The organism is Vallitalea maricola, from assembly GCF_036985595.1.
In the GTDB taxonomy this organism is placed as follows: Bacteria; Bacillota; Clostridia; order Lachnospirales; family Vallitaleaceae; genus Vallitalea; species Vallitalea maricola.
On record NZ_BTPU01000027.1, the window covers coordinates 1 to 201,961 of the forward strand.

The following is a 201,961-nucleotide window of genomic DNA, read 5'->3' on the forward strand; positions in this document are numbered from 1 at the left end:
TTGACATATTACCAAATTGCTCTTATATTGTTTCCTTAGATAATAGTACAAATCAAATATAGTGTCAATAAAATGTCATAATTAAAAATTCCTTACCTTCTATAATATAAACCCCTTTCAATACACCCATAAGTAGCATAATAAGCTAATTACCATAGGTTTGATAATTTAGTGTTGTGCAGTATAAACAAAAAAGATATTATATCCCAAATGAAATTAACAAAAATGTGAAAAAAAGATATTGACTTAATGGCAAAATAGTGCTAGTATACTAGTATGAAAAAAAGATACAAGATTTTTTAAAAAAACATGAAATAATTTTTCAGAGACTTATATCTTTTTGAAATGAAATTTAAAATGTAATATTAGGAGGATGTTATTATGAAAAAATTTCTATCACTCATATTGGTGGTAACAATGGTAATGGCTTTATTTACTGCTTGTGGAAAAAAAGATACAGCAGAAGATAAAAAAGTAGTTGATTCATCTAAGCAGCAGACAGAAGATCAAGATAATAAAGAAAAAGAAAAACCAGTAAAAATTAGAATCTATTATTCAGATAATGCAACACTTCCTTTCCAAAATGATTGGTTAACTGTGAAAGCAGCAGAGGAAATGTTCAACGTAGAATTTGATTGGGAAGTAATTCCTATCGCTGACTATGCGACAAAAGTTTCATTAGCATTAAACACAGGAACTAATACACCGGACGTTATTTTATATCAATCAACAAAAGGTGAAAATGCTTCACTTGCACTTAATGGTGCTATAGTTCCAATCAGTGATTACAAAGAATTCACACCTAACTTCAATAAACGTGTTGAATCATTTGGATTACAAGATACAGTTGATAAATTAAAATTAGCTGATGGAAAACGTTATTACTTACCAAGTCTATACGATGTACCATTCTATGATGGTGGTCTTATCTTAAGAGAAGACTTCTTAGAAGCAGAAGGACTTGAAGCACCAAAGACATTTGATGACTTATATAAGATTTTAAAAGCTTACAAAGCTAAGAACCCTGATTCATATCCACTTACTATCTTAGCTGGACCTCGTGTTCTTTATCGTATGACAATGCCTTCATATGGTGTAAGTCTTGGTAAAAACGGTTCATCAGGAACTAATACATTAAGCTTCGATTATGACAAAGAAGAATACTTCCCAGGAGCAATCAGTGAAGGTTACAAAGAGTACATAAGCTATCTTGCAAAACTATACGCTGAAGGTTTACTTGACCCAGAGATGGCAGATCCAATCAATGGAGATATTTGGTCACAAAAAATGGCTACAGGAAAAGCAATGGCAACATATGCATACTATGATCAAATCGGTGGACTTGAAGGTTCAACTGAAATAGATGGTTATAAATTACAGATGTACCCTTCATTAGAAGGAACAGCAGGTGCTCATCACCAGCCTAAGAGTAGTACAGGCTCAGGAATCATATTTCCAGCTAAGACTGCAAAACGTGATGATTTTGAAAGAGTTGTAAGAACAATTGATGAAGTTTTCTTCTCAGAAGAAGGAGCAAAACTTTGGTGCTTAGGTGTTGAAGGTAAAACTTATACAGAAGAAAATGGAAAAATCAAATATGCAGACGAACTTGTTAACTCACCAGAGGGAATCTACAAGAGCCTTCAAGTTAAATATGGTTGTGGATCAGATGTAACTCAAATGGTTTGGGTTAACGAACGTGAAATGACAAAATATGATGAGAACTATGCTCGTATCAACAAAGAAGTAGCAGCTATGGGAGACGTAATACAAGCAATTCCTCCAACACCATTATTTGATGATATGAAAGCAGAAGACGCTGGTGTATTACAAACTCCATTATTCGATACATTTGAAGTTTGGGCTGATGCATTTATCACAGGTAAAAAAGATGTAGAAAAAGATTGGGATACTTACGTAAAAGAAATGAAAGCATTGAAAATAGAAGAATTCTGCAAAATATATAACGATAACTTAGCAAAATAATCATTAAACATATAAGGGCTTCCCTCATTTTGATTAGAGGGCGGCCTTTATAAAGCAAGGAGGTCAGCAGATGGCTAGACGCAAAAAACAAAATTCTTACGATAGTGCATCCTTACAGAAAAGTGATTTCAAGAGACACTTAAGACGTTATTGGCAGTTATATGCAATGATGGTATTGCCATTGATCTACTTTATTGTATTCAAATATATTCCCATGTTTGGTAATATATTAGCTTTCAGACGCTATAGACCAGGTATGGGATCATATGGTGTCAAGTGGGTAGGCTTCAAGTATTTTAAGATGTTTATGCAGGACCCAGCTTTTTGGAGAGCATTCCGTAATACATTAACCATTTCTCTTGGGAATTTAATTGTTAACTTCCCTATACCTATTATATTTGCAATCCTATTGAATGAAGTAAAAAATGTACGTTTCAAGAAAACAGTACAGACAGTTTCATATATGCCAAGATTTATTTCTACTGTAGTAGTTATAGCAATATTAGGAGAGTTACTTTCACCTAGTTCAGGGCTTATAAATAACTTTTTACAGAGCACATTTGGTATAGAACCAATATATTTTATGAATGATGCGAAGTATTTCAGATGGTTGTACATATTGACAGACACATGGCAGTTTACAGGATGGACAGCAATTATCTATCTAGCAGCAATAACAGGTATCAGCGCAGATTTATTTGAGGCAGCTAAGATTGACGGTGCCAATAGATTACAACAGATAATCTATGTGACAATACCTTCGATTCTGCCAACAATCATGGTTTTATTAATACTAAACGTTGGACGTATGTTGAGTCTAGGATTCGAGAAAGTATTATTGATGTATACACCTTCCAATTCTCAGGTAAGTGACATCATTGACACATTGGTTTATCGAACAGGTCTTGCTAATCAGAATTATTCCTATGCGACTGCTATTGGATTATTCAGCGGGATCATCGGCGTAATATTGGTATCATCATCAAATTCAATCAGTAAGAAAATTACCGGTGATGGAATTTACTAGGGGGGTCTATATGAAAACGTATCGTACAAAAGGTAATATCATATTTGATGTAATAATCTACGTAGTAATGATTTTTGTGCTTCTAATATGTTTAGTACCTTTCCTATACATGCTTGCGGTATCTCTTTCAGCACCAAAAGCGATTATTAATAATGAAGTATCATTTATTCCAGTTGGAATGAATTTTGAAGCATATAAGCAGATTTTTTCTTATCCTAACTTTTTTAAAGCATATGGAAATACGATTTTCTATACAGTAGTAGGAACATTCATTTCATTATGTATGACAACACTATTTGCATATCCTTTATCAAAGCATCATTTGAAGGGACAGAAAATTGCAATGAAACTAGTTGTGTTCTCAATGTTTTTCTCAGGTGGTTTAATTCCTAACTATCTACTTATATCAAGCCTTAGATTGACAGGAACACGTTTTGCAATGTTACTTCCATTTGCAATCAATCAATTCAATTTGATTATACTTATAAACTTTTTCAAATCAATACCTAATGAAATTGAAGAAGCTGCATTAATTGATGGTCTAGGATATTTTGGTATTTTAAGAAGGATTATTGTACCTCTTTCCAAGCCTGCATTGGCAACCATTGGATTATATACAGCAGTATTCTTCTGGAATGATTGGTTTAATGGATTAATTTATTTGAATACAGATCAGTTTCCAGTAATGCTATTTTTGAGAAATATAGTTAATGGAACTTCAATGCTTGGTGATGCAGCAGGTTCAGCTGATAAGGCAACCATTGCTATTTCAATTAAATCAGCAGTTATTATTACATCAACACTACCAATAATAATTCTATATCCATTCTTACAAAAATATTTTGTTAAAGGGCTTACAGTGGGCTCTGTAAAAGGTTAAAAGAGGTGAAAGACAATGGTAAAACTAAGCGATATAGAAACAGAACAGAAAAATGAACGCACAAAAAACATAGATATATTAACAACTATAGAAGTATTACAGTTGATGAATGATGAAGATAAAAAAGTTGCTGGTGCAGTGGAAAAAGTGTTACCTGATATTGCAGAAGCAGTTGATATCATATATGAGAAGATTGCTAATGGAGGAAGATTGATTTATTGTGGTTGTGGAACTTCAGGTCGTCTAGGAATCTTGGATGCTGTAGAATGCCCTCCTACATTTGGAGTAGAACCTGAACTGATACAAGGGATAATAGCAGGAGGTATGGGAGCTATTATAAAAGCAGTAGAAGGAGCGGAAGATAACTTTCAGCTTGGAGTGGATGATTTATGTTCTTTAGGTTTTACTGATAAAGATGTATTAGTCGGTATTGCTGCAAGTGGAAGAACACCATATGTATTAGGTGCTGTAGACTATGCCAACAGTATTGGTGCTAAGACAATAAGTCTGACTTGTTCCAAAGGGTCAAGATTGAACGAGATTAGTGATGTTGCTATTGTTCCATTACCAGGAGCTGAGGTAATAACAGGGTCAACTAGATTAAAAAGTGGTACAGCTCAAAAAATGGTTCTAAACATGTTGAGTACATCTGTCATGATAAAACTAGGAAAAGTATATGGCAACTTAATGGTAGATGTAAAGGCAAGTAATGAAAAGTTATTTGAACGTACTGTATCCATAGTAAGAAGTGCAACAGGAGTAGATGATTGTGAGGCTAAAGAAGTCTTGGAAAGATGTGGATACTCTGCCAAAACTGCAATTGTCATGATTAAGTGCAACATGGTTGTAGATAAGGCAGAAAAAGCTTTAGTGGAGGCTGATGGACATATATCACGTGTCATAGAGGCATATGCACTATAATGATTATATATCTGTATTTGAAAAGGAGACTAAAATTATGAATTTAACACTACGTGAAAAGATTGGGCAACGTCTAGTTGTTGGCTTTTCAGGTACAAAAATAAATGATGAGATTATTGAATTGATTGAAGATTACAAAGTTTCTAACATTATACTGTTCAAAAATAACATAGAAAGTGGTCCTCAGTTAAAAAAAATGTGTGAAGATTTGCAAAGTCTAATCAGAAAAAATACTGGAAGAGGCGGATTCATTGCAATAGACCAAGAAGGCGGAATGGTAACAAGGTTACAAGATGATAATGTCAATATCCCCGGTGCAATGGCAATAGCAGCTACAAACAATGTGGAGTATGCATATCAAGCAGGAAAGATTACAGGAAAACAATTAAAGAAGCTAGGAATCAATTTTAACCTAGCTCCTGTAGGTGATATTAATTCAAACATGGATAATCCTGTAATAGGAGTTAGAAGCTATGGTGATAATCCTGAGAAAGTGGCAGAGTATGCATCATCTATGACGAAAGGTCTGTTGGATGGTGGAGTAATGGCATCAGCTAAACACTTCCCAGGACATGGTGATACCAACGTTGATTCTCATCTTGGATTACCAAAGATTAATAAGACCTTGGAAGAGATTGAAAAGTGTGAGTTGATACCTTTCAAACGAATGATAAAAGAAGGTATTCCAGCTATTATGACAGCTCATATTTTATTCCCTAAGATTGAGACTGATAATCTACCAGCTACCATGTCTAGGAAAATTGTTAGAGGATTGTTGAAGGATAAAATAGGATTCAAGGGATTAGTTATCAGTGATTGCATGGAAATGAAAGCCATCCAGAAGAATTATGGTACTGTAGAAGGTATCAAGCAGGCTATGAATGCAGGTGTTGACTTGATTTGTATTTCACATACAGCTAGATTTGCACGAGAAGCATCAGATGCTCTTGTTGATGCTTTCCAACATGGAGAGCTTTCTATTGAAGAAATGGACGAATCACTTGAAAAGATATTCTCATGGAAAGAAAAGTTTGCTGATAAGGTGGAAGAGATTGCATTTGATGAGGACTATGAAAAAGAATATGCTTATAAAATGTTAAAAGAGACTATAACTCCAGTACAAATGCCAACTAAGAACCTACCAGAACTTGGAGACAAACCTCTATTTATTGGAAGTTTACCCTTCAGAGCAACTAATGTATCCAACAAAAACGACTACACTCTAAGTTTTTCTGATTTCATGATAGAACGATTTGGCGGACAGGGGATTATCATGTCGCCTGATCCTGATGAAGAAGAAATTGAGGATATATTAAAAGAAGCAAAATCATATAGTTCTGTTATAGTAGGTACTTACAATGGTCATCTATATAAAGGACAGCTGGAATTAATTCAAAAAGCAGCTGTCAATAATACCAATGTAATAGTTACAGCGTTAAGAAATCCTTATGATTTAAGGAATCTACCAGATAGTGTTTATGGCATTGCTGCTTATGAATATACACTTAACAGCTTAAAAGCATTGGCTGAATTGTTTGAAGGAACTTATGAATTACATGGTATTTTACCAGTTAAGATGTAATCAAAATGTAAGTTGAGTAAAAGCAATAATACAGAAATGAGGTTTTTATTATGGCAGATATGTTAGTTAATTTATTACATATTGAAGGTTATTATGATGAATTGGAGCGTCTCGAAAAAGAGGATATCAAAATCTTTCGAGCCTTGGCTCCTGATAAATATCGTATTGTAGAATGGGTAAAAGAGCATTCCAGTATCAATGCAGCAGGGGAATGCGATGTATGTTTTTCTAATAATCCAATATCATGTTTTATTGCGGCAAAAGGTAGTGAAATAATTGGATATGCTTGTTATAATGCTACAGCACCTGATTTTTTTGGACCTACTAGAGTATCAGAAGAATATCGTGGTAAAGGGATAGGGAAAGCATTATTATTACGTTCGCTCAATGCTATGAAAGATGAAGGCTATATATATGCTATAATCGGAGGAATAGGACCAGCAAAATTCTACGAGAAATGTGTTAATGCAGTTCTTATAGACAGTTCAAAAGAGTATAGTGTCTATGAACATTTCTTAGCAGGAATCGAGAAAAAAGAGAATAATTCAAAAGGGGGATGTAATCCCCTTTTAAAGGCTAAAGCCATATTTTTTAACTGACTTAAGAGTGGTAAATATAGAGAAAATCATATATAGTGATAAGAACGATTTTTACAGCTTGTTGTCATTCCTTTAAAACAGATAAGGACAACAAATGTAACGAGAGTGATTATCACTATATATGATTTCAATATACAACCGTTGTCTGTTTTTTTGCTTAATACTTTATCTTATATATCCATTTTTTAACATAACACTCATAACTATTTTTTGTCTTTTCTTTGCTGTTTCTAGATGTTCTACAGGGTTATATCTACTAGGGGCTTGGGGTAAACCAGCCAACATGGCACATTCCTCTAGAGTGAGGTTACTCACATTTTTGGAGAAAAATACATTGGATGCATCATTTACTCCATTAGCGCCTGCACCGTAGTAAATGATATTCAAGTACATTTCTAATATGTCTTCTTTTGTAAACATCCGTTCAAGTTTGGTTGCAATAATGATTTCATGAAATTTTCTAGTTAGTGATTTCTGCCTGCTGAGAAAAAGGTTTTTGGCTAGCTGTTGTGTTATTGTACTGCCGCCTTGTACGAATCTACCTTCTTTTATATCCATTATTGCGGCTCTCATTATTGCTAGAATATCAAAACCACTATGTCGATAGAATCTTTTATCTTCCATTGCAATTGTTGCATGAATTAGATTTTTAGGTAATTTATCAAGTTCCACATAATTAGATGTTTTACTAGAAATCTGAGTTTTCAAACTATGATCCAAAGTATAATTCTCGTTGCTTGGATTATAGAATTGACTATATGTTAATACCATTAGGAACAATATCCCAAATATCCCTAATAACTTTTTTAAGAAATTTTTCATATTAGTTACCTCCCGTTAGTAATTAGCTCTTTATCAGCTTATACTACCATTGTATTCTACTTGGACTAATTATTCCATTCACATAGATTACAAAATAAAGAGGTAACTTACATTTTTGTAAGGATGAGTATTAAGCTAGGCTAGTTAATTATTTTTGTGCGTATAATTCTACGATCTTTACTATAGTTTCTACGGCTTTATGCATTGATTGTATACAAATGTATTCGTATTTACCATGGAAATTATGTCCGCCTGTAAATAGATTTGGGCAAGGTATTCCCATGTATGATAATCTTGAACCGTCAGTACCACCACGTATAGGTACTATAATTGGTTCAACACCAACAGCTTTCATTGCTTCTGTAGCTGTTTCAACAATGTGCATCACTGGTTCTAGTTTTTCTTTCATGTTGAAATACATATCTCGCAAATCGCATTCAACAGTTTTGTCTCCGTATTTTAGGTTAAGATAGTTGACAACATTAGTGAAATAATCTTTTTTGTTATAATATAATTCTTTGTCATGATCTCTTAGAAGGTACATCATTTTTACTTGTTCAACATTACCAGCCATTCTTACTAAATGGTAGAATCCTTCATAACCCTCAGTAAATTGTGGCCTTTCGTTAGGAGGTAACATACCATCGAATTCAAAGGCTATTTCCATAGCACTAAGCATTTTGTTTTTAGCTGAACCTGGATGAATATTGTTACCGTTGATTGTCAACCAAGCATTAGCAGCGTTGAAGTTTTCGTATTCAAGCTCTCCTATCTCTCCGCCATCAACAGTATAAGCAAAATCAGTACCGAATTTTTCAGCGTCGAATTTATCAGTACCCCTTCCTATTTCTTCATCAGGTGTGAATGCTACTTTTATAGTACCATGTTTAATTTCTGGATGATTAATTAGGTATTCTATTGCTGACATTATTTCAGCAATACCCGCTTTATCATCTGCACCTAGAAGAGTTGTACCATCTGTAACGATTAGATCTTTTCCTTTATAATTAAGAAGTGATGGATACTCCTTAGTGGATAAAACTACATTAAGAGTTTCATTAAGCACTATGTCTTCACCCTTATAGTTCTCGATAATACGTGGTTTAACATCTTTACCGCTAATATCTGGTGATGTATCCATATGGGAAATAAATCCGATGGATGGAATATCTTTATCAGTGTTTGCTTTTAGTGTAGCCATGATGTAACCATTGTCATCAAGTGATATATCTTCAAGTCCTAGAATGTTTAATTCTTCAACTAGTATTTTAGCAAGATCAAGTTGAACAGCAGTACTTGGGCAAGTCTCGGATTCTTCATTTGAAGTAGTTTCTACCTTTACATACTTTAGAAATTTTTCACATACATTCATGTTGGTTCTCCTTCCATTTACATAATAAAACTTATTATATATATTCTGCTTATATAGTTAATAAGTTCCTTACTACTAATAATTATAAGTTTACGTCACTTTCCAGTATTTATCAAGTACAAAATTTACGATTTGTACTAGTATATTGGTTCTAATGTAAACATAATATTAAGAGCGTTTATCAAATGTTAAGTAAAGTTAAATTTGATTTTTAACATTTAGTGGTTGAAAAAATGTTAATAAATTTATTTTATACAATATTTATTAACATTTTTATACGTAAATATCGAAAACATAAGCCTTTGAGAATGTATTTGATGTTGATATTTCATAAGATATATAATAATTTAATATATAAAACTTTTGACATAATAACTTATATTTTGTTATAATATATTAAAATACATTGTTAAAATTTGATTAATATGTTAAAGGGTTTTTTTATCAAATTTAAGTTTTCTATAACATGAAAATTTAAAAATATATTAAACAAAGGAGAATGAGTATGAAGAAACAAAAGATTTTGTCAGTTTTGCTGATGGTATCAATGTTGACAGTGACTATGTTAACAGATGTATTTGCAGGTGGTGATACAATGCCGCCTAGAGAGGGGGAACAAGGGTACAAAGGTGATAATCAACCTTCTATACATGGATATTGTAAACAGGATATCTTGGATTGGACACCTGAACAAGATGAATATTATGATTTTATGCGTGCAAAAGTACCACTTAGACAACGTAATGAATCTTTCCAAGCCACTCAAGCTAATCCAATGCTAGATCAAAACGTTAAGAGTTTAACTCTAGCAGGTGATTATGGTAATGACTTCTTTAACTCTTACCAGTATAATGATAAGTTTGCTCAGAATGTATTGAATTTCTGGCAGTACTTAGATTATCATGCGGCGTGGCATGGAATGGTAACAGAGCCAGCACCTGACAGCTTATTTGTTCCAGATGCACCATGGTGGGAGCGTAAATATGAATTTGGTGTATTGAATCTTCCTAATCCTGCATACACTAATGCAGCTCATAAAAACGGTGTTATGACATTAGGATGTATATTCTTCCCAAGAGCAGAACATACCGAAGATTTTGTTTATAAGGATGAAAATGGAAGATTTCCTTTAGCTGATAAGTTAGTTGAGATTTGTAAGTATTATGGGTTTGATGGGTATTTTGTTAATGCTGAAGAGAAATTACCTTCTTCTTATATGCCTCTATATGAGGAATTTATAGCAGCTATGACTTCTCAAGGTATATATGTTCAAGTATATGCTTCTAATTTATATGGACAATTTAATGAGAGATCATGGGGTAGTATTAATTATTATAATAAAGATGCAACTGAATTCAGTAACTGGGTTAAACATCCTGACAGAGACCAAGCAGCTAATTCATTATATATGAATCCTGATCCAAGTAAATCAATGGTTGATGGTTCAGTATCAATAATGGAATCTCTAGGTCTTGACCAAAGAGAAACTGTTTTTAATACATTGGAAGCAGGACAAACAGGTTTTTCAGGCAGAAGAGGTTCAATATATAATACTCTAGATGAAAATCTTGTTCCACGAACAGCTATAGCTCACTTAGGTACAGAAATGGTATGGAGTGGACTTGATGAACAAGCTTTTGGACATACAGGAAATAATTCATACAATGAAAACAGGCGAAGTGATTCAGAGTATCAAAAATACATATTCGCTAGAGAGAGAACTTGGTGGTCAGGCTCAATGGACCAGCCTTATTATAGTAATAATAGTGGTTATGCAAGTCATCCAACAACAGATTATACAGAGGAAGAACGAGAAGAATTATTAAGAAATATATTAGATGCAACAACTAATCCGTATCTAACAGCTAATAATCCTGATAGAGCAACACCTAATGCTGGAAGTGATTTAGAAGGTAAAAGCTATCAATCATGGCCAGGGTTAGCGGCATTTATATCGGAACGTTCCGTAATTAATGGTGGTAATTTCTACACTAACTTTAATACTGGACATGGATTACAATATTTTGTTAATGGTGAAGTTTCTAATGATAATGAATGGGCTAACATTAATATCCAAGATATTTTGCCAACATGGCAATGGTGGATTAGTTCAAGTGATGAAGATGGAAAAACATTAAGAGTTGATTTTGACTATGGTAACAAATACAATTCAGCCTTTGAATTAGACCAAATAGGTGGATATAACGGGGGAAGTTCTCTTGTTGTAAAAGGCGATCTAGAATCAAATAATTTCTTGCGTTTATACAAAACAGACCTTGATGTATCAAAAGATTCAAAAGCATATGTTACATTTTATAAGCCTTCTGCAAGTGATGAATCAAAGATGAGCTTAGGACTAATCTTTAAAGATGCTCCAGAAACAGTAGAATATATTGAAATTCCTTCATCAGGAACTCAAACTAATCAATGGAAAACTAAAACATTAAATCTACAAGAATACAGAGGAAGGCAAATAGCAGCTTTTGGCTTATCATTTGAACCTATTAATGGACAAGTTCAAGGATATCAAATGAATATTGGAGAGATCAAAATTACAGATTCAACATGTGAAAAACTTGATGCTCCAACAGGATTAAAGATAGATAGAGCTTTTGATTCATCTGAAATGTATATTTCTTGGGATTTAGATGATTATAGTAAGGTACAAAAATATAATGTATATGCAAAATACAGCGATGGGAAAGAAGTATACTTAGGAGGAACCTATGATGATAAATATTACATGAAATCATTATATAATCCTACTGGTATAGTAACAATTAAACTGACCGCTGTAGGTACAGATGGTGTTGAGAGTCATGGGGCAGTAATAGAAAGAGATTTTTCGAAAGCTATAAGTAATATAGAAGTAGTTGAAGCTGACGGTTATCTTGATGTTTCTTGGAATAATCCTAACGCAAGTAAAATGGTTAAAGCAGAGGTTGCTTTGAATTACAGTAATAATGACAGTAGTTATATTGAAACATTTAATGACAATACAAGTCAAGGAACAATAACTGTACCTGTAACAGATGGCAGCAGATACACTTTAAGGTTATCAGTACTAGATAATAATGGAAATATTATAAGCTATACAGATTATTCAGGACAGTTTATAGATACATACTCTGATTTATATGAAGGAAATGCTATATATAATTATGGCAGAGTGGAACTCACAGGACCTACATCAAAAGATTGGTGGCACTTATATGCTAAACAAAATGGTAGAACTATTACATTTAAAAATGGAGCACAATATGCTATAAGAGGTGTAGATGATTTAACAAATCTAAGAGTCGAAGGTACTTCTGGTGAGATTGAGATAATTCTAGAAGATTATGCTGGAAACTTTTCAGAGTCTGTTATAGTTCCATTTGGTAACTAATCTAAAAATTTAATTATACTAAATTTTATATAAAGCATTTACTTGTGGTAGATTAACGAGTAAATGCTTTATTATTACCAATTATTTGTTGCAATAATACTAAATAAAAGATATATTAATAGATAGTACTTAAGAAAATAATGTAAGGAGATAGGAAAAACAATGAATTCAACCAACCTGAAGATAATTGCTTGTTTGACAATGTTAATAGACCACTTAGGAGCAGTATTTTTTCCACAATATATTTATTTGAGAATAATAGGAAGAATAGCATTTCCTATCTTTGCCTTTTTGATAGCTGAAGGATATCTTCATACCCATAACGTTAAGAAATACTTAATCAGATTGTTTGCATTTGCGTTGATATCTGAAATACCTTTTAACTTAGCATTTGATGGAAACATAATTGATTTTGGCAGTGGATTGAATGTGTTTTTTACACTTTTCTTTGGATTACTTGCTGTATTTGTATATGACCACTATAAAAACTTTGGCTTCTTACCAGTATTATTGATAGGAATAATAGCTCATTTGCTTGATACGGATTATGGAATGTTAGGGGTAATGGTTATATTTGCATTCTATGCTTTTAAGGGTGATTTCTATAAGCAGGCATTAAGCTATATTCTATTAACATTAGTATTCTTAGGTATTCTATATTTTGAATATGAAAGTATCAATTTGCAGGTATTTTCACCCATAGCTTTGATATTTATATATTTCTATAATGGTAAAAAAGGTCCTAACATCAAATATTTATTCTATGTATTTTATCCAGGTCATCTATTGATTCTTGGTTTATTGAGATATGTATTATAAAGCTTAAAAAATAAAACAAGATTTATTGCATTAAAATTGAATATAAGACATATATAGTAATAAATAATAAATGAAGGACGAGGATATATGGAAAAGAGGAATAGAATACTTAATGCTATTGGATATGTAATCATGGTAGTGGTCAATATTCTTGCTGTGGCTTTACCTCTTAACGGTAAAACAACAGGAGAAATATCCAGTAACATCAATTCCTTATTCACGCCAGCACCCTATACATTTATGATATGGGGGCTCATCTACATATTATTACTAGGATTTGTCATCTATGGATTATTGCCAAAACAAAAACAAAATGCCTGTATTGATTCAATAGGCATCACTTTCTTTATATCAAGCATATTAAATGCGTTGTGGTTATTTGCATGGCATTATGAGAAATTATGGTTATCCCTAATTATAATGATATTACTTCTATTTACACTAATCAAAATCTACAATAGAGTAAATAAGAACTGTGTTAAGAATGGTGATAACAAGTTCGTCAGAATACCTTTTAGCATCTACCTAGCTTGGATATCCATAGCTGCAATAGCCAACGTTTCAGTTGTTCTAAAAGCTACTGGCTGGAATGGTTTAGGGTTATCGGAAACTGTATGGACAGTAATTGTACTAGTTTTTGCATTGATTCTTTCATTATATGTTTCAATCAAAAATGATGACTTGGTCTATTTATTGACTGCAGCTTGGGCATTGATTGGAATACTAGTCAGACATTGGGGAAGTAACACTCCTATCAGCATTACTATTATTGCTGCTGTAATAGTGATAATCATTCAAATAATATGCAATGTAAGGAAAAAATAATAATAGACTTGAAGTTAATAAAACATCACCAATCATTATCATACTATGAAATATTTTTTTTAAGATAGTCATATGCTTGAATCATATAATTAAGCTAATTCAAGCATATGAATTTTACTATTCTACTTTATTTATATAGCTTTTTGAATTCCAAATATCCATTTTTTCGTAATTTACAAGCAGGACAATCCCCACATCCATTACCTTTTATTCCGTTATAACACGTTAGTGTTTCTTCTTTTACTACATCAAGTACACCTAAATCATTTGCCATTTTCCAAGTTTGCGCTTTATTTATCCACATTAGAGGTGTATAGATTTCAAATTGGTAATCCATAGCTAGATTCAGAGTTACATTTATTGATTTTATGAATACATCTCTACAATCTGGATAGCCGCTGAAATCACTTTCTGATACTCCTGTAACAATGTTGCTTATTCCTCGTTGCTTGGCGAATACAGCTACAAATGTTAAGAACAACATGTTTCTGCCGTCTACAAATGAATTTGGAACACCTTCATCTGGTGATTCTTTATCTACTTCTATATCTGTTCTAGTCAATGAATTTGGAGCCAGCTGATTCAATAGGCCAAGGTCTAGAGTATGATGTTCTATCTCATATTTCTTACATATGTCTTTTGCACACTCTAATTCTAATATATGTTTTTGATTATAATCAAAAGATACAGCTATAACTTCTTTGAATTTCTTTTTTGCCCAGAATAAACAAGTTGTACTGTCTTGTCCGCCGCTAAATACTACTACTGCTTTTTCTTTGTTCATGATTTTACACTCCATTCAATATTTTATTTATACATCATCATTAATCTATTGTTCAAAAGGATATCAGTCTTGAATTTTCCTCTTAACGTTGTTGTTACTGTTTTGACATCAGTCTTTTTAATTCCTCTTGTAGTCATACATCCGTGTTCACCTTCAATAATAACTGCTACATCTTCAGATTCTGTTATTTTTTGCATTATCTCTGCAATATCCGTACCTATTCTTTCTTGAAGTTGTAATCTTCTGCCTACCATATCAGCTATTCTTGCAATTTTACTAAGTCCTATGATTTTCTTATTAGGTATATATGCTACAGCTACTTTCATGTTATACATCAATGCCAAGTGATGCTCACAATGACTGAATATATCAATATCCTTCATAAGCACTATGTCCTTATTTTCTTGTTCTACATATAAATCATCTTCAAAGGTCTTATTGAACATATCTGCAATATCATCATTGGTATAACGTATCCCTTGAAACACTTCTTCATACATATTGGCTACACGGGTAGGTGTATCCTTAAGACCTTCACGGTCAGGATTTTCTCCTAATGCTATTAAAATATCTCTTATATGTTTTTCTATTTCTGCTTTATGGATATTCATACTAATTAGACACCTCTTTTCTCTGGTTCCCATATAACCTTGTGTAATTGAACCTGAAGAGTAACACCGTTCATATGATTATCCATCATAAATTGCACTATATCCTTCATATCTATTTGACCAAACACTGGACTTATGTATACGTTTGTTTTCTTAATCAAATCGTATTTATAGATTATGAATTTGGCTTTTTCCAAGTCTTCCATACTTCCTGATACAAACTTAACTGTATCATTCTTAGTTAGATAACTGAAGTTATCAAGGTTCATCTCAGATTCCATATTACTTGTAGGTAACTTATAATCCATTGTAAAACTGATTGTATTTCTACTTATGGCAGAAAACTTTTTCAAATTAATACTTCCATTTGTTTCTATTTCAACGAAGAGTTCATGGTCTTCTGATAGAAGCTTTAACAAATCTGAGATACCATCCCTAAGTAATGGTTCTCCTCCTGTCAGTGTCACATTCCTGACTCCTGTTGATTTTATGTATTCATATATACTTTCTACATTCATTGATTCATATGTCACAAGGCCCTTATTTGCCCATTGGGTATCACAATAACTACAATTTAGATTACACCCTGCAAATCTTATAAAAACTGCTAATTGCCCAGCCAAACGTCCTTCTCCATTTATGCTGACAAATCTTTCAACAACTTTGTATTCCAAAATCTATCTCGCCTCACTTTTTTCATATACAGCACTATTAGCTGGAGTTTCATATACAACAGCTCTTCTTACGTTATACCCCTTATTTTCCATCTCATGAAAGAAATGTTCTGAAAAATTCTCTGCTGTAGGTCTAAAATCAACTTGTATAATCCTAAATTCATCTTCTAATAAACACTCTAGAGTTTGTCCTCTCATAGTTGTTTTTTGTATTATCAAAGCATGGTCGAAAGAATCTACCATTTCTTTTACATCCTTCTTGAAATCACCAAAATCTATGACCATACCATCAAGTTGACCACCTATGTTCAATGTTTCTGATTGTATCTCAATTTCTACCTTCCATCTATGTCCATGAATATTACTGCACTTTCCCTCATAATTTGCAAGAAAGTGAGCACTGTCAAAGCTATGCTCAGTCTTTAAAATATACATATCAATTCCTCCATATCTTTCTATTCTACAAAAAACTGTCTCCATAATAACAGCAGCCTATAGCACCATTGAATTGAGGTTCATCCACTGAAATAATGTTCTCATAATCTTTTTCAAGATAATGTTTTACAGCCTTATTAGTCGCAACGCCACCAGTTACAATCAAATTTTTTCCTTTAAAATTACTCATAAGTGGTTTTAACCTTTTATATAAAGAATAATTGACTCCTGCACAAAGTCTTTTTATATCTATTCCTTCAGCTATCTTCCCAATCAATTCAGATTCAGAAAATACGGCACATGTGGAGTTTAATTCAACAGGATTATTATAATAATCACTCATTGAGTTAAGTGATATTTCTAGAACATTTGCCATATTTTCCAGATACCTGCCACAGGAAGCAGCACATTTCTCATTAAGGTCCAAATCCGTAATTAACCCTTTTTCAACTCTAACTACTTTTACATCCTGACCGCCTATATCTAATAGTATAAAATCCTTCAATCCTGTTTGATAAATCCCACCATAAACATGGGCTTTTATCTCATTTATAGCTTTGAACATTCTTAGGTCAGTATTGTTTCTGCCATATCCCGTTGATACAGCTTTATCTATCTTATTTATTTCAAGCTTACTCAAATCAACTAAAATTTTACCATCAAAACTACAGTACTCTCTATAAAATGTCATTGTACTTACCTTTGATTTTTTAACTATCCTACCATCTTCCATAACTGCAATCTTAACTTCCCTGCTGCCTAGATCAATTCCCAAGGTTCTCATACACATGATACCTCCTTAAGATCACCTAACATATCAAGAAAAGCTTCTAACCTAAGCTTAGTTCTTGCATCCAAGCTATTTATTTTATCTCCTTCAATATTTATGATGGGAACATTAAGCTTTTCTTTTAGAACAATATTCTCTACTGCCCTATAGCAAAATGCTTGAGTATAATGAACTATCCCATCAATCCGCCTATCTTTAATCTGTTTCTTTATCTCTTCGATTCTAAAATTCACATCATATGGATATGTATAATCATAATATTGCTCATATATATTGGAAGCATTCTCACATCTAGGAAAAGCAAACTCTCTTTGAACCTCATTATAAACAAAAGAAGCATCAAATCTCTCTACAAAATCATATATGTCAATAGTCATAGGTGGGACTCCTATATATCCCAGCCTGACTTTTTTACAATTGTCATCTCTTTTTTTCACTTTCAAAATAAATGCCTTTAATTCAACTTCATATTTATCAGCATCACCATTAAAATCACTCAAACTAACTTGATACAAATGATTTTCAAAACCACTAACCTTGTCATGGGCATAAGTCAATCTATCCAATTCCCCAGCGAGTCTTCTGATTCTATTCAATCTTTTCCTTACTACTTCAACCTCTTCATAACTCACATGAAAGATATCCATGAATTTCTTGATTTCAACCTCAACATCTTCTTTCCTATGACTCCGAGGAAATGAAAAAGGATATACCCTAATCCCTTTTAACTCCAATACTTCATTTAATGCTTTTGTATTAGAACAATCACCTTCAATGACTCCAACAATCTCTTTTATGCCATTCTCTACACAAGCCCCGTATATACCCTTTATCCAAGCACACAGACTTTTGGGAAATCCATCTCTCTCAGCTATTTCTATATACTTGGAATAATCATCAGACGTTATAAAAAGATTATTCAAGTCTACAGGTCTATATCCAGCTGCAACAAGAACTTCCACGGGAACCGTAGTAGTCAAACCAATTTTCTTCAATATATTATCCTCCTTCATTAAAAAAGGACACTAAAAAAGGGTGCAAACCACCCTAAAACAAAAAACTATCTCTATTTATATTGAACCTTTATAAGACGATAGTTTTAATAAGTCCTAGTTTTTTTTATAGACAGGATGGTTACGAACTGTCTTATGAAATTGCTTCAAGTATATCACACCTATTTACGATATACAATAGTAAAACTCTGTTATAAGCACAAAAATATCAAAGATTCCGATAAATTCACAAAAAGTTACTTTATATTCTTATCTTTACTGAATATTTTCTTAGTACTCTTACCAAATACAAAAATTATTGCAACAGGCCATAGAACAGTAGTGATTATATGACTTATAATAGCTTGAATAATAACTAACCTCTTAGTTATCTCCGAATACTCCGACGGTCTTATATCACCAAACCCAATAGTAAAAAAAGTAGTCGTACTAAAATAAAGAGCATCAAGATGACTAAATATCTCATCCTTACCAATTATACCCTCATTAAATATATTACTCAAATGGGTATATAAAAGCGCAAAGGAATCAATAACCGAAAAAAGCAAAGACAAATACAAAAAGAAAATACACAATATCTTCAAAAAAGGTCTATTAAAAAACGAAGTAATATAAAAATTACAATTCTTATCACTATTATTAATATGATAAGCAAGTATCAAAAAATCAAAAATAGACGTCAAAAAAATCGCACACAATATAAAAATAAGAGTAAAAGTTTCATTTTTATTAAGCAAAATATGATTATTCTGTATAAGCATAAAAGGCAGATATATAAGCAGTACAATATTAACAAAACACCCTATATAAAAACACTTAGTACTTATAAAAAGCATAAAAAGCGATAAAAAAATTATAATAACCGCCTTACTATCAAGACTCTCCAAAACCACAAACATAAATAACAAGAAAAAAGCAACAATCATAAAAACAACACTGCTTCTTGTAAAATTCAACTTCATAAAAACTACCTTTCCTACCATCAAATAAAATTATGTATCATCAGATATGAGGCTGTCATTAATTAAACACCCCCATTAAAAATATTTTTATCACAAAACCTCATGAGACATATATGAACATAATTGTAAACATATATGAAAACATATAACATATGATGTCTACACCGAGTGTAAATAGTATAGGGGAATATGGAGCAGTGAGCCACGGACGGCGAATTCAGCTGTTAATCTGACAGCCCTACTGGACTGTCAGTAAATAATATTGGACTCGATGTCCATTATTATTTATAAGAACACGGACGTTTAATCAGCTGACGGAATATTCCCCTATACTATTGGAACGACTGTCAACCACTCACTTATATATGTTACTCAGTATGATTTATTTGATCATATAAATCTAATTTACAATGACTATTTTCCCAATTAGTACAATTAAGACAAGATGTGCTTTCTACAGTTGAATTTGATAATGATTGTACATTCTGTCTTGGATTATAAGAGCTGCATTGTTTAGCAGTTTCACAAAAATTCATCATACTATCCATAATAATTTCTCCTTTCAATATAAATGCTGAATTAACCATTAATAGGTACTCTTTTCCAACATTTTACCTGCCTACTTTTCTTTTTTTTGAATATGATTTAGTTGAATCCAGACTTTCAATAAAATCATTTGTGTAACCAAAAGGACTATAAACGTTAAAGATATATTCACTAACTGGCAGATGTATTATAGACGATTTTGGATATCTACATACTTGTCTAGTGTTAGAAAAACTTATCATAATATCCCTCCAGATACTAAAAAATTATATAAATTTATTAGCAGAACTAATATAATCTATTATGTGTAATTTTTGATAAATTATACTTGGTGATACCTTGAATAAAAATTTATTATATGCTAAACTAACACGTAATACGATAAATTAAATGTTTTTAAAAACATAAAAAAAATTATAGATAAAGGAAGGGTGACATGTATGAGTGCACAGGCTGAAAAGAAAAAAGTTATTTTTAGTGGTATTCAACCTACTGGTGTTATAACATTAGGTAATTATTTAGGAGCCATTAAGAATTGGACGAGATTACAAGATGATTATAACTGCCTATTTTGTGTTGTTGATATGCATTCAATTACAGTTAGACAAGATCCCGCTCTACTAAGAAAGCGAGCAAGAGATTTATTAACAATATATATAGCAGCAGGACTTGATCCTGAAAAGAATATTATGTATTATCAATCACATGTTTCTGGACATGCTGAACTTTCATGGATTCTTAGCTGTTTTACATATATGGGTGAGTTGAACAGAATGACACAGTTCAAAGAAAAATCAGCAAAACATGGTAATAACATCAATGCAGGTCTTTTTACTTATCCAGTATTAATGGCAGCAGACATTTTATTATTCCAATCGGATCTAGTTCCTGTTGGACATGACCAAAAACAACATCTTGAAATTACTAGAGAAATTGCAAGTAGATTCAATAACATCTATGGAGATGTATTCACTGTTCCAGAACCTTATATTGGTAAAGTCGGTGCTAAGATAATGAGTTTACAAGAACCAACTAAGAAAATGTCCAAATCAGACGAAAATCCAAATGGTTATATTTCTCTATTAGACGATTTGAATGTTGTCAAAAACAAAATCAAAAGAGCAGTAACAGACTCCGATAGAGAAGTTACTTATTCAGAAGATAAGCCTGGAGTAAAGAATCTTATTGATATATATTCAAGTATTACAGGCGATTCCATTGAATCTTGTATGAATGAATTCCAAGGTAAAGGCTATGGTGATTTGAAACGAATAGTTGGAGAAGCTGTTGTAGAAGAACTTAGACCTATTCAAGAAAGATTCAAGGATCTACAAAAGAACAAAGATTACCTAGACAGTATAATCAAAAAAAATGGAGAAACAGCTAATTACTTGGCAACAAAAACTCTTAGAAAAGTTCAAAAGAAAGTTGGTTTTCCAGTAAGAATCAGATAAATTATTTATGGGTCTGTCCCTTAGACAGGCTCTTTTATTTTGTAAGAAAATTTTATTATTCCTCTTTTCTATTTATCTTAAATTAGAACACATTTTTTTTAATAACATATAATGTATTAATAGTTCATAAAAAATATTTAGGATAATTAGTTGCTAACATGCATGTTTAATTGTTCTAATAAGGAGGAATAATACTTTTGAAATGTAAGGAATCCTATATAGGTACTAAAAAAGAGTGTATCCAATTTCTTAATGCCAATCTACCAAAACTTTTTAGAGGAGAACTTCAGTTAGAAGGACAGGATGTTTTTATTCCAAGTAGAGAAGAATTAGAATTCAAAATGAAATTTGAATATGACGAAGATTATGAGTACGGATGTGTTGGAATCAAGATCTCTTGGGGTGAAGAGCCAGATATTCCAGACGAAGAAGATGAAGAGGAAGATGACGACGACGACGATGACGACGAGGAATTCATACCAAACAAGAACACTAAACACTATTATCTCTAAGATGAAAAATAGCTAAAACCCTCAAAAACTGAGGGTTTTGTTTTTAAAAATGATTAAAAAGGAGAGAAAACATGCCATCTGAAGATTTATCCAAAGTCTTAGATAACTATAATATAGAGGTACTAAACATAAAAAATGAAAATTACAAAGTAAAAAAAGGTGTTTGGTGGATTCAAACCCCAACAGGATACAAGATACTTAAAAAGAATTCCATACCAAAAGAAAGATTGAATTTTATTATTGCTGCCATAGAATATCTATGCAGTAGAGGAATCAATATGCCAAAAATCATTGAATCAAAAAAAGGCGAAAAATTTATTGAAGCAGATGGTGCCAATTATCTATTGAATGAAGCAATTCCAGGCAAAGCACCTAGTTCTAAGACAACTGAAGGACTAGAAAAAGTAATAAAAGAATTAGCTAAATTCCATGCTGCATCTATGGGATTTCAACCACCTTGTGATTGTAAACCCAATGTTCTTCTAGGAACTTGGTATGATAAATCCAGTAAGAAAATGAATAAACTGAATGAGTATTATGAACAAGAAAAAAACAAAAGTACACATAGCGAATTCGGGAATATGATACTAAAAGAATTTCCTAACTTCCATAAGAAAATGGAAACTGCCTTAAATAAAGATAATATGTCATTATATAACAGATGGGTAGCTGAAATACAAAAAACAACATGCTTGGTTCATCAAGATTTCATTGATGGAAATTTAATAATGACAGATAAAGGAAAGATTTATGTTCTAGATCCAGATTCATTAGCTATTGAAGTACCAACAAAAGATATTAGAAAATTCCTCAATAAAATCATGAAAAAACGTGGCAGCTGGGACTTGAAACTTACTATAGATATTTTGAAATGGTACCAAGAAGTTAATCACTTAGAGCATTGGCAATGGCAGGTTCTAAAATCCACAGTAATGTATCCACATCTATTTGCAGGTATAATGAGTAAATATTATCAAAAAAGAGAAGCATCATGGTCAGAAAGTAAATATGTAAGTAAGCTAAAGAATATCATCGACATAGAAAATTCAAAAGAATATATTATAGATAATTTTGAACAAATAATCGCTTCACTATAATATGCGAAAGGGTTGGTGTTGAAAATTGAAAACAAATAACACTACTATTGAACTTAAGGATATATTTTCTAATGTACTAAATCAATATAATATTAGACCAGATGACATATCAATCATTCAGAATGAAGGATTAAAAACCCTATGGAAATTTACTAATAAAAACCAAAAAATGTGTCTAAAAAGATTCCGTCATACCAAGGAGAAAATTACGTTCTCCGTTAATGCTCAAAGGCATATATATGAGAAAGGTGGAAAAGTACCAAACGTTTATCCAAATAGTCAAGGTGAATATATTACTGAGTACATGGGACAACTATTTGTACTATATGAATGGATAGAAGGAAGAGACCTTAATTTCACAAGAACTAACGATTTTAATGATGGAATAGAAGGATTAGGAGCTTTTCACTCAATATCAAAAGGATATATAGCTCCTGAAGGTGCAAAAATATCCTCTAAACTAGGTAGATGGACAGAACAGTACAATTCCATGAAAAAAAGAATGTTGAAATGGAAAGATATAGCTTTGACCAATAGAATTAATGGAGCGTATAAAGTCTATCTTGAATGTATAGATGACATAATTAACTTATGCGATAAAGCCATTATGGCATTAGAACAATCCTCTTATGAAAAAATAACTACCATTGATTTGCATGAGTCCTCATTATGTCATCAAGACTATGGCTCAGGAAATGCTATCTTATCAGAAAAAGGCATATTTGTCATTGACCTGGATGGTGTAACATACGATTTGCCTGCTAGAGATTTGAGAAAAATAATTGGCAAACGAGCTGAAAAAAGAGGCAGATGGGATATAGACGATATTAATCTAATACTTAACCATTATGAAAAAACCAATAAATTGACTATAGAAGAAAAAGAAGCTCTAAAAATAGACTTAATGTTTCCCCACTGGTTTTTTGGAACAATAAAAAATATATTCTCAAAAAATAAACAGGTCAATCCAGGAAAAATAGCTAAAATAGCAAAATTGGAAAAAGAAAAGTTAGCAGTTTTAAATCAATGGAAGATTTAAGCAGAATTAGTCCATAAGGAGGATTATTTAATGAATATTGCATTTATATGTACAGAGAAACTTCCTGTTCCTCCAGTATTAGGAGGAGCTATACAGATATATATAGATAATATACTACCCATAATATCAATAGAACACCATATAACTGTTTTTACAGTATTAAAAGGCGGCTTACCAGAACATGAAAAAGTGGGAAATGTAACTTTTATCCGTGTAAAGGGAAGAACAAAGTCCGAGTATATAAAAGAAGTTGAAAATAAGATAAGTTCTATTCATGATAAATTAGATTTGATACATGTATTCAATAGACCACGCTGGGTAAGGCAATTAAGCGGAGTAGCACCTAATACTTATTTTAGTTTAAGTCTCCATAATGAAATGATGTTACCTAAAAAAATTAACCCACCCCAAGCAAAAGAGTGCATAGATAAAGTAGAATTCATAACAACAGTAAGTAAATTCATAGGAAACGAAGTTATTAATATGTACCCATCTGCAAAAGGAAAAGTATTCCCAGTCTATTCAGCAGCCGACATTAATATCTATCACCCTGTAGGCTCTAAAAAAGCAACAGAAAACAAAAAAGAACTCTTAAAAAAATACAATATAGAAGACCACAAAGTAGTAATATGCGTTAGCAGACTAAGCCCAAAAAAAGGTCAACAAATCGTAATGGAAGCCATGAAAATTGTAATGGAGTCTCATACAAAAACTGCATTAGTCCTAGTTGGAAGTAAATGGTATGGAAGCGACGAAATAGATGAATTCACTTCAATGCTACACGGAAAAGCAAACGAATTAAAAGGACCAGTCATATTCACCGGATTCCTAACACCTGACGAAGTACCAAAATTATACAACATAGCAGACATTTTCGTATGCGCATCCCAATGGAGAGAACCTCTAGCCAGAATTCACTACGAAGGTATGGCAGCAGGCTTACCAATAATAACAACCAATCGTGGCGGTAACTCCGAACTATTCGAACAAAATGTCAACGGCATAGTACTAGACGATTACGACAATCCAATCGCCATGGCCGAAAAAATAAACTACCTACTAGACCACGAAGACCAAGCAAAAGCAATGGGCAAAAAAGCACGCAAAGACGCCGAAGAAAACTATACCTTCCAAAGAGTAGCAGGACAATTACTATCCCTCTTCAACAAAGTAAAAAAACACCACAATATCAAACGGTAAAATAAATATTTAAATAATTATAAGTAAATCAGAAATGTTGAATTAATCTCTTATATAACTAAGATTTAATTCAACATTACTATATATACTAAATTTAAATATCTACACCCATCCCAATAAGTTCAATATACTGTACTAAATAATTTATGACCCTCTAGCAATTCTCTATTAATAATAAGATAAAACCCTTTCCCCAATAAACCCTAAAATACATATACTTAACACGGTGTATATCTAACATAAGAGTGGTAGTACATACCAGAACCATATACAGTGATAAGAACGCCTTTTACGGCTTGTTGCCACCCATTCAATCAGATAAAAAGCAACAAACGTAACCAAAGTGATTATCACTGTATATGGTTCAAACATACAACCGTTGTCTACTTAAAAACACAACAGTAAATTATTTTTTATTACCAAAACTTCCATTCCCAATAGAATAATAATAACTAAACCCACTTTTCCTAGCTTCTCCAATATCAATCATATTCCTACCATCAATAAGCATCGGCTTCTTCATTTTTTTAGCAATACTCTCCAAATCCATCTTAAAGAATTCATCAAGTTCAGTACATATAATAGTACAATACGAATCTCTCACAGTATCCTCAATACTATCACAATACGTTATATTTGGAAACAGACTCTTAATCTCTTCAGAAACCATAGGATCATAACATCTTATACTAGCACCCATTTGCAATAATTCGTCAATAATAAATAAAGATGGTGCATCCCTAATATCATCTGTTCCAGGCTTGAAAGTAAGACCCAAAAGAGAAATGGTCTTACCCTCAATCTTATTATAATGATCCAATAATATTTCTACTGGCTTGAGTCTCTGATTCTCATTAACCTTGATTGTACTTCTTACTATATTAAACTCACAACCATATTTTTCACCTATATTAACTAGAGCTTTTGTATCCTTAGGAAAACATGAACCTCCATATCCAATACCAGCTCTTAAAAACTCTGGAGAAATTCTACTATCAAGACCTAATCCATAAGACAAAGTATCGATGTTAGCATTAACCTTACTGCATAGATTAGCCATCTCATTAATAAAAGAAATTTTTGTAGCCAATAACGCATTAGAAGCATACTTTATTAATTCTGCTGTAGGTGGATTAGTATTAATTATTTTTGTTTTGAATGGACGATATAACTCATCCATGACTTTCTGAGCTTTCTTAGATTTGCACCCTATTACCATTCTATCTCCATGAAGAAAATCATTTAGTGCTCTGCCCTCTCTTAAGAATTCAGGATTAGATACTACATCAAAATCTTTTATATCTACACCATTCTTAAGAACTATATTCTCCACAATCTCATGAGTACCTACAGGTACAGTACTCTTGATTATGATAACCTTGTATTTATTAATTCCCTTAGATATCTCAATAGATGCATCAACAACTTGTGAAATGTCAACACTCCAATCAGGTTTTGTTGGTGTCCCAACTGCAATCATAATCACATCTGACAGATTTATAGCTTTATTAATATTATTAGTAAAAAGGATATATTTTTTCTTCAAACATTTGTTTAATAGAGGTTCAAGGCCTTCTTCGTATATTGTTGGAATACCTTTATTCAACTGTTTAACTTTTTTGATATCCTTATCAACACATATAACATCATTTTTATATTTAGCAAAAGATAATGCGGCTACGAGTCCTACATATCCTGCTCCAACAACACATATCTTCAAAAGAAATCACCCTTCTATCTATATTGTAACATTCTGTGTTTATTGCTATTCTACAATATTATATGCTTGTATTAAGATGCCTGTGAGGAAAGTTTTTATATAGTTAAAAATTTAACTATTAGATTGTAATTATTAAGCTATAAATTATTTATAGGTATCAAAACACATGGTATTAATTAGGCTTAGTTAGTTGATGTTATGAATATAGATAAAAGGGTTATTTAATTTTAGATTTTATTGATACTGATATTCACGTTGTCAAGAAAAAGTGAACCATTTCCTTTATAATCTGAATCTACTCCAATAATTACCCACATCTCTCCATTGCTATTAGTTGTAGCATTAAATGATTCCTGAAAGGTTTCAATATCATTATTATTTAAAGCATCTGCATTACCAAGAGTGATTAGATTAATCTTTTTGCTAGCATCTTCTGTATTAGGATTCACAAACAAATAATTGTTATATCCTCTTTCTATTACCTGCATTGAAGGTTCAATATTCACTACTGCTGCTTTTATAAACAATCTATCCATAGGTATGGAGTTATTATTATTTTTGACAGGCAGAATGTCAAATTTTAAGTTAACTTCGTAATTGGAAAGAGGTGATAACCCATCCCTAGAACTTAATTTTTTAGTGGTATACATAAACATATTATTATTTTTAGTGCTGCATGTTAGGTAGATGCCTCTATTAGAATTATCATTCAAAGAATAATCTGCTTGTGCAAAATTAATATCAAACCCATAAGTGAGAGTGTCACCGTCAATACCTGCCAATCCTCCCATCCATCCATCTGTTCCATTTTGAAAATCATAATTGAATTCTAATGAGTGTGACTCTGATGTATTATTATCACTATATTTGTTTTGACACCCAAATAAAAGTAATGAAACTATTAATATTGGTAGTATAATTTTTCTGTTCATTAAAAAACCTCCTATATAACTATTAGTAAAAAAATGTAAGAAATGTTATATTACTATTTTGAGTATATATATTTATTTTATTCAAGGAGGATAAACAAAAAAGGCAATTTCAAACCTATGTTTGAAATTACCCTATAAGCTACGTTAATTAATTTCTAAGATATATTTACTTTTTAACATCAACACTATTAATTTTCTCCATAACCAATGTAAGTATAACAGAAGCAATAGGAACAGATAAAATCATTCCTGCTGCACCAAAGAAACTTCCACCAATGGTTACAGATGCAACAACCCAGAATGGTTTTAATCCAACTGAATTACCAAGGATTCTTGGACTTACTATTATATTATCAATTTGCTGCATTATTAGTATAATAGACAATAAGCCTACAGCTTCCCAGAATCCCGAGAACAATGCAAATATCAGACAAGGTATTGTACCGATAAATGGTCCGATATAAGGAATTATGTTAGTTATACCGATTATAAATCCCATAAGTGGAGCATAAGGTATCTTTAGTGGAGTAACGAAGTTGACCACGTATATGCCTATGCTGACAAGCAAGCCTAATATGATACATGTATATAATTTACCTATCAGAAATTGTTTTAGTGCTTTATCTGTCAATCTAGTTACTCTTATAGTCCAATCAGCATATTTTTTAGGTAGCATAGCTCTAACAAATTTATTTAATTTCGGTCTAATTTCATCCCAATCCCTAAGGGCATAAAATGCCATGAATAATGATAAAAATAATATTGCAATATTGCTTATGAAGCTTCCAATTGATGAAATAACTTGTGTAGATAAGCTGACCAAATCACTTGAAAAGCTTACAATTGAATCTTCCAGCATTTTTATAAGTTCAGCAATTTTTTCTGGGCTTATGAGATTGGTAACAAAAAGTCCATTAATGAATTCGCTTAACTCTTCAGTAGTTGGAAAATTATTAACTAGTGAATTAACACTATCAGTAATAGTAGGAACAATCAAAATTATAAAAAATACAATAAATGCAAAAACAAGTACATAAGTTAGTAAAACACTTAATGTATGTCTGAATTTCAATTTGGTCTTTATTGCTCTTACAACTGGGCTTAATAAATAAATAATTATAGAAGCAATAATCAATGATTTGAATGACGAGAAAAACCAAGTTAGATTACCAGGTTTAAATATGAACTTAGCTATTAAAAAAACAAGTATTATAAAGGGTATATATTTGTATGGATCGAAATTATTATTTTTGTTTGTACTCATGATTCACCTCTAAGCTTGTAGTAGTAAATTTCCTATATCACTATAGTAATGTATATTCCAGAATAATGCAATATAATGTATAAATTTATAACATTTTGAAGGACAAGTTTTCATCAATAATAAATCTGAAGTATAAAATTAATGATTATTGTCATCATAATCTATATGGCAAAAAAAGTCTAGTAAAAATTAGATTTTTTCTTGACATTAATATCCTAATATTGTAATATATAAATATACAGATAGTACGATATAGTTTGTTAAAATAAATACAAGTTGAAAGAGAGGATATTATTATGATTAATAAAGTTCTTATAGTTGGAGGGGTTGCAGGTGGTGCTAGTACCGCTGCAAGGCTTAGAAGAGTTAATGAAGATGCTGAGATAATAATGTTTGAAAGAGGTAAATATATTTCTTTTGCAAATTGTGGTCTACCCTATTATATAGGAGGAACAATTGAACAAAGAGATGCCCTTCTTCTTCAGACTCCTGAAGCAATGAAGGCTAGATTTAACATTGATGTAAGAGTACAAAATGAAGTTGTATCTATTAATAAAGAACAAAAATATGTTGAAGTCAAGGACTTAAAAACCGGAAAAATCTATAAAGAGACATATGATAATCTAGTTCTTTCTCCAGGGTCTACACCAATAAAACCTCCTATACCTGGTATTGACAAAGATAACATTTTTTCACTATGGAATATTCCAGATACTGATGCAATCAAGTCATTTCTCGATAGAAGATCTGTAAAAAAAGTCACTGTAATCGGTGGTGGATTCATAGGGATTGAAATGGCTGAAAATATGTATGATAGAGGTTTAGAGGTTAATCTAGTTGAGATGGCTGACCAAGTTATGGCACCAGTTGATTATGATATGGCACAGCTGATTCATGGACATATGGCACAAAAAGGTATCAAATTATTCCTTAACAATGGAGTAAGTTCTTTTGAAGATGAAGATGGTAAGACCTATGTGAAACTCCAAGATGGAACCATGCTTGAATCAGACATGGTTATATTATCTATTGGTATTAGACCAAATGGTGAATTAGCCAAAAATGCAGGACTTGAGACTAATAAAAGAGGCGGAATAATAGTTGATGAATATCTAAAAACTAGTGATGACAGCATATATGCAGTAGGTGATGCTATAGAAGTTGTAGATTACGTCAATGGTAGTAAAACCATGATTCCACTTGCTGGACCAGCTAATAAACAAGGTAGGATTGTTGCTAATAACATTGTAGGTAAACAAGAGAAATACAAAGGAACTATGGGAACTTCTGTAGTAAAAGTATTTGATCTTACTGTAGCTGCAACAGGTAACAATGAAAAAACTCTAAATAGACTTGGTAAGAAATATCAAGAGGATTACAAAATATCATTGGTTCAACCTAAGTCACATGCTGGATATTATCCAGGGGCTATACCTATGACAATAAAACTAATGTTTGATTTAAATGGTAAAATACTTGGAGCTGAGATTATAGGATATGAAGGTGTCGACAAAAGAATTGATGTCATAGCTACATTAATCAAAATGGGTGGTACAATTTATGACCTGAAAGAATTGGAACTTGCTTATGCACCACCATATTCATCAGCTAAAGACCCTGTGAATATGGCGGGCTTCTCAGCAGAAAATATTTTGAATGGGGATATGGAAGTAGTTTTATGGAACGAAATAGATAAAGAAGATAAACAAAATTCAATAATCCTAGATGTAAGAGATGATATAGAATTAGAGCTTGGCTATATAAAAGGAGCTAAGAATATCCCAGTAAATTCATTAAGGGATAGAATTGATGAACTAGACAAAAATAAGGAGATTCTAGTATACTGTGCTATTGGTATCAGGGGATACATCGCTTCAAGAATTCTTACACAAAAAGGTTATAAAGCTAAGAACTTAATTGGTGGATATAATTTCTATAAATGTGTTGTAAAAGATTATACTAAGATGTCAGGTTCAGATATAGATTGTGATTGTTGTGAGGAGAATGCAGATGAATACAGTAAGAAAAAAGTAAAATCAATTGATTCAGCTAAGAATCAAGGAATCACCATTAAACTTAATGCGTGTGGATTACAGTGTCCAGGACCAATAATGCAAGTGAATAATAAGATGAAAGAGATTAATACAGGAGATATTCTAGAAATCTCAGCTACTGACCCAGGTTTTCCTATTGATGTAAAAGCTTGGTGTAAAAAAACTGGTAACAGCTTTATTAAGACTGAGAAAAGAGAAAAAGAATTTGTAGTTTGGATTGGTAAAGGTAATGAGAATGTAGAAATAAAAGAAAAGTCAACAGTAGCTGCTGACAAAAGTACTATGGTAGTTTTCAGTGGAGAACTTGATAAAGCATTGGCATCATTTATAATAGCTAATGGAGCTGCTTCGATGGGAAAAGAGGTTTCTATGTTCTTTACTTTCTGGGGATTAAATATCTTGAGAAAGGATCAAAAAGTCAAGGTTAAGAAATCGGTAATAGAAAAGATGTTTGGGTTCATGATGCCAAAAGGAACTAAGAAATTGAAACTTTCTAAGATGAACATGGCTGGTATGGGTTCAGCGATGATGAAAAAGGTTATGAGAGATAAGAATGTTAATTCTTTAGAAGATTTAATTAAGTCTGCATTGGATAATGGTGTTAAGATTGTGGCTTGTACAATGTCAATGGATGTGATGGGAATTAAGAAAGAGGAATTGATTGATGGTATTGAATTAGGTGGTGTTGCTTCTTATTTGGGAGATACTGATGATGCAAATCATAACTTGTTTATCTAAATAAAATACGTATAAGCAAAAGCTCGGTTAAGGATGTGGAGATTGACTTAACTGAGCTTTTATTATGATTGTATTAGGATATATGGAGAAATAAATATAATAAGATGAGTCAAATATTTAAAAGTATTGGACATTTTATTGTTTTGTATTAAAATAATATATAGTTAGATTAATTAGTTTAAGAGGGGGTATAAAGTATGAAAGTTTTACAGGATGAAATTAGGAATTTGGAAGTTGATAAGGTGCTGGATATTGGTACAGGTGCAGGGGATTTTATAAAGATTCTTAAGGGAGGTTTTAAGAAATTCAATCATATTATTGGAGTTGATAGTAGTAAGAAAGCTTTGGAGATGGGGAGAGAGAATATACAGGATGATAGAATTGAATTTAGGTATATGAGTGGAGATAGATTGGAGTTTGATGATTCGGAATTTGATGTTGTCAGCGTATCCAATTCAATGCATCATTTTAAGGATCATTCTAAGGTGTTTGAGGAAGTTAAGAGAGTGTTGAAACCTGATGGTATGGTTATTGTTAATGAGATGTTTTGTGATAATCAATCTAAATCTCAGTTATCACATGTTTATTTGCATCATTATATGGCTGAGATAGATACTATTATGGGGATTGTCCATAGACCAACGTATAAAAAACAAGAAATTATTGACTTGTTAGAAGATGAAGGACTAAAGATTATTAGAATTTTTGAAGTAAAAGATGAAGTTTTTAAGAATGTTGAAGAAGAGAAAAAGGAAATAGAAGCATTGAAAAAGTTATTTGATAAGAGATTAAAAGATATAGAGGAACATGAGAGATATGATGAGTTTGTTGGTAGAGCAAAAGATATTAGAGAACATCTTGATAAATATGGAATAGCTGGTGCAACTCAATTAGTAATAATAGCTTCTAAATAATTTATATCTATACAAAAACAATTATATTTAGTATAATTGGGAATGGATTTAGGAAACTTATTAATCAACAATATTTTGAATGGTCGACAAGATTTTATACAAATGTCATCAAAATTGGATCGGCTTTTAAGTAACATTAAGTAATGTAGGGGAGAATGTGTATGAATGTGATAAAAAAATGCATAGGTGTCCTATTAGGAAGTTTCATATTTGCAGCAGCGATAAATGCTATTTATGTACCCTTTCAATTTTTAGATACAGGAATCAGTGGAGTGGCACTACTGTTAAACTTTTTATTTGGTTGGTCGATTCCATTGTTAGTCTTCGCATTAAATATTATTTTTGTTATTTTAGGGTTTAGATTGGTGAATAAATCATTTGGTTTATATAGCATTTTGGGCATTGCGTCAAGTTCTTTATTCTTATATTTAACAAAGGATTTAACGATTGAAATTGATAATATAATTGTTGCGGTTGTGTTTGGAGGACTGATTTTAGGTATTGGTGTAGGAATTGCCATAAGAAGTGGTGGATCAATTGGAGGTATGAATATTTTAGCGAAAATCGTGAACAAATATTTTTCGATTAGTATTGGTACTTTTGATATGTGTTTTAATATAATTCTAGTTGCTGTAGCATGTTTTGTCTTTAATATTAATATAGCCATGTATACAATTATGGCGAGATTTGTTGCTGTAAAAACGATTGACGGTATCATAGAAGGATTCAACCACAAGAAATCGATTTTAATTATTTCTAAAGAATATCAAAAGATTGCAGATAAGCTTATGATAGACCCTAAGAGAGGTGTAACTTACTTAAGAGGTGTGGGAGCATATACAGGAGAAAGTAAGAACATGATTTATTGTGTTGTTAAGCTGACCCAACTTAGTAAAGTAAAGCAAATTGTTCATACTGAAGACCCACAAGCATTCATGAGTATTATTGATACAAATGAAGTGGATGGTAAAGGGTTTAGATAATGTATATGTTGGTGTTACTCTCATTTTAATCTATACAAAAGCTATAAAATCTAGTATAATTATACAAGAATTATGGGAATGAATGAATTCTGGTGGATTCAGGAGACTTCAAATCTTTTTTCGGGTGGTAAGACCGGCCGAGGTAGGTTCGATTCCTACTCACTCCCGCCAATAATGACTAAGACTAATTGACGTTGACAAAAATACTAAACGTCAATATTTTTTGGAGGTGGACAAGTTATGGCAGACAAAGATAAAATACGTTTAACACAAATGTCATCAAAAGCTGGCTGAGCAAGTAAATTAAGTCCACAGGACTTGGCGCAAGTTTTGTGCCAATTGAAAACTAAAGAGAACAAACTAGATCCCAATTTAATAGTAGGATTAGGTACATCAGACGATGCTGGTGTTTACAAAATAAAAGATGATTATGCGTTAATACAAACACTTGATTTCTTCACACCTATAGTTGATGACCCATATACATTTGGACAGATAGCTGCAACTAACTCCTTAAGTGATGTATATGCAATGGGAGGCAGACCTCTTACAGCTATGAACATTGCATGTTTCGCTACATGCTTAGAACCAGCTGTACTGGCAGAGATACTAAGAGGTGGGGCAGATAAGATAGTAGAAGCGGAGGCAATCTTGGTAGGTGGACATACAGTAACTGATAAAGAAGTGAAATTTGGACTATCAGTAACAGGCTATGTTCATCCTGATAAAGTACTTACTAATTCAGGAGCTAAAGCAGGAGATGTATTGGTGCTTACTAAACCAATCGGAACAGGTATTCTTACTACTGCTCTCAAAAAAGATCTGATTACTGAAAAAGAACTAGATGAAGTTGTTAAAAGCATGAGTACATTAAACAAAGGAGCAGCTATTGCTATGGAAAGAGTTGGTGTACATGCTTGTACAGACATTACTGGTTTTGGTATATTAGGTCATACTTATGAATTAGCAAGTGGCAGCGATGTTAATGTAGAAATTGATGCTTCAAAGATACCGCTTTTTAACAAGACATTGCAATTGATAGAAGAAAATGCTGTACCAGGTGGTGCTAGATCCAATCAATCACATTTTGGTAAATGGGTAGATATTAATGATGATATATCAGATTGTTTAGAAACAGCTTTATATGACCCACAGACATCTGGAGGATTACTAATAGCAGTTGCAGAAGATAAAGCTAAACAGCTTGTTAAAGAGCTTACTAAAGAAAATTGTCTATGTGCAAATGTTATAGGTAAAGTACAAGATAAAGATGAAAGTGAAATATTTATAAACGTTTATTAAAAGAGGGATAATACCCTCTTATTTTTATTTGAAGAATGCTATTAAACAATAGAAAGGGGGATTTGAAGTTGATAAATGATATCCTAAAAAAAATCCCATCTATAAATGAAATTTTTGAAGACAATAAAATAAAAGAATTAGTTAACCAAAAAGGCAAAATCATTATAAAAGATATAATAATAAAGGTAACTGATAATTACAGAAATAAGATAATTTCCACTAGTTATCATAGAAAAGATGATTTTAAAAAAGAAGAGATATATAATCTTATCATTGATGAAGTTATAAAATATGCTAACTTATCAGAAAAAAAAAGATTAGGTAGAGTAATAAATGGGACAGGAATAATACTTCATACTAACATGGGAAGAGCTCCCTTGCCAAAAAGAGCTGTAGATAAAATCAATGATGTAGCAAGTAGTTATTGCAATCTAGAATATGATTTAACTACTGGAGAACGAGGTTCTAGGTACGATAGTGTAGAAGAATTATTAATCAAGCTAACTGGTGCAGAAAGTGCCCTAATAGTTAATAATAATGCCGCAGCAGTTTTCCTATGCATTAATACTCTGGCGCTTGATAAAGAAGTAATAGTAGCTAGATCAGAACAAGTTGAAATTGGTGGCAGTTTTCGTATTCCCGAGATTGTAGAGCGAAGCGGTGCTAAGATGGTAGAAGTAGGTACCACTAATAAAACTTATACAAGAGACTATGAAAATGCTATAACAGAAGATACTAGAATATTATTAAAAGTTCATAAAAGCAATTATAAAATAGAAGGATTTACCCATGAGGTTTCAGGTGAAGAATTAGTGACACTATCTAATCAAAAAGAAATTATATCTGTAGAAGACTTAGGAAGTGGTGTATTACTGGATTTAGAAAATTTCAATCTGCCTTATGAACCTACAGTAATGGACCAAGTTAAAAAAGGGTTAGATATAATAACTTTTAGTGGAGACAAATTACTAGGAGGTCCTCAAGCAGGAATTATTGTAGGAAAAAAAGAATTCATTGAAAAAATTAAAATTAATCCACTTACAAGAATGGTTAGAATTGATAAGATGTCCCTAATAGCATTACAAGAAGTGTTGAGTATATATATTGAAAATAAAAATGTTAATCAAAATATACCAATCATAGATATGCTGACTAAGACTTCTAAAACATTACTAGAAGAAGCGAATATATTGAAAAAGATGATGGAAGAAAAACTTGGCAATAAAATAGATATTGATATTATAGAGGAAGATGATGCACCAGGTGGAGGTTCTTTGCCAGGCGTAGCTCTACAAGGATTTTCATTAGCAATAAGTAGTAATATAATAAGTCCTAATGAACTGCAGAATAAATTAAGAGAGAATATGATTCCAATCATATGCAAGATCAAAAATGATAAAATTATCTTAAGTATGAGAACTATAGATAAAAAAGATTATGAAATAATCGTAGATGCATTTTTGCGGTTATTATAGAAGGTGAATGCTATACCATTTGTTATTAAGTGGTATAGCATTCGTCTTGACACGAGAACTTTTCCAGAATATAATCAGCTTGAAAGCATTATATTTAGAAAGGAGTGTTAGCAGTAAAATATGAAAATAGCAGTATGTGTTAAACAAGTGCCTAATAGTCAAGATAAGGGCATGGATTTTCAAACAGGAAATCTAGATAGGAAAATCTTAGGTGTCACAACGAATCCTTATGATCTTGTAGCAGTTGAAACGGCGCTTAGAGTAAAGGAGCATTTGACAGATTCAAGGCTAGACGTTTTTACTATGGGTCCAACACGGGCAGAAAAAACCATTAGAGAGTGCTATGCTCTAGGGGCTGATGGTGGCTATCTCATTAGTGATAAAGCTTTTTCTGGTTCTGATGTACTTGCAACAGCCTATACTATAGCTAAATCCATTGAAGGTGTAGATGATTATGATTTGATTATCTGCGGTAAACAAACAACTGATGGTGATACGGGTCAAGTTGGAGCATCCATATCCGTAAGATTAGATATTCCCTATATTGGAAATGTGGTTGAGATTGTAAAGGTTAACCAAGACTATGTTATCGTTAAGCAAGATCTAGGAACGAAAGTACAGACTGTGAAATGTCCTCTACCCTGTTTGATGGCTGTGGAAAAGGATATATATGTTCCTAGGCTAGCATCACTCAAATTAAAGATACAAGCCAAGAAGAAGGAAGTATTTCCCTTGAGATTTAATGATAATTATGATCAAAATTCAATTGGTGCTAAAGGTTCACCAACAAAGGTTCGAAAAGTATATACTAAGAAGGTAACTGAAAAAAGCAATGTTCTAAATGTTTCAGTTAAAGATGCTAAAAAAATAATATATGACGGATTGGGTATTAAAAATGATGAAAAATAGTGTATTAATATTAATTGAAAATGATAATGAACATGTAAATCAAGTGGTGTATCAAATCGTACAAAAATCACTAGAACTTAAGATGGATAACATTTATGGTGTCTGTATCACAAAGAGTATTAATAAACTGGAAAAGGAACTTTCGTTACTTCCTTTTGACAAAATTGTCTATTATGAAGGTTATGGGAATTTTGATTCCAAAATCTATGCAGACTGTTTTGTTGATGCTGTCGGATTATTTAGACCAACTGTTTCCCTTATTGGTGGTACACCTATAGGTAAATCAACTGCTGCATTGACCAGTGGTATATTAAAGACTGGGTTAACAGCAGATTGTACAGAGCTTCAAATGGATGATGAAGGAAAATTAATTCAAATAAGACCTGCCTTTGGAGGTAATGTGATTGCAGAAATCATTACAGAATCTGCCCGCCCTCAAATGGCAACCATAAGACCTAATACTTTTCCAGCATATGAGGGACAAGTTAAGCATAATCCTGCATTCATTAGTGGTACGATTTCATCAAAAAGTCCTTTTGAAATTATTAATACAACACTTAAGAAAAGTACCAAAAAAATCTCAGACTATGATATTGTGGTAGTTGTTGGTAATGGAATTAAGAACAAAAAGGATATTCAGATGTTTGAGTCATTTGCTGAACGTATTGGAGGTATTTTAGGTAGTACAAGAGCCCTTGTGGAGAGAGGTATAATGCCTGCAGATAGACAAATTGGACTTTCGGGTAGTTATATTAGTCCAAAAGTGTTAATTACCTTTGGGGTTTCGGGCTCTATACAATTTCTTTCAGGAATAAGAAATGCTGATACGATTATTGCTGTAAATACAGATAAAGACTGTAGAATGTTTAGTGTTGCTCATTATCCAATTTTAGCTGATATATATGAAATTGGTAAAATTATATAAAAAGAATATTGGAATATCCCTTGACAACAGCAATATGCTATGATAAACTTTTGATAAGATTACTAGAGAGCAGAGAAAAGTAATCAAATTTAACAAAATGACACGTTTTGTCGTGTTCTATTTGTGGAATTTGGTTTTTTTTATGCTCTCTTTTCTTTTGTTCAAAATTTCTAAATAATAAAAATATAAAATATGGAGGTAGTATTTATGAGTACAAGTATAAGCGATTTTTCACTTGATTTCTTTTCACTAAAGGGTAAGAATGCAATTGTTACTGGAGGAAATACTGGTTTAGGTCAAACTTTTGCTTTGGCACTTGCAAAAGCAGGAGCTAATGTTTTTATACCAAGTCTCATGGAAGATGATGGTACTACTCAAAAATTAATTGAAGAAGCAGGACAAAAAATGTCTTTTATGCAAGTTGATATTACAGAAGATGGAGCTCCAAAGCGTATCATTGATGCTTGTGTTGAAACCTTTGGTTCTATAGATATTCTTGTGAATTCAGCAGGATTATGTATCAATATTGAAGATGTAACAAAGTTTACAAGAAAAGAATGGGATAAGATGTTAGCTGTCAATTTAACCGCAGCCTTTGAATTAGCTCACGAAGCAGCTAAGTATATGATTCCTCAACGATCAGGAAAAATCATTAACATTGGCTCTATGTTCTCCTATCTTGGAGGTCAGTGGTCACCAGCTTATGCAACAACAAAAACAGGTTTATTGGGCTTCACAAAAGCATATTGTGATGAATTAGCTCAGTTTAATATTCAAGTTAATGGTATCGCACCAGGTTATTATGCAACAGAATTAACAACTGCAACAAGGTCAAATCCAGAGACAAATAAGCGTGTACTTGATCATATTCCAGCCAATAGATGGGGAGAGAAACAAGACTTAATGGGAACTTGTGTTTTCTTGGCAAGTAGGGCTTCTGATTATGTTAATGGAGCAATGCTCAATGTTGATGGCGGCTATTTAGTTAGATAACATGACATAGAATAATGATGATTGGATTTTAAGGAGGAAATTATATTATGAACGTATCAAAAGAGCAAATCATAGATTTTCTTACTGGCGTAGTAGGGGAAGGAAATGTTATAACAGAACAGGAAGTTTTAGTAGAAAGTAGCTTGGATCGATTTAGAAGATATGAAAAATATCATGGTAGACAAAGTGATTATATGCCAAGTTGTGTTTGTAAAGTCCATTCAGCTGAGGAAGTATCAGAAATTCTTAAATATGCTAATGAAAATGGTGTTCCTGTAATACCAAGAACCGGTGAATCTGCAACTGAAGGTGGTCTTGAAGTCGTTGTAGAAAACACAATTGTTCTTGATGGTAGTGAGATGAATGAAATCATTGAAATCAGTGAAGAAAACATGCTGGCAACAGTAGCTTGTGGTGTACCATTGGAAGTTCTTGAAAATAAATTAAGAGAAAAAGGTTATACAACAGGACATTCACCACAGTCCAAGCCTTTAGCACAATTTGGAGGACTTGTAGCAACAAGAAGTATTGGTCAGTTTTCAACATTGTATGGTGGTATTGAAGATATGGTTGTTGGTCTTGAGGCAGTATTTCCAAATGGTAAAATCTGCAAAATTAAAAATGTTCCAAGACGTGCAGCGGGTCCAGATATTCGCCACATCATTATTGGAAACGAAGGGTCAATATGTTTTATTACTGAAGTGACCGTTAAGATATTCAAATATCATCCAGAAAACAATCAATTCATGGGATTCTTGCTGGACGATATGAGATTAGGCTTCAGTATTCTTAGAGAAGTCATGGTTGAAGGATATAAACCTTCTGTTGCAAGACTTTATGATGAAGAAGATGGTGATTATCATTTCTCACACTTTGCAGATGGACGCTGTGTTCTAATTTTTGTTGCAGAGGGTAATAAGCATCTTGCAAAAGCTACTGCTGAAGGCATTAGAGAGATATTATCCAAATATAGTGAATTGGAAGAAGTTGATCCAAAGCTTATTGAAAACTGGTTCAATCACCTTAACTGGGATCCACAGTCATTGATTGACGAGAGAAAAGAAACACTTGAAACCAATAATATTTGTCATACAACTGAAATTTCAGGTAACTGGGACGTTATTTGCGACATATTTGAAGCAGGTAAGAAGAGAATTAAAGAGAATTTTCCAGATGTAACACTTATGGGAGGACATTCTTCACATAGTTATTTAAACGGAACCAACATGTATTTCGTATACTTCTATAATGTAGAATGCCCTGTTGAAGAAGAATTAAAGACATACCACTTAGCTATTAAGGAAATACTTGTGGAGGAGACACTTAAGCGTGGAGGTAGTATGTGTCATCACCATGGCGTAGGTAAGCATAGAAGTTATTGGATTAAAGATGAGTATCAATCATCCTACTATATGCTTGAGAATTTAATAGAATCTTTTGATCCAAATAACATTATGAATCCAGGAACGATTCTTGGAAAAAAATAAATCAATGTCATAAGGAGATGAAATTATGAAAAAAAGCACAAGAAAATGGATAACTGTCGCAATCCTTGCAACTGCTGCCGGTATCATTTTTGAGTTGCCTTATATGCGGTACACATTTTACGATCCGCTAAGAGAGGGACTTGGATTAACCCATGAGCAATTTGGGGAACTAATGAGTTTTTATGGTACATTGGCATTCATTTTCTATTTGCCTGGGGGTTGGTTGGCAGATAGACTCTCTCACAAATATTTATTAGGATTTTCTTTGGTAGGAACGGGTCTTGGGGGATTTTATCTATCAACATGGCCAGATTTTGGTTCTGCAAAAATACTCTTTGCATTTTGGGGGATTACATCAATTTTCACTTTTTGGGCAACCTTATTAAAAGCAACAAGTATGCTGGGTGATAAGAGTGAACAAGGTAAGCTTTTTTCTTTAACTGAAGGTGGTAGGGGGATCATTACTTCAGTTATGGCACTTATCGCAACGGCTATGATTGCAAGATTTGGAGGCAGTCCAGGAGAGTTTGTTTTCGTATTATACTTATACTCCGCTGTATGTATTTTAGTTGGTATATTAGCAATTATATTTGTACCACATAATAAGATTCCTGCTGAGGAAAGAGAAAATGGTATGAATGTTATTAAGGACATGATAGAAGTTGCAAAAATGCCTATTACTTGGTTACTTGCAATATGTATATTTTCTATTTATACCGTTTATACCACATCAAGTTACTTTACACCCTACATGACAGAAGTATTTGGAGTTTCAGCAGCAACTGCCGCTTTAGTTGCCACTTTTAAGAATCATCTTTTTAGACCAATATCAGGTATTGTAGGAACAGCTCTTACCAATAAAACTGGGTCATCTATACCATCAATGAAAATAAGTGTTGTTTTCTTGACAGCTCTTATAGTTATAACATTGGTATTACCGGTATCAACAGCATTATTATTTGTTATTAGTATTGTTATTGGGCTTATTGGATTAATGACATTTGTATTAAGAGGTCTTTATTTCGCACCAGTTGGTGAAGTTGGAACGCCTAAACGATTACTTGGAGCGGCAATGGGTCTTATTTCAACAATAGCATTTACTTCGGATATGTTCAATTTTAAAATAGTTGGTAGAATTCTTGATAATAATCCAGGAATAAGTGGTTATAAGATGGTATTTGTCTACATTATCGTATTATTAGTTATTGCTTTCGTTTCATTAATTTTCTTAAAAAGGGCATCAGACAATGCCATAAGCAGTAATGAAGAAAGCGAAAAAGAAGAAGCAGTCGAAAAAGTTGTATAAGGAGTGAGGAAATGAATAATCAATATATTGTAGCAATAGATGGGGGTACACAAAGTACAAAAGTAGCCATTTTTGATCTACAGGGTACAGAAATTTGCTCCCATTCTGTCAGACTTCGTGAGATTGAACTCTATGAAAATGGAGTAGCATTACATCCAGATGATGACCTTTGGGATAGTTTAATACTAGCTTGTGAAGAAATGTTTAAGAAGTTTCAAGGAGATAAAAACGATATTATTGGTGTTGGATTAGGTTCTATTAGATGTTGTAGAGCATTAGTCAAAGAAGATGGCAATTTAGCATCTCCAGTTCAAAGCTGGATGGATATACGATTATCACGACCATATGAACATGAAGACGATAACGTAAAATATGTTACAACAACTACTGGTTATCTAACCTATAGATTAACAGGTGAAACAAAGGACACAAGAAGTAATTATGTAGGACCTTGGCCCATTGATCCAGTTACCTTGGAATGGTATGAAGATAAAGAGAAATTTGATGCGTATACGACACCAAGAGAAATGCTTTTTGATCTAGTAGACCCTTCAAGTGTAATGGGTTATATGACAGAGTTCGCAAGTGAAGCTACTGGTATACCAGCTGGGCTACCTGTTGTTTCAACTTCAAATGATAAGGCTGTTGAAGGATTAGGAGCAGGATTAGTAAATGATGGTACTGTACTTGTGTCATTAGGTACATACATTACATCCATGATGGTTGGTGAAAAAAATAATCAAAATACAGTCAATTATTGGACAAACCCTGGTGCTACCAAGGATGAATATCTATATGAAAGCAGCGGTATTCGCCGTGGTATGACAACAGTGACATGGATTAAAGATTTAATGGGAAGCGATGTAGTAATGGAGGCAGAAAAAAGAGGAATTTCTCCTGAAGCTTATCTGAATATATTAGCACAAGATGTACCTGTTGGATGCGACGGACTCTATACTATTCTGGATTGGTTGTCTCCTCCAGATAAACAGTTTAAGCGCGGCATGATTATTGGTTTTAATGGAACTCACAAAGGTCCTCATATTTTCAGGTCTGTTCTTGAGGGTATTGCTTTAACCATGAAGAATAATGCTCAAGCCATGTGTGATGAATTAGGTATTGATTTAACTAATATTATTGTCAGTGGTGGAGGTTCTAATGGGGAGTTGTTCATGCAGATTTTTGCAGACGTTTTTGGTGTTCCGGCTCACCGAAATGTGATAAATGGCTCTGCAAGTATGGGAGCTGCAATCTGTACAGCCCTAGCTCTTGGTATTTATCAAGATAGAAATGAAGCTATAGAAAATATGGTAAAGCGAAGAGATACCTTTGTCCCAATTGAAAAAAATGTGCGTATTTATAAGGAAATGAATGACAAAGTATATAAACATATAACTTCATATACAGATGATCTATTAAAAAAATCTCATGAAATATTTGGGTGATGAGGATGAATATTCTAAATTGCTTTAAGGTAATAGAAGATTTGGAAAAAATGACAAAAGATGACTGGCACATTGCTGGTCGTCTATTTGTTGATACATCATTTATTAAGACCATGGTAAATGAAAGTGATGCAAGTGCTATTGAACTATCTTTACGTCTAAGAGATAGTAGTGAGGCTAATATTTTTGGAATAACAGTTACAGATAAAAAGGTGAGATCTTTTGTTAAGCAAATGTATGGATTGAAGTTTAACCAAGTTGCCGTTTGTGATAGTAAAGGTACAGATATTCGTTTTAGACCTGACCTTGTAAGCAGTATCATAGCAGATTATGCCAAAAGTATTGGAGCAGATATCATTACCTTTGGATCAAATGCTCCGAATGGCAACAATTATTTGACACCATTTTATGTAGCTGAGATGTTAAATATGATATGCATAAGCAATGTGATTAATATTGAATCAATCAGTAATCAGCAATTAGTAATTACCTATCAAGGTGATATTGGTACGATTACAATAAAAGCTGCTGCACCAATTATTCTGATTATTGATAATGCACCTGGTACTTCTTTAAGAATTCCTACCCTAAAAGATAAGATAGAGGGAAGTAAAAAGGAAGTCTATGAGATGGATATGGAAGATTATCAAGAATCCTCTATAAAGATAATGAAGCCGTTAAAGTTAAGTACCATTGATAATTCTAGAAATTATGAAGTCATTGAGAAAGAAGAGCTGATAAAGCTTATTGAGGATAGTCGAAAATGAAAATAACAGTAATTGTTTCGGATTTCGGAAATGAACATGAAAACTATTTTAAGCAGTTAATGACGTTTATTAAGGGTTATACACTTTCTCTTGAGGTAATCATTATTACGGACAAGGTCAGTCAATATACTTCTGTAGATGATAGTATTGATGTTATTGAATTTGGCATATGTAATTCAGAAGTTATTGTGGATTATCTAGCAAGAAGATTGAAATCATCAAGAAGGATTATTTTTGATTCTAGTATATTATCCAGAGAATTAGCAGGAAGATTGTCTGTTAGGCTGAATATTCCTGGTTTAATTGATGTTCGTTCTATGAGGATTGATGACGAAAATATTATTTTTAGTAAATATGTCTATGCAGCTAATTTAGTAGCAGAATTTGCAAGTAAGGAGTTTTGTATTGCTCTATCAAGGACGGTACCTATATCAGAAGAGATATTAATTGCAGCGACCACTATGAACATACATAAAGTCAGTGAAAATAGTTCTGTCGAAATTCTATCGGTGGAACCTATGCAAAAAGATGAGTATAAGGATATGCTCATTGTTGTTGGTAGAGGTGTAGATGCAGAAAATGACCTAGATAGAATAAAAGAACTTGCAGTCAAAATGGATGCTGACTTAGGTGCATCAAGACCAGTATGTATGAGTGGCTATGTATCTCTAGAACATTTAGTTGGTGTTTCTGGCAAGATATATAATCCAAAACTATGTGTTACTTTGGGTGTATCAGGTTCTTTAGCCTTTTATCCAGGAATTGAAAAGAGCAAAATTATTATTTCAGTAAATGATGATAAAGATGCACCAATAATGCAGAATTCGGATTACTGTATCCAGAGTGATTATAAAGAGGTTGTAAAATATTTGGAGAATTTTTGGAGTGATTCATATGAATGAATATAAAGATAAGTATGTAGACTATTTAAGTGATGAATCTAAATTACAAGGATACTGCGATTATATTGAGTTTCCTACTTGTGAAGAAGAAGTTGTAGATTTAATTAGTAATTGTAGTAAAGAAGATATAACGATAACTGTACAGGGTGGTAGAACAGGAATTGTTGGAGGAAGTGTACCTCAGGGTGGATTGCTAATGAATATGAGTAAAATGGATAAAATAATAGGTATTGAAGGGGAGATTCTATCCGTAATGCCTGGTGTACCTCTATTTGCTATTAATGAATTTGTTAATCGTGAGAAAAAAGGCTATATCTTTCCTGTTGATTCCACAGAGAAAACCGCAAGTATAGGAGGTATCTTTTCTACAGGGGCAAGAGGTCCAAGAAATTATCATTTTGGTGATAGCATAAATTATTTTAAAGGTATTGAAGTAATTGATTTTAGCGGGGTTAAACATATTCTTTCTATGAAAGATGAAGTTAACGATTATTATAAAAAAGAAGGAAGAGAAGGTATTGTTACAAAGCTTCACATACAATTAATAAAAAAGTTTAACCATATATGGGGTATTGTATTTCTATTTGACAGCATTAAGGATATTGTTGGTTTTAGCGAAGATGTGAAAAAAAGTGATATCAAGAATATACTGTCCTTTGAATATATAAGTGATAGTACAATTGATCTCATACAAGAATTCAGTACTGGTATGGACAAGTTGAAAGGCGTGCCAACATTTGATAAAGGTATGCATATGATTTATACTGAGATTTTTTCTGATAATCAAGATGACATTGAAATGTCAGCAGAAATGTTGATGGAATTAGCAGCAGAACATCACTGTGATATTGAGAAAGCTTTAGCTGTATCAACAGAAGATGATCTTGAGAAAATGGCAAATTATAGACATGCAGCAGCAGAATGTTGTAATATGTTTATTGAACATGTCAAAAAAATTGATGAGGGAATAACAAAATTATCAACAGATATTAGTGGGATTACAGACATTTGTTATTTTGCTAACTTAAAAACTGATATTAAATATGTTATATTTGGGCATTTGTTGGATGCACATTTACATATGAATTTACTCCCCCAAAATTATGAGGAATATATGGAAGCGAAAGAAATAATTAAGAATATATCTGTTGAAAACTACTTAAAAGGTGCCACAATTTTCACAGAACACGGTATAGGGAAAATAAAACAGTATATTGTTGATGCTATAAATGATAGTATACTAACTCAAAACAAGGAGAAATGATTTTGAAAAATCTACATCTTCCAAACACCTGTATTTGTAGTGGAGATTGCAGTAGCACCAGCTTTTAGTGCATTCATGACATCATCTTTTGCACATACTAAACCACCAGCAATTATAGGAACATCTATTAATTCAACAACCCATCCTAATACTTTTGGCATACATCCTGGCATAATTTCGATACAGTCAGGTCTTGATTGGGATATTTGTTTTTCTAAACTATAAAAGGACATTGAGTCTACCAGAAAGAAACGATGTACAGTGAAAAGGTCACGTTCTCTAGCGGCATGAATCATATGGGCTTTCGTGCTAATAATTCCGTCTGCTCTTGTTTTTTCCTTAATATAGTCAATAACAATATTTTTATGTGACGTACCTTCAAGTAGATCAACATGAACAAATGCAGATTTACCTGAATTCTTAACTTTATTTACAATATCACTAATGGTTAATAAATTACCATATAAAATAAATACCACATTACATTCAGAATTTAGAACTTCTTCTAATCCTTTGTCATCTTTGATGCCACCTATTATTGGATTATCTTCTAATAAATTTAACAAGTTTTGCATATTGGCCACCTTTCTAGAACATAATTAGATTGTTGGTTATATATTCATTATACAGAATTATGAACCAATAGCAAGTTGAATATATAATCTAGATTTATCATCTGATGTTTAGTTTATACTAAATAAATTATTTTATTTGAAATTATTTATTATTAAAAAAACTAATTACCTATACATAAGATATTGATTATACGATTGCTTCTAGCATATAGTGCTAGATAATGAATTGAAGGTTATTATAAAACGAGCTTAATCTAATAACCATTTATTGATAAGGTTAATTACAATTTGAGGAGGTTTTATCTTGAATGATTTAAATAATAAGTCAAAGAGATGGTTATCACAAAGGTTTAGACCATTTGTTTTTTTTCCAGCATTTATTTTGCTGATATTGACAATTGTATTAAATTTTGTGAATCCAAATACTTTTTTAGATATAACTACAATGGCTAAGAACTTTATGGTTGGTGACATGGGGTGGATGTTTAGTATTGTTGGTATACTATGTGTAATCGTCATTGTATTAACGTATTTTTCACCATTAGGTGAAGTGAGAATCGGTGGAAAAAACGCAAAACCAATGCTAAAAAAATCTTCGTGGTTTGCTATAACATTATGTACAACGATTGCAGCTGGGATTCTTTTTTGGGGAACTGCAGAACCTATGTGGCATTTGGCTTATCCACCTGAATCATTAGGAATTGCTCCTATGTCACCAGAGGCAGCAAAATATGCAATGGAGACTATGTTTCTTCATTGGACATTTATACCTTATGGAATTTATGCGGTACCAACCATTGTATTTGCTTTTGCATATTATAATATGAGGCGTTCATTTAGTGTTGGGTCTCAAATATCACCATTAATATCAAGCAATAAGCAAAAAAAAATCAATGGAGTTATTGATGCAGTTGTGCTTTTTACCGTAGCTGCTGGTATTTCTTCTTCTTTTGGCACTGCTGTTATGAACATGGGTGGTGGGATAAATGCTCTTTTTGGTATTAATAATGATAAAACAATTTGGATTATTATTACGATTATAGGTACAGCTGCCTTTATTATTTCCTCTGGTACAGGATTAATGAAAGGAATCAGAGTTTTATCTGATGTCAATGTATATTTATATTATATTATCATTGTAGCATTATTAATCCTTGGTCCATTTAATTATTTCTTTAGCTTAGGAACAGAAGCTTTTGGTGGATTTATTGACAACCTTTTTTCAAAAGCTCTATTTACTGGTGCATCTTCTGGAGATTCATGGGCTTCAGGGTGGACAATGTTCTACTGGTCTAATTGGATGGCATGGGCACCTGTGTCAGCAGTATTTCTAGCAAGGATAGCTTATGGTTATAAAATCAAGGAAGTCATTATGATGAATTTCATTATACCAAGTATTTTTAGTACGGTCTGGATGACAATACTCTCAGGTACTACAATTAATTATCAAATGACTGGGAAGGTTGATATAATTGCTAAGATGAATGAGCAAGGCTCAGCAGCGGCTGCCTATACTGTACTAGGTGAATTACCTTTTTCTGGTTTAATTATCGGTATTTATTTGATTGCAGTTATGATTTCCTTTATAACAGCTACAGATTCTACAACTAATGCTATGGCAAGTATATGTACATCTGGAATTAAAGATGGAAGACAAGAAGCACCACTAGTAATTAAAGTTGTATGGGGGATTATTATAGGTGCAATATCTTTGGTTTTCATTGCTGCTCTTGGTCTCGATGGAATTAAAATGCTCTCATATTTAGGTGGTTTTCCAGCACTGTTCTTAGGAATATTGAGTATTGTATCTTTGCTGTTAATAATGAAAAAATCAGATAAGTACGATGTTGTATCAAAAGATACTAAGGAAGTTACGAAAGAATAGAGGCTATAGATAGCTGTCTTATAATATTTTGAGAAAATATCATAATCTTAAGGTCTTATTAGACAGCTATTAATATCTAATCTAGTCATTATATTTATCTTCACTATGCATGATAAATTTTAGTTTGCTGGTTTATTATTATTAATATTTGTATCACAATCATTAACAAAAAAAGGTGGCCATGGTTCTCTGGGAGTACCATTTTTAATAAATCTGAAATTACAGCAATCACAGCCACAGCCTAATGTTTTAGTACGATGAAGCTCAATTCCAAGAGCTTTGAAAATAACATAATCCAGATTACATAGATAAGGTACTAATTCGTCAGCCTCTTGATCATGAAAAAATTTAACTATACCACATTCAGTATAATCTATTGCAAGGTCATAATTAATACCATCACCATCATTAACTTCCCATACCCAATCATAAGGATATTTTTTCTCTCTGGATATAAAGGCTCTTCTCTTCATTTTTCTTACTTTTGATTTGGAAAACATTCTTTTACCCATGATTCTTCTTATAAACCTAGGCATTTTATTAAAATATCTAGTCAATGATAAATAGATTAATTTACCAATATCATATAATTCGATGTCGTATTCGGCCAATACTCTATACAAGGCTAAACCCCAACTTGCTTGAACAAGATTAGATGTCAATTTGTTGTCATCACCTCCAATATAAGGGAACTGAGGTATTAGTTTATTATACTCGTTTTTGACTTTTAGTTTAACTGCACTAGCTTCTTTATTACCGAATATGTCAATTAATTCAGGTGTAATTGGTTTCAAGAATTTTTCTATTGACTTAGAAAGTTTATCCTTCTGCTTTATATAATAATCATTCTCTGACATAACACTATCACTCCTTTGTATTATAATTATATAATAATAACTTAACAAATAACAGCCTAATTGTCAATGGATTGCAATTGATTTTTATAATCATTATCAATAAAGCTTAGACTTCTATATTTCATACTATATTACACCGATTTATATATCATTTATTTTATGGTTGATAGATGAATTATAAAGTATTCTATGGTATCATAAAATAAATAATAGTATATAAGGTGAAAATTATGGAACATTTAATTATAGGAACAGCAGGGCACGTAGATCACGGTAAAACAGAATTAGTAAAAGCACTGACAGGCTGCGATACTGATAGACTGAAAGAAGAAAAACAAAGAGGGATGACCATTGAACTTGGTTTTGCACCCTTTTATTTAGATGGAAAGATTTTCTCTATCGTAGATGTACCAGGCCATGAAAAATTAATAAAAACAATGGTCTCAGGTGCAACTGGAATGGATATGGCACTACTAATCATTGCAGCAGACGAAGGCATCATGCCACAGACCATTGAACACATTAACATACTCTCTATGCTAGACATAACCAATATAATCATTGTTATAACAAAAATAGACTTAATAAGTAATGAAAACCTTGATAATACAATAACAAAAATAAAATCTTTTATAAAAGAAACCCCATTAAAAGATTCACCTATCTGTCAAGTATCTTCCAAACTAAATATAGGCATAGACGATCTTAAAAACATAATACTTAACCAATCCAAAACAATAAATAAAACAAGAAATGCCGAACTATTCAGAATGCCCATAGACAGAGTATTCACCATAAAAGGTCATGGAACAGTGGTAACAGGAACCATAACAGGAGGCAAAATAACCAAAGATGATCTTATCGAAATACTTCCAAATAAAATAAACTCAAAAGTAAGAGGAATCCAAGTACATGGTTCAGAAATGAATAAAGCCTACGCTGGTCAAAGATGCGCAATAAATCTAACCAAAGTAGAAAAATCATCAATAAACCGTGGTGATGTAATAGGAAAGCCACAAGAATTATCCCCTACACTCTCCATAGATACCGTAATCTATAACTTAATGGACAACTACACAATAAAACATAACCAAAAAGTAAGAATACACATAGGAACAACAGAAGTAATAGGAAAATTAAAATTAATTCAACAAGAAAACATAGAAAAAAATCAAAAAGCCTACGCCAGAATAAGACTAGAAAAACCTGTAACAGCTGTATTCGGAGATAAATTCATAATACGCTCACTAACCCCAGTAATCACTATCGGAGGAGGCAGAATACTATCTCACAAATCACCTAAACTATCACACCTGCAAACTAAAACAGTAGATTACTTCACTTTACTGGAACAAGCCAATCCAACCCATATAATCCTCAACCTACTACAAACCAACCATCAACTATTTACCATAGACAAAATATTCAAAAATCTATATATCAACCGACAAACCATCTATCAATCACTATCCACCCTACTAAACCAACAAAAGATACTAAAACTAACAAACAAATACTATATCAGCAACGAAACAAACACCTACCTAAAACAACTAATAATAAAATCAATAGAAGAATACTACCAAAATAACAAATACACTATATCAATAAACAAAGAAACCCTAAGAACAAAAACATTCCCGAAATGGAACAAAGACCAATTTGACACCCTATTAACCCTATACAAAAAAAACAACATACTAAACATCTCAAACGACCAAATCATTATAAACAAACAACAAAGAATAACCCAAATATACCAAGACAATCAAATAAACAAACTAGAACAACTAATACTAAAAACCAACTTACAAGGCTTTAACATAACTAACACTATACAAACCAATATCAACACTAACCAACTAAATCACCAACTAAAGTTCCTCCAACAAATAAATAAAATAATAAAACTAAACCAAACCACCTACATCCATAAAACAAATTACGACAACCTACTACACCATATCAACACCCTGTTCACCCAACACCACAAAATAACAGTACAGCAAGTAAGAGACACCCTACAAATAGGAAGAAAACAAACAATAATCATCCTAGAATACCTAGACCAAATAGGTCTAACCAAACGACTAAACAACTACCGAATCCAACTAAAAACCAAATAATCATTAAACCCAACAAAAAGTGGTATAGTATTCGTTTTACGCAGACCGGTCCTTCAGGAGAAAGGCAAGTAAAACGAATACTATACCACTTGCACTACACTAATCATTCCAATATTAATTACCCAATTATTTTAATAATAAATTAACAATCTATCCTAACATATACCATCCAATAAATAAAAAAACAATATACTCCCCCATCCTATAAATTAAGACAATTCCCCCTCACCATTACAAATAAATAGTCTCCTGCTAAGTTCAATTCAATTAATAAAGCTATAACAAAAAAACCTTAACTATCCATAAAATAATACCTAACTAGATGCTTTTTTTCCCTATAGGATTTATCATATAGTTAAGAATATAAAGATAATACAGAACTGTAATAACTTTGTTAAAAAAATCCCACAAGGAGGTAAATAATGAAAGGAAAAACAATATCCAGCCTAAACATTGGCGATACAGCTTCATTCCAAAAGACAATCACCGAATCTGACGTATACCTATATGCAGGTATAACAGGAGATCAGAACCCCGCGCATATAAATCAGGTTGAAGCAGAAAAATCCATGTTCAAAGGTCGCATAGCCCACGGTATGCTTACCGCAGGACTTATCTCAGCAGTACTTGGAATGCAACTACCAGGTCCAGGAACAATATATCTAGGTCAAGAACTCAAATTTACCGCTCCTGTCAGATTTGGAGATACTATAAAAGCACAAGTAGAAGTAATAGAGAAAAAAGAAGAAAAGAACATCATCAAATTAAAAACTATATGCACTAATCAAAATGATAAAATTGTACTAGAAGGAATAGCAACTGTTATGCCCCCAAAATAAAAATTAATAATAGAATCAAAGATTACAAATATCAACAAAAAGGAGGAACCATTACATGGATTTTTCTATTTCTAACGAATACGAAATGCTGCAAAAAATGTACAGAGAATTTACAGAAAACGAAGTAAAGCCTCTGGCAAGTGAAGTAGATGAAGAAGAAAGATTTCCAGTAGAAACAGTAGAAAAACTTGCAAGATACGGGATGCTTGGTATCCCATTCCCAAAAGAAGTAGGTGGAAGCGGAGGAGACAATCTAGCCTATGCTATGGCAGTAGAAGAATTATCAAAAGCTTGTGCAACTACAGGAGTAATTGTATCTGCTCATACTTCCTTATGCGCTTGGCCTATATATGAATTTGGCACAAAAGAACAAAAAGAAAAATACCTTAAACCATTAGCAGAAGGTAAATTGTTAGGTGCCTTTGGATTAACTGAACCTAATGCAGGAACAGATGCCTCAGCGCAACAGACCACGGCAAGATTAGAAGATGATTATTACATACTAAACGGTTCAAAAATATTTATTACCAACTCAGGATATGCGGATATTTATATAATCATGGCAATGACTGACAAAAGTCTAGGAACAAGAGGCATCTCAGCCTTTATTGTAGAAAAAGATTATGAAGGATTAAGTGTAGGTAAAAAAGAATCGAAAATGGGAATAAAAGGTTCAGCGACTTGTGAACTAATATTCAGGGACTGTAAAGTTCCAAAACAAAACTTACTAGGAAGGTTAAACAAAGGTTTTGGCATAGCAATGAAAACCCTTGATGGAGGACGTATAGGTATAGCAGCACAAGCCCTTGGAATAGCCCAAGGTGCCCTTGATGAAACTATAAAATACGTAAAAGAGAGAAAACAATTCAATAGAGCTCTATCGAAATTCCAGAATACACAATTCACTATTGCAGATATGCAGACCAAAGTGGATGCTGCAAGATTGCTTGTCTATAGAGCGGCAAGAGCGAAAGATAACGATGAACCTTATAGTTCCCATGCAGCTATGGCTAAGTTATTTGCTGCAGAAACAGCAATGGAAGTCACCACAAAAGCAGTACAGCTTCATGGTGGTTATGGTTATACCAGGGAATACCCCGTTGAAAGAATGATGAGAGATGCTAAGATAACAGAAATATACGAAGGAACTTCCGAAGTTCAGAAAATGGTAATAGCAACTGGTTTGCTAAAATAAGGAGGTCAGATAATGAATATAGTCGTGTGTATAAAACAAGTTCCTGACACAACAGAAGTGAAGATCAATCCAGAAACAGGAACACTCATAAGAGATGGTATACCAAGTATTATCAACCCTGACGATAAAAGAGGACTAGAAGCAGCTCTAACATTAAAAGACAAATACGGTGGTGTTGTAACAGTAATAACAATGGGACCTCCACAAGCAAAAGATGCTCTTAGAGAAGCTTTGGCAATGGGAGCAGATGAAGGAATATTATTAAGTGATAGAGCCTTTGCAGGTGCTGATACATGGGCAACATCAACTACTATTTCAAAGGCATTAGAAAAACTTGATTATGATTTAATAATTGCAGGACGTCAAGCTATTGATGGGGATACAGCTCAAGTTGGACCTCAGATTGCTGAACATCTCAAGATACCTCATGTAAGTTATGTTGAGAATCTAATGAAGAAGGATGACAAACTAATACTTAAACGAGCTTTTGAAGATGGATATCATATTATAGAAGTCAAAATGCCATGTTTGATTACTACTCTAAGTGAAATGAATAAACCAAGATATATGTCAGTTAGTGGAATAATAGATGCATATAGAGAAAAAGAAATAAAAGTATGGAAATTAGATGATTTAGATATAGATGACCGATCTACTATTGGACTTAAGGGTTCACCTACCAAAGTAAAAAAATCATTTACAAAAGGTGCTAAAACTGCAGGAAAAGTATTTGAAGTAGATAATGAAGAAGCGGCTAGAATAATTGTTAAGAAACTACAAGAAAAATACATTATATAACCAGCGGGGAAAGGAGGTATAAGGATGAATATTAATGAATATAAAGGTGTAGTAGTATTTGTGGAACAAAGAGAAGGTATCATAAGCAAAGTTTCTCTAGAGCTTCTTGGCAAAGGAAGAGAATTAGCAGATAATCTAGGCGAAAAGTTAATAGCGGTATTAATTGGATATAATATGATGGATAAAACAAAAGAATTAATCTATTATGGAGCAGATAAAGTTATCTATGCAGATGATAAGGCTTTTGAAGTATATATGACAGAACCTTATACAAAAGCTATGAGTACAATCATAAATGATAGAAAACCTGAAATTGTATTATTTGGTGCAACGGCAATAGGAAGGGATCTTGCACCAAGGATATCAGCTAGAATACATACAGGACTTACTGCAGATTGCACATCTCTAGAGATTGATGAAGAAAATAATAATCTTCTTATGACAAGACCTGCTTTTGGAGGTAATATATTAGCAACGATTATATGTCCTAATTATAGACCCCAGATGTCAACAGTCAGACCAGGGGTTATGCAAAAGTTAGAAAAAGATACTTCGAGAGAAGGAGATGTGGAACAATACAATATGGACATTAACGAATCTGACATGACCTATAAAATCCTCGAAGTAGTAAAAGAAGAAAAAGAGAAAATCAATATTGAAGATGCTAATGTACTTATATCTGGAGGAAGAGGAATAGGTAAAGCTGACAATTTCACCATATTAAAAGAATTAGCCAAAGAATTGAAAGGACAGGTATCTGCATCTAGAGCGGTTGTTGATGCTGGATGGATTAATAAAGACCATCAAGTAGGTCAAACTGGTAAAACTGTTAGACCAGGTTTATATTTTGCATGTGGTATATCAGGAGCTATTCAGCATCTAGCAGGTATGGAAGAATCAGACTACATTATAGCAATAAACAAAGATTCAGAGGCACCAATATTTGAAGTAGCTGATTTAGGCATAGTTGGTGATGTTCATAAAGTTATACCTGAATTGATTAACCAATTAAAAGTCATTAAGGAAAACAGGTAAAAAAGCTATATAATATATGAATTCTGGATAGAATTAATTAAAGTTTTACTGATTAATATTTACAATAATATACTAAAAATATAAAATTATTATATTAAACAAAGTATTTTGGAATTTATTCAAAAAATATTATGGTCAATTGTACACAATGTGTTATAATTAATTTACATATTAAATATCCTATAAAAAGTCTTATTTCTTAATTTGAGATAAGGCTTCTTCCATTCAGGAATACATTATATAAGAGTATTAAATATTATAATTAATCATAAGAAAAGAATGATTTATATAACTTTTTTCAAAATTACTACTATAAATTATAAAAAGATATTCATAGATTTAACATCTTTATGTTATAATATGATGATAAAAAATTATAGGAGTGATAAAAATGGAAAAAGTTATAGTTATTAATAATGATGTATTTGGTCAAGGAGATAGAATTTTAGGAGAAAAGTTAATGGGGGCTTTTCTAAAGAAAATTTGGGCTAGAAATGAAAAACCTGAAGCAATATTGTTCTATAATGCTGGTGTGAAACTTACAGCAAAAGGTTCTACAGTTCTTGATGTGCTTACTGGATTAAGTGAATCAGGAGTTGAGTTGTTGGCATGTGGAACATGTATCAATTTTTATGAGTTAAAAGATAAGATGATGGTTGGTAGGATAAGTAATATGGAGGAGATTTCATCAACGATGATGGAAGCAAAAAGTGTAATAACAATTTAAAACTTGATTGGAGGAAAGGTGTTATGGGTAAGTTAGCTGTAATAGCTATTGGGGGTAATTCTTTAATCAAAGATAAAAGGCAATCTGTAGACGATCAATACATAGCAGTTTGTGAAACAGTTAAGCATATTGTTGATGTAATTGAAGAAGGATATGAAGTAATTGTAACGCATGGTAATGGTCCACAAGTAGGATTTATCATGAGGCGTTCAGAAATCGCTCATGAAACCGATGATATGCATCTTGTACCTTTGGTTAATTGTGATGCAGATACACAAGGTGCTATAGGATATCAAATACAACAAGCATTACAGAATGAATTTCATAAAAGAGGAATGAAGAAAAAGGCTACTACTGTTGTAAGTCAAGTTGAGGTTGATAAAAACGATAAAGCTTTTTCAAATCCTTCAAAACCAATTGGTTCATTCTATAGTGAAGACAAGATAGACAAAATAAAAGAAGAGCATCCAGATTGGATATTAGTAAATGATTCAGGAAGAGGATACAGAAGAGTTGTGCCATCACCTATGCCAATAAATATTATTGAGCAAGATTCAATTGAATTATTGATAGAAAAAGGTGTTACAGTTATAGCTGTAGGTGGTGGCGGAATACCTGTTATAAGAGATGAAGAAGATAATTTGATAGGTGTTAATGCTGTAATAGATAAAGATAATGCATCAAGTTTATTAGCTCGTGAACTTAATGCTGACTTATTTATTATATCTACTGCAGTACCTAATGTATGCATTAATTTTGGTAAAGAGAATGAAGAAAAACTTCACAATGTGGATATGGACAGAATAAAGAATCTACGAGATGAAGGACATTTTGCTCCAGGAAGTATGCTTCCTAAGATTAATGCTTGTATAAATTTCCTTGAGAATGGTGGAAATAAAGCTATAATTACATGTCCAGAGGAATTGAAAGAAGCAGTTATAGGAGATAAAGGTACTATAATATCTAAATAGAGGTAAATAGAAAATTATTGAAGAATTCTTCATTATAGATTACAATATAATGGAAACAATAAAAATGATATCAAAATATTTATTGAAAGGTGATAATAATGGAGAATAAAAACCCTATAGTTACAATGGAAATTGAGAATGGTAATAAGATTGAAATAGAATTATATCCTAATATAGCTCCAAACACAGTTAATAACTTTATTTCATTAGTTGAAAAAGGATTTTATGATGGGCTTACTTTTCATAGAGTAATTCCTGGTTTCATGATTCAAGGTGGATGTCCAGATGGTACTGGAATGGGTGGTCCAGGATATTCAATAAAAGGTGAATTCAACATGAATAGATTCACTAATGATCTAAAACATACAAAAGGTGTAATATCTATGGCTAGATCAGCTAATCCTAATTCAGCTGGTTCACAATTTTTTATAATGGTTGCAGATGCACCACATCTAGACGGTCAATATGCAGCATTTGGCAAGGTGGTTTCTGGTATAGAAGAGGCTGATAAAATTGTAAGTGTTGATAGAGATTATCAAGATAAACCTTATGAACCACAAATAATAAAAAAAGTTACTGTAGATACATTTGGTGTAGAATATGATGAAGTAGTTACAGTGTAACAATGAGATTATATAGACCATATATTGTTTGCCTAGCATTATTAAGTGCTAAGCAATCATATATGGTTTTTGTTTTTTTAGATTATGTATAAATGTACTATTGATCGTACAATATATTTTGATATTGACAATAATCGTATGATATAATATGATTATTGTACGGGGTGATGATAATGGAATATAATAATCTAAAGAAAACAATTACAGCAACAGAACTAAAGAATAATCTAGGAAAATACTTAGATTATGCAATTGATGACAATGAAATAGTTATAACCAAAAATGGAAAAAAAGCAGCAAGACTAACTCCATATATTACTGATATCGAACGATATTATACTATAAGAGAAGAAACAGTGGACTATCAATATGGAGGTAAAAAGGTATCATATGAAGAATTTATGGAGATATATGAAAAAACTGAATTGAGAATGGAGTTTATTAATGGAGAGATTATCATTTTAGGTTCTCCTAGTACATTTCATCAAGAAATATCAGGTAACCTTCATGTTATATTAAGAGGTTTCCTGAAAGGTAAGAAGTGCAAAGTATTCTATGCACCATTTGATGTACATTTCAATAAAATTGATTTTAAGGAACCAGATGTCTTGCAGCCTGATTTGTTAATTGCTTGTGATACAGAAGATACAGTTAATGAAAAAGGACGTTATATGGGAACACCTACACTTGTAGTAGAGATTTTATCTCTAAGTACAAGATCTAGAGATATGGTAGATAAATTAAATACTTATATGTTATCAGGTGTAAAAGAATTTTGGGTTATTGACCCTAAGAAAAAAAATATATTAGTATATGGGTTTGATAAATTTCAAATAGAGGAATTCTATTCTTATAAACCAGGTGATATACTTAAGTCTTACCACTTTGAAGAATTAGAGGTTAGTATTAATGATATATTTGAGTTAATTTAATTATTATTAATTATATAGTAATAATTTCTAAACATTTTCATGATATACTCATTGGGACAATTATAATAGGCAAAAGTGAGGAGAAATATTAATGAGAAAGATAATTATGTTTTTAGTAATATTAGCAGTATTAATTTCAGGATGCAATCCATCTAATAAAAAAGATAAATTAGATGTAAATGTATACAGATCAAATGAATCAAGTAAAAGTATTGTTGTTAATGAGGATAATGATGAAAAAGTTGTAGAAGATGATATAGTAGATGATAAGATTACTTTAGATAAAATTTTTCCAGATGAAATAGGTTTTGGCTGGATATATAACGGAACATTAGATTATGGAAGAAGTGAAGAAATAACCAAGTGTTACACAGAAGATGGTGTTAAGCATATTATTATTGAAGGCGAAGAAGATGATCTTAGTGATGGAGAGACTGGTCATGATTCCACATTCACAAAAGATTTTCAAATAACTGATGATGGAATTAAGTTAAGCCATAAAGGTTCACCTGTATATCTTGACAACCGAGAATTCTATTTGTTGAAAATGCCTATTGAAGTGGGTAATTCATGGGAACATGATTGGTATTATGGTGCAAAAGCCAAAACTGAAATAATTGATGTCACAGATACTACTGTTATAACAGAGACAGTAATAACTGAGGATAATGACGATTATTATTTTAAGAAAGCCAGAACAACATTTGAACAAGGTAAAGGGATATCAACACTAGAAAAAGTTGCAGATGAAGATTTTACGATTACCGAAAAAATATATACTTTTGGAAAGGATTATCTAAAAGAAGAACCGAATACAGAAAGTAATCATTAATAATAGTAAATACTTATATTGAGTGAATAAGAGTGTATCAGATAGGTCTGGTATACTCTTTTTTTGCTAAATATTTCTTGACACAATAGTTTATTTGTATTAACATATACTTAGTAATACTAAATACTTAGTTTCTAAAGGGATGAAAAATTTGGAGAGAATAAAAAAACAACTTAAGAAAGGAACATTAGAGATTATTATCTTAAGCTTGATAAGCAAAAAGGAAATGTATGGATATGAAATCATTCAGCAATTAGAACAAAACAGCAATGGATTCTATTCATTGAAGGAAGGTTCTCTATATCCTGTATTATATAGGCTAGAAGATAGTGATTTCATTGAGAGTTATATGTTCCATGAGGAAGGGAAAAGAAAAATTACAAGAAAATATTATAAGATAACTGATAAGGGTATCAATCAGATTAATGATTATCTAAAAGAATGGAATAACTTTGTTTTTATAACTAATAAAATTCTTGGTATAGAAGGTGATATAAATGAATAAGGCGCATAAAAGATATGTTAACAAAGTTTTGAGAAGAATAGATTGCAGTAAAAGTTATAAGAAAAGGATAAGAAATGATTTGCATATAATGATGGAGGAAAAGGCATTAGAACTAAACGAATCAGACCCATATAAGCTGCTGGGAGAGCCTGAACAAGTAGCTGAAGAATTTGCAGAAAATATGGGAGTAAACCTCTTTACTAAATATCAGTATGTATCTGAGAAAACGATTCTAGGAACCCCGTTAATACAGATAAATAATCATAATTATAGAAGTTATGAATACAAATCTAAAAAAACTATTATGGGAATACCCCTTGTTCATATCAATAATAAGCCTCTGGGAGCTGCCAAGGGAATTATTGCATGTGGTTCCATATCAATTGGTATTATCAGTTTGGGAGGTATTTCAATAGGTGTCATTTCTTTTGGAGGTGTAAGCTTTGCATTATTACTTGGTATTGGAGGAGCTGCATTGTCAGGAGTGGTTAGTATTGGAGGACTTGCTATAGCTGGATTATTTGCTATAGGAGGAGCAGCTTTTTCCAACTACATATCAATAGGTGGAGCTGCTATAGCTAAAGAATTTGCTTATGGAGGATATGCAAAAGCAAAGGTAGCCATAGGTAAAGAAATCAATGCAAAAGTTGGTTTCTATTCCCAAAGTGGAAAAGGAGAATTTGTAAGAATGATAGTAGAAGATACTCAGCTCATGAAGGATTATATATATAGCAAAGTACCTGATTTAAGTGGTTTCGTCAAAGGGGTTATGGATAAATGTATGTACTTCGTACATAATGTTAGATAGGGGGAATAATAATGGAGAAAAATAATAAAGAGTATATAGTTTTAGTAGTTTTAGCTATCATTATGATAGCAGTTCTTTTTATAAAAATGCCAAAAGACAATGCAGAAGGCAGTATCCCTAAGATAGATATTAATAGCTTAAGCGATAATGGTAATTATGAAGATATTATTGAATTATGGAGACAAGATATCTCATATCTAGCTAAGAACTTAAAATCAAGACATAAGAACCTTTATCATACTATAAGTAAAAATGAATTAGGGAAAGAAACTAACCTATTATTGGAAAAAATACCTGATTTGAATAATATAGGAAGAGTTATAGGAATCAAAAGATTAGTTGCAAAAATAGGTGATGGACACACTACTGTTATAGAAAATATGAATGTGAGATATTTCCCCTTGAAATTTATGATATTTGAAGATGGGATAGTTGTTACTAATACGACACAAGAGTATAAAGAGATATTAGGAACCAAATTGATACAGATAGGTAATGAACCAGTAGAAAACATTATTGATAAGATGGGAGACATGATCTCTAGGGATAATGATGTACAATTATTGAAAGGCACTCTGAATTATCTAATAAATGCTGACTTCTTATATGAATATGGATATATCAAAGATATAAAAGAAAGTAAATATGTTTTCCAGAATTCAGAAGGTGAAAAAATCACATTAGACCTTAAGAGCTTATCGACTCAAAGTAATAACAAATGGGTTTCTATCGTGAGTAAATACCCTAAGATAGCTGACATGATCTATATTAAAAACACAAACAATCCATATTGGTATGAATACTTGTCAGAAGAGAAATTAATATATTTTCAATATAATGTATGTATGAATAATAAGGAAAAACCAATAAATGAATTCATAGATGAATTATCAGCATTCATAGAAGATAAAGAAGTAGAGAAATTTGTATTTGACATGAGATTCAATGGTGGAGGAGATTCTCGTATTATTGAGCCACTAATTGATAAACTTGCTAAAAATAAAGCTATCAATACAAAAGATAATTTGTATGTAGTTATTGGCAGTGATACTTTTTCATCTGCAATACTTAATACTCTATCTATGAAAAAAGAAACCAATGCGACACTTATCGGTAGTCCAACTGGAGGTAAACCAAACCATTATGGTGAAATAAAGACTTTCAAATTACCCAACACTGGTATTACAATCCAATATTCTACCAAATATTTTAAACATAGTAATAATGATGAGGATTCTATATATCCAGATATCAATATAAAGTATTATTTAGATGATTTTATTAATGGTGTAGACCCAGTGATGAATAAAATTATGAAAAAGTAAATTCGGGATAATATATGTATTGAAATATCCACTGCTGTAATATTGTACTTGCGATTTATAGGTATGAAAGATAGGACATAGGGTTAATCTATAAATATATACAATAACAGCAGAGGAGGATATTTATGAAAAAGAGAAAAATTATAGGACTATTATTATATTTTTGTTTAGCTATAGGTTTATTGTATGGATGCAAAAGTTATAGCGAAACAACATCTAGAGATAAAAGTACCCATACAGCCATAGAGATTAATAACGAGGATAATGATTCAGAGGATATAGAAAAGTCACAGGATGATGATAGAGTAACATTGACTCTAGTAGAGAAAGATTTTATGCCGTCTGATCCTGACGATTTAGAGTATATTGATGAAATAAATTCTGCATTATCAAAAAATGGAATAAAAGCGAAGTTAGAATTAGTACAGCTTCCTCAAGGAAGTTATTCTGAAAAATTAGATGAATTGATTGCTGACGGTAATATTCCTGATATCATGTGGTTTAGGGATGAAATTGATAAAAAATATGTTGAACAGGGTATGTTAGTTGATTTGACGGATTATATTAATGATTCAAAAGTATTGGGTAAAGCTATGGAAGAATACAATAAATCACGTATAGATTCGTATCCATATTTGTTAAGGATAAGATATAACACACCTAAGATAGCAGTGGTCAGAAAAGATTGGTTAGATGAGTTAGAATTACCAATTCCTGAGACGGTCCAGGATTATTATACTGTATTAAGCGCATTTGCTAACAGTGATTTTGATCATAATGGTGAAAAAGATACTTATGGCGTAACAGTTACAGGAGATACAGATAGACTTGATGATATTTTCAATGCTGCTTTTTCAATGCCTACCACTTGGATAAAAGACGAAACTGGTAAATATATCTATTCAAAGGTAAGTTGGTGTGAAAAAGAGAAATTAGCTTTTTATCGTAAATTGGTAGAAGAAAAAATACTTGATCCAGATTATGCTGTAACTAAATGGGATTCTATGGAGGAAAAATTATATACAGGAAAAGTCGGTATGGTTATAGGTTCAGCAGGAAAAGTCATTGAAATCTATAATACCAAACTTAGAAATGCAGGAGTTGAAACTGATTTGATACCCCTTGATCCTCCTATAGGAAATAGCGGCAATGGATTAGCTCCAGTAGATGTTACAAGAGAGGATAAAGGTTTTGCAATATCTACTCAGTCTGAGCATAAAGATCTGGCTTTTAGAGTACTAGAATTTATGGCTTCTGATGAGGGACAATTATTAGATAGACTTGGAATTCAAGGAAGAGATTATACAACAGATAATAATGGTAATATTACACGTACTAAAAAAGGTGAAGAGTGGTATGCCAGATTTTTTGATGTACCCTCATGGGAATCACCAATTCCATTACTGTCTGACATAGCTCAAGAATCCCTGAATATAGCATCTAAATATTACACTGAAGATATTAATTTTGAAATTCCTAAGGAGTATAGTACTAATTGGGATGAAATGACCAGTCTCTACAAAGAATATTCCTATAAAATCATCAATGGTGAAATAGATATTGAAAAATTTGATGAATTCGTTGAAAAATGGTATAAGGCTGGTGGAGAAGAAATTACAGAGTTAGCACAGGAAAAGCTAAAATAAATAAATTATAAATGGGGCTGTCGGATAATACATTTTTGGAGAAGGCTACAAGTCTTGGAAGATGTATTATCCGACAGCCCATTAAATTTAGTTCATAAACAGACTGCCATAATCGGATAATAGATCATCAGTAATTTACAATATTTCCGTTTTCGTCTATAATATTACCATCTTTATCAAAATATGTTGTTACTAAAACATTTGTAGGTATCTTAACTTCTCCTACAACAACCTCTCTCTTCCATTCTTTTACATTTTTTCTGAATTGCATAGTTTCTGTGTTTATTATTCCCATTCTTATCATATTATCTAGGAAATAATCTTCGACTCTTTCTTCTGTTCCATCTGCTAATGTATAAATATTTCCAACAAAACCATCATGAAAATGCCCTGGAATTGGTCTTCCTAAATCACCACCACCGTTACAGATACTGCATTCATTGACATGTCTTACTCTTATGATATCAATGTATTTCTGAACGTTAACTAATTTTTTTACATCAATAAGTGAACGATAGGTTGAAAATTGGAATCCAACTCCTCTTTCTGCTTTAGTACAATTAGCAGGAGCATTCCCTATTGGAAAACCATAATTAAAACCTTTGCTATAGCTTTTTGTAACAGTATTTCCTACTGTTTTGGTAATGGTCTGTGAATGACTCGTACTCACATTTGATGAAAAAATTTTGGATATTTTTATACCCAAGGATACAGATACAGATGTTGTATTTGACTCAGAAGTAGAAACAGAATGGGATATAGAAACTGTTTCATTTAATGTTCCTGAGAAATTATCTGTTCTATAGATAGTTCCAAATCTCTTGTAATCAACAACTGGGTCATCATCTGAAGGGCCTTTAACTAATTTTGTTTCTCTAACTCTAGCATAATAGTCTCCATTATCATCAGTATATTTAACATAACCTGTATTTGAATTTTCATCATAAGGTCCTACTATGTAAATTGGGGATGACTTCACTAATGGTTCAACAACACTGGACTTTGTAATTGAACTAGCTCCGTGCACTGATGATACAGGCAACATAACTAATAAAAGCACCACGAAAATATTAAACAATTTTTTCATAAAAACACTCCTCTAATAATTTTTAAATAAAATAATATAAACCACTATCTATTCAAGAATTCACATCATATATATTCAAACTTATGAAACAAGTCCTCATGCAGCTTGTACCATTTTTAAAAGGGGATTATCACACTCCTTAATAATATAATCTAGCAGCCTGTAATTATATTATACATATAATTAGATTAATAATTTGCCGAAATAACTGAAAAAAGCTATAAATTTTTTAAAATAGCTAAATGTTTAGAAAAAGTGCTAAAAAAAGAGATTAGAGGGAGCTAGACACTATTTTTATATAGCGATTAGACCTATTTTATACGACTAAATAAACCAAAAAATTCAATAAAATTAACGTAAATCAAAGAAAATTATCTTTTGCTAAGGGTATTTGTTACTTATTCCAAGCAAAAAGTATATTACTAAATTTATATAGTAAAATATATACAAAAAGAATTGTAAATAAAATGGATATTTGTGTAGCATTATTTTAGAAATCATGTATAATAATAAGAGTAAGAAAACCCCATAAAAACCTATAAACCCCCAAAAATTTATTTTTTTAAATACCTTCTCCTTAAAGAAGACAGCGATCGGTAGCTGTCTTCTTTTTACTGTCTATCTTTACTAACATACTAAATATTATTTCAATCCATACTAAACTAAATATCTATTTATTCCATATAAGTAATGATATAAATTATGACATAAATAACGATACAAATAACGGTATAAATAACCATATATATAACGATATAAATAACGAGTGTAGGTAGTATAGGGGAATATGAAGCAGTGAGCCATGGACGGCGAACTCAGCCCTTTAAACACGGACGTTTAACGGGCTGACGAAATATTCCCCTATACTACCTACACGACCGTTAGCCACTAAATCACTTCAATTAACTTAATATTTATAATTTCTTTTGTTCTTTTCTATATAAAACCCCAATAAAAAATGCTATAACCAAAGATATAAACGGAATGACCGACATCAAAAATCTAAACGCACCTGCTGGATTAGGACCTGGATTATCCCCATTAACATATCCATACAACACCCCAATCAATGCAAATGCTACACTTTGAAAAACTCCACTAATCCTAATAATAAATCCATAAACACTAAGATAGATAGCCTCTCTTCTTGACCCTGTTTTTTCAGCATCTTTATCAATAATCTCAGAAGTAATTACCTCACCACTAATTAAAACACTGCAATAGCCTATGCCTAACAGCATTCCAGAAATAATCCCTGTAGTAAAATTATACGAAAAACCTAACGGAATTACGGTTATCCCAATAACCGCTACACCTATCAACCATGTCTTTGAAGCACCTACTTTTTTAACAAGTTTAGTCCATATAAGCACAGCTGGAATAGCTATAACGAATATAGAAGCCATCATTATAGATGTTTTATTAGAATCCAACCCTAGAGAATATTTTGCATAAAATGGTAAAGCTGCTATAAGCAGACCAAATACAAACTGTATGAAAGTATAAGCAATAGAGTAGATCCAAAATAATTTATTGCTAAGAGTTTCTTTGAATGCCTTAATAAAAGGTATTTTCGGAGTATCAATCAGAGACTTATCCTCATGACTACCAAGTATAGAGTACAACAATATCACAGCACCAATAATGCCATATACTACAGCCATCATAGTAAACCCAAGATTTTTATATAATATTGGAGTTACAGCCATACCAATGATTGTACCAATAATTCCAAAGATTTGCTTCAATCCACTGGCTTTTGCTCTTAATGAGTTTTTTCTGAATAGTTCGGGGAAAAGTGCACCATAATTTCCCCATAAAATAGTTGCAAAAGTTTCATACAAAAAAATAATTATAGTAAAATACCAAAAAAGTCTATTTCCCTCCATAAAACTTGAAGGTGTAGAGAAAACCATGATAAAAAATATTATGTAGAAAGGTAATGCTCCAATGAGCCAGGGTTTTCTTCTGCCCCATGTAGTACGAGTATTATCTGATAAATAACCGAATAAAATATTATCTACAGCATCCCAAACTGAAAATATACCTCGTCCAATTGCTGCTAAACCTACTGCTAAATTAAGGGTATCCACATAATAATACATGAGAAAAACAGTGAAAGCTTGACTAGGGATTTGCAGACCGAGCATGCCTAATGAATACCTTAATGTTGATACTTTTGTTTTATTGTAATGTGATTCATTCAAATTAAAATCATCTCCTTTAATAAGTAATTGATTGTGAATATTATAACTAAATCCTTTACAGACTCAATTATACATCAATAAATATAACAATATCAATGATATAATTAAAACGCATAAACTTTCTGTTGATTCATTTTTTTGAGTATGATAAGATAATATTTAAGTGGTTTTATAGTTAAAGGAGGAGTTATATTTGGTAGCGAGTACAATATTTAAGATACCTAGCATAGAAGATGCTGGTAAAATTTTGTTTGTACAGCCTCATCCAGATGATAATGATATTGGTGCAGGGGGTACTATTGCAAAATTATCAAATAATGGTTGTGAAATATATTATTTAACTGTAACAAATGGAAGTATGGGAACTGTAGATCCATTAATGAAAAGGGATAAATTAGCTTATATAAGAAAAGAAGAACAAGAAAAGGCAGCAGATATTCTTGGGGTAAAACAAGTGATTTCTCTAGGTATTGATGAATTGACGAATATCCCAGTTACAGATATGGCGGGTAAAATAGTTAATGTTATAAGAGAAATCAAACCAGAGATTGTTATAACAGTTGATCCTTGGTTGATGTATGAAGGTCATCCAGATCATATAAAAGTAGGAAAAGCTACAGTTGAAGCCTGTTTATTTGCATTATTTCCTCATTACCCAAGTAATGAAGAAGGTATTACTTATGAGAGTTTCAGTGTACAAGGTATAGGTTTTTACCATACTACATATCCTAATACGATTATTGACATTGGTGGTTATTTTGAAACCAAAATCAAAAGTATAGCTACTCACATAAGTCAGTTCAATAAAGATGACCTGAATATGATGAAAGATTATCTAAGGTTAAAAAGTAAACAAATTGGTGAATCCAATGGTTATAAGTTAGCTGAGGGGTTCAAAATTTTTACTCCAAAACATATGCATTGTTTTGTAGATGCAGTTAAAATATGATTGAAATTCAATATTAGTTAAAATGCATAGCATAGTAATTGTAATTATCATTTATATACTATGCTATCATTTTAAGTAAATTCAAATAGCTATCAGCTTGGAAACGCCACTATTTTACAAGATATGAGGGAGGTTCTTATGGAAAAATCAAGACAGGTATTACAAGATATAGTCAATAATATTGAAAAAGTCATTGTTGGAAAAAACGAAGTAATTAAATTAATGGTAATTTCCTTAGCATGTGATTCTCATGTATTGATAGAAGATATTCCAGGAGTAGGAAAAACTACGTTAGTATCGGCATTGGCTAAATCTATCAATGGTTCTTTCAATAGAATTCAATTTACTCCTGATGTTATGCCATCAGATATAACAGGTTTTTCTATGTATAATCAAAAGAGTAATGAATTTGAATTCCATAAAGGAATTGTAATGGGGAACATCCTTTTAGCGGATGAAATTAATAGAACACCACCAAAAACTCAATCAAGTCTATTGGAAGCTATGGAAGAAAAACAGGTAACTGTTGATGGTACAACCCATGAGCTGCCAAAACCTTTTATGGTGTTAGCAACACAGAATCCTATTGAATATTTAGGTACTTATCCTTTACCAGAGGCTCAAATAGATAGATTCATCATGAAAATATCCATTGGGTATCCAGAAGAAAGTGAAGAAAAGAAGATACTCAAATTATATGAACACAAAAATCCTTTTGAAGCATTGCAACCAGTAGCAACTTGTCAAGATATTATTGATGTTCAAAGTAAAGTTCGTGAGATATACTGCAGTGACGAAATCATGAAATATATTGTCAAGCTTGTTGCTATGACAAGAGAATCAGATGATTTGATATTAGGTGCAAGTCCAAGAGGTTCTTTATATGTTCTTCTTGCAGCAAAAGCTTTTGCCTTGTACGATGGTAGGGATTTTATTATTCCAGATGATGTAAAAGAAATCTTTTTACCTGTTATATCTCATAGACTCATACTCAGAAATGAAGCCAAGTTCAATAAAGTAACACCAGAACAAATATTGAAGGATATCATGAAACAAGTAAAAGTGCCTACGGGTGATTACTATGAAAAAAAATAGATTCTATATAATATTATTACTTATAATTGGAATATTAACTTATTATATTGAAGGATACATATTAACAACTGTTTTCTATATTTTATTATTGATACCTATTTTATCTTTTGGGTCAATATTACTTACTTATAATCAATTTCAAGTAAATCATAAGGTGAGTAAAAAGAAAATTGTCAAAGGAGATAAGATTAATTATACTCTTACATTATATAATACTAACAGCTTAGTTTACTGTCCTATTAGACTAAAACTCAAATCAGATAAAATACTCTTTAAAGACCAATTTGTAACTCCGACCATAGTTCTATACCCGAAAACTCAAGAAGAGATAGTAATACCTCTTAGATGTAACTATAGAGGTTATTATAGATTGGGTGTTAAATCCATTATAATAGATGATTATTTCGGACTTTTTTCCAAAGAATTTAAGTGTCTTGATACTGTGAAAATGATAGTTTATCCATCCATAAAGAATTTGACCTATTTACCTAATACCCATATGGATGTTGATGAAGTAACCGATTCAAGTAATAAGACAATGGAAGAACAGAATAATATCTCTTATATTAGAGAATATGAAAAAGGAGATACATTAAATAAAATCCATTGGAAATTATCCTCTAAGTATAATGAACTCATGGTTAAACAGTATAGCGGTGAAATTAGTAATGAAGTTAATATCATATTAGATTCTAATAAGCATTATTTTGATTATGAGTTGAATATAGCTTTAGAAGATAAAATGATTGAGACATGTGTAATGTTTATAAATTATCTTTTGATTCATAATAATACTGTTAATTTCATATTCAATGATGTAAGAAATGTTTCTATAACAGGTAAAGAATATAATGATTTCCAAAGGATATATGAGGAGTGCGCATTATTAGAATTCACACGTAAGTTTGATTTTGGAAAATCAATCATAGAATATTATTATAGAGAAAACAAAGACATGTTCATTAATAGTAATCAATACATTATTACATCTAATATAAATAATGACTTAATTAAAAATCTGAAACAACTAAATATACAAAAAATAAGAATAACGATTGTATACATATACTTGAGCAATAATAAAAATAATGAGTGTTTAGAAAAACTTAATGCAGAGGGTTATAGAATAATAAACATTTCTTATGATAGTGACTTGGATACGCTGGTAGAAGGAACTTCATTATAAGTGAGGGGAAATTATGGGGAAATACTTGAAAAAAATAATTGATGCTATTTTATTTGAGCTTACTAAGATACTCATGGTCTATAGCATAACAATGACTATAATAGGTTTGATGTGGTATGAGATTTCTTATGTTAAGTTATTTGCAATAATAATTATTACATATACAGCATTATCGTTGATTACACATAACATGAAGTTTCTATTGGTGAGTATTGTAAGTATGACGTCTCTAATGGTAATAGGCTATGTTGTATTGGTTTTGTCTAACAATCTATTGGATTTTATGTCAAAAATAAATAGATATTTAAAATTATATGATGATGCAATAGTAAATGGTTCATTGTTAGAAGTGAAGGACCAGATTATTCCTATAATGATAATTGTTTTTATTACCTGCTTAATTGTAATATTGATATCAAAATGCAGATATTCTTTTATAGGTTTATTTGTTACAGGATTAGCAGCATTTTTAACAGCTTCATTTGTTAGAGGATATTATAATGTTGCTGGTTTCTATATTTTTATAGTAGCTTTAATCACTAATTATTTTTATTATTTTTACATTAAGAATATAAAGAATAAAGATAATCAAGGGTTTTACCTTCTGGCGTTGAATTCAATATTATTCTCTATAATTCTTGTTTTCCTGGCTGGAAACTTATATAGAATAAAACCTCAACCATTAATGTTTATATATGATATTGGTATGGCTGTAGAAGAATATGTTGACAATATAAAAGAAAAGAATGCTAGAAAAAAAGTATCAGATAAATCAGGTGGAAAAAATGGATATAATGAATTTTTAGACGAAGAGAAGGATCAAGAGGCAGTTGAATATGAAAGTACTGACATATTGAAACCTAAAGTTGAAACTACTAGCAAGTCGTTATTATATGTTTATACAGACCATCCAATATATCTAAGAGGTAGTGTTTGCAACATATTTGATGGAAAACAGTGGGATTATTATGTAAACTATAGCTTTGAGATTAATGATATGGAGGAACATATTTTTGGATTGAAATGGTTAACCAAAAAATATATCAGGGATGATTCTGTTTATAAGGAGTACAGAGATGTAACCAATAGTTTTTTTGATGAAGAAAAGGTTGGTATAATATATAAAAATATTGTCACAAATATACTTTTTACACCAACTAATTTCATTTCTATATATGATAGTAATGGCAATAATTCAAATGATGTTTTCAGATACGATGCAAGTGAAGTGGCTAGATATAATAAGGTTCTTAAAAAAGATTTTACATGTTCCATAAATTATCTAAAACCTAAATATAACATGGAAATGTTTCAGAACATGTTAAGGAGAAGCAAAGAAGGATTATATGATAGTTTTGGGAATTCCAGCTATAAAGAAGATTTAACCAATAAAGCTAAAAAGATAAGACAAGAATATATGCAGATTCCAGATGGTACAACAGATAGAATAATAGAATTAGCTAAGAATATAGCAAATGGTCATAATAATGATTATGATAAAGCTAGAGCAATTGAGATTTACCTAAAATCAAACATTGATTATTCATATTCAACGGACCTGCCTGATGATGGAGAAGATATTATTGATAATTTTTTATTTAAAACAAAAAAAGGTTTCTGTACATACAGTGCAACTGCAATGGTTATTATGCTTAGAAGTGTGGGTATTCCTGCTAGATATGTAAAGGGATTCGTAATTAGAGAAAAAGAAAAGGAAGATGCAGATAATATATTATTCCAAAATAATAATAAAAAAGAAGAGGAATCCAAGAATAATAAACGAACTGTTACGGGATATAATGCTCATGCTTGGGTTGAAGCTTATTTGGAAGGGTATGGCTGGTTGCCTTTTGAGCCTACAAGTGGTTTCAATTTTGTTCAGGAGACAAAAAAGATTGACTACCTTAACAAGCCACAGACAGAGGTTGAAGATACAAAGATAGATGATTTGACTAATAAAAATGTAAAAGAGAAAAAAATTCCAACCAGTTATATAATAATTTTCTTGATAACATTCAAGTTAGTGATAAGTGTTTTATTGATTACATCAAGACTTAGAAAACGAAAGCAATATTATGAAATCAGTACTACACCTAACAAGATAATAAAACTGTTTACAAAAATACTCATGTTGATGGATTTTGTGGGATATAAGAGATATCCTAATCAAACTATTAGAGAATATGCTAAAAGTATCAACGGACAACTTGATGTAGAAGGATATAATCTAATGGAGTTAACCAAGATATATGAAATTGCTTGTTATAGTAAGGAAGTAATTGAGGATGATAAATTAGAGTTGTTCGAAGAATACTATGAAGTAATAAAAAATATTGCCAAGAAAAAATCTAATATTATTATAGTCGGATTAAAATTATTTTTCTATAATATGAAATAGATATTATAAAGGAATATAATTAGAATAAGCAATCTTCAAGCATTTGGAGGTTGTTTATTTTAATAGTATTCTTATGATAATCAATGATGCCTTTGCTTTTCATAAGGGCAAGTTCTCTAGAGAGAGAAGGTCTTGTAACTCCTAATGTTTCCGACATTTCTTTTCTTGATATATTAAGTTCTATATATAGGTTCTGTTGTTTCTTATACTCTGAGAGTAGGAAATCAGCTATCTTCTGACGCATGTTTTCATAGGAAAGATTTCTAAGTTTTTTATTGAGTGTAAGTATTTTACTAGATAGTACATTAAGCAGATTGTTCATTATTATATGTTGATGTTCCATAAGATCAATAATCTGTTTTTTTGAAATGTATAGTACTTCTAATGAATTACAAGCAACTAAAGTTGAAGGATAATGTTTCATATTAGAAAAAAGGATTACTTCTCCAAAGATATCACTAGGATTCAATCTTGTTACAGTAATAGATTTTCCTAGAGGGTATATTTTTCTTACTTCAATATTGCCCTCAAGGACAATCCCTATTTTATTGCATTCTTCCCCTTCGGTACTGATTATCTGTTCTTTTGAATAATTAATTACATCATAATCTATTGAAGATAAGATAGATTCAATATCTTCTGTTTTCATATTTTTGAATAAGGAGCAGTGCTGTAATATATTAATTAGCATAATCAATACCTCTTTTTTAAATAATATATTTTGTAACAGTAATAAAATTTCTTTTCTATAGTTTAATTTATACAGTTGATAATTTCAAGTACATATACATAAAGTATTCATTATACTAATATGGATTATTAAATATCTATATGATTAACATTAATCTTCCAAATTATTTAACCCAATAATAACTACAATCATTAGCTCTATCTAGATAACCATACTCAATAAGGTATCTTCTAATAATAGCATAATCATCATATATTCTTTTTAAAATTCTATTTATCTCTGTTTCCCTATATCTATAGTTGGGTTTGAAATTCTTTGCAATTTGTCTTAGTATAATTATTTTCCTTTTCTCTTTGGAAGGCAGATCCTTTAGTTTACCTTCTGGTGTAAAATACCTTTTTACTATTTTTTCGCTTTCTTCTTCTGTAATTACGTATCTGTCATCAATCATTGTAGCAGTTTTATGAGGCTCTATTATTTTATTATCATCAGTATTATTACTTGCCAATTCCATCAAAACTGTAAATATTTTTGCTTGCTTTTCCTTCTCACGTAATTTGAATCTGTAGTTTCTAATGGTAGATTCAGATATATTCAGCTCTTTTGATGTTTCTTTATCATTCATATTTTTATGAAAACATTCTAAAACTTCCTTTTGATTATCAGTTAATCCGGTATACTTTTTATTTAGGTTAATCAAAAAATTGAATGTTCCACCATGTACTTCATCAATATGATACTGCATTCTCTTTTCAGATGTCATTAGTTGATTATTATAATTATGGATTATGCCATTTTCTAATTTTTCTCCACATATAAGACAAATATAATTACCGTTAATCTCATCATATAAATAACCTTTTTTTAAATCATCAATCCTTGCATTCCAAAATAAATCATTATTCATCATTTTTAACACCTCATATATCATTTGAGTTTATAATAACACATTAACACAATTAAAGCAAACAAAAATTATTTTAGTTTATAAAAATGCAAACAATAATAAATACAGTTTGGATATTTTGATTTGAAATTAATAAGAATTAAAATGATTTAACATACTAATTTTAAGATATTAATAAACTATAGGTAAAAATTACCATTTGTTTGAACCTATATAATCTTATACTATAAGTAGGGAGGTGAAAAAGTTGGAAAAGGACAAGTCGCTAGATGAGATGGTATTAGTAGCGAAGGATGATATACATATAAGAAATACTCTTATAGAGCAGTATAAGCCTTTTATAGCATCAATAATTCAAAGTAAAACAGGTAGATATATTGAATATGGTATTGATGAAGAGCTATCAATAGGGTTAATTGCATTCAACGAAGCTATTGATAAATATGAAAAAGATAAAGGTAGTTTTCTGACTTTCTCAAAAATAGTTATAAGTAGAAGGCTTATTGATTATCAAAGAAAAATTTCTAATGCGGGTAATAATATTATACTTTATAATGGTAATGATACTAAAGATGTTGATTTGATTGATAAGAAAAGTCTTGATATATATAGAATCAAAAACGAAAATGAGTTAAGACAATTGGAAATAATAGAATTCAAAAAAGAATTATTGACTTGGGGGCTTGACTTTACCAAACTTGTTGAGCATTCTCCCAAACATACAAGAACTAGAAAATTGTATAAAAAAATAGCCGATCTAATTTTGTCAGATCATGAATTAATAAATTATATACATAGTAATAAAAGATTACCTGTTCAAAAAATAGCAGAAAAAATGAAGATACACCGAAAAAAAATAGAACGGGGACGAATATATATTATAGCACTAATAATTATTAAAATGGGAGATTATGAATATTTAAAAGAATATCTGTAGGAGGTGAATATATGCGTGCAGTAGTTATGGAGATATATAGTAATCATATAATAGTCTTAACAAAAGATGGTCAGTTCAAAAAGATGAAAAAACCCAATAAATATATAGAAATTGGAATGGAAATAAATATTAATAGCGTGACAAATACGAATTACAGAAGAATAGCAGCTATTATTGCAATAGTATTTCTTATTAGCGGATTTGGAGTTAGTGCCTATGCATATTATACACCTTATGGATATGTTAATGTTGATATTAACCCAAGTATTGAAATTGTATACAATAGATTTAATAGGATATTAAAGGTTATTGGTGTCAATGAGGATGGAAAAAGTGTTGTTGATAACATATCTGATTATAAAAATAAGAAGGTTGAAACATTTTTAAGTGATATAATAGCTGAAAATACATTGAATAATAGTGACCAAGTTAATATCCTTCTTACTTATGATAAGTTGGAAGAAGAAGCGATAGATAATCTAAAACAATCTATTGAAGAAAATGATAAAGTGAATGTATATGCATTTGAAATTCCTAAAAACGAATATGAAAAAATTAAATATGATAATTTATCACCTGGTAAAGCAGCTTTAATTGATAAAATTAAAGCAAAGAATCCTTCTTATAAAAATGAGAAACTTGAGGAAAAAACTATAGAAGAGCTTGTTGAAATAGTTGATAAAAGAAACAATAATAAATATAAGGAAAATAATACTAATAAAGATAATAATAATAACAGTAATAAGAAAAATAATAATGAAAATAAAAATAATAATAGTGGCAATAGCAATAGTAATAAAACCAATAATGATGGCGGTAGCAATGGTAATAAAATCAATAATAATAATGGCAGTAGCAATGGTAATAAAACCAATAATAATGGCAGTAGCAATAGTGACAAAACCAAGAATAATAACATTAGTAATAATAGTGATAGCAATAATAATAGAAACAAAAATAATAATGTTGAAAAATTAAATAATAATAACGTAAAAGAAACTAGTACAAAAAATATAATAAATCAAAAAGAAGAATCCAAAGTAGAAAATAAACAACAAAAAAATGTAAAAGAAGAAAAAAGTAATAATAAAAAAACGCAAGATGATATTAAGGGTAATAAAGACCAAGGAAATCATATAGGTCAATCCCAAAATAATAAAAAGAATAATGACTCAATTAATGGTAATGGAAATATACATAATAAAAACAAGAATAAAAAATAAAAAAAATAAAAAAAAATAATAATACCCCTAAAATGGTAAAAATGTGTACGAATAGATATAATACCCAGATGAATAAAACAAATAAAACAAAAATAGGAGGTTATTATTTTGAAGAACAAGAAATTAGCAAGAATAATTACAATGGTGTTAGTATTTTCTTTGATATTATCAAATGCTGCCATGGCAAAAAATGATAATAATAAAGGAAATAAAGGTAAGAGTAAAGTCAATTGGAGTGAACTTTATAAAAAACATGCTGATGAATATAAAACATGGAAGTATGAATATACAAAAAAATTCCAAGATGTTGAAAAAGAACATTGGGCTAATAAAGATATTGAACGTATGAGTGCAAAAAATTATATCTTAGGAAACGGGAATGGTAAATTCTTACCTAACAAACCAACAAAAAATATTGAGGTCATAGCTATGATCCTTAGGATTATGGGATGGGAAGATGATGCCAAAGAGTTAGATGAAATACCAGAATTAATAGAAAACCTTGATATTCCTGAGTGGTCAGTTAATTACTTAGCTTATGCTTATATAAAAGGAATAATCACTGAAGATGAGTTGAAGAGTTTTGAAGCTAATGGAGCTGCTAAGAGGTATGTTGTTGCTAAATATATCGTTAGAGCTTTAGGGTTAAATGATAAAGCATTAGATAATGATGATGAGGATTTGGATTTTGATGATGAAGAATCAATACCTGAAGGAAATAATGGATATATATATTTAATTAATAAACTAGGACTCATGTCAGGATTTAAAAATATGTTTAATCCAAATGGTAATTTGACTAGAGCTGAAATGGCAATTTTATTTTCTAGATTAGATGATAAAGTAGATTGTGATAAAGACGAGGTAGAGATGGGAGAATTTGTTGAAATATCAAACGGCATTATTACCATCAAAGATGATTATGAATCAGAAAGATATCTGCTTAATGAAAATGTAGTCGTATATGATATAGATGGTAAAGAAATCAAATTAACTGACCTGGAAGTAGGAGATCAACTACAACTTGAATTTTTTGACCATAAGGTAGTTTACATTGAAGTATTTGAAGAGAAAGTTGATAAAATTCTTCAAACTTATAAAGGGGAAGTAACTAAGGTAGTTGAAACTGAAGGAGATAAAATGATAAGTATTCTAGTTGATAATGAAGAAAAGGCTTTTGTACTTAATCAAGATACAACTATCAAAAAAGAAGGTCAAGATGATTCATTGAATTTTAATGATATTCAAATTGGGGATGTAGTTAAAATAACAAAAATTACTGAAGGTGAAGATTCTTATATTTCAGAAATAGAAATTCAGGTTGAGGAGCTAGTAACAAAAGTTTATGAAGGAATAGTAATGGCTCTTACAGAGACAACAACCAATAAATTAGTGACTATTCGTAAAGATGATGATAAAGAAAAAACATTTATAGTTGATGAAAATACTGTGATTAAAAAAGAAGGACAAGATGATGAATTAGAAGTTGAAGATATTAAAATAGGAGACGTAGTCAAGATAACTGAAATCACTGAAGGTGATAGTGTAAATGTTAAAGAAATAGAAATACAGATAGAAGAGACGGTAGTAAAAGTTTATGAAGGTAATGTAGTATCTATCGCTGAGACAGTAAACGAAAAATTAATAACAGTGAATGTGGGAGATGAATCTAAGACTTTTAGTATTGGCGAAGAAACTATAATAAAAGATCATGGAGAAGATGCAGAGGTTGAAGATATAACGCTTGAAACTAAAGTAAGGGTAACTGAAATTACTGAAGGTGATGAAGTTAAAATAGCACTATTAGAGATGATAGACTAAAAATTTGATATAATTTAATATGGTAGCTTTTGACTGTATCATGATATAACTTATGGAAAATATAAGTTGTAGGGTGATACAGTCATTTTTTTATTTATTTAATAATATATTGAATTTTAAAAAAATATATGCTACAATATGATTGACCAAAGTAGTCAACGATACTATTAATAAGGAGGTTATCGTATGCATATCATTGAAACAGAAAAACTTACTAAGTACTACGGTAAATCAAGAGGAATAATTGATGTTTCACTAAAAGTTGAAGAAGGAGAGATTTTTGGTTTTATTGGACCAAATGGAGCTGGTAAGTCAACAACTATAAGAACTTTACTATCATTGATTTATCCAACAAGTGGTAGTGCTAAGATATTTGGAAAAGATTGTATAAAAGATGGTGCAGAGATTAGAAAAAATATAGGTTATCTACCATCAGAAGTTTTTTATTATGATAATATGAGAGTTATTGATTTACTAAAATATTCTGCTAGTTTTTATGGTAAAGATTGTACAAAACGAATTCATGAGTTAGCAGAAGTAATGAATCTGGACCTTAAGAAGAAAATAGATGATTTATCTTTTGGAAATAAGAAAAAAGTAGGGATTGTTCAAGGATTACTTCACGAACCAAAATTAATAATACTTGACGAACCAACAGGTGGTCTTGATCCATTGATGCAACAGAAATTTTTTGACCTAATAAGAGAAGAAAATGAAAAAGGAGCAACAATATTCTTTTCATCCCACATATTAGACGAAGTACAAAGAATGTGTGATAGAGTTGCTATAATTAAGGAAGGTAAAATAATTAAAACCGAAAGTATAGAATCTTTACGTCAAAGTAGATATAAAAGATTCAGGATTGAATCTCATAAGAATCTTGAAAAAACTGCATTTGATGTTAATGGTGTTTCAGAACTTGAGGTAAATGAAAATAAAGCAACATTTTTATATAAAGGTAATCTCAATATTATGATTAATAAATTAGGTGGAATAGAATTAGCTAACCTACTAGTTGAAGAACCAACTCTTGAGGAGATTTTCATGTATTACTATCAAGGGGGTTTAAGTTATGAATATTTATAAGTTCGAGTTTAGGAAATATCTTAAAAGTAATATAATATGGACTGTTTCTATAATAGCTGTTCTGTTCTTATTTGTATCATTATTTCCTACTTATTCACAAGAGGCAGAGCAGTTTGAGAAGCTTATAAGTCAGTTTCCAGAAGCTTTCATAAAAGCAATGGGTCTAAGTAATATGAGTATGGCACATATTATTGGTTACTATAGCTTTGCATTTTCATATATCCTTCTTATAGGAGGTATATTTGCTATGAAGCTGGGACTTGATATAACTTCAAAAGAATCAAGAGACAAGACATCAGATTTTTTACTTGTTAAACCTCTAAGAAGAGCTAATATACTAACCCCTAAGATTATGGCTGCATTGACTCATATTGTAATAATGAATGTAATATTTTTCGTTTTTGCATTAATTGCTGTAGAAGCATTTAAAAAAGCAGATTATAACTTTACTGATTTCTTACTATTGACACTTAGCTTATTGTTTGTGCAATTATTCTTATTTTCATTAGGTATTCTGATAGGAACTATTGTTAATAAGTTAAAAAGTGTTTTACCTGTTACCTTAGGTGTCGTATTTGGATTTTATGTAATCTATCTTTTCAATCAAACAGTAGAAGATAAAAAATACAGCTACCTATCACCATTTGGTTTTTTTGACAGCGGATATATAACTGAGAATTCAGCGTATTCGTTATCACATTTATTAACGTCGATAGCATTAACAGTTATATTTATAGCAGTGTCATATGTCATATATCAAAAAAAGGATATTCCTTCTGTATAAGTATATGAAGGAACATTAGATAGGAGGAAATTCTATGAATATTGTTCTGCGAGAATTACGTGCGTATAGGAAAGCTCTTATTATATGGAGTGTTTGTATAATTATATTTACTTCTATGGCTTTCGCAAAATATGCTGGATTTGCAGCTATGGGTAGTGAAGCCAATGAATTACTGGAAAGTCTACCGGATTTTATGAAGAATGCATTTGGTTTGTCTTCCTTAAATCTTACAGAAATAAAAGGTTATTATAGTGTTCTATTCATGTACTATGTATTAATAACTGGTATTCATGCAATAATGTTGGGTGCGACAATAATATCAAAAGAAGCTAGAGATAAAACAGCAGATTTTCTCATGGTAAAACCAATTACAAGAAGCAGCATGATAACAAGTAAGATAATAGTTGGTTTCATAGATGTTCTAATTATTAATATTATAACAGGGTTAACAACGATTATTTTTGTAAATATAAATAATAATGGTGAATCCATAACTGGTGGCCTGATTAATGGTATGGTTGTACTATTAATAATACAATGTATATTCTTCAGTCTAGGATTAGCCATATCATCATTTGCTGGAAAAGCTAAGAAAGCAACTACAATATCAACAGGTATAATACTCATCATGTATTTCTTGGATGTTTTTAGAAATATATCCGATAAACTGGATTTTGTCAAATATATAACTCCATTCTCATATTTTGATATTATCAAAGTGTTGAATGGCAATGGTTTTGAAGCATTATATATTATGTTGTCAATAATTATCATAGTAGTAAGTATTGTTCTTACGTATACTAATTATCAAAGAAAAGATTTTTTATAAAGGAGCGATCATATATGAGTGTAGAAACAATAATGTTGGAATCAAAAAAATGGGCTGTAGTAGGAGCAACTGATGACCAGGATAAATTTGGTTATAAAATATATAAGAAATTAAAAGATAACAACTACACAGTCTATCCAATTAGTGTCAAATGCAAAGAAATAGACGGTGATAAGGCATACAAAGAATTAACTGATTTACCTGAAAAAGTTGATGTAGTAGATTTCGTAGTCAATCCAAGAATAGGAATATCAATCATAAAACAATGTAAAGATCTAGGAATAAAAAATGTTTGGCTTCAGCCAGGCACTGTCAGCGAAGAAATATTACAATACGCAAAAGATAACGATATCGAAGCCGTACAAGCATGTGTCCTCGTTGCCCTATCGTAAAGTAAGTTCTCAATCACTATAAATTATATAAAAAAAGAATATAGCCAATCGTTAACCAATCAGAAGAAAAAGTGTTTTGTGATTAATATTGAAGGGTATTAAGAGCAAAAGGGTATATGTATATGTGAAGTAGTGAGGCAGGACGCCGAACCCAGCTTTTTGCTCAGGACGAGCAAGTAGCTGGCGAAACATATACATATACTCTTTTGCATAAGCCATGTCAGAACAAAATATTTTTTCTGACTTACTTGCAATAAATCTAATCCTAAAAAAAGAGGAAACTCAAACTACCTATATTGATAAAAACCTATAATAATGATAAAATATAATTGATTATAAATAATCTAATAATATGAAATTTAGAATTTATGTCATTTAAAGAAACGCCCTAATATTTATTACAAGTATTATGGCGTTTCTAAAATAATTTAATAAGGGTGATTATTCAATGAGATTCCAAGTAAGGGAAAAAATATTTAGTTTTGGAGATGACTTTACTATAAAAGATGAAATGGGGAATGATTTTTTTATAGTAAAAGGTAAAGTATTCAGCTTAGGTGACAAACTACAATTATTTGATATGAATGGAGAAGAAATATTCTATATAGAGCAAAAGCTTCTAAGGATGATGCCTGAATACACTATATTCAGAAAAGGCAATCCAGTTGCTCTAGTCAAGAAAAAGCTTGCTTTTTTTGGTTCTAAGTTCAATATAGAAAGTGAAAATGGTTATTATGATATAGACGGCAGACCTTTTAATTATAATTTTTCCATAATGAAAAATGGTAATATAGTAGCTACTGTATCCAAAGAATTTTTTAGCTTCTCTGATACATATGGTGTTGATGTAAATGATAACGAAGATTATGGATTCATTATAGCCCTGGTAATAGTCATAGACCAGATAATCCATGATAACAATAATCATTAACACTATTAATTTATAATGTTTCAGTTAAAATTGAATTGTAATAGAAGGCACCTTATAGGTGTCTTTTAAATAGAAATTTTATTCAAGGAGTATGATATTATGAAAATTATTGACATTGATAACTGGAAAAGAAAAGAACACTATAATTTCTTTAAACAACTAGATTATCCACATTATAATGTTTGCGCTAATATAGACATAACTAAATTTCATAAATTTATAAAAGAAAATGGTCTTCCTTTTTTTATAACTACGATTTATGTAGTTTCCAAAACCGCTAATGACATAAAAGAATTTCGATATAGAATACGAGGAGAAAATGTTATAGAACATGAAAAAGTTAGACCAGCTTTTACTATAATGGGGGATGAAGAATTATTTGGCTTCTGTACAGTAGATTATTTTGATGATTTTAAAAATTTTAAAGAAAATACTATGATTGAGATGAATAAATCTAAGGAAAATATATCTTTAAAAGATGACTCTAGCAAAGATGATGTTCTATATCTTACAAGTCTTCCTTGGATTTCATTTACAACAGCCTCACATCCAATAAACATAAATCCAGTAGATAGCATACCAAGAATAGGCTGGGGAAAATTTTTTGAAGAAAATGGTGTAATCAAATTACCTCTATCTGTACAAGTACATCATGCTTTGGCAGATGGACTTCATGTAGGAAAATACTTTCAACTGATACAAGAGATTATGGATAATCCAGAAAAATACTTATAGACAATAGTATATAATGTAAAAGTATCCAAGTAAAAAATAAAATAGACTCTGTTTAGTGGTAAGGTACTATAACAGAGTCTATTTTATAAATTAATTAATATTATTTGCTCTCATCTTTCTCAAAAGCAATCAAATAATATTTTTCATTGAATTCTTTTTCTAATTGAGTAATTCTATCTAGTTCGTTATTGGATAAATTAGCAAGAGGTACTTGATTTAGATTATTTAAATCATTCACATATATCATCCCTTTTATTTAATTTATTCTTTTTTATTATTTGCATTATTGTATTTGATTATACATGAATAATGTAGCTATCCTTCTATAATATATCATATAAAAAAGTTAATATTAATCTGAAATAATAAAAAAATTTTAAATTTAATTAAAATATATTTAAAAATACTGGCTTTATTAAAGGGATTGCAGTATAATAATATATAATACAATAATGAAGGGGTGTTCACTAATGCCACAAGTCTTAAAAGACGATATTAAAAATAGAATACTTCATGTTGCTGTAGATATGTTCAAGAATTATGGGTATGCAAAAACTTCAATGAAGAATATTGCAACAGAAGCGAAAGTAGCTGTGGGAAATTTATATAGATATTTTAACAGTAAAGAAGATTTGTATAATGAGATTATAAAAGAATTCGTAGATAAAGTAAACAACATCATCAAGGAAAATACTCACAACATGGTTAATCTGGAAGATATGGAGGAAGATGTCTATGATTTAGTTGGCAAGCTTGAAGACTATCCTAATTATCTAGGTGTATACCCAATGGTAAGCAAGATCTGTTATGATCTTAGTGAGTACATAAATAAAAACAGAGATAAAGCAATTATATTTTTTCAAAGCAGTAAAGAAGTTCCAAGTTCAAGACTTAATCTCATAGAGATAATTCAAAAAGTTCTCTATGGAAAGATAAAGAAAGATATGAATAAGACATATTTAGAAGATGAAGATAAATTATATGCTTGCAGTTTGGCAAAAGGTTTCTATGAGACGTTGAGCTATATGGTTATTAATATGGAAGAATCCTTTGATATGGCTGATTTAATGAATAAAGTCGTAAAATTATACTTCTTATAACAGCCATCTTTATTGGTCAATAAACTTGTTGCAATTAATAATTAAATTATTTTTTTTGTTGTAAAATGAACCATGATTCTCTTTTGGAATGGCAATACTTTTAATATAGTAGATTGGAGGGAAGGAAATGAAATTAAAAATAATTATAAGCTGCTTAATAATCATTATAGGCATAAGTGGTTGTAGTCTAATTCCAAATAAGATTGTAAAAAGTGAAGAGGTTGTAAGGACAGTAGAGGTAAAAGAACTAAAGAAAGAAATGAATGATATTATTTTAGATTATTTGGGAACTGTCATAGTCAATGATGAACGTATATTATTTACTGATGTTTCAGGAACAATAACTAGAGTGAATGTAGCAGCAGGACAAAAAGTTAATAAAGACGAAGAATTATTTATGATAAAAGAGAATGAAGATAATACCATAAGTATTAATTCAGATATAGATGGATATGTGAAAGAGGTATTTGGTAAGTCTAGAACCACAGTGCAAGAGGGAGAACCATTAATAAGTCTCAATGTCTATAATCATAGAGTATCTTTTGGTATAATCTCAAAAGATATTAAAAAAGTTGATGTTGGAACAAAAGTCAATATAACCATCAATGGTGTTGAAACATCAGGCAGAGTCTGTCAAATCAGTCCTTATCCAGATCAATCAAGTAAGACCTTCCCTGCTCAGATAGAGTTGGCAGGTACATACGATAAAGAGGATTATATTGTTGGAGCAGTAGCAGAGATTGATTTGATAATTGGGCAAGAAGAAGGTTTTTATATAGATATCAATAATGCACTTAATGAAGGAGATCCGTTTGTATATCTTATGAATGATGACAATCGTGCAGTTAAAAAGAATATTACTATAAAAGGGTATAGTAAGAATAAAATATTGATTGAAGGATTGAGTGAGGGAGATAAGCTCATTGTATCAGGAACCTCGAATTTGAAAGAAGGTCAAAAAGTAAAAATCGCTGAAAAAGAGGTGGAATAAGACACATGGGTAAAATTATTAAGTATGCCATAAAAGAAAGAAAAACAACAATACTTTTAGCTATAATTTTAATAATTTATGGATTATATAATTATTATCTGCTTCCTAAACAGGAAAACCCAGATACCACTTCTCCTGCAGCAGTAGTTACAGTAACCTTCCCAGGTGCATCAGCAAAAGAGGTGGAAGAACAAGTAACTAAACTTATCGAAGAAGAAGCTATGACTTTAGATGGAATAGATAGTATTGAATCTATTTCCAATAATAATGTATCAATAGTAATTGTCAAACTTACTACTGGAATTGATAGTAGTGAACAATGGGATAATCTTAGAGAAACTATGTATGGGATGGAAAGCAAATTGCCTTTAGGAGCAGATAAACCTATTGTTGAAACAGATTTAATAGATTCTGCTGGTTTCATAATAAGTTTATCATCAAAAGAACTTGCTTATGACGAGTTATCTAATCATGGAGAGGCTATCCGAAAGGAACTTATTAAAGTTAACGGAGTCAAAAAAGTAGTTATTGATGGACTAAAAGAAAAACAAGTAGTCATTGAGGTTAATTATAAGTTATTGAATACTTATAGTCTGTCAATTGAAGATATATATAATTTACTTATTTCACAAAATCTGAACATTCCTTCAGGATACGTGGAAACTGATAAAGGAAAAATAACAGTCAGTACTCCTGGAAAATATCAATCACTAAAAGATATTGAAGACCTAATAATAACTATATCTCCAGAGACAGGAGGTATTGTCAGGTTAAAAAACATAGCTGAGGTTAATATAGAAAGAAAGGAAAATGTTAGGCAGTATACTCACGAAGGTGAGGAAGCAGTACTTCTTACAGGTTATTTTGAAGATAATAAGAATATAGTTAATATTGGAAAAGATGTTAAAGATATCATTAATAATTATAAAGTTTCATCAAATAGATTATTGGAGATTGATGAAGTCTTATTTCAACCTGAAGAAGTGGAAAAATCCGTTAATAACTTCATAATAAGTCTATTAGAAGGTATGTTATTTGTTTTATTGGTTGTACTAATCGGTGTAGGTATAAGAAATGCTCTTATTGTGGCCACATCAATACCATTGTCCATTTGTATTACTTTTATTGTTATGAAACTGTTGGGGATAGATATACAGCAAATGTCAATTTCAGGTTTAATTGTGGCATTGGGTATCTTGGTAGATAATTCTATTGTTATTAGTGATGCTATACAAGTTAAATTGAATGAAGGAAATAGTAAAAAAGAGTCAGCTTATCTAGGTGCCAGAGAACAACTTGTTCCTGTTCTTACATCTACATTGACAACGCTGGTAGCATTTGCAGCTATCACTGTACTTCCTGGAGCAGCAGGTGAATTCGTAAAGAGTCTTCCACAAGTGGTATTTATATCTCTTACAGCCTCTTTTATTGTTGCAATGCTTGTTACACCCGCACTAGCAAGTTTGTTTTTCAAGGAACACAGCCAAGATAAGAAGAATAGGAAAAATATAATAAGAAAATTTTTCAAAGGATTCCTCAAAGTTGGTTTAAAACACAAAATCACTACTATTGCAATCAGCCTAGGAGTTCTAGTATTATCAATACTAGCTGTTTTTACCCTAGATATTGATTTGTTCCCATATGCAGACAAAGATATAATGTACATTAATGTAAAAGGAGAGGTCAAAGGGGATATCAGTAAAACAAAAGAATTAGTAAAAGAAGTTGAAAAAGTACTAGAACAAGAAAAGGATATTACTACCTATACTTCAGCAATAGGTGGTTCTATGCCCAAATTCTATATAACAATTAATTCTCTTGCATCCACTGAAGATATAGGTCAAGTCTTGTTTAGAGTCAACTTGAAGAAAACTAATGCACATAAGAATCTAAACGATTTTTCTCTGTATCTACAGAATAAGCTTAATTCTGTACTACAAAATGGTATAGCTACCGTTGGTAGATTGGAGTTAACGGAAAGTGGACCAGATTTCAAGGTAATCATTGCAGGAGAAGATACGGAAAGAATGACGTCGATAGCCCAAGAAATAGAAAAAGAATTATTAAGTAAAGAAGGTACTGTCAATGTAAGTACCAACATGCTTAGTAAAGAATATGAATATAAAGTTGATATTGACTCTAATGCAGCAGCTTCCTATGGTTTAACTAAATATGATATTCAAAAACAACTGAATCTATCATTATATGGTTCAATACCAACTACAGCTAATCTTGGAAACAAAAATTATAAGGTGTATCTTAAGACTAACGCAAAAGAAATCAGGGATATCAATAATCTAGCCATAAAATCAAATATAACAGGTGAGAAAGTTTTACTAAAACAAGTTGCAAATATTCAATTACAGGAGAATCTTCCAGCTATTAATAGATTGGATGGTGAAGAAGCCATCATTGTCCAGTGTGATGTCATATCTGGTTATAGTATTGTAGATATCGGTAATACAGTTGAATCTATGGTAAAAAATAATATGAATACAGCCGGCTTGAATATCAAATATTATGGGCAGAAACAGACTATGGATACTTATCTTGATGGACTGGATTTAGCAGCTATCTTTTCAATTGCTATAATTTATATTATACTATTATTACAATTCAACTCCTTCAAGCAACCATTAGTAATATTATTGACTGTACCACTTTCCCTTATTGGTTCAATTCTAATACTTGTTTTATTAGATATAAAAGTAACTTTTACAGTATTATTAGGTGTAATTAGCTTAATTGGTATTGTAGTAAACAATGCCATATTATTAATTGAATATATTAACAGGGCTAGAGATAAAGGGGCTTCTTTAATAGAAGCATGTATAGAATCAGTGGATAAGAGGTTTAGACCTATTATGCTAAGTACTGTTACAACAGTTATTGGATTAGTACCACTAGCACTATCAGGTAGTTCTTTCTTTAGTCCTATGGCAATAGCTTTGATGGGCGGATTGATGATATCTACTATATTGACATTGGTAATTATACCAGTTGTATATACTTTAGTAGAAAAAACTAAGAAATAATGAGGCAAATGCTAATGAAAAACAGTAATATCAAATTAGGAATATTTAATTGGTTTGGATATATCATGCCACCTGTAGAACGTGTCAAGAAGATAATAGAAGCTGGATTTAACAGCATCATGTTATGGTGGGATGAAGAATTATTTTCAGAAGAAGGTAAAAAGGATTTATTGAAAATCTTGGAGATGGATATAAGTATAGAAAATATACATGCACCATATTATGAATGTAATAAATTATGGAGCAGTAATGAAACTGAGCGTAATTATATAATTAATGAATTCATTAAATGTATCCATGATTGCCATACTTATAATATACCAGTAATAGTCATGCATCTGACCCAAGGTGATTATCCAAACAAACCTAACATATACGGGCTTGATTCCATGAAAACCATATTAGAAGAAGCAAAAAAATGTGGAATCAGAATCGCCATAGAAAATACAAGACAAGAAGAGTTTTTTGATTATGTTCTTAATAATATCCAAACAGATTGGTTAGGGGTGTGTTACGATTCTTCTCATGCTAACTTGTACAGCGCCTCTATTTTTGATGTTTTAAATAAATATGGTGATAGACTTATTTCATTACATCTATCTGATAATGATGGATGTACAGATAGACATTGGCTGCCTTATGAAGGAGTCATTAATTGGATTAAGCTGCTTTATAAGTTGAAGGAAATAAATTATATGGGAAATCTATCATTTGAGGTCTTTTATGATAAAACAAAAGATGATTATGATTCAGCTGAATTCTTAAGAGAGGCACATGATAAGGCTGTTATATTAAGAACTGAATTGGAATATATATTATAGTTGATTAAAATTAAAGAGGTGATTGGATTATTTTGTGATAATAGGATGAGTATTATTATAAAAAACATTAAAAAATCTTATTAAAAAATTAAGTTTTTTCTAATTTATTTTTAATTGTTATTGGTACAAAAATATGGTAAGATGACATAAGATTAAAAAATAATCATTATTAATTAGACTAAATATGAATGAGGGTTGACCATGAAGAAAGACACGATAGACACTTATATTATGCTTTCTGATACTGGTTCTGTGTTGAATAGATTGATCAAATTCTATACCAAAATACCATATAACCATGTATCGGTTGCACTGGACGAAGAGCTGAACGAGATGTACAGTTTTGGTAGAAAATTCCCTAGAAACCCTTTAATCGGAGGATTTGTCAGAGAATATATTGACAAAGGAACTTATGCTCGTTTTAAAAATACTACTTGTTTAATATGCAAAATGGAAGTAACAAAAGAGCAATATGATAAATTAATTAAAAACATAGAACATTTCAAGAAGCGAAAAAGAAGATACTATTATAATATATTTGGAATTTTTACAGTGATGTTGCATATACCAATAAAAATTCCATACGGATATGTATGTACCCATTTTGTATCCCATGTATACGAGAGAAGCGGTGTAAAGCTGTTTAATAAAAGAAGTACATTAGTTTCTACAGTTGATTTCTATTACCTTAATAGGATGAAGTTACATAAAGTATATGAAGGAAAATTATCAGATTTCTGTAATGAAAAAGAATACCAGCAATTTATGGTAGGATAAGACATATTATTAAATTAGGGAAAGATACCTGAAAAAAATGATTTTGTATATATATAAAGCTGATTCATAATACATTAAATATCTCTGTAAGATAGACTGAACATAGTATATCTTAAGGTAATTTTAATTATAATAAATGTATTATGAGTCAGCTCGTTTTACTATTAGAGATAAAAAAGTCAAGTTATTAATGAGGTCATCATTGTTTTTATAATAATATCTATGAATTAATAAAATGTTCTTGACCTATTATTAATTTTATGTTTAAATTCATATAAAGAATTAAGAAGTGAACTATAATTTAGAATATATTGGAGTTAAGTATAATATCTTTTTTTTATTGAATACATGTAATCGTTTTCACAGTCTTATCAATAGATAAAGGAGATATTGTAAATGAAAAAAAATTTATTATTAAAAGACATTTTAAATAATATGGTAGGATTATTTTTATTTGCCATAGGAATATATGTTTTTACTTCTAAAAACCAAATAGCTCCTGGAGGTGTATCTGGAATGGCAACTCTAATCAACTATCTTACAGGTATACCAATAGGTTTAACCTCTTTTTTGATTAATGTTCCTTTATTAGTATTAGCATTTATTTTTTTAGGCAGAAGTTTTGTTTTAAGAACACTTATATCAGTAGTTATTCTGTCTTTTATGTTAGATATTGGAGTTGTGTGGTTACCAATTTACAAAGAAAATGCATTATTAGCTGCTATATTTGGTGGGGTATGTCTTGGAATAGGATTATCTATTGTTTTTATGACTGAATCTTCCACAGGTGGAGGAGATATTTTAGGTAAACTGATTCAGAAAAGACGTCCATATTTATCTATTGGCAAAATACTGTTATCAATAGATTTTGTAGTTATATCATTGTCAGCAATTGTTTATAAAAATATTGAATCAGCTATGTATGGATTAATTACTATGTTTATCACAACAAAGATAGTAGATGCTTTTTTGGAAGCTTGTGATAAAGGTAAATTGCTATTTATTATGTGTAATGAAAGTAATGAAGTTGCCAAGGGTATTACGCAGGAATTAAAGAGAGGAGCCACATTTTTAGATGGAAGAGGAGCATATTCAGGAGAAAATAAAGATGTGTTAATTGTAGCAGTCAAAAAAAGAGAAGTTTACAAAGCCAAGACTCTCATCAAGTATATTGATCCTACAGCATTCATTGTAGCTACAGAAGCAGGAGAAATAGTGGGAGAAGGTTTCAAAAGTACAATCATATAGATAGTATTTCAAAATTATGGGAAAAAAGCTATTGACTTTTAAAGTATTGTATATTATTATATGGTTAGTCAATGAAAACCATTACATTAAATATACAATAATAGATATTATATTTATGAACTTCTTAATTTTAATGCTTTTTTAATGCTTATAGTAATAATTTAACTATATTTTTTTGAATATGATGTAATGGATTACATTACCTTAAATGAGGTGAAATAATGAATATTCAAGATGTAGCTCGAGAAGCAGGTGTTTCAGTAGCAACAGTATCTAGAGTTATTAACCATAATGAAAAAGTTTCTACCAATACCAAGAATAAGGTATTGAAAGCTATAGATAAGCTTCAATATACTCCTAATCTATTGGGACGTAATCTTAGGAAAAAAAGGACTTATAAAGTATTGGTATTAGTACCTACTTTATCAAATGAATTTTATTCTGAGATAGTAAGAGGTGTGGAAGATGTAGCTAATGAAGAAAATTATTATGTTATGGTATGTAGTACTCATTCTAACAAAGAAAAGGAGAAAGCATATTTAAATATGTTCTATAATCACTTGATTGATGGAATTATTTTTACTGCTCCTGAGATGAGTGGAGATGCCATGATTGACATAGCTAATAATTACCCTGTTATTCAATGTAGTGAATACATTAAGAATACAGATGTTTCATGGGTGAGTATAGATAACCATCAAGCATCTATTGATGCAATACAATATCTTATTGACATTGGTCATAGAGAAATTGCGATAATTGGTAGTGAAAATGGCTTCGTATCATCTATAAAAAGAAAACAAGGATATCTAGATACTCTTAAACAAAATAATATTCAGATAAATAATGATTATATAATCCAATCTGATTATGAATTTCAAGATGGTATAGATGGCTGTAAAAAATTATTGAATCTATCTAAACCACCTACAGCAATTTTTTGTGGTTCAGATGCAATAGCGGTTGGTGTAATAAGACAACTTACAAAACAGGGCATTGTAGTTGGAAAAGATATAAGTGTTATAGGGTTCGATGATACTCATCTAGCAGCTTATTACAATCCGCCCATTACTACAGTTTCTCAGCCAAGGTATGATATGGGTAAAGTTGCAATGGAATTATTACTTAGAAAGATTAATAATATTAATTGCAAAAATGAGTATATAACTCTAGATCATAAATTAACCATCAGAGAATCTACATTAGCTAAATAATCAATAACCTTACATTCATCATATTAGTACAAGAAAGAAGTGATTAAGATGAAATTGGGAATCATTGCAGAACCTTGTGAACAAAGTTTTATAGATGCAAAGAAAAGAAAACTTGATGTATTAGAGTTTTGTTTACATCCCACATTTGGAATGGATAAATCCCTTAAGAAATTAGAAGTTATAAGAGGATTAAAACCGTATATTAAGAGATACGGAATAGACGTAGCTGCTATAAGTGTCTGGGCTACTGATAAGATTGATGAAAAAGGTAATTTAATTAAAAATGAGCTTGAACTTGGTTATAAACTAATTGATGCAGCAAACAATATTGGTTGCACTAATGTAGTAACTTCATGTAATTATGTAGAAGGATTGTCATATTATGAAAACTGTTCCAAAGCAATAGAATACTTTGAGAAATTAATTGAATATGGAAAACCTAAGAAGGTTAAGATATCAACTTATAATTGCAGATGGAATAACTTTGTACATAGCGATATGGCTTGGACTATTATACATGGACATCTCAAGAATCTAGGAATTAAATATGATCCATCACATGCTGTATATAATGAAGGAAAATACTTAGCAGAAATGAAAAAATGGGCACACAGATTTTATCATGTTCATCTAAAGGGCGCGATGAAAATTAATGATAAAAGATTTGATGATCCACCAATCGGTATGGATGAAATAGACTGGGGTAAATTCATGGCAATATTATATGCCATGAAATATGAAGATGCTTTATGTCTAGAGCCACATTCAGAGAATTGGGAAGGTGAATTAGGAGAAAAGGGCATTGATTTTTCTATTAATTATATAAAACCATATATTTTAGATTGATTACTATATCAATAAATAAAATTGATAGTAAAGTCTAATCTTAGACTATTAAATAACTATAAATTTATGACTATGGAGGAAGTAATAATGAAAAAATTTCACGGTTTTAAAATGTTCACAGTAATCGCATTAGTAATGGCTATGTTAGTATCGTTAGCAGGTTGTTCTAGTTCTAAGAATGATACTGAAAAAGACGATGCAAAAGAAAATAGTAAGGAACAGCAAAAAGATACTGAAAAAAAATCAAGTGTAACTATTGAACTTTTTCAATTTAAATTAGAAATAGCAAAAGCTCTTGATGCAGCAGCATCAGAGTATATGAAAGAAAATCCCAATGTTAAAATTAATGTTCAATCAATTGGTGAAGGATATAGCACACAATTAAAGGCAAAGATGCAATCTGGTAAAGAGCCTACTATATTTAATGTAGGGGGCCCATCAGATGTTAATGATTGGTTATATAAATTGGAAGATCTTTCAGATCAACCTTGGGTTGAGTATGCAGCAACTGGTACAATGGGCGATGTTACCATAGATAATAAAGTTTATGGATTACCATACTCAGTAGAAGGATATGGGTTTGTATATAACAAAGCTATGTTTGAAGCAGCTGGTGTAGATATTGCAGAGATAAAAGATTTTGCAACACTAGAAACAGCAGTTAAAAAATTAGATGAAAAGATTAAATCTGGTGATTTAAAAGAGCAATTCCCTGATCTTGAAGCAGTATTTGAATTACCAGCTAAGGAAACTTGGCTAACAGGATTACATACAACTAATGTAGCGTTAAGTCCAGAATTTGATAGTGCATTGAATGCATTTAATGCTGATAAAGTTGAATACAAATATAGTGACCAACTCAAAAAAATCGTAGATATACAAGCTGATTATTCATCGGACGCAGATAATAAACAAAAACTTTGTGCAGTAGATAATACTACATCAGTAGAAAATGGTATAGCCATCGGAAGAGTAGCTATGGTTCAACAAGGTAACTGGATATATCCTTCAGTAAATAGTATAGACCAGGAAATAGCTGAACAATTAGATATTTTACCTATTCCTCTTGAAGGAGTTATAGAAGATAGTATTCCAATAGGTGTACCAATGTATTGGACAGTTAATGTTGATGCTGCTGATGAACAAAAAGCAGCTGCAAAAGACTTCTTAAACTGGTTATATCAATCAGAAAGAGGAAAAGAAATTATTGTAAATGAATTCTTCTTTATCCCACCATTCACTAATTATGATGGATTAGAAGCAAAAGACAGCTTAAGTCGTGCAGTACAAAGATATACTAATGCTGGGAAAACAATGCCTTGGGTATTCATGGGTTATCCAAGTGGATGGTGCATGGATATCATGGGAACATCCATTCAAAAATATCTAGCAGGTGTTCAAGATTGGGATGAAGTAATTGATTATTGTAAACAACAATGGGAAGAATTGGCTAAAAAAAGAGATGAGAATTAATATAACTAGAATGGTGGATGAAGAAAAATGAGAAATTCCAAAAAAATATTTTGGCTTTTCCTAGCTCCTAGCGGTATATCATTTTTATTAGTTGTTATTATCCCTATGTTTTTAGGAATATATTATTCTTTCACAGACTGGAATGGTATTAGTGAAAAGATCAATTTTATAGGTTTTCATAATTATATTGAGATATTTACAAAAGATCCAGGATTTAGAGATGCATTTTTATTTACAGTTAAATACGTTATAGTTGAAGTAATGATTGTAAATGTAGCTGGATTTTTATTAGCTTTATTGGTTACTAAAAAGTTACGTGTAAGCAATTTTTTGAAAAGTACATTTTTCTTACCTAACTTGGTAGGAGGATTATTACTAGGATTCATTTGGCAATTTATATTTACTAAAGGATTCGAAAGCATAGCTGATAACTTAGGATGGGCGTTTTTTGATGGATGGTTATCCACTCCTCAAACAGGTTTTTGGGGACTGGTTATTGTATGCTCATGGCAAAGTATTGGATATATGATGTTGATTTATGTTGCTGGTTTACAGTCCATACCTCAAGATGTATGGGAAGCTGGAAGTATAGATGGTGCTACTGGACTTAAGAAATTCAGACATATTACATTACCTTTGATAGTTCCAGCTATTACTATAGGTATATTCATGAATATATCAGGTGCATTTAAGGTTTTTGACCAGAACTTGGCACTTACTAATGGAGGGCCTCATAATTCAACTCAGATGTTAACGCTTAACCTTTATAATACTGCTTATACATATAATGAATTAGGTATGGCTCAAGCGAAAGCAATAATATTCCTCATTATTGTAGGAATCATTACCTTTACACAACTCTACTTTACTAAAAAGAAAGAGGTGGAAATGTAATGACTAATAAAAAAATGAACAAAAAGCAAAAGAAGAAAATATTAATAAGTGTATTTGGAGTTATATTAGCACTTATATATATATCACCATTTTATATGTTGTTAAGTAATTCCTTTAAAACATCAAAAGGTATATTCAAAGAAATATTTGCATTACCATTTGGAGAATATTTTACATTAAAAAACTATGTAAATGCATTTATTGAGATGGATTTTCTTAGGAGTTTTACAAATTCCTTATTTATAACTATAGCAGGAACAACATTGATTGTTATAACTTCTGCAATGGCTGCATGGGTATTGGTTAGAAGAAAATCAAAAATCAGCACTTTCATATTTTTTATTTATGCTGGTGCAGTACTTGTTCCATTTCAATGTGTCATGTTACCTTTAGTAAAATTAATGGGTAAACTTAATATGCTTAATATACCAGGTTTAATTGTGATGTATATTGGATTTGGTTCCAGTATGGCGATTATGTTTTTTCATGGATTTATAAAAAATGTTCCAGTAGCACTTGAAGAAGCAGCTATTATAGACGGATGTGGACCTTTCAGAGTGTTCTGGAGAATAGTTTTACCGTTAATGAAACCAATAGTATTCACGATAGTCATATTAGATGTGATGTGGTTATGGAATGATTTCTTATTACCTTCATTAATAATTAATCAACCTGGAATGCATACTATTCCATTAAAAACGTACTACTTTTTTGGAAAATATACTAAGAAATGGGATTTGGCAACAGCTGCATTAGTAATCAGTATCATACCTATAATGATATTCTATGCATTCGCACAAAAACGTGTAATTAATGGTATAACAGAAGGTGCTGTTAAATAAGCTAGTTTACAATTTAATATTATATTATAATAAGTAATTCCCCTCATAGCTCAAGGTTGGTTGTTCAGCCTTGGAGTAAAAGTAAAATAGTGAAAGATTGTAAAATATAGTATGAAAAAAAGACTAAAACTTATTAAACCCTCACATTATAAGTGTAAGGGTTTAGTAAGTTTTTTTATGCTATATTTCTTATTGGTAACATATGATACAGCTAAAATAATAAATAATAGTATAATAAAGGATAAGTCGATGATAAAATAAAATTATTTATTAACCATATAGAGCTGAAAGGAAGGATATTATGACAAAATATTTTAATGTAAATGATTCATTATATGCTATTACAGAACGTTATCCTGAGACCATAGATTTATTTGAATCAATAGGATTTGAAGGAATGAACAATGAGAATCAAAGAAAATTAATAGGGAAATCAATAACACTTGAAACAGCATTGAAAATGAAAAAAATCAACTTAGAGGTATTTACTGAGAATCTTGAAGATGCTATAAATCATAACAAAGCTATAAATGATGAAACTGATAAAGTTACCAATAATAATGCTGACATTAAAATTGAAGGTATTTTACCTTGTCCAGTGAGAATACCACTTATGGAGTCATTCAGTAAATGGATGGAAGGCACTGGTAATAACCTAGCTGCTAAAATGGAGTATGAATTAAAAGCAGCATCCATGGGTGTAGATTGGTTAAAAGAATCATTAGAGAAAACAGAAGATCCAGATATTTTATCAGATATATTCATATCAGCAGGGTTTGATTTGTTTTTTGATAAAAAATTAATTGGCAAATGGGCGTCAAAAGGTGTATTTGAAGATATAACAAAAATGAAACATTATAATAAGGAATTTGATAATGAAGAAATATGTCTAAAAGACCCTAATAATAATTACTCAATTATAGGGGTAGTGCCAGCAGTATTTTTAGTAAATATAGAAGAATTAGATGGCAGAGATATGCCAAAATCATGGGAAGATATATTGAAACCAGATTTTGAGAATAGTGTTAGCCTACCTATCGGAGATTTTGATTTATTTAACGCCATACTATTGAATATTCATCAAAAATATGGTGAAGAAGGATTGAGGAAACTAGGAAAATGCCTATCAACAGGAATGCATCCATCTGAGATGGTAAAATCTCATAGAAAACAGGATAAACCAGTTGTCACAATAATGCCTTATTTCTTTACTAAGATGATTAAAAATGAAGGACCCATGAAACCTGTATGGCCATTAGATGGAGCTATAATTAGCCCAATATTCTTACTATCAAAGAAGAGCAAAAAAGATATGTTAGAACCAGTTGTTGATTTCTTTGCTTCAAAGGAAGTTGGAGAAATTTTATCTCATAACGGTAAGTTCCCAAGTGTTAATCCAGAAGTGGATAACATGATATCAATGGAACATAAATACATGTGGTTAGGATGGGATTATATATACAATAATGATATGGGTGAACTAATAAATAGATGTGAAAATATTTTCAATGAAAATATAGATGCTAAATAGAGAGAAAGGTGATAAATATGAATCTAGTTACTATTTCCGGACCTCCATCTTCAGGTAAGACATCAGTAATTCTTAAAACAATAGGCGCTCTTCAAAAAAGAGGATTATCAGTAGGTGTAGTAAAATTTGACTGTCTCTATACAGATGATGATATATTATATAAAAAAGCAGGAATACCTGTTAAGAAAGGTTTGTCTGGCTCTCTTTGCCCTGACCATTACTTTGTCAGTAACATTGAAGAAGTTGTTAAGTGGGGTATAAAAGAAAACTTGGATTTACTCATTACTGAGAGTGCAGGACTTTGTAATCGTTGTTCACCATATATCAAGGATATCAAAGCAATTTGTGTAATAGATAATCTTAGTGGGATAAATACTCCTAAGAAAATAGGGCCAATGTTAAAATCTGCTGATATAGTTGTAATCACCAAAGGTGACATTGTATCACAAGCAGAGAGGGAAGTGTTTTCTTCAAGAGTTAATTCTGTTAATCCAAAAGCAGTTACAATGCATATCAATGGGTTGACTGGACAAGGCGCATTTGAATTAAGTACTCTATTATATGACGAAGAAACTGATACAAGTACAGTAAAAGGTAAAAAATTAAGATTCTCAATGCCATCAGCACTTTGTTCATACTGTTTAGGTGAAACTAGAATCGGTGAGGATTATCAAATGGGTAATGTAAGAAAAATGAAATTAGGTGATGACGATGATAAATAGAGAAAAACTTAATGAATTGACAATTAATGAAATAGAAAATAAATATCCCTTTATTATATCCTTCTTTGCAGATAATAAACTGGATGTTGATGATTATAGAAATGAGACTTTTATAAGTTTCCTAGAACATTTTTCTGAGGAAGAAAGAGAAGAATGGGCTATAGACACAACAAAATTGATTGATGATATAATCGTATATATCAATACCATGCTGGATTTTCTAGGCATAAAAGAAGAAAAAGCAGTTAATTCATTAACAATTATAGCTGGACATGATAAATCTGGACAAAAAGAAAATTTTGATAATATCACTATAAATAAAAGTGAGATAATATCTATTGTTGGTCCAACGGGTTCAGGTAAAAGTAGATTATTAGCTGATATAGAATGGACAGCTAATGAAGATACTCCAACAGGCCGAGCCATTCTAATTAATGGTGAAAAACCAGATAAAAAATGGAGGTTTTCTTCAGGTAATAAATTGGTGGCACAGCTATCACAGAACATGAATTTTGTAATGGATTTAACTGTTAGCGAATTTCTTGAACTTCATGCAAAAAGTCGTATGGTTGAAAATGAAAAAGAAGTAATAAAAAAGATTATTGAAGCTGCTAATAATCTAGCAGGAGAAGCTTTTGACCTTAATACTCCTATCACCAGTTTAAGTGGTGGACAATCTAGAGCTTTGATGATAGCGGACACAGCTATTCTAAGTACATCTCCTATTGTGTTAATAGATGAAATTGAGAATGCTGGAATTGATAGAAAAAAAGCACTGGGTCTCCTTGTAAGCAAAGAAAAGATAGTATTAATGGCAACTCATGACCCAAGTCTGGCACTTATGGCTAATAAGAGAATAGTTATAAAAAACGGTGGTATATATAAGGTTATAGAAACAGGAAAAGAAGAAAAAGCTATGCTGCAAGAATTAGAAAAGATGGATAAAGTCATTAAAGGATTAAGAACTTCCCTCAGAAAGGGAGAAATAATTAATTATAATGATAATATTAGTAATATGAATGTTTATGAAAGTATCCATTGATAAGAACTATTTATCTTATAGAAAAGTTGCTGCGGAACGAGGCGTGGCTTCTTTTTTTTATAGAATATTAATAAACTTAAGGGTTTTTTAATGTTTATCTTATTGCGCATGTGCCTTGATTTAATGTATAATTGAAGAAATGTATTATTTTTACAACATAGAATAAGCTATTTACGCAGGAGGAAGTTTTTTATATGGATATTATTGAGATATTTAAAGCGTTGATTATTGGTATCGTTGAGGGAGTTACAGAATGGTTGCCAATAAGTAGTACAGGTCATATGATTCTAGTTGATGAATTTCTTAAGTTGAATATGTCGGAAGCTTTTAAGGAAATGTTTTTCGTAGTAATTCAGCTAGGGGCAATAATGGCAGTTGTGGTTATTTATTGGAAGAAGATTTTTCCCTTCTCATTTAAACAAAGACAATTTATTAAAAAAGATACTATTCTTTTGTGGGTAAAGATTGTCATTGCATGTATTCCAGCAGGAATAGTAGGTGTATTATTTGACGATAAGATGGATGAATTATTCTATAACTATCAGACAGTTACTATTACATTGATATTATATGGTATTTTATTTATTATCATAGAGAAATGGAACAAAGGCAGAACTTGTAAAGTTAATGATATCTCTGAGCTTACGTATCAGACAGCACTTATAATAGGTTTATTTCAAGTATTATCACTAATTCCAGGAACTTCACGTTCTGGAGTAACCATATTAGGAGCAATACTTATAGGAACATCAAGAACTGTAGCTGCTGAATTTACCTTTTTCTTGGCTATGCCAGTTATGTTTGGTGCAAGTTTAATCAAGATCATGAAATTCGGTTTTGCATTTACAAGTCTAGAATTATTGGTTCTTCTAACAGGAATGATAGTTGCTTTTGTAGTTTCAATATTAGCAATCAAATTCCTAGTAGGATATATCAAAAAACATGACTTCAAAGTATTCGGTTGGTACAGAATAGTGTTAGGAATCATTGTAATCCTATATTTTACAATATTTAAATAAAAATAGCATGATAAGGGGAGTATTCCCTTGTCATGCTTTGTTTTTTATACACGATCTAATCCTTCAGTTTGTTTTTTGACTAAAACACCTTCAGCTATTTCCCATTCTTTTGTCGCTATACCTTCATCATTAATGATGTAGCCGTTACTTGATAAAGGATATAAAAGGTCTTTTGTAAAATTACGTCCAGATGCTTCACATAACCAGTGAGTAGCTGTTTTCATTATTCTATTATAATCGTCTTCTGTTTCAGCAAATTGAAACAGTCTATTACTAACATTATAATAAACCTCATTATCTATTACAGTTGTATCTTCCATTTTCATCACCTCTTAGTTATGTTTTGCTAAGATTGATGAAATTATTTACTTAATACTATAATTGATTTTGGGAAAAATGCTTTTTTTGTAGGGAAATTCTTTTCTCAGCATTCTAAAAGCCAGAGCGAGGATATGAGTTTAAATTACAAAAATAAGTAATCGGGAATCTTTTGTATTTAAAATAAATTGAAAGTAAAGAATAATTATGTTATAATAAGTACAGTATTAAATATTGTTTTATTTAGAAAATAGCAAACCTATTGAAAAATAGGGACGCAAAGCTATGGGTCTAAGGGATTATATCCTAGGACTGCCAGGTTGCCGTATAATAATTTGATGGCAGTCACTATTAATAGTAGCTGTTTTTTTTGTCACATTTTTTTCATTGACTAAAAACGTTATATGAAATGTTATGTGGAGTGTAACAAGTTACCTTTTTTATATTAAAGGAATCTTCCTGCCATAAAATATAGTATATTTTATCATTTTTCTTGATGAAATTATTTTATTTGTTAATTAATAGTTGAAAGAGGGGATATAATGAAAAAAAATGATGTTTTTTATGATAAAGTATTTTTAGTAAAATTTTTGGAACAATTAAATATAGAATTAGAGTATAAGCGATTGGATGGTAAAAATGAAGAGCTGATCGCTGAAGCAGCAAAATGTCTTGCTGAAACTTTTGCAGGGATAACAGTAAAAGAAGAAACAATATCTGAACCGATGGTACAGGCTGTTCACTTATCTATTGATGATTTTAATGAATTTGTTTATAGTTACATGAAAAATGTTGTAGAACAAGGATTGTGTTATATAGCTATAAACAGAAAAAATAATAAAATCATAGGTGTATTAGCATGTGAAGACTTTGATCCAGATGAAGAGGTGCCTCCATTTACAGATAATTTAGAGCCCATGAATAAAATCTGTGAATTACTTGAAGTTCTTGATAAGAGGTTTTTGGATACTATTTATTACAAAACAGATAAAAAAATTAAAAAGAATGATTTTGTACATATGTTTATGATTGGTGTAAAATCAGATAAGCTAAAGAAAGAAATAGCAAAAGACTTAGTGAGAATCTGTCAGGATGATGCAATAAAAAGAGGTTATAAAGGTATGTTTCTTGAAGCTACCAATATCAAATCTGCTACATTAATCTCAAAATATTTTAAGTTTAAACTTGTTCATGATGAAAAAGGAATACTTATCCATACAAAATATGCTGAGACAGAACATTTTAAAGATATACCACCTGAAAAATCCTTGGATTGTAAATTATTCTATAAAGCCCTTGACCCAGAATATGATATTTAATATTAAATAACAAAACATTTAATAGGAGGTATACACATGTATAAAATTGAGGTAAATTCAAGTAAGAAATTAGTATCTTTAGTAGCTGAGGGAATGTTCACAATTGATGAAGCTAAAGATTGTATGAAAGATTATGAAAGTAAATTAAAAATGATTAATGTTAAGGATTATGTATTTTTAGTAGATGCAAGAAAACAATCAACTTCTACACCAGAAGTAGGAGAAGTATTAACAGAAGCATTAAAAAAATACTTGGATACACCATTCAAAAAGAGATATTATGTAAAACTTGATTCAGTTATTGCTATGTCACAAATAAGAAGACTTGGTGGAAAAGAATTTGTTGATAAATTTGAAGTAGTTAATACACCCGAAGACGTAATTAATAGTCTATAATATTTGTTAAATAACAAGTATAGATGGTAAATCCAGGGAATTAAGTATTTTACTCTGGATTTATTTTTTGCTTTGAATGAAATTGGTTATAGTGTTCATAATAAGATTAGTGGATATTATTATAGGCACAAAAGACATATAGTTATTATTAGGTATAATTTCTTGGTTGTAGTAAGTAAGAATCACGACAGAATATATAAAAAATTATGACAAATTACAAACTGATATCAAATAAATAATTGATTTACAATATACTTAAAATAGTTTATAATTAGTAGTGACAAAATAAGACAATATATTAGGAGGTATATAGTATGAAAAAAATATCAGCAATGATAGTATGTGTATTATCTGTGATGTTAATATTTGTTGGATGTGATTATAATGAAAATAAATTATATAATGCATTTAAGAAATCTCTAGAAGTCACTTCAAGTGAAAGTGATACAGATATTTCTGTAACATTAGAGACAGAAGGATTTTCAGAAGAAGATCAATTTAGCATTGCTACTGTAAAGATGTTATTACAGGATTCAAACATTAACATTCACACTAAATTACAGCAAAACAAACAAAAAACATCAAGAAAAATGTATGTAGATACCCAATTCGTTTTTGGTGGAATAGGAATGGGAGTAGAATATTGGGGAGATTTTAATATGTCACAAAAGAATTCTAAATCCCTCCAAGTAATAAAAGTACCATCTATAATGATGTTTTCACCTAGTGAGGAGTTAGCTGGAAAGGAATATCTTGTAATAAATCAAGATAACAATGAAGATATTACTTATGATAGTAAATTAGTATTAGAATTACAAGATAAATTAAATAAATTCTTAAAAGATTACGCTTTACAATATAACCCTAACTTGAAATTAGTGAAAAATAAAGGAAGAAAAACAATTGATGATAAGACAGCATATGTATATGAAGTATCATTAGACAATGAGTCACTAAGTAAGTTAATAAATTATTCAGCTAATAATTTATTAGATAATAAAGAAGCACTTAAATTCTTTAGTGAATATATGGACATTATATCAAAGATGGTTAACAAGTCTGAAGAAGAAGTGAAAAAAACTAAGGAAGAAATAGATAGTATCATAGAAAATATAGATGAAAATAAACCAGTATTAAAAGAAATGATTAATGGCTTTACTGATAAATTATGTAAGTGTAATTTATTAGGTGAAAAAGGTATCGTTATAGAATATGCTATCAATAAAGAAGGTTATATTGTTAATGAATCTGGTTTAATAGATTTGAATATAGATATTGCTAAAATAGAAGAAGTCATGGCTATAAAAGATAAATTGACTGATGAAGAATATGATGAAGATATCTTAGACGAAGAAGTATCTGGTGTTATCAAATTAGGTTTCGAATTCAACAAAAATATATATAATATAAATGAAAAGGTTGAAATTGATATGCCTGAATTGACTAAAGAGAATTCCGTTGACATGAATGAATTAATGAAAGCTAGAAGTGAATCTTTTAATCAAATATATCCTAAAGATATTTAAAAGAATTTGAGATAAATTTAATACAATTTAATAATTAAAAAAAATAAATACATTAAAAGATGATTCTCTGTATATAACAGGAATCATCTTTTTTGATGTGCTCAGCATTAGCCATTTTATTAAAAATTATAGAAATCAGTCATAATAATGTAGTTTTGCATCATATAGATAGAAGGCTATAAGTGTTAAAATGAAGATGTATCATAATTTAGAAAATTATTGTATAGGAGGAAAAAAATGAATAATAAGGTTAGAATCTTTTTCACCAGCTTAGTGGTAGTAACTATAGCGTTGTCAACATTTAGACCGACAATTACTGTAGCAGCTACAGGGAGCGAAAGTGATCTACAGATTACATCAGCTAACAAAAGCTTAGAACAGTACTTTAATGCATCTAAGCAAAATGTCCTTGAAGTACAAGTTGTTTCGCCTGAGAATGAACCAAGGGGTGAATGGGAACCTCGAATAACTCAACATTATGGGGTAGATACAGTAATCCCTTCTTATTGGGGAAGTTATCACGGAGTACCTGCTAATGAAGGTGGTAATCACTATAGGGAATGTTTTTGCCTTCGTGATATCTGTCACCAAACTGATGCAGGACACTTGCTAGGTCTTGATAATGAAAACTTTACAATGCTCCAACTTTTTGCAATAGGTGCTAACGATAACACTATAAAACCATACTGGCCAAAATGGTCTTATGATTTCTATGGTTACCCTTATTATATGGATGCGGGTTTTCAAGAGTTGCCTGCTCCTTTTGAGTTATTAGAAAAAATCTATCGTCAATACCTATGGACAGGGGATGACAGATGGATTAATGATCCAGAGATATTGGAATATGCTGAGAATTTACATTCAATTGATGCTTTTATGGGTGCACATGATGTAAATAATAATGGTATTGCTGACGGTGGTGGAAACATGGATATTTTACCTACCTTATGGGAATTTGAAGAGAGAGGTATGATTGTTGAAGCTGGTGATACATATGGTGTTCAATATCAATCATTATTAGCATATGCAGGTATTCTAGAGGCACGTGGGGAAATGACAAAAGCTCAAGAAATTCGTAATAGAGCCATTGCACTTAGAGAATATTTTGAAGAGAATTGGTATTCAGAAGAAGAACAAATATACATACGTGCTTTTGATAAGTTCGGAGACACAAGAACAAATTGGGGACATGAAAATAGCTTTTTCATGCCAATGAAATTACTTACAGATAATGGTCCTAGAACAGATAGATACTTGGATTTTATTCATTACAATGCATTTGTCGACCCACTGAATGAAGAGGCCCAAACATATCTAGCTGATACATTCTATAAACATGGAGAGAATGCTATGGGATGGCATTGGACAAAGAAGGTGCTTGAACATAATACAACATATCCTGAAATATTTTTCTTGAACATATCTAATGTTATTACAGGTATGATGGGTGTTGAACCAGATGCTCCAAATAATAAAGTTTCCACTATTTCACGTTTAACAAAAGAAGTTCCATGGGTTCAAGTAGATAATATTCCTATTGGATCCAATAAAGTATCAGTTAGACATGATGGAACTGATCAAACTACATTTGAGAATACATCAGGCTCTACAATGACATGGGAAGCTTGTTTTTATGGTCAAGTCAATTCATTGGAAGTAGATGGTCAAACTATGCAAGCTACGGTTGGAGAGCTAAATGGCAAGACAATATCATATGTATCTTTAAGTGTACAATCAGGAGAAAAGAAGACAGTAAAAGCCAATAAAACACATCCTGGATTCTTATATCTCAGTGATCAACAATGGGCGTATGTTACAGATGAAGAGAAAATAAAATTAGATACAAGTTATGGCGAAAATGCTATTATGATTGATGAGAAAAACTATCAAAAAGGATTGGGTACATTAGCAAATACAACCATTCGTTACTATTTAGATGGTGAAGTTAGTAGATTTACAGCGACAGTAGGTCTTGATGATGTTAGAGAAGATCAAACTAGTGGTTCAGTTGTCTTTAGAGTATATGCAGATAACGAAAAAGTCTTTGATAGTCAAGTTATGGGTGCAGCAGATTCAGCAAAAGAAGTAGATATTGATTTGACAGGTGTAAGAGTACTTGATTTAGTAACTTATGATGCTGGCGATGGTAGTAATCGTGATTATGGAACATGGGGAGATGCAAAAGTTTATACGAACCTTGAAGAATTACCATCAGAAGCTCCAGCTGATTTTGTATACTTAAGTGATATATCTTCAGCTAGTATTGGAGGAAGTTATACAACAGTTAATAAAGATTTGGATTATGATGGTAGAACTATTGATATTAATGAACGATCCTATTTTAAGGGGTTAGGTGTTCATGCAGACAATGAAATAGTCTATGATTTAGATGGGTTGTACTCAAGTTTCATTGTGGATGTTGGATTAGATGAAAGCGTAACAAGTAATGGTGATGTCATATTCAAAGTATATGGGGACAACAACCAATTATTAAGAGAAACAAGTACATTGACTCACACAAGTCCTATTGAAACAATGAATATTGATGTTACAGGTATGAATCAATTGAAATTAGTTGTTGACGATGCAGGTAGTAGTTATAATGATAGAGCTAACTGGGCTGATGCACGACTTATTTATAATCCTGATGTCGATTTACAATCTGCACTTGTATTAGCGCGTAAAATCAGATTTATAGACATGCCAGGAGTAGCAGAAACACAATTAACATTACCTGTAGTTCCAGATGGGTATACAATTGGTGTTAAAACATCAAGTGATACTTCTATTGTTGGGTTAGATGGAAGTATTACACCACCAGCTGCTGAAACAACAGTCACTTTAGTTCTAGAAGTGACCAGATTAAGCACAGGAGAAGTGGCTGAAACAAAACCATTAGATGTTTTGATTCCGTCAAATACACAGATTTCCCTCACATATTTCCAATGGGACTTGGCAACAGCTGGTTATGGCGATGTTGAACTTAATAAGTCTAATGGTGGGAATTCTATCACTATAGGAGGCAACACCTATGATAAGGGAATTGGAACACATGCAGATAGTGAGATTGTTTATCAAATTGATGGTCAGTACGACTGGTTCCAATGTGACATCGGCCTAGATGATGAAACTGGTAATAATGGGTCTGTTGTATTCAAAGTATATGGTGACGATGATGCAACAGTATTATATGAAAGTAATGTGCTCTATGGCACTAATCCGGTTGAGAGCATAAAGGTAAATATTAAAGATCATAATAGACTAAAGTTAGTTGTAACAGATGGAGGAGACAACAAAAATCATGACCATGCTGATTGGGGAAATCCTATGTTACTAATTGATAAGGAAGTAACTACTTTTGTATATCTAAGTGATCTAGACTGGACAAGTGCACAGTCAGATTGGGGTTCTGTTAAAAAAGATACAAGTGTAGACGGTAATCCATTGACAATTGATGGAAATACCTATTCAAAAGGAATTGGTACTCATGCAAGTAGTGAGATTATCTATAACTTAGATGGAGCATATACGACTTTCTATTCTCATATAGGCGTAGATGACGAAGTAGGAGCAAACTCAACAATCGTTTTTGAGGTATATGCAGATGGAGAAAAGATTTACGAAAGTGGTGTAATGAGTCATAGTGATTCTTATAAGGAGGTTAATGAGAATATAACTGGTGTTGATGTATTGAAATTAGTCATTACGGATGCTGGAGATGGAATTAATTCTGACCATGGTGATTGGGCAGATGCCAAGTTATATTAGATTAGATAACTAGGCAACTAAATAAAGTGAAACAGCACAAGACTAACCCCATTAGTCAGTCTTAGACTGTTGATATCAAAAGCTATATCTCATCATTGGGATATAGCTCTTTTTATAATTTTTCATGTAATAGTTTGATAGACCTTATTCTTTTTTCATTAACTTGTAATTTGTAACAAATTCTAATATACATTCTTGTTCTTCTTTTTCTAGTTGAATTAATTTGGCTAATAAAATAGGAAATACTTCATTATCTGTATTTGTAGAAGGTTGTATCTGTTTAAAGAAATCTTCAAAACTGATTCCTAGAGCAGTAATAATTTTATTTAACATTTCTATAGTGCAATTAATCGACCCTCGTTCCACTCTCCCTATATGTGTGGGGTGAACTTTTGCTCTAAGGGCTAATTCCTCTTGGCTTAAATTTTTAGCTGTTCTAAATTGCCTTACTGTATTACCAACAATATTTAATATATCATTCATTTTATCACCCCAGTTTCCTTGTATATAACTTACATATTTGCATTAAATTTATCAAGAGCATATATGATTTGGTAATTGGAGATTTTATAGCATAAATTGCTTGACAAAAAATCATATATTTTTTATACTTGTTGTAGGTGAAATTGTTACATTATAAGAAACATTGATAAGTAGGGCAGATACCAATAGAGGGAATAATGGTATTCGTAGATTGATGTAACAATTTTCATCCCTCACACCTTAACCCACTCGAAGAAAGGGACAATAGTACAATCCCTTTCTTTTTAGTGCATGTCTATTATTAGTATTGACAAAATTCTAGATTTATTCTTATCCTATTAAATAAATCTACGTAATAAAACAGATAAAGAAAAAGTTACAAATAATTATTTATGTTAAGAATTTCTCATTCGTAACATAAGTTACAGAATTCTAAGCCACCTCATGCTATACTTTGGTCACTGGTTAACAAAAAACAAAATTAAAACATAATTAAAATAAGGAATATGAAAGGTTGTGTGAACTATGTTTTGTTATCAATGTCAAGAGGCTGCAAAGGGAACAGGTTGTACATTAGCAGGAGTTTGTGGTAAAAAACCAGAACTAGCTAATCTACAAGATTTACTTATCTATACTATGAAGGGAATTTCAATATTAGCTAATGAAGCTAGAAAAGTAGAGATTGATCTTAACCAAGTGGATGAATTTATAGTAAATGGTTTATTCATGACAATAACAAATGCTAATTTTGATGAAAATGCATTTTATCAGACAATAAGAGAAGGACTAATACTAAGAGATGAATTAAAGAGTAAATTAGAAGAAAAAGGTATTGTTCTTGAAAACTTACATGATAGCGCTACATGGACAGCAGATTCAAATAGTAAAATGGAAGCAAAAGCAGACAGTGTAGTTGTAGGGGTACTGGCAACTGAAAATGAAGATGTTCGTTCATTAAGAGAATTAATAACATATGGAGTAAAAGGTATGGCTGCTTACGCACATCATGCTTATAACTTAGGTAAAGAAAATAATGAAATATATGCATTCATTACTAAAGCATTAGCTGCTACATTAGATGATACTTTAAGTGCAGACGACTTAGTAGCACTTACTCTTGAAACTGGAAAATATGGTGTAGATACTATGGCATTGCTTGATGAAGCTAATACTTCTACTTATGGTAATCCAGAGATCACAGAAGTAAACATAGGTGTAAGACATAATCCTGCCATATTAATATCAGGTCATGACCTTAGCGATTTGGAACAATTATTAGAGCAAACTAAGGGAACTGGTGTTGATGTATATACACATAGTGAGATGTTACCAGCTCATTACTACCCAGCATTCAAGAAATACGATAATTTCGTAGGAAACTATGGAAATGCTTGGTGGAAACAAAAAGAAGAATTTGAATCATTCAATGGACCAGTGTTATTTACTACTAATTGTATAGTACCTCCAAAGGCAAATCATATGGATAGAATATATACAACTGGAGCTTCAGGATTCCCTGGATGTAAGCATATTGAAGCTGACGAGAATGGTAAAAAAGATTTCAGTGAGATTATAGAACATGCTAAGAAATTAGATTCTCCTACTGAAATTGAAACAGGGTCAATAGTTGGTGGTTTCGCACATGCTCAAGTTTTTGCACTTGCTGATAAAGTTGTTGAAGCTGTCAAGTCTGGAGCAATCAAGAAATTCTTTGTAATGGCTGGTTGTGATGGAAGAATGAAGTCAAGAGATTATTATACAGATTTTGCTAAACAATTACCTGATGATACAGTTATCCTTACAGCTGGTTGTGCAAAATATAAGTATAATAAATTACCTTTAGGTGATATAGGTGGAATTCCTAGAGTGTTAGATGCTGGACAATGTAACGATTCATATTCACTTGCTGTCATTGCTCTCAAATTAAAAGAGGTATTTGAACTCAATGATATCAATGAATTACCTATTGCATATAATATTGCATGGTATGAGCAAAAAGCAGTAATAGTGTTATTAGCTCTATTGCATCTAGGTGTGAAGAATATTCACTTAGGACCTACACTTCCTGCTTTCTTGTCACCAAACGTAGCTAAAGTACTAGTAGAAACATTTGGTATCGGTGGTATTACTAACGTAGAAGATGATATAAAAATGTTCTTACAATAAAATATAATAAACTGAAAATATAAAATCGATAAAAGGAGATGCAGATTGATGCATCTCCTTTTATCGATTTTATATTTATGGATGGTAGAAGATATTTTATTAAACATAGTGGTGAGCAAGTAAATCCCATATGAATAAATTAAAGTATCTTCTATAATTATTATTCAATTCTTCACTATAGAAAATAAATTCAAGATTTTTTTTCTTGAATCTTGACAAATTATAAAATTAAAGTTAGTATAGACGTATAGACGTCCAGTTGGGAAGCGTTTCGCAGGTTAATATTAATTAAATCTAAGTGTCAAATGAATGGAGAGAGGTCATGAAAGATAAGATTATAAAAGCCATAAAAAGTGTAAAAGAATTGTCTTGTTATGATATAGGCATAGAAATCTCATCTGACAAAATTGTTACTCTTACAGGGGAAGTTGATGAATGGCAGCATGTAGTAGATATTGGTCATATTGCTGCAAAAGTAAAAGGTGTTAATAATGTGGTGAACGATATAACTGCACGGGGGATAACTATTCCACAAAAAGATAATACTGAAAAAATCAAAAAAACTCTACAAGAGAATGTACATAAGAAATGCGATATTTTAATAATAGGCGCAGGGATATGTGGCTGTGCAATTGCTAGAGAATTATCCAAATACAATCTAAAAACAATAGTAGTTGAAAAGAATAGTGATATAGCAGAAGAAGCAACAAAAGCCAATAATGGTAATATTCATCCGGGGGTTCTAGCTAAACCGGGGACTTTAAAAGCAAAACTCAATCTAAGGGGCAATGAGTTATATACAAAGCTGTCTGAAGACCTTAATTTTAAACTAATTAGATCTGGTTCCTTAAACGTTGTTTATGATAAAAGTGAATGGAGAAAGATGTTAGGACTTAAGTTCCTAAAAAAATCTAAACTAGGATATCTAGTTAAGCCAGCTAGACAATTTATGAAAGTTCCTGGACTAGAATGGCTGGATAAAGAAGAGGTCAATAAATTAGAACCAAATCTAAAAGGTGAGCCTATTGGAGGTTTTTTGATGTCTACAATGGGATTGGTTGAACCCTATGAAGTATGTATAGCCTTTGCAGAAAATGCAGTCCAGAATGGGGTAACATTCATGTTGGATACAGAAGTCCTAGATGTACTGACGGAAGACGGAAAGACTAAAGGGGTAATAACCAATAAATGCATTATTGAAAGTAAATATGTCATTAATTGTGCTGGAGTATATACAGATAACATAGCTGAGATGGCTGGAGATAGATTTTTCACGATTCATCCTAGAAGAGGTGCCATAGCTATATTTGATAAGAATAGAAAAGGTTTCTTCAACAGACCAGCTGGAACAAGAAGTGGACGAAGTAAAAGTACTAACTCAAAAGGCGGTGGAGCCTGTGTAACGCCAGAAGGAAATCTATTATGGGGACCAACAGCTACAGAGATTCCATCTAAAGAAGATAAGTCAGTAGAAGCTAGTGATATGGATTATATAATAAAATTAGGTGAGCGTGTTACAGATGAAGTTAAGAAATCAGAAATAATCACTTTTTTTGCAGGTATCAGAGCGGCAGATTATAAAGAAGATTTTATAATAGGTATGTCAAAAAAAGTAAAAGGATTTATAAATGTAGCAGGTATACAATCACCTGGGTTAGCATCGGCACCTGCAATTGCAGAGATGGTTGGAGGAATAATAAAAGATGATATGGGGGATATGTCTCTAAATAAAAACTTTAATCCTATAAGAAAACCCAAGGTACAATTTAGGGACTTATCTCATGAAGAACAAGATGAACTAATAAAGATGAATCCCAAATATGGGAATATAATATGTAGATGTGAGCTAATAACTGAAGGAGAAATATTAGACGCTATACATTCCCAAATACCAGCAACAACTATAGATGCAATAAAACGTAGAACAAGAGCTGGAATGGGTAGATGTCAAGGTGGTTTTTGTGGTCCTAGAGTATTAGAAATACTTGCTAGAGAGTTAAAGAAAGAACCTACAGAAATAACTCTAAAAGGTTCAGATTCATATGTCTTAAATAAAAATAGTAGAGCGTAATGGAAAGGAGGGATTAGATGAAATATATTGAAACAGATGTAGCTGTTATTGGTGGCGGACCAGCTGGGTTAGCAGCAGCTACAGAAGCTAAGAGACAAGGAGTAGAGAATGTACTTATAATAGAAAGAGATGTAGAGTTAGGTGGAATCTTACAACAATGCATACATGATGGGTTTGGACTGCATAGATTCGGAAAAAGATTATCCGGCTGTGAATATGCTGAGAATTTTATAGAAGAAGTTGATAATCAAGATATAGATGTAAAAATAAAAACCATAGTCTTAGAAATAACTAAAGAAAAGATAATATATGCAATGAATGAGTCAGAAGGCATGATGAGAATAAAATGTGGAGCAATCATCCTTGCTATGGGATGTAGAGAAAGAACCCGTTCACAAGTATTTATATGGGGTACAAGACCAAGTGGTGTACTTACAGCAGGTACTGTACAGAGATATATAAATATGGAAGGATATCTACCAGGTAAAAAAGCAGTAATTCTAGGTTCAGGAGATATTGGACTTATTATGGCAAGAAGAATGACACTTGAAGGTATTAAGGTAGAAGGTGTCTATGAACTAATGAGTTCCCCAGGAGGATTAACAAGAAATATCTGTCAATGTTTGGATGATTATAATATACCAATGCACCTGTCAACTACGGTTGTGAAAATACATGGTAACAAGAAATTGGAAGGTGTGACAGTAGCCCAGGTAGATAATAATAGAAATCCTATAAAGGGTACAAAAAAATACATTGAATGCGATTTATTGGTTCTTGCAGTTGGATTGATACCTGAAAATGAACTGTCAAGAAAATTGGAAGTCAAGATTGATCCCAGAACAAAAGGGCCAGTCGTAGATGAAAGTTTCATGACATCAGTTGAAGGTGTTTTTGCTGCTGGAAATGTGGTAACAGTATTTGATTTAGTAGATTATGTATCCATAACGGGAGAGATAGCAGGACGTGGAGCAGCTAGGTATCTGGAAGGGAATCTTAATCTAAAAGATGAATATCAATCAGTTATTCCTGGGGAAAACGTTAATTTTGTAGTACCACAGATAATCAGGAAAAAGAACCTGGAAGAACAGCTTCCTATATATTTTAGAGTTAAACAGAAAGAGAAAAAAGTTAAAGTGATTGGTGAAATTGACGGAGAAATTTGTTTGGATAAAAAACATGTCGTAGTATTACCACCTGAAATGATTGTTGAAAATATAAAAACGGAAAAATTAATGTCAAGTAATAATGAGTTGACCATTAGTGTAAAGGTGGGGTAGATTATGAAAAAAGAATTTACATGTATCGTTTGTCCTATGAGTTGCCATCTAACTGTTTATCAAGAAGGAGATAATATAATTGTAGAAGGAAATACTTGCAATAGAGGAAAGGTATTTGGGGAAAATGAATATGTTAATCCTAAAAGAATGTTGACAACTACAGTAAAAATAGATGGAAGTCATTTGAAAAGATTGCCAGTAATCAGTAACGATGAGATACCAAAAAGTAAAATATTTGAATGTGTCAATGAGTTGTACAAAATGACAGTTAAAGCACCAATAGATAGAGGGGATATTATAATAAAGGATATATGTAATACAAAAGTAGATATTGTAGCATCTAGAAGTATAGCAAAAATATCTTAACTTGGATACAATTATTTAGAAAATCAATAACTATAAAAATCATGATTCTTATTTTAGGATATGAATCATGATTTTTTATGTTTGATGCCTAAAAAATGTTATAATATAAAGGATATAAAATAAATAGAATAGGATTTTAATATACTTAGTGCTTAATCATAAATTAAATATATGTCAAAAAAGTAAAGATTATCATGTTTATAATCATAATTTAAAGTAGAATATAAATAAGATTTTAAAAATATAAGTTTACCAGTAATTTTTGCACAAAGTATAACTTCTTATGAATTAAAGGAAGAGGAGATGATGTAATGGAAGCTAATAGACCTAATTTCGTTTTTATTTTTCCAGATCAATGGAGAGGTGATTGTTTAGGAAAAGATGACAACCCTATTATAGAGACTCCTTACTTAGATGCTTTGGCATCTGAAGGAGTAATGTTCAATCATGCTTATGCAGCTGCACCTAGTTGTATTCCAGCTAGAGCATGTCTAGCAACAGGGCAGACTCCATCAACTTGTGGCAGACCAGGATATCGTGATGGTATCCCTTGGATATATGAACATACATTAATGAAGGAACTTCGTGATGGAGGTTATCATACAATGTGTGTAGGAAAAACACATTTTTATCCACAAAGGGTAAGATTAGGATTTGAGGAACTCAGATTGTATGACCCACAGGAAAAGTTAGGAAATGTTAAGAGTGATTATCATCGCTGGCTTGAAAGAGAAACCAATGGGAAAGTAAAAGACCCAGCAATAGAGTGGAATAATAATACATGGATGAGGTATAGTTGGGAAGCAGACGAATATCTTCATCCTACAAATTGGACTACTGACAATGCAATAGAAATGCTTGAAAACAGAGATCCTTATAGACCATTTTTTATACAAATAGGATACCACAGACCTCATTCACCATATGATCCACCAAAATATTATTATGATTTGTATAAAGACAAGGAATTACCACCGATTCCAGTGGGGGATTGGGCAAAAGAAGAAAATAGTAGAGAAATAGATGAAGTTGATTCTTTTAGAGGGGAATTACCTGCTCATCTATTAGATAGGATGCGAAGAGCGTATTACGGGTCAATTACACATATTGATGCCCAAATAGGACGTTTGATTTTCTGGTTAAAGAAAAATAGGTTATATGATAATACATACATAATCTTTTGTTCCGATCATGGAGATTTGATGGGTGACCATCTATCATTCAGAAAAGTAACTCCAATGGAAGGCTCTGCAAGGATTCCTTTTATAATAAGAACACCTGAAAGTAAGGTAACAGGAAAAAGGACACTCCCTGTTACCCATATGGACATTATGCCTACAATACTTGAAGCTGCTAAATTAAAAATACCTAAAGAGGTAGAAGGTATAAGTCTTTTATCAGCACTGGAAGGAAAAGATGAAAAAACTAGAACATTCATACATGGAGAACATAGTTTTGTTAGTAAGAATATGATTGAAGGATGGCAATTTGTTACTGATGGAAAAGAAAAATATATATGGGAAAGTTATTCAGGAAGAGAATATTTTTTCGATTTAGAAAACGACCCTAATGAAATGAAAAATATTATTCATGAAGAAAAGCAATATGATAAGATACAGTTATGGAAGAATCGTATGATTGATACATTGAAAGAACGTAAAGAAGATGGATTAGTAGAAGATGGGAAATTAGTGTCAGGTAGATATGCTCCAGAAGTAAGATGATATCTATGTAAATAAAAAAATATCCATAAATGAACATGAAAAAAGAAGGTAATATACCTTCTTTTTATTTCGTTCATTTATTATAGCTTAACTACATTCTCTGCTTGAGGTCCTCTAGCGCCTTCGACAACTTCGAATTCAACTTTTTGGCCTTCTTCTAGAGTTTTAAATCCATCACCTTGAATTGCAGAAAAATGTACAAATACATCATCTTCACCTTCAACACAAATGAATCCAAATCCTTTTTCGCTGTTAAACCATTTTACGATACCTGTTTTCATTAAAACATCCTCCGAAATAAAATTATTTGTAATTCTTTACTAATATAGACTATCATATACAGCGAGAAATGTCAAATTTTATTTTAAAAAGAATTAATATTTTTATTCAATAAACATAAAATTTTATGATTTTATTCTAATTTTCAGTGTAATTTTACCATGAAAACGTCATTTTATAGAAATATTTGGTTTTGTATGGTAATATTTACCTTAAATATACATAAATATTACCATACTGATTATAAGAACAAGAATAAATAACTTTTTTAAAATATATTTGGTATATTCTCATGTATTATAATGAACTTCTTAGGTAAGTAGTACCCATAAGATATTCATCAACTGATTTAGCGAGTTTTCGTCCTTCGGCTATTGCGTGAACAACTAGTGATTGACCACGTCTCATGTCACCAGCGGTAAAAACTCCTTCAATATTGGTCATGCAATTAGCAGCAGCTAATACATTACCACGTCCATCATATTCAATTCCAAGGTCATCCAACATACCTTTATGTTCAGGATGTAAGAATCCCATAGCAAAAAGTACCAAATCAGCATCAAGCTGAAATTCACTGCCTTCAACTTCTTTCATAGTCTTTCTACCGTTTTCATCAGTAGACCACTTAAGTTTTACACAATTGATTTTTGTTACTTTTCCGTCTTTGCCTTCAAAGGATTTAGTAGCAATGCTGTAATTCCTTATATCCTTACCGAACTTAGCCATTGCTTCTTTATGAGAAGTAGAAGTTCTAAGAATCATTGGATAAACTGGCCAAGGCTGTCCAGCGCTTCTTTCAGTAGGAGGAGCATCAAGTAATTCAAGCTGTATTACATCAGCTGCACCTTGTCTAATGGAAGTACCTACACAGTCAGAGCCTGTATCTCCACCACCTATAACAATTACTTTTTTATCCTTTGCAGTTATGGATTCATTAGCAGGAATATCTTTTCCTACATTCCTTTTATTAGCTTGTGGAAGGAATTCCATTGCAAAATGGATACCATCCAAATCTCTACCTGATATATCAAGGTTTCTAGGTGTTGTTGAACCACCTGTCAAGCATATTATATCATACTTGTTTTTAAGGTCTTCTACGCTGACATCTTTACCTACATTTGTATTAGTCTTAAAATCAACACCTTCTTCTTCCATTTGATTAACTCTACGATCTATATAGAGTTGTGGAAGCTTGTAATCAGGTATACCATATCTTAGGCAACCCCCAATTGCATCTGCACGTTCATAAACAGTAACTGTATGACCTACTCTTGCTAATTGTTGAGCGGCAGCCAGTCCAGATGGACCAGAACCTACAACAGCTATTTTTTTGCCAGTATATACGGCAGGTGGTTGAGGCTTTACTATACCTTTTTCCCAACCTTTTTCTATAATTGCAAGTTCTATCTGTTTACATGTGATAGGGTTTCTATTAATACCAAGTACACATCCTGATTCACATAGAGCAGGACATATTTTACCAGTAAACTCTGGGAAGTTATTAGTAGTATGAAGAACTTCTAAAGCTTTATCCCACTGATTATTATAAACTAAGTCATTGTAGTCAGGGATGATATTACCAAGAGGGCAGTTATAGCTGCAAAACGGTACTCCACAATCCATACATCTAGAAGCTTGCACTTTAATCTCTTCATCTTCTAGTGGAACGTAAATATCATCAAAATTGTTAATTCTGTCTAACTCTGGTTTGTAATTTCCTAATTTTCTTTCGAACTCTTTGAAACCTGTTGCTTTACCCATTATCTGCACCCCCTGAATTCAAGGTTTTTTTCTAATAATATTTCTTTGTACGCTGGAGATATAACTCTAATAAACTTATCTTTGTATTGTTCAAAATTATTAATAATTGTTTTTGCTTTTTTACTATCAGTATATTTGATATGATTCTCTAATAATTTTTTGATTCTAGTTATGTCTTCGTCTTGGATAGTTTCTGTAATAACTAATTGGTAGTTACATCTATTCTTTTCAAAATCTCCAACTTCATCAAGAACATATGCAATACCTCCACTCATACCAGCACCAAAATTTCTACCAGTTGAACCAAGAATCAGAGCAATACCACCTGTCATGTATTCACAACCGTGATCTCCAACACCTTCAACTACTGCTGTAGCACCAGAGTTTCTAACTGCAAAACGTTCTCCTGCAATACCATTAATATATACTTCACCATCTGTTGCTCCGTATAATAACGTATTACCTACTATGATATTTTCTCCTGCATCAAAGGTAGCGTTCTTATCAGGATATACTATGATCTTTCCGCCGGATAAGCCTTTACCTAAGTAATCATTAGCATCACCTTCAAGTTCTAATGTCATACCAGAAGTAGCGAATCCACCAAAAGTCTGACCAGCAGAACCATTGAATTTGTAATGTATTGTATCATCAGTTAAACCGTTATCACCATATTTTTTGGCTACTTTACCTGCTAACATAGTTCCTACAGTTCTATGGATGTTTTTAACAGGATATTCTTTATATACTTTGTTCTTTGAATCAATTGCTTCAGCTGCATCAGATATTAGAGTTCTATCAAAGATATCTTCCAAACCATGTTCTTGCTCTTTAACACACTTTGGCTGTATTCTTGATGGAAGTTCTGGTCTATATAAAATAGAATCAAAATCAATAGCTTTTGCTTTCCAATGCATCTTGGATTTGTTTGGTTTTAACATATCTACACGGCCAACCATTTCATCAATTGTTCTAAAGCCCATTTCTGCCATATATTCTCTAAGTTCAGTGGCTAAGAAGGTAAAGAAATTGATTAGATGTTCTGGTTTACCTTTAAAATGTTTACGTAACTCAGGGTCTTGTGTCGCAACTCCTACAGGACATGTATTCTTTTGGCATTTTCTCATCATTATACATCCACTAACGACTAATGCCGCTGTTGCAAAACCAAATTCCTCTGCTCCAAGTAATGCGGCGATTGCAACATCTCTACCAGTCTTTAACTGACCGTCTGTCTGAACAACAATACGACTACGAAGGTCGTTCATAAGTAATGTTTGTTGAGTCTCAGCTAATCCAAGTTCCCAAGGAAGACCAGCGTATTTGATAGAACTTGCTGGTGAAGCACCTGTACCTCCGTCATGACCTGATACAAGAACTACATCTGCATGTGCCTTAGCTACACCTGCTGCTACTGTTCCTACACCAACCTCTGAAACAAGCTTAACATTGATTCTTGCATCTTCATTAATGTTTTTGAGGTCGTAAATAAGTTGAGCAAGGTCCTCTATAGAATAGATGTCATGATGAGGTGGTGGAGAAATAAGGTCAATTCCAGGTGTTGAGTGACGTACCTTAGCTATAGCTTCAGTTACTTTATGTCCTGGTAGATGACCACCTTCACCTGGTTTTGCTCCTTGAGCCATTTTTATCTGTATTTCTTCTGCATTAACAAGATACTCAGCAGTTACACCAAAACGTCCAGAAGCTACCTGCTTGATAGCACTATTTCTTGAACTGCCATCTTTATCTTTTACGAATCTAGCTGGGTCTTCTCCACCTTCTCCAGAGTTTGATTTACCACCTAATTTATTCATAGCTAATGCAAGTGTTTCATGGACTTCTTTGCTTAGTGAACCAAATGACATAGCCCCTGTTGCAAAACGTTTGACTATATTTTCTATAGGCTCAACTTCACTTAGAGGGATAGCACCCATAGTAGAAAAATCTAACATACTACGTATTGTACATAGTTTTTCACTTTGGTCATTAATAAGCCCTGCATATTCTTTGTATAAATCGTAGTTACCAGTTCTACAAGACTGTTGTAATTTACTAATAGTATCTGGATTGAATAAATGTGCTTCAGATTCTTTTCTCCAATGTAAATTACCACCTTCTAATAGGTTCTGATAAGGATTTCTAAGTGAATTAAAAGCTACACTATGGCGCATAATTACTTCTTTTGCAATAATATCAATACCGATACCTTGGATTCTTGAAGGTGTTCCAGGGAAGTATTTGTTTATAATGTCACTGTTAATACCTACAGCTTCAAAAATCTGTGCTCCATGATAACTTTGAAGTGTTCCAATTCCCATTTTTGATAATATCTTCAATAAACCATTTCCTATAGCTTTTTTATATCTTGAGTAAGCTTCTTCGTAGGATATATCTTCTGTAACATATAGTTTGTTTTCAACAAGATGCATAATAGTATCAAGAGCAACATAAGGATTGACAGCAGTTGCACCATAACCTATTAACAATGCCATATGCATAACATCTCTAGCGTCACCAGTCTCTACGATGATATCTACTTTAGTTCTTAATTTTTGTTTTATCAAGTGGTGATGAACACTTGAAGTAGCTAACAAACTAGGTATAGGCGCATTATATTTATCAATGTTGCGGTCACTTAAAATGATTACATTGTATCCTTCATTAATGTTGCTTATAACTCGTTCATTAAGAGAATCAAGAGCTTCTTCTAGACCTTCACCTTCTTTTGAAACGGGGAAGATAATTGGAATTTTGACTGCTCTAAAATCTTTATGGTGAATATGACGTATTTTTTCAAAACTAGCGTTATCAAGTATAGGTGAATCTAATTCAATGAAGTTAATATTTTTCTTTTCATTTAATTCACCTAGAATATTACCCTTGTAACCAATGAATTGTTTTAGGGACATAACTAATTTTTCACGTATAGGGTCAATAGGTGGATTGGTTACTTGCGCAAATAATTGTTTAAAGTAATTGCTTAGCAACTGAGGTTTTTCTGATAACACAGCAAGTGGTGCATCATTACCCATTGAGCTGATAGCTTCCTTACCTAATTCAACCATAGGGGCAATAATTCTTTTTAGTTCTTCTTCAGTATAACCGAAAACTTTTTGTATTCTTATAATTCTATCTTGACTAAGTACTGCTGGGTCATGAGGATAAGGTAAATCTTCTAAAGTTAATTTATTCTTATCCACCCATTTTTTATATGGTTTTTCAGATGATAATTCTTTTTTGATTTCTTCATCTGAGATAATTCTTCCTTCATTAGTATCTATTAAAAACATCTTACCAGGTTCTAGTCTTCCTTTTTTGATTATGTTTTCTGATTCAAATGGTAAAACTCCTGTTTCAGATGCCATTACAACCAAATCATCATCAGTTACTAAATATCTTGCTGGACGAAGTCCGTTACGGTCAAGTGTAGCACCGATCTCGATACCATCTGTAAACGCAATACCAGCAGGACCATCCCAAGGTTCCATAAGTTTTGCATGATATTCATAGTAAGCTTTCTTATCTTCATCCATAGTAGTATGTTCTTGCCATGCTTCTGGTATCAGCATAGATATGGCATGTGATAAAGATTTGCCGCTGGCTACTAGGAGTTCCAGTGCATTATCTAAATTCATGGAATCTGATCCATCAGGTGTTATTATTGGGAAAAGTTTTTTGATATCTTCTCCTAGAATATCTGATTTGAGGATACCTTCTCTAGCATTCATCCAATTTACATTACCTCTAAGAGTATTAATCTCACCGTTATGAGCTAAGAAACGGAATGGTTGGGCTCTATCCCATGATGGAAAGGTATTAGTACTATATCTTTGGTGAACTAAAGCAATAGCACTAACCATTGAAGGATCTTGTAGATCAGGGTAGAATTCAGGTATTTGTCTAGCAAGCAACTGTCCTTTATATATCATTGTCTTACTTGAAAGGCTGCAAATGTAAAAAGCTTCAGTATAAGTATGAGATGCTTTTCTTATAGCTTTTTCAACTAGCTTTCTAACAATATATAATTTGGTTTCAAATTCTGTTGTAGAAAGATCACCTCTTTTAATAAAAATCTGGTGTACTACAGGAATTGTTCCTCTTGCAGTCAAACCACAGGCTCTTTCATTAACAGGGACATGTCTCCATCCAATTAACTCAAGGTTTTCATTGGCAAGGTATTTTTCAAATACACCTTCACAGAAATATCTAGCGTTAGGTTCTTGAGGTAGGAAAATCATTCCAACACCGTAATCACCTTCATCAGGTAAAGTGAAATCTAATGCAGCCATTTCTTTTTTTAAGAATTCATGAGGGATTTGGATTAAGATACCTGCACCATCACCAGAATCAGGGTCAGAACCTACTGCTCCACGATGAGTTAGATTAACTAATACATCCAGTCCTTGCTCTATAATTGTATGGGATTTATTACCTTTCATATGAGCTACAAATCCAACACCACAGTTATCTTTTTCGAATTGTGGATCGTATAGACCTTGTTTCTCAGGTAATCCATAAGATTTATTCATATCGTTGCCTCCTTGATTATGTATTTACAGAGTGTTGAAGATAGTATAACATAAATTATTAGACAATTCAATACAATGAAGGGAAAAATATAAACACATTCATAAATGGGTTCCGTTTATTTTAACTAAAATGTGATGCTTGATATAATTTACCCTTGTTTTTATTTATAATAACACAGTTTTTTTGGGTTTTACATATAAAAAGATTACCAGATGAGATATGAAATGTGAATTATATTGCTAAAATGGCATCATCATAAAATATAAAATTGTAATAACAATAAAAAATTGGTATAAACAAGCCTAAAATAATATATATATTATACAAGATTAAGTTAGTAATTATAAACTATTAACAAATAACTTCGCAGGTAACTTAATTAAATAGTATAAAATTAGAATCTGTGATAAAATATACTGTGGAGTATATATTTTACTAATGAAACAATATATGGGGGTTATTAAATGAAATATAGTAAGATTTTAGGTGCGACTTTATTACTAATTATTATGTTATGTGCATGTACGTCGACTAAGGATACAATAGAAGATAATACAATACGTAATAATAATCAGGTTGAAAACAACACAGATAATGATTCTGCTACTCCTAAAGAAAATAATGAAGAGAAAAATAATGAACCACCAGTTACTATTAAAAGCGATATGATTGTTACAAGAGCTGTTGCAGCAAAAATGATATCACTTGCAAATTTTGACAAAAGAACTATTGAAATCAGTGATCGAGAAATAGAATTTGAAGATACCACACCAGAAAATTGGTTTGACAAATATATTAATATGGTAGTAATTAATAAATGGATGTTAGGTGGTAGTAAGACTTTTAATCCACTGAGACCTCTAACTATTAGTGAATTACTAACTATTAGTGAAAGATTAGGTATTAATTTAGATAACTTACAGATAGAGCTTGCAAATAAGGACGAAGCAGTAAATTATAAAGATTTTATGACCTTTTTTGAAGTGCTATGTGATAAGAATAAAGATGAAGATGGAATAACAACCAAGAAATTGACTGTATTCGCAACACCAGCCAATAGCGCTAGTTTGAATTCTTGGCAAATGGCTACTAATTATGGCATGTATACTTTTGAAGGTCTGACTCTTGACCGATATTTGGATAAAGAAATTGAAGTAATAATTAGGGACAGAGAAATTGTCGCTGTTAAGAGAGTTATAAATGAAGCACCAAAACTTACAAATGCGTATATTGAAAAGATTGATGGAAATATTGCGACTGTATTTATGGGAGGAATTAGTAGAGAACTAACTATAAACCATGATAGATACAAGCAGAAGAAGGATGTAATAGGAGATATAATTATTGATAATGGACATATTACTGGTATTCTTTTAAAAGAGCAAAAAGTCCCAGGTAAAGTTTTGTTAATGAGCAGTGAAAAAGTAAACTTAGATGAATTGGGCACATATTTTCTAACAGATGATGCTAAAATCTATTCAACAGTAAATGGCATTCGTTGGAAAAGCATTAATAATATCATTGTTGGATATGATTCTACTGATTTCGTTGTTGATGATAATGGATTGGTATGTGCAGCAATTATTAGGGATAAGGTGGATATTAATGATATAAGAGTGCTAATAAGTACCGATAAATTCAGGAGTAAATATCATAAGAATGTATCAATAACAGCAACAACCGATTATATAATAGAATATGGAGATAATAAAAAACAAAGTAAAGCAGGAGAGATTATAAGTATTAATGATAATTATTTTAAATCTAGTGATAGGATATATGTTAAGGCATTAGATGATGGTAAGATAACAATTAATAGTATTAAGAGAGGAAATGATTTCAATCCTTCTTATAGGGGAATAATAGAGATTGCAAAAGAAAAAGAAGGTTATTTGATTGTGAATGAGGTTCCTGTTGAAGAGTATCTATATGCAGTTGTTCCTAGTGAAATGCCAACTTCATATGGTATAGAGGCGTCTAAAACTCAAGCTGTCTGCGCTAGGAGTTATGCGTATACTCAGTTTTATTCCAACAGCTATTGTAAATATGGTGCTCATGTTATTGATAGTGTCAGCTCGCAAGTCTATAACAATGCACCTGAAAATGAAACTTCCATAAAAGCTGTAAATGAAACCAGTAAAATGGGATTAACATTTAATGGTAATGTGGTTTCTGCTAATTTCTTCTCAACTTCATGTGGTTTTACAGCAAGTTCAGGAGAAGTATGGCCACATTATAGTAATAGGCAATTTCCAACAACCTCTCCTAAGTATCTTAGAGCTAAGCCGCAATTTGATGGTGAAACCAAATATGATAATCTAGAAGACGAAGAGCTTTTTAGAGAGTTTATATTAGATGATAAGGTTGATAGTTATGATAAGAAGTTTGCCTATTATAGATGGTCAGTTGAATTAACAAAAGAGCATATTGAAGCCTGTATTAACAGTACTATCGGTAACCAATATAAGAAGCAGCCAAAACTTATTAAGACTCTTGATGAGAATAAAATATTCAGAAGCAGACCTGTTGATAGCATTGGAACTCTAAAAGATATAGGTATATATAAAAGAGGTAAAGGCGGTAACATTACAGAAATGATTATTGAAGGTTCTGAGGGTATTGTTAAGGTATCAACAGAATATAATATCAGATTATTGGTTTCGCCAATTAGTTATATAGAAGGTAAAGAAACAGTTCCGGTAATATTGCAGAACAAAAGTGAAAAAATAGTTGATAAGTTGATGCCTAGTGCTTTTTATATAATGGATAAAGAGTATGATAAGGATGGTAATCTAGTTAAGATTCTATTCAGAGGGGGCGGCTACGGTCACGGTGTTGGAATGAGTCAAAATGGTGTAAAAGGTATGGTTGATAAAGGATATGATTTTAATAAAATACTGAATCACTATTATGAGGGAACCCAGGTTAAAGAGATTTATTAATTAATTCAAGTATGTGTTTTAAATAAAATATTTCCTTTTATAGAATTTAAATAATATGATATAATAACGTAATATATAAAATATCTAACTTACAAGTAGGTGACATAAATGAACAAAAAGACGTTAGCTATAATTGTGATAGTAATGGGGCTTTTAATTACGACCTTTCTTGCTAGATATAATGATAAAAATATGGAACAAAATACACAAGTAAAGAATGATAATAATAATTTGATCGGAACTAATTTTGAGAATCTAGATTTACCTGAGAATTATGATATTAGACAGTTTGAGGGTATTACTCTTAATTTTATTGTTGAAAATAATCTATATGCTAATGTTATTTTGCATGAAAGTGAAGAATTCCAAGATATAACTGGAATCAATATAAAAGTAAAAGCTGTAGATTTTGATACTCTAATTCAAAAGGTAAATCTGGATTTTATTGCAAAAGATGGTAAATACCAGCTCATATATGTTGATCCATATCAAACTCTTAACAGATTTTATGATTATTTAGAGGTTCTTAATTCATATAATACCAATCCTGATTATCCCCATATAATTGGTTATACAGATGATTTTTTTGAATATCAGACCAGGGTTATTTCTTATTTTGAGGAAGATACCCATTTATATACTGTGCCGTTTGACAGTACTACTATGATTTTATATTATAGAAAAGATATATTTGATGCTTATAGAGATAGGTTTATAGAAGAAAAAGGGTATGATCCTACTCCTGGAACTAAAGGTTTTACTTGGGAAAAATATATTGAAGTATCTAGGTGGATTGATGAGAATGTACCAGATGAAGAAATAAAGTATGGCAGTGGTCATATGGCTCAAAAACATAATTCAATTTTTTGTGACTTTTCCAACGTATTGGCTTCTTATGGGGGAGATTATTTCTTTGATGAAAACATTAATACTCTTGGTTTGAAATCATTCAAAAATATTAATGTAAAAGATAAAGAATTCTTAAAAGCTCTTGATGTCTACAAACAGATTCTAAAGGCAGCTGCACCAGAGAGTGTTGAATGGAATTGGACAGATTCAGCTAATGCATTTAGAAATGGCGAAATAGCAATGATGCCTAATTGGGATGAGAATTATACTTATATGGAAGATGAATTGCACTCAAAAGTTGCAGGAAAAGTGGGTTATTCCATATTGCCTAATGGAGATGAAAGAAGTGCAAACATTTTTGGCGGTTCAGGAATAGGAATTAACAAATACGCTTCGGATATAGAAAAACAAGCTTCGTGGTTATTCATTACTTGGGCTACTTCCAAGGACATGCAGTTAAAAGTACTTGAACATCCTGAAGGCGGCAGTCTTCCAACAAGAAAATCAGCATATGATATTAACACAGAAACTGTGGATATACAATTTGAAGATAATTTTATAAAGCACAAAAGTGCTGTATTGGATGCATGGAAACCAGAGAATCTATATCTAAGACCTAAGATATCTAATTTCTATGATGTGGAACAGATAATAATTAGTAACCTTCATGATATGATAAAATATGATCTGGATTCAAAAGAAGTAAGTGATAGAATATATGAAGAACTAAGACAGATTAGATTACAAGAATGAATGACACAGGAGAGATATAAATGAAAAGAATAAAAATCTATCATGCTTTGCGTGTCAAACTTGGTATAATAGCTATAGTTTTAATTGCACTTCCTGTGATAGCTATATCTATCACCTATTCAAGAACTGTCAAAGAAATCATAAAAAATAAATATACTGATACAGCTATACAATCTGTTTTTGAAACAGGAGATAAGATAGACTTTATCTTGCAGGATATTGAGGAATTCTCTACGGTCATAATATCCAATACCAATTTACTTGACATGCTCAAGAATGAATCGGAATATGGATATGATGATTTTAAGAATACATTAAGAGGTTTTATTACTTCAAGAGATGATATTGAAGTTATTGACTTGGTTATGCAAGGAAGAAAATATTCTATTGGAGCTACAAAAATAACAAGCGCATATTCTATTCAAAAAACACTCATGGATTCTTCTGGACAACCAGTATGGCTTCCCACCAAGAAAGAGAATATAGAAATACTATCAGGTATTTTTGATAAATATTATTTTACATTAGCCCGTAGAATCATTGATTTTAATACACTGGACGATTATGGTTATCTGATGATTAATATGGAGGAAGTCATTTTAGAACAAGCTTACAAGAGTTTAATAGATGATGAAAACGTAGAACTATTCATATGTGATAAGAATGGAGTAATAATCAGTCATCCAGATAAAAGTAAAATAGGTACTACAATCAGATATAAACGCTATGCTAATGAGGTTCTGACCAGTAAAGATAATAACAGTTATGTTCAGTACAAGGATAAAATAGATAAAGTAGCAATCTATTCCACCATTGATAGTAATGGTTGGAAGATAATTAAAACGATTTCTACTGGTTATTTATATGAAGAGATTAACAACATACAAAAATATTTTCTGTTAGGAGGATTTTTGTATGGTATCGTTATAATTCTATTCATGATTTTCTTTTCAATAAGATATACGGAACCTATGATGAAAATGAAAAAAGTCATTAATAAAGTTGAACAAGGTGATTTGACAGTTAGGACAGAAGTTCATTCCAATGATGAAATAGGACAGCTTGGGGATAGTCTTAATAATATGATTTCTGAGATGGAAGTACTTATAGACAAATTGGTAAAAGAAGAGCAAGCGAAAAAAGAAGTGGAGTTGGAAGCTCTTCATGCCCAGATTAATCCTCATTTTTTATACAATACATTGAATACTATTAAATGGATGGCTAAGATTCAAGGTAATAAAAGTGTCAGTAGGGCTATAACTGCCTTGATAAAATTATTAAGGATAAGTACTAATCTGGGCAGGGATAAAATAACACTTGAAGAAGAAATAGATTATGTAAAGAACTATATTGTCATTCAGAAGTTAAGGTTCAACGAAGCAATTAATCTAACTTATAATATTGACAGTAATTGTTTGGGACTAACCGTACCAAAGTTATTCTTGCAGCCAATTGTTGAAAACTCAATTATATATGGTATTGGTGATGAAAACAACGAATTGAATATTGAAATAAAAGCTTTTACCAGAGGAGAAGACTTGATTATTGAAATAACAGATGATGGACCAGGTATTGAGGATGCAATATTAGAAAAAATATTTAAATCCCAAACAGATAAAAATAAATTCAGTAAAGTTGGGTTAAATAATGTTAATCAAAGGATTAAATTATATTGTGGCAGTGATTATGGTTTGCAGATTGAAACAAAAGTAGGAACAGGAACATTGGTTAGGGTTAGACTTAATGTAAAGGGTATAAAATCTTCTTAAGGAAATATTGTAGATTAAGCGGGGTGTTTTATAATGTATAAAGTACTTATTATTGATGATGAAGTACTAGTAAGAGTTGGTTTAAAAACAACAATCAATTGGGAAAACATCGGTTTTACAGTTGTAGCTGAAGCTTCTAATGGAGAGCAGGGTTATGAACAGTATAAAAAACATATGCCAGATGTTATTATTACTGATATAAGAATGCCGAAAAAAGATGGACTTTGGTTAGTGGAAGAAGTAAGAAAAGAAAATGCAGATGTGAAGATATTAGTTCTAACATGTTACGATGAATTTTCATATGCGAGAAAAGCTCTAAAAGTAGGCGCTGATGACTATATACTCAAGTCAGAAGTTGAAGATGAAGAACTTATAAGCATCATGAGTAAAATCAAGAATAAAATAGAAGTACAGAATAAAAAGATAAACATGACCAAGTTAAAAAAAATACAAGTGATATGAAAAGAGCCCTTTTCAATGATATGATTAAACTTGATTTTGCAATAGATAATAAACTTATCCAACGCTGTAAAAATCTAGAGTTTTCATATAATGATACTAGATTTTCATTTGTGAATATAGTGATAGAGAAATATCAAAGTAAAAATCATGAAGACAAAGAAAGGTTCAGACAAATCAAGCAAGCAGTAATTAATATTTTTCATGAACAGTTAAATGAAAAAAATATTGAGTTCCTTTTTATCAGCTATAAGAAGAAATATAATTATCTTTTGTCTTCACCAAAATTAAGTATATCAGAATTGAAACGTATATTTTTATCTGTCAGTAATGCAGCTAAACAGTACTTTGATGTTTCAGTTAATATTATATATACCAATCCAATAAAAGAAAGTATTGGACTTGGAAGTTCCTATAAGGAATTCATTAAAAAAACCCAGATTTCCTTTTATGGGGATGAACATATACTTTCTATTGTAAATACCAATAATATAGAATTCAATGATGTCAACGTTTTTGATCTTAGGAAATCATATAATAAACAGGTTATTGAACTGATAGGTCAAGAGAGTATAGAAAAAACCAGTAGTTTAATTAGTGATATTAGTAATTATTTTAGAGATAATGATATCAATCCTAAGATAGCGAAAATATTTTACTCTAATTTAATAGGAGATATTTTTAATTCTTATGGTCAATTATACGAAGATAATACAAATATTAGTAATCTTGAATATTATCATTATCAAATTATCAATTCAGATATTCAAAAGGAAGTTATACAATTACTAGAAGATTTTATAACTGAAGTAGTGGGTGTACTAAAAAATTTAACTCATGACCATTCCAAGTTACTGGTTAATAGAGCTATTAATTATATAGAAAACAATTATCAGCAAAAGATTTCTCTAGAAGATGTAGCTAACAACCTGAACTTATCTAAACACTATTTATGTAATATATTCAAGAAAGAAGTAGGCAAAACTATGTCTCTATATATTAATAACCTAAGAATAGAGCAAGCTAAGAAAATGCTATTGAAACCCGATAACAAAATAAAAGAGATATTCGAAAAAGTCGGTTTCTCTAATCAGCAATATTTTAGTAAAGTATTCAAAAAAATAACAGGTATGACTGTAATGGAATATAGGGATAGTAAAAATATATAAATAATTCATTTAAGTCTTCTCATTAGAGGGGGCTATTTTTTTGCATTTTTTTAATTAGTAGTTAATATAGTGCAAAAAAATATTAACTAAGTATAAAAGATTGGTTTTACAAAAGCGTCTATTTTATTTGAGTAAAATTGTATAAAACAATAATAAAATAGACCATTTATTTGGTGGTAATTTTAATATATCATTATATTCACAAAGCGAAGATGTTAAATTGCACAAAACCATTGGAAGGAGATGAAAAGGCTATGAATCAAGATATCAAATTGAGAGTTTCCAATATTGAGAAATCATTTCCAGGTGTCAAAGCATTGGATAAAATTAATTTTACCGTAAAAAAAGGTACAGTCCATGTTATTTGTGGTGAAAATGGTGCGGGTAAGTCTACTCTTATGAAAGTCATAAATGGAATTTATAAACCAGATTCGGGGCAAGTATTAATTGATGAAAAAGCTGTTGATATAAAAAATCCAATTCAAGCTAGAAGTCTTGGTATTTCTATGATATTTCAAGAACTGAATTATATACCTGAAATGACAATAGAAGAAAGCTTATTTGTTGGTAATTGGCCTAAGGATAAATTAGGGAAGGTTGACTGGGGTGAAATAAGAAAAAGAACTAATAATTTATTGAGAAAAGAGAATCTTGCTTACTCTCCTCAAACTAGATTAAAAGACCTGACAGTATCAGATGTTCAGATGTTAGAGATACTAAAAGCTATTTCCTACAATTCAGATATCATTATCATGGACGAACCGACTTCCGCAATAACACAAAAAGAAGTTGAAGTATTGTTTAGCAAGATAAATGAATTAAGAGATCGTGGTGCTTGTATAATATATATTTCTCATAAGATGGATGAAATATTTAGAATAGCAGATGAAATAACAGTATTCAGGGATGGAGCAGTAGTAGATTCAAGATCAAAAGATGATTATGATATGGAAACTGTAATAGCTCAGATGGTTGGTAGAAAGTTAACCAATGACTATCCAAAAGAAAAAATAGCATTAGGAGAAAATGTCCTTGAGGTTAAGAATCTGACTTCTACTAGAAACTTTAGAGATATAAGCTTTAATGTACGTGAAGGAGAAATTGTAGGTTTTGCAGGACTTATGGGTGCTGGCAGGTCAGAAGTCATGAGAGCACTTTTTGGCTTGGATAGTTATGAATCAGGTGAAATCCTCATAAAAAACCAAAGGGTTAAAATTAAAAACGTTAAAAACAGTATCGACAAAAGAATGGTTATGCTTTCAGAGGATAGAAGAAGATTCGGTATTATACCAGTTAGAAGTGTAAAAGAAAATACTTCCCTTGCAAGCCTTAAGAAATTCATCAACAAAGGTAGATTGCATAAAAAGGCAGAGAATAAAACGGTGCAAGAGTATTGTAAAAACATGAATGTTAAAACTCCTACTTTTGAAACAACTATAGAATCATTAAGTGGTGGTAATCAGCAAAAAGTTGTATTGGCTAAATGGATGGTAACAGATCCAGATATCCTAATCTTAGATGAACCAACAAGGGGAATTGATGTTGGTGCAAAATATGAGATTTATAAATTAATGACACAATTGGCACAAGAGAAAAAGGCTCTAATCATGGTTTCGTCAGAGCTTCCTGAACTCATTGGTATGTGTGACAGAATCTATGTCATGGCAAAAGGAGAGATAACTGGAGAGCTAACTAGAGAACAGTTCACCCAAGAAAACATAATGAAGTTAGCTACAAAAACCAAATAGTAAATGGAGGAGAACAAAATGAAAACAAATAACACATGGTCGTCTATTAAAAGTAAATATAGTATATTTTTGGTACTCATAGTCTTATTTCTAATATGCTGTATTGCTAATAAGAATTTTGCAACAATAGATAACCTGACTAATATATCAAGACAAATTTCCGTTGCAACCATATTAGGTTTTGGACAAACCATACTAATCATATCTGGTATGTTGGATTTATCATCCGCTTCGGTACTTGCTCTTGCTGGAGTATTTTCGGTTTCGGCTTATACGTCAACAGGCAGTTTATTGATAGCTTTCATAGTTGCTATAGTAGCAGGGGTTTTTTGTAACATGATTAACGGAGTAATGATTACTAAATTCAAAGCACCACCTTTTATTGCAACTCTTGCAATGATGACAATGGCTCGTGGTGCGGCACTTCTATATACTAATGGGCAAAACATATATCAAATAGGAGATTATATAAAATTCGGTCAAGGTTCAATCATGGGGATACCTACACCATTAATTTTCTTAGTAATTATCCTTATACTTACTTGGTATCTGTTGAATCATACGGTGTTTGGACGTTCTACCTATGCAATTGGTGGTAATGAAGAAGCTGCTAATGCTTCAGGTATCAATGTAAATAAAATCAAGATGAAAGCCTTTATTATAAATGGTATTTTTGTAGGTATTGCTGGTGTGTTATTCATGTCTCGTGTAAACGGTGGTATGCCTAATGGTGCTGTAGGTTATGAATTTAAAGCTCTTACAGCGGCAGTAATTGGTGGAACAAGTTTTACAGGTGGTATAGGAACAGCAGCAGGTACCTTAGCCGGTGCATTCATAGTCGGTTTCTTAGATAACATTATGGTATTGACAGGGGTCAACTCTTATCTACAACAAATAGTACGTGGTGCAATTATAGCTCTTGCGGTTATCTATGATATATGGGCTAAAACAAAAAGAACTAAAAGTAAGCTTGGCAGTATTGAAGAAAAAAAATAAAATTGAATCTTATATGAGTATTGTTCTGATGAACAATAAAAATGGACTCATATTTAGATAAAAGAATAGTCTATTAACCTATTCATAAAATTTAAGGAGGAAATTGAAATGAAAAAGATTTTGGTAGTCACATTAATTTTGACAATGGTTACTTTAATGTTTGCAGGTTGCCAGTCTTCTGACAAAGAAACAAAATCAGGGGACAATACTGGGGTGTCAAATGAAAAAACAAATGATGAAGAAAAGCCTTTTAGAGTTGCATATATAGCAAGAGCTCAAGCGGATTCTTTTGCCGCATGGCTTGCCAATGCAGTTATGGAAGAAGCTGATAAATATGACAATATCAAAGTGGATGTATTTGATGGACAAGCTTCTGATGATACTGAAAACTCATTGATTGAAAATGCTATAACCAATAAATATGATGCAGTTATCATTCAGCCAAACAATGGTGAAGCTCAAAGACCTTACGCTGAAAAAGCTGTAAAAGCAGGTATCATAACAATTACTACCAATGCACGTATTGATGGAATTGAAGGAGCATCCTCAGTAGATGCTGACCCATACTTACAAGCTGCAGTAAATGCACAAGCTGCAATAGATCAAATTCCAGAAAATGCTAATGTAGTAGTATTAAAAGGACCTCCAGGAAACTTCCATGCAGATAAGAGATATGAAAGCTGGCAGAAAGAGTTTTTTGAAAAACGTCCAGATGTAAAAGTAGTTGGTGAAGAAATAGCTAACTGGAATAAAGATGAAGCAATGAATTATATGGAAACTTGGGTTCAAGCTAATGATAAAATTGACGCAATAATTGCCATGAACGATAACATGGCTGCTGGAGCAATAGAAGTAATAAAAGACAATCCAAAATACAAAGACATCTTAGCATATGGTGTTGATGGAACTGCTGAGGCAGCATTATTGATAAAAGATGGACTAATGACTTCAACATGTCTACAAAGTGCTTATGATTTAGCAGAATCTCTATTAGATACTGCAAATAAACTATTGACTGGTGAAGAAAAACAAATTGATATTGATATCGATTGTCCATTGATTAATAGTGAAAATGTTGATGACACAATTGAAATGCACAAAAAAGCAGGAGCATTATAAAAAGTATTCATAAGTAGATTGATTGGTACGTGACTTGGTGCACGTACCAATTTCAAAATAAGGAGGTTAATTATAATGAAAAACAAAGCAGTATATATGCAAGGAACAAACAATATGGTATTTAAAGATGTAGCTGTACCTGAATTATCACCAAAAGATGTTTTGATTAAGATAGACACAGTAGGTATTTGCGGTTCAGATGTACATTATTATCAACATGGTAAAATAGGTGACTTTGTTGTTAATGGAGATTTCATATTAGGACATGAATGTGCTGGAGAAGTAGTACAAATTGGAACTGAAGTTGAAAATCTAGTAGTAGGTGATAGAGTTTGTCTAGAACCTGGTAAGACTTGTGGCAAATGTGAATTCTGTAAAGAAGGAAAATATAATTTATGCCCAGACGTAGAGTTTTTTGCTACACCTCCATATCATGGAGTTCTTCAAAATTATGTTAAACATCCAGAGGATATGTGTTTTAAATTACCTGATAATGTAAGCAATATGGAAGGTGCTTTAGTTGAACCACTAGCCGTTGGATTACATGCAGCAAGTATTGGCGATGTAAAACTTGGAGATACTGTTGTTATTTTTGGAACAGGATGTATTGGTCTTGTAACCCTTTTATCATGTAAAGCAAGAGGAGCTTCCAATATCATAGTTGTAGATGTATTAGAAAATAGATTGAAAATGGCTGAAAAACTTGGTGCAACTTCAGTTATTAATGCAAAAGAGACTGATGTAATTAAGGAAATAGAATCATTAACTGATGGAAAAGGGGCTAATGTTGTAATAGATACAGCAGGAGCTGAAATCACTGTGAAACAAACTGTAGATGTAGTAAAACGTGGCGGCATCATTGTTTTAGTAGGTATGACTCCTAAAGATGAGGTAAGTTTTAACTTTATGAAACTCATGGGTAAAGAAGGAGAAGTCAGAACTATTTTCCGCTATAGAAACCTCTATCCTGTGGCAATTAACGCAATTGCAAGCGGGTCAATTAATGTTAAGCAAATAGTAAGTCATGAATATGATTTTGAACATACAAAAGAAGCTTTTGACTTTGTTGTGAATAATGCCAGTGAGGTTGTTAAAGCCGTAATTAAAATTGATTAATCAACAGGAGAAAGAAGGGTAGAAATGTATTTTATAGGTATTGATATAGGAACTACATCTGTAAAAATAATTGCAACAGATGAAAATGGAAGTGTAATAAAAACTATAAGCAGAGAATATCCTATCTATTTTCCTAAGCCACTATGGTCAGAGCAGAATCCAAAGGAATGGTGGGAACAATCAAAATTTGGGTTAATAGAATTATTGGATGGATTAGATAAAAACCAGGTAAAAGCCATTAGTTTCAGTGGACAGATGCACGGATTAGTTACACTTGATGAGAATGATGACGTAATAAGACCTGCAATACTATGGAATGATCAAAGAACCGATGAAGAATGCCAGTATCTTAACGAAGAAATAGGTCAAACCATAATATCCAAGTGGACAGGTAATCTAGCACTTACTGGATTTACAGCACCTAAACTCCTATGGCTAAGAAAAAATGAACCAGAGAATTTCAATAAAATAAAAAAAATAATGCTGCCAAAAGATTACTTAGCATATAAGATGTCAGGTGTATTCGCAACAGATATGTCAGATGGCTCAGGAACTCTTTACATGGACGTCAAAAACAGGAAATGGTCAAAAGATATGCTGGAACTCCTAGAAATATCTGAAACTCAATTACCAAAACTATATGAATCCTACGAGTCAATAGGTAATATAAATGTTGAACTAGCTAGTGAACTAGGGCTAAACAAAGATGTTAAAATTGTAATTGGTGGTGGAGACCAAGCAGTTGCCGCTGTGGGAGGAGGCGTTGTAGAATCAGGCTCATGTTCTCTATCCCTTGGAACATCCGGTGTAGTATTTACATCAAATGAAAAGTTCTTTATAGATGAAAATAATAGTCTTCACTCCTTCTGTCATGCAAATGGTAAATACCATCTCATGGGTGTAACCTTAGCGGCAGCATCATCCTTAAAATGGTGGGTCAAAGAAATAAACAAGACCAATGATTTTGATAAACTATTAGATGAAGCACAAGAAGCAAAGATTGATGACAGCTTATTCTACTTGCCATATCTCATGGGAGAAAGAACACCTCATAATGACCCGAATTGTAGAGGTTTATTTATAGGGATGAATATGACCCATGAAAGAAAACACATGACAAAAGCCGTATTAGAAGGAGTAGCCTTTTCATTACGAGATACATTTGAGATAATGAAGGAAATGGGTATTGAAATAAACGCTATTAGCATTAATGGCGGCGGAGCCAAAAGCAGACTCTGGTGTCAGATAATAGCTGATGTATTAGATGTCAAGGTAAATAAACTTAATACTAATGAAGGTCCAGCATATGGAGCCTCCATATTAGCTTCAGTGGGTTATGGACTATTTGAATCCGTCGAACAAGCTTGTAAAAAATTCATTAAAATAACTAATACCATAGAACCCAACAAAGAGGATGTAAAACTATACAACAAGAAATACAATAAATTCAAAAAAATATATCCTGCAACAAAAGAACTCTTCAGAGAATTAATCTAATAGGCTCATAGCTTATTCCAGTAAACTAATGTTTCTAAGAGCAACTTAAGAATATACCTACAGATTAAACATATAAAATGTCTAATCTGTAGGTATTTCTCTATACTCTATAAAATCAGTAGGAGCCCAGTGAATATTACCCTATACCATACTGTTTTATTCTTTGTTTTTCTCAAAGTAGATGGCGTTAAGTTCACCACCCACTAATATAATTATACTACATAGGTATAACCATATTAATAGAATAATTATACTTGCCAGACTACCATACATATAAGAGAAGTTACCTATTTTATCAATATAAAATGAAAAGATAAAAGACATAGTTAACCAGCCGATTGTAGAGAGTATAGCTCCAGGTACTACTTCTTTGAAAGTTATCTTTTTATTTGGTGATGCGTTATACAACAGTATAAAAAAGAAGAATAGAAGTACCATAGCAAAAAGTATCCTAATGAAGTCAATTATTCCTTCTAACCCTGTGGGAAGATATATATATGAAAACGCTAGATTAAGTAGCTTATTCCAAAATATAATTAATAAGAAAGTTAGAATCAATACTATGGCAAACGCTATAGTATATATAAATGACATCAATCTTAAAAAGATATATGAACGGGTTTCTTTTTCTCTATATGCTTTATTAAGACTAGTTATTATTGCCATTATACCTTTTGATGCAGCCCAGATAGTAGCAATAAGTGCAATGGACAATAATGTATCGCTTTGGTTTTTTTCAATATCTGTAGTAATGAATCCTATAACACCAAAAATCTCATCAGGAAAGATGTCTTTGAATTGATAAAGGACATCCACATCTGATAAGGATGTATAACTAAGTATCTGCATAAGAAATAGTATAAAAGGAAAAATGGACAACAGTATATAAAAAGTGAGTTTTGAAGCCCAAGCTGTAATATCATCTGATTGTATTCTCTTGAATAAATTAACGAATACAATGGCTTTTTTAAAATTCATATAAGCTTCCTCCTATTTAATACTATCTGTGTGGATAATTATAGTAATTTTATTATAAGCAAAAACCTCACGTATAGCAAGTAACAATAAAATAAATTGGTTTAATAATTGGAATGTTGGTTAATATTGTAGTAGTTAGTTACAATATCATAAAGTAAAATGTAATCATAATTATTCTTAACATTTCAACGATAAATTAGCCTGTTTTAATTTTCTAGGAGACATACCTTTTATCTGATAAAATGTCCTGGTAAAAGAACAATATAACTGAATTCAAATTCAACAATAAATAATATATACATAAAAGTAAATTGAAAAAGTTGGTTTGTAATGGTAACATTAGTTTTGTTACAATGAATCCTTACGAGATTAAAATATTATCATGTAAGCTTATTCCATGTAACCACTAACATACGAAAGGAAGATATTAATATTATGAACGAGTTTCCTTATATGGATACAACATTATCTTTTGATGAAAGAGTCAACGATTTAGTTTCACGTATGTCATTAATTGAAAAAGTCTCTCAGTTGGTACATAATGCTTCACCTGTAGAAAGACTAGGTATACCTGCCTATAATTGGTGGAATGAGGCACTTCATGGAGTAGCGAGAGCAGGAGTGGCAACAGTTTTTCCACAAGCTATAGCTCTAGGTGCAACTTTTGATGAAAAATTAATCAATCAAGTGGCTGCTGTTATATCAGATGAAGGAAGAGCGAAATATCATGAATTCCAACGTCAAGGCGACTGTGGTTTATACAAAGGGTTAACTTTTTGGAGCCCTAATATTAATATATTTAGAGACCCTAGATGGGGTAGAGGTCATGAGACTTTTGGAGAAGATCCATATCTAACAAGCAGGTTAGGAGTTAACTTCGTTGAAGGGCTGCAGGGTACAGACGATAAATATCTAAAAAGTGTTGCAACGCCAAAGCATTATGCTGTTCATAGTGGACCAGAGAAAGACCGTCATAGTTTTGATGCTGAGGTTTCAATAAAGGACATTAGAGAAACATATCTGCCAGCATTTAAAGCTTGTGTAACAGAAGGAAAAGCAGAGGCAGTTATGGGAGCCTATAATAGAGTGAATGGTGAACCATGTTGTGGAAGTCATTTTTTGCTACAGGATATTTTGCGTGAAGAATGGGGATTTGAAGGACATGTAGTTTCTGATTGTGGTGCATTGATGGATTTTCATGCTTATCATCATATTACTAAGAGTCCTACCCAATCAGCAGCTTTAGCTCTAAATAATGGATGCGAATTAAATTGCGGAGATACATTTGAATATTTGTTACTTGCACATGATAAAGGTCTAATCTCTGAAGATACTATAGATGCTGCTGTAAAAAGGTTACTAAAAGTTAGATTCAAACTAGGGATGTTTGACGGTAATGAAGATGTTCCATATTCATCAATCCCTTATGAGGTAGTAGCTTGTGATAAGCATAGAGAATTAGCCTTAGAAGTAACTAAAAAATCAGCAGTTCTATTAAAGAATAAGAACAACATTTTACCACTAAATAAAAACGGAATAAAATCCATAGGTGTAATAGGCCCTAATGCCAATGATAGAAGAGTGCTGGTCGGTAACTATAATGGGACACCAATAAGATATGTAACCATACTTGAAGGAATACAGAATGCAGTTAACGATAATACACGTGTATACTATGCAGAAGGCTGTAAATTGATTGAACCAGAAGTAAGTATGTGTCAAGAGAAAGACAGTGGATTTTCAGAGGCTATATCCGTAGCGAAGATGTCAGATGTAGTTATCATGTGTCTTGGATTATCGCCTATAATTGAAGGTGAACAAGGAGATGCAGCTAATTCAGATGCGTCAGGAGATAAAATCCATTTGGATCTACCTGGACAACAACAAAGACTCATGGAAGAAGTATATAAGACAGGGAAACCAATTATTCTGATTTTATTAAATGGAAGTGCGGTTGCAATTAACTGGGCTGATGATAATATAGATGCAATACTAGAGGGATGGTATCCAGGTGGAGAAGGAGGTAATGCTATAGCTGATATTATTTTTGGAGCTGATAGTCCTTCAGGTAAGTTGCCAATAACTTTTTACAGATCACTTGATGATATACCATCATTTGATGATTATAGTATGAAGAATAGGACATATAGATATTTTGATAAAGAGCCATTGTATCCTTTTGGATATGGTCTTAGTTATACATCTTTTGAATTTTCTAACTTAATGCTTTCAAAAGATATATTAGAAATGGGAGAAGAATTATTAATCAATGTTGATATTACTAATACAGGGAAATTATCAGGATATGAAACTGTACAGTTATATGTAAAAGATTTGCATGCATCAGTAGATATACCTAGGTATGAATTGAAAGGATTCAAAAAGGTATCGTTGAAGCAGCAAGAAACAAAGACAATAGAATTTGTGCTAAAACCTAGACAATTAGCTTTAATAGATAATGATGGAGAATGTAAGATAGAACCCGGCAGTTTTCAGATATTTGTAGGTGGAAGCCAACCAGATAGAAGAAGCATACAATTAACAAAACAAAAAGTATTAGATGCAACATTTGAGATTGCAGGTAATGTAACGACCTTAAAATATTAATGCTTAGATTAAAAATATAGAGGTAAATAGAAGATAACTAATATTTTTCATTACTTTATCTAATAGTTTAATTCTCAAAAATTTTACTTTTTATTCTAAAATATACTAATAAAAATATATTATTGGTATTGACATATATATGTTGTTTAGGTAAAATAATAATATACACACAATAACCGATAGGATTATTCGGTATTTGAAAGGAGAGTTTAATTATGAGTAATGTATACGATAATATACTAAAGTTAGTAGGTAAAACACCACTAGTGAAAATCAATAAATTAAATGATACACATGCAAACATATATGGAAAAGTGGAATATTTTAATCCAGGTGGAAGCATAAAAGACAGAATTGGTCTAGCTATGATCGAAGATGGTGAGAAGAAAGGCTTGATAAATAAGGACACAGTTATATTAGAGCCTACAAGTGGAAATACTGGAATAGGTATAGCTATGACAGGTGCCGTAAAAGGCTATCGTGTTATACTAACTATGCCAGATACAATGAGCAAAGAAAGACAAAATCTCTTAAAAGCTTATGGAGCTGAATTGGTTTTAACACCAGGAACTAAAGGAATGAAAGGAACAATTGATAAAATTGAAGAATTAAAACAAGAATATCCTAATCACTTTGTTCCACAACAATTTAATAACGTATCTAATCCAGGAGTCCATAGAAAAACTACAGCTCTTGAGATAATTAATGATATGGATGGTAAAGTAGATATTTTTGTTGCAGGTGTTGGAACAGGAGGAACAATAACTGGTATTGGTGAAATTCTCAAGGATAAGATTGAAGGTGTCAAAATTGTTGCAGTGGAACCAGATAATTCAGCAGTTTTATCAGGTGAAAATCCAGGTCCACATAAATTACAAGGGATAGGAGCAGGATTTGTCCCTAATGTATTGAATAAAGATGTGATAGATGAGATAATAAAAGTAAAAGATGAAGATGCTTTTACTACAATGAGAACATTAGCCAGAAAAGAAGGAATGCTTGTAGGTATATCATCATCAGCGGCAGTTTTTGCAGCATTACAGATAGCTAAGAAAGAAGAAAACAAAGGTAAGAATATAGTTGTCATATTACCAGACAATGGTGAAAGATATTTATCTATGAACATATTCTAAATGAAGAATTATCATACGCTAAATTTGTTATTATGAGGTGCAAAAATGAATATATCCAATAAAACCAGATATGGATTAAGATCAGTAGTATATCTAGGTATAAATTACGAAAAAGAAAATATCTCCATCAAGGAAATATCTGATAAAGAAGGTATATCAAAAAGATACTTGGAACAAATATTTGCTGAACTGAAAAAAGGTGGAATTATTAATAGTACTAAAGGAACTAAAGGAGGTTATTTTTTAACAACTAAGCCTTCCGATATTACAGTAAGCAGTATTATTAAATTACTTGAAGGAAATTTAGATGTGATTCAAGAAATAGACAATTATAACATAGAAGACTTAGAATATACTATAGTCAATAAAGTATGGAACAAAATGTCACAGGCACTAATTGATGTAGTGAAGAGTATTACTATAGAAGATATTATCAACGACTATAATTCACTTAGCAGAAACATGTTTTATATATAATGGTTCTATGTTACAAAAGATAAATTAGGAGAATAAAAAATGAAATTAGGTACATTGTGTTATATAGAAAAAGATGGCAGAACTCTTATGCTCCATAGGGTAAAAAAAGAAAATGATATCCATGAAGGTAACTGGATTGGTTTAGGAGGAAAAATAGAAAATGGTGAATCACCAGTAGAATGTGTTATAAGAGAAGTTAAAGAAGAAAGCGGTCTAACCATAAAAAATCCTGACCTAAGAGGAATATTGACTTTCCCTGAATTCGGTAAAGACAATTGGTACGTTTTTCTCTATACAGCTACTGAATTCAACGGAGATTTAATTGAATGTAACGAAGGAGATTTAAAATGGATTGATAATGAGGATTTACTAAACCTAAAAATGTCAGAAGGAGATAATCTCTTTTTAAAATGGTTAAAAAAATACAAAATGTTTTCAGCTAAATTTATTTATGATGGCAAAAAATTAATAGATTATGATTTAGTAGTTAATTATTAAAAGATAGATAATAAAAAAAGACAATATAACTTAAAAAAATAAAGGATTAATATTGACAAACCAAAACTATATTGATATAATGGTTAAAATAATTTAACGTAAAAAAGTGATAAAGCATAAAAGCAATGAAGAGGAAGAGTACTTTATTTTAGAAATATAGAGAGGAGATGCTGGTGGAAATTCTCCATGAAGAAATAATGGAAGGTAGCCTTGGAGCTGTGAACCGAAATCATATGAGAGTAGACTTCAACGGAATCCCACCGTTATTAGGGAGCTGATATCAGATAAATTATTTATCTCGTATTAGACTAAGTGGCATAATATGCAAAATAGGTGGTACCGCGGAGATAATACCTTCGTCCTTTTAATACAAGGACGAAGGTTTTTTAATTCTTGCAGAAAATTTGATTGCTTGAATGTTAGTTGAACTTTCTTGTGATGATTAATCTATTTACAATCAAAAACTAAAATAATAAAAAGGAGATGTTACATATGTTATTAACTGGTGCAGATATAGTTGTTGAATGTTTAAAGGAACAAAAAGTAGATACCGTATTTGGGTATCCAGGAGGAAATGTAATTCATATTTACGATTCATTGTATAAGAATAAAAAGTATATTAAGCATATATTAACCGCTCACGAACAAGGAGCATCACATGCAGCAGATGGCTATGCAAGGTCTACAGGTAAAGTAGGGGTTTGTATTGCTACTTCAGGACCGGGAGCAACCAATCTTGTTACAGGTATCGCTACAGCTTACATGGATTCAGTACCAATGGTTATAATAACAGGTAACGTTCCATTATCTTTACTTGGTAAAGACAGTTTTCAAGAAGTGGATATAGCTGGAGTAACTGCTCCTATAACAAAGCATAATTATATAGTTAAAGATATAAATAAGTTGGCTGATACCATAAGAGAAGCTTTTTATATAGCTAGTGAAGGTAGACAAGGACCAGTACTTATTGATATCCCAAAAGATATTGCCATGACAACTACTGATTATGAATATGCAGAACCTAAATTAGTAGAAAGATGTACTAAAAATATTACTGAGGAAGCTATAGATAACGCATTAGAACTTATAAATAATTCAAGACAACCGTTCATATATATTGGTGGTGGTGTAGTTAGATCAGAGGCATCAAAAGAATTGTTGGAGTTCGCAGAAAAAATTGATGCACCAGTAACCTCTAGTCTAATGGGGTTAGGAGGTTTCCCAAGCAGCCATGAATTATTCACTGGAATGATTGGAATGCACGGAACAAAAGCATCCAATAAAGGAATAAATAAGAGTGACTTGATAATTGCCATAGGTGCTAGATTCAGTGATAGGGTTGTAAGTAAAGTTGAGAAATTTGCGCCTAATGCTAAGATACTTCATATTGATATTGATCCTGCTGAGATTAATAAAAACGTTGTTTCATATCATTATATAGTTGGAGATATTAGAGAAGTATTGAAGCAACTTAATAATAATATTACAAAGCAAGATAGGTCACAGTGGGTAAACAAGATTAAAGGTTACAAAGATAAATATCCATTAAGATATCCTGATAATGGTCTAAAAGCACAATATATCATAGAAAAACTTAATGATCTCACAGATGAAAACACTATAGTAGCAACAGAAGTAGGACAGCATCAAATGTGGACTGCTCAATATTATAATTTCAATAGTCCAAAGGAATTCTTGACTTCTGGAGGACTTGGAACAATGGGATTTGGTCTAGGAGCAGCAATAGGAGCACAAGTTGGTAATCCAACTAAAACAGTAATTAATATTGCTGGTGATGGTTGTTTCAAAATGAATCTTATTGAACTTGCTACAGCAGTTAACTATGATTTACCAATAATTATAATACTTATTAATAATAATTCTCTAGGAATGGTTAGGCAATGGCAGTCATTATTCTTTGATGGAAGATATTCAGAGACCACCCTTAATCATGCTACAAATTTTGTTGGATTGGCTGAGAATTTTGGAATGAGAGGATTGGAAATCTCCAAAAAAGAACAAGTTGAGGAAGTATTACAAGAAGCTATTAATTGCAAAGGACCAGTATTAGTTCATTGCAGAATTCATGAAGATGACAAAGTATTTCCAATGGTTGCTCCTGGAGAGGCCATAGATTCATTGATTATGGAAGGTTAAAATATATGATTAATTAAGTAAAAGGGGCTAAGATAGCTCCTTTTTTAATGTAATTCGTTTTTTTCATGATACTGTGCAGTTACATCTAATTATTTATGGGTTATCATTTTAATGATATTTTTGAATTTGAAAGAACTTCCTTTAGGGACTTTTGGGGTAACAAGATCACAATCTTTACAGAGATAATTCAAAGATCTATCTTTTAACATATTTTTTCTTGTTGTACAGTATTTATCATTATTCCAAATATTAATTAATGTATCTTTGGTTAAGTCACCCATTGTTACTTTGCCGGTGGCATCATTACAACATAAACTTAATTTTCCGTCTGGGCGTATAACTACTTGTTCAAAAGGATATAAACAAACGGATTTTAATTTATGTTTTTTCTTAGTCCTATTTTTAGCTTGACCACTTCTATTGGTTAGAATCTCATTTTCTTTTCTAAGGTAAATATGTATCTTATTTTGATAAGGTTTTGATAAAGCATATTCGTATATTTCTTTAACACGGTCATTAAGTATAAGATTATCGTTATAATTATCTATTGTAATCCAATCTAGGTATTTCATTATTTCCTCAAATTTATCTACAGTCAATAAAGAACCATTTGTAAATAAATAAAGTTTAGCTTTTGGCAGAGACTCTCTTGTCAATTTGAGAAATTCAAATATTCTTTTATCAAGTAAAGGTTCATTGTTGGAGTATAATCCTATACTGCCACTATAATCTATATCTTTTAGCTGATTAATTATTGAGACAAACAATTCTCTGTCCATTAATTTGAATGGACGAGGGTCAATATTATGGTTAATAGGGCAAAAAGAACATGTTCCATTACATCTATTAATGGTCTCTATCTCTATTGTTTGAAATAGAGGATATTGTGATTGGGATAAATATTCATTTGCCCGTTTTTTACTTGTTCTGTTAAATAGTCTATCAAATAATATAAAGCTATAAGGTAATATATATTTTTCAAATGCAACGGGATGTTTAGTTTCAAGGGAAGATTTAATCTTCCCGATTGTATTGGTGTATGGATTTACAATCATTTTATTCTTCTCCTATTATATGATATATTTTTGGATTATTACACTGTTAAGTGCTAAATATAGTATTATAATTGAATTATCTTTAATCAACTTTCTTCAGTACATAATAATTAGGCTTTTGATGTCTATATATATAATCTCCTGATTTCCATTCCATAAACAGATATTGTTCATTATCTATTGTTCTTATGATATACTTAGATGCTGTTTGATGTGAATGATCTAGTATATAACCTTTGGTCCAATTAATTGAAGGTTCATTGTCAATTTTACCCTCTGGTTCTAATTTTAGTCCTTCAAAAGGCAGATTGATTTGTTCATATGTTGGTTCATAGGACAGAATGTCTTTCGTATAATCAACACTTTTCCATTCGCCGATAGCAATATTGTCATTAACAAAAGGTATATCAAGATTGTCAATATTTCGATTGGCATAAGCATAATATTGAAAGGTACAATTAATAAGGAAAAAGCTAAATATTAATACTATAAGTATATTTCTGCTTTTATTTCTATTATAAGATTTGTATCCTAGTATTTTGCATAATGCCATAATTAATAATAGAGATAAAATACTTAACATAGTAAAGAAATATACTCCTACTAAATAAATTGGTATATTCATAATACCTATACAAAAGAACAGCCTACCATATAATCTTACAAATATAATGATGCCTATCATACTTCCGATACTTATTAATCCAGTAATAAAGGGGCTTTTTATGTGTTTGCCGCAAAAAATGTATATTAATGTTATTAGTATGTATAGAGTGAAGATTATATTAGCAATAAGTAGAAACATAAAATTGGGATTTAAACCACTTGAACTGAAATCAAGTATAAGTGATAGAATGATTCCAAATAAAATACAATCTACATACACTATTATGCAATTAGCCAGTATTATCTGTAATAGACTATTAGGTATCAAAAGCATATGTTCTTTTGTCTCAAAAATTGTATCTTTTGCTAAATTTGATGCTCTTTTCATTAGTATTATAAATGCTATTACAAGTGAACTAAAACTCAATAATAGACTATTTTCATTATCATTAGGAGTTAGTTTGAAAATGGAAAGGATAACAATTAAACTTATAATGATTAATAATAAAGTTCGTATAAAAACTCTATCTCTTTTAAGTTCATACTTTAATAAATTTTTCATTTCATCACCTCAATAAAAGTTTTCTCTATAGATTGTCTTTTATCTATTCGTAATTCTTCACAATCATAGAATCCTATTAACTGACCTTGTTTTATAAATATAACTTTATCCAAGAGTTTTTCAACTTCTGGAATTATGTGAGTAGCGATTAACATTGTGGAATTATCATTTATATTATTAATAAGCATATCAATCACTTTGTTTCTTATGATAGTATCCATACCTCCAAGGGGTTCATCTAGTAGATAAAGTTTTGCCTCTCTAGCTATTGAAAGAGATAAACGTAACAGTTGAGTCATACCTTTAGATAAATTCTTTATTTTTTTTGAATAGGGTATATCAATATTAATTTCTTGTAATATGCTATCAAATTTATTTTCGTTGAAGTCATTATACATATCTATATAAAAGCTTCTAATATCTTCTACACTCATCCACTTTGGTATAGCATTGTTTTCTGTAAGCAGTGATACATAACCTTTAGTTTTTTCATTGGGGCTTTGTCCATTTATCAATACTTCTCCATGGTTATAGGGTATAAGACCAGCTACAGTATTCATGAAAGTTGTTTTACCACTTCCGCTAAGACCCAGTAATCCAACAACTTCACCTTTATCAATATGAAAAGTTATATTATCCAAAGCCTTATGCTTGCCATAGCTTATTGATAGTTTCTTAATATCTAACATACTTAATCTCCTTCCACATAAGAATCAATAATCTCTAAGATTTGTTTTTTACAGAATCCCATATTTTTCATACGATTAGAAAAAGCGATAACAGTTTCTTTTGCTATGTCATTCCTTAGATTATTAATCATATCTTCATTATCAGTTACGTAAGAACCCATACCCCTCTTAGATATAATTAATTCTTCGCTTTCCAACTCTCTATAAGCTCTTTGAACAGTGTTAGGGTTTACTTTTAGATTTTTTGCTAATTCACGTACAGAAGGCATTTTTTCACCTTCTTTCAATTCTTTTTTTATTATTAATTCTTTTAGATAAGATAATATCTGGACATACACAGGGATATTATTATCAAATTCCATAAATGCTTGCCTCCTATTGCATACTGTATTAATACTATAATACAGTTCCGACCCATTGTCAAGTAAGATTATCTCTAATCTTACAAAAATGTAAGTTTATTATACTATTTGTAAGATGAATTTATTGTTAATACAGTTTATTTTGCTTATAATAGGTTTGTAATTATCAATAAACAATCTATTAAATAAAATTTCTTTTGTAATAAAGAAATATGGAGGATATATATTATGAAACAAATAATTAAAGTCAGTAATGTGACAAAAGTCTATGGTTCCAAATTAAATAAGACAACTGCACTTGTGGATATTAATTTTGATATTAATCAAGGTGAATTTGTTGGAATCATGGGTCCATCAGGTTCAGGTAAAAGTACACTTCTTAATGTTATATCAACAATTGATAGAACGACTAGTGGTACAATCAGCTATGAAGGCAAGGATATAGGTTCTTTGAAAGAAAATGAACTATCTGATTTTAGAAGAAATGAACTTGGTTTTATTTTCCAGGACTTTAACCTGCTGGATACACTAAGTGTTGAAGAAAACATAGTACTTCCACTAGCTATTTCTAGAATGAATGTAAAAGAAATCAAAAAAAGACTACAAGATGTTACTAAGATACTTGGCATCAATGACATACTAAAAAAATATCCATATGAGATATCAGGAGGACAAAAGCAAAGAACTGCTGCTGCAAGAGCTATAATCAATAATCCTAGGCTGGTTTTAGCGGATGAGCCAACAGGAGCATTGGATTCCAAGTCGTCAGCTGAACTACTTACATGTATGAAAAGGTTGAATAAGGAGTATAACAGTACAATTCTTATGGTAACTCATGATGCGTTTGCTGCAAGTTATTGTGACAGAATCTTATTTATAAAAGATGGTAATATCTTTTCTGAACTTATCAGTAATGGCGACAGAAAAGAATTTTATAATAAGGTTATTGATGTACTTGCAATGATGGGGGGAGACCTTAATGACGTACTATAGTATTATGTTCAACAACATGAAAAAAAGTTTTAAGAACTATTATATATATATTATGTCCACCGTATTTAGTGTTTTGATATTTTACCTGTTTTGTTCAATTAAATATAATACACAGATAATATCGGCTATCAATGCATCAGATAAGGTTACGACAGTGTTTTCTGCTACTAGTTATGTAGTATTAATATTTTCATTGATATTCATATGGTATTCAAATTCATTTTTTGTCAAAAAGCGAAAAAAAGAAATTGCCCTATATTCTTTGTTAGGTTTGAAGAAGAAAAAAATAGGCAGGATGCTGTTTGGAGAAAACATGATTATAGCAGTTATATCCTTAGTGATTGGTATTGCAGTGGGTACTTTGTTTTCGAAACTATTTGTTATGCTGCTTCTGAGAATGATGAACGAATTTATTTATGTTAGTTTCTCTTTTTCAATAGAGGCAGCCAGGGATACTGTTATATTTTTCTTTATAATATTTTTATTTGCATCTTTTCATAGCTATAGAATAATATACAAAGTCAAACTTATTGAATTGTTTACATCAGCTAGGAAAAGAGAAAAAGCATTTAAGACTAGACCAATTTTTGCACTAATTTCACTAGGTTTAGTAATTTATGGTTATTCGTTATCACAACATATGGTTAGTAGTATGTTTGTAATTAATGTTTTTCTTGTACTTGGTAGTGTTATTGCAGGTACATATGGTTTATTCTCTTATTTTCTTGTTTTTATGGTTAGAGTTCTTAAGAAGAGAAAGAAAACATTTTATAAGGGAAATAATATATTAGCAATATCTAATATAGCCTACAGGATTAAGAGTCATACAGTTACTTTTGCTACCATTGCAGTTCTAAGTGCATCAACAATTGCATCACTAGGTATGGTAGATAGTGTTTATTATGATTTTAAATCTAATGAAGCAGAGAATTATCCATATTCTTTTACTTATAATTATGTTGATGAAGAGCTGAATAATAAAGTACTGGATATAGTTAATAGTAATAAAACTAATGATTTGATAGGGAGTATTAAAATAGATAGAGCTAAAGTTAGTGTGAAGATCAATTATGATTTTGAGACACAGCTTAGTGAATGGAATTTAGGTGCAGTAAATACTTATTATATCATCTCTAATTCTGCTTTCAATAAGATGATGGAAATAAGAGGTATGGATAAAGGTGTAGAATTAAAAGATGATGAGTGTGTAATTAATTATTCAAGTCTTATGCTCTATGACATGAATAAGTTGAAAGATTATACAATGGATGTATTCACTGATAAGATACCTAAAAAAGTATTAACCATAAAAGAAGTTTATAAACAAGCTATGGTTAGAAACGGTTATGACCCAGAATATTTAGTTGTAAGTGATAAAGTCTATAATGAATATATTGGTGGTGGAGCAGAAACCAACAGCTTCTATGGTATAAATGTAACTAAACCTCTTCAAAGCAAGGAATTAGCAGATGAAATTGAAAAGGTAATTCCAGAAGAAACAAAATTTGAAACATATTATTATCATTTTAGAGATGCTAATGAAACATATGTAGTTCTACTATTTGCAGCATTCTTTATTGGTATTGTATTCTTGATATCTACAGGAAGTATAATATATTTTAAATTAATTACAGAAGCTAATGATGAAAAAGATAGATATACTATTCTTAAGAAGATAGGTGTTAGTAAAAAAGATATAACAAGGTCAATAAAGAAACAAATATTAATGATGTTCTTGTTACCTCTAATAGTTGGACTTTTCCATTCAGGATTTGCATTAAGTGCTTTTAATAAAGTATTGAACGCGCATATTTTAACACCTGTAATAATTACTATGGTAGGTTACACAGTGATTTACTTCATATATTATTATCTTACAGTTAATTATTATAAAAAGATTATATTAAAAAAATAATTATATAAGTAAAATTAAATAATCTATAGATATAACTTTAGTTAAGAAACCATGGTTAGCAATAATGTTAATTATGGTTTCAATACTGTACAAATTTATTTGAGTTAGTTTTTAATTGATTTTGTATCTATATCATGATATTCTATAAAATATTGCAAGAGTACATATAAAGTGTATTCAGCATATTAGGATAATTGAGATGACATATGAAATTGAATGAGGTGTTTTTATAGATGTTAAGTGTAGAAAAAGTCAACCATGATTTTGGTGGAAGAATTATACTAAGTGATGTTTCTTTTAGATTGAAAAAAGGTGAACATGTGGCTCTAGTTGGACCAAATGGAGAAGGTAAAAGTACATTTCTCAAGATAATAACCAACAAACTTATGCCAGATGAAGGTGTCATTAAATGGTCACCCAAAGCAAAAGTAGGTTACTTAGACCAACATGCAGAATTACAAGAAGGAAGTAGTATTAGAGAAGTTTTAAAAGATGCTTTTAAGGAAGATTTCCAGTTAGAAGAAAAAATGATACAGATTTATGATGAAATGGCTAATTTCACTGAAGAAGAAATGACTGCTAAATTAGAAGAGGCTGCGGATATACAAACAATACTTGATCATAGTGGATTTTATGTAATTGACTCAAAGATTGAAGAAGTAGCTAATGGTCTGGGATTGGGGGATATTGGTCTGGATAAAGATGTTAGCGAGCTAAGTGGTGGTCAACGTACGAAAGTATTATTAGTAAAGTTACTATTACAAAGACCGACTATCTTATTGCTGGACGAACCAACTAACTTTCTTGATGAAAATCATATTGAATGGTTAAAAAGATATCTTGAGGAGTATGAAAACAGTTTTATTCTTATCTCACATGATATTCCTTTTGTAAACAGTGTAGCATCGGTAATTTATCATATAGAGAATGGTGAATTCACAAGGTATACAGGGAATTATGATGATTTCATAAGGATGTATGAGATTAAGAAACGACAAGTGGAGCAAGCATTTGAAAAGCAACAAAAAGAAATTGATAAATTAGAAGATTTTATTGCAAGAAATAAAGCTAGAGTAGCTACAAGAGGTATGGCTAATAGCAGACAGAAAAAGTTAGATAAAATGGAAAAAGTTGAAAAGATTAGAGAAAAACCTATGCCAAAATTCAATTTTATGTATGGGAGAGCATCTGGTAAGACTATTTTTGAAACTAAGGATATGGTATTAGGTTATAATGAGCCATTGACAAGTCCTCTGAATATGATATTGGAAAGAGGTCAACGAGTTGCAATAAAAGGTGTCAATGGACTTGGAAAATCAACCTTACTAAAAACCTTATTGGGGATAATTAAACCTTATTCAGGCAAAGTCATATTGGGTGACTATCTTGAAATTGGTTATTTTGAACAAGAGTCTAATCCGGATAATGTAAATACTGCTATTGATGAAATATGGGAAGAATATCCAGTACTTACTAATTATGAAGTTAGACAGGCACTTGCAAGATGCGGACTTACCAATGAGCATATAACCAGTCAAATGAAAGTATTAAGTGGAGGAGAGGCGGCCAAAGTAAGACTTTGTAAATTGATGTTACGTGATATTAATGTACTTGTTTTAGATGAGCCTACTAATCACTTGGATGTTATAGCCAAAAATGAATTGAAGAAAGCTATTATAGAGTTCAAGGGTACTTTGATAATGGTATCCCATGAACCAGAGTTTTATAGGGATGTTATAAATGAGGTTTGGAACTTGGAAGACTGGACAACTAAGATTATATAATAAAAATGGTGAAAAACAACTTAAACTGCTACATCAAGTTGCAAATGTTCTGAGTGTAGTACAATACAGATAATAATAAATATCATGGTAAATAAATAGAATTCCTAATTTGAACTTAGATGTATAAAGTATTATCACAATATAATATTATAAATTACGACAATACTTAACTAAGGAAATGATACTGAATATTACAAGTATGTTGTGTTTTTATAAAGTAAAACTCATTATCTGAAAGGAGAATTTAATAATGATGAGGATGAACTTTAAGAAAAAATTACCTATAGAGACACCTCCCATAAGAGGATATCAATTTTTTGCATACCCATTATCAGTTATAAGTACTAATAAAAATTATTTACCTTGGCTATGTAATCATTATATTCAACTGTTCTGTAATCCTCAAGAAGTAAAAGTACATTTCTATGAACCATATAATAGGTATACGAATAATCCATGGTTTGATTATGAAGTCATATCAAAATCTTCTATTAAATCATTTAATATGAATCCAACTGATTTAATAATTAAATATATAAATAGAGGATATTATATAGTATCACTAGTAGACGAATATTATATACCAAAAAGAAGAGCTTATAAAAAAGTGCATATGAAACATGATATCTTTATATTTGGTTATGATATTAGTAATAAAAATTTTGATATCTTAGGCTATGATGAGAATGTAATTTACAATCATACATATGTTCCCTTTAAATGTTTTGAGAAATCATTCTTGAAATTAGATAGTACATCGTTAATTGCATTTAAATTAAATCCTAATTACAATTGTGAACTTGATATAGTCAGTATTGTTTCTCAATTAAATGATTACCTGAATTCGAATAATTCATCAAATAAATTAAAACCTTATGATGATACACAAAATTTTTCAGATCATGTTTTCGGATTAGATACATATAATCAAGTAATTCATTATTTTGAGCTTTTGTTAAATAAAGAAGTAGAATTGGATTTAATATCTTTGCATTTTATGTATGAACATAAAAAATGTATGCTTTTACGTCTTCAACTTCTTGCAGAAAAGGGTTATATAAATGACATTAATTATTATCTTAAAGCCTATGATGAAATCAAAAGAAAAATTATAATAGCAAGAAATTTACAATTAAAATATAAAATAACTAAAAACAACAATAGTCTAAAAAAAATAATCAGTATCTTGAAAGACATCTATCCAAAAGAAAAAAACATTGTTGAAGATATTTTAAATCAACTGCAAACAAAGAGTAAGTAATATAAGTTATGCTTTTGAAAAATATTTTTAACAATATAAAACTGACAACAAATAAAAGGTGACTATAAAGAAAATTGACTTTAGTGAATAAGGAAAAAGAATGATATTTACAAAAATATGCTGAAACTAATTGTAAAAAGTTTAGAAATTCGATATAATAGGTGGGGAAATTCTAAAAAATGGCTTCATTCGTCATTTTTAACAAAATATAGTTATTGACTCCTATTGTTAGTTGTCTTCGTTAGTAAAATCTCTATTTCTATTTGAAGAGTATGACAGTATGAGTTGGACATTCTATATAACATAATAATACGATTTGATAAGTATTATCATTATCGTTCATTCATTAAGGGAGGAAAAAGAGAATATGATGTACACTCATGAAGTGAAAAACATGTGTTGTGTTGCAAAAGGTCCTAATCATGGTCCAGCACCTATCCCTCAAGAAGGAAAATGGGTACAAGCAAAAGAAGTAAAAGACATTTCTGGTCTTACTCACGGTGTTGGTTGGTGTGCACCTCAACAAGGAGCATGTAAGCTTACATTAAACGTAAAAGATGGTATTATTCAAGAGGCTTTAGTAGAAACACTTGGATGTTCAGGAATGACTCATTCAGCTGCAATGGCTTCAGAAATTTTACCAGGAAAAACTATTTTAGAAGCATTAAATACAGATTTAGTATGTGATGCTATCAATACTGCAATGAGAGAACTATTTTTACAAATAGTTTATGGAAGAACTCAAACTGCTTTTTCAGAAGATGGACTTCCAGTTGGTGCAGGTCTTGAAGATTTAGGAAAAGGTCTTCGTTCACAAGTAGGTACTATGTATGGTACTCTTGATAAAGGTCCTCGTTACCTTGAAATGGCTGAAGGCTATGTTACTAAAATAGGTTTGGATGAAGATGATGAAATAATTGGTTATGAATTCATTCACTTCGGTAAAATGATGGATATGATTAAAACTGGTATGGACGCAGTAGAAGCAATGAAAAATGCAACAGGTACATATGGTAGATTTGCAGACGCTGTTAAAACAGTCGATCCAAGACACGAATAGGAGGTTAGTAATATGGCATTATTTGAAGGATACGATAGAAGAATTAAAGGCATAGAAAAGACTTTAAAAGAAAATGGCATTAGTTCTATTGAAGAAGCTAAACAAATATGTGATGAAAAAGGTATTGACGTATATGAAATTACTAAATCTATTCAACCTATTTGTTTTGAAAACGCATGTTGGGCTTACATTCTAGGTGCAGCAATTGCTATAAAAAGAGGAATAAAAGTTGCAGCAGATGCAGCAGAAGTTCTTGGTGAAGGCTTACAAGCTTTCTGTATTCCAGGTTCTGTTGCTGACCAAAGAAAAGTTGGTATCGGTCATGGTGGTTTAGGAGCTATGCTTCTTAGAGAAGAAACAAAATGTTTTGCTTTCTTAGCAGGCCACGAATCTTTCGCAGCTGCTGAAGGTGCTATCGGTATTGCACGTTCTGCAAACAAAGTTAGAAAACAACCTTTACAAGTAATCCTTAACGGACTTGGTAAAGATGCAGCTCATATTATTTCCAGAATCAATGGATTTACATATGTTAAGACTGAGTTTGACTATACTACTAGTGATTTAAAAGTAGTTAGTGAAAAAGCATATTCTAAAGGAGAAAGAGGAAAAGTTAGATGTTACGGTGCTGACGATGTACGTGAAGGTGTTGCAATCATGCACAAAGAAGGCGTAGACGTTTCTATCACTGGTAACTCAACTAACCCAACTCGTTTCCAACATCCAGTTGCTGGTACTTACAAAAAAGAATGTGTACAAACAGGTAAAAAATACTTCTCAGTAGCATCTGGTGGTGGAACAGGTAGAACTCTTCACCCAGATAATATGGCTGCTGGTCCAGCTTCTTATGGTATGACAGATACTATGGGTAGAATGCACTCTGACGCTCAATTTGCTGGTTCTTCATCTGTACCAGCCCATGTAGAAATGATGGGTCTTATTGGTATGGGTAATAACCCTATGGTTGGTGCTACAGTTGCAGTTGCCGTTGCAATACAAGAAGCTATGAATAAATAGTATTGTAAATAAATATTTATTAATCCCTGACTAAGATGTCAGGGATTTTTTATATTAGAGAAGTTTAAGTAATGCAATAAAAATTAGTATCTTTAATAACAAGGTTATAGATTTTATTTTTATATAGATTATTTTGTCGCAAAAAAAATTTTGATTTTCATTTGTTTTATGTTATACTATATATATGAGTAGGTCACATATCTACCCATATAGATAGTATAATGAAAATGATTTCTTAGTTTAAATCACTTTTTTCTATTATACATAGTTAATATATCTAATTCATATCTATCTGAATAGAATAAGTTTATTTCTTATTTTCGTATTGAATTATTTTTATAATAATTAACGTTAATTAATTGATATTAATATCATTAATTAAATTCAAAAAACTTGACCCGATTTTTAACATAATTGGTAAACTTTGGTTTATAGATTTATTTTTTGAACCCATAAATAAGTTTTTATAAAATCAATGACTATATATCTGAATATTCTAAAAGATTATTAGTTTTAATTCTATATCTTTAATTTAACAATAATTTAACTTTATGTTTATTTGCCTTTATTAATAGGCTTATACCATATATCTAATATTATTTTTTTTAAGGAGGAAAGTGAATGGATTGGAAAAAAAGTTTAATTACAACTGGAGAGGAATTAAAAGAATATATTCCTATGACTAGAGAAGAACAGATGCTATTTGAAGATATCACAAGAAAACACCCTTTTTGTACTACAAAGTATTATTTATCTTTGATTGATAGAGATGATTCTAATGATCCAATAAAGAAAATGCAGATACCTTCATTTGGCGAAAAAAGCGAAGAAGGAGTATTTGACACTAGTGGAGAATCTGAAAATACCAAAATGCAAGGATTGCAACATAAGTATAGGACAACAGCATTATTGTTAGCTACAAATTCATGTGCTATGTATTGTAGACATTGTTTCAGAAAAAGGCTGGTTGGACTTAGTAATCAAGAGGTTTTAAGTAATTTTGAACATGCAGTATCATACATTAAACAGCACAAAGAAATAAACAATATTTTAATTACTGGCGGAGATGCCTTTTTCTTGCCAACCAATATATTAAAAGTTTTTATGGAAACACTTTCAAAAGTTGAGCACATTGACTTTATCAGATTTGGTACACGTATTCCAGTAGTATTACCTCATAGAATTATTCAAGATGAGGAACTTATAAATGCACTAGAGCATTATTCAAAAATAAAACAAATATATGTAGTTACTCAATTTAATCATCCAAGAGAATTGACAGATACAGCAGTTGGAGGAATTAATAGATTGAAGAAAGCTGGTATCATAATTAATAATCAAACAGTCTTATTAAAAGGGGTTAATGATAACCCTACGGTATTAGCTAAATTAATGAATGATTTAGTAAAATACGGTGTTAACCCATATTATCTATTCCAGTGTAGACCTGTCAAAGGTGTAAAACATAGCTTCCAAGTTCCTCTTGCAAAAGGAATCAAGATTGTTGAAGATGCTAAAAAGAAATTAAGTGGCCATTCAAAGAGGTTTAAATTCATTATGTCACATAAAACTGGTAAGATAGAAATATTAGGAGAATTCAATAAACAGATACTCTTTAAATATCATCAATCTCCAATAGATTCAAGAATGGGAACAGTGTTCGGTGTTAAAGTAGGAGAGAAGCAGGGCTGGTTGAATGATGATATATGTCTAGATGAAGAAAATCTAAAGAAAATAGGGTAAATAGAATCTATTAGATTAGAATAATATTAATTTGTCCCTTATGTATTGAAATAAACCTATAGTAATGATATATTTAAAAAAGATAATCTGTTATATTGGATTATCTTTTCTTGTGAATAGAAAAGATACTAATACGTTTAGCCGTTTTCCATATTGAAAGAAGGGACATGTAATTATGTTTAAAGTTTTTATAGTTGAAGATGATACAACAATTGCAAATATCATATCTGATAATCTTAAGAAATGGGGATACGAGACAGCGGTTGCAAAAGAATTCTCGGATGTTTTCTCAGAATATGTTAGTTTTAAGCCTGACCTGGTTCTATTAGATATTGTATTACCGTTATATGACGGTTATTATTGGTGTTCAAAGATAAGACAAGAATCAAAAGTACCTATTATTTTTATATCATCAAAGGATTCTAATATGGATGTATTGATGGCTATCAATATGGGTGCAGATGATTATGTGACGAAACCTTTTTCTATGGAGATTCTTCTTGCTAAGATAAGTGCCCTTATTAGAAGAACATATTCTTATACCAATAAGGCAACTAATCTTATTGAACATAAAGGAGCAATACTTAATATTGATGATGGAACATTAGTGTATAATGATGAGAAAATTGATTTGACGAAAAATGAATACAGGATATTATATGTGTTAATGAGTAATAAGGACAGTATTGTTTCAAGAGACAAGATTATGAGAAATCTATGGGAGCATGAAAGTTTTGTAGATGATAATACTTTAACTGTCAACATTAATAGATTGAGAAAAAAATTGGATAACAAAGGTTTGGATAATTTTATTGCTACGAAAAAAGGACAGGGGTATATTATAGAATGAATATATTAAAATATTTGAGAGACAGAATTAGTCTTATATTATTTTATGTGGTAAATCTATTTGTTATTAATCTAATATTGATCTTGGATGAAAGCAACGCTGTAAATATTAATAATATTATATATATGGACATTTTATCATTATTCATAATTGGAGTTTACTTGGCTAGAGAATATAGAAAATATAATATTCTATATAAAGATATAGAGTATAAAATCAATCATCATCATTTTGAAGAGTTTGAGATAAGTGGTAATATGCATTATATTAAGATAATTTATTTTAAGTTGTTCAATGAGTTTTTTAGGAATGTTAATACTTCTAAGGAAATGTTGGATAAGGATAATGATGAGTATTATGATTTTATAACTTCTTGGGTTCATGCGGTTAAAATACCTATTGCTGCTAGTAGATTACTTATTGAGAGTAATGAAGAGAATACAAAAGATACCTTGGTCAGTATTGAGAATGAGATAGATAAGATTGAGAGATATGTTGAACAGACTTTGTATTATTCTAGAAGTATGAGTTTTTCTAAGGATTATCTGATTAGGGAATATAATCTGAATAAGCTGGTAAAACAGTCCATCAAGAAATTTGCTAAGACATTTATTGGTAAGAAGATTGCTTTGACAGTGGATATTGATGAGGATATCAGTATTTTTACAGATAAAAAATGGTTTGGATTCATATTAGAGCAATTACTTTCTAATGCGTTGAAGTATACGGATAAAAGCGATGGTAGGATTGATATTAGTACTTATGAAGATGATAGGGAATATAGATTGCTTATTAGGGATAATGGAGTAGGTATTAAGATTGAAGATCTTAGGAGAGTTTTTGAGAGAGGTTTTACTGGATTTAATGGTAGGTATTTTGAGAAGTCTACAGGAATGGGGTTGTATTTGGCTAGAAAATTAGCTGGGAAGTTGGGACATAAGATTACTATTGAGTCTAAGTCTAATGTTTATACTTTGGTTAGGATTCATGTTAGTAAGGTGGGGGAATATTTTTTGAGGTAAGGGATTACTTTTAGAAAATTAGTTAGTAAAATTTTGGTGAAATGATTTGGCTGGGGCAAGGTGTATATAGGTGGTTTANNTAAACCACCTATATACACCTTTGGTTAGTCAGAGTGAAAGATGAAAAATATATTAAGAGCTGATTTTCTTTTCGAATAGGTCTACTTTGACGGAGACATCCATGTATTTTTTTATAGTGGTGTATCCTGTTTTTTTGTAGAAAGCCCTTGACACATATTAGGAATATGATAAAATAGGAAGTAAATTATTAATATGAATATTAAATAAAGGCAATGATAGTGTATAAGTAGGTAGGTATTTTACTTTTAGAGAGAAAGTGTCGTTGGCTGAAAGCACTTTTAAGTTCTGATATCTGGTGAATTTCCCACTTGAGCTGTATTTCTGAACATGGATGATCTTTGATAGGATATAAGTAGGAGATAACGTTGAGCGCGTTACGTTAGTTGAGTGTCTAATTAGGCTTAGTGTAGTTTGCCTATTGAAATTAGGGTGGTACCACCGAAGTTTGCTCGGTCCCTTGTAGGGATGGAGTTTTTTTATTGCGTATTATAGTTTTACCTATTTTAATAAAAAGTTTGAAAGGAGTATATAGCATGAAAGAAAAGTTACAGGCTATAAAAGAAGAAGCTTTAAAAAGTATTAATGAAGCAGCAGACTTGAAAGTCCTTAATGACATTAGAGTTAACTTTTTAGGTAAAAAAGGAGAGTTAACAAGTGTTTTAAGAGGTATGAAAGATTTGACTAAGGAAGAAAGACCAGTTATTGGACAGTTGGCTAATGAGGTTAGGAATCTAATAGAGGAAAAATTAGAGGATGCTAAGGGTAGTTTAGCTAAGAAGCAAAGAGAGAAACAGTTAAAAGAAGAAGTTATTGATGTTACCATGCCAGCTAAGAAGGTTGTTATGGGTCGCAGACATCCAATGAATATTGTTCTTGATGATATCAAAGATATTTTTATAGGAATGGGCTATCAAATTGCTGAAGGTCCTGAAATTGAAAATGATTACTATAATTTTGAAGCGTTAAATATCCCAGATAATCATCCGGCAAAAGATGAACAAGATACTTTTTATATAACCAAAGATATCGTACTTAGAAGTCAAACATCTCCTGTTCAAGTGCGAACAATGGAGAAACAAAAGCCACCTATTAAAATTATTGCTCCTGGTAGAGTTTATCGTTCTGACGAAGTGGATGCTACTCACTCACCTGTATTTAATCAAATAGAAGGTTTAGTAATTGATAAAAACATTACTATGGCTGATTTGAAAGGTGCTTTAGCTGTATTTGCATCAGAACTTTATGGGGATGGTGTAAAGGTAAGATTTAGACCTCATCATTTTCAATTTACTGAGCCTAGTGCAGAAATGGATGTTTCCTGCTTTGCATGTGGTGGAAAAGGATGCAGAATATGTAAAGGTGAAGGCTGGATTGAAATTTTAGGCTGTGGTATGGTACATCCAAGAGTATTAGAAATGTCTGGAATTGATCCAAAAGAATACAGTGGTTTTGCTTTTGGAATGGGTATAGAGAGAATTGCTATGATGAGATATGGCATTAATGATATCCGTCTATTTTATGAAAATGATGTAAGATTCTTATCTCAATTCTAATTGGTTTTACAGTAGGACAAGGAATGTAAGAATATGAAGAACTAAAATGTATAGAAATTAAGTAAGAATTAATGTAATAGGAAAGTAATTCCATTGAATATTTATAAGGAAGGTGTAAAAACATGAATGTACCTATGCAGTGGTTGAAAGACTACGTTAATATAGACTGTGATATTAAAACTTTTATAGATAGTATGACAATGTCAGGCTCTAAGGTAGAAGGTTATGAAGAATTAGGAAAAGAAATTAGTAAGGTAGTAGTTGGGAAAATATTAAAGATTGAAAAGCATCCAGATGCTGATAAATTAGTTGTAACACAGGTTAATGTAGGTGAAGAAGAGCCTATACAGATTGTTACTGGAGCAAATAATATCAGTGAAGGAGATTATGTGCCAATAGCTCTTGTTGGTTCTACATTACCAGATGATATTAAGATTAAGAAAGGGAAATTAAGAGGAATCCCATCTAATGGTATGATGTGTTCTGTTGAGGAACTTGGTTTAATGAGAGAAGATTTCCCTGAAGCACCAGAGCATGGTATCTATATATTTGATAAAGAATATGAATTAGGCATGGATGTTAAGAGTATATTTGGATTGGATGATATTGTAGTAGAGTATGAAATTACATCTAACCGTCCTGACTGTTTCAGCATTGTAGGTATTGCTCGTGAAGCAGCAGCAACTTTCGGTAAAGATTTCAAATATCCTGAAATTAAAGTTGATGAAGTTGAAGGTAATGCCAATGATTATATTAAAATAGAAATAGAAGATGAAGATCTATGTGCTAGATTTGCAGGTAGAGTAGTTAAGAATCTTAAGATAGAGCCATCACCATGGTGGTTAAAAAAGAGATTATTATCATGTGGTGTTAGACCAATAAACAATATCGTTGATATAACTAATTTTGTTATGCTGGAATTTGGTCAGCCTATGCATGCATACGATTTAGATAAACTAGAAGGAAAGAAAGTTATTGCAAGAAGAGCTAAAGACAATGAAAAGATAATGACATTAGATGGTGAAGAAAGAGAATTAGATTCTTCCATGCTTGTAATAGCTGATGAAAACAAACCAGTGTCAATAGCTGGTATCATGGGCGGAGAAGATACTAAAGTAACAGAAGAAACTAATACATTACTTTTTGAAGCTGCTAACTTTGAAGGAACTAATGTACGTTTTACTTCTAAAAAGATAGGACTTCGTTCTGATTCATCTGCTAAGTATGAAAAATACTTAGACCCTAATAACATTGATGAAGCTATTAACAGAGCTTGTCAGTTAATTAATATGTTAGGTGCTGGGGAAGTAGTTTCTGGAATGGTTGATGTGTATCCAACTAAAAGAGTAGAAAAAGAAGTAGCTTTTACAGCAGAAGGTATTAATAAGTTATTGGGAACTGATTTATCTGAAGATGAAATGATTAAGATCTTTGAAAAAGTTGAGTTAAAGGTAGATAAAAATAAAGGTGTTGTTATAGTACCTACATTCAGACCAGATGTTGAAAGAGAGGCTGATTTGGCTGAAGAAGTTGCACGTTTCTATGGATATGATAATATTCCTGTAACACTAGCAACAGGAACTCCAACAGTTGGTAAGAAAAGTTATAAGCAAAAAATAGAAGATATAACTAGAGTTGTAATGGAGAACTGTGGTTTAAGTGAAGCTATGACTTATTCATTTGAAAGTCCAAAAGTGTTCGATAAGATTAGACTTGACAAGGATGATTCATTAAGAAAAACTGTAACTATATCCAATCCTCTTGGAGAAGATTTCAGTATTATGCGTACAACAACTGTAAATGGAATGCTTACTGCATTATCTACTAACTATAATAGAAGAAATGAAAGTGCAAGCTTATATGAGTTATCTTATATTTATCTTCCAAAAGATGAAGAAATAAAAGAACTTCCGGACGAAAGAATGCAGTTAACTATTGGAATGTACGGAGATATTGATTTCTACAATGTTAAAGGTGTGGTAGAAACATTACTTAATAGATTAGGAATCTACGAAGGTTATGAATACGATCCTAATGTATCCATTAATTACCTTCATCCAGGAAGACAGGCCAAAATAACAATCAATAATAAAGAATTAGGAATCATTGGAGAAGTACATCCAGAGGTTGCTGACAATTATAATATTGATACAAGAGCATATTTAGCTGTCATTGATATGCCAGTATTAGTTAAAAAATCTAATCTAGAACGTGCATATGAACCATTAGCTAAATATCCAGCTGTAAATAGAGACTTAGGTCTATTAGCTAAGAATGAAGTTTTAGTAGGGCAGATAGAAGCTATAATAAGACAACGTGGCGGCAAAATATTAAAAGACATCAAGTTATTTGACGTATATACAGGTTCCCAAATAGAAGAAGGATATAAATCCCTAGCATTCGCTCTTACTTTCAGAGCTAATGACCATACGTTAAAAGAAAAAGAAATAAGCAAGACAATGAGTAAGATACTTAACGGTCTTGAAAATACACTAGATGTCAAGCTAAGACAGTAAATTTATTAAATATAAAGTTGTCTCATTACATTTTAGATGTGAGAGGCAGCTTTTTCTATGTTATTTTAACTTTTACTTAGATAGCATCAACTAAAGTGTAAATACGGACCGAGTAGAGAGAGTATAGGGGAATATGAAGCAGTGAGCCAGGACGGCGAACTCAGCCCTTTTATCTGACAGCCCTACTGGACTGTCAGAAATAATAATTGACTCGATGTCCATTATTATTTGTAGAAACATGGACGTTTAACGGGCTGACGAAATATTCCCCTATACTCTCTCTACGACTGTTCGTTTACTCAATCTACCTATTTGTACAATATGCCTAGAATACTTATAAATTTATTTGTATATATATTTAATTTTACTCTTGTAATATTACGTAGAATCATGTATAATTATGCTAAGTTTTTAATAAATATACATTATTGCGTGTATATATTGAATATTAAATAAATTAAAGTGAAAGGGTGGACATAAAATGAAAAAGAAAATTATAAGCATTAGTTTATTATTAATATTAGCATTATCAATGACATTATTTGCAGGATGTGGTAAGAAAGATACAAAAACTACATCAGATGATACATATAATAATGTTGATGCTGACAAAGGTGATAAAGAAGAGGGAAATACAGAGGATAAAGACGCAAGTAAAGAAGATGACAAAAAAGTTATAGTTATGGGTACGAATGCAGAGTTCCCTGCATTTGAATATATTGAAGCAAACGAAGTAGTTGGTTTTGATGTAGACATATCCAAGAAGATTGCTGAAAAATTAGGATTAGAACTTAAAGTTGAGAATATGCAATTTGCTTCATTAACAGCAGCATTGCAAACAGGAAAAGTTGATTTTGTTGCTGCAGGTATGACAAATACACCAGAAAGAGCTGAAGAGGTTAATTTCTCAGAAGATTATTTTACAGCTTCACAAGTAATTATCGTTAAGAAGGACAGTGACACAGTTAAATCAAAAGAAGATCTAGTTGGTAAAAAGATAGGTGTTCAATTAGGTACAACTGGTGAAATAGAATCTAAAGAAATCGAGGGTGCGACTGTTGAATCTTATGATGCAGGATATTCAGCTGTTATGAGTCTGGTTAATGGTAAATTAGATGCAGTAGTAATTGACCAAAAACCTGCTGAAAAATTTGTTGAGCAAAATGATAAGATCATGATTCTTGATGAAGAATTAACTAAAGAGAATTATGCAATTGCTGTAAATAAAGAAAACGAAGAATTATTGAAAACAATAAATGAAGTAATTAAAGAAATACAGAAAAATGGCGAATATGACGCCTTATATGAAAAATATTTCGGTGAAGAAGAGTAAAAAATTATTATGCAAGTTAGATAAAGAGAGCTAGCCTTTCTTTATTATAACAATTATATCCTTTCAACCTTACTTTCAAATATATTTGAGAGTATGAGTTTAGTAGTTATTACTACTTACCCAAATAGGAAAGTGGACTTCCCATCTACTTTCCTAACTCCTTGTATATGGGTTGAAAATGATAGGATGTTTTTCTTGATTAGATAAGAATAAGTTAAGGGATTGCAAAATTATAACTAAATATGCAAAGAATTTTATGAATATACATTGGTATGGATAGTTTGATTTTGCAATTTCTTAAGAAAAAATAAGAATGTAGGTGATCAGGTGAATTTTTCATTAATTTATATGTCAGAGATAACTAACTACTTTGAACACTTTTTTAAAATAGTTTTCGGACCTGAAAAGGGAGCAGGAAGTTATCCAAGATATTTGTATTGGTTAAATGGTATTAAATTTTCATTGGAGGTTACTCTTTTAGCTGCACTTATAGGTATAGCAATTGGTATATGTATTGCTATGTGTAAGCTATCAAAACATAAGATTGTTAGAGCTCTTGCTTCTATATATACAGATCTAATTAGAGGAACTCCTGTACTTATACAAATTTTATTTATTTACCTAGTTGTTTTTTCAGCTAGTGATTTACCGAAGCTGGTTATTGGGGCAATAGCCTTTGGTATTAATAGTGGAGCTTATGTTGCAGAGATTATTAGAGCTGGTATACAAGGGCTGGATAGAGGACAGATGGAAGCGGCTCGTTCATTAGGTATGCCATATGGGATGGCTATGAGACATATAATTATTCCCCAGGCAATAAGAAATATTTTACCAACATTAGTAAATGAGTTTATTGTGCTTTTAAAAGAGACATCTGTTATAGGATATATTGCAGGTAATGATATTTTAAAAGCTACTAATACTATTATAAGTCAAACTTACTCGCCTGTTGAACCATTAATTACTTCAGCAGTCATTTATCTAATATTAACATCAATATTTACATTTATTATGAGAAAAATCGAAAGGAGGTTAAGAGCTGGTGATATACGTTAATGATTTACATAAAAAATTTGGTGAATTACATGTATTGAAAGGTATTAACACCCATATTAAGAAAGGTGAAGTGGTAGTAGTTATTGGACCTAGTGGTTCAGGTAAAAGTACTTTCTTAAGATGTCTTAATCTACTGGAAGTTCCTACTGAAGGTAGTATCATATTTGAGGATGTTGATATTACAAGTAAAAGAAATAATATTAATGTTCAGAGACAGAAGATGGGAATGGTTTTTCAGCAGTTCAATCTTTTCCCTCATATGACTGTTCTTGATAATATAACTCTTTCACCTATAAAAGTTAAAAAGATACCTAAAGGGGATGCAGAGAAAAAAGCTATGGCTTTATTGGCTCGTGTAGGATTAGAAGATAAAGCGGATGCTTATCCAAAACAATTATCTGGAGGTCAAAAGCAAAGGATTGCTATTGTTAGGGCATTGGCAATGGAACCTGATGTTATGCTGTTTGATGAACCTACATCAGCTCTTGATCCTGAGATGGTAGGAGAAGTATTGGATGTTATGAAGCAATTGGCTTCTGAAGGCATGACTATGGTTGTAGTTACTCATGAAATGGGATTTGCTAGAGAAGTGGGTACAAGATTGTTTTTTATGGACGAAGGGATTATAGCAGAAGAAGGTAATCCAAGAGAAATTTTTGATAAGCCTAAGAATGAAAGGACTAAAGAATTTTTTAGTAAAGTTCTATAGGATGGTATTAAGTTATTTATTATGATTGTGTTTTATATGATTGATATGTAATAAGAGAAATATAATAGATAATGGATATTTTTTACTATATAAGCAAATTTATGTAGATTTTTGTTTGTTGGCACCTTATAATATAATAGGGTGCTTTTTAATTAGAAGTAAATTATGTTGTATTTGATTTTGAGTGTTTTGCAAGTAGGTCAGAAAAAGTTTTTTGTTCTGACGTGGCTTTGCAAAATAGTATATGTATATGTTGCGCCAGCTACTTGCTCGTCCTGAGATCAATAAATAAGAATGGACATCGAGTCCATTATTATTTCTGACAGTCCAGTAGGGCTGTCAGATTAAAAGCTGGGTTCGGCGTCCTGCCTCACTACTCCACATATACATATACTATTTTGCCTTTACGTTATCTTCAATTATAATTACAAAAAACTTATTCTTCTATAGTGGCAGTATTATTACAGGCTATTGGTGAAATATATTGAGTTTATTAATTCATTAAAATGATGGGTATCAATCTAATTAAGGGGGATTATATGAAAAAAGTATTTGTGTGGTGTAATATCATAATTATAACAATAACGCTGCTATGTAGTTCTAGTAATATATATGCAGAGGATAATAGTATACAAGAATTGAGAGTTGGATTAAGACAATTATATGAGGAGAAAGAGTTTATTACAGTTAATAATAAAGTTTTGAATATGGGGTATGTTGTGCAGGATGAATATATATCTGAACAGGTATTCATGTCAAATGATGGTTTCGTATTCAGAGCTGCTACTTCTGACTACTTAATATCCATAAATAGTTTTGATACATATGATAAGGCTAATGAGAGTGTTAAGTCTTTGAAGGGTCAGGGTTATAAAGCTTATGCTGGGAATGCTTCAAAAGGTATATGGAAGATATATATTGAGGCACAAAATAGTGATGAAGCTAGGATTTTATTATCCAAGTTGAATGGAAAAGATGGATTAACTTATGAAAAAGTAGCTGATAATGGTTGCAGGACAATCATGGAGTTATCAGCAGGTGAATGTCTTGTTATGGAAAATACATATCAATATCCTCAGTTTTCATCTATGAGTAATGATGAGGATACTAATTATATTGATTTGGGAGATAGACAATACAGAGGTAGATTAGAATTCGGGAGATATGATGAATCTGGTATTACAGCAATTAATATAGTTCCTATGAATTATTATCTATATAGTGTGTTAGCATCGGAAATGTCACCATCCTGGCCTATAGAAGCTTTAAAAGCTCAAGCTCTTGCAGCAAGGAATTATGCTGTTTATTATATGCAGAAAGACAGCAAATATCCTAATAAGCCATATGTAGTGTGTGATAAAACCAATTCTCAAGCATATAAAGGATGTTCGGTAGAACACCCAAATACTATAATAGCTGTTAATGAGACAGCAAATAAGTTGATTTATTATCAAGGTGATGTTATTCAGGCAACTTTCTTTTCGACAAGTGGTGGACATACTGAAAATAGTGAAAATGTATGGAATGGTACAGTGCCATTCATGAAAGGGGTACCTGATATCTATGAAATGCAGCCAGCTAAGAAGCCATGGATAGTAGAACTTACTTCTGAAGAAATAAAGCAAAGATTGGCGAATTATAATATTGATATAGGAGATATTACAGATGTTATTCCTATGGGTTATACAGACAGTAAGCGGGTTATTGACCTTAAGATAGTAGGAACACAGGGTGAACATATAATTAATAAAGAAACTATTAGAATATGGTTAGGGTTATACAGTAGAAAATTTACGCTGGTAAAAGAAGACTATTCCAATAAAAAAATGTTTAATGTTATGGCAGCAGGTTCATTTGTAAAAGTTAAAAATATTAACAACGTGTATGTTGCTACTGGTTCTAATAGCAGCAGAAAGTTATCTGTCAATGATGAACAATTGATTATCGTTAGTGGACATAATATTGATAATATTCCAACCATATCAGGTAAAAAAGATACATATATATTTGTGGGACAAGGCTATGGGCATGGAGTTGGAATGAGCCAATCAGGAGCTAAAGGTATGGCATTAGAAGGTTTTACATATGATGAAATTCTAAAATACTATTATAAAGGTGTAGATATTAAGTAATAATTAGTAGTATAATAGGAAAGGATTTTATTATCATTGATAATGTTAGATAAATATATTTAAAAGGAATAGGAGACATTAATGAAACGTAAAGATTTTGATTTTAATTTACCAGAGGAATTAATTGCACAGGATCCTTTGAAGGACAGGTCAAGTTCAAGGATGTTAGTTCTTAATAAAGAAACAGGAGAAACTAAGCATAAAATATTTAAGGATATTATAGATTATTTAGATAAAGGTGATTGCTTAGTATTGAATAATACAAGGGTAATTCCAGCAAGACTTATTGGAAGTAGAGAGAAAACTCATGGGAAAGTTGAGTTCTTATTATTAAAAAGACTAGAAAATGATAATTGGGAAGTAATGGTAAAACCAGGTAGGAAAGCAAAACATGGAGATAGAATAGAATTTGGTAATGGTCTATTGAAGGCAGAAGTCTTAGAAGTTGTTGAGGGTGGAAATAGAATAGTTAGGTTTGAATATGAAGGTATATTTGAACAAGTATTAGATGAACTTGGACAAATGCCTCTACCACCTTATATAACACATCAATTGGAAGATAAAGAAAGATATCAAACTGTTTATGCAAAACATAGAGGATCTGCGGCAGCGCCAACGGCAGGATTACATTTTACTCCTGATCTATTGAAGGCAGTCGAAGATAAAGGAATAAAGATTGCTTATGTAACACTCCATGTAGGACTTGGAACTTTTAGACCAGTAAAAGTTGATGATATATTAGAGCATACAATGCATTCTGAATATTATTGGATTGAAGAGGAAGAAGCAGATAAAATCAATGAAACCAAGAAGAATGGTGGAAGAGTCATCGCAGTTGGGACAACCAGTAGTCGTACTTTGGAATCTGTTGCTGACGATAACGGTTATGTTAAGGCATCAAAAGGATGGACAGACATTTTCATTTATCCAGGCTATAAATTCAAAGTGGTAGATGCTTTAATAACTAACTTCCATTTGCCAGAATCAACATTAATTATGTTAGTTTCAGCTCTAGCAGGAAGAGAAAATGTATTAAATGCATATAAAATTGCTGTAGATGAAAGATATAGATTCTTTAGTTTTGGAGATGCGATGCTTATTAAATAACAAAAATAGTAAGTAATAACTTTTGTTCAGAAATATAATAGATAAAAGCATGCAAAGCAACAACAAGACAGGGTTACTGATGTTTGCAGTAAGTCTGTTTTTTATAACTAAAAACCGAAACTTTATTATAGCTGTTTTATATTGGAAAGAATAAGAATATAATATAGAAAAATTGTTAATAAACTGTTAATTTCATAAATAATTTAGTAAATAATATAGACTAATAACTGTAAATGTGTTAAGTTAATAAGATAGTAAGGATAATAGTAACTAAGCAGATAGTTGTTTGTTTTTATATAGGAGATGATATATATGAAGTGCTCAATTTGCCATAAAAATACAGCAGTTGTTTTTGTTTCAAAGATAGTTGATGGAAAGCAAGAACGTTTAGGTATGTGTCTTCCGTGTGCACAAAAAAGTGGTATCGCACCTCTAGACCAGCTAATGGGTCAAAGTGGTATGAGTCCAGAAGAATTTGAGAATGTTAATCAACAGATGATGACTATGTTTGAAAATGTGGATATGGACGAATTAACATCTTCAATGAATGATCCTGATGGGGCAGAAGGTGGTAATTCTTTTATGAATTTATTAAATAGTGCCTTTTCTGGATTGAAAAATAGTAATAAATCAGAGTTTCAACCTGAAGAAGAGATAGAACAGGAACAAGAACAAGTACCTAATACTAATAATGCTTCTGGTTCTGGTGTTAGAACTAAGAAGAAAAAGACTGCTAAGAAAAATAAACGTAAGTACCTTGATACTTATGGTATTAATTTAACAGAAAATGCCATTAACGGTAAAGTAGATAGAATTATTGGTAGAAATAGAGAAATAGATAGAGTTATACAGATACTAAACCGTCGTTCTAAAAACAACCCTATTCTCATTGGAGAACCAGGGGTAGGTAAAACTGCAATTGCTGAGGGGCTTGCAGTAAGAATAGTTGAAAATCAAATACCTGCAAAACTAATTGGTACCGAAATCTACTTATTGGATTTGACGGCTGTTGTTGCGGGTACACAATTTAGAGGACAATTTGAATCTAGAATGAAAGCTATAATCAACGAAGCAAAAGAGTGCGGTAACGTAATACTTGTTATAGATGAAGTCCATAATATTGTTGGCGCTGGTGAAGCAGAAGGCGGTTCAATGAATGCTGCTAATATTTTGAAACCTGCTTTAGCTAGAGGCGAAATTCAAGTAATAGGTGCTACAACCCTCGATGAATACAGAAAACACATAGAAAAGGATACAGCATTAGAGAGAAGATTCCAACCTGTTAAGGTTGATGAACCTAGCGCTGAAGATAGTATAGAGATACTAAAAGGGATTAAGAATTATTATGAGGATTTTCATAAGGTTAAGATATCAGATGAGATAATTGAATATGCGGTAAACCTTTCAGAAAGATATATTAACGATAGATTTTTACCAGATAAAGCAATTGACGTCATAGATGAAGCTGGTTCTCGTGCTAATTTATTAAATCTAGGATTAGTTGAGTTAGAAGCATTAAGAAGAGAATTAAGCAAAGTCATTGATGAGAAGGAAGAAGCGGCAGCAAACGATGATTATGAAAAAGCTGCAAGGTGTAAAGTAAGTGAATTTGATTTACTTTCTAAGATAGAGAAGATAGAGAAACAATGTAATAACGTGGCTATTAATAAGGAAGATATTGCATATGTTATTGAAGCATGGACTAAGATTCCTGTTCAAAACATATCTGAATCAGAAGCTAAGAAACTTCTTAACTTAGAAGATAGGTTGCATGAGAGAGTTATAGGACAAGAAAATGCAGTTGTTAGATTATCTAAATCAATTAGAAGAAATCGTTCTGGATTTAGAAAGAGGAAAAAGCCTTCATCATTTATTTTTGTAGGTCCTACTGGTGTAGGTAAGACTGAGTTGACTAAGGCTTTGGCCCATGAATTATATGGTACAGAAGATGCTATGATTAGATTTGATATGTCAGAGTTCATGGAGAAACATACTGTATCCAAATTGATTGGAGCACCTCCAGGATACGTAGGATTTGATCAAGCTGGTCAGCTTACTGAAAAAGTAAGACGTAAACCATATTCAGTAATATTGTTAGATGAAATTGAGAAGGCTCATGCTGATGTTTTTAATATTCTACTTCAGATATTAGAAGATGGAAGATTGACTGATAATACTGGACGTGTGGTAAGTTTTGAAGATACTGTAATTATTATGACATCAAATGCAGGTACAGCTCAGAAAACTAATGGTATAGGTTTTGGTAAAAATGATTTTGACAGCCTTGAGCGTAAATGTACAGAAGCTTTAGAGCAGGTATTTAGACCTGAATTTCTTAATAGAGTAGATGAGACGGTAGTATTTACAGAGTTGAATAAGGATGAACTTAGAGATATTATTGATTTGATGTTAAATGAAGTAATTATAGAAGCAAAACTTAAGAATATTACTATTAAGATTGCTGAAGACATCAAAGAATTCATCTTGGAAAAAGGTTATGATGCAAAATATGGTGCTAGACCATTAAGAAGGACAATACAAAGATATATTGAAGATGAGATTGCTGAAAGTTACATTAAAGGTAATATAAAAGATGGTTGTACGGCGATTCTTAATTTGAAAGATGATAAGATTGTGATTAAAGTAAAGGATAATGATATAGATACAATTGAACATGAATAATATTTGTAGGCTGCCTGGTGGGTGGCCTATAATATTGTTTAAAATATTTTGTATACACATATTGACATTTGTAAAAAAAAATGATAATCTTATAATAAATTTAAATCCTAGTATTCTACTAGGAATTGAATTGAGGTGTTAGTATGAAATTATCGACGAGAGGTAGATATGGTTTAAGAGCTATGGTAGATCTAGTTGTGAATAGCAAGGAAACCAATATCTCGTTAAAAAGCATATCCCAGCGGCAAGGTATTTCTATGAACTATCTTGAGCAAATTATTTCTGTTCTTAAGAAATCAGGGTATGTTAAAAGTGTAAGAGGCGCAAAAGGTGGATATTCATTGGCAAAATCGCCGAAGGATATTTCTGTTGGAGATATATTAAGAGCACTAGAAGGTGATCTTAATCCTGTGGATTGTGCTTTGGTTAATGAAGAAAAACAATGTGATGAAGCTGATTGCTGTATTACAAAAATTGTTTGGAAAAAAATTAGTGATAGTATTAATGACGTCGTTAATAATATATCATTGCAAGATTTGGTAGAAGGACATAATGATTTATAGTAAAATCTAGAAGAATATGATTAATAAAATATACAGTAAAAGAGGAGATAAAGATGGATAGAAAAGTATATTTTGATAATGCTGCTACAACTAGTGTTCATCCAGAAGTGTTGGAAGCAATGTTACCATATTTTACACAGAATTTTGGTAATCCTTCAAGTATATATGAAATAGGACAAATTAATAAAAATGCTATAGATGATGCAAGAGAACAAGTTGCGAAATTAATAGGTGCCAAGCCAGTAGAAATATTTTTTACTAGTGGAGCGACAGAAGCTGATAACTGGGCTATAAAAGGTATAGCAGAGAGTTATAAGAATAAAGGAAATCATATTATAACTACAACTGTTGAGCATCACGCTGTTTTACACACATGTGAGTATCTTGAGAAAAATGGATTTGAAGTTACTTATTTACCTGTTGATGAAAATGGATTAATAAGTATTGATGATCTTAAGAATGCAATAAAAGATACAACAATTTTAATAACAATTATGTTTGCTAATAATGAGATAGGAACTATTCAGCCAATAAAAGAGATTGGTGAAGTAGCTAGAGAAAATAAAATTATTTTCCATACTGATGCTGTGCAAGCTATCGGACAGGTTCCAGTAGATGTAGCGGATATGAATATTGATATGTTATCATTGACTGGTCATAAGCTCAATGGACCAAAAGGTACAGGTGCCTTGTATGTTAAGAAAGGTATTAAGCTTAAGGCTTTCATTCACGGTGGAGCTCAAGAGAGAAGACGTCGTGGTGGAACAGAGAATGTTCCAGGTATTGTTGGATTAGGTAAAGCATCAGAGATTGCTGAATCTAACATGGAAGAAAAAACTAAGAAATTAATTAAATTGAGAGATAAATTGATAAAAGGCATTAAAGAAGAAATACCATATTGCAAGTTGAATGGTGACCCATTAAAAAGATTACCTAACAATGTTAATTATAGTTTTGAATTTATTGAAGGAGAATCATTACTTATTATGTTAGACATGAAAGGTATAAGTGCATCTAGCGGTTCTGCTTGTACATCAGGTTCACTTGATCCATCTCATGTATTATTAGGTATTGGTCTTCCTCATGAAATAGCACATGGTTCATTAAGATTAACTTTAGGAATTGATAATACAGAAGAAGATATAAATTATATTATTGAAGTTTTACCAGGTATAGTTAAGAGATTAAGAGATATGTCACCTTTATATGAGGATTTTGTAAAAAACAATAAATAGAGTAAATAATTAGGTACTTGTTAATAAATAAAAAAAATTGAGGTGTTAGTTATGTATACTAAAAAAGTAATGGATCATTTTGTTAACCCTAGAAATATGGGAGAACTTGAAAATGCAGACGGTGTTGGTACTGTTGGAAACGCTAAATGTGGGGACATTATGCGTATCTACCTAAAAGTGGAAGATGAAATTATCAAAGATGTAACTTTTAAAACTTTTGGATGTGGTGCTGCAGTAGCAACAAGTAGTATTGCAACAGAATTAGTTAAGGGAAAATCAATAAAAGACGCTTTAAAAATTACTAATGATGCAGTTGTAGAAGCGCTAGATGGATTACCAAAAGCTAAAATACACTGTTCATTATTAGCTGAAGAAGCTTTACATGCAGCTTTATGGGACTATTCCAAGAAGCATGGTATTGAGATAGAAGGGCTAGAACCACCAAAGGCAGATATACATGATGACCATCCTATTGATACAGAAGATGAATAAAAAATATTGATAGGGAGATTCAATGATATAACTGATTTATGAATAATACTTAAAAAGTTGTGTAATATATAGAACAGGTGATTAAATGGACAAAGAAAAAGTAGTAGTTGGTATGTCAGGTGGAGTTGATAGTTCCGTTGCAGCTTATCTACTAAAAGAACAAGGTTACGATGTTATCGGAGTAACAATGCAGATATGGCAGGATGAAGAAACAGATATCCAAGAAGAAAATGCTGGATGTTGTGGCCTTAGTGCTGTAGATGATGCCCGTCGTGTTGCAGATGCTCTTGGAATTCCCTATTATGTTATGAATTTCAAAGGAGAGTTCAAGGATAATGTTATAGATTATTTCGTTGATGAATATCAAAAAGGTAATACGCCTAATCCATGTATTGCATGTAATAGATATGTAAAATGGGAGTCAATGCTTAAAAGGAGTCTTGCTATAGGTGCTAAATATATAGCAACAGGACATTATGCTAGGGTTATAGAATTACCTAATGGAAGATATACATTAAAGAAAGCGGTTGGTATAAGAAAAGACCAGACTTATGCATTATATAACCTTACTCAAGCTCAATTAAAACATACACTCATGCCAGTTGGTGAGTATTCTAAAGAAGAAGTTAGGAAAATTGCAGAAAAGATAAATGTAAGAATTGCCAATAAACCAGATAGTCAAGAAATTTGTTTTGTACCTGATAATGATTATTCAGCTTTTATAGAAGATTATACTAATAAAAAAATCCCTGAGGGTAATTTTGTAGATGTGAATGGAAAAGTCTTAGGTAGACATAAGGGGATAATTAATTATACGGTAGGTCAACGTAAAGGTCTTGGATTATCTTTAGGCAAACCGGCTTTTGTTGTAGAGATAAAACCGGATACTAATGAAGTTGTTATTGGAGATAATAGTGACGTATTCAGTGATACGTTATATGCTGATAATGTTAATCTGATGGCAATAGAAGAGATAGAAGGCAAGTTGAAGGTAGAGGCTAAGATTCGTTATAGTCATAAACCTGCTTCGTGTACTATAGAGATGGTTGATGAAGATACATTGAAATGTGTATTTGATGAGCCACAGAGAGCTATAACACCGGGGCAAGCAGTGGTGTTTTATGATGGGGATATTCTTATTGGTGGAGGAAGCATAATAAGAAGATAGGGAATTTTGTTTAAGAATTAAGTGGATAACGGTAGTATATTAAAACCATATATAGTGATAATCACTTTCGTTACATTTGTTGTTTTATCTGTTTTAATAAGGATACAACAAGCTGTAAAAGGTTGTTCTTATCATTATATATGGTTATTTATTTTAAATATTCAATAGTTTTACTAGTTGATTTATTTTGTGTCTGTTTAGTAGGATAAGTTCCGCGGCTTTTCCTTTTAGGAAGTCTATATTTCTTTCTGATGAATCGTCTAATTCGGAGGATATTCCATTGAGGGATATTTCGAATCTATATTCTTTGACGTCATCCATGCTGTTGATGATGTAGTTGTCACTTTCCATTTGGGAATCCATGTATGCAGTTAGTAGAGGTATTCCATTGATAGGGTTCATCCATCCTAGGACTCCCCATTTTTTTACCTTTTTGCATTCGTAGGTTCTTACATATTCGCCGGTACCCAGGGATACAATTATATATTGTTTTGCATGGGGGTATAGTTTTTTTGCATATGTATAGGCGCATAGTGAAGGGTTATTGCAGAATATTCCTCCATCTACAAAGCAATAAGATTCACCTGTTGTTATGGATTTGACATTAGCAGGGGGTAAGTATGTAGGTGCAGCTGATGATGATAAACCAACGTCTTTCAGGAAAAAATTATGGTAGTAATCTTTAACGTCTGTGCGATATTTGAATAAATATGGTCTCATGGATATCATATCATAGGTAGGTATAATTAAATTGGATAGAGAATCTTCTAGTGTAAGGTTCTTGAAGTTTTGTCGTAGTAATCTTCGTAGTGGTCTGCCATTGTATTTAGGTCGAAAGAAGTGTTTGATTGTTTGGCATATTTCACATTTTGCTTCAGAAAATATTTCTTTTGTTTTGTTTTCGTATAAGTCTAATAATAGATCCAGTCTTTCATGGTCCGTATAATCTTCTGGTGGTTTAATTAACATTAATGATATTAATGAACCAGTAGAAGTGCCTGATATAACATCAAATAAATCGTAAAAAGGTGTTTTGTTACCAAAACTATCTAATTCGTTTCTAAGATGGTCTAGAAATATACATGGAATAAGACCTCGTACACCACCGCCGTCAATAGATAGAATTTTAACAATTTCTTTTTTATTATTAACCATGTCAACACCTAAAGAGTTTCTTATTTAAATTATATATGAAACTTCTTGTCTTTTATAACTAAATAAGAAAAAGCATTTTGCTTCCTAGTAATCTTAGATATAATCACAAAATTCTTTTTCTTCTATTAGCTTACTATTGATTTTAATCAGGTATTTTAATGAATTCAGGTTTTCTTTGTTCAAATATTGTAAAATATTTGAAACCGCATTCTTTTAAAACTTTGTAAGCCACATCAAAGTTATATGCAAGATGTTCAGGAAAGTGAGCGTCGGAACCGATTGTAATTATTTCACCGCCTAATTGTCTGTATCGTTGTATAATTTCTATATTAGGATGTGGTTCGTTTAAGTTTTTGCGATAACCGGAGGTATTAAGTTCTATTCCATGACCTGTTTCTATAATTTGCATTAATATTTTATCGATAAGTTCACTATAATTATAGTAGTATAATTTTTTATCTTCATAATGTCCATAACGTATTATATAATCAAGGTGACCGTATACATTATAATTGTCAAAGTTGGTTACATTATATAGAATGTCTTCTAAGTACCTGGAATAAGCTTCTTTTTTAGTTTTGTTTAAATAGTACGAACCAAAATATGGGTCAAGTTTATCTACAACATGTGTTGAAGCGATAACAAAATCAAAAGGGTAATTATTAATGACTTTATTGACAGTATTGTATATATGTGGTTGCAGACCTAATTCTATACCAAACAATAATTGGATTTTATTTTTATATTTTTCTTTTAGTTCAAGAAATGTTTTGTAGTAATTAGGTAAGTCAATATCAAAGGCTAACTCAGGTGTGCTGGGATAATCATAGTCATAATGATCTGTAAAGCATAATTTACCAAAATTGTGTTGGATAGCATGTAAAATCTGTGTTTCCATTGGATATTTACAATCACCTGAAAATGATGTATGTGTATGGAAATCATAGTAACTCATATTTAACACCTTTCTTTCTATAAATAAATTTATGAAAATAATTACTTAATAAAATTAATGGTTTTTAATAATAATATATAATAAGTGAATTATTAAATATTTGGAAATGATTAAGATTAGTAATTATTAAAATTGTGTAGTAAAAAATGTATAAATCTTTATCTGAATATTATACTAAAAAACAATAAAAACAACAAGAGGTGTAAGTGTATTGTTCAGTTATTACAGGTATATTTGGCATAATTACTAAAAAACAAGTAAAAAAAAATAATTATTGATAAATATTTTTGCTTGTTTTTAATGAAATGATTATGATACTATTAATGTGTTGTTAATAATAAATTAACATTTTATTTACATAATATTTTATTCTGTTATTTATTTTTAAGTTTCACTCTATTTATTCTCTAAGACAAAATATATATCACAATTAGGAGGAAATATCTAAATGAATTGGCTAACAAAGGAATACATATTTATATTTTTTGCATTTATTGGCGGTTTTGGTATGTTCCTATACGGTATGCACATTATGGCTGAAGGTCTTCAAAAATCAGCAGGTAATAAGATGAAGAGTCTTCTGGGTGCATTAACCAACAATAGATTTTTAGCAGTAACAGTTGGTGCACTGGTTACAGCCATTATTCAAAGTAGTTCTGCTTGTACTGTAATGGTAGTTGGATTTGTTAACGCAGGCTTATTCAATCTATCACAAGCTGTAGGAGTTATAATGGGAGCAAACATTGGTACAACCATTACTTCTTGGATAGTATCAAGTCAGGAATGGTTAGTATTCTTGAAACCATCAAAATTAGCACCATTGGCTATTGGAATTGGTGCATTGTTCCTATTTTTTGCAAAAAATCAACGCAAGAAACAAATTGGTGAGATTATCATTGGCTTTGGTCTATTATTTATAGGTCTTGAATATATGAAAGATGCAATAGAACCTTTCCAAGATTCACCAGCATTTACAGAAGCATTTAAAATGTTTGGAAAAAATCCAGTCTTAGGTATATTAACAGGTGCAGTTGTAACAGCAATCATTCAGAGTAGTTCGGCATCAGTTGGTATTTTGCAAACAGTAGCAACAGTAACTTTTGTTCCTTGGAGTGCAGCAGTATATATTATCCTTGGACAAAACATTGGTACTTGTGTAACAGCAATGTTATCAAGTATTGGAGCTAATAAAACAGCTAAAAGAGCTGCTTATATCCATTTGCTGTTTAACGTAATTGGTACAGTGATATTTGCAATATTATGTGTAGTATATTTTACATTCATTAATTCTAATTTTGGTAATAATGTAGCTGTTAATATGGTAGGTATAAGTATATTCCATACAGTATTTAATATCAGTAATACGGTTATTCTATTCCCATTTGCAGATAAACTTGTATCTCTGTCTAACAGAATTGTAAGAGGTAAAGATGACGAAGATCAAACGGAAGAACAAGTTGCCCTAAGACATCTTGATGATAGAATATTGGAAACTCCAAGTTTTGCTGTAGAAAACGCAATCAAAGAAGTCATACACATGGGTTATTTAGCTGTAGAAAATGTTAAATGTGCTACTACCGCAATAATAGAAAAAGATGTGGACAAAGTTAATAAAGTCTATGAAGAAGAAAAGAACATTAATGCTTTAGAAAAACTTATAACAGAGTATTTAATAAAGATAAGTAACTCAGTTATTAACGAAAGCCAAAATGAGGTTGTAACTAATCTATTCCATACAGTTAATGATATTGAACGTGTTGGAGATCATGCTGAAAATATAGCAGAACTTGCAGAGTATTTCATTGAAAATAATCTAATTTTCTCTGAAAGTGCGAACAAGGAATTATTGGATATATCAAATAGAGCTACTGAAACAATAGAACTTGCAATAAAGTCAAGAGAAAATGATGATGTTGATCTTGTTAGAAAGGTTGAGCAAAACGAAGATTTAGTAGATGAATTAGAGGATGAGTTAAGGGAGAAACATATCAGGAGATTAGCTCAAAACATATGCGATTCAACTACTGGTGTGGTATTTTTAGATTTAATAAGCAATTATGAAAGAATATCAGACCATGCACTAAATATTGCTTATTATGTAAGAGATGAATTATTATAAATTAGAGGGGGCAGATAACTGCCCCTTGTTTAATATTTTGTTAAAAACACAAAAAAAACTTGAAATTATATACTACATTGTTTATAATATAAATTGGGATGAATTGGTGGTTTAATTCCTTTTTTTTGAAGCAATAGGGACTATAATTGTTCATAGGGCCCCAGAAGGTACCGAAAGGTGATTTGTAATGGAAAATACCTTGTTAACACTTAAGAAAATTATTCCAAAAGAGATTGATATATTGCAACGAAGATACGAAATATTAAAGGGAATACATATTTATCAACCAATAGGAAGACGAAGTTTATCCCAAAAATTATCAATATCAGAAAAAATTATTAGGAATGAAACTGAATATTTGAAATCACAAGGTTTTATACTAGTATCAAGTGTTGGTATGAGTACTACTGATTCTGGAGATACTATACTGGATGATTTGAAAGAGATTATGCATCATGTAAAAGGTCTTAATTATATGGAAGAAGAAGTTAAGAGACTTATAGGCTGCAAAGAGGTAGTTGTTGTACCTGGTAATTCATCTGAATATGAAGAGATAAAAGAAAATATTGGAAAAGCCGCAGTTGATGTTTTATTAAAACACATAAAAGATAATACTATAATTGCTCTTACTGGTGGAAGTACAGTGTACAATGTAGTTAAATCTTTGAATAATAAACCAAATACAACCTATGAAAACGTACTAGTTGTTCCAGCTAGAGGTAGTTTAAGGAATAATGTTGAATATCAAGCTAATACTATAGTATCTAAGCTTGCTAAGAAGCTGAATGGAGATTATGAACTTCTAAATATACCAGATAATTTAAGTAAAAAGGCACTTGACAGTGTAAGAAAAGAACCTGAAATCGAGCAAACCATATCTAATATCCTAAAAGCGAATATAATACTTTTTGGTATAGGTAATGCTTATGAAATGGCTGGAAGAAGGAATCTACCTGAACCAGTTATGGATTTTCTTCATAGAAGGCAGGCTGTTGCTGAAGCATTGGGTTATTATTTTAATAAAAATGGTGAAATAGTGTATACATCAAGGTCAATTGGTATAAAATTAGAACATATGACTAAGACTCCTTATCCTATAGCTGTAGCGGGAGGAGCTAAAAAAGCAGAAGCTATAATGGCTGTAAAAAATATTATTAAAAATGGTTCACTGATAATTGATGAAGATGCAGCTAATAGAATTATTGAGATTATGAAGTAAAACTAGATTGTGTTTATTAACTGTTATACAGTTTAATATAAAAATTATAATTTTAGGAGGAACAAGAATATGGCAAAAATTGCAATTAATGGATTTGGACGTATCGGACGTAACGCATTTAAAGTAGCTATGGAACAAGGAGTTGACATCGTAGCTATTAATGATTTAACTGATGCTAATACATTAGCTCACTTATTAAAATATGATTCATGCTTTGGTAAATTTGAAGGAACTGTAGAAGTTGGAAATGGAGCTTTAGTAGTTAATGGAAAAGAAATCAAAGTATTAGCTGAAAGAAATCCTGCAGATCTTCCTTGGAAAGAATTAGGTGTTGATATTGTTATTGAGTCAACTGGTTTATTCAGACAAAAAGAAAAAGCTCAATTACATATTGATGCTGGTGCAAAGAAAGTAATCATTTCAGCTCCTGGTAAAGGAACAAAATCAATTGTAATGGGTGTTAACGAAGAAGATTATAACCCAGCAGAAGATAATATCATTGATAACGCTTCTTGTACAACTAACTGTTTAGCACCATTCGCTAAAGTATTAAATGATACTTTCGGAATCAAAAGAGGTATCATGACTACAGTTCACTCATACACTAATGACCAAAGAATCTTAGACTTACCTCACGAAGATTTAAGAAGAGCTCGTGCAGCAGCTGAGTCTATTATCCCTACAACTACAGGAGCAGCTGAAGCAGTAGCAAAAGTTATCCCTTCATTAAAAGGTAAATTAACTGGTATGGCTATGCGTGTACCTACTCCTACAGTATCTGTTGTTGACTTAACTGTAGAATTAGGAAAAGAAGTAACAGTTGAAGAAGTTAACGGAGCTTTAAAAGCAGCAGCTGAAGGAAGTAACGTACTTGGATACTCTGATGAACCATTAGTATCAATTGATTACAGAAAAGATTCACGTTCATCAATCGTTGATGGATTAGCAACACTTGTTATGGAAGGAAGCTTAGTTAAAGTAGTTTCTTGGTATGATAATGAGTGGGGTTATTCAAACAGAATTATTGACTTAGCAAAATATGTAGCTGAAAGACTTTAATTAATATAAGTTTGAATAGATTTATATAAGGTCCATATGGTCCTCTCTTGTAGGTCAGACTATAGGGAGGACTTTTTTAATACTCATATGAGTATTAAAGTTGATTAGAAAAGTTAGAAAATTTCAAAATAAACTAGTTATATTGAGATTAACTAACATAAATCAAGTATTAGAAGGGAGACGACTACCAATGCTTAATAAAAAGACAGTTGACGATATAAATGTACAAGGTAAGAAAGTCCTAGTAAGATGTGATTTTAACGTACCTTTAAAAGATGGTGTAATTACTGATGAGAACCGTTTAACAGCAGCATTACCTACAATTAATAAATTAATTAAAGATGGTGCAAAAGTTATTCTTTGCTCACACCTTGGAAAACCAAAAGGAGAACCTAAGCCAGAGCTTTCACTTGCTCCAGTAGCAAAAAGACTTTCAGAATTATTAAATAAAGAAGTTGTTTTTGCAGCAGACGACAATGTAGTTGGTGACAATGCTAAAAAAGCTGTTGCTGACATGAAAGATGGAGATGTAGTACTTCTTCAAAATACTCGTTACAGAAAAGAAGAAACAAAAAATGGTGAAGATTTCAGTAAGGAATTAGGAAGTCTAGCTGAAATGTTTGTTAATGATGCATTTGGAACTGCTCATAGAGCACATTGTTCTAATGTTGGAGTAACTAATTATGTTGATACTTGTGTAGTAGGTTATTTAATGCAAAAAGAAATTGACTTCTTGGGCAACGCTGTAAATAATCCAAAGAGACCTTTTGTAGCTATTCTTGGTGGAGCAAAAGTATCTGATAAAATAAATGTTATTAATAATCTTCTTGATAAAGTAGATACTCTAATCATAGGTGGAGGAATGGCTTATACATTCTTAAAAGCTATGGGTAATGAAGTTGGTTTATCATTACTTGAAGAAGATAAAATTGATTATGCAAGAGAAATGATTGAAAAAGCAAAAGAAAAAGGTGTTAATTTCTTATTACCAGTTGATAATGTAGTAGCACAAGAATTCAAGAATGACACACCATTCAAGACTGTAAAAAGAGGAATGATCGAACCTGATTGGGAAGGTCTTGATATTGGAGAAGAAACTAGAGAAATATTCGCTGGTGCTGTAAAAGACGCAAAGACAGTTGTTTGGAACGGACCAATGGGTGTATTTGAATTTGAAAACTTTGCAGGTGGAACAATTGCTGTAGCAAAAGCATTAGCTGAAACTGATGCAACAACTATCATCGGTGGTGGTGATTCAGCAGCAGCTGTTAACCAACTTGGATTCGGGGATAAAATGACTCATATTTCTACAGGTGGTGGTGCTTCACTTGAATTCTTAGAAGGAAAAGAATTACCAGGTGTTGCAGCAGCAAACGATAAATAGTTATAACAATATAAATGGAGGTTGGTATAATGCGTAAGATGATTATTGCAGGAAACTGGAAGATGAATAAAACTCCAAGAGAAGCATTAGCTTTAATTGAAGAGTTAAAACCATTAGTTAAAAATGATGATGTAGATGTTGTATTTTGTACACCTTATGTTTCATTAGTATTAGCTGTTGAAGCTACAAAAGATTGTAACATTGAAATAGGTGCACAAAACATGTACTTTGAAGAAAGCGGAGCTTACACTGGAGAGATTGCTCCAAATATGTTAACTGAAATTGGAGTTAAATACGTTGTATTAGGTCACTCCGAAAGAAGAGAATATTTTGGAGAAACTAATGAAATAGTTAATAAAAAAGTACTTAAAGCTATAGAACATGGCTTAACACCAATTATTTGCTGTGGTGAAACATTAGAGCAGAGAGAACAAGGAATAACAGTAGATCTTATAAGAGCACAAATCAAAGTTGCACTTAAAGACGTTGCTAAAGAAGATGCTAAAAATGTTGTTCTTGCTTACGAACCAATATGGGCTATAGGAACTGGTAAAACTGCTACATCTGAACAAGCTGAAGAAGTTTGTGCAGCTATACGTCAAGTAGTTAAAGAAGTTTATGATGAAGAAGTAGCTGATGCAGTTCGAATTCAATATGGTGGAAGTGTTAATGCAGGTAATGCAAAAGAACTCTTCGCAATGGAAAATATTGATGGAGGATTAGTTGGTGGAGCTAGTCTGAAGGCTGATTTTGGTAAGGTAGTAAATTACAAATAATAATGATTATTAGATAAGGTTATGAATTTATTCATAACCTTCTAGTCTATTATAGATTCGATAAGAAGGAGTTATGAAATGTCAAAAAAACCAACAGTATTAATGATATTAGATGGATTTGGACTTAATGAAAAGACTGAAGGGAATGGAGTTAAACTTGCAAAAAAACCTAACTTGGATAAGATTATGAAAACATATCCTTGTGTTGAAGGATTTGCTAGTGGATTAGATGTTGGATTACCTCATGGACAAATGGGTAACTCAGAAGTAGGGCATCTCAATATTGGCGCAGGAAGAATTGTTTACCAAGAGCTTACTAGAATCACTAAAGAAATAGAAAATGGAGATTTCTATAAAAATACAGCGTTACTTGCAGCAATAGACAATTGTAAAGTAAATGAATCAGCATTGCACCTATATGGTCTATTATCAGATGGGGGTGTACATTCACATAATACACATTTATATGCATTATTGAAATTAGCAAAAGAACATAATATTGAAAAAGTTTATGTACATGCATTTTTAGATGGTAGAGATACACCTCCAGCTTCAGGTAAAGATTATCTTGAAGAGTTAGAAGAAAAAATGAGAGAAATTGGCGTTGGTAAAATAGCTACTGTAATGGGACGCTATTACGCTATGGATAGAGATAATCGTTGGGAAAGAGAAAAACTTGCGTATGATGCAATGGTAAAAGGTGAAGGAAAACTTGCTAAGAGTGCCTTAGCCGCTATACAAGGCTCATATCATGAAGATGTATATGATGAATTCGTACTTCCAACTGTTGTTTTAGCAGAAGGAAAACCAACTGGTAAGATTAGTGAAAATGATTCAATAATATGCTTTAATTTTAGACCAGACAGAGCTAGACAAATAACAAGAGCTTTTTGTGATGATAAATTTGATAAATTTGAAAGAGAATTCTTCAAAGTAACTTATGTTTGTTTTACAGATTATGACGTTACTATACCTAATAAAATAGTAGCATTCCATAAGGTTATGCTAAAAAATACTTTAGGTGAATATTTAGCTAATAAAGGATTAAAACAACTTAGATTGGCTGAAACAGAAAAATATGCTCATGTTACATTTTTCTTTAATGGTGGTATTGAAGAACCTAATAAAGGCGAAGATAGAATATTAGTACCATCACCAAAAGTTGCTACTTATGATTTACAGCCAGAGATGAGTGCCAATGAAGTATGTGATAATTTAGTAAAAGCTATTAAATCAGATAAATATGATCTTATCATCGTTAACTTTGCTAATCCTGATATGGTTGGACACACAGGAATAGAGAAAGCAGTAATTAAAGCAGTTGAGACAGTTGACAGCTGTGTTGGAAGAACACTTGATGCTTTAATTGAAGCAGATGGTCAAATGTTTATCTGTGCTGACCATGGTAATTCAGAACAATTGATTGATTACAAAACAGGAGACCCATTTACAGCACATACAACTAATCCAGTTCCATTTATCTTAGTTAACTATAAAGATAATGTGACACTACGAGAAGGTGGAAAGCTAGCAGATATTGCCCCTACACTACTTGAATTAATGGAAGTTGAAAAACCAGCTGAAATGACTGGTGAATCTTTATTAAAGGATAAATAGATTAAACTTATTGAAATGGGGTATATATGTTAAGTTCAATATATAATTTATATTTTTTTAATAAGATATTAATATGGGTAAAATATAGAGTATAAGATTTATCTTATGAGTAATAATATATGTTGACCGATTCTATTAACTTGCTATATTGCATATATACAATATTTACCTTTTAATTAATATAATTCTTAATAGATACGAAAGGAGAAAAAAGTATGAAGAGTTTTGTAGAGATTATTGACGTTTATGCAAGAGAAATACTTGACTCAAGAGCTAACCCAACAGTGGAAGTAGAAGTAGTGACAGAAGACGGATATTTAGGACGTGCAGCAGTTCCTTCAGGAGCATCAACAGGAGCATTTGAAGCAGTGGAGCTTAGAGATGGTGGAGACCGTTATATGGGCAAAGGTGTAGAGAATGCAGTAGATAATGTTAATAATATTATAGCTGAAGAAATAATTGGAATGAATGCACTTGACCAAGTAAAAATTGACCAAAAATTAATTGAATTAGATGGAACTAACAACAAAGGTAAATTAGGAGCTAATGCTATTCTTGGTGTATCAATGGCAGTTGCAAAAGCAGCAGCAGAAGCTGTTGGTATGTCATTATATCAATACCTAGGTGGTTTTAATGCTAAAGTAATGCCTGTACCAATGATGAATATATTAAATGGTGGAGAGCATGCTGATAATACAGTTGATATTCAAGAATTCATGATTATGCCAGTAGGTGCAACTTCTTTTAAAGATGCTCTAAGAATGTGTGCAGAGGTATATCATAATCTTAAAAAAGTTTTAAATGAAAAAGGTTTAGCAACTAGTATTGGTGATGAAGGTGGATTTGCACCTGATATAGCTTCATCTGAAGAAGTTATAGGGATTATTATTGATGCAATTGAAAGAGCTGGATATCAACCTGGTGATGATATGAGAATCGCTATGGACGTAGCAGCTTCAGAATTATATAATGAAGAAACTGGTAAATACCACTTCCCAGGCGAAAGCAAAATGAAAGGTGAAGAAGTAATAAGAACTTCAGAAGAATTAGTTGACTATTACGAAGACTTACTTAACAAATTCCCAATCATCTCTATAGAAGATGGATTAGATGAAGAAGACTGGGAAGGGTGGAAATTATTAACTGAAAGATTAGGTGACAGAGTACAATTAGTTGGAGATGATTTATTCGTAACTAATACTGAGAGATTAGAAAAAGGAATTGACCTTGGAGTTGCTAATTCTATCCTAATCAAAGTTAATCAAATTGGTACATTAACTGAAACATTTAATGCTATAGAGATGGCTAATAGAGCTGGTTATACAGCAGTTGTATCACACCGTTCTGGTGAAACAGAAGATAATACTATTGCTGATATAGTTGTAGCTGCTAATGCAGGACAAATTAAAACAGGAGCACCTTGTAGATCTGACCGTGTTGCTAAATATAATCAATTATTAAGAATTGAAGAAGAATTAGAAGATGCAGCTGAATATAGAGGACTTGATGCTTGGTTTAATTTAAAAGATAAATAATTCAATTAATAGACCTCGATTCGTCGGGGTCTTTAATTTTGTAATAAGTAGGTGAAGATTATGTATAAATATGATTTACATGTTCATACAAAAGAAACTAGTCCTTGCTCTCATGTAGCAGCAGCTGATATGATAGAAGTTTATAGAGATAATGGTTATTCAGGTGTTGTAATTACTGACCATTATAGACCAGTATTCTTTAATACTAGTGAATTTGCAACTTGGGAAGAAAAGGTAGAGGACTTTTTAAGAGGGTATAGGAACGCAAAATACCAAGGTGATAAATACGATATGGATGTATTACTAGGAATTGAGTTGGCTTTTAATAATACAAAAACAAATGATTTTCTCATATATGGTATCACTGAAGAAATTTTAATGAAATCGAAAGATTTATTGAATATGGGTTTTGAAGGTTTGAGTAAGTTTTGTAGAGAAAATAATTTGTTGTTCTATCAGGCACATCCATTAAGGGGATATTGTCATTTAGAGGATATAGCATTATTGGATGGTGTTGAAGTACATAATGGAAATTCACGTCATGATTCACATAACGATGAAATAGAAGTAATAGCTAGTAAAAATGATCTATATATGATTTCAGGTTCTGATTTCCATGAATATGGAGATGAAAATAATGGGGGTATACTTACTAGCAATAGAATAAAAACTAATAATAATTTAATTAAAGTTTTAAAAAGTAAAGATTATACATTGTTCAGAGGATAAAGATGTACTGGCACTTTGCTTTTTGCAGATTGTAGCTACTTTTATTAGTTTATAAAAATTTAAGTGGAAAAAATAGTTGAATTAATACATAGTTTGTGCTAAAATACTAGTGTTAAACTTTAGGAGGTGTAACCGTGGGAGCGTTAATAATAATTGTTGAAATAGTATATTTCATATTATGTTTAGGACTAATTGCTGTAGTGCTTTTACAAAAAGGAAAAGCTGCAGGATTATCAGGTGCAATTGGTGGAGCTGCTGAAACTTATTGGGGTAAAAACAAGGCTCGTTCTATGGAAGGTAAATTAGAAAAATTTACTAGAGTAGGGGCAATACTTTTTATTGTTTTATCTGTAGTATTAAGTTTATTAATTAAATACCAATAATAAAAGTAAAGCACTTTGCATCAAAGCAGGGTGTTTTTTTTGCTATAGGAAACTTATACATTTAGTTCCTTCCTATTAGTTTAATTTTATATAAATAATAACAATAAATTTAACAAATACTATAAGTAAAAAATATATTAGTTATATATATATAATCTATAATGGGTTATATGAAGATGCTAAAAAAATAAATTTTTGAAGGTGAAATATGGAAAATACATTAGAAGAAAAAAAACAAGTATTGTTGGAGATAATTAATCACACAGATTATAAACCAATGAAGATCAAAGAACTAGGAATACTATTAAGTATTAATGGTGATGAAGAAAAAAGAATCATACTAGAAGAAACATTAGAACAATTGATGTCTGAAGGAAAGATCATTAAAACAAAAAGAGGGAAATATGCAAGACCAGAAGCTGTAAATATGATTATTGGAAAGTTCATTGCTCATGCTAAAGGTTTTGGATTTGTTGAAATAGAGGGTGAAGAGAATGATATCTTTATACCTGCCCCATATGTTAATGGTGCTTTTAACAATGATACAGTAGCCATAAAACTTATTAGAAGAGATTCTAAGGGCAAACGTAAAGAGGGAGAAGTAATAAAGATTATCAAGCGTAATGATAGCGATGTTATAGGAACATACCAAAAAAGTAAAAATTTTGGATTTGTTGTTGCTGATAATAAAAAGTTTACCAAGGATATATTTATTTCTAAGAACAAGAGTAAAGGAGCAGTATCAGGTCACAAAGTAGTTGTGAAAATCACTGATTGGGGTAATGAAAGAAGAAATCCAGAAGGTGAGATTATTGAGATAATCGGACATATTAATGATCCTGGGACAGATATATTATCAATTGTAAAGAGTTATGAATTGCCAATGCAATTTCCAGATGTAGTTATGAACCAGCTTGACTATATTCCATCTGAAGTAACAGAAGAAGATAAAGCTGGTAGGTTAGACCTTAGGGAAATTCAAATGGTAACAATAGATGGAGAAGATGCTAAAGATCTAGATGATGCAATAACCATTCAAAAAAATGAAGACGGTACTTTTACTCTAGGTGTCCATATAGCTGATGTAACTAACTATGTTACAGAAGGGTCACCCCTTGATGTTGAGGCATTAAGAAGAGGTACTAGTGTGTATTTAGTTGATAGGGTAATACCTATGTTGCCACATAAATTATCAAATGGTATTTGCTCTCTTAACATGGGAACAGACCGTCTAGCACTATCATGTCTTATGGATATTGATAAAAAAGGTAATGTAGTTAATCATAAAATAGCTGAAACACTTATAAATGTAGATAGAAGAATGACTTATACCAATGTTAGAAAAATCCTATCTGACAAGGACCAGGAAGTTATAAGTGAATATAAGGATTTTGTAAAAATGTTCGAAGAGATGGAAGAATTAGCAGCGATTCTTAGAGCTAAGAGAAAGAGAAGAGGTTCTATTGATTTTGATTTTGCTGAAACAAAAGTTATCCTTAATGAGAAAGGTGAACCTATAGACATCATTCCTTATGATAGAAATGTGGCTACAAAAATTATTGAAGAGTTCATGTTATTAGCTAATGAAACTATAGCAGAAGATTTTTTTTGGCAGGAACTTCCTTTTGTATATAGAACCCATGAAGAACCAGATCCAGAAAGACTTGCAACTCTTGCTTCTTTCATTCACAATTTTGGTTACAATATAAAAGGCGAAGGAGAAATACATCCTAAGGAAATTCAAAAACTATTAATTGAAATTGAAGGAAAGCCTGAAGAAGCTATTATCAGCAGATTAGCTCTACGCTCAATGAAACGAGCTTGTTATACAGTAACAGGTGATGGGCATTACGGTCTTGCAACCAAATACTACACTCATTTTACTTCACCTATTAGAAGATATCCGGACTTACAGATACACAGAATTATTAAAGAAAATCTAAATGGTAAAATGGAAGAAAAAAGAATCAGGCATTATAATGCTATATTGCCTAATGTTGCAAAACAAACATCTGAAACAGAAAGAACCGCTGAAGAGGCAGAAAGAGAAACTATAAAACTTAAAAAAGTTCAATATATGGAAAAACATATAGGTGAAAAATTCGAAGGGGTTATCTCTGGTGTAACCGCTTGGGGCTTATATGTAGAATTGCCTAACACTGTTGAAGGACTTGTTCATGTTACTACTTTAGATGATGATTATTATATTTTTGATGAAAAGAAACATATTTTCATAGGTGAGCGAACAAGTAAGATATATAGAATGGGTGAACCTGTTAAGATAGCAGTTCTAAGTGTAAACAAAGTGGAGAGAACTATTGATTTTGAATTAGTTAATGAAGATACAGAGGAAGAAGAATAGAAAATCATTACAAAATGTGAAAAAATTGTCCAAAGTATATATAAAATAACATTTAAGATATAAATTTCATCATCACATTACTTGCAATAATTATAATTTATGTTATAATATATCTCACGGCAAGTAATGGTGGTGATATTATGGCAAGTAATTATAAATTAATAGCACAAAATAAAAAAGCAAGGCATGATTATTTTATTGAAGATACTTATGAGGCAGGTATTGTTCTTGTAGGTACTGAGGTAAAATCCCTTAGAATGGGTAAATGCAGTATTAAAGAAAGTTTTATAAAAAATGTTGATGGTGAGTTATTTATTTTGAATATGCATATTAGTCCTTATGAAAAAGGTAACATATTTAATAAAGACCCACTTAGAACAAGAAAACTTTTATTGAATCATTATGAAATCAATAAGATACAAGGTGCTGTTACAACCAAAGGTTATACTATTGTTCCAATAAAAGTCTATCTAAAAGGTGGTCTTATGAAAATGGAAATTGGTATAGCAAAAGGTAAGAAAAAATATGACAAACGCCAAGATATTGCTAAGAAAGACCAACGTCGTGAAGCAGAAAAAAGATTCAAAGTCAGTAACCTGTAATAAATCCTAGTTAATAATTAAAGATTCTAAGCTTACTGATCATTTTATATGAATGTTGTAGCAGAAAATCTTAATTATCATATACGGGGGTGTACTGGTTTCGACGGGGACATCAGAAGTACGAGCAGCCATTCGCAGATCACTGGGCCTGCGTCATCAACCTGGTAAATTAAATTAAACGCAGACGAAAATAATAATAATTTCGCATTTGCTGCCTAATTAGGTAGCTGTCTCACCTTAGTGACCCGTAGCTAGGGCTGAGGCACCAAAAGTAACGGGGAACTTCACTTCCAAAGCTTTGAGGGAGAGGAAGACACTATGAAGCTACTGAAGTCTAAAGCCTGTCGTTAGGCGTTAGATGGAGGGAATGTCAAAATAGCGACTGTAATGGGAGATACTCGGATGGATGGGTTTTCGGACAGGGGTTCGACTCCCCTCACCTCCACTATTTAAATCCACGACAGGAAAATGTCGTGGATTTTTTATATATTTGTAAGAAAAGAGAATATATCAGAAAATCATAACCAGAAAAGCACTTCGGTTTCATTGTTCTTTTGTGCCTTTCGTAGAAAGGAATGGTCTTAATAATGAAAGATTTGAAAGTAATATTTATGGGGACACCTGAATTTAGTGTAAATGTACTTAATAGCTTAATTCGTAATACTAATGTAATAGCAGTAGTAACTAAACCAGATAAGTTAGTTGGGAGAAAACAAGTATTGACAGAATCAGCTGTAAAAAAGGTCGCACTTGAAAACAATATAAAATTAATACAATCAACTAAAATAAGAAACGAATATCAAAGTGTAATAGATTTAAATACTGATATCATTATAACTTGTGCATATGGTCAATTTCTCCCAAAAGAAATTTTAGATTATCCTAAATATGGTTGTATAAATGTTCATGCATCACTTCTTCCAAAATTAAGAGGAGGAGCACCTATTCATAGAGCGATTATTGATGGATATACCACTACAGGTATAACCATAATGTATATGGGTCAAAAAATGGATAATGGTGATATAATAAGCCAAAAAAGCATTGAAATAGAAAAAACTGATAATGTAGGTACGTTACATGATAAATTAAGCCTTTTAGGTGCAGAATTATTAATAGAAACATTACCAAATATTATAAGTGGACAGATAAATAGAATAGTCCAAAATGAAGAAGAAGTAACATTTGGTTATAATATATCAAGAGAAGATGAACATATAGATTTTAATAAAACAAAAATAGAAGTACTTAACAAAATAAGAGGGCTTAATCCATGGCCATCATCTTATGCAATTTTAGATAATGTAGAAATAAAAATATACGAAGCTATTATAGGTGAAGATATTTATAAAGAAAAATCAAATGGGGAAATAGTAAAAGTATACAAGGATGGAATAGTAATTAAAGTATCTGATGGGGAGATTATTTTAAAAACAATAAAACCTTCAGGTAATAAAAAAATGAGTGTGAAAGATTATCTTAATGGTTATAAAGAAAAAAACAATCTAATTGGTAAGGTATTCAGGTGATTTATGAGTAGTTCCTCATGAAGTATAGCAATTTGTGTGTGGTTATCGGTTGGTAAATATTAATAAAATAATAATAGGGTAAAGGTACAAACCTTAAACCCTATTTTTTTAATTTCTCTTTTTTCAATTCTTGAATTTCTAATATATGATTAATTTCGCTCATAGCTATTTTTTTGTTGATTTCAGTCAAATCATCATATATATCAAGTAATGTTTTTTTATCATCGCTTAATGTTGAATTTTCATCACCTGTAAGGATATACGTAATTGGTAGCTTGTAATTACGATATAATGGAATAAGAGTTTTTCCAGATGGAATAGTTTTATTTGTTTCTATATCACTTATAGTACTAGCTCTTACTCCTGTATCTTTGCTGATTTGAGTAGATGATAACTTTTGTTCTTGTCTCCATTTTTTGAAACGTTCACCTATGCCACTAATAGTAATAATCTCCTTTCTCTATAATTCATAAGAAAATCCGTAAATTAGTATTGACACAATCGGAAATCCGTAGTATTATATATAGTATAGTAATTAATTAATAAATTCTTATTTGTATTATATCATATCTAATTATTTAGTGAAACCGTTCTAAACCCTCACTTCTAAAAAATATTTATTATTGCATGAATTTTGTACAATTGTAAATGTATTATAAAATATTTAAATTAACAAGGGGTGATGTATATTATGGAAGTAGGTTCAATTGAAGAACTAGAAGCTATGTGTCATTTCATCGATTGCTGCTATTATTTTATTAAACAAGTTAAATTATATATAGATAGTACTTTTTTTACTACAGAAGATAGTAGAGAGCTTATAATTAGTATTAATTTGTTGAAGAATTTGATTTTTAAATGTGCTAATAAAATTATTTTGGGTATAAGTTATGACTAAAATAGTTATTAAGATATAGAATTTTTTACAGAGCTTTCTTCACTACTAGGAGAAAGCTTTATTGATTATTATTAAATTATCTGTTAATATTAACTGGTAATATCGGGAAAATATTTTAAAGGAGAGATTGGATGAAACTAAATAAGTTATTAATAACAAGTATCCTAATTCTTTCAGCGGCTATAATTTTTGGTTCTGTTTGGATAGGAAATGCTATAAAAAGTAAAAACAAAGAGTGTGATAGTAAAGTAGGTAATGAAGCACAAGAGTTAAAAAGTCAGGTAGACAGCTTGAATATTTCTGACAAAGCATTATTAACAGAGCAAGAGGTTGCCCAATATTTAGGTATCCCTCAAGATAAGCTTAATATAATATTACAGAAAGAAAAGATAGAGAGACAAAAACTGAGTACCTACGATACTTATAGATATATGCCTTATATTGAAATTGATGATGAAAAATATTTTTTGAAAAATGAAGTAGATGAATGGTTACTATATCATTCAAGTAATAGAAGTAAATTTAATACATAGTCTTATAATTGATTAAAGCACTGATTAATACATACTGAAAATTAAAACCAATAGATTACAATAATAAAATTTGATAATATTAGTATATTAACAGTATTAATGAATAGGAGAAATTCAATGATTTCAATATCAACCTGTTTCAATTATAATGTACCATTACATAAGCAATTAGAAATGATAAAAAATGCCAGATTTGAATACGTATCGATAAGTAGTAATTATAATCATAATGGATTACTATATAATCCAGATAGATTGATTAAATTAATTGATAAATATAACTTGAAAGTTGATACAATTCATGGCTGTGTAGCTAATAATCCAGAGGCATTCAGCATACTGAAAAAATGTTCAGAGGTAGCTTATCGATTGGGGGCTAGTGTAGTAGTAATACATCCATGCGATTTTTTTATTACTAAAGATAAAGTTGAATCAAAATATGAAGTATTAATGAATCTATGTGAAAAAATTATTCCAATAGCAAAAACTTATAATATTAAATATGCTATTGAAAATTTACATCCAGATGGTGCAACAGATGTATTAAAAATGGCATTAGATAAGTTAGATACAAACTATTTTGGTATGTGTTATGACATTACCCATGCACAAATAGATGGACCACGTAAATGTAATTTGATAGAATCATATGGTGATAAGATAATTGCTGTTCACATATCAGATAGGATTAAAGAATTTGTTGACCATGTAGTACCAGGTGAAGGATTTATTGATTTTGATTATATGTTAAAAAAATTAGCTCAAATAAGTTATTACAAGCCATTACTAATGGAAGTGTTAACAGATCACACTTCTTATAAGGAACCAGAACAATTATTAAGTATGACATATAAATCAGGTTTGGAATTGGTACAAAAGTTGGCAAGCCTTCGAATTAAATATAATTAACTTGATATATCACATATTTATAATATAAACCATAATTGACAAAGAGTATAACAAAAACTTGTCTTATTTTGCGAATTTTATATTCAACAATTTACAAAAAATTCACATGCTAAATGTTAATATATTAATGTATTAATCAAAAATGAAAGGAGGATTTTATGAGTAAAAAGATAGTAGCATTATTTCTAGTGATGGGAGTTATATTAACATTTAGTCAAAATACTTATGCAAAAGACACAATGAATAATTCTAAGAATAATATGGTTTTAACTGAATCAATTGGACAAGAATTTATATCAGATGGATATGTATATGGTGATAACGTATATTTTAGAGAAGAACCAAATTCATCTTCAGCTATATTAGGAGTGTTTGATAAAGGAGAAAGAGTAGCTTATTATGGTAATGACGGAGCTTATCAGTATATATATAGATATAAGACAGGACAATTTGGATATGTTCATTTCAGGTATCTATATTTTGTTAACGAGTACTAAGAACTGATTAATACATAATTCAAAATAAGCCTATAACTATAATTTTTTTGGTTATAGGCTTATTTTTATGTAATATTATTTAACTATATCGTAATTAATTAAGAAAGGTATAATTATAATCAATGAAATAAATTAAGGATATAGGTGTTTGCATATAAATAAATAATTTGATATTATAAAATAAGATAATTTTATAGCTAAATAAAATATTTATTTAATTATCTAATATAACTTGAAAGGAGAATAAAAGATGGAAAATGTACGTATTTATGAAATACCTGCTTGCAAAATGGTTTCTTCTCAAGTAGGAATGTTTGGGGATGGTAAACTTGAGAAATTTGATGAATGGTTCAGTACTTTACCAAGACCTATGTTCCCAAAAGATTTTTTGTGGTATGACGAGAAAAAAGGTGGTTTTGTATGGTATTACATTTACAGTGAAGACATGACTATACCTAATGAATTTGAAATTATTGATTTCCCTGGAGGACTATATGCTGTTGCTTCAGATATTGATGGACAGGATAATTCTAAGGTATTAAATGAAATAAAAGAATTTATCAAAGAAAAAGACTGTTTTGACGAAGATTTGACTAGAGCATATTTGGGTAATATAATAACTCCACCATCAGCAAATACAGCTATGGGATATAACCAAATGGATTATTATGTACCAATTAAAATTGTATAATTAATAAAATTAATTCTTTAAAATATCTATTTTTAAGCACATAATATAACCCTATCTAAAATCATAAGCTGAATATTATCTTATCTATTACTCAAAGTTAGATTATTAGCTTAAGAACAATTTCAATTTATTTCCCAAAATAGATGTAAATAAAAGTATCCATAATTCTTAATTCATTAAGGAGGAAGGAAATGAATCATTTTGTAAAAATCATAATCATTATACTAATAGTAGGTATATTTGGAGGTATTACGAATTATTTATTAAATGGTATCAAAACAGAAAAGAAGTATGTACTTAAATTTGATATAGAATTGCTTAAGTCAATTTTTGCTGGTATTGGAGCATCATTATTAGTTCCACTGTTTTTGAATATGATATCAAGTGATATTATTGAACAATCAAAAACTAATGAGTATATGTTGTTAGTATTTATTGGTTTTTGCTTAATAGCATCTATTTCATCAAAAGCATTTATTAAATCAATATCTGATAAAATACTTAAAGAAATTGGAGATAGAGTAAATAGAGTTGAGGAAGAAGTTGCTCCTATAGTTGAAAACTCTGTAGAGCCTGATAACATTGAAAGTAGAAAAAGAATGAGAGGTAACAATGATTTTCTAGATAATGTTGAAATAAGTATATTAATCAGTTTTGAGAATAGTAAATATATTTATAGGTCCATAAATGGTATAGTAAATGAGTTAAAAGTAGACAATGACAAAATAGAACATTACATAGAAAGTCTAATCAATAGGAGATTAATAAAAACAAAATCAATAAAAGATAAAGATATGTATTATATTACAGCTAAAGGAAAAGAATACATTGGTTTTCAAAATAATAATGATTAAATGAAAGGTAACAAAAGCAACCTATAATTTACTATATATATTATATTTAAGTGTAATAATTTTATTTGAAATAAACTATTATTTCTGATAGTATTGTAACACTGATAGCAATAAGGATATATTGTTGCAGGTAATAATAATTTATAGTAAATGGAGGATGTATATATGAACAACAAATCTATCTTTGATAAAACTATGGCAGATATGACATACAAAGAAATTGAAGAATTCATAGAAAAAGAAGCAGTAGTATTATTTCCAATAGCAGTTATTGAGGAACATGGACCTCATTTGCCATTGGGAACAGATACATATTTAACTTATTCAATGTTAAGATATATACAGGAAGATTTGAGTAAAATGAATATTGATTCTATAATTGCGCCTCCATTCTATTGGGGTATAAATAAGGCTACAGGTGGTTTTGTAGGGTCTTTTACTGTAAAAGTGGATACTATGAAAGCAGTACTAAAAGATACCATTGAATGTCTTGATGGATGGGGTTTCAAAAAAGTCTTTTTCATCAATATGCATGGAGATTCATTACATTGTAAGACGATTTTAGATGTAGCAAAAGAAATATATGAATCCGATATGAAAATAGATGCTTACGATATAATTCCAGAGTTTTTTAAAAATGCATATGGATTAGACGGTATGGAGCCATACATATTAGTTCAAGAAGATGATGGAGATTTTGATGATAAACAAGAATATATAGACATACATGCTGGCGGTTTTGAAACAAGTCTAATGTTATTGGACTTTAAAGAGTTAGTGGATGAAGATAAAGCAAGAAAACTTAAATCATCAAAAACAACTTTCCAAGATTTAAGGAAATGGCAGCAAGGAGGGGAAAGTGCTAAAGAAGTAACTCCCCTAGGGTACTGTGGTGACCCTTCAAATATTAATTTGGAAGATGCTAGAGGGTTCATAAAGGATTTTTCAGATATAACTGCTAGAATAATAAAAAATACTTTATAATATAATAAGATTGAGGACTTGCTTGATTAATAGAAGTAAGTCCTTTTTATTGATTATGACGATATTATCTGCTAACATTAAATATATTGATTTTATCTTGATTAAAATAAGCTAATTGACTATAGCTAGATGTATTTTGAATTAAGGGGGGAGAGGTTGAGGCTAATAAATAAAGAAGTAAAAAAGCTCATTGATAATATAAAGAAATACAGTAGTTTGGATGTTGCACATAAAATAGCTTTAGGAATTGATTTACCAGTTAATCCCACACCCGTTGAAAAAAGTGAATGGGTAAAACATATATCAACTGAACTTGAAAAACAATTTGATGAAAAAACGATAAAGAATATCAGGATGGGGTGTTATTGTATTGAAAATGGGAAATTAGAAGAATCTAAAACATTTATCAAGAAAATTTATGATAATTCTATATCAATGACAGATTTTGTTAACAAAATGAATGAGTATCAAGCAGGATGGTATATTAAAGATGGGAATTTACATACAAAATATTATTCGTGTCCATGTCCAATGCTTGAAGCTATTAGTACTCTACCAACTAAGACTTGGTGCTATTGTACAGTAGGATATAATAACCTTTCTAAAAAAGAATAATGAATAAGTATTTGTATAATATAAAAAAGTAGCATATACAGCTACTTTGAAGGATTTGTGGTACTTAATGATTTTGATATCTTGACGATGCCAAAGATAAAAAGAGCCATCATTAATACAGAACCGATAGTGGAACCAATAGCAAAACCTGACTCAAAATTCAATTCGTTAGGTTGAATAAATATTAGGAATAAGGTACCTAATAACTTAAAGAAGTTAATTAGTGTTAAAATTGAAAGTACTATTATTCCAATAATTTTGGGTGCCATCTTGAATGTACCTCCTTTATATCATATTAATTTCATATTATAACATTTTTTTTGCTAAATCGATATGATATTTGTTGAAATTTCTTGAAATATAGATAAAATTATGAGGTTATCATAATTCTTATAGTCTCTCATTTATGTGCAGAAAATGAGAGGAACATCCGTGAATAAAATAATATAATTGTTCTGAAAGGAGCCAATGGGATGGAATGGATTGAAAAGCTGAATAAAGCGATAAACTATATTGAAGAACACTTGGATAGTGAAATAGAGATAGAAAGCATGGCGAAAATTACATGCTGTTCCGTATATCATTTCCAAAGAATGTTCTCATATATTGCAGAAGTACCATTATCAGAATATATTAGGAGAAGAAAAATGACTAGAGCTGCATTGGATTTAAAAAGTAGTGATATTAAAATCATAGATGTTGCAATGAAATACGGGTATGATTCTCCAACAGCATTTACTAGAGCTTTTAAAAATATACATGGGGTGTCTCCATCAAAAGGAAGATCTGTTGATACACATCTAAAAGCCTATCCTCCTATCAGCTTTAAACTATATGTAAAAGGAGAAATTGAGATGAATTACAGAATTGAGAAAAAAGAGACATTTAGAATTGTAGGAGTAAAAGAACATTATCTATTGAATATTGAAGAAAATTTTATGCAAATACCACAATTTTGGGAGAAGACAATGAAAAGTCATGTTTTTCCTAAAATATGTTCCTTGATGAATAAAGAGCCTTATGCAGTATTAGGTGTGAGTACTTGTATGAATGGCAAAGATTTTGATTATTATATAGCTGCTTCTACCGATAAAGAAGTACCTGAAGGTATGTCAGAATACCAAGTTCCAGAGTGTACGTGGGCTATATTTGAATGTATCAGTAGTGAAATGCAAGCTCTACAAAAAAGAGTTGTAACTGAATGGCTTCCAACATCAGGTTATGAATATGCTGATGCGCCAGATGTTGAAGTCTATTTTGAAAGTAGTGAAGAGATAGGTCAAAATAAATGTGAAATATGGTTACCAATAATTAAAAAAGTTAAGTAGTTTTTGTTATGTTATTGTATTAATGAATACCACAGGCTATGCCTGTGGTTCTAAAAAGCTTATAGCTATGAGTAGAAAAAAATAACCTCCAATGCTAAGATAGAAGCAGGTTTGCCGACCGCATCTATAATAGACAAAGGAGGAAGTCCAAATGGACAACAAAAATTTAGCACATACCAAATGGAATTGCAAATATCATATAGTATTTGCACCAAAAT

Annotated in this window: 172 protein-coding genes, 1 tRNA gene, 1 other RNA gene, 1 riboswitch and 2 other annotated features; of the genes, 139 read left to right on the forward strand and 35 right to left on the reverse strand. The window is 31.2% G+C overall.

Annotated features, from left to right (window positions below; all coding sequences use genetic code 11):
* Positions 1–381: 381 nt before the first annotated feature.
* From AACQ14_RS08720 to AACQ14_RS08745, 6 genes are all read left to right on the forward strand, one after another.
* A complete protein-coding gene (locus AACQ14_RS08720) occupies positions 382–1,986 on the forward strand; it encodes an extracellular solute-binding protein (protein ID WP_339363194.1) in 1,605 nt (534 codons plus the stop codon).
* 70 nt (positions 1,987–2,056) lie between these two features.
* Positions 2,057–3,013, forward strand: coding sequence for an ABC transporter permease (locus AACQ14_RS08725; protein ID WP_339363195.1), 957 nt, complete (start codon positions 2,057–2,059; stop codon positions 3,011–3,013).
* Between the two features lie 10 nt (positions 3,014–3,023).
* Positions 3,024–3,893 (forward strand): carbohydrate ABC transporter permease, encoded by an 870-nt coding sequence (locus AACQ14_RS08730; RefSeq protein WP_339363196.1) that lies wholly within the window; start codon positions 3,024–3,026, stop codon positions 3,891–3,893.
* Positions 3,894–3,908: 15 nt separating this feature from the next.
* The gene (murQ, locus tag AACQ14_RS08735) at positions 3,909–4,814 is read left to right on the forward strand and encodes an N-acetylmuramic acid 6-phosphate etherase (protein WP_339363197.1); all 906 of its coding nucleotides are present in this window, start codon (positions 3,909–3,911) and stop codon (positions 4,812–4,814) included.
* A 37-nt stretch (positions 4,815–4,851) separates the two neighbouring features.
* On the forward strand, positions 4,852–6,396 hold the full coding sequence (gene nagZ, locus AACQ14_RS08740) for a beta-N-acetylhexosaminidase (RefSeq protein WP_339363198.1): 1,545 nt from the start codon (positions 4,852–4,854) through the stop codon (positions 6,394–6,396).
* Positions 6,397–6,446: 50 nt separating this feature from the next.
* Positions 6,447–6,995: a GNAT family N-acetyltransferase gene (locus AACQ14_RS08745; RefSeq protein ID WP_339363199.1), complete on the forward strand. Its 549-nt coding sequence runs from the start codon at positions 6,447–6,449 to the stop codon at positions 6,993–6,995.
* A 165-nt stretch (positions 6,996–7,160) separates the two neighbouring features.
* Here AACQ14_RS08745 and AACQ14_RS08750 read toward each other — a convergent pair whose 3' ends face one another.
* Entirely contained in the window at positions 7,161–7,817 is a 657-nt protein-coding gene (locus AACQ14_RS08750) for a transglycosylase domain-containing protein (RefSeq protein WP_339363200.1), read from the reverse strand.
* A gap of 148 nt (positions 7,818–7,965) precedes the next feature.
* The gene (gene pepT / locus AACQ14_RS08755) at positions 7,966–9,189 is read right to left on the reverse strand and encodes a peptidase T (protein WP_339363201.1); all 1,224 of its coding nucleotides are present in this window, start codon (positions 9,187–9,189) and stop codon (positions 7,966–7,968) included.
* A 505-nt stretch (positions 9,190–9,694) separates the two neighbouring features.
* On the opposite strand from pepT, the gene AACQ14_RS08760 reads away from it, so the two are divergent.
* The 3 genes from AACQ14_RS08760 (at position 9,695) to AACQ14_RS08770 (ending at position 14,221) form a co-directional block, all read left to right on the forward strand.
* Positions 9,695–12,577: an endo-beta-N-acetylglucosaminidase gene (locus AACQ14_RS08760; RefSeq protein ID WP_339363202.1), complete on the forward strand. Its 2,883-nt coding sequence runs from the start codon at positions 9,695–9,697 to the stop codon at positions 12,575–12,577.
* 162 nt (positions 12,578–12,739) lie between these two features.
* On the forward strand, positions 12,740–13,396 hold the full coding sequence (locus AACQ14_RS08765; protein WP_339363203.1) for a TraX family protein: 657 nt from the start codon (positions 12,740–12,742) through the stop codon (positions 13,394–13,396).
* A gap of 87 nt (positions 13,397–13,483) precedes the next feature.
* Positions 13,484–14,221 (forward strand): tryptophan-rich sensory protein, encoded by a 738-nt coding sequence (locus AACQ14_RS08770; protein ID WP_339363204.1) that lies wholly within the window; start codon positions 13,484–13,486, stop codon positions 14,219–14,221.
* A gap of 127 nt (positions 14,222–14,348) precedes the next feature.
* Here the strand turns inward: AACQ14_RS08770 and queC are convergent, their stop codons facing one another.
* The 9 genes from queC to AACQ14_RS08815 form a co-directional block, all read right to left on the reverse strand.
* Positions 14,349–15,005, reverse strand: a complete 657-nt coding sequence (gene queC / locus AACQ14_RS08775) for a 7-cyano-7-deazaguanine synthase QueC (RefSeq protein WP_339363205.1) — start codon at positions 15,003–15,005, stop codon at positions 14,349–14,351.
* 23 nt (positions 15,006–15,028) lie between these two features.
* Positions 15,029–15,616, reverse strand: coding sequence for a GTP cyclohydrolase I FolE (gene folE, locus AACQ14_RS08780; RefSeq protein WP_339363206.1), 588 nt, complete (start codon positions 15,614–15,616; stop codon positions 15,029–15,031).
* A 5-nt stretch (positions 15,617–15,621) separates the two neighbouring features.
* A complete protein-coding gene (gene queE, locus AACQ14_RS08785) occupies positions 15,622–16,290 on the reverse strand; it encodes a putative 7-carboxy-7-deazaguanine synthase QueE (protein ID WP_339363207.1) in 669 nt (222 codons plus the stop codon).
* 3 nt (positions 16,291–16,293) lie between these two features.
* A complete protein-coding gene (gene queD, locus AACQ14_RS08790; protein WP_339363208.1) occupies positions 16,294–16,770 on the reverse strand; it encodes a 6-carboxytetrahydropterin synthase QueD in 477 nt (158 codons plus the stop codon).
* Complete coding sequence (locus tag AACQ14_RS08795) at positions 16,751–17,509, reverse strand: acyl-CoA dehydratase activase (protein ID WP_339363209.1); 759 nt, start codon at positions 17,507–17,509, stop codon at positions 16,751–16,753. Before AACQ14_RS08795 ends, queD begins: the two co-directional genes overlap by 20 nt.
* A complete protein-coding gene (locus AACQ14_RS08800) occupies positions 17,506–18,510 on the reverse strand; it encodes a 2-hydroxyacyl-CoA dehydratase family protein (protein ID WP_339363210.1) in 1,005 nt (334 codons plus the stop codon). Before AACQ14_RS08800 ends, AACQ14_RS08795 begins: the two co-directional genes overlap by 4 nt.
* A 254-nt stretch (positions 18,511–18,764) precedes the next feature.
* Complete coding sequence (locus AACQ14_RS08805; RefSeq protein WP_339363211.1) at positions 18,765–19,511, reverse strand: ion channel; 747 nt, start codon at positions 19,509–19,511, stop codon at positions 18,765–18,767.
* A gap of 347 nt (positions 19,512–19,858) precedes the next feature.
* Positions 19,859–20,038, reverse strand: coding sequence for a hypothetical protein (locus tag AACQ14_RS08810; protein WP_339363212.1), 180 nt, complete (start codon positions 20,036–20,038; stop codon positions 19,859–19,861).
* Positions 20,039–20,101: 63 nt separating this feature from the next.
* Positions 20,102–20,278: a hypothetical protein gene (locus AACQ14_RS08815; protein ID WP_339363213.1), complete on the reverse strand. Its 177-nt coding sequence runs from the start codon at positions 20,276–20,278 to the stop codon at positions 20,102–20,104.
* A gap of 198 nt (positions 20,279–20,476) precedes the next feature.
* Here AACQ14_RS08815 and trpS point away from each other — a divergent pair, with 198 nt between their 5' ends.
* The 5 genes from trpS to AACQ14_RS08840 all read left to right on the forward strand — a co-directional run bounded on the left by trpS (position 20,477) and on the right by AACQ14_RS08840 (position 25,338).
* Entirely contained in the window at positions 20,477–21,490 is a 1,014-nt protein-coding gene (gene trpS, locus AACQ14_RS08820) for a tryptophan--tRNA ligase (RefSeq protein ID WP_339363214.1), read from the forward strand.
* Positions 21,491–21,687: 197 nt separating this feature from the next.
* Positions 21,688–22,002 (forward strand): hypothetical protein, encoded by a 315-nt coding sequence (locus AACQ14_RS08825; RefSeq protein WP_339363215.1) that lies wholly within the window; start codon positions 21,688–21,690, stop codon positions 22,000–22,002.
* A 71-nt stretch (positions 22,003–22,073) separates the two neighbouring features.
* Positions 22,074–23,099, forward strand: coding sequence for a CotS family spore coat protein (locus AACQ14_RS08830; protein ID WP_339363216.1), 1,026 nt, complete (start codon positions 22,074–22,076; stop codon positions 23,097–23,099).
* 25 nt (positions 23,100–23,124) lie between these two features.
* On the forward strand, positions 23,125–24,138 hold the full coding sequence (locus AACQ14_RS08835) for a CotS family spore coat protein (protein WP_339363217.1): 1,014 nt from the start codon (positions 23,125–23,127) through the stop codon (positions 24,136–24,138).
* A gap of 30 nt (positions 24,139–24,168) precedes the next feature.
* A complete protein-coding gene (locus tag AACQ14_RS08840; protein ID WP_339363218.1) occupies positions 24,169–25,338 on the forward strand; it encodes a glycosyltransferase family 4 protein in 1,170 nt (389 codons plus the stop codon).
* Positions 25,339–25,744: 406 nt separating this feature from the next.
* Here the strand turns inward: AACQ14_RS08840 and AACQ14_RS08845 are convergent, their stop codons facing one another.
* The 3 genes from AACQ14_RS08845 to AACQ14_RS08855 form a co-directional block, all read right to left on the reverse strand.
* The gene (locus AACQ14_RS08845) at positions 25,745–27,058 is read right to left on the reverse strand and encodes a UDP-glucose dehydrogenase family protein (RefSeq protein WP_339363219.1); all 1,314 of its coding nucleotides are present in this window, start codon (positions 27,056–27,058) and stop codon (positions 25,745–25,747) included.
* A 227-nt stretch (positions 27,059–27,285) separates the two neighbouring features.
* Positions 27,286–27,990: a hypothetical protein gene (locus AACQ14_RS08850; RefSeq protein WP_339363220.1), complete on the reverse strand. Its 705-nt coding sequence runs from the start codon at positions 27,988–27,990 to the stop codon at positions 27,286–27,288.
* A 166-nt stretch (positions 27,991–28,156) separates the two neighbouring features.
* Positions 28,157–29,254 carry an AI-2E family transporter gene (locus AACQ14_RS08855; RefSeq protein ID WP_339363221.1) on the reverse strand — a complete coding sequence of 366 codons (1,098 nt, stop codon included), beginning with the start codon at positions 29,252–29,254 and terminating at the stop codon, positions 28,157–28,159.
* A gap of 296 nt (positions 29,255–29,550) precedes the next feature.
* Here AACQ14_RS08855 and AACQ14_RS08860 point away from each other — a divergent pair, with 296 nt between their 5' ends.
* From AACQ14_RS08860 to AACQ14_RS08930, 15 genes are all read left to right on the forward strand, one after another.
* Positions 29,551–32,046, forward strand: coding sequence for a DsrE/DsrF/DrsH-like family protein (locus tag AACQ14_RS08860; protein ID WP_339363222.1), 2,496 nt, complete (start codon positions 29,551–29,553; stop codon positions 32,044–32,046).
* A 197-nt stretch (positions 32,047–32,243) separates the two neighbouring features.
* The gene (locus tag AACQ14_RS08865) at positions 32,244–32,960 is read left to right on the forward strand and encodes a methyltransferase domain-containing protein (protein WP_339363223.1); all 717 of its coding nucleotides are present in this window, start codon (positions 32,244–32,246) and stop codon (positions 32,958–32,960) included.
* A gap of 161 nt (positions 32,961–33,121) precedes the next feature.
* Positions 33,122–33,943, forward strand: a complete 822-nt coding sequence (locus AACQ14_RS08870; RefSeq protein ID WP_339363224.1) for a YitT family protein — start codon at positions 33,122–33,124, stop codon at positions 33,941–33,943.
* Between the two features lie 74 nt (positions 33,944–34,017).
* Positions 34,018–34,114: transfer RNA gene (locus tag AACQ14_RS08875), tRNA-Sec, on the forward strand.
* Between the two features lie 69 nt (positions 34,115–34,183).
* A complete protein-coding gene (gene selD / locus AACQ14_RS08880; protein ID WP_339363225.1) occupies positions 34,184–35,245 on the forward strand; it encodes a selenide, water dikinase SelD in 1,062 nt (353 codons plus the stop codon).
* A gap of 68 nt (positions 35,246–35,313) precedes the next feature.
* Positions 35,314–36,720 (forward strand): L-seryl-tRNA(Sec) selenium transferase, encoded by a 1,407-nt coding sequence (gene selA / locus AACQ14_RS08885; RefSeq protein WP_339363226.1) that lies wholly within the window; start codon positions 35,314–35,316, stop codon positions 36,718–36,720.
* Between the two features lie 120 nt (positions 36,721–36,840).
* On the forward strand, positions 36,841–37,629 hold the full coding sequence (locus tag AACQ14_RS08890) for an electron transfer flavoprotein subunit beta/FixA family protein (protein ID WP_339363227.1): 789 nt from the start codon (positions 36,841–36,843) through the stop codon (positions 37,627–37,629).
* Positions 37,616–38,554 carry an electron transfer flavoprotein subunit alpha/FixB family protein gene (locus tag AACQ14_RS08895; RefSeq protein WP_339363228.1) on the forward strand — a complete coding sequence of 313 codons (939 nt, stop codon included), beginning with the start codon at positions 37,616–37,618 and terminating at the stop codon, positions 38,552–38,554. The genes AACQ14_RS08890 and AACQ14_RS08895 overlap by 14 nt, the downstream gene beginning before the upstream one ends.
* Positions 38,555–38,761: 207 nt before the next feature.
* Positions 38,762–39,547, forward strand: a complete 786-nt coding sequence (locus AACQ14_RS08900) for an SDR family oxidoreductase (protein ID WP_339363229.1) — start codon at positions 38,762–38,764, stop codon at positions 39,545–39,547.
* A gap of 47 nt (positions 39,548–39,594) precedes the next feature.
* Entirely contained in the window at positions 39,595–41,034 is a 1,440-nt protein-coding gene (locus AACQ14_RS08905) for an FAD-binding oxidoreductase (RefSeq protein WP_339363230.1), read from the forward strand.
* Between the two features lie 25 nt (positions 41,035–41,059).
* Positions 41,060–42,340 carry an MFS transporter gene (locus tag AACQ14_RS08910; protein WP_339363232.1) on the forward strand — a complete coding sequence of 427 codons (1,281 nt, stop codon included), beginning with the start codon at positions 41,060–41,062 and terminating at the stop codon, positions 42,338–42,340.
* Between the two features lie 11 nt (positions 42,341–42,351).
* Positions 42,352–43,785 (forward strand): FGGY-family carbohydrate kinase, encoded by a 1,434-nt coding sequence (locus AACQ14_RS08915; protein ID WP_339363233.1) that lies wholly within the window; start codon positions 42,352–42,354, stop codon positions 43,783–43,785.
* 5 nt (positions 43,786–43,790) lie between these two features.
* Positions 43,791–44,552: an adenine nucleotide alpha hydrolase family protein gene (locus AACQ14_RS08920; protein ID WP_339363234.1), complete on the forward strand. Its 762-nt coding sequence runs from the start codon at positions 43,791–43,793 to the stop codon at positions 44,550–44,552.
* Positions 44,549–45,454, forward strand: a complete 906-nt coding sequence (locus AACQ14_RS08925; RefSeq protein WP_339363235.1) for an electron transfer flavoprotein subunit alpha/FixB family protein — start codon at positions 44,549–44,551, stop codon at positions 45,452–45,454. Before AACQ14_RS08920 ends, AACQ14_RS08925 begins: the two co-directional genes overlap by 4 nt.
* Positions 45,447–46,718 carry an FAD-binding oxidoreductase gene (locus AACQ14_RS08930; protein WP_339363236.1) on the forward strand — a complete coding sequence of 424 codons (1,272 nt, stop codon included), beginning with the start codon at positions 45,447–45,449 and terminating at the stop codon, positions 46,716–46,718. Before AACQ14_RS08925 ends, AACQ14_RS08930 begins: the two co-directional genes overlap by 8 nt.
* Positions 46,719–46,729: 11 nt before the next feature.
* Here the strand turns inward: AACQ14_RS08930 and AACQ14_RS08935 are convergent, their stop codons facing one another.
* Positions 46,730–47,293: a glycerol-3-phosphate responsive antiterminator gene (locus AACQ14_RS08935; RefSeq protein WP_339363237.1), complete on the reverse strand. Its 564-nt coding sequence runs from the start codon at positions 47,291–47,293 to the stop codon at positions 46,730–46,732.
* A 304-nt stretch (positions 47,294–47,597) separates the two neighbouring features.
* Here AACQ14_RS08935 and AACQ14_RS08940 point away from each other — a divergent pair, with 304 nt between their 5' ends.
* Positions 47,598–49,178 carry a BCCT family transporter gene (locus tag AACQ14_RS08940; RefSeq protein ID WP_339363238.1) on the forward strand — a complete coding sequence of 527 codons (1,581 nt, stop codon included), beginning with the start codon at positions 47,598–47,600 and terminating at the stop codon, positions 49,176–49,178.
* A 119-nt stretch (positions 49,179–49,297) separates the two neighbouring features.
* Here the strand turns inward: AACQ14_RS08940 and AACQ14_RS08945 are convergent, their stop codons facing one another.
* The gene (locus AACQ14_RS08945) at positions 49,298–50,035 is read right to left on the reverse strand and encodes an L-2-amino-thiazoline-4-carboxylic acid hydrolase (protein ID WP_339363239.1); all 738 of its coding nucleotides are present in this window, start codon (positions 50,033–50,035) and stop codon (positions 49,298–49,300) included.
* Positions 50,036–50,265: 230 nt separating this feature from the next.
* On the opposite strand from AACQ14_RS08945, the gene selB reads away from it, so the two are divergent.
* The 14 genes from selB (at position 50,266) to AACQ14_RS09015 (ending at position 64,397) form a co-directional block, all read left to right on the forward strand.
* A complete protein-coding gene (selB, locus tag AACQ14_RS08950; RefSeq protein ID WP_339363240.1) occupies positions 50,266–52,161 on the forward strand; it encodes a selenocysteine-specific translation elongation factor in 1,896 nt (631 codons plus the stop codon).
* A 422-nt stretch (positions 52,162–52,583) separates the two neighbouring features.
* On the forward strand, positions 52,584–53,000 hold the full coding sequence (locus tag AACQ14_RS08955; RefSeq protein ID WP_339363241.1) for a MaoC family dehydratase: 417 nt from the start codon (positions 52,584–52,586) through the stop codon (positions 52,998–53,000).
* A 55-nt stretch (positions 53,001–53,055) separates the two neighbouring features.
* Positions 53,056–54,195 carry an acyl-CoA dehydrogenase gene (locus AACQ14_RS08960; RefSeq protein WP_339363242.1) on the forward strand — a complete coding sequence of 380 codons (1,140 nt, stop codon included), beginning with the start codon at positions 53,056–53,058 and terminating at the stop codon, positions 54,193–54,195.
* Positions 54,196–54,207: 12 nt separating this feature from the next.
* On the forward strand, positions 54,208–54,993 hold the full coding sequence (locus AACQ14_RS08965) for an electron transfer flavoprotein subunit beta/FixA family protein (RefSeq protein WP_339363243.1): 786 nt from the start codon (positions 54,208–54,210) through the stop codon (positions 54,991–54,993).
* A gap of 24 nt (positions 54,994–55,017) precedes the next feature.
* Positions 55,018–56,028, forward strand: coding sequence for an electron transfer flavoprotein subunit alpha/FixB family protein (locus AACQ14_RS08970; RefSeq protein WP_339363244.1), 1,011 nt, complete (start codon positions 55,018–55,020; stop codon positions 56,026–56,028).
* A 391-nt stretch (positions 56,029–56,419) separates the two neighbouring features.
* Entirely contained in the window at positions 56,420–56,755 is a 336-nt protein-coding gene (yedF, locus tag AACQ14_RS08975; RefSeq protein WP_339363245.1) for a sulfurtransferase-like selenium metabolism protein YedF, read from the forward strand.
* 23 nt (positions 56,756–56,778) lie between these two features.
* The gene (gene arcC, locus AACQ14_RS08980; protein WP_339363246.1) at positions 56,779–57,726 is read left to right on the forward strand and encodes a carbamate kinase; all 948 of its coding nucleotides are present in this window, start codon (positions 56,779–56,781) and stop codon (positions 57,724–57,726) included.
* A 98-nt stretch (positions 57,727–57,824) separates the two neighbouring features.
* Complete coding sequence (locus AACQ14_RS08985) at positions 57,825–58,349, forward strand: peptidylprolyl isomerase (protein WP_339363247.1); 525 nt, start codon at positions 57,825–57,827, stop codon at positions 58,347–58,349.
* 173 nt (positions 58,350–58,522) lie between these two features.
* Entirely contained in the window at positions 58,523–59,281 is a 759-nt protein-coding gene (locus tag AACQ14_RS08990; protein ID WP_339363248.1) for a type II toxin-antitoxin system prevent-host-death family antitoxin, read from the forward strand.
* Positions 59,282–59,372: 91 nt separating this feature from the next.
* Positions 59,373–60,113, forward strand: coding sequence for a hypothetical protein (locus AACQ14_RS08995; RefSeq protein WP_339363249.1), 741 nt, complete (start codon positions 59,373–59,375; stop codon positions 60,111–60,113).
* Positions 60,114–60,264: 151 nt separating this feature from the next.
* Complete coding sequence (locus AACQ14_RS09000; RefSeq protein WP_339363250.1) at positions 60,265–60,618, forward strand: PadR family transcriptional regulator; 354 nt, start codon at positions 60,265–60,267, stop codon at positions 60,616–60,618.
* Positions 60,611–61,426: a hypothetical protein gene (locus tag AACQ14_RS09005; protein WP_339363251.1), complete on the forward strand. Its 816-nt coding sequence runs from the start codon at positions 60,611–60,613 to the stop codon at positions 61,424–61,426. Before AACQ14_RS09000 ends, AACQ14_RS09005 begins: the two co-directional genes overlap by 8 nt.
* An 11-nt stretch (positions 61,427–61,437) precedes the next feature.
* Positions 61,438–62,751 (forward strand): S41 family peptidase, encoded by a 1,314-nt coding sequence (locus AACQ14_RS09010; RefSeq protein ID WP_339363252.1) that lies wholly within the window; start codon positions 61,438–61,440, stop codon positions 62,749–62,751.
* Between the two features lie 125 nt (positions 62,752–62,876).
* Positions 62,877–64,397, forward strand: coding sequence for an extracellular solute-binding protein (locus AACQ14_RS09015; protein WP_339363253.1), 1,521 nt, complete (start codon positions 62,877–62,879; stop codon positions 64,395–64,397).
* 127 nt (positions 64,398–64,524) lie between these two features.
* On the opposite strand, the gene AACQ14_RS09020 is transcribed toward AACQ14_RS09015, so the two are convergent.
* Both AACQ14_RS09020 and AACQ14_RS09025 read right to left on the reverse strand, forming a co-directional pair.
* Entirely contained in the window at positions 64,525–65,484 is a 960-nt protein-coding gene (locus AACQ14_RS09020; protein WP_339363254.1) for a hypothetical protein, read from the reverse strand.
* Between the two features lie 914 nt (positions 65,485–66,398).
* The gene (locus AACQ14_RS09025) at positions 66,399–67,691 is read right to left on the reverse strand and encodes an MFS transporter (protein WP_339363255.1); all 1,293 of its coding nucleotides are present in this window, start codon (positions 67,689–67,691) and stop codon (positions 66,399–66,401) included.
* Positions 67,692–67,884: 193 nt separating this feature from the next.
* Between AACQ14_RS09025 and AACQ14_RS09030 the strand changes: the two genes are divergently transcribed.
* The 4 genes from AACQ14_RS09030 (at position 67,885) to AACQ14_RS09045 (ending at position 73,319) form a co-directional block, all read left to right on the forward strand.
* On the forward strand, positions 67,885–68,640 hold the full coding sequence (locus tag AACQ14_RS09030; RefSeq protein ID WP_339363256.1) for a PIG-L deacetylase family protein: 756 nt from the start codon (positions 67,885–67,887) through the stop codon (positions 68,638–68,640).
* Between the two features lie 138 nt (positions 68,641–68,778).
* Positions 68,779–69,735, forward strand: coding sequence for an AAA family ATPase (locus AACQ14_RS09035; RefSeq protein WP_339363257.1), 957 nt, complete (start codon positions 68,779–68,781; stop codon positions 69,733–69,735).
* On the forward strand, positions 69,722–70,921 hold the full coding sequence (locus AACQ14_RS09040) for a DUF58 domain-containing protein (protein ID WP_339363258.1): 1,200 nt from the start codon (positions 69,722–69,724) through the stop codon (positions 70,919–70,921). The genes AACQ14_RS09035 and AACQ14_RS09040 overlap by 14 nt, the downstream gene beginning before the upstream one ends.
* Before the next feature lie 25 nt (positions 70,922–70,946).
* Positions 70,947–73,319 (forward strand): transglutaminase-like domain-containing protein, encoded by a 2,373-nt coding sequence (locus AACQ14_RS09045; protein ID WP_339363259.1) that lies wholly within the window; start codon positions 70,947–70,949, stop codon positions 73,317–73,319.
* Positions 73,320–73,338: 19 nt separating this feature from the next.
* Here the strand turns inward: AACQ14_RS09045 and AACQ14_RS09050 are convergent, their stop codons facing one another.
* Positions 73,339–74,010, reverse strand: a complete 672-nt coding sequence (locus AACQ14_RS09050; RefSeq protein WP_339363260.1) for a Crp/Fnr family transcriptional regulator — start codon at positions 74,008–74,010, stop codon at positions 73,339–73,341.
* Between the two features lie 163 nt (positions 74,011–74,173).
* Positions 74,174–74,920, reverse strand: a complete 747-nt coding sequence (locus AACQ14_RS09055; RefSeq protein WP_339363261.1) for a DUF2087 domain-containing protein — start codon at positions 74,918–74,920, stop codon at positions 74,174–74,176.
* A gap of 244 nt (positions 74,921–75,164) precedes the next feature.
* Between AACQ14_RS09055 and sigI the strand changes: the two genes are divergently transcribed.
* From sigI to AACQ14_RS09100, 9 genes are all read left to right on the forward strand, one after another.
* The gene (gene sigI, locus AACQ14_RS09060) at positions 75,165–75,854 is read left to right on the forward strand and encodes an RNA polymerase sigma-I factor (RefSeq protein ID WP_339363262.1); all 690 of its coding nucleotides are present in this window, start codon (positions 75,165–75,167) and stop codon (positions 75,852–75,854) included.
* Between the two features lie 11 nt (positions 75,855–75,865).
* On the forward strand, positions 75,866–77,077 hold the full coding sequence (locus AACQ14_RS09065; RefSeq protein ID WP_339363263.1) for an anti-sigma factor domain-containing protein: 1,212 nt from the start codon (positions 75,866–75,868) through the stop codon (positions 77,075–77,077).
* A 108-nt stretch (positions 77,078–77,185) separates the two neighbouring features.
* Positions 77,186–78,898 carry an S-layer homology domain-containing protein gene (locus AACQ14_RS09070; protein ID WP_339363264.1) on the forward strand — a complete coding sequence of 571 codons (1,713 nt, stop codon included), beginning with the start codon at positions 77,186–77,188 and terminating at the stop codon, positions 78,896–78,898.
* A gap of 186 nt (positions 78,899–79,084) precedes the next feature.
* A complete protein-coding gene (locus AACQ14_RS09075; protein WP_339363265.1) occupies positions 79,085–79,984 on the forward strand; it encodes an ABC transporter ATP-binding protein in 900 nt (299 codons plus the stop codon).
* Positions 79,971–80,768: an ABC transporter permease subunit gene (locus AACQ14_RS09080; RefSeq protein ID WP_339363266.1), complete on the forward strand. Its 798-nt coding sequence runs from the start codon at positions 79,971–79,973 to the stop codon at positions 80,766–80,768. Before AACQ14_RS09075 ends, AACQ14_RS09080 begins: the two co-directional genes overlap by 14 nt.
* A 34-nt stretch (positions 80,769–80,802) precedes the next feature.
* Positions 80,803–81,597 (forward strand): ABC transporter permease subunit, encoded by a 795-nt coding sequence (locus AACQ14_RS09085; protein ID WP_339363267.1) that lies wholly within the window; start codon positions 80,803–80,805, stop codon positions 81,595–81,597.
* Between the two features lie 14 nt (positions 81,598–81,611).
* Complete coding sequence (locus tag AACQ14_RS09090; RefSeq protein WP_339363268.1) at positions 81,612–81,989, forward strand: CoA-binding protein; 378 nt, start codon at positions 81,612–81,614, stop codon at positions 81,987–81,989.
* A gap of 448 nt (positions 81,990–82,437) precedes the next feature.
* Positions 82,438–82,920 (forward strand): LURP-one-related/scramblase family protein, encoded by a 483-nt coding sequence (locus AACQ14_RS09095; RefSeq protein WP_339363269.1) that lies wholly within the window; start codon positions 82,438–82,440, stop codon positions 82,918–82,920.
* A gap of 99 nt (positions 82,921–83,019) precedes the next feature.
* A complete protein-coding gene (locus tag AACQ14_RS09100) occupies positions 83,020–83,655 on the forward strand; it encodes a chloramphenicol acetyltransferase (protein WP_339363270.1) in 636 nt (211 codons plus the stop codon).
* Positions 83,656–83,755: 100 nt separating this feature from the next.
* Here the strand turns inward: AACQ14_RS09100 and AACQ14_RS09105 are convergent, their stop codons facing one another.
* Positions 83,756–83,893, reverse strand: a complete 138-nt coding sequence (locus AACQ14_RS09105) for a hypothetical protein (RefSeq protein WP_212693830.1) — start codon at positions 83,891–83,893, stop codon at positions 83,756–83,758.
* Between the two features lie 232 nt (positions 83,894–84,125).
* On the opposite strand from AACQ14_RS09105, the gene AACQ14_RS09110 reads away from it, so the two are divergent.
* From AACQ14_RS09110 to AACQ14_RS09180, 15 genes are all read left to right on the forward strand, one after another.
* Positions 84,126–84,755: a TetR/AcrR family transcriptional regulator gene (locus AACQ14_RS09110; RefSeq protein WP_339363271.1), complete on the forward strand. Its 630-nt coding sequence runs from the start codon at positions 84,126–84,128 to the stop codon at positions 84,753–84,755.
* Positions 84,756–84,882: 127 nt separating this feature from the next.
* Positions 84,883–85,746, forward strand: a complete 864-nt coding sequence (locus AACQ14_RS09115) for an efflux RND transporter periplasmic adaptor subunit (RefSeq protein ID WP_339363272.1) — start codon at positions 84,883–84,885, stop codon at positions 85,744–85,746.
* A 5-nt stretch (positions 85,747–85,751) separates the two neighbouring features.
* Positions 85,752–88,781 carry an efflux RND transporter permease subunit gene (locus AACQ14_RS09120; protein ID WP_339363273.1) on the forward strand — a complete coding sequence of 1,010 codons (3,030 nt, stop codon included), beginning with the start codon at positions 85,752–85,754 and terminating at the stop codon, positions 88,779–88,781.
* 14 nt (positions 88,782–88,795) lie between these two features.
* On the forward strand, positions 88,796–89,602 hold the full coding sequence (locus AACQ14_RS09125) for a sugar phosphate isomerase/epimerase family protein (protein ID WP_339363274.1): 807 nt from the start codon (positions 88,796–88,798) through the stop codon (positions 89,600–89,602).
* Between the two features lie 201 nt (positions 89,603–89,803).
* Entirely contained in the window at positions 89,804–90,379 is a 576-nt protein-coding gene (locus AACQ14_RS09130) for a hypothetical protein (RefSeq protein ID WP_339363275.1), read from the forward strand.
* 396 nt (positions 90,380–90,775) lie between these two features.
* On the forward strand, positions 90,776–91,627 hold the full coding sequence (locus AACQ14_RS09135) for a YitT family protein (protein ID WP_339363276.1): 852 nt from the start codon (positions 90,776–90,778) through the stop codon (positions 91,625–91,627).
* Between the two features lie 221 nt (positions 91,628–91,848).
* Complete coding sequence (locus tag AACQ14_RS09140; RefSeq protein WP_339363277.1) at positions 91,849–92,841, forward strand: LacI family DNA-binding transcriptional regulator; 993 nt, start codon at positions 91,849–91,851, stop codon at positions 92,839–92,841.
* Positions 92,842–92,889: 48 nt separating this feature from the next.
* Positions 92,890–93,687: a sugar phosphate isomerase/epimerase family protein gene (locus AACQ14_RS09145; RefSeq protein WP_339363278.1), complete on the forward strand. Its 798-nt coding sequence runs from the start codon at positions 92,890–92,892 to the stop codon at positions 93,685–93,687.
* Positions 93,688–93,774: 87 nt separating this feature from the next.
* Positions 93,775–95,160, forward strand: coding sequence for an ABC transporter substrate-binding protein (locus AACQ14_RS09150; RefSeq protein WP_339363279.1), 1,386 nt, complete (start codon positions 93,775–93,777; stop codon positions 95,158–95,160).
* Positions 95,161–95,187: 27 nt separating this feature from the next.
* Positions 95,188–96,054 (forward strand): carbohydrate ABC transporter permease, encoded by an 867-nt coding sequence (locus AACQ14_RS09155; RefSeq protein ID WP_339363280.1) that lies wholly within the window; start codon positions 95,188–95,190, stop codon positions 96,052–96,054.
* Complete coding sequence (locus tag AACQ14_RS09160; RefSeq protein ID WP_339363281.1) at positions 96,054–96,896, forward strand: carbohydrate ABC transporter permease; 843 nt, start codon at positions 96,054–96,056, stop codon at positions 96,894–96,896. The genes AACQ14_RS09155 and AACQ14_RS09160 overlap by 1 nt, the downstream gene beginning before the upstream one ends.
* A gap of 301 nt (positions 96,897–97,197) precedes the next feature.
* Complete coding sequence (locus AACQ14_RS09165) at positions 97,198–98,427, forward strand: ABC transporter substrate-binding protein (RefSeq protein WP_339363282.1); 1,230 nt, start codon at positions 97,198–97,200, stop codon at positions 98,425–98,427.
* A 17-nt stretch (positions 98,428–98,444) separates the two neighbouring features.
* Complete coding sequence (locus AACQ14_RS09170; RefSeq protein ID WP_339363283.1) at positions 98,445–99,149, forward strand: GTP-binding protein; 705 nt, start codon at positions 98,445–98,447, stop codon at positions 99,147–99,149.
* Complete coding sequence (locus tag AACQ14_RS09175) at positions 99,139–100,191, forward strand: ATP-binding cassette domain-containing protein (RefSeq protein ID WP_339363284.1); 1,053 nt, start codon at positions 99,139–99,141, stop codon at positions 100,189–100,191. Before AACQ14_RS09170 ends, AACQ14_RS09175 begins: the two co-directional genes overlap by 11 nt.
* 194 nt (positions 100,192–100,385) lie before the next feature.
* Positions 100,386–101,210 carry an undecaprenyl-diphosphate phosphatase gene (locus AACQ14_RS09180; protein ID WP_339363285.1) on the forward strand — a complete coding sequence of 275 codons (825 nt, stop codon included), beginning with the start codon at positions 100,386–100,388 and terminating at the stop codon, positions 101,208–101,210.
* 44 nt (positions 101,211–101,254) lie between these two features.
* Here the strand turns inward: AACQ14_RS09180 and AACQ14_RS09185 are convergent, their stop codons facing one another.
* Positions 101,255–101,530 (reverse strand): hypothetical protein, encoded by a 276-nt coding sequence (locus AACQ14_RS09185; RefSeq protein ID WP_339363286.1) that lies wholly within the window; start codon positions 101,528–101,530, stop codon positions 101,255–101,257.
* Between the two features lie 240 nt (positions 101,531–101,770).
* Positions 101,771–101,856: riboswitch (cyclic di-GMP riboswitch) on the forward strand.
* Positions 101,857–102,070: 214 nt separating this feature from the next.
* Between AACQ14_RS09185 and AACQ14_RS09190 the strand changes: the two genes are divergently transcribed.
* The 4 genes from AACQ14_RS09190 to AACQ14_RS09205 all read left to right on the forward strand — a co-directional run bounded on the left by AACQ14_RS09190 (position 102,071) and on the right by AACQ14_RS09205 (position 108,537).
* Entirely contained in the window at positions 102,071–102,847 is a 777-nt protein-coding gene (locus AACQ14_RS09190; RefSeq protein WP_339363287.1) for a uroporphyrinogen decarboxylase/cobalamine-independent methonine synthase family protein, read from the forward strand.
* A gap of 36 nt (positions 102,848–102,883) precedes the next feature.
* Positions 102,884–103,243 carry a hypothetical protein gene (locus AACQ14_RS09195; protein ID WP_339363288.1) on the forward strand — a complete coding sequence of 120 codons (360 nt, stop codon included), beginning with the start codon at positions 102,884–102,886 and terminating at the stop codon, positions 103,241–103,243.
* Positions 103,244–103,557: 314 nt separating this feature from the next.
* Positions 103,558–104,769, forward strand: a complete 1,212-nt coding sequence (locus AACQ14_RS09200) for a hypothetical protein (protein ID WP_339363289.1) — start codon at positions 103,558–103,560, stop codon at positions 104,767–104,769.
* A gap of 237 nt (positions 104,770–105,006) precedes the next feature.
* The gene (locus AACQ14_RS09205; protein WP_339363290.1) at positions 105,007–108,537 is read left to right on the forward strand and encodes an NPCBM/NEW2 domain-containing protein; all 3,531 of its coding nucleotides are present in this window, start codon (positions 105,007–105,009) and stop codon (positions 108,535–108,537) included.
* A 144-nt stretch (positions 108,538–108,681) separates the two neighbouring features.
* Here AACQ14_RS09205 and AACQ14_RS09210 read toward each other — a convergent pair whose 3' ends face one another.
* Entirely contained in the window at positions 108,682–109,020 is a 339-nt protein-coding gene (locus AACQ14_RS09210; RefSeq protein WP_339363291.1) for a helix-turn-helix domain-containing protein, read from the reverse strand.
* Between the two features lie 525 nt (positions 109,021–109,545).
* Between AACQ14_RS09210 and hcp the strand changes: the two genes are divergently transcribed.
* The 5 genes from hcp to AACQ14_RS09235 all read left to right on the forward strand — a co-directional run bounded on the left by hcp (position 109,546) and on the right by AACQ14_RS09235 (position 116,627).
* Entirely contained in the window at positions 109,546–111,186 is a 1,641-nt protein-coding gene (hcp, locus tag AACQ14_RS09215) for a hydroxylamine reductase (protein ID WP_339363292.1), read from the forward strand.
* Between the two features lie 322 nt (positions 111,187–111,508).
* Positions 111,509–113,257 carry an FAD-dependent oxidoreductase gene (locus tag AACQ14_RS09220; RefSeq protein ID WP_339363293.1) on the forward strand — a complete coding sequence of 583 codons (1,749 nt, stop codon included), beginning with the start codon at positions 111,509–111,511 and terminating at the stop codon, positions 113,255–113,257.
* Positions 113,258–113,274: 17 nt separating this feature from the next.
* Positions 113,275–114,537, forward strand: a complete 1,263-nt coding sequence (locus tag AACQ14_RS09225) for an NAD(P)/FAD-dependent oxidoreductase (RefSeq protein ID WP_339363294.1) — start codon at positions 113,275–113,277, stop codon at positions 114,535–114,537.
* A gap of 3 nt (positions 114,538–114,540) precedes the next feature.
* Positions 114,541–114,903, forward strand: coding sequence for a DUF1667 domain-containing protein (locus AACQ14_RS09230; protein WP_339363295.1), 363 nt, complete (start codon positions 114,541–114,543; stop codon positions 114,901–114,903).
* Positions 114,904–115,214: 311 nt separating this feature from the next.
* A complete protein-coding gene (locus AACQ14_RS09235) occupies positions 115,215–116,627 on the forward strand; it encodes an arylsulfatase (RefSeq protein WP_339363296.1) in 1,413 nt (470 codons plus the stop codon).
* Positions 116,628–116,707: 80 nt separating this feature from the next.
* Here the strand turns inward: AACQ14_RS09235 and AACQ14_RS09240 are convergent, their stop codons facing one another.
* The 3 genes from AACQ14_RS09240 to gltB all read right to left on the reverse strand — a co-directional run bounded on the left by AACQ14_RS09240 (position 116,708) and on the right by gltB (position 123,199).
* Positions 116,708–116,908: a cold-shock protein gene (locus AACQ14_RS09240; protein ID WP_113676178.1), complete on the reverse strand. Its 201-nt coding sequence runs from the start codon at positions 116,906–116,908 to the stop codon at positions 116,708–116,710.
* A 295-nt stretch (positions 116,909–117,203) separates the two neighbouring features.
* The gene (locus AACQ14_RS09245; RefSeq protein WP_339363297.1) at positions 117,204–118,667 is read right to left on the reverse strand and encodes a glutamate synthase subunit beta; all 1,464 of its coding nucleotides are present in this window, start codon (positions 118,665–118,667) and stop codon (positions 117,204–117,206) included.
* Positions 118,667–123,199: a glutamate synthase large subunit gene (gene gltB / locus AACQ14_RS09250; RefSeq protein WP_339363298.1), complete on the reverse strand. Its 4,533-nt coding sequence runs from the start codon at positions 123,197–123,199 to the stop codon at positions 118,667–118,669. Before gltB ends, AACQ14_RS09245 begins: the two co-directional genes overlap by 1 nt.
* A 465-nt stretch (positions 123,200–123,664) precedes the next feature.
* On the opposite strand from gltB, the gene AACQ14_RS09255 reads away from it, so the two are divergent.
* From AACQ14_RS09255 to xylB, 10 genes are all read left to right on the forward strand, one after another.
* Entirely contained in the window at positions 123,665–126,142 is a 2,478-nt protein-coding gene (locus AACQ14_RS09255; protein WP_339363299.1) for a SpoIID/LytB domain-containing protein, read from the forward strand.
* A 108-nt stretch (positions 126,143–126,250) separates the two neighbouring features.
* Entirely contained in the window at positions 126,251–127,744 is a 1,494-nt protein-coding gene (locus AACQ14_RS09260) for an extracellular solute-binding protein (protein ID WP_339363300.1), read from the forward strand.
* A 20-nt stretch (positions 127,745–127,764) separates the two neighbouring features.
* Complete coding sequence (locus AACQ14_RS09265; RefSeq protein ID WP_339363301.1) at positions 127,765–129,513, forward strand: sensor histidine kinase; 1,749 nt, start codon at positions 127,765–127,767, stop codon at positions 129,511–129,513.
* A gap of 33 nt (positions 129,514–129,546) precedes the next feature.
* Positions 129,547–129,975: a response regulator gene (locus AACQ14_RS09270; protein ID WP_339363302.1), complete on the forward strand. Its 429-nt coding sequence runs from the start codon at positions 129,547–129,549 to the stop codon at positions 129,973–129,975.
* On the forward strand, positions 129,972–131,141 hold the full coding sequence (locus AACQ14_RS09275) for a helix-turn-helix transcriptional regulator (RefSeq protein ID WP_339363303.1): 1,170 nt from the start codon (positions 129,972–129,974) through the stop codon (positions 131,139–131,141). The genes AACQ14_RS09270 and AACQ14_RS09275 overlap by 4 nt, the downstream gene beginning before the upstream one ends.
* Before the next feature lie 212 nt (positions 131,142–131,353).
* A complete protein-coding gene (locus tag AACQ14_RS09280) occupies positions 131,354–132,889 on the forward strand; it encodes a sugar ABC transporter ATP-binding protein (RefSeq protein WP_339363304.1) in 1,536 nt (511 codons plus the stop codon).
* An 18-nt stretch (positions 132,890–132,907) separates the two neighbouring features.
* Entirely contained in the window at positions 132,908–133,885 is a 978-nt protein-coding gene (locus AACQ14_RS09285; RefSeq protein WP_339363305.1) for an ABC transporter permease, read from the forward strand.
* A gap of 108 nt (positions 133,886–133,993) precedes the next feature.
* Positions 133,994–135,004, forward strand: a complete 1,011-nt coding sequence (locus tag AACQ14_RS09290; protein ID WP_339363306.1) for a sugar ABC transporter substrate-binding protein — start codon at positions 133,994–133,996, stop codon at positions 135,002–135,004.
* Between the two features lie 75 nt (positions 135,005–135,079).
* Positions 135,080–136,120 carry an NAD(P)-dependent alcohol dehydrogenase gene (locus AACQ14_RS09295; RefSeq protein ID WP_339363307.1) on the forward strand — a complete coding sequence of 347 codons (1,041 nt, stop codon included), beginning with the start codon at positions 135,080–135,082 and terminating at the stop codon, positions 136,118–136,120.
* 24 nt (positions 136,121–136,144) lie between these two features.
* Positions 136,145–137,617 carry a xylulokinase gene (gene xylB / locus AACQ14_RS09300; RefSeq protein ID WP_339363308.1) on the forward strand — a complete coding sequence of 491 codons (1,473 nt, stop codon included), beginning with the start codon at positions 136,145–136,147 and terminating at the stop codon, positions 137,615–137,617.
* Positions 137,618–137,773: 156 nt separating this feature from the next.
* Here xylB and AACQ14_RS09305 read toward each other — a convergent pair whose 3' ends face one another.
* Positions 137,774–138,595 carry a YihY/virulence factor BrkB family protein gene (locus AACQ14_RS09305; RefSeq protein ID WP_339363309.1) on the reverse strand — a complete coding sequence of 274 codons (822 nt, stop codon included), beginning with the start codon at positions 138,593–138,595 and terminating at the stop codon, positions 137,774–137,776.
* Between the two features lie 435 nt (positions 138,596–139,030).
* On the opposite strand from AACQ14_RS09305, the gene AACQ14_RS09310 reads away from it, so the two are divergent.
* The 5 genes from AACQ14_RS09310 (at position 139,031) to ilvB (ending at position 145,467) form a co-directional block, all read left to right on the forward strand.
* Complete coding sequence (locus tag AACQ14_RS09310; protein WP_339363310.1) at positions 139,031–141,202, forward strand: glycoside hydrolase family 3 C-terminal domain-containing protein; 2,172 nt, start codon at positions 139,031–139,033, stop codon at positions 141,200–141,202.
* 215 nt (positions 141,203–141,417) lie between these two features.
* Positions 141,418–142,335: a cysteine synthase A gene (gene cysK, locus AACQ14_RS09315; protein ID WP_339363311.1), complete on the forward strand. Its 918-nt coding sequence runs from the start codon at positions 141,418–141,420 to the stop codon at positions 142,333–142,335.
* A 45-nt stretch (positions 142,336–142,380) separates the two neighbouring features.
* A complete protein-coding gene (locus AACQ14_RS09320; RefSeq protein WP_339363312.1) occupies positions 142,381–142,812 on the forward strand; it encodes an RrF2 family transcriptional regulator in 432 nt (143 codons plus the stop codon).
* Between the two features lie 39 nt (positions 142,813–142,851).
* Positions 142,852–143,310 (forward strand): NUDIX hydrolase, encoded by a 459-nt coding sequence (locus tag AACQ14_RS09325; RefSeq protein ID WP_339363313.1) that lies wholly within the window; start codon positions 142,852–142,854, stop codon positions 143,308–143,310.
* A 116-nt stretch (positions 143,311–143,426) separates the two neighbouring features.
* Positions 143,427–143,677 (forward strand) — a binding site (T-box leader).
* Positions 143,678–143,802: 125 nt separating this feature from the next.
* The gene (gene ilvB, locus AACQ14_RS09330; protein ID WP_339363314.1) at positions 143,803–145,467 is read left to right on the forward strand and encodes a biosynthetic-type acetolactate synthase large subunit; all 1,665 of its coding nucleotides are present in this window, start codon (positions 143,803–143,805) and stop codon (positions 145,465–145,467) included.
* 89 nt (positions 145,468–145,556) lie between these two features.
* On the opposite strand, the gene AACQ14_RS09335 is transcribed toward ilvB, so the two are convergent.
* The 4 genes from AACQ14_RS09335 to AACQ14_RS09350 form a co-directional block, all read right to left on the reverse strand.
* Complete coding sequence (locus AACQ14_RS09335; protein WP_339363315.1) at positions 145,557–146,522, reverse strand: radical SAM/SPASM domain-containing protein; 966 nt, start codon at positions 146,520–146,522, stop codon at positions 145,557–145,559.
* Between the two features lie 82 nt (positions 146,523–146,604).
* Positions 146,605–147,690 carry a hypothetical protein gene (locus AACQ14_RS09340; protein ID WP_339363316.1) on the reverse strand — a complete coding sequence of 362 codons (1,086 nt, stop codon included), beginning with the start codon at positions 147,688–147,690 and terminating at the stop codon, positions 146,605–146,607.
* Positions 147,687–148,379, reverse strand: a complete 693-nt coding sequence (locus tag AACQ14_RS09345; protein ID WP_339363317.1) for an ABC transporter ATP-binding protein — start codon at positions 148,377–148,379, stop codon at positions 147,687–147,689. Before AACQ14_RS09345 ends, AACQ14_RS09340 begins: the two co-directional genes overlap by 4 nt.
* A 2-nt stretch (positions 148,380–148,381) precedes the next feature.
* Complete coding sequence (locus tag AACQ14_RS09350; RefSeq protein ID WP_339363318.1) at positions 148,382–148,741, reverse strand: GntR family transcriptional regulator; 360 nt, start codon at positions 148,739–148,741, stop codon at positions 148,382–148,384.
* Between the two features lie 228 nt (positions 148,742–148,969).
* Between AACQ14_RS09350 and AACQ14_RS09355 the strand changes: the two genes are divergently transcribed.
* From AACQ14_RS09355 to mnmA, 21 genes are all read left to right on the forward strand, one after another.
* Positions 148,970–149,734 carry an ABC transporter ATP-binding protein gene (locus AACQ14_RS09355; protein WP_339363319.1) on the forward strand — a complete coding sequence of 255 codons (765 nt, stop codon included), beginning with the start codon at positions 148,970–148,972 and terminating at the stop codon, positions 149,732–149,734.
* Positions 149,721–151,649 (forward strand): ABC transporter permease, encoded by a 1,929-nt coding sequence (locus tag AACQ14_RS09360; RefSeq protein ID WP_339363320.1) that lies wholly within the window; start codon positions 149,721–149,723, stop codon positions 151,647–151,649. Before AACQ14_RS09355 ends, AACQ14_RS09360 begins: the two co-directional genes overlap by 14 nt.
* Positions 151,650–151,882: 233 nt before the next feature.
* Entirely contained in the window at positions 151,883–153,433 is a 1,551-nt protein-coding gene (locus AACQ14_RS09365) for an ABC-F family ATP-binding cassette domain-containing protein (RefSeq protein WP_339363321.1), read from the forward strand.
* 250 nt (positions 153,434–153,683) lie between these two features.
* On the forward strand, positions 153,684–154,694 hold the full coding sequence (locus AACQ14_RS09370; protein ID WP_339363322.1) for a hypothetical protein: 1,011 nt from the start codon (positions 153,684–153,686) through the stop codon (positions 154,692–154,694).
* Positions 154,695–155,061: 367 nt separating this feature from the next.
* The gene (locus AACQ14_RS09375) at positions 155,062–155,754 is read left to right on the forward strand and encodes an iron-sulfur cluster assembly scaffold protein (protein ID WP_113676141.1); all 693 of its coding nucleotides are present in this window, start codon (positions 155,062–155,064) and stop codon (positions 155,752–155,754) included.
* A 12-nt stretch (positions 155,755–155,766) separates the two neighbouring features.
* On the forward strand, positions 155,767–156,768 hold the full coding sequence (locus AACQ14_RS09380; protein WP_339363323.1) for a GGGtGRT protein: 1,002 nt from the start codon (positions 155,767–155,769) through the stop codon (positions 156,766–156,768).
* A 621-nt stretch (positions 156,769–157,389) separates the two neighbouring features.
* Complete coding sequence (locus AACQ14_RS09385; RefSeq protein ID WP_339363324.1) at positions 157,390–158,511, forward strand: KamA family radical SAM protein; 1,122 nt, start codon at positions 157,390–157,392, stop codon at positions 158,509–158,511.
* Positions 158,512–158,686: 175 nt separating this feature from the next.
* Positions 158,687–159,361, forward strand: coding sequence for a response regulator transcription factor (locus AACQ14_RS09390; RefSeq protein ID WP_113676138.1), 675 nt, complete (start codon positions 158,687–158,689; stop codon positions 159,359–159,361).
* Entirely contained in the window at positions 159,358–160,383 is a 1,026-nt protein-coding gene (locus AACQ14_RS09395; RefSeq protein WP_339363325.1) for a sensor histidine kinase, read from the forward strand. The genes AACQ14_RS09390 and AACQ14_RS09395 overlap by 4 nt, the downstream gene beginning before the upstream one ends.
* A gap of 284 nt (positions 160,384–160,667) precedes the next feature.
* Positions 160,668–160,925, forward strand: a binding site (T-box leader).
* Between the two features lie 72 nt (positions 160,926–160,997).
* Positions 160,998–162,017 carry a phenylalanine--tRNA ligase subunit alpha gene (gene pheS, locus AACQ14_RS09400; RefSeq protein ID WP_339363326.1) on the forward strand — a complete coding sequence of 340 codons (1,020 nt, stop codon included), beginning with the start codon at positions 160,998–161,000 and terminating at the stop codon, positions 162,015–162,017.
* Positions 162,018–162,139: 122 nt separating this feature from the next.
* On the forward strand, positions 162,140–164,533 hold the full coding sequence (gene pheT, locus AACQ14_RS09405) for a phenylalanine--tRNA ligase subunit beta (protein ID WP_339363327.1): 2,394 nt from the start codon (positions 162,140–162,142) through the stop codon (positions 164,531–164,533).
* 481 nt (positions 164,534–165,014) lie between these two features.
* The gene (locus tag AACQ14_RS09410) at positions 165,015–165,866 is read left to right on the forward strand and encodes a basic amino acid ABC transporter substrate-binding protein (protein ID WP_339363328.1); all 852 of its coding nucleotides are present in this window, start codon (positions 165,015–165,017) and stop codon (positions 165,864–165,866) included.
* Positions 165,867–166,214: 348 nt separating this feature from the next.
* Positions 166,215–166,922, forward strand: coding sequence for an amino acid ABC transporter permease (locus tag AACQ14_RS09415; RefSeq protein ID WP_339363330.1), 708 nt, complete (start codon positions 166,215–166,217; stop codon positions 166,920–166,922).
* Positions 166,909–167,631: an amino acid ABC transporter ATP-binding protein gene (locus AACQ14_RS09420; RefSeq protein ID WP_423247991.1), complete on the forward strand. Its 723-nt coding sequence runs from the start codon at positions 166,909–166,911 to the stop codon at positions 167,629–167,631. Before AACQ14_RS09415 ends, AACQ14_RS09420 begins: the two co-directional genes overlap by 14 nt.
* 539 nt (positions 167,632–168,170) lie before the next feature.
* Positions 168,171–169,763, forward strand: a complete 1,593-nt coding sequence (locus tag AACQ14_RS09425; protein ID WP_339363331.1) for a SpoIID/LytB domain-containing protein — start codon at positions 168,171–168,173, stop codon at positions 169,761–169,763.
* Positions 169,764–169,844: 81 nt separating this feature from the next.
* A complete protein-coding gene (queA, locus tag AACQ14_RS09430) occupies positions 169,845–170,870 on the forward strand; it encodes a tRNA preQ1(34) S-adenosylmethionine ribosyltransferase-isomerase QueA (protein ID WP_339363332.1) in 1,026 nt (341 codons plus the stop codon).
* A 312-nt stretch (positions 170,871–171,182) separates the two neighbouring features.
* A complete protein-coding gene (locus AACQ14_RS09435) occupies positions 171,183–173,552 on the forward strand; it encodes an ATP-dependent Clp protease ATP-binding subunit (protein WP_339363333.1) in 2,370 nt (789 codons plus the stop codon).
* Positions 173,553–173,695: 143 nt separating this feature from the next.
* The gene (locus tag AACQ14_RS09440; protein ID WP_339363334.1) at positions 173,696–174,115 is read left to right on the forward strand and encodes an RrF2 family transcriptional regulator; all 420 of its coding nucleotides are present in this window, start codon (positions 173,696–173,698) and stop codon (positions 174,113–174,115) included.
* 53 nt (positions 174,116–174,168) lie between these two features.
* Complete coding sequence (gene nifS / locus AACQ14_RS09445; RefSeq protein WP_339363335.1) at positions 174,169–175,350, forward strand: cysteine desulfurase NifS; 1,182 nt, start codon at positions 174,169–174,171, stop codon at positions 175,348–175,350.
* A 51-nt stretch (positions 175,351–175,401) separates the two neighbouring features.
* Entirely contained in the window at positions 175,402–175,842 is a 441-nt protein-coding gene (gene nifU / locus AACQ14_RS09450; protein ID WP_339363336.1) for a Fe-S cluster assembly scaffold protein NifU, read from the forward strand.
* An 85-nt stretch (positions 175,843–175,927) separates the two neighbouring features.
* Positions 175,928–177,010, forward strand: coding sequence for a tRNA 2-thiouridine(34) synthase MnmA (mnmA, locus tag AACQ14_RS09455; protein ID WP_339363337.1), 1,083 nt, complete (start codon positions 175,928–175,930; stop codon positions 177,008–177,010).
* Positions 177,011–177,163: 153 nt separating this feature from the next.
* Here the strand turns inward: mnmA and AACQ14_RS09460 are convergent, their stop codons facing one another.
* On the reverse strand, positions 177,164–178,165 hold the full coding sequence (locus AACQ14_RS09460) for a patatin-like phospholipase family protein (RefSeq protein ID WP_339363338.1): 1,002 nt from the start codon (positions 178,163–178,165) through the stop codon (positions 177,164–177,166).
* Between the two features lie 142 nt (positions 178,166–178,307).
* Positions 178,308–179,120: a histidinol-phosphatase HisJ family protein gene (locus AACQ14_RS09465; protein WP_339363339.1), complete on the reverse strand. Its 813-nt coding sequence runs from the start codon at positions 179,118–179,120 to the stop codon at positions 178,308–178,310.
* A gap of 448 nt (positions 179,121–179,568) precedes the next feature.
* On the opposite strand from AACQ14_RS09465, the gene AACQ14_RS09470 reads away from it, so the two are divergent.
* The 13 genes from AACQ14_RS09470 to fmt all read left to right on the forward strand — a co-directional run bounded on the left by AACQ14_RS09470 (position 179,569) and on the right by fmt (position 194,434).
* A complete protein-coding gene (locus AACQ14_RS09470) occupies positions 179,569–181,239 on the forward strand; it encodes a Na/Pi cotransporter family protein (protein WP_339363340.1) in 1,671 nt (556 codons plus the stop codon).
* A gap of 187 nt (positions 181,240–181,426) precedes the next feature.
* Positions 181,427–182,458, forward strand: a complete 1,032-nt coding sequence (locus tag AACQ14_RS09475) for a sugar-binding transcriptional regulator (RefSeq protein WP_339363341.1) — start codon at positions 181,427–181,429, stop codon at positions 182,456–182,458.
* A 69-nt stretch (positions 182,459–182,527) separates the two neighbouring features.
* Positions 182,528–183,517, forward strand: coding sequence for a type I glyceraldehyde-3-phosphate dehydrogenase (gap, locus tag AACQ14_RS09480; protein ID WP_339363342.1), 990 nt, complete (start codon positions 182,528–182,530; stop codon positions 183,515–183,517).
* A gap of 190 nt (positions 183,518–183,707) precedes the next feature.
* Positions 183,708–184,901 (forward strand): phosphoglycerate kinase, encoded by a 1,194-nt coding sequence (locus AACQ14_RS09485; RefSeq protein WP_339363343.1) that lies wholly within the window; start codon positions 183,708–183,710, stop codon positions 184,899–184,901.
* Positions 184,902–184,927: 26 nt separating this feature from the next.
* Positions 184,928–185,677 (forward strand): triose-phosphate isomerase, encoded by a 750-nt coding sequence (gene tpiA / locus AACQ14_RS09490; RefSeq protein ID WP_339363362.1) that lies wholly within the window; start codon positions 184,928–184,930, stop codon positions 185,675–185,677.
* Between the two features lie 78 nt (positions 185,678–185,755).
* Positions 185,756–187,294 carry a 2,3-bisphosphoglycerate-independent phosphoglycerate mutase gene (gene gpmI, locus AACQ14_RS09495; RefSeq protein WP_339363344.1) on the forward strand — a complete coding sequence of 513 codons (1,539 nt, stop codon included), beginning with the start codon at positions 185,756–185,758 and terminating at the stop codon, positions 187,292–187,294.
* 215 nt (positions 187,295–187,509) lie between these two features.
* Positions 187,510–188,829: a phosphopyruvate hydratase gene (eno, locus tag AACQ14_RS09500; protein WP_339363345.1), complete on the forward strand. Its 1,320-nt coding sequence runs from the start codon at positions 187,510–187,512 to the stop codon at positions 188,827–188,829.
* Between the two features lie 60 nt (positions 188,830–188,889).
* On the forward strand, positions 188,890–189,558 hold the full coding sequence (locus tag AACQ14_RS09505; protein WP_339363346.1) for a PHP domain-containing protein: 669 nt from the start codon (positions 188,890–188,892) through the stop codon (positions 189,556–189,558).
* A 134-nt stretch (positions 189,559–189,692) separates the two neighbouring features.
* Positions 189,693–189,941 carry a preprotein translocase subunit SecG gene (gene secG, locus AACQ14_RS09510; RefSeq protein ID WP_339363347.1) on the forward strand — a complete coding sequence of 83 codons (249 nt, stop codon included), beginning with the start codon at positions 189,693–189,695 and terminating at the stop codon, positions 189,939–189,941.
* Between the two features lie 208 nt (positions 189,942–190,149).
* Positions 190,150–192,303, forward strand: a complete 2,154-nt coding sequence (rnr, locus tag AACQ14_RS09515; RefSeq protein ID WP_339363348.1) for a ribonuclease R — start codon at positions 190,150–190,152, stop codon at positions 192,301–192,303.
* A gap of 140 nt (positions 192,304–192,443) precedes the next feature.
* On the forward strand, positions 192,444–192,905 hold the full coding sequence (gene smpB, locus AACQ14_RS09520) for an SsrA-binding protein SmpB (RefSeq protein WP_339363349.1): 462 nt from the start codon (positions 192,444–192,446) through the stop codon (positions 192,903–192,905).
* Positions 192,906–192,990: 85 nt separating this feature from the next.
* Positions 192,991–193,353: a transfer-messenger RNA gene (ssrA, locus tag AACQ14_RS09525) on the forward strand.
* A 139-nt stretch (positions 193,354–193,492) separates the two neighbouring features.
* Positions 193,493–194,434 (forward strand): methionyl-tRNA formyltransferase, encoded by a 942-nt coding sequence (gene fmt / locus AACQ14_RS09530; protein WP_339363350.1) that lies wholly within the window; start codon positions 193,493–193,495, stop codon positions 194,432–194,434.
* 100 nt (positions 194,435–194,534) lie between these two features.
* Here the strand turns inward: fmt and AACQ14_RS24755 are convergent, their stop codons facing one another.
* The gene (locus AACQ14_RS24755) at positions 194,535–194,885 is read right to left on the reverse strand and encodes a helix-turn-helix domain-containing protein (protein WP_353514021.1); all 351 of its coding nucleotides are present in this window, start codon (positions 194,883–194,885) and stop codon (positions 194,535–194,537) included.
* Positions 194,886–195,125: 240 nt separating this feature from the next.
* On the opposite strand from AACQ14_RS24755, the gene AACQ14_RS09535 reads away from it, so the two are divergent.
* The 8 genes from AACQ14_RS09535 (at position 195,126) to AACQ14_RS09570 (ending at position 200,415) form a co-directional block, all read left to right on the forward strand.
* Positions 195,126–195,332, forward strand: coding sequence for a hypothetical protein (locus tag AACQ14_RS09535; RefSeq protein WP_339363351.1), 207 nt, complete (start codon positions 195,126–195,128; stop codon positions 195,330–195,332).
* A 131-nt stretch (positions 195,333–195,463) separates the two neighbouring features.
* The gene (locus AACQ14_RS09540) at positions 195,464–195,865 is read left to right on the forward strand and encodes a hypothetical protein (RefSeq protein ID WP_339363352.1); all 402 of its coding nucleotides are present in this window, start codon (positions 195,464–195,466) and stop codon (positions 195,863–195,865) included.
* 117 nt (positions 195,866–195,982) lie between these two features.
* Positions 195,983–196,774, forward strand: a complete 792-nt coding sequence (locus tag AACQ14_RS09545) for a sugar phosphate isomerase/epimerase family protein (RefSeq protein ID WP_339363353.1) — start codon at positions 195,983–195,985, stop codon at positions 196,772–196,774.
* A 158-nt stretch (positions 196,775–196,932) separates the two neighbouring features.
* The gene (locus AACQ14_RS09550) at positions 196,933–197,271 is read left to right on the forward strand and encodes an SH3 domain-containing protein (RefSeq protein ID WP_339363354.1); all 339 of its coding nucleotides are present in this window, start codon (positions 196,933–196,935) and stop codon (positions 197,269–197,271) included.
* A gap of 250 nt (positions 197,272–197,521) precedes the next feature.
* Complete coding sequence (locus AACQ14_RS09555) at positions 197,522–197,962, forward strand: GyrI-like domain-containing protein (protein WP_339363355.1); 441 nt, start codon at positions 197,522–197,524, stop codon at positions 197,960–197,962.
* A 191-nt stretch (positions 197,963–198,153) separates the two neighbouring features.
* Positions 198,154–198,816, forward strand: a complete 663-nt coding sequence (locus AACQ14_RS09560) for a YEATS-associated helix-containing protein (RefSeq protein ID WP_339363356.1) — start codon at positions 198,154–198,156, stop codon at positions 198,814–198,816.
* A gap of 165 nt (positions 198,817–198,981) precedes the next feature.
* A complete protein-coding gene (locus tag AACQ14_RS09565) occupies positions 198,982–199,800 on the forward strand; it encodes a creatininase family protein (protein ID WP_339363357.1) in 819 nt (272 codons plus the stop codon).
* Between the two features lie 156 nt (positions 199,801–199,956).
* Positions 199,957–200,415 (forward strand): DUF6144 family protein, encoded by a 459-nt coding sequence (locus AACQ14_RS09570; protein WP_339363358.1) that lies wholly within the window; start codon positions 199,957–199,959, stop codon positions 200,413–200,415.
* A gap of 41 nt (positions 200,416–200,456) precedes the next feature.
* Here the strand turns inward: AACQ14_RS09570 and AACQ14_RS09575 are convergent, their stop codons facing one another.
* Complete coding sequence (locus tag AACQ14_RS09575) at positions 200,457–200,684, reverse strand: hypothetical protein (protein ID WP_339363359.1); 228 nt, start codon at positions 200,682–200,684, stop codon at positions 200,457–200,459.
* A gap of 204 nt (positions 200,685–200,888) precedes the next feature.
* Here AACQ14_RS09575 and AACQ14_RS09580 point away from each other — a divergent pair, with 204 nt between their 5' ends.
* Positions 200,889–201,743 carry an AraC family transcriptional regulator gene (locus AACQ14_RS09580; RefSeq protein WP_339363360.1) on the forward strand — a complete coding sequence of 285 codons (855 nt, stop codon included), beginning with the start codon at positions 200,889–200,891 and terminating at the stop codon, positions 201,741–201,743.
* Positions 201,744–201,961 lie beyond the last annotated feature (218 nt).

What these genes read in the sequence shown, in the direction of transcription:
- AACQ14_RS08720 (WP_339363194.1), top strand. Translation starts at nt 382, where the DNA reads ATGAAAAAATTTCTATCACTCATATTGGTGGTAACAATGGTAATGGCT.
- AACQ14_RS08725 (WP_339363195.1), top strand. Translation starts at nt 2,057, where the DNA reads ATGGCTAGACGCAAAAAACAAAATTCTTACGATAGTGCATCCTTACAG.
- AACQ14_RS08730 (WP_339363196.1), top strand. Translation starts at nt 3,024, where the DNA reads ATGAAAACGTATCGTACAAAAGGTAATATCATATTTGATGTAATAATC.
- murQ (WP_339363197.1), top strand. Translation starts at nt 3,909, where the DNA reads ATGGTAAAACTAAGCGATATAGAAACAGAACAGAAAAATGAACGCACA.
- nagZ (WP_339363198.1), top strand. Translation starts at nt 4,852, where the DNA reads ATGAATTTAACACTACGTGAAAAGATTGGGCAACGTCTAGTTGTTGGC.
- AACQ14_RS08745 (WP_339363199.1), top strand. Translation starts at nt 6,447, where the DNA reads ATGGCAGATATGTTAGTTAATTTATTACATATTGAAGGTTATTATGAT.
- AACQ14_RS08750 (WP_339363200.1), bottom strand. Translation starts at nt 7,817, where the DNA reads ATGAAAAATTTCTTAAAAAAGTTATTAGGGATATTTGGGATATTGTTC.
- pepT (WP_339363201.1), bottom strand. Translation starts at nt 9,189, where the DNA reads ATGAATGTATGTGAAAAATTTCTAAAGTATGTAAAGGTAGAAACTACT.
- AACQ14_RS08760 (WP_339363202.1), top strand. Translation starts at nt 9,695, where the DNA reads ATGAAGAAACAAAAGATTTTGTCAGTTTTGCTGATGGTATCAATGTTG.
- AACQ14_RS08765 (WP_339363203.1), top strand. Translation starts at nt 12,740, where the DNA reads ATGAATTCAACCAACCTGAAGATAATTGCTTGTTTGACAATGTTAATA.
- AACQ14_RS08770 (WP_339363204.1), top strand. Translation starts at nt 13,484, where the DNA reads ATGGAAAAGAGGAATAGAATACTTAATGCTATTGGATATGTAATCATG.
- queC (WP_339363205.1), bottom strand. Translation starts at nt 15,005, where the DNA reads ATGAACAAAGAAAAAGCAGTAGTAGTATTTAGCGGCGGACAAGACAGT.
- folE (WP_339363206.1), bottom strand. Translation starts at nt 15,616, where the DNA reads ATGAATATCCATAAAGCAGAAATAGAAAAACATATAAGAGATATTTTA.
- queD (WP_339363208.1), bottom strand. Translation starts at nt 16,770, where the DNA reads ATGGAGACAGTTTTTTGTAGAATAGAAAGATATGGAGGAATTGATATG.
- AACQ14_RS08795 (WP_339363209.1), bottom strand. Translation starts at nt 17,509, where the DNA reads ATGAGAACCTTGGGAATTGATCTAGGCAGCAGGGAAGTTAAGATTGCA.
- AACQ14_RS08805 (WP_339363211.1), bottom strand. Translation starts at nt 19,511, where the DNA reads ATGGTAGGAAAGGTAGTTTTTATGAAGTTGAATTTTACAAGAAGCAGT.
- AACQ14_RS08810 (WP_339363212.1), bottom strand. Translation starts at nt 20,038, where the DNA reads ATGGATAGTATGATGAATTTTTGTGAAACTGCTAAACAATGCAGCTCT.
- AACQ14_RS08815 (WP_339363213.1), bottom strand. Translation starts at nt 20,278, where the DNA reads ATGATAAGTTTTTCTAACACTAGACAAGTATGTAGATATCCAAAATCG.
- trpS (WP_339363214.1), top strand. Translation starts at nt 20,477, where the DNA reads ATGAGTGCACAGGCTGAAAAGAAAAAAGTTATTTTTAGTGGTATTCAA.
- AACQ14_RS08830 (WP_339363216.1), top strand. Translation starts at nt 22,074, where the DNA reads ATGCCATCTGAAGATTTATCCAAAGTCTTAGATAACTATAATATAGAG.
- AACQ14_RS08840 (WP_339363218.1), top strand. Translation starts at nt 24,169, where the DNA reads ATGAATATTGCATTTATATGTACAGAGAAACTTCCTGTTCCTCCAGTA.
- AACQ14_RS08850 (WP_339363220.1), bottom strand. Translation starts at nt 27,990, where the DNA reads ATGAACAGAAAAATTATACTACCAATATTAATAGTTTCATTACTTTTA.
- AACQ14_RS08855 (WP_339363221.1), bottom strand. Translation starts at nt 29,254, where the DNA reads ATGAGTACAAACAAAAATAATAATTTCGATCCATACAAATATATACCC.
- AACQ14_RS08860 (WP_339363222.1), top strand. Translation starts at nt 29,551, where the DNA reads ATGATTAATAAAGTTCTTATAGTTGGAGGGGTTGCAGGTGGTGCTAGT.
- AACQ14_RS08865 (WP_339363223.1), top strand. Translation starts at nt 32,244, where the DNA reads ATGAAAGTTTTACAGGATGAAATTAGGAATTTGGAAGTTGATAAGGTG.
- AACQ14_RS08870 (WP_339363224.1), top strand. Translation starts at nt 33,122, where the DNA reads ATGAATGTGATAAAAAAATGCATAGGTGTCCTATTAGGAAGTTTCATA.
- AACQ14_RS08890 (WP_339363227.1), top strand. Translation starts at nt 36,841, where the DNA reads ATGAAAATAGCAGTATGTGTTAAACAAGTGCCTAATAGTCAAGATAAG.
- AACQ14_RS08895 (WP_339363228.1), top strand. Translation starts at nt 37,616, where the DNA reads ATGATGAAAAATAGTGTATTAATATTAATTGAAAATGATAATGAACAT.
- AACQ14_RS08900 (WP_339363229.1), top strand. Translation starts at nt 38,762, where the DNA reads ATGAGTACAAGTATAAGCGATTTTTCACTTGATTTCTTTTCACTAAAG.
- AACQ14_RS08905 (WP_339363230.1), top strand. Translation starts at nt 39,595, where the DNA reads ATGAACGTATCAAAAGAGCAAATCATAGATTTTCTTACTGGCGTAGTA.
- AACQ14_RS08910 (WP_339363232.1), top strand. Translation starts at nt 41,060, where the DNA reads ATGAAAAAAAGCACAAGAAAATGGATAACTGTCGCAATCCTTGCAACT.
- AACQ14_RS08915 (WP_339363233.1), top strand. Translation starts at nt 42,352, where the DNA reads ATGAATAATCAATATATTGTAGCAATAGATGGGGGTACACAAAGTACA.
- AACQ14_RS08920 (WP_339363234.1), top strand. Translation starts at nt 43,791, where the DNA reads ATGAATATTCTAAATTGCTTTAAGGTAATAGAAGATTTGGAAAAAATG.
- AACQ14_RS08925 (WP_339363235.1), top strand. Translation starts at nt 44,549, where the DNA reads ATGAAAATAACAGTAATTGTTTCGGATTTCGGAAATGAACATGAAAAC.
- AACQ14_RS08930 (WP_339363236.1), top strand. Translation starts at nt 45,447, where the DNA reads ATGAATGAATATAAAGATAAGTATGTAGACTATTTAAGTGATGAATCT.
- AACQ14_RS08935 (WP_339363237.1), bottom strand. Translation starts at nt 47,293, where the DNA reads ATGCAAAACTTGTTAAATTTATTAGAAGATAATCCAATAATAGGTGGC.
- AACQ14_RS08945 (WP_339363239.1), bottom strand. Translation starts at nt 50,035, where the DNA reads ATGTCAGAGAATGATTATTATATAAAGCAGAAGGATAAACTTTCTAAG.
- selB (WP_339363240.1), top strand. Translation starts at nt 50,266, where the DNA reads ATGGAACATTTAATTATAGGAACAGCAGGGCACGTAGATCACGGTAAA.
- AACQ14_RS08955 (WP_339363241.1), top strand. Translation starts at nt 52,584, where the DNA reads ATGAAAGGAAAAACAATATCCAGCCTAAACATTGGCGATACAGCTTCA.
- AACQ14_RS08960 (WP_339363242.1), top strand. Translation starts at nt 53,056, where the DNA reads ATGGATTTTTCTATTTCTAACGAATACGAAATGCTGCAAAAAATGTAC.
- AACQ14_RS08965 (WP_339363243.1), top strand. Translation starts at nt 54,208, where the DNA reads ATGAATATAGTCGTGTGTATAAAACAAGTTCCTGACACAACAGAAGTG.
- AACQ14_RS08970 (WP_339363244.1), top strand. Translation starts at nt 55,018, where the DNA reads ATGAATATTAATGAATATAAAGGTGTAGTAGTATTTGTGGAACAAAGA.
- yedF (WP_339363245.1), top strand. Translation starts at nt 56,420, where the DNA reads ATGGAAAAAGTTATAGTTATTAATAATGATGTATTTGGTCAAGGAGAT.
- arcC (WP_339363246.1), top strand. Translation starts at nt 56,779, where the DNA reads ATGGGTAAGTTAGCTGTAATAGCTATTGGGGGTAATTCTTTAATCAAA.
- AACQ14_RS08985 (WP_339363247.1), top strand. Translation starts at nt 57,825, where the DNA reads ATGGAGAATAAAAACCCTATAGTTACAATGGAAATTGAGAATGGTAAT.
- AACQ14_RS08990 (WP_339363248.1), top strand. Translation starts at nt 58,523, where the DNA reads ATGGAATATAATAATCTAAAGAAAACAATTACAGCAACAGAACTAAAG.
- AACQ14_RS08995 (WP_339363249.1), top strand. Translation starts at nt 59,373, where the DNA reads ATGAGAAAGATAATTATGTTTTTAGTAATATTAGCAGTATTAATTTCA.
- AACQ14_RS09005 (WP_339363251.1), top strand. Translation starts at nt 60,611, where the DNA reads ATGAATAAGGCGCATAAAAGATATGTTAACAAAGTTTTGAGAAGAATA.
- AACQ14_RS09010 (WP_339363252.1), top strand. Translation starts at nt 61,438, where the DNA reads ATGGAGAAAAATAATAAAGAGTATATAGTTTTAGTAGTTTTAGCTATC.
- AACQ14_RS09015 (WP_339363253.1), top strand. Translation starts at nt 62,877, where the DNA reads ATGAAAAAGAGAAAAATTATAGGACTATTATTATATTTTTGTTTAGCT.
- AACQ14_RS09020 (WP_339363254.1), bottom strand. Translation starts at nt 65,484, where the DNA reads ATGAAAAAATTGTTTAATATTTTCGTGGTGCTTTTATTAGTTATGTTG.
- AACQ14_RS09035 (WP_339363257.1), top strand. Translation starts at nt 68,779, where the DNA reads ATGGAAAAATCAAGACAGGTATTACAAGATATAGTCAATAATATTGAA.
- AACQ14_RS09040 (WP_339363258.1), top strand. Translation starts at nt 69,722, where the DNA reads ATGAAAAAAAATAGATTCTATATAATATTATTACTTATAATTGGAATA.
- AACQ14_RS09050 (WP_339363260.1), bottom strand. Translation starts at nt 74,010, where the DNA reads ATGCTAATTAATATATTACAGCACTGCTCCTTATTCAAAAATATGAAA.
- AACQ14_RS09055 (WP_339363261.1), bottom strand. Translation starts at nt 74,920, where the DNA reads ATGATGAATAATGATTTATTTTGGAATGCAAGGATTGATGATTTAAAA.
- AACQ14_RS09065 (WP_339363263.1), top strand. Translation starts at nt 75,866, where the DNA reads ATGCGTGCAGTAGTTATGGAGATATATAGTAATCATATAATAGTCTTA.
- AACQ14_RS09075 (WP_339363265.1), top strand. Translation starts at nt 79,085, where the DNA reads ATGCATATCATTGAAACAGAAAAACTTACTAAGTACTACGGTAAATCA.
- AACQ14_RS09080 (WP_339363266.1), top strand. Translation starts at nt 79,971, where the DNA reads ATGAATATTTATAAGTTCGAGTTTAGGAAATATCTTAAAAGTAATATA.
- AACQ14_RS09085 (WP_339363267.1), top strand. Translation starts at nt 80,803, where the DNA reads ATGAATATTGTTCTGCGAGAATTACGTGCGTATAGGAAAGCTCTTATT.
- AACQ14_RS09090 (WP_339363268.1), top strand. Translation starts at nt 81,612, where the DNA reads ATGAGTGTAGAAACAATAATGTTGGAATCAAAAAAATGGGCTGTAGTA.
- AACQ14_RS09095 (WP_339363269.1), top strand. Translation starts at nt 82,438, where the DNA reads ATGAGATTCCAAGTAAGGGAAAAAATATTTAGTTTTGGAGATGACTTT.
- AACQ14_RS09100 (WP_339363270.1), top strand. Translation starts at nt 83,020, where the DNA reads ATGAAAATTATTGACATTGATAACTGGAAAAGAAAAGAACACTATAAT.
- AACQ14_RS09110 (WP_339363271.1), top strand. Translation starts at nt 84,126, where the DNA reads ATGCCACAAGTCTTAAAAGACGATATTAAAAATAGAATACTTCATGTT.
- AACQ14_RS09115 (WP_339363272.1), top strand. Translation starts at nt 84,883, where the DNA reads ATGAAATTAAAAATAATTATAAGCTGCTTAATAATCATTATAGGCATA.
- AACQ14_RS09120 (WP_339363273.1), top strand. Translation starts at nt 85,752, where the DNA reads ATGGGTAAAATTATTAAGTATGCCATAAAAGAAAGAAAAACAACAATA.
- AACQ14_RS09125 (WP_339363274.1), top strand. Translation starts at nt 88,796, where the DNA reads ATGAAAAACAGTAATATCAAATTAGGAATATTTAATTGGTTTGGATAT.
- AACQ14_RS09130 (WP_339363275.1), top strand. Translation starts at nt 89,804, where the DNA reads ATGAAGAAAGACACGATAGACACTTATATTATGCTTTCTGATACTGGT.
- AACQ14_RS09135 (WP_339363276.1), top strand. Translation starts at nt 90,776, where the DNA reads ATGAAAAAAAATTTATTATTAAAAGACATTTTAAATAATATGGTAGGA.
- AACQ14_RS09140 (WP_339363277.1), top strand. Translation starts at nt 91,849, where the DNA reads ATGAATATTCAAGATGTAGCTCGAGAAGCAGGTGTTTCAGTAGCAACA.
- AACQ14_RS09145 (WP_339363278.1), top strand. Translation starts at nt 92,890, where the DNA reads ATGAAATTGGGAATCATTGCAGAACCTTGTGAACAAAGTTTTATAGAT.
- AACQ14_RS09150 (WP_339363279.1), top strand. Translation starts at nt 93,775, where the DNA reads ATGAAAAAATTTCACGGTTTTAAAATGTTCACAGTAATCGCATTAGTA.
- AACQ14_RS09155 (WP_339363280.1), top strand. Translation starts at nt 95,188, where the DNA reads ATGAGAAATTCCAAAAAAATATTTTGGCTTTTCCTAGCTCCTAGCGGT.
- AACQ14_RS09160 (WP_339363281.1), top strand. Translation starts at nt 96,054, where the DNA reads ATGACTAATAAAAAAATGAACAAAAAGCAAAAGAAGAAAATATTAATA.
- AACQ14_RS09165 (WP_339363282.1), top strand. Translation starts at nt 97,198, where the DNA reads ATGACAAAATATTTTAATGTAAATGATTCATTATATGCTATTACAGAA.
- AACQ14_RS09170 (WP_339363283.1), top strand. Translation starts at nt 98,445, where the DNA reads ATGAATCTAGTTACTATTTCCGGACCTCCATCTTCAGGTAAGACATCA.
- AACQ14_RS09175 (WP_339363284.1), top strand. Translation starts at nt 99,139, where the DNA reads ATGATAAATAGAGAAAAACTTAATGAATTGACAATTAATGAAATAGAA.
- AACQ14_RS09180 (WP_339363285.1), top strand. Translation starts at nt 100,386, where the DNA reads ATGGATATTATTGAGATATTTAAAGCGTTGATTATTGGTATCGTTGAG.
- AACQ14_RS09185 (WP_339363286.1), bottom strand. Translation starts at nt 101,530, where the DNA reads ATGGAAGATACAACTGTAATAGATAATGAGGTTTATTATAATGTTAGT.
- AACQ14_RS09190 (WP_339363287.1), top strand. Translation starts at nt 102,071, where the DNA reads ATGAAAAAAAATGATGTTTTTTATGATAAAGTATTTTTAGTAAAATTT.
- AACQ14_RS09195 (WP_339363288.1), top strand. Translation starts at nt 102,884, where the DNA reads ATGTATAAAATTGAGGTAAATTCAAGTAAGAAATTAGTATCTTTAGTA.
- AACQ14_RS09200 (WP_339363289.1), top strand. Translation starts at nt 103,558, where the DNA reads ATGAAAAAAATATCAGCAATGATAGTATGTGTATTATCTGTGATGTTA.
- AACQ14_RS09205 (WP_339363290.1), top strand. Translation starts at nt 105,007, where the DNA reads ATGAATAATAAGGTTAGAATCTTTTTCACCAGCTTAGTGGTAGTAACT.
- AACQ14_RS09210 (WP_339363291.1), bottom strand. Translation starts at nt 109,020, where the DNA reads ATGAATGATATATTAAATATTGTTGGTAATACAGTAAGGCAATTTAGA.
- hcp (WP_339363292.1), top strand. Translation starts at nt 109,546, where the DNA reads ATGTTTTGTTATCAATGTCAAGAGGCTGCAAAGGGAACAGGTTGTACA.
- AACQ14_RS09220 (WP_339363293.1), top strand. Translation starts at nt 111,509, where the DNA reads ATGAAAGATAAGATTATAAAAGCCATAAAAAGTGTAAAAGAATTGTCT.
- AACQ14_RS09225 (WP_339363294.1), top strand. Translation starts at nt 113,275, where the DNA reads ATGAAATATATTGAAACAGATGTAGCTGTTATTGGTGGCGGACCAGCT.
- AACQ14_RS09230 (WP_339363295.1), top strand. Translation starts at nt 114,541, where the DNA reads ATGAAAAAAGAATTTACATGTATCGTTTGTCCTATGAGTTGCCATCTA.
- AACQ14_RS09235 (WP_339363296.1), top strand. Translation starts at nt 115,215, where the DNA reads ATGGAAGCTAATAGACCTAATTTCGTTTTTATTTTTCCAGATCAATGG.
- AACQ14_RS09240 (WP_113676178.1), bottom strand. Translation starts at nt 116,908, where the DNA reads ATGAAAACAGGTATCGTAAAATGGTTTAACAGCGAAAAAGGATTTGGA.
- AACQ14_RS09245 (WP_339363297.1), bottom strand. Translation starts at nt 118,667, where the DNA reads ATGGGTAAAGCAACAGGTTTCAAAGAGTTCGAAAGAAAATTAGGAAAT.
- gltB (WP_339363298.1), bottom strand. Translation starts at nt 123,199, where the DNA reads ATGAATAAATCTTATGGATTACCTGAGAAACAAGGTCTATACGATCCA.
- AACQ14_RS09255 (WP_339363299.1), top strand. Translation starts at nt 123,665, where the DNA reads ATGAAATATAGTAAGATTTTAGGTGCGACTTTATTACTAATTATTATG.
- AACQ14_RS09260 (WP_339363300.1), top strand. Translation starts at nt 126,251, where the DNA reads ATGAACAAAAAGACGTTAGCTATAATTGTGATAGTAATGGGGCTTTTA.
- AACQ14_RS09265 (WP_339363301.1), top strand. Translation starts at nt 127,765, where the DNA reads ATGAAAAGAATAAAAATCTATCATGCTTTGCGTGTCAAACTTGGTATA.
- AACQ14_RS09270 (WP_339363302.1), top strand. Translation starts at nt 129,547, where the DNA reads ATGTATAAAGTACTTATTATTGATGATGAAGTACTAGTAAGAGTTGGT.
- AACQ14_RS09275 (WP_339363303.1), top strand. Translation starts at nt 129,972, where the DNA reads ATGAAAAGAGCCCTTTTCAATGATATGATTAAACTTGATTTTGCAATA.
- AACQ14_RS09280 (WP_339363304.1), top strand. Translation starts at nt 131,354, where the DNA reads ATGTTAAATTGCACAAAACCATTGGAAGGAGATGAAAAGGCTATGAAT.
- AACQ14_RS09285 (WP_339363305.1), top strand. Translation starts at nt 132,908, where the DNA reads ATGAAAACAAATAACACATGGTCGTCTATTAAAAGTAAATATAGTATA.
- AACQ14_RS09290 (WP_339363306.1), top strand. Translation starts at nt 133,994, where the DNA reads ATGAAAAAGATTTTGGTAGTCACATTAATTTTGACAATGGTTACTTTA.
- AACQ14_RS09295 (WP_339363307.1), top strand. Translation starts at nt 135,080, where the DNA reads ATGAAAAACAAAGCAGTATATATGCAAGGAACAAACAATATGGTATTT.
- xylB (WP_339363308.1), top strand. Translation starts at nt 136,145, where the DNA reads ATGTATTTTATAGGTATTGATATAGGAACTACATCTGTAAAAATAATT.
- AACQ14_RS09305 (WP_339363309.1), bottom strand. Translation starts at nt 138,595, where the DNA reads ATGAATTTTAAAAAAGCCATTGTATTCGTTAATTTATTCAAGAGAATA.
- AACQ14_RS09310 (WP_339363310.1), top strand. Translation starts at nt 139,031, where the DNA reads ATGAACGAGTTTCCTTATATGGATACAACATTATCTTTTGATGAAAGA.
- cysK (WP_339363311.1), top strand. Translation starts at nt 141,418, where the DNA reads ATGAGTAATGTATACGATAATATACTAAAGTTAGTAGGTAAAACACCA.
- AACQ14_RS09320 (WP_339363312.1), top strand. Translation starts at nt 142,381, where the DNA reads ATGAATATATCCAATAAAACCAGATATGGATTAAGATCAGTAGTATAT.
- AACQ14_RS09325 (WP_339363313.1), top strand. Translation starts at nt 142,852, where the DNA reads ATGAAATTAGGTACATTGTGTTATATAGAAAAAGATGGCAGAACTCTT.
- ilvB (WP_339363314.1), top strand. Translation starts at nt 143,803, where the DNA reads ATGTTATTAACTGGTGCAGATATAGTTGTTGAATGTTTAAAGGAACAA.
- AACQ14_RS09335 (WP_339363315.1), bottom strand. Translation starts at nt 146,522, where the DNA reads ATGATTGTAAATCCATACACCAATACAATCGGGAAGATTAAATCTTCC.
- AACQ14_RS09340 (WP_339363316.1), bottom strand. Translation starts at nt 147,690, where the DNA reads ATGAAAAATTTATTAAAGTATGAACTTAAAAGAGATAGAGTTTTTATA.
- AACQ14_RS09345 (WP_339363317.1), bottom strand. Translation starts at nt 148,379, where the DNA reads ATGTTAGATATTAAGAAACTATCAATAAGCTATGGCAAGCATAAGGCT.
- AACQ14_RS09350 (WP_339363318.1), bottom strand. Translation starts at nt 148,741, where the DNA reads ATGGAATTTGATAATAATATCCCTGTGTATGTCCAGATATTATCTTAT.
- AACQ14_RS09355 (WP_339363319.1), top strand. Translation starts at nt 148,970, where the DNA reads ATGAAACAAATAATTAAAGTCAGTAATGTGACAAAAGTCTATGGTTCC.
- AACQ14_RS09360 (WP_339363320.1), top strand. Translation starts at nt 149,721, where the DNA reads ATGACGTACTATAGTATTATGTTCAACAACATGAAAAAAAGTTTTAAG.
- AACQ14_RS09365 (WP_339363321.1), top strand. Translation starts at nt 151,883, where the DNA reads ATGTTAAGTGTAGAAAAAGTCAACCATGATTTTGGTGGAAGAATTATA.
- AACQ14_RS09370 (WP_339363322.1), top strand. Translation starts at nt 153,684, where the DNA reads ATGATGAGGATGAACTTTAAGAAAAAATTACCTATAGAGACACCTCCC.
- AACQ14_RS09375 (WP_113676141.1), top strand. Translation starts at nt 155,062, where the DNA reads ATGATGTACACTCATGAAGTGAAAAACATGTGTTGTGTTGCAAAAGGT.
- AACQ14_RS09380 (WP_339363323.1), top strand. Translation starts at nt 155,767, where the DNA reads ATGGCATTATTTGAAGGATACGATAGAAGAATTAAAGGCATAGAAAAG.
- AACQ14_RS09385 (WP_339363324.1), top strand. Translation starts at nt 157,390, where the DNA reads ATGGATTGGAAAAAAAGTTTAATTACAACTGGAGAGGAATTAAAAGAA.
- AACQ14_RS09390 (WP_113676138.1), top strand. Translation starts at nt 158,687, where the DNA reads ATGTTTAAAGTTTTTATAGTTGAAGATGATACAACAATTGCAAATATC.
- AACQ14_RS09395 (WP_339363325.1), top strand. Translation starts at nt 159,358, where the DNA reads ATGAATATATTAAAATATTTGAGAGACAGAATTAGTCTTATATTATTT.
- pheS (WP_339363326.1), top strand. Translation starts at nt 160,998, where the DNA reads ATGAAAGAAAAGTTACAGGCTATAAAAGAAGAAGCTTTAAAAAGTATT.
- pheT (WP_339363327.1), top strand. Translation starts at nt 162,140, where the DNA reads ATGAATGTACCTATGCAGTGGTTGAAAGACTACGTTAATATAGACTGT.
- AACQ14_RS09410 (WP_339363328.1), top strand. Translation starts at nt 165,015, where the DNA reads ATGAAAAAGAAAATTATAAGCATTAGTTTATTATTAATATTAGCATTA.
- AACQ14_RS09415 (WP_339363330.1), top strand. Translation starts at nt 166,215, where the DNA reads ATGTCAGAGATAACTAACTACTTTGAACACTTTTTTAAAATAGTTTTC.
- AACQ14_RS09425 (WP_339363331.1), top strand. Translation starts at nt 168,171, where the DNA reads ATGAAAAAAGTATTTGTGTGGTGTAATATCATAATTATAACAATAACG.
- queA (WP_339363332.1), top strand. Translation starts at nt 169,845, where the DNA reads ATGAAACGTAAAGATTTTGATTTTAATTTACCAGAGGAATTAATTGCA.
- AACQ14_RS09435 (WP_339363333.1), top strand. Translation starts at nt 171,183, where the DNA reads ATGAAGTGCTCAATTTGCCATAAAAATACAGCAGTTGTTTTTGTTTCA.
- AACQ14_RS09440 (WP_339363334.1), top strand. Translation starts at nt 173,696, where the DNA reads ATGAAATTATCGACGAGAGGTAGATATGGTTTAAGAGCTATGGTAGAT.
- nifS (WP_339363335.1), top strand. Translation starts at nt 174,169, where the DNA reads ATGGATAGAAAAGTATATTTTGATAATGCTGCTACAACTAGTGTTCAT.
- nifU (WP_339363336.1), top strand. Translation starts at nt 175,402, where the DNA reads ATGTATACTAAAAAAGTAATGGATCATTTTGTTAACCCTAGAAATATG.
- mnmA (WP_339363337.1), top strand. Translation starts at nt 175,928, where the DNA reads ATGGACAAAGAAAAAGTAGTAGTTGGTATGTCAGGTGGAGTTGATAGT.
- AACQ14_RS09460 (WP_339363338.1), bottom strand. Translation starts at nt 178,165, where the DNA reads ATGGTTAATAATAAAAAAGAAATTGTTAAAATTCTATCTATTGACGGC.
- AACQ14_RS09465 (WP_339363339.1), bottom strand. Translation starts at nt 179,120, where the DNA reads ATGAGTTACTATGATTTCCATACACATACATCATTTTCAGGTGATTGT.
- AACQ14_RS09470 (WP_339363340.1), top strand. Translation starts at nt 179,569, where the DNA reads ATGAATTGGCTAACAAAGGAATACATATTTATATTTTTTGCATTTATT.
- AACQ14_RS09475 (WP_339363341.1), top strand. Translation starts at nt 181,427, where the DNA reads ATGGAAAATACCTTGTTAACACTTAAGAAAATTATTCCAAAAGAGATT.
- gap (WP_339363342.1), top strand. Translation starts at nt 182,528, where the DNA reads ATGGCAAAAATTGCAATTAATGGATTTGGACGTATCGGACGTAACGCA.
- AACQ14_RS09485 (WP_339363343.1), top strand. Translation starts at nt 183,708, where the DNA reads ATGCTTAATAAAAAGACAGTTGACGATATAAATGTACAAGGTAAGAAA.
- gpmI (WP_339363344.1), top strand. Translation starts at nt 185,756, where the DNA reads ATGTCAAAAAAACCAACAGTATTAATGATATTAGATGGATTTGGACTT.
- eno (WP_339363345.1), top strand. Translation starts at nt 187,510, where the DNA reads ATGAAGAGTTTTGTAGAGATTATTGACGTTTATGCAAGAGAAATACTT.
- AACQ14_RS09505 (WP_339363346.1), top strand. Translation starts at nt 188,890, where the DNA reads ATGTATAAATATGATTTACATGTTCATACAAAAGAAACTAGTCCTTGC.
- rnr (WP_339363348.1), top strand. Translation starts at nt 190,150, where the DNA reads ATGGAAAATACATTAGAAGAAAAAAAACAAGTATTGTTGGAGATAATT.
- smpB (WP_339363349.1), top strand. Translation starts at nt 192,444, where the DNA reads ATGGCAAGTAATTATAAATTAATAGCACAAAATAAAAAAGCAAGGCAT.
- fmt (WP_339363350.1), top strand. Translation starts at nt 193,493, where the DNA reads ATGAAAGATTTGAAAGTAATATTTATGGGGACACCTGAATTTAGTGTA.
- AACQ14_RS09535 (WP_339363351.1), top strand. Translation starts at nt 195,126, where the DNA reads ATGGAAGTAGGTTCAATTGAAGAACTAGAAGCTATGTGTCATTTCATC.
- AACQ14_RS09540 (WP_339363352.1), top strand. Translation starts at nt 195,464, where the DNA reads ATGAAACTAAATAAGTTATTAATAACAAGTATCCTAATTCTTTCAGCG.
- AACQ14_RS09545 (WP_339363353.1), top strand. Translation starts at nt 195,983, where the DNA reads ATGATTTCAATATCAACCTGTTTCAATTATAATGTACCATTACATAAG.
- AACQ14_RS09550 (WP_339363354.1), top strand. Translation starts at nt 196,933, where the DNA reads ATGAGTAAAAAGATAGTAGCATTATTTCTAGTGATGGGAGTTATATTA.
- AACQ14_RS09555 (WP_339363355.1), top strand. Translation starts at nt 197,522, where the DNA reads ATGGAAAATGTACGTATTTATGAAATACCTGCTTGCAAAATGGTTTCT.
- AACQ14_RS09560 (WP_339363356.1), top strand. Translation starts at nt 198,154, where the DNA reads ATGAATCATTTTGTAAAAATCATAATCATTATACTAATAGTAGGTATA.
- AACQ14_RS09565 (WP_339363357.1), top strand. Translation starts at nt 198,982, where the DNA reads ATGAACAACAAATCTATCTTTGATAAAACTATGGCAGATATGACATAC.
- AACQ14_RS09575 (WP_339363359.1), bottom strand. Translation starts at nt 200,684, where the DNA reads ATGGCACCCAAAATTATTGGAATAATAGTACTTTCAATTTTAACACTA.
- AACQ14_RS09580 (WP_339363360.1), top strand. Translation starts at nt 200,889, where the DNA reads ATGGAATGGATTGAAAAGCTGAATAAAGCGATAAACTATATTGAAGAA.